The sequence below is a fragment of the Rhizobium sp. CAU 1783 genome, assembly GCF_054551725.1.
This window is the reverse complement of sequence record NZ_JBTOLM010000001.1, coordinates 344,289-570,490: the sequence shown is the minus strand read 5'-3', so window position 1 is coordinate 570,490 and position 226,202 is coordinate 344,289. Positions and strand designations below refer to the sequence as shown.

The 226,202-nt window shown below is 63.2% G+C and carries 212 protein-coding genes, 1 tRNA gene and 1 other RNA gene (2 of these 214 cut by a window edge); 110 read left to right on the top strand and 104 right to left on the bottom strand.

Features of this window, described 5'->3' with window-relative positions:
- From ACX93L_RS02540 to ACX93L_RS02525, 4 genes are all read left to right on the top strand, one after another.
- Positions 1-556, top strand: partial view of an NAD(P)-dependent oxidoreductase gene (locus ACX93L_RS02540; protein ID WP_459403375.1) — the 3' end only. Its footprint begins 806 nt before the window's first position; only the last 556 of its 1,362 coding nucleotides appear in the window; its start codon lies off the left edge, out of view; its stop codon occupies positions 554-556.
- Between the two features lie 27 nt (positions 557-583).
- Entirely contained in the window at positions 584-1,897 is a 1,314-nt protein-coding gene (gene preA / locus ACX93L_RS02535; RefSeq protein WP_459403374.1) for an NAD-dependent dihydropyrimidine dehydrogenase subunit PreA, read from the top strand.
- A 212-nt stretch (positions 1,898-2,109) separates the two neighbouring features.
- Positions 2,110-4,794: a bifunctional diguanylate cyclase/phosphodiesterase gene (locus ACX93L_RS02530; RefSeq protein ID WP_459403373.1), complete on the top strand. Its 2,685-nt coding sequence runs from the start codon at positions 2,110-2,112 to the stop codon at positions 4,792-4,794.
- A 104-nt stretch (positions 4,795-4,898) separates the two neighbouring features.
- Entirely contained in the window at positions 4,899-5,825 is a 927-nt protein-coding gene (locus ACX93L_RS02525) for a DMT family transporter (protein WP_459403372.1), read from the top strand.
- Here the strand turns inward: ACX93L_RS02525 and ACX93L_RS02520 are convergent, their stop codons facing one another.
- On the bottom strand, positions 5,826-6,476 hold the full coding sequence (locus ACX93L_RS02520) for a TetR family transcriptional regulator C-terminal domain-containing protein (RefSeq protein ID WP_459403371.1): 651 nt from the start codon (positions 6,474-6,476) through the stop codon (positions 5,826-5,828).
- Between the two features lie 303 nt (positions 6,477-6,779).
- On the opposite strand from ACX93L_RS02520, the gene ACX93L_RS02515 reads away from it, so the two are divergent.
- The 3 genes from ACX93L_RS02515 to ACX93L_RS02505 all read left to right on the top strand — a co-directional run bounded on the left by ACX93L_RS02515 (position 6,780) and on the right by ACX93L_RS02505 (position 9,950).
- Positions 6,780-8,033 carry a Zn-dependent hydrolase gene (locus ACX93L_RS02515; protein WP_459403370.1) on the top strand — a complete coding sequence of 418 codons (1,254 nt, stop codon included), beginning with the start codon at positions 6,780-6,782 and terminating at the stop codon, positions 8,031-8,033.
- 80 nt (positions 8,034-8,113) lie between these two features.
- Positions 8,114-9,568, top strand: coding sequence for a dihydropyrimidinase (gene hydA, locus ACX93L_RS02510; protein WP_459403369.1), 1,455 nt, complete (start codon positions 8,114-8,116; stop codon positions 9,566-9,568).
- Between the two features lies 1 nt (position 9,569).
- Positions 9,570-9,950, top strand: coding sequence for a hypothetical protein (locus ACX93L_RS02505; protein WP_459403368.1), 381 nt, complete (start codon positions 9,570-9,572; stop codon positions 9,948-9,950).
- A 2-nt stretch (positions 9,951-9,952) separates the two neighbouring features.
- On the opposite strand, the gene ACX93L_RS02500 is transcribed toward ACX93L_RS02505, so the two are convergent.
- Positions 9,953-10,366, bottom strand: a complete 414-nt coding sequence (locus ACX93L_RS02500; RefSeq protein ID WP_169586596.1) for a cupin domain-containing protein — start codon at positions 10,364-10,366, stop codon at positions 9,953-9,955.
- Between the two features lie 124 nt (positions 10,367-10,490).
- On the opposite strand from ACX93L_RS02500, the gene ACX93L_RS02495 reads away from it, so the two are divergent.
- The 7 genes from ACX93L_RS02495 to ACX93L_RS02465 all read left to right on the top strand — a co-directional run bounded on the left by ACX93L_RS02495 (position 10,491) and on the right by ACX93L_RS02465 (position 20,146).
- Positions 10,491-11,279 (top strand): ABC transporter ATP-binding protein, encoded by a 789-nt coding sequence (locus tag ACX93L_RS02495; protein WP_459403367.1) that lies wholly within the window; start codon positions 10,491-10,493, stop codon positions 11,277-11,279.
- 177 nt (positions 11,280-11,456) lie between these two features.
- Positions 11,457-12,341 carry an ABC transporter permease gene (locus ACX93L_RS02490; RefSeq protein ID WP_459403366.1) on the top strand — a complete coding sequence of 295 codons (885 nt, stop codon included), beginning with the start codon at positions 11,457-11,459 and terminating at the stop codon, positions 12,339-12,341.
- Positions 12,338-13,204, top strand: a complete 867-nt coding sequence (locus ACX93L_RS02485; RefSeq protein WP_459403365.1) for an ABC transporter permease — start codon at positions 12,338-12,340, stop codon at positions 13,202-13,204. Before ACX93L_RS02490 ends, ACX93L_RS02485 begins: the two co-directional genes overlap by 4 nt.
- Before the next feature lie 19 nt (positions 13,205-13,223).
- Positions 13,224-14,216 carry an ABC transporter substrate-binding protein gene (locus ACX93L_RS02480; RefSeq protein ID WP_169586588.1) on the top strand — a complete coding sequence of 331 codons (993 nt, stop codon included), beginning with the start codon at positions 13,224-13,226 and terminating at the stop codon, positions 14,214-14,216.
- A 325-nt stretch (positions 14,217-14,541) separates the two neighbouring features.
- Positions 14,542-15,729, top strand: coding sequence for an efflux RND transporter periplasmic adaptor subunit (locus tag ACX93L_RS02475; RefSeq protein ID WP_459403364.1), 1,188 nt, complete (start codon positions 14,542-14,544; stop codon positions 15,727-15,729).
- A gap of 13 nt (positions 15,730-15,742) precedes the next feature.
- Complete coding sequence (locus ACX93L_RS02470; RefSeq protein WP_459403363.1) at positions 15,743-19,069, top strand: efflux RND transporter permease subunit; 3,327 nt, start codon at positions 15,743-15,745, stop codon at positions 19,067-19,069.
- A 453-nt stretch (positions 19,070-19,522) separates the two neighbouring features.
- Positions 19,523-20,146 carry a Crp/Fnr family transcriptional regulator gene (locus ACX93L_RS02465; protein ID WP_169589516.1) on the top strand — a complete coding sequence of 208 codons (624 nt, stop codon included), beginning with the start codon at positions 19,523-19,525 and terminating at the stop codon, positions 20,144-20,146.
- Between the two features lie 39 nt (positions 20,147-20,185).
- Here ACX93L_RS02465 and ureG read toward each other — a convergent pair whose 3' ends face one another.
- The 21 genes from ureG to ACX93L_RS02360 form a co-directional block, all read right to left on the bottom strand.
- Positions 20,186-20,797 carry an urease accessory protein UreG gene (gene ureG / locus ACX93L_RS02460; protein ID WP_459403362.1) on the bottom strand — a complete coding sequence of 204 codons (612 nt, stop codon included), beginning with the start codon at positions 20,795-20,797 and terminating at the stop codon, positions 20,186-20,188.
- Between the two features lie 41 nt (positions 20,798-20,838).
- Positions 20,839-21,570 (bottom strand): urease accessory protein UreF, encoded by a 732-nt coding sequence (locus ACX93L_RS02455; protein WP_459403361.1) that lies wholly within the window; start codon positions 21,568-21,570, stop codon positions 20,839-20,841.
- Positions 21,515-22,000, bottom strand: coding sequence for an urease accessory protein UreE (ureE, locus tag ACX93L_RS02450; RefSeq protein WP_459403360.1), 486 nt, complete (start codon positions 21,998-22,000; stop codon positions 21,515-21,517). The genes ACX93L_RS02455 and ureE overlap by 56 nt, the downstream gene beginning before the upstream one ends.
- A gap of 65 nt (positions 22,001-22,065) precedes the next feature.
- On the bottom strand, positions 22,066-22,932 hold the full coding sequence (locus tag ACX93L_RS02445; protein ID WP_459403359.1) for a GGDEF domain-containing protein: 867 nt from the start codon (positions 22,930-22,932) through the stop codon (positions 22,066-22,068).
- Between the two features lie 412 nt (positions 22,933-23,344).
- Positions 23,345-23,881 (bottom strand): peroxiredoxin, encoded by a 537-nt coding sequence (locus ACX93L_RS02440; protein WP_169589512.1) that lies wholly within the window; start codon positions 23,879-23,881, stop codon positions 23,345-23,347.
- Positions 23,882-24,050: 169 nt separating this feature from the next.
- Entirely contained in the window at positions 24,051-25,763 is a 1,713-nt protein-coding gene (gene ureC / locus ACX93L_RS02435; protein ID WP_459403358.1) for an urease subunit alpha, read from the bottom strand.
- A 4-nt stretch (positions 25,764-25,767) separates the two neighbouring features.
- A complete protein-coding gene (locus tag ACX93L_RS02430) occupies positions 25,768-26,397 on the bottom strand; it encodes a Urease operon accessory protein (RefSeq protein WP_459403357.1) in 630 nt (209 codons plus the stop codon).
- 32 nt (positions 26,398-26,429) lie between these two features.
- A complete protein-coding gene (locus ACX93L_RS02425) occupies positions 26,430-26,855 on the bottom strand; it encodes a lysozyme inhibitor LprI family protein (RefSeq protein ID WP_459403356.1) in 426 nt (141 codons plus the stop codon).
- A 26-nt stretch (positions 26,856-26,881) separates the two neighbouring features.
- Positions 26,882-27,238, bottom strand: coding sequence for a GFA family protein (locus tag ACX93L_RS02420; RefSeq protein ID WP_459403355.1), 357 nt, complete (start codon positions 27,236-27,238; stop codon positions 26,882-26,884).
- Positions 27,238-27,543, bottom strand: a complete 306-nt coding sequence (locus ACX93L_RS02415) for an urease subunit beta (RefSeq protein WP_169586568.1) — start codon at positions 27,541-27,543, stop codon at positions 27,238-27,240. The genes ACX93L_RS02420 and ACX93L_RS02415 overlap by 1 nt, the downstream gene beginning before the upstream one ends.
- 20 nt (positions 27,544-27,563) lie before the next feature.
- Positions 27,564-27,821 carry a DUF1272 domain-containing protein gene (locus ACX93L_RS02410; protein WP_459403354.1) on the bottom strand — a complete coding sequence of 86 codons (258 nt, stop codon included), beginning with the start codon at positions 27,819-27,821 and terminating at the stop codon, positions 27,564-27,566.
- A gap of 10 nt (positions 27,822-27,831) precedes the next feature.
- Complete coding sequence (locus tag ACX93L_RS02405) at positions 27,832-28,134, bottom strand: urease subunit gamma (protein ID WP_459403353.1); 303 nt, start codon at positions 28,132-28,134, stop codon at positions 27,832-27,834.
- Between the two features lie 26 nt (positions 28,135-28,160).
- Positions 28,161-28,976, bottom strand: a complete 816-nt coding sequence (locus tag ACX93L_RS02400) for an urease accessory protein UreD (protein WP_459403352.1) — start codon at positions 28,974-28,976, stop codon at positions 28,161-28,163.
- Positions 28,919-30,073, bottom strand: a complete 1,155-nt coding sequence (locus tag ACX93L_RS02395) for a CE1 family esterase (protein WP_459403351.1) — start codon at positions 30,071-30,073, stop codon at positions 28,919-28,921. The genes ACX93L_RS02400 and ACX93L_RS02395 overlap by 58 nt, the downstream gene beginning before the upstream one ends.
- A gap of 96 nt (positions 30,074-30,169) precedes the next feature.
- Positions 30,170-30,871 (bottom strand): urea ABC transporter ATP-binding subunit UrtE, encoded by a 702-nt coding sequence (gene urtE / locus ACX93L_RS02390; RefSeq protein WP_459403350.1) that lies wholly within the window; start codon positions 30,869-30,871, stop codon positions 30,170-30,172.
- Positions 30,868-31,938 carry an alpha/beta fold hydrolase gene (locus ACX93L_RS02385; RefSeq protein ID WP_459403349.1) on the bottom strand — a complete coding sequence of 357 codons (1,071 nt, stop codon included), beginning with the start codon at positions 31,936-31,938 and terminating at the stop codon, positions 30,868-30,870. The genes urtE and ACX93L_RS02385 overlap by 4 nt, the downstream gene beginning before the upstream one ends.
- Before the next feature lie 2 nt (positions 31,939-31,940).
- Positions 31,941-32,693: an urea ABC transporter ATP-binding protein UrtD gene (urtD, locus tag ACX93L_RS02380; protein WP_459403348.1), complete on the bottom strand. Its 753-nt coding sequence runs from the start codon at positions 32,691-32,693 to the stop codon at positions 31,941-31,943.
- Positions 32,694-32,698: 5 nt separating this feature from the next.
- Positions 32,699-33,871, bottom strand: coding sequence for an urea ABC transporter permease subunit UrtC (gene urtC / locus ACX93L_RS02375; RefSeq protein WP_459403347.1), 1,173 nt, complete (start codon positions 33,869-33,871; stop codon positions 32,699-32,701).
- Entirely contained in the window at positions 33,868-35,472 is a 1,605-nt protein-coding gene (urtB, locus tag ACX93L_RS02370) for an urea ABC transporter permease subunit UrtB (protein WP_459403346.1), read from the bottom strand. Before urtB ends, urtC begins: the two co-directional genes overlap by 4 nt.
- Positions 35,473-35,679: 207 nt before the next feature.
- Complete coding sequence (gene urtA / locus ACX93L_RS02365) at positions 35,680-36,969, bottom strand: urea ABC transporter substrate-binding protein (protein WP_459403345.1); 1,290 nt, start codon at positions 36,967-36,969, stop codon at positions 35,680-35,682.
- A 286-nt stretch (positions 36,970-37,255) separates the two neighbouring features.
- The gene (locus ACX93L_RS02360; RefSeq protein WP_459404129.1) at positions 37,256-37,888 is read right to left on the bottom strand and encodes a TerC family protein; all 633 of its coding nucleotides are present in this window, start codon (positions 37,886-37,888) and stop codon (positions 37,256-37,258) included.
- 275 nt (positions 37,889-38,163) lie between these two features.
- Between ACX93L_RS02360 and ACX93L_RS02355 the strand changes: the two genes are divergently transcribed.
- Both ACX93L_RS02355 and ACX93L_RS02350 read left to right on the top strand, forming a co-directional pair.
- Entirely contained in the window at positions 38,164-41,553 is a 3,390-nt protein-coding gene (locus tag ACX93L_RS02355; RefSeq protein ID WP_459403344.1) for a hybrid sensor histidine kinase/response regulator, read from the top strand.
- A gap of 22 nt (positions 41,554-41,575) precedes the next feature.
- Positions 41,576-42,469, top strand: a complete 894-nt coding sequence (locus ACX93L_RS02350; protein ID WP_459404128.1) for a response regulator — start codon at positions 41,576-41,578, stop codon at positions 42,467-42,469.
- A gap of 188 nt (positions 42,470-42,657) precedes the next feature.
- On the opposite strand, the gene ACX93L_RS02345 is transcribed toward ACX93L_RS02350, so the two are convergent.
- The 14 genes from ACX93L_RS02345 to ACX93L_RS02280 all read right to left on the bottom strand — a co-directional run bounded on the left by ACX93L_RS02345 (position 42,658) and on the right by ACX93L_RS02280 (position 60,188).
- Complete coding sequence (locus tag ACX93L_RS02345) at positions 42,658-44,304, bottom strand: acyl-CoA synthetase (protein WP_459403343.1); 1,647 nt, start codon at positions 44,302-44,304, stop codon at positions 42,658-42,660.
- Positions 44,305-44,496: 192 nt separating this feature from the next.
- Entirely contained in the window at positions 44,497-45,615 is a 1,119-nt protein-coding gene (locus tag ACX93L_RS02340) for a branched-chain amino acid ABC transporter substrate-binding protein (protein ID WP_169586542.1), read from the bottom strand.
- 140 nt (positions 45,616-45,755) lie between these two features.
- Entirely contained in the window at positions 45,756-46,109 is a 354-nt protein-coding gene (locus ACX93L_RS02335; protein ID WP_459403342.1) for a DUF6867 family protein, read from the bottom strand.
- 21 nt (positions 46,110-46,130) lie between these two features.
- Positions 46,131-46,859, bottom strand: a complete 729-nt coding sequence (locus ACX93L_RS02330; protein WP_459403341.1) for an ABC transporter ATP-binding protein — start codon at positions 46,857-46,859, stop codon at positions 46,131-46,133.
- The gene (locus tag ACX93L_RS02325) at positions 46,859-47,731 is read right to left on the bottom strand and encodes an ABC transporter ATP-binding protein (RefSeq protein ID WP_169586536.1); all 873 of its coding nucleotides are present in this window, start codon (positions 47,729-47,731) and stop codon (positions 46,859-46,861) included. Before ACX93L_RS02325 ends, ACX93L_RS02330 begins: the two co-directional genes overlap by 1 nt.
- The gene (gene livM / locus ACX93L_RS02320; RefSeq protein ID WP_459403340.1) at positions 47,731-49,122 is read right to left on the bottom strand and encodes a high-affinity branched-chain amino acid ABC transporter permease LivM; all 1,392 of its coding nucleotides are present in this window, start codon (positions 49,120-49,122) and stop codon (positions 47,731-47,733) included. The genes ACX93L_RS02325 and livM overlap by 1 nt, the downstream gene beginning before the upstream one ends.
- A gap of 4 nt (positions 49,123-49,126) precedes the next feature.
- Entirely contained in the window at positions 49,127-50,029 is a 903-nt protein-coding gene (locus tag ACX93L_RS02315; protein WP_169586532.1) for a branched-chain amino acid ABC transporter permease, read from the bottom strand.
- Positions 50,030-50,308: 279 nt separating this feature from the next.
- Entirely contained in the window at positions 50,309-52,735 is a 2,427-nt protein-coding gene (locus tag ACX93L_RS02310) for a GcvT family protein (protein WP_459403339.1), read from the bottom strand.
- Between the two features lie 184 nt (positions 52,736-52,919).
- A complete protein-coding gene (locus ACX93L_RS02305) occupies positions 52,920-54,662 on the bottom strand; it encodes an AIPR family protein (protein ID WP_459403338.1) in 1,743 nt (580 codons plus the stop codon).
- Positions 54,663-54,799: 137 nt separating this feature from the next.
- Entirely contained in the window at positions 54,800-54,958 is a 159-nt protein-coding gene (locus ACX93L_RS02300) for a hypothetical protein (RefSeq protein WP_459403337.1), read from the bottom strand.
- Between the two features lie 160 nt (positions 54,959-55,118).
- On the bottom strand, positions 55,119-55,676 hold the full coding sequence (locus ACX93L_RS02295) for a sarcosine oxidase subunit gamma (protein WP_459403336.1): 558 nt from the start codon (positions 55,674-55,676) through the stop codon (positions 55,119-55,121).
- A 13-nt stretch (positions 55,677-55,689) separates the two neighbouring features.
- Positions 55,690-58,647, bottom strand: a complete 2,958-nt coding sequence (locus ACX93L_RS02290) for a sarcosine oxidase subunit alpha family protein (protein WP_459403335.1) — start codon at positions 58,645-58,647, stop codon at positions 55,690-55,692.
- Entirely contained in the window at positions 58,644-58,925 is a 282-nt protein-coding gene (locus ACX93L_RS02285) for a sarcosine oxidase subunit delta (RefSeq protein ID WP_459403334.1), read from the bottom strand. The genes ACX93L_RS02290 and ACX93L_RS02285 overlap by 4 nt, the downstream gene beginning before the upstream one ends.
- 9 nt (positions 58,926-58,934) lie before the next feature.
- The gene (locus ACX93L_RS02280) at positions 58,935-60,188 is read right to left on the bottom strand and encodes a sarcosine oxidase subunit beta family protein (RefSeq protein WP_459403333.1); all 1,254 of its coding nucleotides are present in this window, start codon (positions 60,186-60,188) and stop codon (positions 58,935-58,937) included.
- Positions 60,189-60,432: 244 nt separating this feature from the next.
- Here ACX93L_RS02280 and cysQ point away from each other — a divergent pair, with 244 nt between their 5' ends.
- From cysQ to ACX93L_RS02265, 3 genes are all read left to right on the top strand, one after another.
- The gene (cysQ, locus tag ACX93L_RS02275) at positions 60,433-61,215 is read left to right on the top strand and encodes a 3'(2'),5'-bisphosphate nucleotidase CysQ (RefSeq protein ID WP_459403332.1); all 783 of its coding nucleotides are present in this window, start codon (positions 60,433-60,435) and stop codon (positions 61,213-61,215) included.
- Positions 61,216-61,336: 121 nt separating this feature from the next.
- On the top strand, positions 61,337-62,362 hold the full coding sequence (locus ACX93L_RS02270; protein ID WP_459403331.1) for a DUF2793 domain-containing protein: 1,026 nt from the start codon (positions 61,337-61,339) through the stop codon (positions 62,360-62,362).
- A 228-nt stretch (positions 62,363-62,590) separates the two neighbouring features.
- On the top strand, positions 62,591-63,262 hold the full coding sequence (locus ACX93L_RS02265; RefSeq protein WP_459404127.1) for a sugar transferase: 672 nt from the start codon (positions 62,591-62,593) through the stop codon (positions 63,260-63,262).
- 25 nt (positions 63,263-63,287) lie between these two features.
- Here the strand turns inward: ACX93L_RS02265 and ACX93L_RS02260 are convergent, their stop codons facing one another.
- Entirely contained in the window at positions 63,288-64,034 is a 747-nt protein-coding gene (locus ACX93L_RS02260) for a helix-turn-helix transcriptional regulator (RefSeq protein ID WP_459403330.1), read from the bottom strand.
- A 408-nt stretch (positions 64,035-64,442) separates the two neighbouring features.
- On the opposite strand from ACX93L_RS02260, the gene sciP reads away from it, so the two are divergent.
- Positions 64,443-64,718, top strand: coding sequence for a CtrA inhibitor SciP (gene sciP, locus ACX93L_RS02255; RefSeq protein ID WP_006725852.1), 276 nt, complete (start codon positions 64,443-64,445; stop codon positions 64,716-64,718).
- Between the two features lie 82 nt (positions 64,719-64,800).
- Here the strand turns inward: sciP and ACX93L_RS02250 are convergent, their stop codons facing one another.
- Complete coding sequence (locus ACX93L_RS02250; protein WP_459403329.1) at positions 64,801-65,256, bottom strand: paraquat-inducible protein A; 456 nt, start codon at positions 65,254-65,256, stop codon at positions 64,801-64,803.
- Between the two features lie 116 nt (positions 65,257-65,372).
- Here ACX93L_RS02250 and ACX93L_RS02245 point away from each other — a divergent pair, with 116 nt between their 5' ends.
- Positions 65,373-65,657, top strand: coding sequence for a GNAT family N-acetyltransferase (locus tag ACX93L_RS02245; protein WP_459403328.1), 285 nt, complete (start codon positions 65,373-65,375; stop codon positions 65,655-65,657).
- 117 nt (positions 65,658-65,774) lie between these two features.
- Here the strand turns inward: ACX93L_RS02245 and ACX93L_RS02240 are convergent, their stop codons facing one another.
- Complete coding sequence (locus ACX93L_RS02240) at positions 65,775-66,125, bottom strand: flagellar export protein FliJ (RefSeq protein ID WP_459403327.1); 351 nt, start codon at positions 66,123-66,125, stop codon at positions 65,775-65,777.
- A 444-nt stretch (positions 66,126-66,569) separates the two neighbouring features.
- On the opposite strand from ACX93L_RS02240, the gene ctrA reads away from it, so the two are divergent.
- Positions 66,570-67,271: a response regulator transcription factor CtrA gene (gene ctrA / locus ACX93L_RS02235; protein ID WP_054148338.1), complete on the top strand. Its 702-nt coding sequence runs from the start codon at positions 66,570-66,572 to the stop codon at positions 67,269-67,271.
- Positions 67,272-67,449: 178 nt separating this feature from the next.
- On the opposite strand, the gene ACX93L_RS02230 is transcribed toward ctrA, so the two are convergent.
- Positions 67,450-67,812, bottom strand: coding sequence for a response regulator (locus ACX93L_RS02230; protein WP_459403326.1), 363 nt, complete (start codon positions 67,810-67,812; stop codon positions 67,450-67,452).
- Positions 67,813-67,984: 172 nt separating this feature from the next.
- The gene (chpT, locus tag ACX93L_RS02225; RefSeq protein ID WP_459403325.1) at positions 67,985-68,632 is read right to left on the bottom strand and encodes a histidine phosphotransferase ChpT; all 648 of its coding nucleotides are present in this window, start codon (positions 68,630-68,632) and stop codon (positions 67,985-67,987) included.
- A gap of 187 nt (positions 68,633-68,819) precedes the next feature.
- Between chpT and ACX93L_RS02220 the strand changes: the two genes are divergently transcribed.
- On the top strand, positions 68,820-69,410 hold the full coding sequence (locus ACX93L_RS02220) for a DUF1134 domain-containing protein (protein WP_459403324.1): 591 nt from the start codon (positions 68,820-68,822) through the stop codon (positions 69,408-69,410).
- A 152-nt stretch (positions 69,411-69,562) separates the two neighbouring features.
- Positions 69,563-70,759 carry a hypothetical protein gene (locus ACX93L_RS02215; protein ID WP_459403323.1) on the top strand — a complete coding sequence of 399 codons (1,197 nt, stop codon included), beginning with the start codon at positions 69,563-69,565 and terminating at the stop codon, positions 70,757-70,759.
- A gap of 51 nt (positions 70,760-70,810) precedes the next feature.
- On the opposite strand, the gene ACX93L_RS02210 is transcribed toward ACX93L_RS02215, so the two are convergent.
- Together ACX93L_RS02210 and ACX93L_RS02205 are read right to left on the bottom strand one after the other, a co-directional pair.
- Positions 70,811-71,659: a TrmH family RNA methyltransferase gene (locus tag ACX93L_RS02210; RefSeq protein WP_459403322.1), complete on the bottom strand. Its 849-nt coding sequence runs from the start codon at positions 71,657-71,659 to the stop codon at positions 70,811-70,813.
- A 12-nt stretch (positions 71,660-71,671) separates the two neighbouring features.
- Complete coding sequence (locus ACX93L_RS02205; protein ID WP_459403321.1) at positions 71,672-72,061, bottom strand: hypothetical protein; 390 nt, start codon at positions 72,059-72,061, stop codon at positions 71,672-71,674.
- Positions 72,062-72,233: 172 nt separating this feature from the next.
- Between ACX93L_RS02205 and ACX93L_RS02200 the strand changes: the two genes are divergently transcribed.
- From ACX93L_RS02200 to rpoH, 3 genes are all read left to right on the top strand, one after another.
- Entirely contained in the window at positions 72,234-73,274 is a 1,041-nt protein-coding gene (locus tag ACX93L_RS02200) for an RluA family pseudouridine synthase (protein ID WP_459403320.1), read from the top strand.
- A 100-nt stretch (positions 73,275-73,374) separates the two neighbouring features.
- Positions 73,375-74,622 carry an NAD(P)/FAD-dependent oxidoreductase gene (locus ACX93L_RS02195; protein WP_459403319.1) on the top strand — a complete coding sequence of 416 codons (1,248 nt, stop codon included), beginning with the start codon at positions 73,375-73,377 and terminating at the stop codon, positions 74,620-74,622.
- 164 nt (positions 74,623-74,786) lie between these two features.
- Positions 74,787-75,689, top strand: coding sequence for an RNA polymerase sigma factor RpoH (gene rpoH / locus ACX93L_RS02190; RefSeq protein ID WP_169586485.1), 903 nt, complete (start codon positions 74,787-74,789; stop codon positions 75,687-75,689).
- An 81-nt stretch (positions 75,690-75,770) separates the two neighbouring features.
- Here the strand turns inward: rpoH and ACX93L_RS02185 are convergent, their stop codons facing one another.
- Positions 75,771-78,236 (bottom strand): DNA polymerase III subunit gamma/tau domain-containing protein, encoded by a 2,466-nt coding sequence (locus tag ACX93L_RS02185; RefSeq protein WP_459403318.1) that lies wholly within the window; start codon positions 78,234-78,236, stop codon positions 75,771-75,773.
- A gap of 61 nt (positions 78,237-78,297) precedes the next feature.
- Entirely contained in the window at positions 78,298-79,596 is a 1,299-nt protein-coding gene (locus ACX93L_RS02180; protein WP_459403317.1) for an adenylosuccinate synthase, read from the bottom strand.
- Between the two features lie 197 nt (positions 79,597-79,793).
- Between ACX93L_RS02180 and ACX93L_RS02175 the strand changes: the two genes are divergently transcribed.
- Together ACX93L_RS02175 and ACX93L_RS02170 are read left to right on the top strand one after the other, a co-directional pair.
- Positions 79,794-80,684 (top strand): DMT family transporter, encoded by an 891-nt coding sequence (locus ACX93L_RS02175; protein ID WP_459403316.1) that lies wholly within the window; start codon positions 79,794-79,796, stop codon positions 80,682-80,684.
- Positions 80,685-80,986: 302 nt separating this feature from the next.
- Positions 80,987-83,278, top strand: coding sequence for a polysaccharide biosynthesis tyrosine autokinase (locus ACX93L_RS02170; protein WP_459403315.1), 2,292 nt, complete (start codon positions 80,987-80,989; stop codon positions 83,276-83,278).
- Between the two features lie 262 nt (positions 83,279-83,540).
- On the opposite strand, the gene ACX93L_RS02165 is transcribed toward ACX93L_RS02170, so the two are convergent.
- Positions 83,541-84,323, bottom strand: coding sequence for a metallophosphoesterase family protein (locus tag ACX93L_RS02165; protein WP_459403314.1), 783 nt, complete (start codon positions 84,321-84,323; stop codon positions 83,541-83,543).
- 257 nt (positions 84,324-84,580) lie between these two features.
- Between ACX93L_RS02165 and ACX93L_RS02160 the strand changes: the two genes are divergently transcribed.
- Positions 84,581-85,378, top strand: a complete 798-nt coding sequence (locus ACX93L_RS02160; RefSeq protein WP_459403313.1) for a creatininase family protein — start codon at positions 84,581-84,583, stop codon at positions 85,376-85,378.
- On the opposite strand, the gene ACX93L_RS02155 is transcribed toward ACX93L_RS02160, so the two are convergent.
- A complete protein-coding gene (locus ACX93L_RS02155; RefSeq protein WP_459403312.1) occupies positions 85,366-86,355 on the bottom strand; it encodes a LysR family transcriptional regulator in 990 nt (329 codons plus the stop codon). The genes ACX93L_RS02160 and ACX93L_RS02155 overlap by 13 nt on opposite strands.
- 184 nt (positions 86,356-86,539) lie before the next feature.
- On the opposite strand from ACX93L_RS02155, the gene ACX93L_RS02150 reads away from it, so the two are divergent.
- The 7 genes from ACX93L_RS02150 (at position 86,540) to ACX93L_RS02120 (ending at position 94,173) form a co-directional block, all read left to right on the top strand.
- Positions 86,540-87,553, top strand: a complete 1,014-nt coding sequence (locus ACX93L_RS02150; RefSeq protein ID WP_459403311.1) for an ABC transporter substrate-binding protein — start codon at positions 86,540-86,542, stop codon at positions 87,551-87,553.
- A gap of 167 nt (positions 87,554-87,720) precedes the next feature.
- Positions 87,721-88,545 carry an ABC transporter ATP-binding protein gene (locus ACX93L_RS02145; protein WP_459403310.1) on the top strand — a complete coding sequence of 275 codons (825 nt, stop codon included), beginning with the start codon at positions 87,721-87,723 and terminating at the stop codon, positions 88,543-88,545.
- Positions 88,545-89,375, top strand: a complete 831-nt coding sequence (locus ACX93L_RS02140) for an ABC transporter permease (RefSeq protein ID WP_459403309.1) — start codon at positions 88,545-88,547, stop codon at positions 89,373-89,375. Before ACX93L_RS02145 ends, ACX93L_RS02140 begins: the two co-directional genes overlap by 1 nt.
- Entirely contained in the window at positions 89,375-90,691 is a 1,317-nt protein-coding gene (locus ACX93L_RS02135; protein WP_459403308.1) for a cytosine deaminase, read from the top strand. Before ACX93L_RS02140 ends, ACX93L_RS02135 begins: the two co-directional genes overlap by 1 nt.
- 5 nt (positions 90,692-90,696) lie before the next feature.
- Complete coding sequence (locus tag ACX93L_RS02130) at positions 90,697-92,103, top strand: FAD-binding oxidoreductase (RefSeq protein ID WP_459403307.1); 1,407 nt, start codon at positions 90,697-90,699, stop codon at positions 92,101-92,103.
- Between the two features lie 207 nt (positions 92,104-92,310).
- Positions 92,311-92,892 carry an NAD(P)H-dependent oxidoreductase gene (locus tag ACX93L_RS02125; RefSeq protein WP_459403306.1) on the top strand — a complete coding sequence of 194 codons (582 nt, stop codon included), beginning with the start codon at positions 92,311-92,313 and terminating at the stop codon, positions 92,890-92,892.
- Positions 92,893-93,036: 144 nt separating this feature from the next.
- Positions 93,037-94,173 carry a low temperature requirement protein A gene (locus ACX93L_RS02120; protein ID WP_459403305.1) on the top strand — a complete coding sequence of 379 codons (1,137 nt, stop codon included), beginning with the start codon at positions 93,037-93,039 and terminating at the stop codon, positions 94,171-94,173.
- Positions 94,174-94,227: 54 nt separating this feature from the next.
- Here the strand turns inward: ACX93L_RS02120 and ACX93L_RS02115 are convergent, their stop codons facing one another.
- The 7 genes from ACX93L_RS02115 to ung form a co-directional block, all read right to left on the bottom strand.
- Entirely contained in the window at positions 94,228-94,596 is a 369-nt protein-coding gene (locus tag ACX93L_RS02115) for a hypothetical protein (protein WP_459403304.1), read from the bottom strand.
- Between the two features lie 11 nt (positions 94,597-94,607).
- Complete coding sequence (locus tag ACX93L_RS02110) at positions 94,608-94,913, bottom strand: hypothetical protein (protein ID WP_459403303.1); 306 nt, start codon at positions 94,911-94,913, stop codon at positions 94,608-94,610.
- An 89-nt stretch (positions 94,914-95,002) separates the two neighbouring features.
- Entirely contained in the window at positions 95,003-95,401 is a 399-nt protein-coding gene (locus tag ACX93L_RS02105; protein WP_459403302.1) for a DUF1236 domain-containing protein, read from the bottom strand.
- Between the two features lie 167 nt (positions 95,402-95,568).
- The gene (locus tag ACX93L_RS02100; RefSeq protein WP_459403301.1) at positions 95,569-95,958 is read right to left on the bottom strand and encodes a RidA family protein; all 390 of its coding nucleotides are present in this window, start codon (positions 95,956-95,958) and stop codon (positions 95,569-95,571) included.
- Positions 95,959-96,067: 109 nt separating this feature from the next.
- On the bottom strand, positions 96,068-96,964 hold the full coding sequence (locus ACX93L_RS02095) for a DMT family transporter (protein WP_459403300.1): 897 nt from the start codon (positions 96,962-96,964) through the stop codon (positions 96,068-96,070).
- A 98-nt stretch (positions 96,965-97,062) separates the two neighbouring features.
- Positions 97,063-98,301, bottom strand: a complete 1,239-nt coding sequence (locus tag ACX93L_RS02090) for an NAD(P)/FAD-dependent oxidoreductase (protein WP_459403299.1) — start codon at positions 98,299-98,301, stop codon at positions 97,063-97,065.
- A 146-nt stretch (positions 98,302-98,447) separates the two neighbouring features.
- Positions 98,448-99,161: a uracil-DNA glycosylase gene (gene ung / locus ACX93L_RS02085; protein WP_459403298.1), complete on the bottom strand. Its 714-nt coding sequence runs from the start codon at positions 99,159-99,161 to the stop codon at positions 98,448-98,450.
- A gap of 107 nt (positions 99,162-99,268) precedes the next feature.
- Between ung and ACX93L_RS02080 the strand changes: the two genes are divergently transcribed.
- The 3 genes from ACX93L_RS02080 to ACX93L_RS02070 all read left to right on the top strand — a co-directional run bounded on the left by ACX93L_RS02080 (position 99,269) and on the right by ACX93L_RS02070 (position 101,528).
- Positions 99,269-99,625: a hypothetical protein gene (locus ACX93L_RS02080; RefSeq protein WP_459403297.1), complete on the top strand. Its 357-nt coding sequence runs from the start codon at positions 99,269-99,271 to the stop codon at positions 99,623-99,625.
- Positions 99,622-100,215, top strand: a complete 594-nt coding sequence (locus tag ACX93L_RS02075; RefSeq protein WP_459403296.1) for a DedA family protein — start codon at positions 99,622-99,624, stop codon at positions 100,213-100,215. The genes ACX93L_RS02080 and ACX93L_RS02075 overlap by 4 nt, the downstream gene beginning before the upstream one ends.
- 119 nt (positions 100,216-100,334) lie before the next feature.
- Positions 100,335-101,528, top strand: coding sequence for a ceramide glucosyltransferase (locus ACX93L_RS02070; protein ID WP_459403295.1), 1,194 nt, complete (start codon positions 100,335-100,337; stop codon positions 101,526-101,528).
- Positions 101,529-101,606: 78 nt separating this feature from the next.
- On the opposite strand, the gene ACX93L_RS02065 is transcribed toward ACX93L_RS02070, so the two are convergent.
- The 3 genes from ACX93L_RS02065 to ACX93L_RS02055 form a co-directional block, all read right to left on the bottom strand.
- Positions 101,607-103,178 (bottom strand): GMC family oxidoreductase, encoded by a 1,572-nt coding sequence (locus tag ACX93L_RS02065; protein ID WP_459403294.1) that lies wholly within the window; start codon positions 103,176-103,178, stop codon positions 101,607-101,609.
- A gap of 104 nt (positions 103,179-103,282) precedes the next feature.
- Positions 103,283-103,783 (bottom strand): gluconate 2-dehydrogenase subunit 3 family protein, encoded by a 501-nt coding sequence (locus ACX93L_RS02060; protein ID WP_459404126.1) that lies wholly within the window; start codon positions 103,781-103,783, stop codon positions 103,283-103,285.
- Between the two features lie 167 nt (positions 103,784-103,950).
- Positions 103,951-104,346, bottom strand: coding sequence for a VOC family protein (locus ACX93L_RS02055; RefSeq protein ID WP_459403293.1), 396 nt, complete (start codon positions 104,344-104,346; stop codon positions 103,951-103,953).
- A gap of 217 nt (positions 104,347-104,563) precedes the next feature.
- On the opposite strand from ACX93L_RS02055, the gene ACX93L_RS02050 reads away from it, so the two are divergent.
- Entirely contained in the window at positions 104,564-104,872 is a 309-nt protein-coding gene (locus tag ACX93L_RS02050; protein WP_169586431.1) for a ribbon-helix-helix domain-containing protein, read from the top strand.
- 89 nt (positions 104,873-104,961) lie between these two features.
- On the opposite strand, the gene ACX93L_RS02045 is transcribed toward ACX93L_RS02050, so the two are convergent.
- A complete protein-coding gene (locus tag ACX93L_RS02045) occupies positions 104,962-106,293 on the bottom strand; it encodes a dicarboxylate/amino acid:cation symporter (protein ID WP_459403292.1) in 1,332 nt (443 codons plus the stop codon).
- Positions 106,294-106,536: 243 nt separating this feature from the next.
- On the opposite strand from ACX93L_RS02045, the gene ACX93L_RS02040 reads away from it, so the two are divergent.
- Positions 106,537-108,405 carry a sensor histidine kinase gene (locus tag ACX93L_RS02040; RefSeq protein ID WP_459403291.1) on the top strand — a complete coding sequence of 623 codons (1,869 nt, stop codon included), beginning with the start codon at positions 106,537-106,539 and terminating at the stop codon, positions 108,403-108,405.
- A complete protein-coding gene (locus ACX93L_RS02035) occupies positions 108,402-109,766 on the top strand; it encodes a sigma-54-dependent transcriptional regulator (protein WP_459403290.1) in 1,365 nt (454 codons plus the stop codon). The genes ACX93L_RS02040 and ACX93L_RS02035 overlap by 4 nt, the downstream gene beginning before the upstream one ends.
- A gap of 19 nt (positions 109,767-109,785) precedes the next feature.
- Here ACX93L_RS02035 and ACX93L_RS02030 read toward each other — a convergent pair whose 3' ends face one another.
- Positions 109,786-110,559 (bottom strand): HpcH/HpaI aldolase family protein, encoded by a 774-nt coding sequence (locus ACX93L_RS02030; protein WP_459403289.1) that lies wholly within the window; start codon positions 110,557-110,559, stop codon positions 109,786-109,788.
- Between the two features lie 200 nt (positions 110,560-110,759).
- On the opposite strand from ACX93L_RS02030, the gene ACX93L_RS02025 reads away from it, so the two are divergent.
- On the top strand, positions 110,760-111,494 hold the full coding sequence (locus tag ACX93L_RS02025) for a spermidine synthase (protein WP_459403288.1): 735 nt from the start codon (positions 110,760-110,762) through the stop codon (positions 111,492-111,494).
- Between the two features lie 2 nt (positions 111,495-111,496).
- Here the strand turns inward: ACX93L_RS02025 and dgcA are convergent, their stop codons facing one another.
- Positions 111,497-112,486, bottom strand: a complete 990-nt coding sequence (dgcA, locus tag ACX93L_RS02020; RefSeq protein ID WP_459403287.1) for an N-acetyl-D-Glu racemase DgcA — start codon at positions 112,484-112,486, stop codon at positions 111,497-111,499.
- Positions 112,487-112,701: 215 nt separating this feature from the next.
- On the opposite strand from dgcA, the gene mnmA reads away from it, so the two are divergent.
- The 3 genes from mnmA (at position 112,702) to ACX93L_RS02005 (ending at position 114,861) form a co-directional block, all read left to right on the top strand.
- Complete coding sequence (gene mnmA / locus ACX93L_RS02015; protein ID WP_459403286.1) at positions 112,702-113,898, top strand: tRNA 2-thiouridine(34) synthase MnmA; 1,197 nt, start codon at positions 112,702-112,704, stop codon at positions 113,896-113,898.
- Between the two features lie 136 nt (positions 113,899-114,034).
- A tRNA-Met gene (locus ACX93L_RS02010) sits at positions 114,035-114,111 on the top strand.
- Between the two features lie 165 nt (positions 114,112-114,276).
- Complete coding sequence (locus ACX93L_RS02005) at positions 114,277-114,861, top strand: transglycosylase SLT domain-containing protein (protein ID WP_459403285.1); 585 nt, start codon at positions 114,277-114,279, stop codon at positions 114,859-114,861.
- A 106-nt stretch (positions 114,862-114,967) separates the two neighbouring features.
- Here ACX93L_RS02005 and ACX93L_RS02000 read toward each other — a convergent pair whose 3' ends face one another.
- The 5 genes from ACX93L_RS02000 to ACX93L_RS01980 all read right to left on the bottom strand — a co-directional run bounded on the left by ACX93L_RS02000 (position 114,968) and on the right by ACX93L_RS01980 (position 119,830).
- A complete protein-coding gene (locus tag ACX93L_RS02000) occupies positions 114,968-115,966 on the bottom strand; it encodes a Tim44 domain-containing protein (protein ID WP_459403284.1) in 999 nt (332 codons plus the stop codon).
- A 126-nt stretch (positions 115,967-116,092) separates the two neighbouring features.
- Positions 116,093-116,206: a DUF2474 family protein gene (locus tag ACX93L_RS01995; protein WP_459403283.1), complete on the bottom strand. Its 114-nt coding sequence runs from the start codon at positions 116,204-116,206 to the stop codon at positions 116,093-116,095.
- Positions 116,206-117,210: a cytochrome d ubiquinol oxidase subunit II gene (cydB, locus tag ACX93L_RS01990; RefSeq protein WP_459403282.1), complete on the bottom strand. Its 1,005-nt coding sequence runs from the start codon at positions 117,208-117,210 to the stop codon at positions 116,206-116,208. Before cydB ends, ACX93L_RS01995 begins: the two co-directional genes overlap by 1 nt.
- The gene (locus tag ACX93L_RS01985) at positions 117,200-118,609 is read right to left on the bottom strand and encodes a cytochrome ubiquinol oxidase subunit I (RefSeq protein WP_459403281.1); all 1,410 of its coding nucleotides are present in this window, start codon (positions 118,607-118,609) and stop codon (positions 117,200-117,202) included. Before ACX93L_RS01985 ends, cydB begins: the two co-directional genes overlap by 11 nt.
- 324 nt (positions 118,610-118,933) lie before the next feature.
- On the bottom strand, positions 118,934-119,830 hold the full coding sequence (locus ACX93L_RS01980) for a LysR family transcriptional regulator (RefSeq protein ID WP_459403280.1): 897 nt from the start codon (positions 119,828-119,830) through the stop codon (positions 118,934-118,936).
- A 141-nt stretch (positions 119,831-119,971) separates the two neighbouring features.
- Between ACX93L_RS01980 and ACX93L_RS01975 the strand changes: the two genes are divergently transcribed.
- Positions 119,972-120,598: an NADPH-dependent F420 reductase gene (locus ACX93L_RS01975; protein ID WP_459403279.1), complete on the top strand. Its 627-nt coding sequence runs from the start codon at positions 119,972-119,974 to the stop codon at positions 120,596-120,598.
- Positions 120,599-120,637: 39 nt separating this feature from the next.
- The gene (locus tag ACX93L_RS01970; RefSeq protein WP_459403278.1) at positions 120,638-121,204 is read left to right on the top strand and encodes an ester cyclase; all 567 of its coding nucleotides are present in this window, start codon (positions 120,638-120,640) and stop codon (positions 121,202-121,204) included.
- 101 nt (positions 121,205-121,305) lie between these two features.
- Here ACX93L_RS01970 and serA read toward each other — a convergent pair whose 3' ends face one another.
- The 5 genes from serA to ACX93L_RS01945 form a co-directional block, all read right to left on the bottom strand.
- On the bottom strand, positions 121,306-122,901 hold the full coding sequence (serA, locus tag ACX93L_RS01965; protein WP_459403277.1) for a phosphoglycerate dehydrogenase: 1,596 nt from the start codon (positions 122,899-122,901) through the stop codon (positions 121,306-121,308).
- Positions 122,902-122,989: 88 nt separating this feature from the next.
- Entirely contained in the window at positions 122,990-124,168 is a 1,179-nt protein-coding gene (locus ACX93L_RS01960) for a phosphoserine transaminase (RefSeq protein ID WP_459403276.1), read from the bottom strand.
- Between the two features lie 212 nt (positions 124,169-124,380).
- Positions 124,381-125,211: an outer membrane protein gene (locus tag ACX93L_RS01955; protein ID WP_459403275.1), complete on the bottom strand. Its 831-nt coding sequence runs from the start codon at positions 125,209-125,211 to the stop codon at positions 124,381-124,383.
- A 303-nt stretch (positions 125,212-125,514) separates the two neighbouring features.
- Positions 125,515-127,833 carry a methyl-accepting chemotaxis protein gene (locus ACX93L_RS01950; protein ID WP_459404125.1) on the bottom strand — a complete coding sequence of 773 codons (2,319 nt, stop codon included), beginning with the start codon at positions 127,831-127,833 and terminating at the stop codon, positions 125,515-125,517.
- A 177-nt stretch (positions 127,834-128,010) separates the two neighbouring features.
- The gene (locus ACX93L_RS01945) at positions 128,011-129,003 is read right to left on the bottom strand and encodes an LLM class flavin-dependent oxidoreductase (RefSeq protein ID WP_459403274.1); all 993 of its coding nucleotides are present in this window, start codon (positions 129,001-129,003) and stop codon (positions 128,011-128,013) included.
- A 197-nt stretch (positions 129,004-129,200) separates the two neighbouring features.
- Between ACX93L_RS01945 and ruvC the strand changes: the two genes are divergently transcribed.
- The 7 genes from ruvC to ACX93L_RS01910 all read left to right on the top strand — a co-directional run bounded on the left by ruvC (position 129,201) and on the right by ACX93L_RS01910 (position 133,743).
- Positions 129,201-129,713: a crossover junction endodeoxyribonuclease RuvC gene (gene ruvC, locus ACX93L_RS01940; protein WP_459403273.1), complete on the top strand. Its 513-nt coding sequence runs from the start codon at positions 129,201-129,203 to the stop codon at positions 129,711-129,713.
- Between the two features lie 59 nt (positions 129,714-129,772).
- Positions 129,773-130,024, top strand: coding sequence for an AbrB/MazE/SpoVT family DNA-binding domain-containing protein (locus ACX93L_RS01935; protein WP_459403272.1), 252 nt, complete (start codon positions 129,773-129,775; stop codon positions 130,022-130,024).
- Between the two features lie 3 nt (positions 130,025-130,027).
- On the top strand, positions 130,028-130,441 hold the full coding sequence (locus ACX93L_RS01930; RefSeq protein ID WP_459403271.1) for a type II toxin-antitoxin system VapC family toxin: 414 nt from the start codon (positions 130,028-130,030) through the stop codon (positions 130,439-130,441).
- Positions 130,442-130,453: 12 nt separating this feature from the next.
- Positions 130,454-131,071 carry a Holliday junction branch migration protein RuvA gene (ruvA, locus tag ACX93L_RS01925; protein ID WP_459403270.1) on the top strand — a complete coding sequence of 206 codons (618 nt, stop codon included), beginning with the start codon at positions 130,454-130,456 and terminating at the stop codon, positions 131,069-131,071.
- 93 nt (positions 131,072-131,164) lie between these two features.
- Complete coding sequence (gene ruvB / locus ACX93L_RS01920) at positions 131,165-132,205, top strand: Holliday junction branch migration DNA helicase RuvB (protein ID WP_459403269.1); 1,041 nt, start codon at positions 131,165-131,167, stop codon at positions 132,203-132,205.
- Positions 132,206-133,111, top strand: coding sequence for a metallophosphoesterase (locus ACX93L_RS01915; RefSeq protein WP_459403268.1), 906 nt, complete (start codon positions 132,206-132,208; stop codon positions 133,109-133,111).
- A 65-nt stretch (positions 133,112-133,176) separates the two neighbouring features.
- Positions 133,177-133,743 carry a DinB family protein gene (locus ACX93L_RS01910; RefSeq protein WP_459403267.1) on the top strand — a complete coding sequence of 189 codons (567 nt, stop codon included), beginning with the start codon at positions 133,177-133,179 and terminating at the stop codon, positions 133,741-133,743.
- 10 nt (positions 133,744-133,753) lie between these two features.
- On the opposite strand, the gene ACX93L_RS01905 is transcribed toward ACX93L_RS01910, so the two are convergent.
- From ACX93L_RS01905 to ACX93L_RS01895, 3 genes are read right to left on the bottom strand one after another with little or no spacing between them, the layout of a single operon-like run.
- Positions 133,754-134,638 (bottom strand): NAD-dependent epimerase/dehydratase family protein, encoded by an 885-nt coding sequence (locus ACX93L_RS01905; RefSeq protein ID WP_459403266.1) that lies wholly within the window; start codon positions 134,636-134,638, stop codon positions 133,754-133,756.
- Positions 134,635-135,507, bottom strand: coding sequence for a glycosyltransferase (locus tag ACX93L_RS01900; RefSeq protein ID WP_459403265.1), 873 nt, complete (start codon positions 135,505-135,507; stop codon positions 134,635-134,637). The genes ACX93L_RS01905 and ACX93L_RS01900 overlap by 4 nt, the downstream gene beginning before the upstream one ends.
- Entirely contained in the window at positions 135,504-136,724 is a 1,221-nt protein-coding gene (locus ACX93L_RS01895; protein WP_459403264.1) for an NAD-dependent epimerase/dehydratase family protein, read from the bottom strand. Before ACX93L_RS01895 ends, ACX93L_RS01900 begins: the two co-directional genes overlap by 4 nt.
- Before the next feature lie 124 nt (positions 136,725-136,848).
- Between ACX93L_RS01895 and ybgC the strand changes: the two genes are divergently transcribed.
- The 10 genes from ybgC to glmM all read left to right on the top strand — a co-directional run bounded on the left by ybgC (position 136,849) and on the right by glmM (position 148,002).
- Positions 136,849-137,289: a tol-pal system-associated acyl-CoA thioesterase gene (gene ybgC / locus ACX93L_RS01890; RefSeq protein ID WP_459403263.1), complete on the top strand. Its 441-nt coding sequence runs from the start codon at positions 136,849-136,851 to the stop codon at positions 137,287-137,289.
- A 237-nt stretch (positions 137,290-137,526) separates the two neighbouring features.
- A complete protein-coding gene (gene tolQ, locus ACX93L_RS01885; protein WP_459403262.1) occupies positions 137,527-138,246 on the top strand; it encodes a protein TolQ in 720 nt (239 codons plus the stop codon).
- A 25-nt stretch (positions 138,247-138,271) separates the two neighbouring features.
- On the top strand, positions 138,272-138,724 hold the full coding sequence (tolR, locus tag ACX93L_RS01880; protein WP_169586359.1) for a protein TolR: 453 nt from the start codon (positions 138,272-138,274) through the stop codon (positions 138,722-138,724).
- 9 nt (positions 138,725-138,733) lie between these two features.
- Entirely contained in the window at positions 138,734-139,852 is a 1,119-nt protein-coding gene (locus tag ACX93L_RS01875) for a cell envelope integrity protein TolA (protein WP_459403261.1), read from the top strand.
- A 22-nt stretch (positions 139,853-139,874) separates the two neighbouring features.
- Positions 139,875-141,182, top strand: coding sequence for a Tol-Pal system beta propeller repeat protein TolB (tolB, locus tag ACX93L_RS01870; protein ID WP_169586356.1), 1,308 nt, complete (start codon positions 139,875-139,877; stop codon positions 141,180-141,182).
- A 155-nt stretch (positions 141,183-141,337) separates the two neighbouring features.
- Positions 141,338-141,874: a peptidoglycan-associated lipoprotein Pal gene (gene pal, locus ACX93L_RS01865; protein WP_169586354.1), complete on the top strand. Its 537-nt coding sequence runs from the start codon at positions 141,338-141,340 to the stop codon at positions 141,872-141,874.
- Positions 141,875-142,039: 165 nt separating this feature from the next.
- Positions 142,040-143,035 (top strand): tol-pal system protein YbgF, encoded by a 996-nt coding sequence (gene ybgF / locus ACX93L_RS01860; protein WP_459403260.1) that lies wholly within the window; start codon positions 142,040-142,042, stop codon positions 143,033-143,035.
- Positions 143,036-143,066: 31 nt separating this feature from the next.
- Positions 143,067-144,371 carry a tRNA lysidine(34) synthetase TilS gene (gene tilS / locus ACX93L_RS01855; protein WP_459403259.1) on the top strand — a complete coding sequence of 435 codons (1,305 nt, stop codon included), beginning with the start codon at positions 143,067-143,069 and terminating at the stop codon, positions 144,369-144,371.
- Positions 144,372-144,490: 119 nt separating this feature from the next.
- The gene (gene ftsH / locus ACX93L_RS01850) at positions 144,491-146,425 is read left to right on the top strand and encodes an ATP-dependent zinc metalloprotease FtsH (protein WP_459403258.1); all 1,935 of its coding nucleotides are present in this window, start codon (positions 144,491-144,493) and stop codon (positions 146,423-146,425) included.
- A gap of 221 nt (positions 146,426-146,646) precedes the next feature.
- A complete protein-coding gene (glmM, locus tag ACX93L_RS01845) occupies positions 146,647-148,002 on the top strand; it encodes a phosphoglucosamine mutase (protein ID WP_459403257.1) in 1,356 nt (451 codons plus the stop codon).
- 214 nt (positions 148,003-148,216) lie between these two features.
- Here the strand turns inward: glmM and ACX93L_RS01840 are convergent, their stop codons facing one another.
- Positions 148,217-148,963 (bottom strand): YebC/PmpR family DNA-binding transcriptional regulator, encoded by a 747-nt coding sequence (locus tag ACX93L_RS01840; protein ID WP_459403256.1) that lies wholly within the window; start codon positions 148,961-148,963, stop codon positions 148,217-148,219.
- A gap of 205 nt (positions 148,964-149,168) precedes the next feature.
- Here ACX93L_RS01840 and ACX93L_RS01835 point away from each other — a divergent pair, with 205 nt between their 5' ends.
- Positions 149,169-149,672 (top strand): pyridoxamine 5'-phosphate oxidase family protein, encoded by a 504-nt coding sequence (locus ACX93L_RS01835; RefSeq protein WP_459403255.1) that lies wholly within the window; start codon positions 149,169-149,171, stop codon positions 149,670-149,672.
- A gap of 51 nt (positions 149,673-149,723) precedes the next feature.
- Here the strand turns inward: ACX93L_RS01835 and ACX93L_RS01830 are convergent, their stop codons facing one another.
- From ACX93L_RS01830 to ACX93L_RS01815, 4 genes are all read right to left on the bottom strand, one after another.
- Positions 149,724-150,554, bottom strand: a complete 831-nt coding sequence (locus ACX93L_RS01830; RefSeq protein WP_459403254.1) for an MBL fold metallo-hydrolase — start codon at positions 150,552-150,554, stop codon at positions 149,724-149,726.
- A gap of 114 nt (positions 150,555-150,668) precedes the next feature.
- Positions 150,669-152,021: a methyl-accepting chemotaxis protein gene (locus ACX93L_RS01825; protein WP_459403253.1), complete on the bottom strand. Its 1,353-nt coding sequence runs from the start codon at positions 152,019-152,021 to the stop codon at positions 150,669-150,671.
- A 136-nt stretch (positions 152,022-152,157) separates the two neighbouring features.
- On the bottom strand, positions 152,158-152,982 hold the full coding sequence (locus ACX93L_RS01820; RefSeq protein WP_459403252.1) for a TIGR00282 family metallophosphoesterase: 825 nt from the start codon (positions 152,980-152,982) through the stop codon (positions 152,158-152,160).
- Between the two features lie 18 nt (positions 152,983-153,000).
- The gene (locus ACX93L_RS01815; protein ID WP_459404124.1) at positions 153,001-153,573 is read right to left on the bottom strand and encodes a 5-formyltetrahydrofolate cyclo-ligase; all 573 of its coding nucleotides are present in this window, start codon (positions 153,571-153,573) and stop codon (positions 153,001-153,003) included.
- A 214-nt stretch (positions 153,574-153,787) separates the two neighbouring features.
- Between ACX93L_RS01815 and ACX93L_RS01810 the strand changes: the two genes are divergently transcribed.
- Positions 153,788-155,032, top strand: a complete 1,245-nt coding sequence (locus ACX93L_RS01810) for a class I SAM-dependent methyltransferase (protein ID WP_459403251.1) — start codon at positions 153,788-153,790, stop codon at positions 155,030-155,032.
- Positions 155,033-155,041: 9 nt separating this feature from the next.
- Here ACX93L_RS01810 and ACX93L_RS01805 read toward each other — a convergent pair whose 3' ends face one another.
- Positions 155,042-155,683, bottom strand: a complete 642-nt coding sequence (locus tag ACX93L_RS01805; protein WP_459403250.1) for an FMN-binding negative transcriptional regulator — start codon at positions 155,681-155,683, stop codon at positions 155,042-155,044.
- Positions 155,684-155,822: 139 nt separating this feature from the next.
- Here ACX93L_RS01805 and ACX93L_RS01800 point away from each other — a divergent pair, with 139 nt between their 5' ends.
- Positions 155,823-156,449 carry a LysE family translocator gene (locus ACX93L_RS01800; RefSeq protein WP_459403249.1) on the top strand — a complete coding sequence of 209 codons (627 nt, stop codon included), beginning with the start codon at positions 155,823-155,825 and terminating at the stop codon, positions 156,447-156,449.
- A 72-nt stretch (positions 156,450-156,521) separates the two neighbouring features.
- On the opposite strand, the gene ssrS is transcribed toward ACX93L_RS01800, so the two are convergent.
- The 3 genes from ssrS to ACX93L_RS01785 form a co-directional block, all read right to left on the bottom strand.
- A non-coding RNA gene (gene ssrS, locus ACX93L_RS01795) (6S RNA) lies at positions 156,522-156,680 on the bottom strand.
- A gap of 85 nt (positions 156,681-156,765) precedes the next feature.
- Entirely contained in the window at positions 156,766-157,149 is a 384-nt protein-coding gene (locus ACX93L_RS01790) for a cell division protein ZapA (RefSeq protein ID WP_459403248.1), read from the bottom strand.
- Positions 157,150-157,198: 49 nt separating this feature from the next.
- Entirely contained in the window at positions 157,199-157,471 is a 273-nt protein-coding gene (locus ACX93L_RS01785) for a DUF4164 domain-containing protein (RefSeq protein ID WP_169586318.1), read from the bottom strand.
- A gap of 327 nt (positions 157,472-157,798) precedes the next feature.
- On the opposite strand from ACX93L_RS01785, the gene tkt reads away from it, so the two are divergent.
- From tkt to ACX93L_RS01750, 7 genes are all read left to right on the top strand, one after another.
- Positions 157,799-159,781, top strand: a complete 1,983-nt coding sequence (tkt, locus tag ACX93L_RS01780; RefSeq protein ID WP_459403247.1) for a transketolase — start codon at positions 157,799-157,801, stop codon at positions 159,779-159,781.
- Between the two features lie 85 nt (positions 159,782-159,866).
- Positions 159,867-160,877: a type I glyceraldehyde-3-phosphate dehydrogenase gene (gene gap, locus ACX93L_RS01775; RefSeq protein WP_459403246.1), complete on the top strand. Its 1,011-nt coding sequence runs from the start codon at positions 159,867-159,869 to the stop codon at positions 160,875-160,877.
- A gap of 265 nt (positions 160,878-161,142) precedes the next feature.
- Positions 161,143-162,972, top strand: coding sequence for a potassium/proton antiporter (locus ACX93L_RS01770; protein WP_459403245.1), 1,830 nt, complete (start codon positions 161,143-161,145; stop codon positions 162,970-162,972).
- Between the two features lie 89 nt (positions 162,973-163,061).
- Positions 163,062-164,264: a phosphoglycerate kinase gene (locus ACX93L_RS01765; RefSeq protein ID WP_459403244.1), complete on the top strand. Its 1,203-nt coding sequence runs from the start codon at positions 163,062-163,064 to the stop codon at positions 164,262-164,264.
- Between the two features lie 295 nt (positions 164,265-164,559).
- Positions 164,560-165,456: a fructose bisphosphate aldolase gene (locus ACX93L_RS01760; RefSeq protein ID WP_459403243.1), complete on the top strand. Its 897-nt coding sequence runs from the start codon at positions 164,560-164,562 to the stop codon at positions 165,454-165,456.
- A gap of 250 nt (positions 165,457-165,706) precedes the next feature.
- On the top strand, positions 165,707-166,147 hold the full coding sequence (locus ACX93L_RS01755; RefSeq protein WP_169586307.1) for a PACE efflux transporter: 441 nt from the start codon (positions 165,707-165,709) through the stop codon (positions 166,145-166,147).
- A gap of 36 nt (positions 166,148-166,183) precedes the next feature.
- Positions 166,184-167,092, top strand: a complete 909-nt coding sequence (locus ACX93L_RS01750; RefSeq protein WP_459403242.1) for a PhzF family phenazine biosynthesis protein — start codon at positions 166,184-166,186, stop codon at positions 167,090-167,092.
- A 23-nt stretch (positions 167,093-167,115) separates the two neighbouring features.
- Here ACX93L_RS01750 and ACX93L_RS01745 read toward each other — a convergent pair whose 3' ends face one another.
- The gene (locus tag ACX93L_RS01745) at positions 167,116-167,271 is read right to left on the bottom strand and encodes a hypothetical protein (RefSeq protein WP_459403241.1); all 156 of its coding nucleotides are present in this window, start codon (positions 167,269-167,271) and stop codon (positions 167,116-167,118) included.
- 181 nt (positions 167,272-167,452) lie between these two features.
- Here ACX93L_RS01745 and ACX93L_RS01740 point away from each other — a divergent pair, with 181 nt between their 5' ends.
- From ACX93L_RS01740 to rcdA, 3 genes are all read left to right on the top strand, one after another.
- On the top strand, positions 167,453-168,757 hold the full coding sequence (locus tag ACX93L_RS01740; protein WP_459403240.1) for an MFS transporter: 1,305 nt from the start codon (positions 167,453-167,455) through the stop codon (positions 168,755-168,757).
- Positions 168,754-168,948: a DUF1192 domain-containing protein gene (locus ACX93L_RS01735; RefSeq protein ID WP_459403239.1), complete on the top strand. Its 195-nt coding sequence runs from the start codon at positions 168,754-168,756 to the stop codon at positions 168,946-168,948. The genes ACX93L_RS01740 and ACX93L_RS01735 overlap by 4 nt, the downstream gene beginning before the upstream one ends.
- A gap of 366 nt (positions 168,949-169,314) precedes the next feature.
- On the top strand, positions 169,315-169,830 hold the full coding sequence (rcdA, locus tag ACX93L_RS01730) for a protease adaptor protein RcdA (protein ID WP_169586297.1): 516 nt from the start codon (positions 169,315-169,317) through the stop codon (positions 169,828-169,830).
- A 156-nt stretch (positions 169,831-169,986) separates the two neighbouring features.
- Here rcdA and rpmE read toward each other — a convergent pair whose 3' ends face one another.
- Positions 169,987-170,208, bottom strand: a complete 222-nt coding sequence (gene rpmE / locus ACX93L_RS01725) for a 50S ribosomal protein L31 (protein WP_003497640.1) — start codon at positions 170,206-170,208, stop codon at positions 169,987-169,989.
- A 188-nt stretch (positions 170,209-170,396) separates the two neighbouring features.
- Between rpmE and ACX93L_RS01720 the strand changes: the two genes are divergently transcribed.
- Positions 170,397-172,199 carry an ABC transporter transmembrane domain-containing protein gene (locus ACX93L_RS01720; RefSeq protein ID WP_459403238.1) on the top strand — a complete coding sequence of 601 codons (1,803 nt, stop codon included), beginning with the start codon at positions 170,397-170,399 and terminating at the stop codon, positions 172,197-172,199.
- A gap of 27 nt (positions 172,200-172,226) precedes the next feature.
- On the opposite strand, the gene ACX93L_RS01715 is transcribed toward ACX93L_RS01720, so the two are convergent.
- The 7 genes from ACX93L_RS01715 to ACX93L_RS01685 all read right to left on the bottom strand — a co-directional run bounded on the left by ACX93L_RS01715 (position 172,227) and on the right by ACX93L_RS01685 (position 180,212).
- Positions 172,227-173,870 (bottom strand): FAD-binding dehydrogenase, encoded by a 1,644-nt coding sequence (locus ACX93L_RS01715; RefSeq protein ID WP_459403237.1) that lies wholly within the window; start codon positions 173,868-173,870, stop codon positions 172,227-172,229.
- Positions 173,871-173,967: 97 nt separating this feature from the next.
- Entirely contained in the window at positions 173,968-174,999 is a 1,032-nt protein-coding gene (locus ACX93L_RS01710) for a peptidoglycan -binding protein (RefSeq protein ID WP_459403236.1), read from the bottom strand.
- Positions 175,000-175,001: 2 nt separating this feature from the next.
- Positions 175,002-176,042, bottom strand: a complete 1,041-nt coding sequence (locus tag ACX93L_RS01705) for a flagellar motor protein MotA (RefSeq protein ID WP_459403235.1) — start codon at positions 176,040-176,042, stop codon at positions 175,002-175,004.
- Between the two features lie 99 nt (positions 176,043-176,141).
- Complete coding sequence (locus tag ACX93L_RS01700) at positions 176,142-176,942, bottom strand: inositol monophosphatase family protein (RefSeq protein WP_459403234.1); 801 nt, start codon at positions 176,940-176,942, stop codon at positions 176,142-176,144.
- Positions 176,943-177,087: 145 nt separating this feature from the next.
- Positions 177,088-178,356, bottom strand: coding sequence for an MgtC/SapB family protein (locus tag ACX93L_RS01695; protein ID WP_459403233.1), 1,269 nt, complete (start codon positions 178,354-178,356; stop codon positions 177,088-177,090).
- 48 nt (positions 178,357-178,404) lie between these two features.
- A complete protein-coding gene (locus tag ACX93L_RS01690; RefSeq protein WP_459404123.1) occupies positions 178,405-179,559 on the bottom strand; it encodes a tetratricopeptide repeat protein in 1,155 nt (384 codons plus the stop codon).
- A complete protein-coding gene (locus tag ACX93L_RS01685) occupies positions 179,559-180,212 on the bottom strand; it encodes a thiamine phosphate synthase (RefSeq protein ID WP_459403232.1) in 654 nt (217 codons plus the stop codon). Before ACX93L_RS01685 ends, ACX93L_RS01690 begins: the two co-directional genes overlap by 1 nt.
- Positions 180,213-180,316: 104 nt before the next feature.
- Between ACX93L_RS01685 and ACX93L_RS01680 the strand changes: the two genes are divergently transcribed.
- Together ACX93L_RS01680 and ACX93L_RS01675 are read left to right on the top strand one after the other, a co-directional pair.
- Positions 180,317-181,084 (top strand): sulfite exporter TauE/SafE family protein, encoded by a 768-nt coding sequence (locus tag ACX93L_RS01680; protein WP_459403231.1) that lies wholly within the window; start codon positions 180,317-180,319, stop codon positions 181,082-181,084.
- A gap of 85 nt (positions 181,085-181,169) precedes the next feature.
- Entirely contained in the window at positions 181,170-181,430 is a 261-nt protein-coding gene (locus tag ACX93L_RS01675) for an ArsR/SmtB family transcription factor (RefSeq protein ID WP_169586280.1), read from the top strand.
- 138 nt (positions 181,431-181,568) lie between these two features.
- Here the strand turns inward: ACX93L_RS01675 and ACX93L_RS01670 are convergent, their stop codons facing one another.
- Entirely contained in the window at positions 181,569-181,745 is a 177-nt protein-coding gene (locus ACX93L_RS01670; protein ID WP_169586278.1) for a YdcH family protein, read from the bottom strand.
- Between the two features lie 238 nt (positions 181,746-181,983).
- Between ACX93L_RS01670 and ACX93L_RS01665 the strand changes: the two genes are divergently transcribed.
- The 6 genes from ACX93L_RS01665 to ACX93L_RS01640 all read left to right on the top strand — a co-directional run bounded on the left by ACX93L_RS01665 (position 181,984) and on the right by ACX93L_RS01640 (position 185,917).
- Positions 181,984-182,187 carry a YdcH family protein gene (locus tag ACX93L_RS01665; RefSeq protein ID WP_169586276.1) on the top strand — a complete coding sequence of 68 codons (204 nt, stop codon included), beginning with the start codon at positions 181,984-181,986 and terminating at the stop codon, positions 182,185-182,187.
- Positions 182,188-182,206: 19 nt separating this feature from the next.
- The gene (gene purE / locus ACX93L_RS01660; protein ID WP_169586274.1) at positions 182,207-182,707 is read left to right on the top strand and encodes a 5-(carboxyamino)imidazole ribonucleotide mutase; all 501 of its coding nucleotides are present in this window, start codon (positions 182,207-182,209) and stop codon (positions 182,705-182,707) included.
- Positions 182,704-183,771, top strand: coding sequence for a 5-(carboxyamino)imidazole ribonucleotide synthase (locus ACX93L_RS01655; protein WP_459403230.1), 1,068 nt, complete (start codon positions 182,704-182,706; stop codon positions 183,769-183,771). The genes purE and ACX93L_RS01655 overlap by 4 nt, the downstream gene beginning before the upstream one ends.
- Before the next feature lie 178 nt (positions 183,772-183,949).
- On the top strand, positions 183,950-184,075 hold the full coding sequence (gene ykgO, locus ACX93L_RS01650) for a type B 50S ribosomal protein L36 (RefSeq protein WP_003497670.1): 126 nt from the start codon (positions 183,950-183,952) through the stop codon (positions 184,073-184,075).
- A gap of 113 nt (positions 184,076-184,188) precedes the next feature.
- Positions 184,189-184,812: a tetratricopeptide repeat protein gene (locus ACX93L_RS01645; protein WP_459404122.1), complete on the top strand. Its 624-nt coding sequence runs from the start codon at positions 184,189-184,191 to the stop codon at positions 184,810-184,812.
- Positions 184,813-184,861: 49 nt separating this feature from the next.
- A complete protein-coding gene (locus ACX93L_RS01640; protein ID WP_459403229.1) occupies positions 184,862-185,917 on the top strand; it encodes an alpha/beta fold hydrolase in 1,056 nt (351 codons plus the stop codon).
- 81 nt (positions 185,918-185,998) lie between these two features.
- On the opposite strand, the gene pyk is transcribed toward ACX93L_RS01640, so the two are convergent.
- Together pyk and ACX93L_RS01630 are read right to left on the bottom strand one after the other, a co-directional pair.
- The gene (gene pyk / locus ACX93L_RS01635) at positions 185,999-187,438 is read right to left on the bottom strand and encodes a pyruvate kinase (protein WP_459403228.1); all 1,440 of its coding nucleotides are present in this window, start codon (positions 187,436-187,438) and stop codon (positions 185,999-186,001) included.
- Positions 187,438-187,851, bottom strand: coding sequence for a DUF1036 domain-containing protein (locus ACX93L_RS01630; RefSeq protein ID WP_390624505.1), 414 nt, complete (start codon positions 187,849-187,851; stop codon positions 187,438-187,440). The genes pyk and ACX93L_RS01630 overlap by 1 nt, the downstream gene beginning before the upstream one ends.
- A gap of 264 nt (positions 187,852-188,115) precedes the next feature.
- On the opposite strand from ACX93L_RS01630, the gene ACX93L_RS01625 reads away from it, so the two are divergent.
- From ACX93L_RS01625 to ACX93L_RS01615, 3 genes are all read left to right on the top strand, one after another.
- Entirely contained in the window at positions 188,116-188,910 is a 795-nt protein-coding gene (locus ACX93L_RS01625; protein ID WP_459403227.1) for an N-formylglutamate amidohydrolase, read from the top strand.
- 18 nt (positions 188,911-188,928) lie between these two features.
- Entirely contained in the window at positions 188,929-189,234 is a 306-nt protein-coding gene (locus ACX93L_RS01620) for a DUF1244 domain-containing protein (RefSeq protein WP_459403226.1), read from the top strand.
- Positions 189,235-189,325: 91 nt separating this feature from the next.
- Complete coding sequence (locus tag ACX93L_RS01615) at positions 189,326-189,589, top strand: DUF2312 domain-containing protein (protein WP_459403225.1); 264 nt, start codon at positions 189,326-189,328, stop codon at positions 189,587-189,589.
- 87 nt (positions 189,590-189,676) lie between these two features.
- Here the strand turns inward: ACX93L_RS01615 and ACX93L_RS01610 are convergent, their stop codons facing one another.
- Both ACX93L_RS01610 and ACX93L_RS01605 read right to left on the bottom strand, forming a co-directional pair.
- Entirely contained in the window at positions 189,677-191,527 is a 1,851-nt protein-coding gene (locus tag ACX93L_RS01610; protein ID WP_459403224.1) for a DUF882 domain-containing protein, read from the bottom strand.
- A 188-nt stretch (positions 191,528-191,715) separates the two neighbouring features.
- A complete protein-coding gene (locus ACX93L_RS01605) occupies positions 191,716-193,263 on the bottom strand; it encodes a sigma-54-dependent transcriptional regulator (RefSeq protein WP_459403223.1) in 1,548 nt (515 codons plus the stop codon).
- A 234-nt stretch (positions 193,264-193,497) separates the two neighbouring features.
- Between ACX93L_RS01605 and ACX93L_RS01600 the strand changes: the two genes are divergently transcribed.
- The 14 genes from ACX93L_RS01600 to ACX93L_RS01535 all read left to right on the top strand — a co-directional run bounded on the left by ACX93L_RS01600 (position 193,498) and on the right by ACX93L_RS01535 (position 209,530).
- Entirely contained in the window at positions 193,498-195,354 is a 1,857-nt protein-coding gene (locus ACX93L_RS01600) for a M3 family oligoendopeptidase (protein WP_459403222.1), read from the top strand.
- Positions 195,355-195,374: 20 nt separating this feature from the next.
- The gene (locus ACX93L_RS01595; RefSeq protein ID WP_459403221.1) at positions 195,375-196,532 is read left to right on the top strand and encodes an aminodeoxychorismate synthase component I; all 1,158 of its coding nucleotides are present in this window, start codon (positions 195,375-195,377) and stop codon (positions 196,530-196,532) included.
- On the top strand, positions 196,517-197,146 hold the full coding sequence (locus tag ACX93L_RS01590) for an aminotransferase class IV family protein (protein WP_459403220.1): 630 nt from the start codon (positions 196,517-196,519) through the stop codon (positions 197,144-197,146). Before ACX93L_RS01595 ends, ACX93L_RS01590 begins: the two co-directional genes overlap by 16 nt.
- Positions 197,146-197,430, top strand: a complete 285-nt coding sequence (locus tag ACX93L_RS01585; protein ID WP_459403219.1) for a YciI family protein — start codon at positions 197,146-197,148, stop codon at positions 197,428-197,430. Before ACX93L_RS01590 ends, ACX93L_RS01585 begins: the two co-directional genes overlap by 1 nt.
- A gap of 213 nt (positions 197,431-197,643) precedes the next feature.
- Complete coding sequence (locus ACX93L_RS01580; RefSeq protein WP_459403218.1) at positions 197,644-198,540, top strand: heme-dependent oxidative N-demethylase family protein; 897 nt, start codon at positions 197,644-197,646, stop codon at positions 198,538-198,540.
- A gap of 113 nt (positions 198,541-198,653) precedes the next feature.
- Complete coding sequence (locus ACX93L_RS01575) at positions 198,654-200,099, top strand: homospermidine synthase (RefSeq protein ID WP_459403217.1); 1,446 nt, start codon at positions 198,654-198,656, stop codon at positions 200,097-200,099.
- A 209-nt stretch (positions 200,100-200,308) separates the two neighbouring features.
- The gene (omp10, locus tag ACX93L_RS01570) at positions 200,309-200,671 is read left to right on the top strand and encodes an outer membrane lipoprotein Omp10 (RefSeq protein ID WP_459403216.1); all 363 of its coding nucleotides are present in this window, start codon (positions 200,309-200,311) and stop codon (positions 200,669-200,671) included.
- A 213-nt stretch (positions 200,672-200,884) separates the two neighbouring features.
- Positions 200,885-202,738, top strand: coding sequence for a 5'-nucleotidase C-terminal domain-containing protein (locus tag ACX93L_RS01565; RefSeq protein WP_459403215.1), 1,854 nt, complete (start codon positions 200,885-200,887; stop codon positions 202,736-202,738).
- A gap of 124 nt (positions 202,739-202,862) precedes the next feature.
- A complete protein-coding gene (gene hemH / locus ACX93L_RS01560; RefSeq protein WP_459403214.1) occupies positions 202,863-203,897 on the top strand; it encodes a ferrochelatase in 1,035 nt (344 codons plus the stop codon).
- 312 nt (positions 203,898-204,209) lie between these two features.
- Complete coding sequence (locus ACX93L_RS01555; protein ID WP_459403213.1) at positions 204,210-204,833, top strand: YdeI/OmpD-associated family protein; 624 nt, start codon at positions 204,210-204,212, stop codon at positions 204,831-204,833.
- 318 nt (positions 204,834-205,151) lie between these two features.
- Entirely contained in the window at positions 205,152-205,763 is a 612-nt protein-coding gene (locus ACX93L_RS01550; RefSeq protein ID WP_459403212.1) for a hypothetical protein, read from the top strand.
- An 89-nt stretch (positions 205,764-205,852) separates the two neighbouring features.
- On the top strand, positions 205,853-207,805 hold the full coding sequence (locus ACX93L_RS01545; protein ID WP_459403211.1) for a methyl-accepting chemotaxis protein: 1,953 nt from the start codon (positions 205,853-205,855) through the stop codon (positions 207,803-207,805).
- A 240-nt stretch (positions 207,806-208,045) separates the two neighbouring features.
- The gene (locus tag ACX93L_RS01540; RefSeq protein WP_459403210.1) at positions 208,046-209,068 is read left to right on the top strand and encodes an SPFH domain-containing protein; all 1,023 of its coding nucleotides are present in this window, start codon (positions 208,046-208,048) and stop codon (positions 209,066-209,068) included.
- A 3-nt stretch (positions 209,069-209,071) separates the two neighbouring features.
- Positions 209,072-209,530, top strand: coding sequence for an NfeD family protein (locus tag ACX93L_RS01535; RefSeq protein ID WP_459403209.1), 459 nt, complete (start codon positions 209,072-209,074; stop codon positions 209,528-209,530).
- Here the strand turns inward: ACX93L_RS01535 and ACX93L_RS01530 are convergent, their stop codons facing one another.
- Positions 209,531-210,526, bottom strand: coding sequence for a KpsF/GutQ family sugar-phosphate isomerase (locus ACX93L_RS01530; RefSeq protein ID WP_459403208.1), 996 nt, complete (start codon positions 210,524-210,526; stop codon positions 209,531-209,533).
- Positions 210,527-210,748: 222 nt separating this feature from the next.
- Here ACX93L_RS01530 and ACX93L_RS01525 point away from each other — a divergent pair, with 222 nt between their 5' ends.
- Positions 210,749-212,281: an outer membrane beta-barrel protein gene (locus ACX93L_RS01525; protein WP_459403207.1), complete on the top strand. Its 1,533-nt coding sequence runs from the start codon at positions 210,749-210,751 to the stop codon at positions 212,279-212,281.
- Positions 212,282-212,362: 81 nt separating this feature from the next.
- On the opposite strand, the gene galU is transcribed toward ACX93L_RS01525, so the two are convergent.
- Entirely contained in the window at positions 212,363-213,250 is an 888-nt protein-coding gene (gene galU, locus ACX93L_RS01520; RefSeq protein WP_459403206.1) for a UTP--glucose-1-phosphate uridylyltransferase GalU, read from the bottom strand.
- 196 nt (positions 213,251-213,446) lie between these two features.
- Between galU and ACX93L_RS01515 the strand changes: the two genes are divergently transcribed.
- Both ACX93L_RS01515 and ACX93L_RS01510 read left to right on the top strand, forming a co-directional pair.
- The gene (locus ACX93L_RS01515) at positions 213,447-214,658 is read left to right on the top strand and encodes a lytic murein transglycosylase (protein WP_459403205.1); all 1,212 of its coding nucleotides are present in this window, start codon (positions 213,447-213,449) and stop codon (positions 214,656-214,658) included.
- 75 nt (positions 214,659-214,733) lie between these two features.
- A complete protein-coding gene (locus tag ACX93L_RS01510; protein ID WP_459403204.1) occupies positions 214,734-215,918 on the top strand; it encodes an SGNH/GDSL hydrolase family protein in 1,185 nt (394 codons plus the stop codon).
- Positions 215,919-215,967: 49 nt separating this feature from the next.
- Here the strand turns inward: ACX93L_RS01510 and ACX93L_RS01505 are convergent, their stop codons facing one another.
- The 3 genes from ACX93L_RS01505 to gltB are packed head-to-tail and all read right to left on the bottom strand — an operon-like array spanning position 215,968 to position 222,457.
- A complete protein-coding gene (locus ACX93L_RS01505; protein ID WP_459403203.1) occupies positions 215,968-217,422 on the bottom strand; it encodes a glutamate synthase subunit beta in 1,455 nt (484 codons plus the stop codon).
- Between the two features lie 11 nt (positions 217,423-217,433).
- Positions 217,434-217,760, bottom strand: coding sequence for a heavy metal-binding domain-containing protein (locus ACX93L_RS01500; RefSeq protein ID WP_459403202.1), 327 nt, complete (start codon positions 217,758-217,760; stop codon positions 217,434-217,436).
- Positions 217,761-217,765: 5 nt separating this feature from the next.
- Positions 217,766-222,457, bottom strand: coding sequence for a glutamate synthase large subunit (gene gltB, locus ACX93L_RS01495; protein ID WP_459404121.1), 4,692 nt, complete (start codon positions 222,455-222,457; stop codon positions 217,766-217,768).
- 449 nt (positions 222,458-222,906) lie between these two features.
- On the opposite strand from gltB, the gene ACX93L_RS01490 reads away from it, so the two are divergent.
- On the top strand, positions 222,907-223,956 hold the full coding sequence (locus ACX93L_RS01490) for a threonine aldolase family protein (RefSeq protein WP_459403201.1): 1,050 nt from the start codon (positions 222,907-222,909) through the stop codon (positions 223,954-223,956).
- Between the two features lie 87 nt (positions 223,957-224,043).
- On the opposite strand, the gene ACX93L_RS01485 is transcribed toward ACX93L_RS01490, so the two are convergent.
- Complete coding sequence (locus tag ACX93L_RS01485; RefSeq protein WP_169586215.1) at positions 224,044-224,511, bottom strand: Hsp20 family protein; 468 nt, start codon at positions 224,509-224,511, stop codon at positions 224,044-224,046.
- Between the two features lie 422 nt (positions 224,512-224,933).
- On the opposite strand from ACX93L_RS01485, the gene ACX93L_RS01480 reads away from it, so the two are divergent.
- Positions 224,934-225,923, top strand: coding sequence for an alpha/beta fold hydrolase (locus ACX93L_RS01480; RefSeq protein WP_459403200.1), 990 nt, complete (start codon positions 224,934-224,936; stop codon positions 225,921-225,923).
- A gap of 6 nt (positions 225,924-225,929) precedes the next feature.
- Here the strand turns inward: ACX93L_RS01480 and hisN are convergent, their stop codons facing one another.
- Positions 225,930-226,202 carry the 3' portion of a histidinol-phosphatase gene (hisN, locus tag ACX93L_RS01475; RefSeq protein ID WP_459403199.1) on the bottom strand. 504 nt of this gene lie beyond the right edge of the window, so only the last 273 of its 777 coding nucleotides appear in the window; its start codon lies off the right edge, out of view — the gene reads right to left on this strand; it ends in the stop codon at positions 225,930-225,932.

Here is a 226,202-nt window from a genome sequence, read left to right as displayed (position 1 = left end):
GGATGTTCCGGTCGGTCGCGATGTCGTCGTTATCGGCGGCGGCATGACCGCCATCGACGCCGCAGTCCAGGCCAAGCTGCTCGGCGCCGAAAACGTGACGATCTGCTATCGCCGCGGCAAGGAACACATGAACGCCTCCGAGTTCGAGCAGGACCTCGCCGCCTCGAAGGGTGTCCACATCCGCCACTGGATGCAGCCGAAGGACGTGGCCCATCATCACGGCCATGTCTCGGCCATCACGCTGGAATACACCCACGTCGAAAACGGCGTGATGAAGGGTACCGGCCACACGGTCGAGATCAAGGCGGACCAAATCCTCGTCGCGATCGGCCAGAAGCTCGACACCCTTGGGCTGGCGGACCTCAAGACCGAAGGCGGCAAGATTGCCATCGACGCGGAAGGTCGCACCTCCATCCCCGGCGTCTGGGCCGGCGGCGACTGCGCCTTTGGCGGTCAGGACCTGACGGTTTCCGCCGTCGCCATGGGCCGCGATGCGGCCGAATCCATCAATCGTTCTCTCGCCGTCTCCTCGGCGGGAGCAAGTGCTGTCGCTTGATCCGAAGAACATTGAGAGGAACGAACAATGGCTGATCTCCGCAACAATTTCGTCGGCATCAAATCGCCGAATCCCTTCTGGCTCGCCTCCGCGCCGCCGACCGACAAGGCCTATAATGTCGAACGCGCCTTCAAGGCCGGTTGGGGCGGCGTGGTCTGGAAGACCCTCGGCTCCGAGGGACCGCCGGTCGTCAACGTCAACGGCCCGCGCTACGGCGCGATCTGGGGCGCCGATCGCCGCCTTCTCGGCCTGAACAACATCGAGCTCATCACCGACCGCCCCCTGCAGATCAACCTGCAGGAAATGAAGATGGTCAAGAAGAACTGGCCGGACCGGGCGCTCATTGCCTCGATCATGGTTCCTTGTGTCGAGGAAGAGTGGAAGGCCATCCTCCCGCTCGTCGAGGAAACCGGCGCCGACGGTATCGAACTGAACTTCGGCTGTCCTCACGGCATGTCCGAACGCGGCATGGGCGCCGCCGTCGGACAGGTGCCGGAATATATCGAGATGGTCGTGCGCTGGTGCAAGCAGTACTCCCGCATGCCCGTCATCACCAAGCTGACGCCCAACATCACCGACATCCGCAAGCCGGCCCGCGCGGCCAAGGCCGGCGGCACGGATGCGGTCTCCCTGATCAACACGATCAATTCGATCGTCTCGGTCGATCTCGACAGCTTCACCCCCAACCCGACGGTCGGCGGCAAGGGCACCCATGGCGGCTATTGCGGTCCAGCGGTGAAGCCGATCGCGCTCAACATGGTCGCCGAGATCGCTCGGGATGCCGAAACCTACGGCCTGCCGATCTCCGGCATCGGCGGCGTGACCACCTGGCGGGATGCGGCGGAATTCCTGGCGCTCGGTGCCGGCAACGTGCAGGTCTGCACCGCGGCCATGACCTACGGCTTCAAGATCGTCGAGGAAATGATCTCCGGCCTTTCCGACTGGATGGACGCCAAGGGTCACCGCAACCTCGACGACATCACCGGCCGTGCCGTGCCGAACGTCACCGACTGGAAGTATCTCAACCTCAACTACATCGCCAAGGCGCATATCGACCAGGACGCCTGCATCAAATGCGGCCGCTGCCATATCGCCTGCGAGGACACCTCGCACCAGGCGATCACCGCGATGGTCGACGGTGTGCGCCATTTCGAGGTCAAGGAAGAGGAATGCGTCGGCTGCAATCTCTGCGTCAACGTCTGTCCCGTCGAGAACTGCATCACCATGGTCGGGCTTGAGCCGGGCACGCTGGACCAGCGCACCGGAAAGCCGGTCGATCCGAACTACGCCAACTGGACCACGCACCCGAACAATCCGATGGCCGTCCAGGCTGCGGAGTAACGGCTAGGGCCACGCCTTCGCTATCGAGCTCCCCGGCAACGGGGAGCTCTTTTCGTCTGTCGCGGACGAGACAGGCCCAACCGCCAATTGCGGCGACATTTTACGCTTTCAATTCAACACATCTTCAAGGGTTTCGTGAAAATGTGCTTTTTTAGCACGGACCGAAGCACGCCCCTTGGTTGCCAGGTCCGCCACAGGGGAGCTGCCGGGGCATGGGGAATAGGATCAGGAGGAATGGTTGGGGGGCCTTCGGCGCCACGCTCCAATACTATCTCCCTGCCCTCGTCGTCGTCGTCGCCGTCTCCATTGCACTCGTCTATGCGGACCAGCAGAAGCAGCGCATCTATCAGGACAATCTCCGCAATCGCGCAGCCGAGGAACTCGGCCTCGTACGCGCGCGCCTCGAAGGCGGCATAAACGCCAACATCCAGCTCGTGCAGGGCCTGGTGGCCGTCATCGAGACGGAACCGGACATGAGCGGGGATCGCTTTGCCGCTCTCGCCGGGCGGATCTTCGATGCACCCCACCAATTGCGCAACATCGCGCTCGCACCCGACCTCGTCGTCCGGCACGTCTATCCGACGGCGGGCAATGAACGCATCCTCGGCTTCGACTACCGGAAGAACGAGGCACAACGCGATGCGGCGCTGCGCGCCCGCGAGACGGGCAAGTATGTCATCACCGGTCCGGTGGATCTTATCCAGGGCGGCCGCGGCCTGATCGTGCGCTACCCGGTCGTCGTCGGCAACGGGCACGGCGGCCGCACCTTCTGGGGCCTGATGTCGTCCGTCATCGACATCGACAAGCTCTACGGCTATGGCGGCCTCACCTCGGGAAAGCTCGGCATCGATGTCGCGATTGCCACCAAGACGGCCGATGGCAGCCACGACAAGGTCTTCTTCGGCGATCCGGCCATCTTTGCCGCGAGCCCCGTCGCCATGCCGATCAGCTTCGGAAGCGAAAGCTGGGTGATCGTTGCAACGCCCAAGGGCGGATGGAATCAGGCGGCGCCGGACCTGTGGATCTCACGCATCCTGATGCTCCTGGTCGGCTCGATGATCGTCGCGCCGGTCCTCTGGGTGGCAAGACTTCTGCGCGAACGTCAGGCCAATATCGCGGCCCTGCGCCAGCGCGAGGAAGAGCTTCGAGCGATCTCCCACCGCCTCGAAATCGCGCTCGAAGCGTCGCGCATCGGTGTGTGGGAACTCGATATCGGCAGCGGCCGGCTGCACTGGGACGCCCGCATGGCGCAGCTCTACGGCCTAGAGGTTCCGCCCGACAACACCTACACCACCTGGCGCAACGCCCTCCACCCGGACGACATCGACGAAGCGGAACGGGTGTTCCGGGTCGCGCTGGAAAGCGGCAAGGACTATGTGACGGAATTCCGCATCATCACGGGCTCAGGCGAGACCCGCCACATCCGCGCCTTCGGCACGACCTATCGCGACTCCCGCTTCCGCAAGAAACTGGTCGGCGTCAACTGGAATGTCACCGCCGACCTCCGCCTGCAGCAGGAACTGCGCGAGGCCAAGCTGCATGCCGAACTGCAGAACCGGGAACTGGAGCTGGCACGCCAGCACATGGAGCACAACTCGCTCCATGACGCGCTGACCAATCTTCCGAACCGTCGCTATCTCGACCAGTACCTCATGACGCTGAATGCCGCGCTTGGCGACCACGGCAGTGCCACGGTCCTGCATATCGACCTTGACCGCTTCAAGGACATCAACGACACGCTCGGCCATGGCGCTGGCGACGCTATCCTCAGGCACGTTGCGCAGAAGCTCAAGGAAAACACCCGCAACGACGATTTCGTCGCCCGCATCGGCGGCGATGAATTCGTCGTCGTCTGCGGCAACAAGCCGGACGACAATGACTACAGCGATCTCGCCCGCCGCCTGATCGATGCGGTTTCCACGCCGATCACCTATGCAGGACACGAATGCCGCGTCGGCGCCTCTGTGGGCATCGCCACACGCGACACCGCCGACGTCCAGGCAGAGCAACTCCTGGTCAATGCCGACATCGCCCTCTACGAGGCCAAGCGCCACGGCCGCAACCGCGTCGAGCGCTATACCGACCGGCTGCGCTCGCTGACGGTAAACACCAAGAAGACGGCCGACGCCATTCTCCGGTCGCTGGAGCAGAACGCCTTCATCGCGTTCTTCCAGCCACAATTCGACGCCCACACCCTGGAGATCACCGGCGTCGAGGCTCTGGCCCGCTGGGACCATCCGCAACGCGGCATTCTCGGACCGGACACCTTCCTGAAGATCGCCGAAAGCTTGAATGTCGTCTCGCAGATCGATGCGGCGATCCTCGACCAGGCCCTGCTGCAGCGCGCCCGTTGGCTCGCCAACGATCTGCCGATCAACAAGGTGTCGGTCAATATCTCCGCCCAGCGCCTGTTCGACGAGAGCCTGGTCCAGCGTCTGGAGACCCTCGACCTGGTGCCCGGCAGTCTCTCATTCGAACTTCTGGAATCGATCTCGTTCGACGACAAGGGGGCGGCCGTCACCAGAAGCATCGAGCGCATCAAGGCCCATGGCATCGACATTGAGATCGACGATTTCGGCACCGGCTACGCATCGATCCTCAGCCTTTTGAAGCTCTCGCCGCGCCGTCTCAAGATCGATCGCCAGCTCACCGCCCCGATCATCGTCTCGTCTGCCCAGCGGCGGCTGATCAGTTCGATCGTCGACATCGGCCGCTCGCTCGGCATCGAGATCGTCGCCGAGGGTGTCGAAACCATGCAGCACGCGGCGATCCTGCGCGACCTCGGCTGCCAAACGCTGCAGGGCTACGCGCTGGCCCGGCCGATGGATGCCAACGCCTTCATCGACTTTGCTCGCAACCGCGCCTGGTTCCCGGCCGACGCCGCCGAGGCGGTCTGAACAGCACCTCGGGGGCGTTCTCGCGACCTTTTCATCGCCGCCCCCAGCGTGCTAGGCACGCGGTATTGATCGCCCGCTCCCAACACAATCCGACGAAGTGCCCAGTGACTGATTCCCAGACGGCGAGGAGCCGACACAATACCCATGCCCGGGGAACGGAAAAGCTGAAGGCGCATCTCGCGGTGCTGCTCTTCTCGATGCTGATCGCCGGCTCCTTCTCCTTCGGCGGGCTGGCCGCCCGCCGGATCGACCCGATCGCACTCCAGGGCCTGCGCTACATCGTCACCGTCGCGGTCCTCGCGCTTCTCTGCCTGAAGGCCGGCCTGTCGCTGAAGCTGCCGCGCGAGCCTTGGCGCTTCGCAATCCTAGGCCTGCTGATGGCCGTCTACATGACGACCATGTTCATCGCGCTCGAATTCACCCAGCCGGTGGCGACGGGGGCTGTCTTCACCCTGATGCCATTGATGAGCGCGGGCTTTGCCTGGCTGCTGATGCGCCAGCGCACAGGTCCCGGCGTCTTCGCCAGCCTCCTGATCGCCGCGAGCGGCGCGATCTGGGTGATCTTCCGCGGCGATCTTGCCGCCTTGGCCCGCTTCGATGTCGGCCGCGGCGAGATGATCTATTTCGTCGGCGTCGTCTGCCACGCGATCTATGTGCCGCTGCTAAGGCTGTTCAACCGCAAGGATGCGCCGCTGATCTTCGTCCTGTGGGCAGCGCTCGCGACCCTCGTCTTCATCCTTGTGCCGGCCGCGCCGCGCCTCGTTGATGTGGACTATCTCGCCATTCCGCCGGTTGTCTGGTTTGCCGTCTTCTATCTCGCGATCATGACGACGGCGGTGACCTTCTTCCTGCTGCAATATGCCTCGATGCGGCTGCCGGCGCCGAAAGTGCTGGCCTATGGTTATCTGACGCCGACCTTCATCATCGTCATGGAAGGTCTTCTCGGTCACGGCTGGGCACCGGCACCGATCTTCCTCGGCGCACTGGTCACCGCCTGCGGCCTTCTGGTCATGGCCTTCCTGCCGGATTGATCAGGCCGGCTGCGGCTCGGGCTTCAGGCCGCGCACGAACATCGCCTCGAGAAAGCGGGCGGCATCCTCGAAACGGTTGTCGCTTCGCGGCCCCTCGCCGAGAACGGCGCGCACCTGCACGTCGAAATCCGCATAATGCTGGGTGGTCGACCAAATCGAGAAGATCAGGTGATAGGGATCGCAGTCGTGCACCTTGCCGGCCTTGATCCAGGAACGGATCACGTCGGCCTTCTCGTCCACCAGCGCCTTGAGCGGCCCTTTGAGGACATCCTCAATATGCGGCGCGCCCTGCAGGATCTCGTTGGCGAAGAGCCGGCTCTCGCGCGGAAAATCGCGCGCCATTTCCAGCTTGCGGCGAATGTAGGAGCGCACTTCCTCTTCCGGATCACCTTCGGCATCGAAGGCCTTGAGCGGCTCCAGCCAGTTCTCCAGCACCCGGTCGATCAGCGCTCGGTGCATGGCCTCCTTGGTGCGGAAATAGTAGAGAAGGTTGGGCTTGGACATGCCGGCCACGTCGGCGATCTGGTCGATGGTCGAGCCGCGGAAACCCCTGAGCGAAAAGACGTCGAGCGCCGCCCCGAGAATGATCTCTTCCTTTTCCTCCTGGATGCGCGTCCGCCTTTGTGTTTTCGCCGCCCTCGGTATCGCCATCAGCCGCCTGTTCCCGCCTTCTGTCCCAAGCCTAAGGGCTTGATCTTCATCAACTTTATTCGTGCACTTTTTTCAGGCAATTGCCCGCTATTTTGTCGTGCTTTTTCGCGTTTTCCGTCTTGAGTGCCGCGATGGAAGTTGTAATGTTTACCAGTCGGTCAAATTATTGGACAGTTGCCAGACAAAGGCAACCGGCCTTTTCGCCAGCCAAACAAACAAAAGAATATTGGCTGTCGATGACCAGGGGAATAACGGGGCATGTGACTTGCATGACCCCTCGAAGAACAGGTGAGGATGACTGCAATGACGGTTCAAACCGGCGTGAACTTGCGCGTGAACGGCGATCGCCTTTGGGATTCGCTGATGGACATGGCCAAGATCGGCCCCGGCATTGCCGGCGGCAACAATCGCCAGACGCTGACCGATGCGGACGCCGACGGCCGCGCCCTCTTCCAGAAGTGGTGCGAAGACGCCGGCATGACCATGGGCGTCGACAAGATGGGCACCATGTTCATGACCCGGCCCGGCACCGATCCGGACGCGCTGCCGGTCTATGTAGGCTCCCACCTCGACACCCAGCCGACCGGCGGCAAGTATGACGGCGTCCTCGGCGTTCTCGCCGCGCTCGAAATCGTCCGGTCGATGAACGATCTCGGCATCAGGACGAAGCATCCGATCGTCGTCACCAACTGGGCCAACGAGGAAGGCGCACGCTTTGCGCCCGCCATGCTCGCCTCCGGCGTTTTTGCCGGCGTCCATTCGCTGGACTATGCCTATGGCCGCCAGGACCTCAATGGCAAGACCTATGGCGACGAACTGAAGCGCATCGGCTGGCTGGGCGACGAAGAGGTCGGCGCGCGCAAGATGCATGCCTATTACGAATACCACATCGAGCAGGGTCCGATCCTTGAAGCCGAGGACAAGCAGATCGGCGTGGTCACCCACTGTCAGGGCCTGTGGTGGCTCGAATTCACGCTGACCGGACGCGAGGCCCATACCGGCTCAACGCCGATGAACCTGCGCGTCAATGCCGGTCTTGCCATGGCCCGCATAATGGAGATGGTCCAGGCGGTTGCCATGGAGAACCAGCCGGGCGCTGTGGGTGGCGTCGGCCAGGTGAAGTTCTCGCCCAATTCCCGCAACGTGCTGCCGGGAACGGTTATCTTCACCGTCGACATCCGCACTCCCGACCAGGCCAAGCTCGACCGAATGCGCGCGAAGATCGAAGCCGAGGCCGCGAAGATCTGCGAAGCGCTCGGTGTCGGCTGTTCCGTCGAGGCCGTCGGTCACTTCGACCCGGTCACCTTCGACCCGAAGCTGGTGGCAAGCGTCCGCAATGCCGCCGAGCGCCTCGGTTACAGCCACATGAACATCATCTCCGGCGCCGGCCACGACGCCTGCTGGGCGGCCAAGGTCGCACCCGCCACGATGATCATGTGCCCCTGCGTCGGCGGCCTTTCGCACAACGAAGCGGAAGAGATCTCCAAGGACTGGGCGGCCGCCGGCTGCGACGTCCTGCTGCAGGCGGTCCTGGAGACGGCGGAGATTGTGGCGTGACATCACCCGCCTTCGGCGTGCCAAATAAGCCGGACGGTTTCGAGAACAGCTTTCAAGAACACCATAGCGGGAGAGTTCAAATGAGCACAGTCATCAAGGGCGGCACCATCGTCACCGCCGATCTCACCTACAAGGCGGACGTCAAGGTCGACGGCGGCGTGATCGTCGAGATCGGGCCTGACCTCAAGGGCGACACGATCCTCGATGCGACCGGCTGCTATGTCATGCCGGGCGGCATCGACCCGCATGTCCACCTCGAAATGCCGTTCATGGGCACCTATTCCGCCGACGACTTCGAAAGCGGCACGCGCGCCGGCCTTGCCGGCGGCACCACCATGGTCGTCGATTTCTGTCTGCCGGCGCCGGACCAGTCGCTGCTCGACGCGCTCTCGATGTGGCACAACAAAACCAGCCGCGCCAATGCCGACTACTCCTTCCACATGGCCATCACCGGCTGGAACGAACGCATCTTCGACGAGATGAAGGCGATCGTTGAGGACAAGGGCATCAACACCTTCAAGCACTTCATGGCCTACAAGGGGGCCTTGATGGTGAACGACGACGAGATGTTCGCCTCCTTCCAGCGCTGCGCCGAGCTCGGCGCGCTGCCGCTGGTCCATGCCGAAAACGGGGACGTCGTCGCCTCGATGACCGCCAAGCTGCTGGCCGAAGGCAACAATGGCCCGGAGGCGCATGCCTATTCGCGCCCGCCGGAAGTCGAAGGCGAAGCCACCAACCGCGCCATCATGCTGGCCGACATGGCCGGCGTGCCGCTCTATGTCGTGCACACCTCCTGCGAACAGGCGCATGAAGCGATCCGCAGGGCTCGGCAGAAGGGCATGCGCGTCTATGGCGAGCCGCTGATCCAGCACCTGACGCTCGACGAGAGCGAATATTTCAACAAGGACTGGGACCACGCCGCCCGCCGCGTCATGTCGCCGCCCTTCCGCAACAAGCAGCATCAAGACAGTCTCTGGGCCGGCCTGCAGTCGGGTTCGCTCTCCTGCGTGGCGACCGACCATTGCGCCTTCACCACGGAACAGAAGCGCTACGGCGTCGGCAATTTCGCCAAGATCCCGAACGGCACCGGCGGGCTTGAGGACCGTATGCCGATGCTGTGGACCTATGGTGTCGCGACTGGCCGCCTGACGATGAACGAGTTCGTCGCCGTCACCTCGACCAATATCGCCAAGATCCTCAACATGTATCCGAAGAAGGGCGCGGTCCTCGTCGGCGCCGATGCCGACCTCGTGGTCTGGGATCCGAAGCGCTCCAAGACGATCTCCGCCAAGAGCCAGCAGTCGGCGATCGACTACAACGTGTTCGAGGGCAAGCAGGTGACCGGCCTGCCGCGCTTCACGCTGTCGCGTGGCAAGGTCGTGATCGAGGAAACCACTGTGAAGACCGAGGAAGGCCACGGCCAGTTCGTCAGCCGAGAACCGTTCACCGCCGTCAACAAGGCGCTGTCGACCTGGAAGGAACTGGTCGCGCCGCGCAAGGTCGAACGCACCGGCATTCCGGCGACGGGGGTGTGAGATGGCGCTTGCCGGCCGGGTCCTCGTCACGCTTCTGCTCTTCATGGTCGGCAACGCCGCATCGGCCGAAATGCTGCCGATCGACAAGAGCTACGGCAACCTCGATGGCTGCTCCTATGCCAAGACGGGAGAAGCGACCGGTTCCGACAACTTCTTCCTGCTGACCCGGGAGGCTGTCACCACCGCAGCCTCCTATTGCGTCTTTGGGCGCATCCAGGAGACCAAGGACAGGTCGTACATGGCCCAGCTGAAATGCGAGGCCGAGGGCGAGGAAAACGCCACGCCTCTCGAAGCGGACATCGTCCTCGGCGCGGAGGGCTACACCATCAGCTTCCCCGACAACCCGGACATGAAATGGGGGCCATTGGCCGAATGCAACTAGGCTCAGACCTCCACCAGCGCATCCAGTTCGGGCAGCAGAACGACGCTCTCCTGCTCGTTCGGATCCGTCCGCGCAATGACCGCCGTACACGGGGCATTGGAGAGATTGGCCGGCAGATGCGGCACACCGGCCGGGATGTACATAAGCTCCCCGGCGTGCAGCACCACGTGGTTCTCCAGCCGGTCGCCGTACCAGGTATGCGCCGAGCCCGACAGCACGTAGATCGCCGTTTCGTGGTTCTCGTGCAGATGGGCCTTAGCCCTTGCGCCAGGCGGCATGGTGAGCAAATGCATGCAGATGCCCTTCGCGCCGACCGTTTCCGCGGCGATGCCGGTGAAGTAGCTCAGCCCCTGCTTCCCGTCATAGGTGTTCTCGGGCCGGACGATCCGGCAAGTGGGTTTCGATGAAGCATCCATTTTCACACGCCTCCGCAACGTTCGACATGCCCGCAAAGTCTGGTAGGCCGGCTCCGACCCGCCATGTAATGATAGCATGCAAGAGGCTCGATGCCTTTGCAAGAAAGCCCATGGGTTCAATCTGATGACCGCTCCTTTCTCCGTCGTGTCCGCCAAGGATCTCTGTCTCACCTTCCAGACGGGAGACGGGCCGGTCCATGCCCTGTCGAACGTCAATCTGGAGGTGAAGAAGGGTGACTTCGTATCCTTCATCGGCCCCTCCGGCTGTGGCAAGACGACCTTCCTGCGCGTCATCGCCGATCTGGAAAAGCACACGGCGGGCGAGATCACCGTCAACGGCATGTCGCCGGAAAACGCTAGGCGGGATCGCTCATACGGTTATGTCTTCCAGGCCGCGGCGCTCTATCCCTGGCGCACCATCGAGAAGAACATCGCACTCCCGCTGGAGATCATGGGCTTCTCCAAGGAGGAACAGCGCAAGCGGATCGACCAGACGCTCGACCTCGTCAACCTGACGGGTTTCGGGAAGAAGTTCCCCTGGCAGCTGTCGGGCGGCATGCAGCAGCGCGCCTCGATCGCCCGCGCGCTCGCCTTCGACGCCGACCTGCTCCTGATGGACGAGCCCTTCGGTGCACTGGACGAGATCGTCCGCGACCACCTGAACTCCGAACTGCTCAAGCTCTGGGACCGCACCAACAAGACGATCTGCTTCGTCACCCATTCGATCCCGGAAGCCGTCTACCTGTCCACCAAGATCGTCGTGATGAGCCCCCGGCCGGGCCGCGTCACCGACATCATCGAATCGACGCTTCCGAGGGAACGCCCGCTGGACATTCGCGAGACCCCGGAATTCCTCGAAATCGCCCACCGCGTCCGCGAGGGCCTGAAGGCGGGGCACAGCTATGAGGAATAGTGTTCGGCTCTCAGAAAGAACCCCTCCCCAACCCCTCCCCACGGGGGGGAGGGGCTTCCGAGCCCGCCTCGCCCACTTCGATCGAAGCAAGGCGGCCCCGCGAGTCTTCTCCCCCCTTGAGGGGGAGATGCCCGGCAGGGCAGCGGGGGATGAAAACCTTGAGATGGGAGGCCGCCCATGACCGCCCCGTCCCTCTTCCGCGACCGCATCCTGCCGGTCCTCACCGTCGTCTTCGCCATCCTCGTCGTCTGGCACGTCTTCGTCGTCTACCTGAACGCGCCGTTCGTGCGCGACCAGGCGGCGCGTGCCAATGAGACGGTATCCTTCGGCCAGCTGGTCGAGCGCACCTTTGCCCAGGAACGGCCGGTTCTGCCGGCGCCCCATCAGGTCATCGCCGAATTGTGGGACACGACCGTCAACAAGGCCATCACATCCAAGCGTAGCCTTGTCTATCACGCCGGCGTCACGCTCTCGGCGACGCTGCTCGGTTTCGCGATCGGCACCGCGCTCGGCATTCTTCTTGCCATCGGCATCGTCCATAACCGGGCCATGGATCGCTCGCTGATGCCCTGGGTGATCGCCAGCCAGACGATCCCGATCCTCGCCATCGCGCCGATGATCATCGTCGTTTTGAATTCGGTCGGCATCTCGGGCATCCTGCCCAAGGCGCTGATCTCGACCTATCTCTCCTTCTTCCCGATCGTCGTCGGCATGGTGAAGGGGCTGAGAAGCCCGGACACCATCCTCCTCGACCTTATGCACACCTACAATGCCAGCCCCGGCCAGACCTTCTGGAAACTGCGCTGGCCGGCCTCGATGCCCTATCTGTTCACCTCGCTGAAGGTGGCGATCGCCATCTCGCTGCTCGGCGCCATCGTCGCCGAACTGCCGACCGGCGCGGTCGCGGGCCTCGGCGCACGCCTGCTGTCCGGCTCCTATTACGGCCAGACGATCCAGATATGGGCCGCCCTCTTCATGGCAGCGGCGCTGGCCGCCGTGCTGGTCACGCTCGTGGGGATTGCCCACGTCAAGGTTCTGCAGCGCATGGGGGTCAAGCCATGAACGGCTATCTCGTCTTCGCCCTCATCTTCTGGCTCGCGGCCTGGGCCTTCAACGAGTGGCTGGTGCGCCGCCGTTTTGCCGACCCGACGCTGCGGCGGCTCGCCAACATCGCCGTCCCCCTGATCTTCGGCGTCACGCTTCTGGTGATCTGGGAATGCGTCGTGCACGGCTTTGTCATTCCCTCGATCCTGTTGCCGGCCCCCTCGATGATCTGGGCCAGGCTGACAAGCTCGGTGCCGACGCTGTGGGCCGACTTCCAGCAGACCTTCATGAAGTCGGTGCTGACCGGCTACGTCGCCGGCTGCGGCCTCGGCTTCGTGGTGGCGATCCTCGTCGACCGCTCTCCTTTCCTGCAAAAGGGGCTGCTGCCGATCGGCAATTTCGTGTCCGCCCTGCCGATGGTCGGCGTCGCACCGATCATGGTCATGTGGTTCGGCTTCGACTGGCAGTCCAAGGTCGCCGTCGTCGTCATCATGACCTTCTTCCCGATGCTGGTGAACACCGTGCAGGGCCTGTCGGCCGCAAGCCACATGGAACGCGACCTGATGCGCACCTATGCGGCCTCCTGGTGGCAAACGCTCACCAAGCTGCGCCTGCCGGCCGCCTGGCCGTTCATCTTCAATGCGCTCAAGATCAATTCCACGCTGGCCCTGATCGGCGCCATCGTGGCGGAGTTCTTCGGCACCCCGATCGTCGGCATGGGGTTCCGGATTTCCACGGAAGTGGGGCGAAGCAATGTCGACATGGTCTGGGCCGAGATTGCGGTTGCCGCGGTCGCGGGCTCGGTCTTTTATGGGGTGGTGGCGCTCGCTGAGCGCGCCGTCACCTTCTGGCATCCGTCTGTCCGTGGTGGACAGGCTTAAAAAAGAAAGAGGGAACCAAATGAAACTGAAACTCGCATCCCTGCTCCTCGCCGGCGCCGTGTCGCTGACGGCCATGCAGGCGGCCGCTGCCGAAAAGGTGACGCTGCAGCTGAAATGGGTCACCCAGGCCCAGTTCGCCGGCTACTACGTCGCCAAGGACAAGGGCTTCTACGAGGAAGAAGGCCTTGACGTCGAGATCAAGCCGGGCGGCCCGGACATCGCTCCGCCGCAGGTTCTCGCAGGCGGCGGCGCCGACGTCATCGTCGACTGGATGCCGTCGGCTCTCGCGACCCGCGAAAAGGGCGTTCCGCTCGTCAACATCGCCCAGCCCTTCAAGTCCTCGGGCATGATGCTGACCTGCCTCAAGGAAACCGGCATCACCAAGCCGGAAGACTTCAAGGGCAAGACGCTGGGCGTTTGGTTCTTCGGCAACGAATATCCCTTCCTGTCCTGGATGGCTCACCTGAAGATCCCGACCACCGGCGGCGCCGACGGCGTGACCGTTCTCAAGCAGGGCTTCAACGTCGACCCGCTTCTGCAGAAGCAGGCCGCCTGCATCTCGACCATGACCTACAACGAATACTGGCAGGTCATCGACGCCGGCATCAAGGCCGACGACCTCATCACCTTCCAGTACGAGAAGGAAGGCGTGGCCACCCTCGAGGATGGCCTCTATGTCCTTGAAGATAAGCTCAAGGACCCGGCCTTCAAGGAAAAGATGGTCAAGTTCGTCCGCGCTTCGATGAAGGGCTGGAAGTGGGCCGAGGAAAACCCGGATGACGCCGCCGGCATCGTTCTCGAAAACGACGCATCGGGCGCCCAGACCGAAGTGCACCAGAAGCGCATGATGGGCGAAGTCGCCAAGCTGACCGCCGGTTCCAAGGGCGCGCTCGACGAGGCCGACTACAAGCGCACCGTCGCAACCCTTTTGGGCGGCGGTTCGGACCCGGTCATCACCAAGGAGCCGGAAGGCGCCTACACGCTCGACATCACCAACGAAGCGCTCAAGTAAGAGCCGTTCGTCGGATCGAAAAAGAGACGCCCGGACTTAAAGTCCGGGCGTCTTTGCATTTGCAACAAACGGCAACAATTGTTGCAGGAATGACGCATTGCCTTGTGCATCGCAGCAGCTTAAAAGGGCGAAGGTGCTTAAATCGCCCTTGGGACTTGCAAGCGGCGACGGCGATACCAACTAAGTTTCGACCGGATTGGTCGATGGAATTCGTCGTTCGACCAAAAGTGGCCTCTCTGACCTGTCGGCATGCAGGGCCCCTTCCGTCCGGCGACACCTGTTATTATTGTAATCGATATTCTGTCCAGACGCTCGGAAGGGACACATGGTTCGCGCTACGAACATTACTGCCGCATTGCTCGCATTGTCCGTTTCGATTGTTGCCTTCGCCGCAGCCGCAGAGGATGCGCCGGCGACACCGGAAAAGCCGGCCCTGCCTGCCATTGTGGTGACCGAAGCAACCATGCGCCCCCTGGTGGACAGGATCGTCGCCACCGGCACGATCAAGGCCGTCGAGGAAATCTATGTCCAGCCGCAGGTCGAGGGCCTGTCGATCAGCTCGCTTCAGGCCGATGTCGGCGATCGCATCGGTGCCGAGGCCGTGGTTGCACGCCTGAACGTCGACACCCTGCTTTTGCAGAAGGGCCAGCTCGATGCCACAAAGGCCAAGGCGGAGGCCGGCCTTGCGCAATACAAGGTCCAGCTTGAGGACGCCAAGGCGAGCGCCCTCGAGGCCGATCGCCAGTTCAAGCGGGCCGAAACGCTCGCCAAGAACGGCACGCTGTCGACAGCCTCCGCCGACCAGGCCGAGACCGCAGCGACCAGCGCCAATGCCAAGGTCGAGAGCACCGTGCAGGCGATTGTCATCGCCGAGGCAGACATCAAGGTCGTCGAAAGCCAGCTAGCCGAAATCGACCTCAAGCTTGCCCGCACCGACGTGAAGAGCCCGGTCGCCGGACTGGTCGCCGCCCGTAACGCCAAAGTCGGCGCGATTGCCAGCGGCGCGGGCGAGCCGATGTTCACCGTCATCCGCGACGGCGAGCTCGAACTCGTCGCCGATGTGTCCGAGACGGACATTCTCAAGATGCGAAATGGCCAGAAGGCCCGGATCACGGTTGCTGGCGGCGCAGCTCCGCTCACCGGCTCTGTCCGCCTCATTTCCCCGGTGATCGATCCGCAGACGCGCCTCGGCGCCGTGCATATCGCGATCGACGACGACGAAGGCGCGCGCGTCGGCATGTATGCCAATGCCGAGATCATCTTGACCGAGACCGAAGGCGTCGCCCTGCCGCTCTCGGCGATCACGACCGACAAGCACGGCACGACGACGCGTCTGGTCGAAGGCAACGTCGTGAAGCAGGTCGCCATCGAGACCGGTATCCAGGACGGTGCCTTCATCGAGGTGAAGAGCGGCCTGAAGTCCGGCGATGTCGTGGTCGCTAAGGCCGGTGCCTTCGTGCGCGACGGCGACCGGATCAACCCGGTCCGCGACGAGACGGCAGTGTCGAACTGAGGGGGATGACGTCATGAATTTCTCCGCCTGGTCCATCCGCAATCCGGTCGCGCCTATCCTGGCCTTCTTCCTCCTGATGGTTGTCGGCCTGCAGTCTTTCTTCGCGCTGCCGATCACCCGTTTCCCCAACATCGACGTACCGCTGGTCGCCATCACCGTCAGCCAGAGCGGCGCATCGCCCTCCGAGCTCGAGACCCAGGTCACCAAGGAGATCGAGGACGCCGTCGCCAGCATCACCGGCGTGGACGAACTCTCCTCGACCGTGACCGACGGCCAGTCGCAGACGGTCGTGATGTTCCGCATGGAGGTTTCGACCGACGAGGCGGTTCAGGACGTCAAGGACGCGATCGACCGCATCCGCGGCGACCTTCCTGCCTCCGTCGAGGAGCCGATTGTCTCGAAGATCGACGTCGAGGGGGCCGCCATCCAGACCTTCGCGGTCACCGCTCCCAACATGAACATCGAGGAACTTTCCTGGTTCGTCGACGACACGATCAAGCGCGCCCTCCAGGGCCAGGCCGGCATCGGCCGCATCGACCGTTACGGCGGCGCCGAGCGGGAAATCCGCGTTGAGCTCGACACCAACCGCCTCGATGCCTACGGCATTACCGCCGCCGACCTTAACCGTCAGCTGCGCGGTACCAACCTCGACCTCGGCTCGGGCCGCGGCCAGGTGGCCGGCGCCGAACAGGCGATCCGCACGCTGGGCGATGCCCGCGACGTCGAGAGCCTCGCCAATACCACCATCGCGCTTCCGGGCAACCGCTTCGTCAAGCTCGGCGACCTCGGCACCGTCAAGGATACCTACGAGGAGCAGAAGTCCTTCTCGCGCTACAACGGCGAACCGGTCGTCACCTTCGCCGTCTATCGCGCCAAGGGTGCGAGCGAAGTAACCGTCGCGGAAACCGTCGCACACAGCCTGGACCAGGTGCGCGCCGAAAACCCCGAAGTGTCTATCAAGCTGATCAACGATGCCGTCTACTTCACCTACGGCAACTACGAAGCGGCGATGCACACGCTGCTCGAAGGCGCCATCCTCGCCGTCATCGTGGTCTTCCTGTTCCTGCGCAACTGGCGCGCCACGCTGATCTCCGCCATCGCCCTGCCGCTCTCCGCGATCCCCACCTTCTGGATCATGGACATGATGGGCTTCTCGCTGAACCTCGTCAGCTTCCTGGCGCTGACGCTGGCGACCGGCATTCTGGTCGATGACGCGATCGTCGAGATCGAGAACATCGCCCGCCACATCAAGATGGGCAAGTCGCCCTACCGCGCGGCGATCGAGGCAGCCGACGAAATCGGCCTCGCCGTTATCGCGACGACCTTCACCATCATCGCGGTCTTCGTGCCGGTCTCCTTCATGCCGGGCATTCCGGGCCAGTACTTCATCCAGTTCGGCCTGACGGTTGCCTTCTCGGTCTTCTTCTCGCTGATGGTCGCACGCTTCATCACGCCGCTGATGGCCGCCTACCTGATGCGTGCCGAAGACGGGATGGACGACCATCACGACAACGACAGCGCCTTCATGAAGGGCTACACGCGGCTGGTGCGCACCACGACCACCCACTGGGCGGCCCGCTACGCCACGCTCGTCGGTGCCTTCGTCTTCCTGGCAGCTTCCCTTGCCCTGCTCTCGCAGGTTCCGGGCAGCTTCCTGCCGCCGGAAGACGCCGGCCGCATCACGCTGTCGATCGAGCTTCCGCCGAATGCGACGCTCGACGAGACCGAACGCAAGACCGACGCCATCTACGACGCCGTCAAGGATCTCGACGGCGTCGAGAGTGTCTTCGTGCTCGGCGGCGCCTCACCCAAGGGCGACATGGAGCTTCGTCGCGCCAGCGTCACCCTCAACCTGATCAACATCGAACATTCGCTGCTGAAGACCGTGGTGAACAAGGGCATCGGCGGCATACCGCTGATCGGTCAGTTCCTCCCCAAACTGCCGGTCGAGGGCCGTACCCGCCCGCAATGGGAGATCGAGCAGGAAGTCTTCGCCAAGCTCAAGCCGATCGCCGACATCCGCGTGCTCAAGCTCAACGACCGCGGCGAGCGCGACCTGTCGTTCAACTTCCTCTCCAAGAACGAGGATGACCTGAACGAGGCGGCCGCCATCCTGGAAGCCAAGTTGCGGACCGTGCCGACGCTCGCAAACGTCAGCGCAGACGGCGCCCTGCCCCGTCCTGAACTGCAGATCCGTCCGCGCAAGGACGAGGCTGCCCGGCTCGGCATCACCCCGCAACAGATCGCCGAAACCGTGCGTGTCGCCACCATCGGCGACGTCGACGCAGCGCTCACCAAGATCTCGCTGGACAACCGGCAGATCCCGATCCGCGTCCAGGCCTCGCTCGACCTGCGTAGCGACCTTGCGGCGATGCGCGCCCTGAAGATCCAGACAGCGTCCGGTGCGACGGTTCCGCTGTCGAGCGTCGCCGACATCGACTATTCGGAAGGTGTTTCCTCGATCAGCCGCAACAACCGCAATCGCGTCGTGTCGATCGGCGCCGACCTCCCGCAGGGAGTGGCGCTCGACACCGCATCCGCAGACTTCCGCGCGGCGGTGGATGCGGCCAAGATACCGGCCTCTGTCAAGCTGGTGGAAAGCGGCGACACCAAGGTGCAAAAGGAAATGCAGCAAAGCTTCGTCAACGCGATGCTGCTTGGCCTGATGCTGGTGCTGACCGTGCTGATCCTGCTCTTCAAGGACGTGATCCAGCCCTTCACCATCTTGCTGTCGCTGCCGCTCGCCATCGGCGGCGTCGCGGTGGCCCTTTTGATCACCAACAACCCGCTCTCCATGCCCGTCCTGATCGGCATTCTGATGCTGATGGGCATCGTGACGAAGAACGCCATCCTGCTGGTCGATTTCGCGATCGAGATGCGCCATCAGGGCATGGCGCGGGTCGAAGCCATGGTCGAGGCCGGCCGCAAGCGCGCCCGCCCGATCATCATGACCTCGATCGCCATGTCGGCCGGTATGCTGCCGTCCGCGCTCGGTGTCGGCGAAGGCGGATCCTTCCGTGCGCCGATGGCGATCGCCGTGATCGGCGGCATCATCGTCTCGACGGTGCTGAGCCTGCTGGTCGTGCCGGCCTTCTTCCTGATCATGGACGACCTGTCGCGCCTGCTCGGCTGGCTCTTCAGTCGGATGGTCGGCAAGAAGGAAAAGGAACAGCTGGCCCTGTCCCCCGAACTGCTCACCGAGATCGCCCAGCACAACAAGGACACGATCTCGACGCTCGAGGAACGCCTGGCCGCCGTGGAGAAGCGCCTGCCCGACCAGCAGCGCAAGACCGGCGAAGGTGGCAAGGTTATCCCGCTGCCGCCGCTCGCGGCGGAATGAGCGGATCGTTCATCCATGTAAAGCCGGGCGTCCTGCCCGGCTTTTTCTTTGCCTGCAACGATATTTCCCCCAAAAATTCATGATCCGCGCAAAGTGATTGATCGAAATCAATTCACCTCACTTCGCCCTTGCCTATCCTTTATTCGCTGAGGAACGAGTGACGTGTGAGGGCTGTTTCTTGGTCAGGGAGCGAGACGGGAAGACGGCAGCGTAGTCCCACCTTTCAGGCCACGGAGCACCGGGGTTGGGTGACGGGTCGAGTGTCTTGCAATCGGGATGACCGATGGCGGGATGTCGGTTCCGGAGGCTACCTTGCCGGGCCACACATAACCGATCTTCGATGAGACTGGCCACCGCGCTCCATCCGGAACGCAATCCGGAGCCGTGAAAACCGTGAACAAGATTTTGAAATTGAACACACGCGACAAGAACACCCTGCTCAAGACGCCCTTCATGGCTTCTCTCGGTGCGACAGCGCTTTCTCGCATGCTTGAGATCGCCACCGTGATGAACTATGAGGCGCGCGATCTCCTGTTCCGCGAGGGCGAGGGCGCGGAGTATTTCTACTGCGTCCTCAGCGGCTATGTTCGCCTTTTCCGGCTGAACAAGGACGGCCGTGAAGCCGACATCCGCATCTGTGGCCCCGGCGACACCTTCGCCGAATGCCTGCTCTCCATGGGCGACCACTATCTCTACAATTCGCAGGCTGCCGAGAACGTGACCGTCGCACGGTTCGAACTGGCCAAGGTGCGAGCGCTTGCCGAACAGGAGAAGGATGTGGCGAAGGCCGTGATCCAGTGCCTGTCGAGCCACCTGCGCAACACGATGGACTGCATCGCCAACGACCGCCTGCAGACGGCGCCCCAGCGCGTCGCGCACTATCTCCTGGACAACTGCCCGCAGGACGGCAGTTCCGCCTCGATCCGCCTGCCCTTCCAGAAAAGCCTGCTGGCCGGCAAGCTGGGTCTGGCACCCGAAGCACTTTCCCGTGCCTTCTCCTCGCTCCGCCGCGCCGGCGTGACGGTGCGTGGCCGCATCATCCAGATCGCCGACATCAGCGCTCTGAAGCAGATCTGAGCAGGGCCGGAGTGCCTGAAGCTTTGAACGGGCGGGCTCTCAGAGCCCGCCCGTTTCCTTGAGGAACCGGACAATCTCGTCGACCCCCTCGCCGCGCTTCATGTCGGAGAAGACGAAGGGCCGCGAGGCGCGCATGCGGTCCGCATCGCCGTTCATCACCTCAAGATCGACGCCGACATAAGGCGCCAGATCCTTCTTGTTGATGACGAGCAGATCCGAGCGCGTGATGCCCGGGCCGCCCTTGCGCGGGATCTCCTCTCCCTGACAGACCGAGATCACGTAGATCGTCACGTCAGCGAGATCCGGCGAGAAGGTCGCCGCCAGATTATCGCCCCCCGATTCGATGAAGACCACGTCGAGGTCGGGAATGCGGGCATTGAGATCGGCGATCGCCTGAAGGTTGATCGAGGCATCCTCGCGGATCGCCGTATGTGGACAGCCACCGGTTTCGACGCCGACCACGCGGTCGGACGAGAGCGCCTGCATGCGGATCAGCGCATCGGCATCCTCGCGCGTATAGATGTCGTTGGTGACGACCGCGACCGAGTAGTCGTCCCGCATCGCCTTGCAGAGCTTTTCCGTCAGCGCCGTCTTGCCCGAACCGACCGGCCCGCCGATACCGACCCGTAAGGGACCATTCAAGGATTTCATGCCGCTTTTCCTGTCTTCGTCTTAAGGGGTGGAGGCGGCTCTCACGATTGGAAGAGCCGCGAATATTGGGTCTCGTGCCGCATCGACAGCATGTCGGCGATCACCGTCGCGGAACCCAGGTCGTCGGGCGTCAGGTCCGACAGCGCCTGTGACTGGCGCAGGATCAGCGGCTCCAGCCCGGCCAAAACTGCCACGCCCTGCCGCTGCCCGATCAGGCCGAGGCGGATCGCCGCCGAGACGAGCTGCGCACATTGTGCGTGCAGATAGGCCGCGAGCGTGTCGCAGACCGTCACGCCATGCGCGCCCGCGACCGCGCCGACGGCGACGCTGTAGGCTGTCTGAGCGGAGAAGACGTCGAGGACCGCATGCGGCCAGGCCGAAGCGGCCGCGAGGAAGGCGTCGCCCTGCCGAACGGACTCGTTGTAGCGTTCCGCAGAACCGGCAAGCGCCGATGCGAGTTCGGCCACGGCCAGGAGCCGCTCGGGATCATCGAAGGCCCGATGGGCCTCGCCAAGCAGGATGGCATCATTGCGCAGGGATCCGGCAGACAGAAGCGTCGAGAGCCATGCCGCCAGCCCATCCCCGTCCGCGAGGTGACCGCCATCGACCGCCGCCTCCAGCCCGCCGGAATAGACGAAGCCGCCGACAGGGAAAGCTGGCGAGAGCCAGGTCATCAGGCGCAGCAGGCTCTGCTGCCCGCCCGCCGTCGCGATCGCGTCAGCCATTATCGTGACGGCCGCCGTCGCCGTGCCCGCCATGAGCGTGCCCACCATGGCCGTGATAGGCGCCCCGCAGGGGCTGGAAAGGTTCGATCACCTCGGCAACCGTCGCACCGAGACCGACAAGCATGTCGCGGATCACATGGTCGCGCAGGATCAGGATGCGGTCAGCCTCGAATTGTGCCGCCAGATGCCGGTTGCCGAGATGCCAGGCGAGTTCGACGAGATGCCGTGCGTCGCGGGGCGTGACCGCGAAGAGGCGCTCTTCCGCCGCCTTGATCTCGACGGCGTTCCCATCGTCGAGTAAGAGGAGGTCGCCGTCGGCGAAAAGCACCGGCTCCTTGAGGTCGAGCATCACCATGTCGCCGTCTTCCAGATGCAGCAACTTGCGCCTCAGATGGCGCGCATCATGGGCAAGCGTGACAGAACCGACGACGGTTTCATCCGACGTTCCGGCGGCGAAATAGGAGGTAGCGCGGCGCATGGCTTTTCCGAACTGGTTACTTTTCAACCATGCAAAAATATGAGGCAGCCGGCAAGGCGGAAGTTTCAACCGACAAGCGGTGCAGGTTCATCCCCCAGCCCGAGCGGCCGGATTGCGGGCGGGATGCCTCCCCCCGGGGCGACATGCAAAACCGCCTCCTCGCCCTCATGCACAACCCGGTTGCGGCCATTTGCTTTCGCGCAGTAGAGCGCGCGATCCGCTGCGGAATAGACGCTTTCGGGACGACGTCCGGCCTCAAACTCGGCCATCCCGGCCGAAACCGTCGTGCTGATCGCCGTGTTTTCGCAGACGACCGCTCGCGCTTCGATCAGGACCCGCGCGCGCTCGACCAGCCCCATGCGCTGCCCGATGCCGCCGCCGCGGATGATGACGCCGAATTCCTCGCCGCCGAGGCGGGCCATCAGATGCTGCTCGCCAAAAACCTCCCGAAGGATGTCGGCCACCGCCTTGATCACCTCGTCGCCAGCACAATGGCCGTGACCGTCATTGATGGACTTGAACCGGTCGAGGTCGAGGATTGCCAGCGACGACCCCGGGCCGGTTTCGGCGAGAGCGGCATTGAAGGCACGTCGGTTGAGCAGGCCGGACAGCATGTCGGTGCGGCTGAGACGCTCGAACTCGGCGCGCGAAACGGTCAGTTCGTGGATCACATGGCCGGTGACGATTGCCAGCGCACCCGATACCGCCCCGCCGAACAGCCACGAGAAGGCAACCGAAAGCTTTATGGCATCTGCAACCTCAAGCGGCATGATGCCCAAAGCATAGCATATGGGAAGAACGGCGATATTGAAGAAAAACGCGAGAATAACGGCGCGAAACGCCATTTTCAGCGCAAATCCGTAGACGGCCTCCCGACTATCGAAATTGCCGAGATCGACCTGAAGCGACATCCATCGTCTAAGTGCTTCCATCGCGCCGCTCCCCTTTATTGCAGCACTGACCGGAATAGGAGGCTTTTATTGGCCAATTCCTAATTCGATGACTAAAATCCGAGTTATTACGAAAATAGATTTACATTGATCCACAGGAAATCCCTCATAACTTTAGATTGCACTAATTTCAATATTCGCCCGAACGAAAAAGCGCCTGTTTCCAGCGTTTATTGCGAGAAAAGCGCGGGTTTCTTTAGAAAATCCGCAAGCGCCTTCTTCGTCTGCTGCAGCTTCGGCTCGAAATGGAACACCCGGTGGGTTCCGGAAAAACGTCCGCCGCGCGTTAACTTTTTCCAACCCTTTATGTGCGCCTCCTAAAGTAAAGCCGTTAACGACAAAGGGCCCGGCGTTTGCCGGGCCCTCTTCTTGTTCCGAACTGTCGGAAAGACCGTCAGGCGGCCTTCTTTTCCTTCAGCTTTTCCATGATGTTCTGCGGCGAGGATACACCGTAGGGATCGCTCTCGCAGTTGTCGGAATAACCTTCCTCTTCGAACCACTGCTCGACGACGCCGTCATTGATGATCGCGGCATAACGCCACGAACGCATGCCGAAGCCGAGGTTGTCCTTGGCGACCAGCATGCCCATCTTGCGGGTGAACTCGCCGGAACCGTCCGGGATCACCTTCACGTTCTGCAGGTTCTGGCCCTTGGCCCAGGCGTTCATGACGAAGGCGTCGTTGACGGACATGCAGTAGATTTCATCGATGCCCTCGGCCTGGAATTCCGGATACATCTTCTCGAAGTCCGGCAGCTGATAGGTCGAGCAGGTCGGGGTGAATGCGCCCGGCAGCGAGAAGAGGATGACGCGCTTGCCCTTGAAGTAGTCGTCGGAGGTCATGTCCTGCCAACGGAAGGGGTTCGGGCCTCCGACGGATTCGTCGCGAACGCGCGTGCGGAAGGTCACGTCAGGTACTTTTCTGCCGATCAACATGGAAATCTCCTTGGAATGAAAAACAGGCCGCCCCTGTCGCAATAGGACCGGCTCTCTGGGAATTAGAACTAAACCAAAATGGAGTGCAGTGCAGCATCAAACCGCCGCGAAGCGACCGCATAGCTGCCTTGCACCATACGCATGACCGGCGAAGATCTCCGCCCGATCAGAAGAGGAAGTAGCGCTGCGCCATCGGCAGAACCTTGGCCGGCTCGCAGGTGAGCAGTTCGCCGTCGGCGCGCACCTCGTAGGTCTCCGGATCGACCTCTACGTGCGGCGTCAGATCGTTGAGGATCATCGACTTCTTCGAAATCCCGCCGCGGGTGTTCTTCACCGCCACCAACTGCTTGGCGACACCGAGCCGGCTTGCGAGCCCGGCATCGAGCGAGGCCTGGGAGACGAAGGTTACGGAGGAATTGGTGCGGGCCTTGCCGAAGGCGCCGAACATCGGCCGGTAGTGCACCGGTTGCGGCGTCGGGATCGAGGCGTTCGGATCACCCATCGGCGCCGCCGCGATCATGCCGCCGAGCAACACCATGTCCGGCTTCACGCCGAAGAAGGCCGGGTTCCAGATGACCAGGTCGGCGCGCTTGCCGATCTCGACGGAACCGATCTCATGGCTGAGCCCGTGAGCGATCGCCGGGTTGATCGTGTATTTGGCGATGTAGCGGCGAACACGGAAATTGTCGTTGTCGCCGGTCTCCTGGACAAGGCGCCCGCGCTGGCGCTTCATCTTGTCGGCCGTCTGCCAGGTGCGGATCGCCACTTCGCCGACGCGACCCATGGCCTGGCTGTCGGACGAGATGATCGAAAAGGCGCCGATATCGTGCAGGATGTCTTCGGCCGCGATCGTCTCCTTGCGGATCCGGCTTTCGGCAAACGCGATGTCCTCCGGGATCGATGACGAAAGGTGGTGGCAGACCATCAGCATGTCGAGATGCTCGGCGATCGTGTTGACCGTGTAGGGACGCGTCGGATTGGTCGACGACGGGATTACGTTCATCTGGCCGCAGATCTTGATGATGTCGGGCGCATGACCGCCGCCGGCCCCTTCCGTGTGGAAAGCGTGAATGGTCCGGCCCTTGATGGCGTTGATCGAGTCTTCGACAAAACCGGACTCGTTCAGCGTGTCTGTATGGATCATCACCTGCACGTCATACTGGTCGGCCACCGTGAGGCAGCAGTCGATCGCGCCGGGCGTCGTGCCCCAGTCCTCGTGCAACTTGAGCGAAGTGGCGCCGGCCAGTACCATTTCCTCGAGTGCACCCGGCAGCGAGGCATTGCCCTTGCCGGCGAAGGCGAGGTTCATCGGAAAGGCGTCGGCTGCCTCGATCATGCGGGCAAGATGCCAGGGACCGGGCGTGCAGGTGGTGGCGAGCGTCCCGTGTGCCGGCCCCGTGCCCCCGCCGAGCATGGTGGTGAGGCCGCTCATCAGCGCTTCTTCGATCTGCTGCGGGCAGATGAAGTGGATGTGGCTGTCCATGCCGCCGGCGGTGACGATCTTGCCCTCCCCGGCAATCGCCTCGGTGCCCGGACCGACGATGATGTCGACGCCCGGCTGGGTATCGGGATTGCCGGCCTTGCCGATCGCAACGATCCGCCCGTCCTTCAGGCCGATATCGGCCTTGACGATCCCCCAGTGGTCGAGGATCAGCGCATTGGTGATGACCGTGTCGACGGCACCGTCGGCGCGGCGCACCTGGCTCTGCCCCATCCCGTCGCGAATGACCTTGCCACCCCCGAACTTCACCTCGTCGCCATAGGTGGTGTAGTCCTTCTCGACCTCGATGAAGAGCTCGGTGTCAGCGAGCCTGACCTTGTCGCCGGTGGTCGGTCCGAACATCGAGGCATAGGCCTTGCGGGACATCTTGTAGGGCATGGTTTCAGACTCCTTGGGAGGGGGAGGACAAATCGGCGGAAGAAAGCCGCGCCAGCCGGCCGGCGGCGACGAAGTCATCGATGAGGCGTTTTTCGGCGGAGAACGGATGCCCAGCCCACCCCTGATGGGTAAAGCCGGCGACGACGACCTCGTCGTCCGACCGCGCCTCGCTGGACAGCACATGGACCACCACGATCAGGCCGCTGCTCGGCACGACATAGGGCTCGGGACGATAGGCGGCCAGGGCCTCGTCCACCCCCTCGTGCACGGACCGCGCGATCACGCGATGGCGCTTGGCCCGGCTCGCGGCGAAGGCGGCGAAGTCCTCGGTGCGGTCATCGCAGAAATCGTCGAGTTCGGGATGCGACAGGGCGAGCCGCGGGCGCAGGTCAATAAACTTCGCCGGGTCGCGCACCGACCAGATTTCCCGGCAGGCCGCCACCGCCGACCCGTTCAGCCAATCCTCGGAACCGAGCATGGCCTGGGCCGGGCGGCCGGTATTGCACACCGCCACCACGTCGGTGCGGCGTCCGGCCGAAGGGAAATTGCGCACCGCGTTGAAACGGATGACGAGGTCGGACTGGTCGATCCTGTCGCCAGCCCCCTCCTCCACCGGTCCGTTTCCCACGATCATGATGCGTCGTCCCATCCGCTCTGGTGCCTTCCTCAGAAACCTTCGGCGAGCGACTTCAGCTCTTCCGTGCGCTTGCGCGTCAGCTCGGCCATGCAGGATGAATAGATTGTCGGCGCCATGGTCCCGCCCTGCACCGATGCTTCCTCGGTGTCGCATTGGCCGTCGCGATAATCGATCCAGGCGCGCTGCGCCTTCAAGAGCGAAGCCTCGGCCGTCGGCACCATGCCCACCGACTTCAGCGTCTCGTCCCATTCCTTGACGATCGGCTTCAGCGCGGACCACTGCGCGTTGAGCGCTTTGTCCGCCTCCTTGTAATCGCGGTCGGAGCAGACATTCATGTCGTACTGCGTCATCGGGTTCTTGCAGTCCACGTCCGGTTCGTCCTCAGCGAAGGACGGCGGGACGGCGACCAAGGTAAGAAAGACGATGGCGGCAATGGACGTGGCGGGCAGGCGCATGGCTGTTGGTTCCTGTATGAGATTCGTTAAAGGGCCGCGCCGTCAAACGCCTCGGACGGCAGCGCGCGCGCGTCCACCCCGTCAAGGCAGTTGACATTGACGGCCACCATCTGGCGCCCGTCCGGCGTCGCGCCGTAGGAAAAGCTCTGTATACCGCAGGTCTTGCAGAACTGGTGATCGATCAGGTGCTTGTTGAACTGATACTCGGTGATGTTGTCGCTGCCGGAATTCAGCGTGAAGGCTTCCCGGGCCGTGAAGGCCAGCACAGAGCCGAGCCGGCGGCAGCGCGAGCAGTTGCAGGTCGCCGTATGCGACAGGTCGAGATCGACGTCGAAGTCGACTGCGCCGCACTGGCAGCTGCCGTGATAATGCTGGACGGCCATCAGAGCGCCCCCATAACCTGCTGGCGGAAGCCGTAGACGGCGCGCTTGCCCGAAAGCGGGATCAGCGTCACCTGGCGCGTCTGGCCCGGCTCGAAGCGCACGGCGGTACCTGCCGGAATGTCGAGACGCATGCCGCGAACCTTTTCCCGGTCAAAGGACAACCCGGCATTGGCCTCGAAGAAATGGTAGTGGCTGCCGACCTGCACCGGTCGGTCTCCGGTGTTGGAGACTTCGATCGTCACCGTCGGCTGGCCGGCATTGAGTTCGATGTCGCCGCTCGCGGCAATGATTTCACCCGGGATCATGGGCAGTCCCTCTCCGTTGTTCAGGCGGCCTTGACCGACTTGCAGCCCTCGGCCTTGAGGACGCGTTTGTCAGACGCAGGATTGTTGACGAGTTTCGCAGCCGGCCGGATCGGTCGGCGCACCAGTTCGCCGCCACAATTGGGGCAAAGGCCGCCTAGCACGGCGCTCGCGCAGTCGCTGCAAAACGTGCATTCGAAACTGCAGATCAGCGCATCCCGGCTCCCGGGCGGCAGGTCGCGGTCGCAGCACTCGCAATTCGGTCGAAGCTCCAGCGCCATGAAAGCACCCTCAGCGGATCGGTTCGTGAACGGTCACCAGCTTGGTGCCGTCCGGGAAGGTCGCCTCGACCTGCACGTCATGGATCATCTCGGCGATACCCTCCATGACCTGGCCACGGGTAATCACATGGGCACCCGCCTCCATGAGCTCGGCGACCGGGCGGCCGTCCCGGGCGCCCTCGACGACGAAATCCGTGATCAGGGCGATCGCTTCCGGATAGTTGAGCTTGACGCCCCGCTCCAGCCGCCGGCGCGCGACCATGGCCGCCATCGCGATCAGCAGTTTGTCCTTTTCCCTCGGCGTCAGATTCATGCCCGCTCCACTTTTCTTGACCTGTGTCAGAGATTCCAGACTTTCGGCACTGACGCACCGCCACGCAAGATGGAAATCACCGGGATCAGGGATTTTCTCAAGGTAAACCCATCTTCGGCCGATAGCCGCACCACAAGCTTGTCTTTCCAGTGACTTGCGCCGCCGGCCGGGCCGAGCACTTCGCGCACCTTCGGCAGCAGGGCCTCGCAGCTTGGTCCCGCATACAGGACCGTGGCGAAGGCCACCTTGCCGCCGAGCACCGGAGCCTCACGCGTCAGCGTGGCGATGTCGCCCCGCATCATCAACTCTTCCGCATGGATCAGCCGACCCGCCCGGCGGATGCGCCAGCGGTCGCGGACCATGCCCTGCGCCATCGCCTCGCCCATCGCCTTTCGGCCGAGCAGGATCGCCTCCACGGCGACGAACTCGGCGGTCTCGTCGAGATCGACCTCAAGCCGGCGCGTCAGCGAGGCGTTGTCGAAAAGGATGCTCTCCTGCGGCAACCAGTGAAGCCGGGCGCCCGCCGCCACATCGATCGACGTCACCACCTCGGCCGTACCTGCCGAAGCCTTGTAGATCTTCTCGCAGGCCTGCGTCGTCGCCGTGACGAAGGTGTCGGGTCCTGCGGAAAACGACCAGTCCATCCGGTCGCCCCCGGTGAGGCCGCCGGCGGTGTTGATGATCACCGCCTCCATTTCGGCAGTGAAGGTCTCCGGAAGACGGATCTTCGCCGCGCCTTCCTGGTAGAGCTCGGCGATCCGGGTCCGGCCGCCGAACGGCTTCGTCACAAGCCTTCCGACGCCCCGGGCGCGCTGAGGTCTGATTTCGCTTGCTGGCTGCACTTTTTCCCCTGCCCGCCTTTTTTCGTCGGGGCGGTTGTCTTGTCGTCGGCACAGGCAGCCGTGGTCGCCGTTCCGGCCATCAGCTCGCCTCCCGCAGTGCGGAAAAACTCCCACATTCTTCCCGTCGCATCAACCTCCTGGATTGTCTCGTCCCCACTGGAGGCGGCAAGGCGGAAGCGGATTGCCTGAGACGGCCAGTCGTGATCGGCATCGGCCATCACATGGGACATCACGCTCGTCCCGCCCCGGCAGCCGGGATAGGTCGTGACGGTCACGGTGTCGCCCTTGTCGGTGAGCGCCCGCTCCTCGCAGCCGTTGAGCTCCGCCCAACGCTTGACCGCGACCTCGCCGCCATACTGCCAGTAGGGCTTTCCACCACCGGCAAACGGGTTGACGTGATCCTTGAGACCGGAAAAGGCGATGATCGAGATCGGGCGCGCCGGATTGCAGCTTTCCTTGCGCGGGCGCCACACACCGTCCTCCTGCTCCGGATAGCCGGCGCGCAGGCCCATGACGAAACCAGCGGCGGCAAAGTCGCCATGCCCGTCGCAGACATATTGCGACAGCATCCGTCCGCCGCCCGAATAGCCCGAAGCATAGATGCGTGCCGGGTCGACGCAGAACGTCTCCTTCGCCGCAGCCACCGCGTCCCGGATGAACCTGCCTTCGTCGAGACGTCCCTCGCGGCTGACCCCGGGCAAAGGATTGACGCCCGGCACGTTCCACGCATGGGTTCCGGGAAGCGCACCGTCGAGGCTTCCTTCGAGCGCCATCACGATGAAGCCTTCGCGCTCCGCGACCAGGTCCCAATGGCTGCGGTTGAGCTGGCCGCGCGGGTGACTGTTGGAACCGTGGAAATCGAAGACCAGCGGAACCTTGCGGTCGCCGGTATAGCCCGACGGGATGTAATAGACCGCCTTGCGCTCCTCTCCCTCGGAGCGGATCACCATGTCGTGCCGGCCGGGCTCCATCCGCATACCGCAGCCCGTGGCTGCGGCTGCATCACCGGTCGCGGCCCCGAAGAAAAGATAGCCCGTCGCGAGAAGACCAACGAGGTCGCGTGCCCGCAACCGGTTCCGAACCGTGCTGGATGTCATGGCTGTGCCTTCTGTTCGCAGATGCGCGTCTATACCACGCTCCCCTTAAGCTTCGAGCATAGATCACTAATAAATCATCAACCATGCGAGACAAGTTCAGACCGTCAGATGGCGGCGCGCCTCCGCGGTGTCGAGCGTTTGCGCCTTGCCCTCGTGAACGATCTCGCCGCGATCCATGATGTACACATGGTCGGCCAGCTCCCGGCAGAAATCGAGATACTGCTCGACCAGCAGTATCGCCATGCCAGTGGAATCCCGCAGGTAACGGATCGCCCGGCCGATATCCTTGATGATCGACGGCTGGATGCCCTCTGTTGGTTCGTCGAGCACGAGGATCTTCGGCCGCGTCACCATCGCCCGGCCGATCGCCAGCTGTTGCTGCTGGCCACCAGAAAGGTCGCCGCCGCGTCGCCCGAGCATGCTTTCGAGGACCGGGAACAGGCTGAAGATCTCGTCGGGAATGAAGCGGTCCTTGCGCGGCAGCGGCGCATAGCCAGTCTCGAGGTTTTCCCGGACGGTGAGCAACGGAAAGATCTCGCGGCCCTGGGGCACGTAGCCGAGGCCGAGCTTGGCCCGGTTGAACGGCGCCATCCCGTCCAGCGTCGTGCCCGAAAAGGCGATCGTACCGGAGGAAATGCCGTGCTGCCCGGTCACGGCCCGTAACAGCGACGATTTGCCGACCCCGTTTCGCCCCAGCACACAGGTGATCTTGCCCATCTCCGCCTTGATGGACACACCCCGAAGGGCCTGGGCGGCGCCATAGTGGAGGTTGACGTTGTCGACGACGAGAGCGCTCATGATGCTGTCTCCTTGAGGAAGTCCCTGATTGCGGAGAACATTTCCGCATTGTGTCCGATCCAGACATGGCCGCCGGTCGGGTAGAGAAGCAGTCTAGCACTGGGTACGCTGGCGGCGATGTGGCGCGCCGCGTCGGCGGTCAGATAGCGGTCGTCTTCGACCGAAATGGCAAGCGTCGGGGCGGTTATCCGCTCGAGCCGCATCGGCTGGGGATCGCCCGCGAGCCGCATGTCGTTGAGAAGCCCGTGCGTCCGCTCGCTGACCGGCAGAATGGAATCGAGAACCGCCTGCACGCGGTTACGCTCATCTGCGCTGGCTGCGGCCAGCAGCGCCGGATCCGTAGCCAGGACCGAGCCGATCATCATGTCGGGCATCGCCGAAATCGCCGCCCAGAAAAGAAAGTCCGACCCGAGTGCCGCCTCGACCACGTGTTGCTGGCCCGGCGACCACGGGCGCGCCGATCGGCGGCCCGAGACATAGGTGGCCGGAACGACCGGGATCAACGCCGAACAGCGATCCGGGTGGCGGAGGGCGAAAGCTATGGCCGAGAGCGCCCCGGCCGAGCCGCCGATGACGGCGATCCTGTCGACGTCGAGCGCATCGAGCAGATCGACAAACGCGTCCGCCTGGTTTTCCGACGAGGCGTCGGCCGGAAAGGCCGAGCCGAGATAGCCGAACCGCGACGGGGCAATCACCCGCATGCCAAGTTCGACCAGAGGCGCGGCAAACAGCAAACCCTGATCGAATCCCCCGCCGCTGCCATGGATCATCAGGACCGGTACACCGGTGCCGGCCTCGGCATATTGAAGCGCGCCGAAGCGGCTAGTGATCGTCGTGGCGCGATAGCCGGCGATGCGCATCCGCGCAGCGTCGAGAGCCCGTGAATAACCGCGGTGCAGCCAACCGGCTGCAAGCGCGCCCACCGTGCTGCCCGCAGCCAAGGCGAAAAGCGTCCTGCGCGTCAACATCGTCCCGATCTCCGCTACCACATCCACGACGCGCTGCCGCGCCGCAAAGAGCGAGACCAGACTACCAGCGGGGCGGATGGCAACATTGACCGTGATCAATTTTATCGTCCCAGATAGTTCTCGATCACCTTCGGATCGGCGGAGACGAAATCGATCGAGCCCTCGGCCAGCACCGAGCCTTCCGCAAGACATGTGACCTTGACCCCGAGATCGCGGATGAAGCCCATGTCGTGTTCGACGACGACCACCGAGCGGGTCTTGGCGATCTCCTTCAAGAGGATCGCCGTCTCCGCCGTCTCTGCATCGGTCATGCCGGCCACCGGCTCGTCGACCAGAAGCAGCTTGGGTTCCTGCGCGAGCAGCATGCCGATCTCCAGCCATTGCTTCTGGCCATGGCTGAGATTGGCGGCGAGGTCCTGGGCGCGAGCGGTCAGCCGCACCGTTTCGAGGATCTCCTCGATGCGCTGCTTGTCCTCCGCCGTCAGGCGGTAGAACAACGTGCCGAACACGCCGCGATCGCGGTTGAGCGCCAGTTCGAGATTGTCCCACACGGTATGGCTCTCGAACACGGTCGGCTTCTGGAACTTGCGGCCGATGCCGAGCTGGGCGATCTCGGCCTCGTCCTTCTTGGTCAGATCGACGTCGCCGTTGAAGAACACCTCGCCTTCGTCCGGCCGGGTCTTGCCGGTGATAATGTCCATCATCGTCGTCTTTCCGGCACCGTTCGGGCCGATGATGGCGCGAAGCTCGCCCGGCTCGACGACGAAGGACAGCGAGTTCAACGCCTTGAAGCCGTCGAAGGAGACGGACACGCCGTCGAGATAGAGGATGCTTGAAGGTTTCTTGTCGTTCATGACCATCACTCCGCCGCCTGGCCGACCGGCAGCGCCGCGTCGGATGTCTTGTCATTGTTGGCGGCATCGTCCGCCGCCTTACGCTCCCGGCGCACCGCCAGCCGCTGCTGGATCGTGCCGACCACGCCCTTGGGCAGGAACAGCGTCACGCCGATGAAGAGGCCTCCCAGCGCGAAAAGCCAGAGTTCCGGGAATGCGCCGGTGAAGTAGCTCTTGCCGGCATTGACCAGAAGTGCGCCGATGATCGGACCGATCAGCGTGCCGCGTCCGCCGACCGCGGTCCAGACCACGACCTCGATTGAATTGGCCGGCGCGAACTCGCCGGGATTGATGATGCCGACCTGTGGCACGAACAGCGCACCGGCGATGCCAGCCATCATGGCCGAGACGACGAAGGTGAAGAGCTTGATGTTTTCCACCCGGTAGCCGAGGAAGCGCACACGGCTTTCGGCATCGCGCACCCCGACCAGCACCTTGCCGAACTTGGAGCGGACAATCGCGGAGGCAAGGATCAGGCAGAGCGACAGCATGATCGCCGACAGGGCAAACAGCACGGCGCGCGTTCCGTCCGCCTGGACGTTGAAGCCGATGATCTCCTTGAAGTCGGTCAAGCCGTTATTGCCGCCGAAGCCCATATCGTTGCGGAAGAAGGCAAGCAGCAACGCATAGGTCATCGCCTGGGTGATGATCGACAGATAAACGCCGTTCACTCTGGAGCGGAAGGCGAACCAGCCAAAGACGAAGGCGAGCAGGCCGGGCACGACCAGCACCATGATCATGGCGAACCAGAACATGTCCATGCCATGCCAGAACCATGGCAGTTCCTTCCAGTTGAGGAACACCATGAAGTCGGGCAGGATTGGATTGCCGTAGACGCCGCGGCTTCCGATCTGCCGCATCAGATACATGCCCATGGCATAGCCGCCGAGCGCGAAGAAGGCGCCGTGGCCGAGCGAGAGGATCCCGCAATAACCCCAGACCAGGTCGAGCGCCAGCGCCAGCAGCGCATAGCAGAGATACTTGCCCATCAGCGAGACGGCATAGGTCGGGATATGAAGAAAGCTGCCCGGCGGGGTGAGCAGGTTGAGCGCCGGAACGAGGATCGCCACTCCGAGAAGCACGCCGACGGCAATGACGATCCGCCCTTCGAGTGCCCTGAAGATGAAGCCCGAGATCATGCTTCCACCGCCCTTCCCTTGAGCGCGAAGAGCCCGCGCGGACGTTTCTGGATGAAGAGGATGATCAGCACGAGCACGAGGATCTTGCCGAGCACAGCGCCGACCGAGGGTTCGAGGAACTTGTTGAGCACGCCGAGCGACAGTGCCCCGACCAGCGTGCCCCAGAGATTGCCCACCCCGCCGAACACCACGACCATGAAGCTGTCGATGATGTAGGCTTGGCCGAGGTTCGGCGAAACGTTGTCAATCTGGGAAAGGGCCACACCGGCGATACCGGCGATGCCGGAACCGAGCGCGAAGGTGAACGCATCGACCCACGGGGTGCGAATGCCCATCGACGACGCCATGCGGCGGTTCTGCGTGACGGCCCGCATTTCGAGGCCGAACGCCGAGCGCTTCATCAGCGCAAGCAGGGCGAAGAAGATCGACAGCGAAAACAGCACGATCCACAGCCGGTTCCAGGTAATCGTCAGCCCACCCAGCGCGAACGAGCCGGACATCCAGGACGGATTGCCGACCTCCTGGTTCGTCGGCCCGAAGATGGTACGGATCGACTGCTGCAGGATCAGCGAAATGCCCCAGGTGGCAAGCAGCGTCTCGAGCGGCCGGCCGTAGAGAAAGCGGATGACGCCGCGCTCGATGACAAGGCCGATCACCCCAGTGACGAGGAAGGCGACCGGCAGGGCGATAGCGAGCGACCAGTCGAACAGGCCCGGATAGGAGGTGCGGATCACCTGCTGGACCATGAAGGTGGAATAGGCGCCGATCATCACCATCTCGCCGTGGGCCATGTTGATGATACCCATGACGCCGAAGGTGATGGCAAGGCCGATGGCGGCCAGCAGCAGCACCGAGCCGAGCGAAATGCCATACCAGATGTTCTGGCCCGCATCCCACAGCGCCAGATCGCCTTCGATACCGGCGATTGCCTTGTCGAGATCGGGTTTCAGGCTCTCGCCGATCTTCGAGGACACGGTCATCAGGATGCCGATCGCCTCGCGCCCGCCAAGCGAGGCGACCCTGTCGATCGCGGCGCGCTTTTCCTCGACGGCACGGTCGGAGGCCAGCAGCGATACGGCGCGCGCCTCCTCCATGCGGGCCTTGACCTCGCTATCGGCTTCCTTCGCCAATGCCGCCTCGATGAGGGCGAGATTTTCCGCGCTCGGCGACTGCAGAACCTGTTGTGCCGCCTGGAGGCGCACCGACTTGTCGGGACTGAGCAGCGTCAGCCCACCAAGCGCCGAGCGGATCGCACGACGGAGATTGTTGTTGACCTTGATCTTGGTGAAGGCCGCCTTCGGCGCTTCGCCGAGGCTCTCGCCGGAAAGCGGATCGATCGCCGCAAGGTTGGAACCGGAGGCCTTTGTGATGACGACCACGCCGTCGGACTTGCGGACATAGAGCCCGCCTTCGGCAAAGGCCTCGAGCACGGGAACGACACGGGCATCGCCTGTCGCGGCGATTTGCGTCAGCAGTTCCTCGGCTTCCTTGAAATTCGCCTTGCCCAGCGCGTTGATGAGGTCCTTCGGATCGCTCTGCGCCAGGGAGGGCGCGGCGAAGGCGAGGAGCAGGATGAGTGATGAAATCAGACGAATGAGCATTCTCTTGTCCCCCGGATGGCGGGGCGGCGGGAGTTGTAAGCCCCTCATCCGCCTGCCGGCACCTTCTCCCCGCAGGCGGGGAGAAGGCAGGTGCGGCACCCTCTTCGCCTCCCCTGATCGTCGAGTGAAGCGTCAGACACATCCCCTCTCCCCGTTTACGGGGAGAGGGTTAGGGTGAGGGGCAATTGCCCCAATACCTCAGCGGCGTCAGCTACCCTTGCCGCCGCACTTGCCGGTGGCGACGTTGAAGTTGCCGCATTCCATCGGCTTGCGCCAATCGGAGATCAGGTCCTTCGAGTCGGGCAGGTAGTCTGACCATTCGTCGCCGACGACGGCCGGCGTTTCCTGGACGATCTCGAACTGGCCGTCGGCCTGGATTTCACCGATCAGCACCGGCTTGGTGATGTGGTGGTTCGGCATGACGGTCGAGGTGCCACCTGACAGGTTCGGAACGGCGACGCCGATGATGCTATCGAGCACGGCGTCCGTATCGGTGGTGCCGGCGGCCTCGACGGCCTTCACCCAGGCATTGAAGCCGATATAGGCGGCTTCCATCGGGTCGTTGGTCACGCGCTTGTCGTTCTTGGTGAAGCCGTGCCAGGTCTTGATGAACTCGGCGTTGACGTCGGCATCGACGGACTGGAAGTAGTTCCAGGCGGCGAGATGACCGACCAGCGGCGCGGTATCGAGACCGGCAAGCTCTTCCTCGCCGACCGAGAAGGCGACGACCGGAATGTCTTCCGCCTTGATGCCCTGGTTGCCGAGTTCCTTGTAGAAGGGAACGTTGGCGTCACCGTTGATGGTCGATACGACGGCGGTCTTCTTGCCGGCCGAGCCGAACTTCTTGATGTCGGAGACGATCGTCTGCCAGTCGGAATGGCCGAACGGCGTGTAGTTGATCATGATGTCCTCTTCGGCGACGCCCTTCGACATCAGATAGGCCTTGAGGATCTTGTTGGTCGTCTGCGGATAGACGTAGTCGGTGCCGGCAAGCACCCAGCGCTCGACGCCTTCCTCGGCGGCGAGATAGTCGACGGCCGGGATCGCCTGCTGGTTCGGCGCCGCACCCGTGTAGAAGATGTTGCGCGAGGATTCCTCACCCTCGTACTGGACCGGGTAGAAGAGGATCGAATTGAGCTCTTCGAACACCGGCAGGACCGACTTGCGCGACGAAGAGGTCCAGCAGCCAAACACGGCGGCGACCTTGTCCTGCGAAATCAGCTGGCGGGCCTTTTCGGCAAACAGCGGCCAGTCGGAGGCCGGGTCGACGACGACCGCCTCGAGCTTCTTGCCGAGAACGCCGCCCTTCTTGTTCTGCTCTTCGACCAGCATCAGCATGGCGTCCTTGAGCGTCGTTTCCGAGATCGCCATGGTGCCGGACAGCGAATGCAGCACGCCGATCTTGATCGTGTCGTCGGCGGCGAACGCGCCGCTGAATGCCGTCGTGGACAGCATGGCGCCGAGCAGCGCGCCGGTGAGTTTTGCCTTCATTGTCATCTGGTTGAACCCCTCTTCTTGTTCCCGCAACCGGTGGGTAAAGAAAACTCTAACCGTTGCTGAGAGGGACTATCCGATGGTGCGGCGCAAAACCGTATACGTCGTTTAACGTAGTCCCAGGGGTCAAAAGGGCGAAAGGCACGCAGGCGAGCCACTTGGAGGCCCAGACCACCGGTGGCCGAAAGCTGGTCCTCTCCACGAAAAAACGCCGGACTTCGGCAGGAAGCCCGGCGTTTCAGGATGTTCAGGTGTCGGAGGTTGTGCGCTGCCGGCTCAATCGGCAGGTTCAGCCAGCGATGCCGAGAAGGTGCGGCCAGACCTCGACGAAGCCGTGATAGATCATCATGACCGTCACATAGGCGATGACACCGAGGCCGACATAGGCGATCCAGCGGTGACGATGGAGCAGCCGGGCGACGAGGTTCGCGGCAAGGCCCATCAGCGCGATCGACAGGACGAGGCCGACGGCGAGGATGCTCGTGTGCTCCTTGGCCGCACCGGCAACGGCCAGCACGTTGTCGAGCGACATCGACACGTCCGCCACCACGATCTGGATCGCGGCCTGCAGGAAGGTCTTTTCCTTCACGGTGAATTCGGTGTCGTCGGTCTCACCCTGCTTGTGCGGTTCGTGGGCGACGACGCGCAATTCGCTCCACATCTTCCAGCACACCCAGGCGAGCAGCAGGCCGCCGAGTAGCTGCAGCCCCACCATGTTCAGCAGGTAGGCTGTGATCGTGGCAAAGCCGATGCGCAGAACGGTCGCGGCCAGGATGCCGACCAGGATGGCCTTGCGGCGCTGGGCGTCCGGCAGACCGGCGGCCGCCATACCGATGACGATTGCGTTGTCGCCGGCCAGAACCAGGTCGATCGCGATCACCTGAAACAGGGCGACAAGCCCGGCGGCGGTAAAGATTTCCATCATGACAGTTGGTCCGTCCCCACGTTTCAACAGAATAGGGTCACTCGTTACAGTCTGGGTGCCCGGACGCAAAAGGAAAAACGTGGCTAGGAAGTTCCTCTCCGCAATTTTCCGCTCGCCGGAAATGAAAATTCGGCTTTCGCCGATTGGCCAGACGACCCGAATGGGACTTTGCGGCACGGTCTTCGAAAACCACGCGCCCCCTTGCATTTCCCGCCATTCCCGCGAAGATGCCTATTCTGCAATCATTATATCCAGGGCGCTAGAAATTAGGCATGGCCGCACGGCAACGCATCATCCCGGTTCGGCGCGAATACAATCGCTGGGTCGCCAACCAGACGCTGGAAGACTATGCGCTCCGGTTCACCGCCAAGGGTGCCCGCCAGTTCTCCTCGAGCCGCATCTCGCAGACAGCGATCGGCGCCATCTCCTTTCTGGCGCTGGAGGCGATCGGCGGCACGATCACGCTCTCCTACGGCACGACCAATGCCTTCTTCGCCATTGTCGCCGCGGCCGTCCTGATGCTACTGGTCGGCCTGCCGATCAGCCGTTATGCCATCCGCCACGGTGTCGACATCGACCTGCTCACCCGCGGCGCCGGCTTCGGCTATATCGGCTCCACCATCACCTCGCTGATCTATGCGAGTTTCACCTTCATGCTGTTCGCGATCGAGGCCTCGATCATGACCGGCGCACTGGAGCTCGCCTTCGGCATTCCGCTGTGGATCGGCTACATCATCTCCGCCCTAGTGGTGATCCCGCTGGTCACCTACGGCGTCAGGCTGATCTCGAAATTCCAGCTTCTGACCCAGCCTTTCTGGATCGTGCTCAACATCCTGCCCTTCGTCTTCATCGCGATGCTCGACTGGGAAAAGATCGACCTGTGGCGGGCCTTTGCCGGGATCGGCCATTCCAATGCCCAGGCCGGCGGCACGGCACCCTTCGACCTTCTGGAGTTCGGTGCGGCCTCGGCCGTGATCCTTGCCTTGATGCCGCAGATCGGCGAGCAGGTCGACTTCCTGCGCTTCCTGCCGCCGGAAGGCGGGCGCAAGCTGCGCCATCGCCTCGCCGTCTTCCTCGCAGGCTCCGGCTGGGTGGTGCTGGGGGTCCCGAAACTGCTGGCCGGCTCCTTCCTTGCCGTGCTGACGCTTTCGACCGGCGTCCCGGCCCGCGAGGCGGCCGATCCGGCCCACATGTATTTGGCCGCCTTCGGCTACATGATCCCGAACGAGACCGCGGCCATGCTGCTGATGGCCTGCTTCGTCGTCGTCTCGCAGCTGAAGATCAACGTGATGAACGCCTATGCGGGGTCGCTCGCCTGGTCGAACTTCTTTTCGCGCCTCACCCACAGCCACCCGGGCCGCGTCGTCTGGCTGGTCTTCAACGTGGCGATCGCCCTGCTCTTGATGGAGCTCGGAATCTACCGGCTCCTCGAGGAGACGCTCGGTATCTTCTCGATCATCGCGATGGCATGGCTCTGCACCATTTCGGCAGACCTCTTCGTCAACAAGACGCTTGGCCTTGCGCCACCGGGCATCGAGTTCAAGCGTGCCCATCTCTACGACATCAACCCGGTGGGCTGCGGCACGCTGCTTCTCTCTGCCGGCGTCGCACTTGCGGCCCATTTCGGCCTGTTCGGCGCGCTGATGGCGTCGCTTGCGACCTATGTCACGCTCATCGCCTTCCTGATCTCGCCGCTGATCGCCTGGGCGACGAAGGGTAAGTTCTACCTCGCCCGCAAGCCGCGCCACAGCTGGAAGAACCTAACCTCCATCACCTGCTCGATCTGCGAACATCCGTTCGAGCCGGAAGACATGGCCTGGTGCCCGGCCTATGCCGCGCCGATCTGCTCGCTGTGCTGCTCGCTCGACAGCCGCTGCCACGACATGTGTAAGCCGCAGGCGAAGCTCGATGCCCAGACCGCCTTCGTCGCGGCGCGCATCCTGCCGCCATCGGCCCTCGCCTGGCTCTCCACCCGTCTCGGGCGTTACGCGATCACCGCCGTCGTCGCCGTCTCGCTGATCGGCGCGATCCTCGCGCTCATCGCCCACCAGGTCGCGACCGCCTCGCCGGAAACGGCGGAGGTGGTGAACCGCACGGTGCTGATCGTCTTCTTCGTCTTTTCGGTGATCTCCGGCGTCGCAAGCTGGTTCTACGTCCTTGCCCATGACAGCCGCGTGGTGGCGGAGGAAGAATCCTCCCGCCAGAACACGCTGCTGCTCAAAGAGATCGCCGCCCACCGTAAGACCGACGCGGCCCTGCAGACCGCCAAGGAAACGGCCGAAGCCGCCAACCGGGCAAAGAGCCGCTATGTCGTCGGCCTCTCCCACGAACTGCGCACCCCACTCAACGCGGTGCTCGGCTATGCGCAGATCCTCGAGCGCGACGAGACGATCCCGCCCCAGCGTCAGTCGGCCATCAAGGTCATCCGTCGTTCGGCCGACCATCTGTCCGGCCTGATCGACGGGCTGCTCGACATCTCGAAGATCGAGGCAGGCCGTCTCCAGGTCTTTTCCAACGAGCTGAACATCCAGGACTTCCTCGACCAGCTCATCGACATGTTCGCCCCCCAGGCGGCTGCCAAGGGACTCGCCTTCGAGCATGACCGGTCGCGCAGCCTGCCCCAATATGTCCGCACCGACGAAAAGCGTCTGCGACAGATCCTCGTCAACCTGCTGTCCAATGCCATCAAGTTCACCGAGGAAGGCACGATCCGCTTCGATGTCGGCTATCGCAGCCAGGTGGCGACCTTCACCGTGTCCGATACCGGCGCCGGGATTTCGGAGAAGGACCTGAAACGCATCTACGAACCCTTCCAGCGCGGCGAGGCCGACAATATCCGCCCCCGCCCCGGCCTCGGCCTCGGGCTGACCATCACCAAGCTCCTGACCAACACGCTCGGCGGCGAAATCTCCGTGGTGAGCGAACGCGACCAGGGCTCGACCTTCAAGGTACGGCTGATGCTCTCGGCAATCGATCGGCCGAGCACGGCGCCGGCGGCCGAACGCCGGATTGTCTCCTACACCGGGCCTCGCCGGACGATCGTCGTCGTCGACGACAACGAGGATCACCGCGACCTGATGCGCGAGGTGCTGGCGCCACTCGATTTCGTCGTGCTGACCGCCGCCGGCGGGCCGGAATGCCTGACGCTCATCGAGGGTGTGCGGCCTGATCTCTTTCTTGTCGACATATCCATGCCAGGCATGAACGGCTGGCAGCTGGTGGAGAAGCTGCGCGACGCCGGCCAGACCGCCCCGATCATCATGCTCTCGGCCAATATCGGCGACGCACCCGGCCCCGGCGGGGAAGGTCACGACGACGCAATCGCCAAGCCGGTCAACGTCAAGCGCCTGCGCGACAAGCTCGCGATGTATCTCGGCCTCGACTGGGTCTATGCCGACGAGCAGGCAGCCGCAGCCCCACCCCCGCCGTCGCGCCGGGAACCGCCTGCCTCGCCAGGTGCCACGCATGTCGCCGAGCTATCGCGACTGAGCGAAATCGGCTATGTGCGCGGCATCGAAGCGAAGCTTGCCGATCTTGCGAGACAGGGGGAGAACAGCGCCTTCGTCGAAACCTCGCGCGGCTTTGTCCAGGCCTTCGACATGACCGGCTTTGCAGCCTTCTTGAGAGAGTTCGACACCTTGGGGGAAGAGAGCCGTGGCTGACGCCAACCGCCCGCGCGACATCATGCTGCTCGTCGATGATAGTCCCGAGACGCTCGGCTTCCTGACCGATGCGCTCGAACAGTCAGGCCTCTCGGTGCTGATCGCCACCTCCGGCCAGGTTGCCCTGTCGATCGTCGACCGCGTCAGCCCCGACCTCATCCTGCTCGACGCGGTGATGCCGGGCATGGACGGTTTCGAGACCTGCCGCCGGCTGAAGGCGAACCCCGCTGTCGCCCAGGTCCCAGTCATCTTCATGACCGGGCTGACCGAGACCGAGCACGTCGTCCATGCGCTCGATTCGGGCGGCGTCGACTACCTCACCAAGCCGATCAACATCGACGAACTGCGCGCCCGCATCCGCGTGCATCTGTCGAATGCGCGTTCCGCCCAGAGCGCCCGCGTTGCACTGGATGCGGCAGGTCGCCATCTGTTGGCCGTCCGGGGCGACGGGGCGATCCACTGGTCGACCCCCCAGGCTGCCCGCCTGGCGGACAGCGCCACCGGCACCGCCGAGGGGCTCGACCTTGTCGCCGGAGCGGTCGGCGCGTGGCTTGCCCGGCGCGACACGATCCCCGCGGTCTCCGACGCGGGGCTTTCCTACACCCCTGCCGGCGGTGCGGAACTGCATCTCGCCTTTCTCGGCACCATTGGGCCGGACGAGTTCCTGTTCCGCCTGACGGTGGCCGACCGCCGCAGCGCGGACGAGGCTTTGCGCGGCCATTTCGGCCTCACCCAGCGGGAAGCCGAAGTGTTGATGTGGATCGCCAAGGGCAAGGCCAATCGCGACATCGCCGACATTCTCGGCCTGTCGGCGCGCACGGTGAACAAGCACTTGGAACAGATCTACGTGAAGCTCGGCGTCGAAAACCGCGCCTCCGCCGCGGTCAAGGCGGCGAATGTGCTTCATGTCGATTGAAGGCCGGCGCTAGCCGATCTGCCCGTCACCCCGACTCTCTCCCCGCCCGCGAGCAGAGGAAAGCCGACGCGGCGCTGTGGCTATCCCCTCTCCCCGCATGCGGGGGCCCGAGGGACGGGTCGAGACACGCGGCTCGACCCCGGTCGGGTCAGGGTGAAGGGCAAATGTCTCCGCGTGGGGCCGGCCGCCTAAAGCGCCTTGGCTTTCTCGCGCAGTACGTATTTCTGGATCTTGCCGGTCGAGGTCTTCGGCAGCGGGCCGAACACCACGGTCTTCGGTGCCTTGAAATGCGCCATGTTGGCCCGGCAGAACGCGATCAGCTCCTGCTCGGTCACCGTCGATCCCGGCTTCAGCCCGACGAAGGCGCACGGCGTCTCGCCCCATTTCTCGTCGGGCCGCGCCACGATCGCCGCTTCCATGACGGCCGGGTGGCGGTAGAGCACGCCCTCGACCTCGATCGAGGAGATGTTCTCGCCGCCGGAGATGATGATGTCCTTCGACCGGTCCTTGATCTCGATATAGCCGTCTGGATGGCAGACGGCGAGGTCACCGGAATGGAACCAGCCGCCCGCAAAGGCCTTGGCCGACGAGGACGGGTTCTTGAGATAGCCGCGCATGACGTTGTTGCCGCGGAAGAAGATTTCCCCCATCGTCTCGCCGTCGCTCGGAACCGGCTCCAGCGTCTCCGGATCGGCGACCATCAGGCCGTCGAGCACCGAGTAGCGCACGCCCTGGCGGGCCTTGAGGCGCGCCTTCTCGGAAATATCGAGATCGTTCCACTCGTCATGCCAGGCGCAGACGACCGCCGGCCCGTAGGTTTCGGTGAGGCCGTAGGCGTGCGTCACTTCGAAGCCCATCGCCTCCATCGATTCGATAACGGCAGCAGGCGGGGCTGCACCCGCGGTCATGACGCTCACCTTGTGCTCGATCCCGGCCTTGACGTCGTCCGGAGCATGGGCGAGCAGGTTGAGCACGATCGGCGCGCCGCAGAAATGCGTGACCTTCTCGCGCTTGATCAGGTCATAGATCGGCTCGACACGCACGGCGCGCAGACAGACGGAGATGCCGGCGGCCGCCGCGATCGTCCAGGGGAAGCACCAGCCGTTGCAATGGAACATCGGCAGGGTCCAGAGGTAGACCGGGTGGTTCGCCATGTTCCACGTCAGGATGTTGCCGATTGCGTTGAGATAGGCGCCGCGGTGATGGTAGACGACACCCTTCGGGTCGCCGGTGGTGCCCGAGGTATAGTTGAGGCTGATCGCGTCCCATTCGTCGGCCGGCCGTTCCCAGCGGAAATCGGGCGTGCCCTCCTCCAGAAGGTCGTCATAGGTGGCCGCGCCCAAGCGGTGGCCGCCCTCGAAATCGGGATCGAGGATGTCGATCATCTCGATCGGGCGCCCCGCGATATGCACGGCGCGCTCCGCGACGTCGGAAAACTCCGGATCGACGATCAGCATGCGGGCTTCGCCATGGTTCAGGATGAAGCCGATCGCCTCGGCATCGAGGCGGGTATTGATCGCGTTGAGCACCGCGCCGACCATCGGAACCGCAAAATGCAGCTCGAACATTTCCGGGATGTTGGCCGCGATGACGGCGACGGTATCACCCTTGCCGATGCCGCGAGCGGACAGGGAGCTGGCCAGCCGGCGGACACGATCATAGGTCTGCGCCCAGTTGCGCCGAACCTCGCCATAGACCACGGCAGTGCGTCCCGGATAGACGAACGCGGCACGCTCGATGAAGCTCAGCGGCGTCATCTGCGAATAGTTCGCGGTGTTCTTGTCGAGTTCGCGGTCGTAAATGCCCTCGCCGGCCGCAGTGACGAAACCTTGCATGATGATCGATCCTCCCAGTTCTTAAAGCGGGAGGCAGTATTACCGAAACCATCCGCATCGCAATCGCAAATTGCCGTGCATGCGACGAAGGACGAAGACGCCTTGGGAAAGGCCCCGAAACGCAGATGGCCCGGCTGAGAGCCGGGCCATCCGATGCAAGTCTGCATTCCGGCCGCTGAACGGCCGAGACGATTACTTGTTCTGCAGGTAGGTGTACTTGCCGTCGGCACCCTTCTGCCAGGTGTACATGACGTAGTCCGGACGGGTGATGTCGCCCTTTTCGTTGAAGCTCAGCTCGCCGATAACGGTCGTGTACGGACCCTTTTCCTTGAGAGCGGCAGCAACGGCTTCCGGATCGTTCGAGCCGGCCTTCTTGGCGGCGTCGGCGATGACCTGGAGAGCAGCGTAGGAGTACAGCGTGTAGGCTTCCGGCTCGAAGCCAGCGTCGCGGAACTTCTTGACGGCATCAGCAGCGTTCGGGTTCAGGCGCGGATCCGGCGGGAAGGTCATGAGCGTGCCGTTGACTGCGTCGCCAGCGATCGAAGCAAGTTCGTTCGAGGTGATGCCGTCGCCCGACATCATGACAGCCTTCAGGCCCTGGTCGGCCATCTGACGCATGATCAGGCCAGCTTCGGTGTGCAGACCGCCGAAGTAAACGAGCGTAACGCCGGCTTCCTTCATCTTGGCGATCAGAGCCGAGTAGTCCTTGTCGCCGGCGGTGATGCCTTCGTACATGACTTCGGTTACGCCGAGGGCGTTCATAGCCTTCTTGGTTTCGTCGGCGAGACCCTGACCATAGGGGGTCTTGTCGTGAACGACAGCAACCTTGCCGTCCTTGAAGTTGTCGGAGATGTACTTGCCGGCAACTTCGCCCTGCTGGTCGTCACGACCGCAGACGCGGAAGGTGTTCCACATGCCGCGCTCGGTGAAGGTCGGGTTGGTAGCGGCCGGGGTGACTTCGAGGATGCCGTTTTCGGCATAGATTTCCGAAGCCGGGATCGAAACGCCCGAGTTGAAGTGACCGACGACGAACTTGACGCCGTCAGCAGCGAACTTGTTGGCAACCGAAACGCCCTGCTTGGCGTCGGAAACGTCGTCGCCGAGGACGATCTTGACCTGTTCGCCGTTGATGCCGCCAGCTGCGTTGATGTCGGCAGCAGCCTGTTCAGCACCCTTCTGGAGCTGCGCGCCGAAAGCGGCGTTCGGGCCGGTCATCGGGCCGCCGACGCCGACCAGCAGGTCAGCCCAAGCGGTGCCGCTGAAGGCAACCATTGCCGTCAGCGCCACGGCCGAAAGAAGAGACTTCTTCATATTGTTACTCCCAATTTTTTAAGTGGGTTAGGTTTCGAAAACCCTGCGCAATACCCACCATGACTGCGCCGGAAAAGCTGTTCCACTCTTTTGAAAGCTCACGCTCTTGCCGCCAATCTGCGACAAGAAAAACGCGGCTGTCAATCTTTCTTCTTCCACGAGAAGGCCGAGGTCTTCTCGTAAAGCCAATAGTAGTTATTGACCATCTGGGTCGTGCGCCGAGTCCGGAAGCCGGCAGTCGAAAACACGAGCAAAATCAACACGTCGATGCCGTAGAGCAGCGGGCTGATCATCGGCCCCTGGAACAGCGCGAAGTGCAGGAAACGCAACACGACGCCGAGCAGCAGCGTGTAGATCACAACGGTCGGAAAGCCGTGCCAGCCCTCCGCCACTGCCTTGCCCGTACGCCACGCGGTCCAGAAACCGAGCAGCAGGACGAGGAAGCGCAGGACGTAGCGGACGCCGGTATCGGTTTCGAAAAACAAGCCTTGCATATTCTTAATCCCCTCGCGCGCTCAGTGGTGGCCGCCTTCGAGATAGGCCGCCCGAACGGACGGATCGGCGAGCAGTTCCTTGCCGGTTCCGCTCATGGTGACCTTCCCGTTGACCATGACATAGGCACGGTCGGAGAGCTTGAGCGCCGCGAAGGCGTTCTGCTCGACGAGGAACACGGTGAGCCCCTCTTCCTTGTTGAGCTTCTTGATCGCCTCGAAGATGCCCTTGACGATCAGCGGCGCAAGGCCGAGCGACGGCTCGTCGAGAAGCAGCAGCTTCGGGCGTGCCATCAGCGCGCGGCCGATGGAAAGCATCTGCTGCTCGCCACCCGACAGCGTACCGCCGCGCTGGCTCTGGCGTTCCTTGAGGCGCGGGAAGAGCGCGAAGATCTTTTCGACGTCCTCTTGGAAATATTTCAGGTTATCGAGCCCGGCGCCCATCTGGAGGTTTTCCATGACGGTCATACGCGGGAAGATACGGCGACCTTCCGGCGACTGGGCGATACGGCGACGTGCGATCAGGTGCGTCGGCATCTTGGTGATGTCGGTACCGTCGAAGGTCACCGTGCCGGCGCGTGCCTGCGGGCTGCCGCAGATGGTCATCATCAGCGTCGACTTGCCGGCGCCGTTGGCGCCGATCAGGCTGACGATTTCCCCCTGGTGGACTTCCACGTCCACGCCGCCAAGCGCGCGGATGTTGCCGTAATAGGTTTCGACACCCTGTACCTTGAGAAGCGGTTCAGCGGACATCAGTTCTGCCCTCCCTGAACGACTTCGACTTCGTGGATTGCTTCATCCAATTCTTCGTCCTCGACACCCAGATAAGCGGCGATCACCTTCGGGTCGTTCTTTACGTGGTCCGGCGTACCGTCGGAGATCTTCTGCCCGTATTCGAGCACGACGACGTGATCCGAGATTTCCATGACGACGGACATGTCGTGCTCGATCAGGAGCAGCGAGGTGCCCTCGTCGCGAATGCTGCGCAACAGCGTGTTGAGCGCGAGCGATTCCTTCGGGTTCAGGCCGGCGGCCGGTTCGTCGAGGCAAAGCAGCTCGGGACCGGTGCACATGGCACGGCAGATTTCGAGACGGCGCTGGGCGCCGTAGGGAAGATCACCCGCCGGATCGTCGGCACGATCGATGAGATCGGCCTTTTCCAGCCAGTACTTGGCCTTTTCGATCGCCTCGGCGGCGGCGCGCTTGTAGGCGGGCAGTCCGAGCAGACCGAGAATGGTGTAGCCGGAGGCCTTCATCAGCGCGTTGTGCTGGGCGACCAGCAGGTTTTCCAGAACGGTGAGGCCCGAGAACAGGCGGATGTTCTGGAAGGTACGTGCGACCTTCGCCTTCTTGGTGATCTCGAAGTCGGGCAGACGTTCCAGCAGATGCTGGGTGCCGTCCTTCTGGTTCATCGTGATCATGCCCATCGTCGGCTTGTAGAAGCCGGTGATGCAGTTGAAGACGGTGGTCTTGCCTGCCCCGTTCGGGCCGATCAGCGCGGTGATCTCGCCGCGCTTGGCCTCGAAGGAGAAGTCGTTGATGGCCATCAGGCCGCCGAACTTCATCGAGAGATGTTCGACCTTGAGGAGCGTGTCGTTCGTCATCGTTGTGTTTCCGGAAGTCATCAGCCGTGACCTTCCTTGGTAAAGCTTCCCGAGACAGCCTTGCTCTCCTTGAGGAAGGCGGTCGGTTGACGCGAGCCGACGAAACCGCGCGGCTTGAACAGCATGACCACGATCATGGCGAGGCCGAACAGCAGCATGCGGTAGAGTTCCGGCGTGAAGTCAGGCCCGAAGACATGCTTCAGGAACTCCATTTCGCGCAGCAGCTCGGTACCGCCGACCATTACCACCGCCGCGACGGCGATACCGGTCAGCGAGCCCATGCCGCCGAGAACGACGATGGCGAGGATGACGGCCGATTCCAGGAAGACGAAGCTTTCCGGAGACACGAAACCCTGGCGGGCGGCGAAGAACGAGCCGGCGAAGCCGCCGAACATCGCGCCGATGGCAAAGGCAGTCAGCTTGGTCGTCACCGTGTTGATGCCGAGCGAACGGCAGGCGATCTCGTCTTCACGAAGCGCTTCCCAGGCACGGCCGATCGGCATGCGACGCAGGCGGATCGTGACGTAGGCGGTCAGCAGGCAGAGTGCCAGGATCAAATAGAAGAGGAAGATCTTGTAGTAGCCGGCCGACATCGGCAGACCGAACATCTTGGCAAAGCCGGTCGGCGACGCGTCGAACTTGATGCCGAACAGCGTGGCCTTCGGAATGCTGGAGATGCCGAACGTACCCTTGGTGACATCGGTCCAGTTGATGAGAACCAGACGGATAATTTCCCCGAAGGCGAGCGTAACGATCGCCAGGTAGTCGCCACGCAGACGCAGCACCGGGAAGCCGAGGATGATGCCCCAGAAAGCGGCAAGGATACCCGACAGCGGCAGCAGGACCCAGAACGACAGGCCGAAATGCTGCGAAAGGAGCGCGTAGGAATAGGCGCCGACCGCGTAGAAGGCGACATAACCGAGGTCGAGAAGGCCGGCGAGGCCGACGACGATGTTCAAACCCCAGGCCAGCATAACGTAGATGAGGATCTGGATGCCGAAGTTGTCGACATATTTCAGCGCGCCCTGCGTACCGGCGAGCCAGACAACGACGACCGGATAGAGAACGAGGGCAAGCAGCGCGATCTTCAGGAAATGCTGGTGGAAGAACGAGGGCTTGGCCTCGATGTCATGCACCGGCATCTGCGAGCGGCGTTCCTTGCGGATATGGATCCACGGCTGCAGGAAGCCGACGATCAGGAAGCGACCGACCGCTGCGATGGCCACGAAGACGGCCAGCAGCCCCCAGCGCGGATACCAGATCAGCGCATTGCTGATATCCTGGTCGGTCTTGATGCCGACATAGAGGATGAACAGGCCAAGCGCGAGAACGCCCGCGAAAAGGCCTTCCTTGAGCGCACGCGCAAGGGTTCCGGATTGAGACGTGCCGGTCACGTTTGCAGGATTTGTCATTGGATCAGACCTTCTCGACTTCCGGCCGTCCGAGGATACCGGTCGGCTTGAAGATCAGCACGAATGCCAGGATCGCGAAGGTCGCGACGTCCTTGTAGGCAATGCTGAAGTAAGCGGACCAGAGCGACTCGATGAGACCGATCAGAAGACCGCCAAGAACGGCGCCGGGCAACGAGCCGATACCGCCGAGCACGGCAGCGGTGAACGCCTTGACGCCGGGAACGAAACCGTCGCCGAAGGAGGCCACGCCATAATACATCAGGTACATGGTGCCGGCGACCGCAGCGAGTGCCGCGCCCATGACGAAGGTGATGGAGATGGTCCGGTCGACGTCGACGCCGAGAAGAGCCGCCATCTTGCGGTCCTGTTCGGTGGCACGCTGTGCGCGGCCGAGCGGCGTCTTGTTGACGATGTACCAGAAGGCGAACAGCAGGACCGAAGTGATGGCCACGATGATCAGCTGCTTCAGCGAGATCGTGATGGCGCCGAAATGATAGACGTCGCTCACCAGGGACGGGATCGGCTTGTTGCGCGGACCCTGCGTGACCTGGATGAAGTTGGACAGCGCGATCGACATGCCGATCGCGGTGATCAGCGGGGCCAGGCGGAACGATCCGCGCAGCGGCCGGTAGGCGACCCGTTCGATGGTCCAGTTCCAAAGACCCGTCATCAACATCGCGACCACCAGCATGACCAGCAGCAGCAGAGCCACCGGCAGACCGGCGAAGAACGATGTCAGGATCAGGAAGACGATGAGAGCGGCAAAGCCGCCGAGCATGAAAATGTCACCATGGGCGAAATTGATCATCCCGATGATGCCGTAAACCATCGTATAGCCGATTGCCACCAAGCCATAGATGGATCCAAGAGTCAGCCCGTTTATGAGCTGCTGGATGAAGTACTCCATTACCAATCCCCCGGGCGCGGCTTCATGCGCGTCCCTTTTTATGTTGTCCCTTGCGGGTTCTTAACATGCTCGGATTTGATAGCGTTTTCGGCAAAAATGTGAAGTCCAAAAACTAGGCAGCGCGCATTTTACCGTCATTTGCTCACAGTTTGGTGCTTTTCACGGCAATTCTGCCAAAAAAACGCCATTACATGCCGAGTTTTTGGATTGGCTAGGGAGTTTCACTGTTCGACTTTAGTCTAAACGGCTGCCGCGGGGGAACGGCAGCCGCCCGGAAGATCAGCCGCGCATCCTCTCGCCCTCGGCGTCGAACAAAGGACGCGGCTGCAGGCGTGCGCTGAGCATATCGCCAAGCAGTTCGATAGACCAGCCGTCTTCTTTGTCGGCGATGTCCTTCGGCACGTAACCGACGGCGACCGACTTGCCGCTGGCATGGGCATAGCCGCCGGAGGTGACCCATCCCCGCGCCTCGCCGCCGAAGAAGATCGGCTCGTCACCGATCACGTCGGCGTCGCGGGCGTCGATGATGAAGGTGCAAAGCCGCATCGCGCCGCCCTCCGCCTTTTCGCGGGCCGCCCCCTCCTTGCCGACGAAGTCGACATTCTTGGAAAGCGCGACGAAGCGCGAAAGCCCGGCTTCCAGCGGGCCGTAGAGCGGACGATATTCACGCGACCAGCTGCCGAACCCCTTTTCGAGGCGCAGCGAGTTGAGCGCGCGCAGACCGAACAGCGAGATGCCGAACTCGGCGCCCGCCGTCATGATCGCGTCGAACAGATAGCGCTGGTACTCCGGCTTCATCCAGATCTCGTAGCCGAGATCGCCGGTATAGGAGACGCGCCCGACGATCGCCGGCGCCATGCCGAGATCCATCTCGCGGATGTCCATGAACGGGAAGGCCTCGTTCGAGACGTCGAGATGGGTGAGCTTTGCCAGCACGTCGCGCGCCTTCGGACCGGCGATCGACAGGCCGACCAGGCCGAGGTTGAGCGCGTTGACGGTCACCGAGCCGTCTTCCGGCAGCAGGCTCTCGAACCACCGCATGTGGTAGTCCTCGGCGATACCGGAGCCGATCAGCAGGAATTCCTCGTCGTCAAGATTGGCGAGCGTGAAGTCGCCGATCAGCTTGCCGGCCTCGTTGAGCATCGGCGCGAGCGTCATGCGGCCGGCCGGCGGGATCTTGCAGGCGAGCAGGTGGTCGAGCCATTCGCGGGCACCCTCGCCCCCGATGCTGTATTTGGCAAAACCGGACGTCTCCATCAGGCCGACGCTTTCGCGCACCGCCTTCGCCTCGCGGCCGACGGCCTCGAAATCGGTGGAACGGCGCCAGGAGAACTTGTCCTCGACGCCTTCCGGCGCGAACCACAGCGGCGTTTCCAGTCCGTAATAGGCGCCGAACACGGCACCGGCCGCCTTCAGCCTGTCGTAGATCGGCGTGGTCAGCAGCGGACGCGCGCCCGGCAACTCCTCGTTCGGATAGCGGATCGAGAAGCGGCGCGAATAGTTTTCACGCACCCGCGCATTGGTATAGGCGAGCGTCGCATAGTCGCCGTAGCGGCAGACATCCATGGCGAACACGTCGAAGCCCGGATCGCCCTCGATGATCCACTGCGCAAGCGCCAGCCCGACGCCGCCGCCCTGGGAGAAGCCGGCCATGACCGCGCAGGCCGACCAGTAATTGGTCATGCCGCGCACCGGCCCGACCAGCGGATTGCCGTCCGGCGAGAAGGTGAAGGGCCCGTTGATGATCTTGCGGATGCCGGCCTTGTTGAAGGCCGGGAAGTGGCGGAAGCCGACTTCCAGCTCGCCGGTGATGCGCTCCAGGTCCTCGGCCAGCAGTTCATGGCCGAAATCCCAAGGGGTCTGGATCGGCGACCACGGGCGGCAGTCCTTTTCATAGGTGCCCATCAGCATGCCGTTGCGCTCCTGGCGGATATAGATCTCGCCGTCGAAGTCGACGCAGTGCATGAGCTCGCGGCCGGCCGTCTTGTTGAACTCGATGACCTCCGGCATGTCCTCGGTGATCAGATACATGTGCTCCATGGCGAGCACCGGCAGTTCGAGCCCGACCATGCGGCCGACCTCGCGGGCCCAGAGCCCCGCGGCGTTGACGACATGCTCGCAGAAGATCTCGCCCTTGTCGGTGATCACCCGCCAGGTGCCGTCGGCAAGCTGCTCGAGGTCCTCGACCTTGGTGTGCAGGTAGATTTCCGCGCCGTTCTTCTTCGCCGACTTGGCATAGGCATGCGTCGTGCCATAGGGGTCGAGATGGCCCTCATGCGGATCGAAGACCGCGCCGACGAACTGGCTCGGATCGAGCAGCGGCATCATCGCATGCGCCTCTTCGACCGAGACGAGCCGCGCCTCGCCGCCGGCATACTTGCCCTTGGCGAGCAGCGACTTGAACCAGTCGAAACGCTCGGTGGTGGCGGCCAGCATCAGGCCGGAGGTCATGTGCAGGCCAATGTCCTGGCCGGAATACTCCTCGATCTCCTTGTAGAGCTCGACCGTGTACTTCTGCAGCTTGGCGACGTTCGGGTCGCCGTTGATCGTGTGCATCCCGCCGGCGGCGTGCCAGGTGGACCCCGACGTCAGTTCGGAGCGTTCGAGCAGGACGACATCTGTCCAGCCGAACTTGGTCAGGTGATAAAGGACCGAACAGCCGACGACACCCCCACCGATGACGACGACCCGCGCATGACTTTTCATGGATAGACGCTCCCCTGAGCTTTCTGGCTGGCGAATTTTCCAGAAAGCTAGAGGGCCAAGCGAAAACCGAGAAGCCCATGCTGCGACGAAAGATGTCGCTTCGGGAAAAAGAATTGTTCTGTGGGCGTCGCGGGGGTGGTGGGGATGGTGGGTGGGTTGACGTTATGTATGACCGCAGGCCGCGTCAGTTCGTTACCGAACCGCTTTCTGCAAAGCGACGAGCAGTCGCCGCCTTTTTAACTTCTTCGACCAGAGGGCGAGACTTCGCACTGTCGCGAGCGACAGGCAAACCCAACGTCCCAAGAGCTTCACGAACGATCATAACGGCCTCATCAAAAGCAGCCTTGGCCTTAGTAGAATCGACGAGATGCAATTCAAGATTTTTGCAATAATCGGCAATTTTCTTGTGTCCCGCCCCCGGAAACTCTTCAGTTTGAAAACGCGAACGGAAAGCGTAAAGCAAGAAATATTTGAATGGCCGAATATCACGATCTTCGTTCGCTAACTTTCGAAGGGCAATTTCGAACCGATACGCCGCCAAAGCAGAGATAAAATAAGGCTCCGGTTTATGATTGGACTGAAAAACACGATCCTTCACAGTCTTAAGCAACGTCCCTTGATACCGACTGGCTTGATTGGGTGAATCCAGAAACATTGAGGCAAAACACTTTAACTGACTACCAATTGTGACGATCCGCCCCTTCTCGATGTTTCCGTTGCTTGCGTATTGCTTCGCCCTGCGCTCATAGTAAAGCTTTGTATCTCCTTGCACGCCCTCATAGTAATCTTCTAAATCACGTTGAAATTGCGTCAGAGCAAGTAGATCATTTTCTTCCACGTTCGTCTGCTTGTTTGTTGATTTTATTACACTCTGCGCGACATCATCACTGACGGTGTGAATAAGCTTGACTGGAACGAATAGGTCTCCGGTAATTTCATTCTGGTGTGCGAATATCACGTGACTTGTCTGACAACCGTTCACGATTTGGTAGTCTTCAAGCACAAATTGACTTGAAGTAACCTTGATGTTGCGCGCAACGATAGTGATACCGTTGTTGCGCAAAACGAACTGGTCGAAGAGACCATCGGTGATCGTTTTGGCTATGTCGGCGTTCACGGGGTTCTCACCCTGAAAATCGCGAACATTGTCGACGAAGACAGACTTGATGATATTGCCGCTGTCATCGGCCAGCAATTTTAGGAACTCTTTGACTGGGAGGACCCCCAGATACGACGCGTCAACCCCACTAATTGTTGGAAGGGTAACAAGTTTTTCAAACTTCACTTCGCGCGAGATACTCGTTTTCGTAGCGCGGTACAGTGCTTGAAGCTGGCGTGCACCAATCGGCTCAAACGTCACTTCGGAGAACAGATTCGTGTCAAGCAGGTCCTGACGCTTCCGCTTTATAGCCTCTACTAGATAGGCGTCGTCGGTCCAGTTGCCCGTGCACACGTAATAGACGCGGCACACAGGGTTGTCTTTCAGGCGAGAGGCATTCTTAAGAATGCGGTCCTTGATTTCGATGAGGCGCTTGACCTCGTCGTTAACGGGTAGCTTCTGCGTCGGCGAAAAGACCTCATTCACAAGATTGTCACCCAAAGCAATGATGGCTGCACCATCAAAATTGGAGGACGATTTTGCTTGGATGATGATGAATTCTGCATCCAGATAGCCGTTAAGCGCCAGCACGTCGTCAATGTAGTCGGCATCATTTGCGAGTCGCCCGTTCACCTTGACTGCGAACGCGTCAACGTTGAGGTCTTGGCCATCACCTACAACCAAATCGGTGGTATCGAACTCCTCCGTATAGCGAGCTGAAACAACACTATACGTTGCAAAATGTTCAAACTGTTTGTCCGCCGGCAGACCGGTCAATGAGTTGCTCTCCGCAAAGTCTTTGATGAGAGCTTGGGTAACAGAATCCATTAGGGTTCCTCGACAACAACTCGGTCGATTCAAACTAACCAATTGAAAGCAGCCCGCCAATAGCTTCAGTTGCAGCAAACATGAAATTCATCAACCCCGGATAGGTAGCAAACTCTGCGGCTGGAGGGATACCCCCCTCACCCCGCCAGAAACCGCTCCATCATCCCGGTCGCCATATCCAGCCGCACAGACAGTTCCGCCTTCAGCGCCGCATGGTCGGCATTGAGCATCAGGGCGCGGATGTGGACGGTGCCGAGCGTCGAGCCGACGAAGACGTCGGCGATCACGCGGGGCATGGTCGATGGTGCCGGCAAAGCCGGGCAAGTCCGCATGTCGCGCACGAGATCGAGAGCATTTCCAGCGAAAACGGTGTCGCCTTCAATGCTCTATCTCTTTGTTTTCACGTAATTCCGGACGCAAAACCGCTTCATACGGTTGCTGGAATTACTCGAAAGCTCAGTTCTCCGCGAAGGAGGCCGAGAGGGCGAACTCCCGGCCCATTTCGCGGATTTCCTCGAACACATGGCCCGCATAGGAGCGCGGAACGATCAGTTCGAACGCATCCATGCCGGTGCGGGCCAGGTTGACGGGTACATGGGCGCATTGCGCATTGGCCGATTGGCCGAGCGCAAAACCGTCCGGATGGAGGTCGACGGCGAGGCATTTGGCCAGAATCCGGCGGACCTCCGGCCCGTGGATCTTCAGCACCACCTTGCCGTCGCTCTGGTCGGCGAACGAGACGCGGGCTGGCCCGAAGGCGACAAGATCGCGCGCCAGCATGTCGGGGCCGAGGATGTCGGAGACGAGCAGCCACTCGCCCGGCGCCACGACGCGGACCTCGACCTCGGCCATCTCGGCGAGCGCCTCGCCGACCTCGGCCTCCGCCCCCTGATGGGCCAGCACCGAAAACACCGTCGGCCGGCGCAGGATGGTCAGATGATGCGGGTTCGCCTCCGCCTCGAAACCGGCGATGTGGTCCTCCAGCACGTGACGGGCGACATATTGCTTGGGCATCCTGGGCGTCCCTTCAGAGATGGAGCTTCTTGTTGTCGGGATCGACGAAGACAGGGCTGACCACCTCGGCCAGCACCTCCGAATGGTGCAGTCCGTCCCAGACGACGATCTTCTCGCCGATCCGTTCCCGACCCGATTTCAGGAAGGCGAGCGCGATGTAGGAGCCGAGAACCGGCGAGAAGCAGACCGAAGACACATGGCCCTGGTCGTTCGCCATCGACGGCTTGGCTCCTTCCTTCAAGAGATGTGCGCCGGCCTTGATCTCCTTGTCCGCCTCGAGTGGCCTGAGGCCCACCATCTGGGCGCGGTCGGCCGCCGTCAGCCCGAAGCGGCTCGACATGCGCTTGCCGATGAAGTCCGGCTTCTGGCTGGAGAACATCTTGCCCAGCCCGACATCGTCCGGCGTGGTACGGCCGTCAAGTTCGGCATGGGTGACATGCCCCTTCTCGATGCGCATCACGTTGAGCGCTTCGAGACCGTAGGCTGAGATGCCGTGGGCCTTGCCGGCCTCCATGATCGCGTCGGCGACCGCCTCGCCATAGCCGGCGGGCACCGCGATCTCATAGGCGAGCTCGCCGGAGAACGAGATGCGGAAGAGCCGCGCCTTCAGCCCGCCACGTAGCATGACCTCGCGGGCGGCAAGGAAGGGAAACGCCTCGTTCGAGACGTCGTCCTCGACGATCTGCTCGAGGATCAGCCGCGCCTTCGGCCCCACCAGCGACATCTGCGCCCACTGGTCGCTGACCGAGACGAAACGCACGTCGAGGTCGGGCCAGAGCGCCTGGGCCGAAAATTCCATATGCGCCAGCACCTCGCCGGCAAAGGCGGTGGTGGTGGTGACGAGGTAGTGGTTGTCCGACAGCCGGCTGGTGGTGCCGTCGTCGAAGACCATGCCGTCCTCGCGCAGCATCAGCCCGTAACGCGCCTTGCCGACCGGCAGCTTGAGGAAGGCGTTCGAATAGAGCCGGTTGAGGAACTCGGCCGCATCAGCGCCGAATACCTCGATCTTGCCGAGCGTCGAGACGTCGCACAGCCCGGCATTCTGCCGGACGTTCAGCACCTCGCGGTTGACGGTGTCGCGCCAGGTCTTTTCGCCCTCGCGCGGGAAATAGGACGAGCGCATCCACGGCCCGGCCTCGACGAAGACCGCGCCGTTGCGGCGGGCCCAGCCGGCAAGCGGCGACTGGCGGGTCGGCCGCGAATGCTCGGCCCGGCTGGTGCCTGTGAGCGCGCCGAAGGAGACCGGCGTATAGAAGGGCCGGAAGGTCGTGGTTCCGATTTCGGCCGGCGACACGCCCCGCATGCCGGCCATGATGCCGATCGTCGCGACATTGCCGAGCTTGCCCTGGTCGGTCGCCATGCCGCCGGTGGTGTAGCGCTTGGTGTGCTCGACATGGCCCATGGCCTCGCGCTGGGCAAGGCTGAGGTCCTTCACATGCACGTCGTTCTGGAGATCGACGAAGGCCTTGTCTTTCGCCCCCGGCACATACCAGAGCGGCGCGAAGGCGGCGTCATACTCGCCCTCGACTTCGGGCACGGAGACGTCGCCGACCAGCCGGCCGAGGGCGGCGATCGCCGCATGGGCCTTGGCGGCACCGTCCTTCAGGCATTCACCGAGCGACGAAAGCCCGGCCGCCGATCCCGCGACGGCAAACCGCCCGCCGACATCCGGCGCCAGGAAGGCCTGGCGCTCGTCCGACCAGACCGGCTTTGCCCCGCGCTGGCAGGCGAGATGGATCACCGGACTGTAGCCGCCGGACATCGCCAGCGCGTCGCAGGCAATCTCCTCCTGGTGGCCGAAGCGGTCGACGATCACGCCGCCGATCCTGAGACGCCCCCTGGTCCCGACGATGCCGCCGCCGCGCACGACACGAACGCCGTCTGGCGCCTCGTCCGTCGCGTCGCTCCGCCCGTCGACGATCACCGGCACGCCGATCCCGGCGGCCATCAGGTCGCGGGCCGTGCGATAGCCGGCGCCGCCATTGGTGAAGATCGCCACCTGCTGGCCGACCGCCACGCCGTAGCGGTTGAGATAGCTGCGCACCGCACCGGAAGTCATCACGCCCGGACGGTCGTTGCCGCCGAACACCAGCGGACGTTCCTCCGAACCCGAAGCGAGGATCGCCTGTTGCGCGACGATGCGCCAGACCCGCTCGACCGGCAGTTCCGCCGATGGCTGGGCCACATGCTTCTGCACCTTCTCGACCGCGCCGAACACGTTGTCGTCATACCAGCCGAACACGGTCGTGCGCGGCATCAGCGTGACATTGGCAAAGCTCTTCAGTTCCTCGACCACCGACTGCGCGTAGTCGCTAGCCGCCTGTCCGCCGACCGAGACATTCTCGGAAAGCAGCGAGCCGCCCATGCGAAAACCCTCGTCGGCGAGGATGACGCGAAGGCCGGCGCGCGCGGCGGCAAGGGCAGCGACGAGGCCGGTCGGCCCTGCGCCGATCACCAACAGGTCGCAATGCGCCCAGGCCTTTTCGTAGCGGTCCGGATCGGCTTCCATCACCGCCTTGCCGAGGCCGGCAGCCCTGCGGATGATCGGCTCGTAGACCTTCTCCCAGAAGCTCTTCGGCCACATGAAGGTCTTGTAGTAGAAGCCCGCGCCGAGGAATGGCGACAGCAGCGAATTGACCGAGCCGATGTCGTAGGTGAGCGAAGGCCAGCGGTTCTGGCTCGCCGCCGTCAGCCCGTGATAGAGCTCCGCGACGGTCGCCCGGGTATTGGGTTCGGTGCGCGCGCCAGAGCCGATGGTCACGAGCGCGTTTGGCTCGGCCGATCCCGCCGTCACGATGCCGCGCGGCCGGTGATACTTGAAGCTGCGGCCGACCAGCAGCTGGTCGTTGGCGATCAAAGCCGAGGCGAGCGTGTCCCCCTCGAAGCCCTTCATCTCGCGGCCATCGAAGGTGAAGGTGATGGCGCGGCTGCGATTGACGATCCCGCCGCTCGAAAGACGATATCCGCTCATTGGCCGGCCTCCCGCGCCTTGATGGCGGCGTCGGTCACCGCATAGACCTGATGGCTGGAAGCATTGTCACGCTCGACCACCAGCCACCGCCGGCAGCCGGCGGTGTGGTGCCAGTATTCGGCGATCCGCCCCTTCGGATTGTCGCGGACATAGACATAACGGTACCAGTCGTCGTCGGAGGCGGCGGGTGCCGGGCGAACGACCGTGGCGTCACCGCGAATGGTGAACTCTTCCGTCGGGCGGGTTCCGCAATGCGGACAGGAGATCAGGCTGGCCATGGTCTTGTCTCAATACAGATTGGGTTGCGGGCCGGCGCCGAGTTCGTCGACGGCAAAGCCCCGACGGAAGCGGTCGAGGCGGAGGAACCGCGCAACCGGATGCGACTCGTTCCGGGCAATCAGGTGAGCGAAGCAGAAGCCGGAGGCCGGCGTCGCCTTGAACCCGCCGTAGCACCAGCCGCAGTTGAGGTAGAGATTGTCGATCGGCGTCTTGTCGATGATCGGCGAGCCGTCCATCGACATGTCCATCGCGCCACCCCAGGCACGCAAGACCCTGAGGCGCGAAAGACCGGGGATCAGCGACACCCCTTCCTCGATCGTATGCTCGACGGCGGCGAGGTTGCCGCGCTGCGCATAGGAGGAATAGTAGTCGATGTTGGCACCGAACACCAAGCCGCCCTTGTCTGACTGCGAGATGTAGAAATGGCCGGCGCCATAGGTGATCACGTTGTCGATCACCGGCTTGATGCCCTCCGAGACGAAGGCCTGCAGCACATGGGTCTCGATCGGCAGGTCGAGGCCGGCCATCTTGCCTGTCACCGAGGTGTGGCCCGCGGTCGCGAGCGCCAGTTTGTTGCAGCCGATGAAGCCCTTGGTGGTCTCGACGCCGACGACCTTGCCGGTCTCGTCGCGGCGGATCCCCGTCACCTCGCAATGCTGGATGAGATCGACGCCGCGGCTGTCGGCACCACGACCATAGCCCCACGCGACCGCATCGTGCCGGGCGGTGCCGGCCCGCCGCTGCAGGAGCCCGCCGAGGATCGGGAAGCGCGCGTGGTCATAGTTGAGATAGGGCATCATCTTGCGGACCTGCTCGCGATCGAGCAGTTCGGCATCGACGCCGTGGATCTTCATCGCATTGCCGCGCCGGGCATAGGCATCGCGCTGGCCGTCGGAATGGAACAGGTTGATGATGCCGCGCTGGCTCATCATGGCATTGTAATTGAAATCCTGCTCCAGCCCTTCCCAGAGCTGCATCGACAGCTCGTAGAAGGGCTCGTTGCCCTCGAGCATGTAGTTGGAGCGCACGATCGTCGTGTTGCGGCCGACGTTTCCTGAGCCGAGATAGCCCTTTTCCAGCACCGCGACATTGGTGATGCCGTGTTCCTTGGCGAGGTAGTAGGCGGTCGAAAGGCCATGGCCGCCGCCGCCGACGATGATCACGTCGTAATGCGGCTTGGGCTGCGGCTCCCGCCACATGGGCGCCCAGTTCCTGTTGCCGGAGAGAGCCTGCCGGAAAATCGAGAAAGCGGAATAACGCATCAAGCATCCTCTGGAAATATCGCCGCACCTTCGCACAGGCGTCATAAAGAGCAAGCGCAATCAGGACAAAAATTGTCCTCTCTGAGACATGAGGCACATTGTCTCCGGCGCGTGCAAAATAAGTCACATCGGCCGGGACGGAAGCGTCTTGAGGCCGCGCGGCTCTTTACAAGCGGCCGGCAAACGGAGAGATGATGACGGAGGATTCGCCGCCCCCCCGAGACGGATCCCGACGGAGCATAGAGTGCTGGACATTTTCGAGAGCGCGGCGCTGGCCGCCGGCAAGGCGATCCTGGAGGTCTACCGGGCCGGAGCGCATGTGCGCATCAAGGGCGACCAGACGCCCGTGACGGAAGCCGACGAGCGCGCGGAACGCATCATCCTCGCGGCCCTCGAAACCGCGCTGCCGGGCATTCCGGTCGTCGCGGAAGAATCCGTTGCCGCTGGCCGGATCCCGGAAATCGCCGAGCGCTTCATCCTGGTCGACCCGCTCGACGGCACCCGCGAATTCATCGGCGGCCACGACGACTTCACCGTCAACATCGCCCTCGTCGAGAACGGCGTGCCGGTGATCGGTGTCGTCTATGCGCCGGCGCTGGGCGTCGCCTATAACGGCCGCGCGGGACATGCGGAAAAGCTCGAGGTCGGCGCGAACTTCGCCGTCAACAAACGGCATCCGATCGCGACCCGTGAACCGGATGCGTGCGTCAAGGCGCTGGTCAGCCGCTCGCACAACGCCCCCGCAACCGACAGCTATCTCAAGGCGCATGCGATCACCGATCATCATGCGGTCGGCTCGTCTCTGAAGTTCTGCCTGCTTGCCGAAGGACTGGCCGACATCTATCCGCGCTGCGGCGGCCGGACGATGGAATGGGACACGGCAGCCGGCGACGCGGTCCTGAGGGCCGCCGGCGGCATCACGCTCCGCCTCGACGGCAACCCGCTCACTTACGGCAAACGTGGGATCCACGGACAGGCAGACTTCGCCAATGGCGATTTCGTCGCCTGGGGCCGCCGCCCGGACTGAACAAACCGGGCGGGAAAGAAAGAGACGGAAAGATCTGTCTTTTCAAAGCACGCGCGGTCAAATGGTCCCCATCGATCATGGGCACCGCAGCATATCCGCATCGAAGCGGAGATTGCGCGCCATGTCAGACACCACCACCAACCTCGCCCTGCCCTACATTCTGCCATCGCAAGCCCAGAAGCACGTGACCCACAACGAGGCGCTCCAGGCGCTCGACGCGATCGCGCAACTGACGATCGCCGAACGCCGCGCGGCCCCGCCTGAAACCCCCGTCGAAGGTCGGTGCTACTGGGTGACGCCTCCGGCATCGGGCGACTGGTCGGGAAAGGAGGGGCGCCTCGCCGTCCGCCAGGACGACGCGTGGATCTTCATCACGCCGCGCGCCGGCTGGCGCGGCTTCGAGCAGACCGACGGCCGGCTGAAGGTCTTTTCCGGGACCGACTGGCTCGATCTGCCGACGGTAGCCGATCTCGAAGCTTCCACCCTCGGCCTCTCGACCACCGCGGATGCCATGAACCGGCTTGCCGTCAGGTCTCCGGCAAGCCTTTTCACCCATGACGGCAACGATCATCGGATAAAGCTCAACAAGGCGGCGACGGGCGACACGGCATCTCTGCTGTTCCAGTCCGACTGGCAGGGCAAGGCCGAGATCGGACTGGCCGGCGAGGATAACCTGTCGATCAAGGTGAGCCCGGACGGCAGCACCTGGACGACAGCCCTCGTCATTTCCACCGACGGCGTCGTGCATGCCGATCATCGGCCGCTGGCCCGTGCTTCGCTTGCCGCAGCCACCTTCGCCCCGGTGGCCGGCACGGAAACCGGCTTCGACGACCTCTATCCGGTCGCCGGCGGCTTTACGCTTGGTGCACCCTTGTCCTCCGACCATGGCAGCGGACTGGTCGTGCCGGTGTCCGGCGTCTACCAGCTTCACCTCACCGTCGAGGCCTCGTCCTCGTCCGGGCATGCCGTTTTGCTGCGCCGCAACGGCACGGAAGATCTCCTCGCCGTCCGCGGTGGAACCGGAACGCATGGCACTACGGCACTGGCGCAACTCGGCGCTGGAGACACTCTCACCCTGCTGCACGCCGGCAGTGCCACGCTCGTTTTCGGCCGTACCGCGACCGAATTGTCCGTGGCGATGCTCTGAACACCACCTGGCCAGTATTCGTCATTGGGAGCGCCGTCAGACCTGAGTGTTGCAGGAAAGCAATCATGTAGAACATGGTTAACGAATACATAAAAATTGTTAATGACTTCAGGCAAAAGCTGAACTACTGATGATGTGCGGCGAGTGAGTAAGAGTAACCTGTATTCGTGGGTTGTTATCTTGAGTATCCCGCACTCCCATCACGGGTCCGCCGCCCCGCCCTTCTCGGTGAGCACCCTTCCGGTCCTTTTGACCGATTACGCACGCGAGATGGCGGATCGCCATCCGCACCCGCGTCTTGACCATGTTCTCAAGCGATTGATGGACATCGTCGTTTCCGCGACCGCGCTTGTGTTCCTCATGCCTTTCCTGCTGCTCGTCGCGGTGCTTGTCCGGCTCGACAGCCCGGGCCCTGCCCTCTTCACGCAGGATCGCTGGGGCGAGGGCTGTCGGCGTATCCGCATTTTCAAGTTCCGCTCGATGCGGAGCGACCTCTGCGATAAGAGCGGCATCCGGCAGACGACGGAGCAGGACCCCCGCGTGACGCGGCTGGGCGCGATCCTGAGGCGGACGAACATCGACGAGCTTCCGCAGCTCTTCAATGTGCTGAGAGGCGACATGTCGCTGGTTGGTCCGCGCTGTCACGCGATCGGCATGCTCGCCGGCGGCGTGCCCTATGAGGTGCTGGTGCCGGAATATCACCGCCGCCACGTCATGCGGCCCGGTATCACCGGTCTCGCGCAGATGCGCGGCCTGCGAGGTCCGACCGGCCGGCGCGCCAAGGCTCGGGCACGCATCGCCTGCGATCTGCACTATGTGGAGAACTTCTCGATCTGGCTCGACCTGCGCATCCTTGTCGGCACGTTGCTTGCCGAAATCCGCGGGGGAAGCGGATTTTAAAGGCCTCCGGCCGGCAAACCTGCGCCTAGAGCAGGCGGAAACGACAGGCCCGTGCGACGGCCTGCATGCGGTTCACCGAATCGAGCTTGCGCATCGCGCTCTTGAGGTAGCTCACGACCGTATGGCTGGAGATCGACAGGATGATGGCGATCTCGTCGCTGCTCTTGCCGGCTGCCGACCAACGCAGACATTCGAGCTCGCGGGCGGAGAGCTTCTCGCGCGGACCGTCTTTATGCCCTATTCGGCCGGAGCAGATGTCCAGCGCCTCCAGGCAGTCGAAATAGAGACTGGCCGTCTCCTGGCGGTCGAGCGTCCCGCGCTCCCCCGAGAAGACGATCAGATAGTGGGCAAGCTCAGCATCATGGAGCGCAAAGGCGAGGTTGTTGACCAGGCCGCACTCCTGGAAATCGGCGGCGATCTCGATGTCGGCCGCGCGCTCCTGACCCGATGCGAAGACACAGTCCTTCGTCAGGAAGGGCAAGATCTTCTGCTTCAGGCGTGTCACAAGACGGCTGGCCGCGAAGCTCTCGCTTGCATCATAACGGTCCCGCAACGCGCTCGGCCAGTTGCAGAACACGGAATTCGCCGCGAATTCCGGCTTGTCGGCCTTGGGAAAGGTGCTGACTAGGAAATAGTCGAAGCCGTTGCGCCGTCCGATCTGAGCGAATTGCCGGCCGAGTGCGCAAAGTCCGGCATCGTCGACGGGAACCGTCGCCACGCCGCTGCCTTCGCCATCGCCCTCGCGGCAAATTGACTCGGTGACCCTGAACATCGCGCTCCTTTTCGGTCGAAACTAGACCGCATCTCATTGGTATGGATCGAACAAATCTGTCATCGACCGTAAAGAACGGAACTGGCGCCGGTCTTTCGGTATTAGGTCGGATACGAACTTTTTTACGGATCGACCTGTCGGCGCCGGGAAAACATCAATGCACCGTCATTGACAGCAGCTCATACACTGTTTTTCCCCGCAAAAAATTCCCAATTCAGCATAACTCCTATGCAGATGCCGCAAGTTTACGCAACGGAAGGCTCGAATCGCGCCCACAAATCACCCCCTTATCCACGTGATTTCCGGTCGCGAAAATTATTATCAAATGCTTACAACACGCTTAGCCAAATTTTAAAGGTGCGCGGCTAGGATGCCTGCGTGTGGTCTTGAGTATGTATAGAGAGTCCAATGACCGAAATGATCCGCCCCCGAGTGAAATATGTCATCGGTCCCGATGGCAGCCCGCTGACCATCGCCGATCTACCGCCGGCCAATACGCGCCGCTGGGTGATCCGCCGGAAAGCCGAGGTTGTCGCTGCGGTACGCGGTGGCCTGTTGAGCCTGGAAGAAGCGTGCGAACGCTATACACTGACCGTCGAGGAGTTTCTCTCCTGGCAGTCATCGATCAATGACCACGGCCTGCCGGGCCTGCGCACCACACGCATCCAGCAGTATCGCCACTAGCGATTCCGGCCGCCGAAAGCGGCAAAAAACCACGTCTTTTCAGAACCGTGCGCGCAAATGCCCTTGCGCGCACGGTTTCGTTTCAGCCGGCCCTGCGCTTGGGCAAACCGTGCAGCACGCCGGCCAGGATCGACGATCCGGCATAGAACCAGAGCCCCGGTTGGGTGAATGCCTGCGCGAGACCGCTGGTCTTGGCGGCGAAGATGACCAGCGCCACCAACAGGACATCCATCATCGACCATCGGGACAGAAGCGGAACCAGCCGATCCAGCAAGACCTGCGACGAGCTCCCCTGCCCCGCCCCGATGGCCTCTGCGGCGATGCCGGTCATCTTCACGACCGGAAACACGATCGACAGCAACGCGACCAGCACGCCGAGCGCCGGATTGCCCTCGTCCCAAAGCGAGACAACGATCTCAAGGAGCGACGGATCGTCGCTGAACACATAGAGTGTTTCGAACCGGACCAGCGGCAGCACGATGCCGAGCGCCAGAAACAACGGCGCCGTCACCAGCAGCGCGGCCTTCACCCAGATCATGCCTTTACCCCCGTCGACCGCAACCTATATGCCTGGAGCACGCCCGGCGGCATCATTGCCCGGGATTCGCGGCAATGTTAAGCCGCCAGGACATTCAGCGACGGGAGAGACAGGATATGGAAATAACCCATGAGGAAGGAAAGTCCGGCGGTCGTTATGTCGGGCGCTTCCCCGACATCGAGGAACCGGCAGTCATCACCTACTCACGCGCGTCGCCGACGCTGATCATCGTCGACCATACCGAGGTGCCGGACAGCATGCGCGGCAAGGGTGCCGGCGTCGCGCTGGCGGAATTCGTCGTGGAGGATGCCCGCCGGGGCGGCTGGAAGATCATTCCGCTGTGCCCGTTCTTCCGGGCTCAGGTCGACCGTCACGCCGATTGGCGCGATGTGATCAAGTGAGGTTTCCGTCCGGCCGACGGTAGATCGGCCGGACGCTTGTTGCCTGAACCGGCTTGAGGCGGTCGCGGGTCTAGACCGCGCCGCCTTTCAGCCTGTTCATGGATCCGCGATCCGTAGTCAGGCCCGGATGCGCATCTGGCCGTCACGCTCTTCGAGCGCAGCCGCCTTGGCATGTTCAGCCTCCGCCTCCTCGAGCGCGAGCTCGGCCGCTTCCTGCTGAACCTTCAGTTCACGGATCGACACCTGGAGATTGTCGGCCCGCTGCCGGGCCGCCTTCGCGAAGGTTGGATAGGCGAAATGGTTTGGATCGCTGATCCCGGACTTCTTTTCCTCGATGGCGATCTGGTTTTCCAGCTCCTTCGCCATCCGCTCGAACTCCGCCATCATCGATTGCAACTGTTGCAATTGCCGACGCTTTTCTGTGACCTGAAATCCTTTCAGGCGCACTAGGCTCTCACGCGACTTCATACGCAATACTCCCGTGATGCGAGACCCCCCGCCACACTTACCGACAAAAAGCCAAGCCGGTTTTTCGACGAATCATTCTCGAAAAAAAACGGCGGCGTTAACAAAAAACTACCGTTGGTAACCTTTCGTTTACGGGCATCGTTAATGATAGGGGAGATCATTTAAGGGTCAGTAAATGCCAGGGCCTGAAAAAGCCCATGACAATGATGAGTCAAATGAATCGGTTGCGGGTAGATCTTCACGTTCTGATTCAAGTGTGGCGATGCCGAAAACACATGAGAAATCAGAAGACTGGTATCTTTGTTTAATAAATTCGATACACCTTGCCAGAAGGAATCAGAATTTGTTAACCATTTGGTGGCAGCCTTCAAATCAGGCAACGACTGGATCCGTATCGCGTAGGGGGCCAAGTACGACCTTTCGGCGGCGGTAAAGGGGATAATTATGCGGGTTCTACTCATTGAAGACGATAGCGCCACGGCGCAGAGCATCGAGCTGATGCTCAAATCGGAGAGTTTCAACGTCTACACGACCGATCTCGGCGAAGAAGGCGTGGATCTCGGAAAGCTCTACGACTACGACATCATTCTGCTCGACCTGAACCTGCCGGACATGTCTGGCTATGAAGTGCTGCGCACGCTGCGGCTTTCCAAGGTCAAGACGCCTATCCTCATTCTCTCGGGCATGGCAGGCATCGAAGACAAGGTTCGCGGCCTCGGCTTCGGCGCCGACGACTACATGACCAAGCCGTTCCACAAGGACGAGCTGGTTGCGCGCATCCACGCCATCGTCCGCCGTTCCAAGGGCCACGCCCAGTCGATCATCATCACCGGCGAACTGATCGTGAACCTCGACGCCAAGACCGTTGAAGTCGGCGGCCAGCGCGTTCACCTCACCGGCAAGGAATACCAGATGCTGGAGCTGCTTTCGCTCCGCAAGGGTACGACCCTCACCAAGGAAATGTTCCTGAACCACCTTTACGGCGGCATGGACGAGCCGGAACTCAAGATCATCGACGTATTCATCTGCAAGCTGCGCAAGAAGCTCGCAAACGCCGCAGGCGGCGCGAACTATATCGAGACTGTCTGGGGCCGCGGCTACGTGCTGCGCGAGCCGGATGGCGCCGAATACATGGAAACCGCCTGATCCCTTTCAGGCGAAGACCCGCAAAGCACTCGACCTGCCCCTCACCGGGCAGGTTTTTTGTTGCCTTTACCTTCGTGCGACAGGTCTGGTTACCCTCACCCGCCTACCGGTTCGGCGAACGAAAAACGCCCCGGTCGTGCCAGGGCGTTCGCAAGTCATCTGATTCGCGTGAAGGATGTCAGGCGGCGATCGCCTTGTCCGTGAACATTTGGGTCAGGATCTTGCGGTCGAAGGGCTTCAGCAGGAAATCGTTCGCGCCGGCACGCTTGCCAGCCATCATCGTCTTGAGGTCGGCCTCGATCACGCAGTAGTAGATGCGCACGCCCTTGCCTTCCGGCAGCGCGCGGATGTTGGCGATGAGGTCGAGGGCCCCTTCAAGGCCTGCATCGACGATGACGATGTTCGGAAGCTCCGTTTCGCAGCGCATCAGTGCCTCGCGGGCAGACCCGGCTTCGAGCACGAGGAAACCGAGCTCGGACAGGATCTTGCGGCCGACTTTGCGCACCACGTCGGAACTATCTGCGATCATCAAACGCTGCATCACACACTCCCATGCCACCATCGTCCCCGTAATGGGGATTACCGCGCATGCAACCGAATGTAGGCGCCTTCAACTAAGGAAACGTTACCGCGAATCACTTCTCTCGGCCCCAAAATGAAACGGCACGCCCGAAGCGTGCCGTTATTTTATTCGGTGGGAGGAGACGAGCCGCTCAGGCGGCCGCCATCTCAGCGGTGAAGACGATCTCCTCGTCGGTCTGCACATACTTGAGTTCCATGCCGCATTCCTCGGCGAGCAGCACCGTGTAATAGGGCTGGATCGAGTGGGCATCGATCGCCTCCTCGATCTGGCCGTTGCAGATCTCGGCGAACTTCGACGGCACGCGCATCATGCGGCCCTTCGAGGTGATCGTGAACTTCGCCTCGTATTCCGGGTTTTCGAGCGTGACGTCCAGCTGGCCGCCGCGCGGAATGGAACCGTAGGCGACGAGGAACAGGTTGAGGAGCAACTTGACCCGGTTCTTGGCGATGATCGCCCGCGGCCCATTCCAGCTGACTTCGGTCTTCTTTTCGGCAGCGGCGAAATCCTTGGCGGCCTTCTCGGCCTCGCCGGTATCGATCGACGCACCGACGGAACCCGAGGCGCCGAAGGCGAGGCGGGCGAATTTCAGGCGGACCGAGGCGTTGAGTGCGCTGGTGCGGATGAGGTCCATGGCATCGGCGTCGGCACCGCCCTCGTCGAGCAGTTCGAGGCCGTTGTTGATGGCGCCGACCGGCGAGATCACGTCGTGGCAGACGCGGCTGCACAGCAGAGCCGCAAGGTCGGGACCGGCAAGGGTGAGGTTTACATTCTTCGGCATCGCTCTCTCCTGAAGATCAATCCCCACGAAAGGGCCGGATGCGCGGATACGGGCGCCCGGTGTGGTCGGATTCCTACGGCCATAATGACACCATATTTGGTAAACCGATTATTAAGATGATCATCGGTAAATAGCTTTACCCGCATTGGCGATGCCGTTTGCATCAATTCTGGATGGAGGAGACCCCATGCGCTTCGTGACGACCCAAGCCCTTGCCGCCTTCCGTGCATGCCTTGCGGCCGCACTTCTCCTCGCGGCAGGCGTCGGCATCTCCGCCCGGCCGGCGATCGCCGCCGGCGAATACACCGCCCAGGAAATCGTCGACGCCGGCCACGGCTTCTTCGGCGAGACCAGCGGCGCGCTCGCCAAGGTCATCGAAGAGGCCTTCCAGCAGCACGGTCTGCCGAACGGCTACATCCTCGGCCAGGAGGGCTCCGGCGCATTCGTTGCCGGCCTGACCTATGGCGAAGGCCAGCTCAACACCAAGAATGCCGGCCAGCACGACGTCTTCTGGCAAGGCCCCTCGCTCGGCATCGACTACGGCGGCAATGGCACCCGCGTGATGATGCTCGTCTACGACCTGCCCGCCGTCGAGAGCCTTTACGCCCGCTATGGCGGCGTCAGCGGTTCCGCCTATGTCGTCGCCGGCGTCGGCATGACGGTGCTGAAGAGCCGCAACGTGGTGCTCGTCCCGATCCGCACCGGCATCGGTGCCCGTCTCGGCGTCAATGTCGGCTACCTCAAGCTCACCCGGCAGCCCACCTGGAACCCCTTCTGACCGCATGTCGGCGCAGGGTCCGCACAAGCTCGGTCCCCTCTAGTCCCCATGCAATAGTTTACCGGTCCGCATAAGCCTGCGCCGCTTGTCTCCACGAGCGGCGCATGTTTAATGGTCGAGGTCTTCCAGATGAACACAAGTGTGGCACACCCGTGATCGAATACGCCCTGCTTTTTGGATTGGGTTTTCTGGCGGCAGCGCTGCTCGTCATGCTCATCGCGCCGTCGATACATCAGCGTATCGTGCTCTATACCGAGAACCGCCTGAAGGCGACGATGCCGCTGAGTCCGCAGGAAATCCGTGCCCAGAAGGACATGGTCCGTGCCGTCTATGCCGCTGAAAACGCCCGCACCACCCAGGAGCTGATTCGCGAACGGGAGAAGGCATCGAGCCTGAAGCTCGCCAACGAGACCCTCGGCAGGGAGGCGAGCCGCCTCCTGGCGGAGGCACAGGAACTGCAGGTCCAGATCAACGACATGAGTGTCGAGGCGGCCGACTTCCGCTCCAAGGTACGTCGCGCCGAATTCGAGGCCGACAACCTGCGCGAGGCGCTGCGCCGCACCGAGGAAACCTCGGCGGCCAAGGATGTCGAGCTCGCGAACCTCGCCCGCCGCGTCGACCGCATGATGGCTGACATCGACAACCTGAAGATCGAGCGGACGACGCGTGAGACCGAGATCGAGAACCTCAAGATGCGCGTCCAGTCGCTGCGGGACGAACGCGAGGATCTGCGCCGCGAGGCCAAGCTCGTGACGAAGCGCGCCAAGGACGCCGAAATCCGGCTGTCCCAGGAAGAGCACAAGCTTCTCAGGCTCGATGACCGGCTTGGCCGGGAAATGGCGGAGAACGTCGACAAGGAGGCCATGCTCGAGCGCCGCCTGAAGGAGATCGCCCGCCTGAAGCAGAGCCTGAAGACGGCAAACGGACAGGTGCGCACCGCCGTCCGTGCTCTTCGTGCCGCCAATGTGCCGGTGCCGGCCTTCGAGGAGATCGAGGTAGCGGAAGAGGAACCGGCCGCAGAAACCGTGCTGAACGACGCCCCGGCCCGCCAGAATGTCGACGCCCTTTCCGAGGAACTGCGCAATCGCCACATCGCCCTGACCGAGCGCCTGCTGAAGGCCAAGGCCGCGACCAATGACAAGGCGCTCCGCGAGGAGATTGCCGACATCGCGGCGAAGATGATCGTCCTGACGGCGGCCCGCGAGGGGGAGACATCCCCCATCCCAGACCTTTTGCGGGCCAAGTCTCAGAAGAGTGCGGGCAAGGGATTGTCTCTGGCCGAGCGTGTCCTTGCGATCGACCCGTCGCTGTCCAGGAATGCCGTCGCCCAGCCACCCGCGGGCGAATGAGCCACGGTTGACCGGGAGTCGCTTACTCCCTGATTCCGAAATATTGCGCCGTCAGCGCCCCTGACGTCCCTCAAGACGCCCCATGGCCCGCGCCATGCTGTAGAGCGCGATCCCGCTGGCCGTCCCGACATTGAGGCTGTCGAGCCCCGGCGACTGGGCGATGCGCGCGCTGCGGAAGCGCTTGAGGATATGCGCAGGCAGCCCATCGCCTTCCGTGCCCATCACGAGCGCCATGCGCCGCGCCGGGGCAATATCGCCGATCTCGATCTCACCGGCCGGCGACAGCGCCCAGATCTCGAAGCCGGCGTCGGCGAGTTTTCCAAGCAGGTCCTCGGCCGAACTCTCCCGGGCATAGGGCATCGCCAGCACCGACCCGACGGACACCCTGAGCGCCTTGCGGTAGAGCGGATCGCAGCACGTCTCGTCGAGCAGCACCGCATCGGCAAAGAAGCCCGCGGCATTACGAAAAAGAGCGCCGATGTTGTCGTGGTTGGAGATGCCGCAGCCGACGAGAACGAGGCAGTGGTCGGGCAGCCTGTCGATCAGTTCGGCGGCGGCCAGACCGGCATCGCGCCGGCCGAGCGCCAGCACGCCGCGATGAAGGTGGAAGCCGGCGATCGCGTCGAGCACCGCGCCATCGGCGACATAGACCGGCACGTCCGCGGCAAAGGCGTCGATCAGATCGGCGACGCCCTCGACGCGGTTCTTGAGAAGCAGGAGCTTTTCGGCGGCAATCCCCCTGCCGGCGCGATGGGCCGCGGCGAGCATGCGCAGCACCACCGTGCCTTCGGCGATGAACCGCCCACCGCGTCCGGTGAGATCACGCTCGCGGATCTGCGAGAACTCCGCGATCCGCGGATCGTGCGGATCGGTGATCTCGATGACGCTTCGACCGGACACGTGGGTTGTCGCTCAGTTGGCGGAAAGCGTCACGTCCGCGACGATGCGGCCGACGGCGAGATCGAGCACAAGAGCCTTGCGAACGCCGTCCGCCATCTCACCGTAGAACAGCACCTGCTGGCCGGAAAGCGAGGTCGAAAGCACCCGGAAGCCGGTGGGCAGTGCGGCCGTCAGGCTGATGGGCTGATCGACGGGAACGGAGAGGCCCGGCGCGCTGACGGCCGGCTGCGCAGCGCCGTCCTTGCGCGTCACCTTGTAGACGATCGCCGCAAGCACCGCCATGAACATCAGGAGCATGATGCCGCCGGAAACGAGCTGGAGCTTCACCATCTTGCGGCGAACGTTTTCCATCGCCGGATCGAGCGGCTTTTCTTCCTGTTCGTCGAGGTCGACATTTGCCATGGCGGGTGTCTCTGTTCCTGATGTTCGCGACCTATGACACATCTTTTCCGGCGCGAACCCTCCGGGAAAAACCAGCCAGGACCATGGCTGTCGATTGTGGAAGGCCTCAGTCTGTGCCAAAGGCATCGAAACATCGGCCGCAACGCCGGTGGTTCTCACGCGGGATGACAGTATGACCGACCCCTTTAAACAAGCCGACGCGGCAAGAAAAGACCTGATTGCCGGGGATGACGCGGAAGGACGGCTCGATGCCTGGCTGGCCGCGGCCCTCGAGGGCGAGTTTTCGCGCAACCGGGTGAAGGCGCTGATCGAACAGGGCGCGGTGCAGATCAACGACACGGTGATCACCGAGCCGAAGCGCAAGATCCGTCCGGGCGACCGGCTGTCGATCGTCATGCCCGAGCCGGAGGATCCCGAGCCGAAGGGCGAGGACATTCCGCTGGACGTGCTCTACGAGGACGGCGACCTGATCGTCATTGCCAAGCCGCCGGGCCTGGTCGTGCATCCGGGCGCCGGAAACTGGACCGGCACGCTGGTCAATGCGCTGATCCATCACTGTGGCGACAGCCTGTCGGGGATCGGCGGCGTGAAGCGCCCGGGCATCGTTCACCGGCTCGACAAGGACACCTCCGGTGTCATGGTCGTGGCAAAGAACGACCTAGCCCATCGCCACCTCGCCGACCAGTTTGCCGACCACGGCCGCACCGGCCCGCTGGAGCGCGCCTATCAGGCGGTGGTCTGGGGCCGGCCCCGCACCCTGCACGGCACCATCGACGCACCGCTCGGGCGCGCCGGCGACCGCACCAAGCGGGCGGTGAAGAAGGAAGACACCGACGACGCCCGTGAGGCAATCACCCACTACGAGGTGCTGGAGCGCTACGGCGAGAAGCCGGATGCGACCTGCCTCGCCTCGCTGGTCGAATGCCGCCTGGAGACGGGGCGGACCCACCAGATCCGCGTCCACATGGCCCATATCGGCCATCCGCTGATCGGCGACCAGGATTATGGCCAGGCCTTCAAGACCAAGGCCAACCTTCTGCCCGAGCCCGCACGCTCCGAAGTACGGGATTTCCCGCGCCAGGCCCTTCACGCGTACCTGCTCGCCTTCGAGCATCCGACCACCGGGGAGACGATGCATTTCACAGCCCCGATCCCGGACGACATGCAGAAGATCATCGACGCCTTGCGGGCCGTGGAAGCGACCGCGAAGTAGCCGGAGAAATCGAGGCGTCTGCGGAAACTTCGCAGCGCCTCGCGCGTTGATCGGGCTCACCAGAGCGCGAAGCATGTCGCTTCGCCGGCCGGGGGTCCCGATGAGCAACCGCAAACCTGTTCTGAACAAGCGGCGCGACCTGCGCAGCGATCGTCCTCTGTGGGCCGCCACACCTCGCATTTCGGTGACCGCCTCATCGGCACCGCGACACCGCGATTATGATGTCATCATCATGGGAACCGGCATCAGTGGCGCCCTCGCCGCCGAAGCGCTTTCACGCGTCCGTGGCCGCCGGATCCTGATGGTCGATCGTCGCGATCCCGTGCGCGGCAGCACGCTCGCTAGTACGGCGATGATCCAGCACGAGATCGACACGCCCCTTAGGGATCTGTCGCGTTTGATCGGCGCCGATCATGCCGCCCGGGCCTGGCGTCGCTCGGCCGCGTCCGTGACCCGCCTTGCCGAGCTCGTGGAGGAGTTGAAGCTCGACTGCGGTTTCGAGCGCCGCAGCACACTCTATCTCGCCGGGAACGAATACGGCTTGCGAGCCTTGCGTGAGGAGGCGGATTTGCGGCGCGGCGCCGGGCTGGATGCCGAGTATATCGACAGGGCGGAACTTGGCGAACGCTTCGGCATCGACCGCACCGCCGCCATCGTCTCGCACTGCTCGGCAAGCGCCAACCCCGGCCAGTTGACCGCCGGATTGCTCGGTGTCGCCGCCGGGCGCGGCGTCGAGATTGTTGCCCCGCTGGCGATCGCCGATCTCGTCGAAACGCGGGACGGCGTTGTCGTATCGACCGCCGACGGCCGCCTGCTTACCGCAGCCGATGTCGTGGCCTGTACGGGATACGAATATCTTTCCATGATGGAGAGCGCTGAGCATCAGGTCATCTCCACCTGGGCGATCGCCTCGGAACCCGCAACGCCCCGTCCACCTTGGCTCAAGGACTTCCTCGTCTGGGAAGCCTCCGATCCATACCTCTATTTTCGTTCCACGCCGGACGGCCGGATCATCGCCGGCGGTGAGGATGAGGCCGATCCCCTTGCCCACAAGGATCCGGCAAAGGCAGAGCGCAAGTTTGCCCGGATCGCTGCAAAGCTGAAGGAGCTGACCGGCATCGACGTTGGCAGCCCGGCCTATGGTTGGTCGGCCCCCTTCGGCACGACGACCACCGGCCTGCCGATCATCGATCGGACACCCGGCCACGAACATACCCATGCCGTCATGGGTTTCGGCGGCAATGGCATCACCTTCTCGACCATCGCGGCCGAGCTGATTGCCGGGCGATTGGCGGGCAAGCCGGACGCCGACGAGGAGCTCTTTCGGTATCCCGGAAAAAGGCCCTAGCGCGCCGCTCAACCTTCACGGCCTCGTGATTTCGCCGCGCGCTTGAATCCCCGTTTGGCCACACTTATCTGTTAGGTGGGTTTCTGTGGGATTTTTGGAAATCCGCAGGGATCAGGCTTGCCCACTTGCCACGGGGAGCCACAGTTTCGAGAAGGGGGTGCTTTATGGCCCGCAACAATCTGCCTACCATTACCGCCGGCGAAGGCGGACTAAACCGTTACCTCGACGAGATTCGCAAGTTCCCGATGCTGGAACCGCAGCAGGAATACATGCTCGCGAAGCGCTATGCCGAGCACGGCGATCGCGACGCGGCCCATAAGCTCGTCACCAGTCACCTGCGCCTCGTCGCGAAGATCGCCATGGGTTATCGCGGCTACGGCCTGCCGATCGGCGAAGTCGTGTCCGAGGGCAATGTCGGCCTGATGCAGGCGGTCAAGAAATTCGACCCGGAGCGTGGCTTCCGCCTTGCGACCTATGCCATGTGGTGGATCAAGGCCTCGATCCAGGAATACATCCTGCGCTCGTGGTCGCTCGTGAAGATGGGCACCACCGCGAACCAGAAGCGTCTGTTCTTCAACCTGCGTCGCCTCAAGGGCAAGATCCAGGCGATCGAGGAAGGCGACCTGAAGCCGGAACAGGTGAGCGAGATCGCCACCAAGCTGAACGTGTCCGAGGAAGAAGTGATCTCGATGAACCGCCGCCTTTCGGGCGACGCTTCGCTGAATGCACCGATCCGCGCCACCGAAGGCGAATCCGGCCAGTGGCAGGATTGGCTGGTCGACGACCACGATAGTCAGGAAGAAGTGCTCATCGAGCAGGACGAGCTCGAAACCCGCCGCCGCATGCTGGCCAAGGCCATGAGTGTGCTGAACGATCGCGAAAAGCGCATCTTCCAGGCTCGCCGTCTGGCCGAAGACCCGGTCACGCTCGAAGAGCTGTCGGCCGAGTTCGACATCAGCCGCGAACGCGTCCGCCAGATCGAGGTGCGCGCCTTCGAAAAGGTTCAGGAGGCCGTCCAGAAGGAGGCGCTCGAAAGGGCCTCGGCCCTGCGGGTCGTTGAAGCCTGACCGGCCTTTCGCGAGCCGCTTGAAACAAGAAACCCGGGCCGCAAGGACCCGGGTTTTCTTTTGCGATCATGACGGCTCAGGTCAGTTGGTCGGCTTGCCGAGCGCCGCCCACTCCTTGAGCACCTGATCGAAGACAGCCGCACCCGCAGCGCCCTTGTCGAGGGTGAGAAGCGCGCGCCGACCGTTGCGGTAACTGACCGGAATGTCGATCCAGCCACGAGTCGCCAGAAGGTCGAGATTGGCCTTCATCACGTCCTGGAAGTCGTTGAGCGCCACCAGATAGGTGTCGTCGGTGACCTTGGCCGAAACGGCGACCAGCGGATCGCCGCGGTCCTGCTCGGTGCGCTTCATCGCGATGCGCTGCAGGTTGTCGATCGCCCCGCCCTCGAAATCGGCGGGCACGGAGAAGACGACCTCGATCAGATGGCTTGCCGGCAGCGAGCTGTCGGTGTTGCGCTTGATCGTGATGAGCGCGGAAAGGCCGCGATCCGGGATGGTGATCTTGCCCTGGATCTCGGGATTGGGCTTGCCGTCCTCACCCGTTTCGCGCAGCGCCGTCCAGGCGACAGTGCCGGGGATGGCCGTCGGCGACGTCTGGCCGAGCTTTTCCTCGTAGAGGAAGACCTTTTCACCATTTGCGATCGGCGCCGCAGTGTCGGGAGCCGCGGCCGGCGTCGCCGGCTGTGGAACGCCGGCATTGGTTCCGACGGCAGGCTGGTCGGTCGGCTCGACGGTCGAGGCGACATTCTGCTGCGCGACCGACTTGCCCTCGGTCGTCGGGCCGCCCGGAGCGGTTACGCCCGCGCCGTCGTCGACTTCCGTTCCATTGGCCAGAAGGCGCTGGGTGAATTTCTGTCCGCTGACAGACCCGTCGTCGGGCTTCGCCGCCGGCTGGGCTGCACCGGTTTCGACCGTCGGCTTCGGCTCTTCGGCGGTGCCCTGCGGTGCGGGTGCTGTACCGGCATCCGTTTCCGGCTTGGCGGGATCCGCGACGGGCGCGGTGCCGCCGCCGGTCAGGTCGCTGACCAGCTTCGTCACGGCATCGCGATAGGTCCAGGCTGCATAGCCGCCGCCGGCGACGAGCGCCACGCCGAGCAGGCCGAGAACGACCGGCGCATAATTGCGCCCCTTCTTCGGTTCGATGCGATAGGCGCGCTGCGGGTTGCTGGCCAGGAAGGAATCGACATCGTCGGTTCCCTTGCCACCGTTGCCGCCCTGCGCGGCCGTCAGATCGGCCTTCGGATCGAAGGCAAGGGTGTCCGGCTCGGAAGCTGCCTTCGGCGCCTCGTGCTCGGTAAACCAGTCGGAGAAGTCGTCCGAAGCAGGAAGCTCGTTCGCCGCCGTGCCGCTCTTGGCCGCAGGCTCGGCATAGGCGGCGCTGTCCCATTCGAGCAGGTCGACCGACGCCGGAATGGCCGGCTCCGCATGCGACGGAACCGGAGCGGCCGAAGCAGCTGCAGGCGCCATCGGGCCGAAATCGTCGAGCAGGTCATGGGCGTCATCGTGCGCGGCAGGCGTCGGCGCTGACTGTGCTGTTGACTGGGGTGCGGCGACCGGTTCGGTGGCCTGCTGCTGCCATTGCGGCGCCTCGGCCGGGAACTCCCAGGGCTCGTATTCGGTCGCGGCAGCGGGCTCGGCTCTCACCTCTTCGACCGCAGGCGCTACGGGCTCCGGCGCATAGTCGGTCGACGGACGGCGAACCCAGTCATCGTCGCTGGCAAACGGAATTTCCATGACGCGGTTGGAGGACGGCGGAGTCGGCACCGGCGCTGCGACCGGCTCGGACAGCAGGTCTTCAGCTTCCTCTGCCCGCACACTCTCGCGATGCTCCTCCGGCTCCTCCGTGGCAACCGGCTCGGCATAGCGGGGTTCGGGTTCCACATAGCCGGAAATGTAGTCATCGACGTCGGGATAGGCGACGGCGGCGGTGACCGGTGCGGACGCCACCGGCTCTTCGGCGACCTGCACGGGCTCCTCGGCCCACTGCACGACGTCTTCACGGACCGGCTCGGCGTGAACTTCGGCCTCGACCGTCGGCTCATCCTGATAAGGCGGCTCATAGGTCTCGACGACGACCGGCTCCGGTTCATGCTCGACCGGTCGGTAGGCAGGCTCGACCGCAACCTCGGTATAGGCCGGTTCCTCGGCGTGGACGGGTTCAGCCTCCGGAGCGACATGGGCCGGCTCGGCCTCCGGTTCCGGTTCTGCGACGGCTGTCGGTTCGGCAACGGGCTCAGGTTCGGCGACCGGCTGCGGCTCGGGTGCATGCCACTCTTCGGTCGGCCGTGGTGCCACGGCCTCTTCGAAGCTGGCGATGGCCTCCTCTTCGGGCAATGCCTCGGCGTGTTCGGCCTCGACCTCGCGAATGGCTGCATCCAGCTTTTCCAGCTGGCGCTGCAGCATCTGCTCCGGCGGACGCGGCGACATGTTCTCGAGCTGCCGGAGCACGGCTGCGCGGGCCTTCTCGTAGACCTTCGCGCGCATCTCCGGTGTATTGTTCGACAGCCCGTCCACGGCCCGTCGAATAACTGCGATAAAGTCAGCCATCAGCACTTTCTCTTGGTCGCCGGACTGATTCCGACTGACAAAACGTTAACGATTTCTATCATTAATCCTCAAATGGGTCCGTCACAAGTATGGTGTCGTCGCGCTCCGGGCTGGTCGACAGCAGCGCCACCGGCGCGCCAATCAGTTCCTCGACCTGGCGAACATACTTGATCGCCTGGGCCGGAAGGTCCGCCCACTTGCGGGCACCGACCGTCGATTCCTTCCAGCCTTCGAGCGTGATGTAGATCGGCTCGACGCGTGCCTGGGCCGCCTGGGCCGCCGGCAGGTAATCGATCTCCTGGCCGTCGAGCTTGTAGCCGACGCAGATCTTCAGCTCGTCGAGACCATCAAGGACGTCGAGCTTGGTGAGTGCGATGCCGGTGATGCCGTTGGTCGCGACCGACTGGCGCACCAGCGCGGCATCGAACCAGCCACAGCGACGCTTGCGGCCCGTGACCGTGCCGAATTCATGGCCCTTCTCGCCGAGGAACTGGCCGATCTCGTCGGTCAGTTCGGTCGGGAACGGACCTTCGCCGACGCGGGTCGTATAGGCCTTGGTGATGCCGAGGATGTAGCCGAGCGCACCCGGTCCCATACCCGAACCGGCAGCGGCCTGGCCGGCGACCGTGTTCGACGAGGTGACGAAAGGATAGGTGCCGTGGTCGATGTCGAGGAGCGACCCTTGAGCGCCTTCGAACAGGATGCGCGAACCCTTGCGGCGCTCCTTGTCGAGCAGCACCCAGACCGAGTCCATGAAGGGCAGCACACGGTCGGCGATCGAGGTCAGCTCGTCCATGATCGTCTTGTGCTCGACTTCGGGCGCGCCGAAACCGCGACGAAGGGCGTTGTGGTGGGTGAGGATGCGCTCGACCTTGCCTTCCAGCGCTTCGAGGTCTGCCAGGTCCATGACGCGAATCGCACGACGGCCGACCTTGTCCTCATAGGCCGGACCGATGCCGCGGCGGGTGGTGCCGATCTTCGTGCCGCTGTTGGTGGCCGCATCCTCGCGCATGCCGTCAAGCTCGCGATGCAGAGACAGGATGAGCGTGGCGTTTTCGGCGATTCGCAGGTTTTCCGGCGTCACCTCGACGCCCTGATCCTTCAGCCGGCCGATCTCGGCGATCAGCGCATGCGGATCGACGACGACGCCGTTGCCGATCACGGCCTTCTTGCCCGGACGGACAACGCCGGACGGAAGCAGCGACAGCTTGTAGCTGATACCATCGATCACAAGGGTATGACCGGCGTTATGGCCGCCCTGGAAACGGACAACGATATCCGCCCGCTCGGAGAGCCAGTCGACGATCTTGCCCTTGCCCTCGTCACCCCATTGCGAACCCACAACCACGACATTCGTCATTTCGAAATCCTGTTCACCGCGCATGCTCTGCGCTCAATCCAAACCCGCGCATCTATACTGTGTTGTTTTTATGAAATCGACCCGTTTATGCGAGGGGATTCGGCTTTTTGCGTGACAAAAAGCGCCCCCTCGCCTATCCCATGCGCCGAAACATTCCAGCCTTTCGCGCCCTCGCTCCCAGTTTTCGGTGAAATCCATTGCTTCTCAGAGCCTATTTCTTTCTCACCGTTGCGACGTTGTTCTGGGGCGGAAACACCATCGTCGGCAAGCTGGCGGTCGGCCATGTCAGCCCCATGGTGCTCAATGTTTCCCGCTGGGCGATCGCTTTTTGCGTGATCACGGCGATCTCGGTACCGCAGTTGAAGAAGGACTGGCCGGAACTGAAGCGCAACTGGCTGCTCCTGCTCGCCTTCGGTGCGATCGGCTACACGGCCTTCAACGGCTTCCTCTATTCGGCCCTGAAATATACGAGCGCGGTCAACGGCGCGATCGAGCAGGGCGGCATTCCGGTGCTGATCTTTATCCTCAATTACCTCCTTTTCCGTATACCGGTCTCGTTCGTCCAGATCGTCGGCTTCGCCATCAGCTTCGTCGGCGTCGCGCTGACCGCGAGCCACGGTGACCTGTACGCCCTTCTGTCGCTCTCGCTCAATTTCGGTGACGCGCTGCTGTTGCTCGCCGTCGTCGCCTATGCGGTCTACACCATCGGCCTGCGCTGGCGCCCCGCCATTCACTGGAAGAGCATGATGGCAGGCTCGGCCCTCGGCGCCGCACTCTCCGCGATTCCGCTCGTCGTCTGGGAAGAGGCCAATGGCAGCCTTATCCTGCCCGACGCGCTCGGCTGGGGCATCATCGCCTATGCGGCCCTGCTCCCCTCGCTGATCTCTCAGGTCTTCTACATCATGGGTGTCGAAGGCATCGGCGCCAACAGGGCGGGCCTGTTCATCAACCTGGTCCCGGTCTTCGGCACGCTGCTCTCCATCGCCCTGCTCGGCGAGGCCCTGCAATTCCTGCATGTGCTGGCCCTCGCTTTGGTGCTCGGCGGCATCGCCATCGCCGAATGGGGCAAGCCCCGGCAGCCGGTGTGACAGTCATCCACGCATCGGCTGTTGACAGCGAACTAGAATACAATCTTAAATAGTGGTCGCGATTGCAATTCCGAATTTTTTCTGGGATCGCGCGCAGACCGGACTGTGGCAAATGGCCGGCACCGTCCGGTAACCTGTCGGCATTGTAGTTTCATCGCATGTGATGCCACCTCCCTCACGCTCGCGGCCGAACGACGCCCGTGCGCGCATCCTGCCGGGAGGTCCCTGATGAATTGACGCGGCGGCAGCCAAGGCCCGCCGGACCTGTCCGTGAGTTCCTTGTGTTGCGTGAGGGTACTGCGTTGTTGTCACCGGATAAGTCTCTCCTTCGCCCTGCCGACGACGGCCAACCGGCCGCCACTCCGGATTTCGCCGCCGACATGGAAAGAGTGTTCGGGATGGTCCGCCGCCAGTGGCGCACTGCCGCGATCGGTTTCACGGTGGGCCTCGGCCTCGCGATCTGCGTACTCGCGACCGCCGAGCATCGCTATACCGCCCAGGCGAGCATACTGGTCGACCGTGGCGCGGACGTCCTTCTCGATCGCCTCTCGGCCTCTGCGGACCGCGAAGCCGACGACGCCGCGATGCTGAGCGAGGTCGAGCTCCTTCGGTCCGATACGATCGCGCGCAAGGTCGTCAGCGATCTCGAACTGGGCGGCGACCCGGCCTTTGCCGAGCCGAATCGGCCCATCTTGCTGGCAGCGCTGCATGCGCTCGCCGCGATACGCCCGTGGCTCGCCGGTGAGGCGGACGCGCACGAGGCATCGACCGAGAACGACCGCGCGGCCGCCCGTCGTCTTCTCGACAATCTCTGGGTCGAGCGCATCGGCCGCAGCCGCGTCGTCGACATTCGCTACACCGCGGCAGATCCCCGGCAGGCGGCCCGGATCGCCAACGCCATTGCCGAAGCCTATCTCGCCGACGCGCTCGCAGCAAAATACGATGCCACCCGGCGCGCCGGGACCTGGCTCGAGGCCCGCGTTGCCGAACTCAAGCAGAAGGCCGGCGAATCCGATCTCGCCGTCCAGAAGTTCAAGGCGGAAAATGGCCTGCAGACGGCGAATGGCCGGCTTGTCAGCGACCAGCAGCTGACCGAACTCAACAGCGCCCTGATCGTCGCCCAGGCAGATGTCGCCAAGGCGAAAGCCCGGCAAGAACGGCTGCAGGCGATCATCGATGCCGGCCGCACCGATGCCATAGTCACCGACGTGCTCGATAGCTCGATCTCCAACGAACTGCGCCGCCGCTATCTCGAAGCTTCCAAACAGGAGGCCGACATATCGCGGCGCCTCGGCGCGAACCACGCGCAGGCGGCACGCCTGCGATCCGACATGGAGGAGCTCGAACGTCTGATGTTCGAGGAGCTCGGCCGGATCGCCGAGAGCTACCGGAGCGAGGTGAAGGTCGCCCAGTCGCGCGAACAGTCCTTGCGCGACAGCGTGGCCACCGCCAAGGGAGAAAATGCACTTGCGGGCGAAAGCCAGGTACGGCTGCGCGAACTGGAACGCACCGCCGAGACCTATCGCAGCCTGCACCAGACCTTCCTCCAGCGCCTTCAAGAGGCCGCCCAGCAGCAGGGTTTTCCGCTGGCCGAAGCCCGGATCATCTCGCCGGCGACCACGCCGGACGGTCAGAGTTTTCCGCCGCCGCGGCTTGTGTTGGCGCTCGGCGCGCTGATGGGTCTGCTGGCCGGAGGCGGGGTCGGCGCCTATCGTGAACTTTCCGACCGGACGTTGCGCATCGGTGACCAGGTCCGCGACGAACTCGGTCTTGCCTTCCTCGGCAGCGCTCCGCTCCTCGCCAATGAAGGCTGTTCGACCACGGAGCAGCATCCCCGCAGCCTCTTCCATGCCGGCACGCTGACCACCCATGTCGCCGACAATCCGCTATCACCCTTCGCCGAGACGCTGCGACGGGCGAAGCTTGCTGTCGACCTGTTGCCAGCCGGCGGTGGAGCGAAGGTGATCGGCGTCGTTTCCGCTCTGCCCGGCGAGGGCAAGTCGACCATCGCGATCAACCTCGCGCAACTGCTGGCCCTGCAGGGAGAAAGAACGCTTCTGATCGACGCGGACCTGCGCAACCCCGGCGCCACCCGGGCCGTCGCCCGCCACGCCTCGGCCGGCCTCGTCGAAGTGCTGACGGCCGAGCGGTCGCTGCGCGACCTGTTGTTTCTCGACCGGAGGTCGAGGCTCGCCTTCCTCGCAGCCGTACCCGGCCGTCGCGCCGCCCGATCGTCGGAACTCCTCGCCTCCTCCGCCATGCAGTCGCTCCTCGATACGGCGCGCGACCATTTCGACTATGTGATCCTCGATCTCCCACCGCTTGCACCCGTCATCGACGCCCGCGTGGTGGCCGACCAGCTCGGCGGGTTCCTCGCGGTGGTGGAATGGGGTGTGACGCCGATCCGCACGGTCAAGGACGCCTTGTTCGACAACGAGGACATCGCGCGAAAATGCCTCGGAGTGGTGCTGAACAAGCTCGATCCGGAAAAGATGAAGCTCTACCGCGCCTATGGATCGACCGACTACTATGAAGAACGCTTCGCTGCCTACTATCGCGAGGCGGCCAGCGTCGAGGAACCGGCCTCGCGATAGGGCCAAAACTCAATCAGGATAGGTGTTCTGTTGGCCCGGATGGGATTGAATGGAAGCGAACAAGCACAAGGTAAGGCCGTGAGGCCTTGCCGAGCATTGTTCGCAATCAGGCGGCCCATCCGGGCCAACCCTTCGGGCACGTCGCGTCTTGGGCCTGCGGGTGTCGGAAAGGTTTGAAAATGATCCGCATTTCCCGCACCTTTCCTCCTACTCAGACTCAGGATGCGGCGCGCAGAACGCCTATCCTGATTGAGTTTTGACCCTAGAGGATGACAGCCTCGTTCCCGACGACACGCGCAGCGGTGAGCCGGCCGGTCGAATAGCAGGCGGTGTCGATGCCGATGCGACCCGGTCCGAAACTCGGCATCGACGAAGGCGTATGGCCGTGAATGACCGTAACCCCGGTTTCTGGACCGCGGGCGAGGAAAGGCTCGCGGATCCAGATCAGGTCCTCGTCCTTTTGGGCGTCGAGCGCCACGCCCGGCCTCAGGCCGGCATGGACGAAAACGAAGTCGCCGATCTTCACCGCGATCGGTAACGCCTGGAGCAAGGCGCGATGGAGCGCCGGAACCTCGGCCTGCATCATGGTCGCCAGCGCGGCCATTCCGCCGCCCCCCTCCATGATTCGGGTGACATCGATGCCGTAGGACATCAGCGTCTCCACGCCACCGAACCGCAGCCAGTCGAGATTGTCCTCGGGCTGCGCCATGAACTGTAGGAAGAGATCCTCGTGGTTGCCGCAGAGCAGGATGCGGTCGAAGCCCTCCGGCGGCGGGCTCAGCAAGTAGTCGAGCACCTGTCGCGACGTCGGGCCGCGATCGACATAGTCGCCGAGCATAACGATGAGCTTCGGTCCTTCGATGAAACGGCCATCCTCGCTGATGCGCGCCTCCAGCGCGAGAAGCTCCGCAAGGCAACCATGCACGTCGCCGACCGCATAGATCGCCGCATAGAGATCAGGCGCGAATTCGAGCCGCGGACGGCCGTGGCCGGTCACCGTGGCGTGACGGCTGGCGGGGAAGAACCTGTCGAAATGGCGCTCCATCAGGACCTCGGGAGGGAGGGAAGCGGTCCGGCCAGGGATGACCGGTGGCAAGCCCCCAAGCTAGTGCGCACCCCCGTGCCTGACAAGGCGGCACCCGGAACCGGATGAGGTTCGACCGGTTGTCGAATCTGCGTCTCCCTCATGCCGAACGGACGGGACCGCACACCAAAAGGCAGCGGCCTGCACACAATATGATGCTTTTCGAAGCCTGCAGAATTGCCTAAGCGATTGGGTAAGGCACTTGCGAGGGTTAAGCCATGGTCAAGCCATTCTTCTGGAACGAACTGAACACGGGCGATTTCGCCGGCCTCGACCCGGAAAAGACGATCGCCATTCTACCGATCGCCTCGACCGAGCAGCACGGGCCACACCTGCCGATCGCCACCGACGTGGCGATCGCCAACGGCATGCTCGCCGAACTGAAGACCCAGCGCCCGGACGACCTCGACTTCCTCGTTCTCCCGACCCAGGAGATCGGCAAGGCCAACGAACACATCTACGGCCCGGGCACCCTCTCCTTCGGTCCCGAGATCCTCATTCCGGCCTGGACCGCTATCGGCACCAAGGTCGCCGAAGCCGGCGTCCGCAAGATGGTCATCGTCAATTCGCATGGCGGCAATGTCGATGTGATGAGCATCGTCGCCCGCGAACTGCGCGTGCGCCACCAGATGGCGGTCGTCTCCACGCAGTGGGGCCGTTTCGGCAATCCAGACGGCATGATTTCCGAGCATGAGAGCCGCTACGGCATACATGGCGGCGAGGTCGAAACCTCCCTGATGCTCCATTTCCGCCCGGACCTGGTGCGCATGGAAAAGGCGCAGAATTTCGTCTCCCGGGCCGAGGAGATGAAGGCGAACTCGAAATTCCTGACACCGCTACCACCGCATTCACTCGCCTGGATCGCCCACGACCTCAACCCGAACGGCGTCGTCGGCGACGCGTCCAAGGGCACGGCCGAAAAAGGCGAAGCGATCTGCCGGCACCAGGTCGCCGGCTTCGTCGAGCTTCTGCGCGACCTCGCCGCCTATCCGCTCGCCAATCTCTATTCGCGCTGATCATCCTCGCGCAGTCCAAAACCGCGCTCGCCCGGCTTCTCCCCGGCCGGGATATGCCCCCTCGACTGCAGATCCTGAACGAGAACCAGCAATTCCTGCATCAGGTATTCGACGAAGAGGCTAGTCGCCGCATCGAGCGGCGCGCGGGCGCGGGCGAAAAGCTTCATCGGCTGGTGCCGGAGCTGGCCCTCAAGCAGTGGTCTGAACACCAGCTCGCCGGCGCGGCACTCGGCAATGACGTCGAGCGGATTGAGCAACGTCAGCGCCGCCCCGCATTTCACCAACTGCTTCATCAGTTCTGACGAATTGGTTTCCAGCACCGGCTCCACCGGCAGCGGTACCGGCGCGAGCGCCAGGTCGATGATGTTGCGCAGGCTGGTACCCGACTGCGCCAGCACCAGCCGTTCCTGCACCACATCAACCAGATCGATCGGCCCCGCCTCGTGGGAGAGCGGATGGCCGGGCGGCAGTACCACCCCGACCGGTATGTCGAAATTGGCAAGCGTGCGGATGCCCGGCGTCGCCGGAATGTTGAAGCCAAGGCCGATATCCACCTCGCCCGTCAGCACCGGATTGATGGTGGTCGAGCCGCCGTCATTTCGAAGCTGGATGCGCACGCGAGGATGGGCCTCGAGGAACCGCGCGAGGATCTGCGGCAGCGGCCCGGAGGCGAGCCCGACGGTGGTCACCAGCGTGACCTTGCCCGCCTGCGGCATCTTCAGGCCGCGAATACGGGATTCGAGCTTCTCGTAGTTCTTGAGAACGTCGCGGATATGCTCGACGCACAGCTCTCCGGCCGCCGTCAGCCTGAGCCCGCGCGGTAGCCGTTCGAAGATCGGCGCACCGAGCTCTTCCTCGAGCGCCAGGATCTGCCTGTTGACCGCCGACGAGGCGACGTTGAGCCGTGCCGCCGCCTTCCGGATCGATCCGCAACGGACGATTTCGTTGATGTACTGAAGTTTTCTAGAATGCAGCAAGGCGACACCATTGCATAAAAAATGCTCACAAAGCACAATTTGGGCACCCACCGTGCGTGCGGTGCAAAAAAGGCATCAATGCGGACGAATTTTGATGCTTTTCAAAGCGCAACGCAATGGCTCAAATGAAGAAAATGGGGCCCACTGGCGGAGCTCCAGATATGGACAGGGGAACCGGATCGACATGCGCGACACTCTCACCAAGACCACTTTTCTCGCCATCCTCGGCCTCGGAACGGCGCTTGTCGGCTCTCAGGCCTACGCCCTCGACGAAGTCAGCTATGGCACCAACTGGCTCGCCCAGGCCGAACACGGCGGCTTCTACCAGGCGGTCGCCGACGGCACCTATGAAAAGCACGGCCTGAAGGTCACGATCGTCCAGGGTGGCCCGAATGCCGCCAACCGCGCCCTGCTGATCGCCGGCAAGGTCGATTTCTACATGGGCAGCCCGCTCGGCGAGATGGACGCGGTCAAGGAAGGCATTCCGCTGGTCGACGTCGCGGCGATCTTCCAGAAGGACCCGCAGGTCCTGCTCGCCCATCCCGACCAGGGCATCGAGAAGTTCGGCGACCTCGCCAAGCTCGACTCGATCTTCATGGGCAAGGACGGCTACGTCACCTATTTCGAGTGGATGAAGAAGCACTACGAAGGCTTCAAGGACGAGCAGTACAAGCCCTACACCTTCAACCCGGCTCCGTTCATCGCCGATCCGAAGTCGGCCCAGCAGGGTTACCTGACCTCGGAACCCTATGAGATCGAGAAGCAGGCCGGCTGGGCGCCGAAGGTCTTCCTGCTCGCCGACAACGGTTACAATCCCTACTCGACGATGATCACCACGACCGCCACCATGGTCGAGACCAAGTCGGACGTCGTCCAGCGCTTTGTCGATGCCTCGATCGAGGGCTGGTACAACTATCTCTACGGCGACAACAAGGCCGCCAACGACCTGATCAAGAAGGACAATCCGGAAATGACGGATGGCCAGATCGAGTATTCCATCAAGAAGATGAAGGAATACGGCATCCTGGAGTCCGGCGAATCCCTCGAAAAAGGCATCGGCTGCATGACCGAGGACCGCTACAAGAAATTCTTCGACGACATGGTATCGATCGGTGTCGAACCGGCCGAACTCGACTACAAGAAGGCCTTCACCACGCAGTTCGTCTGCAAGGGTGTCGGCATGGCGCTGAAGAAGTAAGGGGGCTGCCCCCCATCCGGCTGCCGCCACCTTCGCCCCGCAAGCGGGGCGAAGGAGTTTCCGGGCTTGCGCCCGCGCTGAAATCCCCTCTCCCCGCTCGCGGGGAGAGGGTTAGGGTGAGGGGCAATCTCCAGCCGCTCTTCTTCATTCACATTCCAAGGCCACCCATGTCTTTTTCCGAAGCCACCATCCCCTTGTCTCCCCCCGAGAAGCGCCGGGCACTGGTGGTCATGAAGGACGTTTCGAAGACCTTTTCCAGTGGCACGGTAGCCCTCACCGGCATGTCGCTGACGGTCAATGGCGGCGAGTTCGTCAGCCTGCTCGGCCCTTCCGGCTGCGGCAAGTCGACGGCACTGCGCATCATTTCCGGCCTCGGTGACGTGTCGACCGGCACGATCGACTGGCCGAGCTCGCGTATCAACTCCAAGGGCCTGCCGGAGGGAGACATCTCCTTCGTCTTCCAGGAGCCGACGCTGATGCCGTGGCAGACGGTGTTCGGAAATGTCCACCTTCCGCTGAAGCTCAAGGGCGTTTCCAAGCAAGCGGCCCACGCCGACATCATGGCGACGCTTGCCACCGTCGGCCTCGACAAGTTTGCCGACGCCTATCCGCGCGAACTGTCGGGCGGGATGAAGATGCGCGTGTCGATCGCCCGCGCGCTCGTCACCAAGCCGAAGCTGTTGTTGATGGACGAGCCCTTTGCCGCCCTCGACGAAATCACCCGCCAGAAGCTGAACGACGACGTTCTGAGACTCTGGAAGGAAACCGGCATCACGGTCGTCTTCGTCACCCACTCGGTCTTCGAAAGCGCCTATCTGTCGAACCGCATCGTCGTGATGAAGGCGCGACCCGGCCGGGTCCATGCCGATTTCCCGCTCCACACCAGCCTGGAGCGAGACGCCCACTACCGCACCTCCGAAGAATACCGCCAGGCCTGCGAGACGGTATCGGAAACGCTGCTTGAAGCCATTGGCGGAGAGGACGCGCACTGATGACCAGGAACAGCCCATCGGCGAATGCCGGCCTCATCGACCGCCACGGCGAGCTCCTCCTGAAGGTGCTCGTTCCGGTGATCGTCGTCGTCGCCTTGATCAGCCTCTGGCACATCGCCGTGATCGTTTCCGGCGTGCCGCAATATATCCTGCCGAGCCCGGCAGCCGTCGCCGTGTCCCTGGTCAAGGACTGGGGCACGCTGGCGCCGGCTCTCTGGGTCACGACGCAGATCACCATGGCCTCGCTGGCGCTCGCCCTGATTGGCGGCGTGGGCATCGCCGTCTTCCTCGTTCAGTCACGCTGGATCGAGCTTGCCTTCTATCCGATCACCGTCATCCTGCAGGTTACCCCGATCGTTGCGATTGCCCCGCTGATCCTCATCTACGCGCCCTCGACCCAGGTCGCATTGCTGATCTGCGCCTTCCTCGTCGCCTTCTTTCCGATCCTGTCCAACATGGTGCAGGGCCTGAAGAGCGTCGATCATAATCTCTTGAACCTTTTCGACCTTTACGGCGCCTCACGCTGGCAGACGCTGCTGTATCTCAAGCTTCCCGCCTCCCTGCCCTATTTCATGACGGGCCTGAGGATCGGCGGCGGCCTGGCGTTGATTGCGGCCGTGGTGGCGGAATTTGCCGCCGGTTCGGCGGGCGCCGGTTCGGGTCTCGCCTTCCGCCTGCTCGAAGCGCAATATCGCCTCAATATTCCCCGCCTTTTCGCCGCGCTCTTCCTTCTGTCCTGCCTCGGCGTCCTGATTTTTGCCATTACCTCCTTCATTTCGTGGCTCGCCCTGCATCGCTGGCACGAAAGCAGCCTCAAGCGAGAGAACTGATGCCGAAATCCGCATTCGCTCTGCCCGACGCCCCCCGCTTCGCTCTGGTCAACGCGACGCTCCCGGAAGTGACCGTCGACGGATACGTGGGACCGGCAGCAAGAGAGGGGCTGGTGGCTGCGGACATCGTGATCGCCGACGGCCGGATCGAGGCGATCGGACCCGCAGGCTCCGCCCCGGCCGGCATCCCGGCAACCGATCTTGCCGGCGGCATGGCTTGGCCCTGCTTCGCCGACATGCACACCCATCTCGACAAGGGCCACATCTGGGACCGCCAGCCCAACCCGACCGGCGACTTCGTGGGCGCCCTCGACGCGGTCCGCACCGACCGCGAGGCGCGCTGGAGTGCAGCCGACGTACGTGCGCGAATGGAATTCTCGCTGAAGACCGCCTATGCCCATGGCACCAGCCTGATCCGCACCCATCTCGACAGCCTGCCGCCGCAGCATCGCATCTCCTTCGAGGTTTTCTCCGAGCTGCGAGACGCCTGGAAGGACCGGATCGCCCTCCAGGCCGTCGCCCTTTTCCCGCTCGACATGATCACGGATGAACCCTTCTTCAGGGACCTCACCGAAGTGGTCGCCTCCCACGGCGGCCTGCTCGGCGGTGTCACCCAGATGTGGCCGGACCTCGACCAGCGTCTGGACCTTCTGTTCCGCACCGCATCCGACAACAGCCTCGACATCGACCTGCATGTCGACGAGACGCAGGACCGCGAAGTACTGACCCTGAAGGCGATCGCCGAGGCGAAGCTCAGAAACCGCTTCGAGGGCTCCGTCACCGTTGGTCACTGCTGCTCGCTAGCCCGCCAGGACGACGACATCGCCGCAGCGACTATCGACAAGGTGGCCGAAGCGGGCGTTTCCGTCGTCTCCCTGCCGATGTGCAACATGTACCTGCAGGACCGCGTCACCGGCCGTACGCCGCGCTACCGCGGTGTCACGCTGCTCCACGAACTGGCCGCGGCCGGCGTCGCGACCGCGATCTCCTCCGACAACACACGCGATCCCTTCTACGCCTATGGCGATCTCGACCCTGTCGAGGTGTTCCGCGAAGGCGTGCGGATCCTTCATCTCGACCACCCGCTCGACGAGGCCGCGCGCGTCGTCACGCGTTCTCCAGCCGACATTCTCGGCCGCGCCGATCATGGCCGCATCGCCGTCGGCCTTCCCGCCGATCTCGTGCTGTTTTCGGCGCGGCGCTGGAGCGAATTCCTTTCCCGTCCGCAGGCTGACCGCATCGTGATGCGGAATGGCATGGGCATCGACCGTAGCCTGCCGGATTATCGTGACCTTGACCCGATCATGAAAGTTTAAAGGCCATGCCCGATTACGCAGCGATCATAAAGGAACTCGATGGCATTGCGGTCGAGGACAATCCCGCGCTCGTCAAGCAGAAGAGCCGCGACTTCTACTGGTACTCGCCGATCCTCAAAGCCCAGCTCGACAACGTCGTGGGCGACCTCGTCGTCTCGCCGAAGAACGAGGAAGAGGTGATCCGCACTCTGAAGGTGGCCTACGCGCACGGCGTTCCCGTCACTCCGCGCGGCGGCGGCACCGGCAATTACGGCCAGGCCATGCCGCTCTCCGGTGGCATCGTGCTGAACATGATGAACATGAACAAGATCAAGGCGATCCACCCCGGCCGCGTGATCGCCGAACCCGGCATCATCACCGCCGAACTCGATCGCCTGACCAAGGAGCATTCCGGCCAGGAACTGCGCTTCCATCCCTCGACGACGGGCACTGCGACGCTCGCCGGCTTCATCGCAGGCGGTTCGGGCGGCGTTGGCTCGATCACCTGGGGGGGCTTGCGTGACCTCGGCAACATCCTGCGACTGCGCGTCGTCACCATGGAGGCCGAGCCGCGCGTGCTTGAGCTTTCGGCCTGGGACCTGCAGAAGGTCTCCCACGCCTACGGCACCAACGGCGTCATCACCGAGGTTGAGATGCCGCTGGCGCCGGCCTATGACTGGGTCGACGTGATCGTCGGCTATGACGACTTCATGGACGCCGTGAAGTTCGCCGACAACCTCACCCACCGCAACGGCATTCTCCTCAAGGAAGTCGCGCCGATCAGCGCGCCAATCCCCTACGACTACTTCACCCGCCACAAGCCATGGCTGAAGGAAGGCCAGTCAGTCGTCGTTCTGATGGTGGCGCCGCATTCGATGGAACCCTTCGTCGCCTATGCCGAGAAGATGAAGGGCGACATCCGCTTCCGCTCCGACACGGTGGAAAGCATGAAGGGCATCCCGCATGCCTACGAGCTTGCCTGGAACCACACGACGCTGCGCGCGCTGAAGCTCGACACCGGTTTTACCTATCTCCAGGTCCAGTATCCCGGCCCCGACCATGTCGAGAAGGTCCGCCAGATGTCGGACATGTTCCCCGGCGAAGTGTTCGGCCATCTCGAATTCATCAAGTTCGACGGCGCGATCCAATGCGCCGGCCTGCCGCTGGTGCGCTACACGACCGAGGAGCGGCTGGAAGAAATCATCCGTCTGCACGAGGAAAACGGCTGCCCGATCTTCAACCCCCACCGCTACACGCTGGAAGAAGGCGGCATGAAGCAGACGGACACCGTCCAGCTCGACTTCAAGAAGGAAACCGACCCGAAGGGCCTGCTCAATCCCGGCAAGATGATCGCCTGGGACAATCCCGATTTCGATTTCAAGGCAGGCAAGAACTACCTTTTCCCCGGCCTCCAGGCATTTCAGGAGGCTTGATACCGCCAGACTGACTTAAACTTCCGAAGGTACTCCCGATCATGACCGGCCCGCCGGCCGTGATTCATGGAAACGACCATGGTGATCGAAGGCCCGGCTTTGGCGGCGGGCCTCTTGCTCATCGGGACAAACGGCGCGGAAAAATTTCAACCCGACACCGGGACGCCCCCCGCGCGGCCCGGCGGCGAAATGGAGCTTTTCAACACCATGCGCGTACTCGTTCTGCACTCCCATCCCCTCGATGAAAGCTATGGCCGGGCGCTCTATCGCCAGACCTGCGAAAGCCTGACCAAGGCCGGCCACGAGGTCGACGGCTGCAATCTCTATGAAGAGGGTTTCGATCCCGTGCTCTCGGCACACGACCGGACCGTCTATCACGACTATCCGGAAAACACGGTTTTGGTGAAGAACTACGTCGACCGGCTGCAGGCCGCCGAAGCGCTCGTCATCGTCACGCCGGTCTGGAACTTCGGCTTCCCGGCCATGCTGAAGGGCTACTTCGACCGGGTCTGGGTCAAGGGCGTATCGTTCGACCTTGAGGACGGCAAACTGACGCCGACGCTGCGGCACATCAAGAAACTCGCCGCCGTGATGACCTATGGCGCGACACCCTGGCGCGCCTTCCTCGTCGGCAACCCGCCAAAGAAGATCGTCACGCGCGTGCTGCGTGCCCAGATCAAGATCGGCGCGCCGGTGAAGTATCTCGCCCATTACGACATGAACAACTGCACCGACGAGACGCGCGCCGCCTTTCTGGACAAGGTGAAGAACCACATGGAACGGTTCTGACCTGCTGCCCGGCTTGTTGCGCACTCTATTTCCTGCGAAAAAGTAGCAAGAGACAAAGAAGAGGCCGATATGACCGCCGGGCGCCCGTTTTTCCATCGCATCATTGCTCCGCTGCGGCCACGCGACCCTGACGAACATCATCGCGTGGCCACACCTCTGGAATTGCTGTTCGACCTGGTAACGGTGATTGCGATTGCCTCAGCCGCAGCAGGCCTTCACCACGGCATTGCGGAAGGCCATGCGCTTCAAGCGCTCCCTATGTTCGGCATGGCCTTCTTCGCCATCTGGTGGGCTTGGATGAACTTCAGCTGGTTCGCTTCGGCCTACGACAATGACGATGTCCTCCATCGGCTCCTGACCATGGTGATCATGGCCGGCTCGCTCGTCATGGCGGCCGGCATTCCCGTACTCTTCACCAACCAGCCCGATTTCACCGCCGTAATTATCGGCTACGTGCTGATGCGCATCGCGATGGTCGTTCTTTGGCTGCGCGCCGCCTGCGCCGATACGCCCCACAGGAAGACGGCGGTCGCCTATGCGGTCGGCATCACGGTCGTGCAGGTGTACTGGGTCACCTTCGTCCTGGTGCAGCCCCTTTCGACTGCGACCGCCTATGGGATGTGGGTCATCGGCGCGCTTCTTGAGATTGCCGTGCCCGCGGTCGCGGAATCACTGACATCCAACACCCCCTGGCATCGCCATCACATCATAGAGCGCTACGGTCTGCTCAACATCATCGTACTGGGGGAAACTCTTCTTGCCGGAACTATGGCGCTGCGCGAGACCGTCGAGCATTTTGACATCATGCTCGTGCATACGGCGCTCTCCGCGCTGGCAATCGTCTTTTCTCTCTGGTGGGTCTATTTTTCGACGGACGACCATCTGCCCACGCGTCACTTGCGAAGGGCCCTCATCTGGGGTTACGGCCACTTCTTCATCTTCGCGTCGGGTGCCGCAGTCGGCGCAGGCTTCGCCGTTCTTGTCGACATTATCACCCGTCATTCCGAAATCCCGCTCATCGCCGGATACTATGCAGTCGCTGTACCGGTCGCGGTCTATTTCACCTCTCTGTGGATCGTGCGAGAGCGCTATGCCTGCACCGGCCTCGCAATGGCTGTCCTGCCTTTCTTCGCCCTACTGGCACTGATCGCACCGCTGACAGGATTGGGCCTCGAGGGCGTCGCGGCCACAGCCGCACTCTGTGCAGTGGCACGGGCATGGCTGATATCCTCGGCGGACCTCACCACGGGCGAAGCGAAGACAACTGAACATCACATGTAGAACCGGCCTTCCTCTCGGAAGGCCGGTTCTCGGCGAAGCCGTAACTTTGAGGGATTACTGACCTGCCGGAGCAGGGTTTGCCGACGGAGCGGCCGGAGCCGGGGCTGCATCGGTCGGGGCAGCAGGGGCAGCCGGTTCGGCCGGAGCGACCGACGGGGCGGCCGGAGCCGGCTCAGCCGGGGCCGACGACATCGGAGCCGTCGTTTCAGCCGGGGTTGAGCCCGAGGTCGTGGTCGACGTATCCGTGAAGAAGAACACGGCGCCGACACCGAGCGCGATCGCGACGAGCAGGGCGACGATCCAGCCGGCACCGCTGCTGGTGCGGTCGTTATTGATGACGGTCGGCCCACCGCGATCGGCAGGCGCGCGAGCATCCTGCGGATGGACGGGACGGGTACCGTTGGTGTGAGAATAGTCTGTCATTTCAAATCTCCTCAATTGTTGCGCCCGAGGTCGAGCGCGTTGGCCGGATCCGGGAAGAACCGCGGCCCGACATGGCGAATGTTCAGTCTGTCTGCGGGGATTGGACGCGCTTCGAAGACATTCTTCGACACGCCTCCAAGGTCCGATTGGGCATCCTGTTCAACGGCCGCGGCCTCCATCCATTCGACACTTTCGGTGGCTGAATGCTGATCGATCAGTTGTTCGGGCCGATCGATCATCTGGTGGGCAGCTTTCGCCGAAAGGGCGAGGGCAAGTCCAATGACAACAGTATTCACTGCAAGGATCGGCTTGTTCATCGCCCTCTCCCACCGTTTCGCGTTCAAGATGTCCGATAGTCTTGATGTCCCGGGCTTTGGGCCTGTCGCCCGCCCGGAAAGGTCAGGTCTTATTCAACGACCTGGACGACCACATGGGTCTGCGGATCGACGATCACGCGCTGGTTGTTGACGACCGCATAGGCATAGGTCGGGTTTTCAGGAACCGGGGTCAGCACCACGGTCTGCGGGACAGGCTTGCCGATGACGATCGGCTGCTCGATCACGACCGGCTCCACCGGAACCGGCTGCTCACGGACATAGGTGACCACCTCGACCGGCGGCGGGGCGACCGCGGTACCGGCGATGGCACCGACGACGCCGCCGACGGCCGCACCCACGGGACCACCGACGATCGCACCGGTCACCGCACCGCCGGCTGCGCCGGTAACGGTGCCTTCCTGAGCGACAGCCGGAGCGGCAACCGAACCCAGTACGATGGCCGTAACTGCAAGAATCTTCGTCTTCATGGCGATTTCCTTTCCTGTAAGTCTGCCATTGACCGTAGAAACTTGCGGGCCTCCGTTTTGTTCCGGCAAAGACATGCTCACGCGCAGGGCAATGTTCTACCTCTCACCCCGAGCGGCAGGTGGAAATGGCAGGGAAATCGACTTCAAAGGGCTGGTAAGCGGGACTGTTACACCACCTTGGCCGCGGTCACTTCGACCTCGACGAGAAAGTCCGCGCGGGTGAAGCCGCCGACGACGATCAGCGTCGAGACCGGTTTTGGTTCCAGCGTATAGCGGTCGCGAACGGCCATGTAAGCGGGAAAATCCTCCCGCTTCGTCACGAAGCCCGAAATCCGGATGACGTCGGCAAAACTCATCCCGGCCTCTTCCAGAATTGCCTTGATCGCCTCGAAGCAGAGCTCTGCCTGTCCGGTGACATCCGGCGGAATGCTGTCGTCGGGCCGGATGCCCAGTTGGCCCGAGGTGACGAGCAGGCTGGCGCCGGGCGGCACCAGCAGACCGTGGTTATACTGGCCGAAGGGCGGACGGACGGAGGGTGGATTGAAGACGCGTTTCATGATGGGTCCTGCTGGCTGGGGAGGAGGCGATTGAACCGCGTCCCGCCCCCGGTTTCAAGGCGCCGGCGCCTCCCGCCTCGTCCTTTCCACCGGTGAGCGCAGGCGGCCCTCAGTGGCCGGCAGCCACGGGCGCCGCACGGTTGCGGCGTACCTCGTGGGCGATGTGGCCGAACAGGGCTGCAAGTACGATAGGCCCGCCCAGCATTGTCGCCTGGGAGGGCACTTCACCCAGGATCAGCCAGACCCAGAGCGGCGTCAGCGGCACCTCGAGCGCGGTGAGCAGGCTGGCATCCGCCGCCGGCAGGCGCTTCGATGCAGCCGTATAGAGGATCAGACCCAGCGCATTCTGCACGATCCCGAACGCAACGATCAGGCTCATGTCCGAAGCCGACACCGTCAGTGGCACGGCAAACCAGAAGGTCGTCAGCGAGCAAAGCCACGCAGAACCCGCCATCGCCGGCAGCATGGGTACGGTGCGGTGCTTACGCATGACGGTCGCAAGCCCGGCGACGGAGACCGTCATCACCAGGGCGAGCCCCTTGCCGAAAAGCCCGCCCGGCTCGCTCTGGTGATCGGAGAGCATGACGAGAACGCCGAGCACGGCAATCACGCTGGCGATCAGCGTCGCCCGGCTCGGCCGCTCGCCGATCATTAGATAGGCAAGCCCCGCCGTCATGAAGGGAACGGTCGCGTAGATCACCATCGCATCGGCGATCGACGTGTAATACATCGAGCCGATGCCGGTCACCATGCTGATCGCCGACAGCACCATCGCGGCCACCGACGGCCCGCGCATGCGCCGCAGGATGACGAGCGCATGTCCACGCTCCAGCCAGAGGAACAGCAGGAACACGCAGCCGCCGGACACCAGACCACGCCAGAACAGCATGGTCATCAGGTCGGTGGTGATGGAACGAATGAAGAGCCCGGACGAGGACCAGGCCAGTGCCGAGATCGCCGCATAGACCACCCCAAGGCGGTATTGTCGCTGGTCGTCAAATGTCATGAAGAAATGCCGGGCTGATGAAACGTAGCGAGAAGTATCGTGTCGACGCCGGGTCGGCAAGCGCGCCCCGACGACATATCGCTCACATTTTGGGCAACTCAGCCTTCCATGCCATCGAGGATGCGATACCAGGTGACCAGCGCGCCGACACCGATCTGCCGGAACGCATGGAAGGGTATGGGCTCGATCGGCGTGAGCGGGAGCGGCAGGACCGCCGGGTCCCCGCCCATGATGTAATCGACAAGCCTGGGCCCGATCGCCGTCATCAGCGCGACACCCCTGCCCTGACACCCACCGACAGCCAGGAGTCCCTTCTCAGGCTCGTGGATATGCGGCAGATGGTCGAGCGTCATCGCCACGCGTCCGAACCAGCGGTGCTCGATCGGCACGCCATCGAGCATCGGAAAGAGCCTGAGCGCCGCGTGCTGCAGATGCGCCCAGTCCTTCTCGCTGCGCGGTTTCGCCATCCGACCCCGGCCGCCCAGCACGAGCCTCCCGTCCGGGCTGCGCCGGTAATAGGTCACGATCCGGCGACTGTCGGACACCGCATGCCCGTGCGGCAGGATCCTCTCCTGCAGGGCCGGTGAAAGCGGTGCGGTCGCAATCTGGAAGGAATGAAGCGGAACAAGGCTTCTTGCGAGGCCCGGCACGACCCGGTCGGAATAGGCATTGGTCGCAACGACGACCGATCCGGCACTGATCGTCCCGCCCGCGCGCGTTTCGAGCTGCCAGGCATTGCCCTCGCGCCTCACCTTCCGGACCGTCTGGCCGGTGGCGATCCGGACACCCGCCGCCGCCGCGACCCGCGCCAGTTCAACGGCGAAGGCCAGCGGGTTGATGGTACCGGCCCGCCGGTCCAGCCAGCCGCCGAGATAACCCTCCGCCCCAGTCAGCAGCGCGACCTCGGCACCGTTCAGCAGCACCACGTCGGCGCCGCGCTCACGCCACTGGCGGTTCTTGTCTTCCAACGCGGCAAGTGCCGTCGGCGTATGCGCGGCGTGGATCCAGCCGGCGCGGCTGTATTCGACGTCGAGCCGCTCGTTCTCGATCAGGTCGAAGACCGCATCTGCGGCATGCGTACCGAAATCGATCAGCGCCTCGCCACGCGCGTTGCCGAAATGCTGGATGAGCCATTCCGGTGTTTGCTTGAGCCCCGGGATGACCTGCCCGCCATTGAGGCCGGACGCGCCCTCACCGATGGCACGCGCCTCGATCACGCGGACAGACAGGCCTCTGCGCGCGGCTGCTAGCGCCGTCGACAACCCCTGAAACCCGCCACCGATCACCGCAAGGTCGACCCGCTCGGAAGCAGCGAGCGGCTCATCGACAAACGGCATGGCTGCCGGTCGACGCCAGACGGGCCTCGTGAAATGCGACGGATTCATGCAAATAGGTCCTGAAAAGGCGTTCTAAAATCGCACGCATGCTGAACGCGGGCAATGCGAAAATCAATAGATTTTTAGGGAGTATGCGGCTCGTCCCCTTAAGAAGCCGGATCGGATCGCAGGGGCGTTTCGGGCAGCCGCCAGTCGATCGGATCGAGCCCGCGCGAGACCAGGAAATCATTGGCCTTGGAGAAATGCCGGCAGCCGAAGAAGCCGTTATGCGCCGAGAGCGGCGACGGGTGGGGCGCCTTCAGCACAAGGTGGCGCCGACCGTCGACAAAGGCGGCCTTCTTCTGGGCGTAGGAACCCCACAGCATGAAGACGACGTTCTCGCATTCGTCGTTGACGGCGCGGATGACGGCGTCGGTGAACCGTTCCCAGCCACGACCCTGATGCGCCCCGGCCCGCGCCTCCTCGACGGTGAGGACGCTGTTCAAGAGCAGCACGCCCTGGCGCGCCCAGCTTTCGAGGAAGCCGTGGGAGGCAGGAAGAATGCCGAGATCGGTTGCAAGTTCCTTGTAGATGTTGACCAGCGACGGCGGAATGCGCACGCCCGGCTGCACGCTGAAGCACAGGCCATGGGCCTGACCGGCGCCGTGATAGGGGTCCTGGCCGAGGATCACCACCCGCACCCGCCCGAGCGGCGTCAGGTCGAGCGCCCGGAAATACTCGATGCCCTTCGGGAAGATCCGTTTGCCGTCGGCCTTTTCGGCAATCAGGAAGTCCCTGAGCTGCTGCATGTAGGGACTTGAGAACTCCGAACCGAGCGCCTTCTTCCAACTCTCTTCGAGGCGAACATCCGAACCGCTCATTGCCGTGACATGCCTTTTCCGGTTACACCCATCGGGCTGATTGAAGGCCTGCGGTCGGGGCTGTCAAGCGTGACGACGGCCGGCCTCGCGTTTCGATGGGGATATGCGTGAAGGCTCTTGCACTCCTGTGGCGGCGGCACCGGCTGCTCACCCTCGCCTTTCTCGGCTCCCTGCTCGTTGCCGGCGTTTTCGCCGTGCGCTTCCTGCTCTTCGTGCTCTACTGGCACGACCCCGCTCACCGCGATCAACCGCTCGAAGGCTGGATGACCATCGGCTATGTCGCGCATTCCTATGACGTCCCGCGCGATCTCCTGATCGACGCGCTGCGCCTCCCGCCGCCGGGCAAGGGAGAAAGACCGACGCTCGACAGGCTTGCCGAGGGGCGCGGCCAGACACTCGCTGCCTTTGAAGGCGAGATCGCAGCGGCGATCGCGCGGCTGCGCGCGGAAGATCCGCATCGATGACCGAACAGCTGCTGGCCCTCCTGCCGCTCTACGGCCTGCCCTTGCTCGCCGCAGTCACCGCGCTGAGCTGCCTCGGCCTGCCCCTGCCCGCATCGATCGTGATGATGCTGATGGGGGCCTTCGCCGCTGCCGGGGATTTCAATCTCGCCGGCGTGTTTTCGACCGCCCTTGCCGCCGCCGTCCTCGGCGACCAGGCCGGTTTCCTGGTCGGCCGGGTCGGGGGCTCCGCCGTCATTCGGCGGCTGTCCGGCACACCGGCCCGAAAGGCGGCGCTTGCGCGCGCCGAGGAACGCATCGCCAGCCGCGGCGCGATCGCCGTCTTCCTCACCCGATGGGTGCTCGCGCCGCTCGGCCCCTATGTCAACCTGATCGCCGGTGCGACCGCCTATCCCTGGCACCGCTTCACGGTCTTCGGCGTCGCCGGAGAAGTCTTCTGGGTCGGCGGCTATACCGGCCTCGGCGTCACCTTCAGCGACAATGTCATGGAGATCGCCGAGATTGCCGGCAGCCTCAGCGGCTTCCTCGCCGCCGCAGCCATAGCCGGGCTTCTCGGTTGGCGGATCGTCAGGATCCTGCTCCACAAGGACTGACGGGCTGCAGGGCACGAAAAGCGGCGGGAACCGATTGGCGTCGGACGCAACCACAGATACCTTTGCCTGACTGTCATACCCGGATGCTATGCGGGAATCCCCCGACACGAGGACGAGCCATGACTGTCTTGACCTGGATCTGCGCCGCTGCCCTTTCCATTCACCTGCTCAGCATCCTGCTGGTCCTGGTGCGAAAGAAGCGCGGACAAGGACCGGACGGCGCCTCGGTCCGACCGCCGGTCACCATCCTCCGCCCGATCTGCGGTCGCGAAAACCATCTCGGCAGGACGCTGCAATCCGCCTTCCGCCTCGACTGGCCCGACTATGAAGTGATCTTCTGCGTCGCGTCGCCCGGCGATCCTGCGATCGCGGTGGCCCGCAAGTGCATGGCCGATCATCCCGGGATCCGCGCCCGCCTGCTGATCGGCGAGGATGTCTTCAGCGTCAACCCGAAGATGAACAACGTCATCAAGGGCTGGCGCAGTGCGACGCACGACTGGATCGTGATCGCCGACAGCAATGTGCTGATGCCCGAAGACTACCTGCAGCGCCTCTTCGCCCGCTGGGTTCCGGGAACCGGCCTCGTCTGCTCGCCACCGATCGGCTCTGCGCCTTCGGGTTTCGCCGCAGAACTCGAATGCGCCTGGCTCAACAGCTTCCAGGCGCGCTGGCAGCTGCTGGCCGATGCGGTGGGTCTCGGCTTCGCCCAGGGCAAGTCCATGCTCCTCAATCGGCAGGTGATGGCCCGGGCCGGCGGTTTCGAGCGGCTGGGTGCGGAAGTCGCGGAGGATGCAGCCGCAACCCACATCATCCGGGCGGCGGGCCTGAAGGTCCGCCTGGTGCGCGAACCGTTCGAACAACCGCTCGGCCGGCGTTCCTTTTCTTCGGTCTGGAAGCGCCAGCTGCGCTGGGCAAGGCTGCGCCGCTCCTCCTTTCCGCTGTTCTTCGTCCCCGAACTGCTCGCCGGCGGTCTCGTTCCGATGGCCCTGATGGCGGCGCTCGCCCTGTCCGGCACCTGCGCCCCGTCGACCTTCGCGCTTTACGGCTTGGCCTGGTATGGCGGCGAGATGCTTCTAGCGCGCGGATACGACTGGCATCTCAGCCGCTGGACGCTGGCTGCCATGATCCTGCGCGACCTGGCGCTTCCCGCGCTGTGGCTCGCCGCCTGGTTCGGCGACAGCTTCGACTGGCGGGGCAATGCCATGTCGGTTGCCCCGGACGATCCGCACAAGGCAGGTGCCACGGCCCGGCTTCGCCGCGCGGTGGAAAAAACGAAGGAGCGGGCCAAGGCACTGGCCACGCTCCGTCACTAGATTGACATTGTCTGGTCCCGAAAATAGCAGAGCGGGAACGGCGCAGAAGTGCCGCCCCCGCCCCGCCGGGGAGGTTCTTCAGATCGAGCCGGCGCCCATCTGCTCGGCGATGTAGTCCGCCTGGCGGATTGCCAGCGTGACGATCGTCAGCGTCGGGTTCTCCGCAGCACCCGTGGTGAACTGGCTGCCGTCCGACACGAACAGGTTCTTGATGTCGTGCGTCTGGCCATGCTTGTTGACCACGCCGTCCTGCGCCTTCTCGCTCATCCGGTTGGTGCCGAGGTTGTGGGTCGACGGATAGGGCGGCGTCGGGAAGGCGCGGGTCGCCCCGACGGCCTCGTAGAGCGCCACGCCCTGCTTGTATGCGTGATTGCGCATCGCCTCGTCGTTCGGATGATCGGTGAACCAGACGTCCGGGATCGGCATCCCGTATTTGTCCTTCAGCTCGCCATGCAGCTTCACCGCGTTCTGCTCCTGCGGCATGTCTTCGCCGACGATCCACAGTCCTGCCATGTTGGCATACTGGTCCATGGCCGAGGCAAACGACCGGCCCCAGCCACCCGGATCGAGGAAGGCCGCCATGAACGGCACACCGAGCGCCAGCGTTTCGAGTTCATAGCCGCCAACGAAGCCCCGCGACGGATCATGCTTGGCCTCGTCGCGGATGATGCCAGCCATGGTCGTGCCGCGGTAGAAGTGCACCGGCTTTTCGAACACCGCATAGACCGAGCCTGTGGTGTGGCGCATGTAGTTCTTGCCGACCTGGCCGGAAGAATTGGCAAGACCATCCGGGAACATCGACGAATGCGAGTTGAGAAGCAGGCGCGGGCTTTCGATCGAATTGCCGGCGACGCAGACGATGCGCGCCTTCTGGCTCTTCAGATTGCCGTCCTTGTCTGCATAGACGACGGCGTTCACCTTGCCCGACGTGTCGTGCTCGATCTTCACCACATGCGAGTTCGGCCGAACCTCCAGCTTGCCGGTCGCCTCGCCCTTCGGGATTTCGGTGTAGAGCGTCGACCACTTGGCGCCCCATTTGCAGCCCTGGAAACAGAAGCCGGTCTGCTGACAGCCGATGCGCCCGTCGCGCTCCTTCGAATTGATCGCCATGTTGCCGGTGTGGCATTCCTTGTAGCCGAGCTTGTCGGCACCGGCCTTGAGGATCTTGAAGTTGTTGTTGCCCGGCAGGCCCTCGATCCCGTTGGTACGGGTGACGCCCATTTTGTCCTCGGCCTTGGCATAATAGGGCTCGAGATCGGCAAGGGTGATCGGCCAGTCGAGCAGGTTCGCCCCTTCGACCTTGCCGTAGTTCGTCAACGTCTTGAATTCGTGCTCCTGGAAGCGAAGCGATGCGCCGGCCCAGTGGGTGGTCGTGCCACCGACGGCCTTGACGATCCAGGCAGGCAGATTGGGGAAGTCCTTCGACACGCGCCAGCCACCGCCGGTCGTGCGGTTGTCGAGCCAGGCGAGCTGGGAAAAGCTTTCCCATTCGTCGTTGATGAATTCTTCGTGCTCGATCCGGTTGCCGGCCTCGAGAATGACGACGTCGATACCCTTCTGCGCAAGTTCGTTGCCGAGCGTTCCGCCGCCCGCACCCGAACCGATGATGACGACCACGCTGTCGTCGTTGAGATCATAAGGCGCTGCCATGATTTCCTCCCAGGAATTTCAAATCGGCAATTTGGAGAATGCGCCGCCGTTCCCATCCGCGATGGGCCTCCTCGAGCGGCGATGCTGATGTCTTGCGCGTGGCCTCAGAGCCACTCGAGATCGTCGAAACCGCGCTCGATATAGCCGCCCTTCGAGAAGGACTCGCCCTCGTAACCGAAGATCGGCCAGAGCTCCTTCTGGTTATAGAGGCTGACCACGAGATCGCCGCGGACGGCCTGAAAGAAAGGGCTGCTCTCGATCTCGCGCAGGATCGCGACGCGGTCGTCTTCCCAGCCCAGGCCACGATAGCCGCCAGCTCCAGCACGCTTGTCGAGATCGGCGATGCCGTCTTCGACCAGTTTTTTGTGCGCTTCGTCCTTGCCTGCCCGGTCGTCCTGCCCCTTGACGGCGATGGCATAGAAGCGGTCAGCAAGCTGGTCGTGCGGATAGATGTCACGGGCGAGCTTGATGAGCGTCGCCATGGTCTCCGGCTTCAGCGCCTTGGCCTCGACCGCCCAGGCGGCCTCGGGACAGATGACCGCCGAGCCGCTGATCACCAGCAGCGCACCGACACCGCCGCGCTTCAACAGCTCTCGGCGGGACATCCCATTCGTCTTTTCGTAAAGTGTGACCACGTCAGTCTCCTCCCAGGATGGTGTGGCATGGATGACGGCCCCGTTCCTCCCGGGCCGTTTTGGGCGGCGCGACGATCGCGCCATCCCCGTCTTGTCGGCATCGGCCGCCGGGTCCTCCAACCCGTCGGCCGTAGCCCTTACTTGAAGCGCCCGTGGCGCTGCAGAACCTCGATCTTGTAACCGTCGGGATCCGTGATGAAGAAGAAGCGGGCAAGAAGCGCGCCGTCGCGATTGAACTCGACGATCTTGCCCGGGTTGAGGCCGGCATCGGTCAACCGCTTGTGCTCGCTGTCGAGATCGGAGACGGTGACCGCAAGGTGCCCGTAACCGGTGCCGAGGTCATAGGCTTCCTCGCGCCCCTTGTTCACCGTGAGTTCGAGCTCGAACTCGCATTCGGCATTGCTGAGGTAGATCAGCGTGAAGGTTTCGAAGTCGAGCCGTTCCGCCACATTCAGCCCGAAGGCCATTTCATAGAAATCGACGGAGCGGGCTTCTTCCATCACCCGGATCATCGAATGGATCATCTTCGCCAAGGGGTACTCCTCTGACAGGCAAATCATCGAATGATCCGAGTTTCCTATGACGCCGGCAAATCGGGTAGCAGCGGGCTACCGCATCCCTGTTTTTGGCGGGTTTATTTGGCGATTCTTTCTCGACGGGAGAAGATGTCACGGCAATTTGCGAAATTGACCGAGGTCACGTCGCACAGCATAATGCCGGACAAAACAAGAATTGCCGGAGGAGCATGCCATGTGTGAAGTCTTCGCAGGACAGGACCCAGCCCGCTACCGTGCCGTCAACCGCTCGGTGAGGATCGGCGGCCATTCCACCAGCATCCAGATCGAGGCGGCCTTCTGGGTGCTGATCGACGAGATCGCCGCAAGCCAGTCCTTGTCGACCTCCCGCTTCCTGTCGACGCTCTACGACGAAGCGCTTGAGATCAACGGCGCCGTTTCCAACTTCGCCTCGCTCCTGCGCACCAGCTGTCTGATCTATCTGATGGGCAAGGCGCAGCATCCCGAGGCCCACCACGAATTCCACATCATGGCGGCCGAATGACGCCGCAAAAATAGAGCGCGGCCCGGATTTATCTCGGGCCGCGCTTCCGTTTCGGTCACCGTCTTGGGGCGGCGCCGAATGTGTCGGGTTTATTCCGCCGGCTGAAGCGCGGCCGTCTTGGCCTCTTCCTCGTAGACGAGACCGCCAAGCGCGGCATGCAGCAGATGCTCGTCCAGTTCCCCTTCCCAACGGGCGACGACGACAGTCGCGACCGCATTGCCGATGAAGTTGGTCAGAGCACGGCATTCCGACATGAAGCGGTCGATACCGAGGATAAGGGCCATGCCCGCGACCGGCACGGAAGGAACCACGGAAAGCGTGGCCGCAAGCGTGATGAAGCCTGCCCCCGTGATGCCGGCGGCCCCCTTGGAACTCAGCATCGCGACGGCGAGCAGCAGGATCTGGTCGCCGAGGGACAGATGGATGTCCGTCGCCTGGGCGATGAACAGCGCCGCAAGCGTCATGTAGATGTTGGTGCCGTCAAGGTTGAAGGAATAGCCGGTCGGAATGACGAGCCCGACGACGGAACGCTTGCAGCCGGCCTTTTCCATCTTGCTCATCAGGCCTGGAAGCGCGGCTTCCGAAGAAGACGTGCCGAGGACCAGCAGCAGTTCTTCCTTGATGTAGCGGATGAGCGCGATGATCGAGAAGCCGTTGTAGCGGGCAACCGCACCCAGCACGACCAGTACGAAGAGGAAGGCGGTCAGGTAGAAGGTGCCGATCAACATCGCGAGGTTTGCGACCGAGGCGATGCCGTACTTGCCGATGGTAAACGCCATCGCGCCGAAGGCGCCGATCGGGGCAGCTTTCATCAGGATCGCGACCAGCTTGAAGATCGGGTTGATGACAGCGTGCAGGAAATCGGTGACGGGCTGGCCGCGTTCGCCGACGAGCGCCAGCGAAATGCCGAATAGCACCGAGAAGAACAGCACCTGGAGAATGTCTCCGTCCGCGAAAGCACCGACGATGGTGGTCGGGATGATGTTCATCAGGAAGCCGACGATCGTGGCGTCATGCGCCTTCTCGGTGTAGGTCGCGACCGCCTTCGCATCGAGCGAGGCCGGATCGATATGCATGCCGGCGCCGGGCTGGATGACATTGGCGACGATCAGGCCGACGACCAGCGCCAGCGTCGAGAAAGTCAGGAAATAGAGCATGGCCTTGCCGGCGACCCGGCCGACCTTCTTCATGTCGCTCATGCCGGCAATGCCGGTCGACACTGTGAGGAAGATGACCGGCGCAATGATCATCTTGACGAGCTTGATGAAGGCGTCTCCGAGTGGCTTCAGCTGGGTGCCGAGGTCCGGATAGAAGTGACCGAGCAGGATGCCGGCGAAGATCGCGGCGAGAACCTGAACGTAGAGATGCTTGTAGAAAGGCTGATGGGCGCGCGTCATGTCGCCCGCGGATGCGATCTGCATGATGTCCTCCGTTTCGAGCCCTGTCGGAACATGTTCCGCCTCCCGGGCTCCGTCGTGTGAGCAAGTCCAACGGAAATCCGTTATCCAGAACACTGAGCAATCGCTGTGCCAGACCGGCAGAATCCGATCAATGCATTGATATTTAACGGATAACTTTGAAGGCGCACCGAACAATGCGCGCACTTGTGCGGTTATTCGCACATTCGTCTTTCAATTCAGTGCGAAATCACAGACAATATGCCGATGTTTGAAAAGAGCTCGTCCCGGAGAGAAGTGCAGCAGCGATCGCCGGCCGGCACCGTGCGGCGTGCCTGGATCGTCTTCGCTCTCGTCGCCGGCGCATTGCTGGCGGGCGGCCTCTATCTGTCGGGCGAGATCTTCCGCGAACGCGCGTTTTCCACGCTCAGAGAAGACGCCTTGAACGACGCAGGCCTCAAGGGCGCGTTGTTGCGGGCTGTGCTCGAACGCCCCCGCGCGCTTCCCCTCGTGCTGGCCGACGATGCCGAGCTGCGCAGCGCCCTGTTCGAGGGAAGTGAAGGGGCGATCGCCCGCCTCAACCGCAAGCTTGAGCATCTGGTCGAGGTGACGAGGGTTGCGGTCATCTATGTCATCCGACCGGACGGCATCGCGATGTCGGCCAGCAACTGGAACCAGTCGGACAGTTTTGTCGGGCGCGACTACGGCTTCCGCGAATACTTCCAGCGCGCGGTCGCGGAGGGCGGTGCCGAACATTACGCGCTGGGCACCGTCAGCAAGCGACCCGGCCTCTACATCTCCCGTCGCGTCGAGGGAGCAGACGGAAAACTGCTCGGCGTCGTCGTGGTCAAGGTCGAATTCGACGGCCTGGAACAGGATTGGGGCCGTTCGGGCAAACCCACCTTCGTCACGGATCGTCATGGCATCGTGCTGGTAACCAGCCGTCCGGAATGGCGTTTCCTGGCGATCCACACGCTCGACGACGCGGGACGCGGGCGCATTCGCGAAAGCCTGCAATTCGGCGAGGCCCCGCTCGAACCGGTACCGACCAAGGCAGGCGATCTCGCGCGCGACGGAACGCTCGTTTCACTCGTCCCGACCGGCGGCAAGAGCCCCGCCGACTTCCTCTCCACCGTCGCGCCGGTGGCCGACACGCCGTGGCAACTCCACCTGCTGACCCCCGCCGAGGCAACCTTGAACGCAGCCGCCTGGCAGGGGCGGTTGCAGGCGCTTGCAGGGCTCGTCCCGCTCGTGGGGGCCGCCGCCTTACTCCTCTATCGCTGGCAACGCGTCGTCCGACGCCAGGCATCCGAACGCGCCGCACGTGACCAGCTGGAGCGCAAGGTCACCGAGCGCACCGAGGAGTTGAGCCGCGCCCGCGACCGCCTGCAGACGGAGATCGCCGAGCACCACACGACGGAGGCGCGCCTGCAGACGGTCCAGCAGGAGCTCGTCCAGGCAAACCGGCTGGCGATCCTCGGCCAGGTCGCGGCCGGCGTCGCCCACGAGATCAACCAGCCGGTCGCGACTATCCGCGCCTATGCCGACAATGCCGCGACCTTCCTCTCTCGGGGCCAGAGCGCGCCGGCCGCGGAAAACCTGTCCTTCATCGCCGGCCTCACCGAACGGATCGGCACCATCACCGACGAGCTTCGGACTTTCGCCCGCAAGGGCCGCGCGGCCGCGGAACCGGTCGAGCTGGCGACCGTCGTCGAGGGGGCTCTGCTCCTGCTGCGCAGCCGCTTTTCCGGCCGCCTCGACATGCTGCACGTGGCCCCCATCCCGCGCGACGTGAAGGTCATGGGCAACCGCATTCGCCTGGAACAGGTGCTTATCAACCTCCTGCAGAATGCGCTCGAAGCCATGGCCGGGAAAGAAGACGGCCGCATCGACGTGCGATGGAGCGAAACAACGGACGACCGGACGGTCGTCAGCGTCTCCGATAACGGGCCGGGCATCGCTCCGGATATCCTGAAAAACCTGTTCACCCCCTTCAACACCTCGAAGGAAGGCGGCCTCGGGCTCGGCCTCGTGATCTCCAAGGACATCGTCGACGATTACGGCGGCACCCTCTCGGTCGAGAGCAACCCCAGCGGCACCACCTTCACCGTCACCCTGAAGAAGGCCGAGCGATGACCGCAGCAACGACCACCGAAATCTTCCTCGTCGACGACGACACCGACCTGCGCCGCGCCACGCGCCAGACGCTCGAGCTTGCCGGCTTCAGGGTTCGAGACTTCGCCGATGCGCGCTCCGCCCTTGGGGCTCTTGCGGCCGATGCCGATGCCGTCATCGTCAGCGACATCCGCATGGCCGGCATGGATGGGCTCGAACTCTTCGCAAGGGTGAAGGCGATCGACGCGGACCTGCCGGTCATCCTGATCACCGGCCATGGCGACATCGCCATGGCGGTCAAGGCGATGCATGACGGCGCCTACGACTTCATCGCCAAACCGTTCCCCGCCGACCGGCTTTCGCAGAGCGTCGCCCGCGCCGCGGAAAAGCGGCGCCTCGTCATCGACAACCGCAGACTGCGGCAGGCGATGGAGGAAAGCCAGGACGATCTTCCGCTGATCGGCCAGACGCCGGCGATGGAACGCCTGCGGCACATGCTGAGACAGATTGCCGATACCGATGTCGACGTGCTCGTTGCGGGCGAGACCGGCAGCGGCAAGGAGGTCGTGGCGACGCTGCTCCACCACTGGGGCAGGCGGCGGTCCGGAAATTTCGTCGCGCTGAACTGCGGCGCGCTACCGGAGACCGTCATCGAAAGCGAGCTCTTCGGGCACGAGGCGGGGGCCTTCACCGGCGCCCAGAAGAAGCGGATCGGCCGGATCGAGCATTCGAGCGGCGGAACGCTCTTCCTGGACGAGATCGAGAGCATGCCGCCAGCCACCCAGGTAAAGATGCTGCGGGTGCTGGAGATGCGGGAGGTGAGCCCGCTCGGAACCAACGAGGTGCGTCCGGTCGACCTGCGTGTCGTCGCCGCCGCAAAGCTCGACCTCGGCAACCCGGCCGAGCGGGGCGACTTCCGCGAGGACCTCTACTATCGCCTCAACGTCGTGACGCTGTCGATCCCGCCGCTGCGCGAACGGCGCGCCGACATTCCCCTGCTCTTCTCGCATTTCCTCGCCCGCGCCGCCGAACGTTTCAAGCGCGAGGCACCCGTCGTGACGAACGAGACCCACCGGCACCTGGCCACCCATGACTGGCCGGGAAATGTGCGTGAACTCGCCCACTACGCCGAACGCGTCGCGCTTGGGCTTTCGGACCCTCAGCCGGCCGGCTCGCCGGCTGCAACCCGCTCGCCTGCCGACCAACGAACACTGCCCGAACGCATGGAGAGCCACGAGGCGGACCTCATCCGCGAGGCGCTGCGGGAGACCGGCGGCGACGTCCGGCGGACGATCGAGGCGCTCGGCATTCCCCGCAAGACCTTCTACGACAAGCTGCAGCGGCACGGCATCAGCCGCGCCGACTACGAGAACGGCGAATAGGGGGAGCGCTCGGGGCGCCTCAGAGCGCCTTCGATTCGGCGAGCAGGTTGGCCGCCCCCTTCGCCAGCAGGCCGACGTCGCTGCCGACCGCGATGAAGCAGGCGCCGGCATCGCGGGCCAGCCGGATCATGGCGGGATCGGTGGTCATGATGCCGGCCGGTTTCCCGAGCGCGACGATCTTGCGGATGAGGCCATCGACCGCCGCCATGACGTCGGGATGGCCAGAATTGCCGGTATGGCCCATGTCGGCGGCAAGATCGGCCGGGCCGATCAGCACGCCGTCGACCCCTTCCGTCGTGACGATCGCCTCGGCATTGGCGATCCCGAGCTGGCTTTCGATCTGTACGATCAGGCAGATCTGCTCGTCGGCCGTCGCGACATAGTCGCCGATGCGGCCGAAATCGGAAGCGCGTCCGAGCCCCGCCCCCATGCCGCGAATGCCGAAGGGGGGATAGCGGCAGGCGCGCGAAAGGCGAAGCGCTTCCTCGCCGGTTTCCACCATCGGGATCAGCAGGGATTGCGCGCCGATGTCGAGCGCCTGCTTGATCATCCACGTCTCGCCGGCCGGAAGCCGGACCATCGGATGGGCTGGATGGCGGGAAACGGCCGCAAGCTGGGCGGCCAGAAGCGGAATGTCGTTCGGGCCATGCTCCGCATCGATCAGGATCCAGTCGAAGCCCGACCCCGCCGAAACCTCCGCGGCATGCGGGCTCGCAAAGGCGACCCAGAGACCGAAAAGGGTGCGATCACCCGTCTGGATGGCCTGCTTGAAGCTGTTGATCGGTGCGGGCATGGAAAAAACTCTCTCTTTGAAATTTGACTGGGCGCCTTCGGCCGCCGTAGTTGTCTGACAACACTAACGACAGATATATGAGCGCGGCAAGACCGGAAGGCGCGTTGTCCGGCAGAACATGTCGCCGCCGTCGGAAGATTGAACTCGCCGTCTTCGTCGTGATACGAGGGCGCTTCATTCACGACCTCCGGAAGATCGCCATGCTCCCCTGGATTCAGCTTGATGCCGCCAGCATTCCCGGTGGGGGCGGCGAACTGCGCCTAAAGCAGCGCGGCACCGAGTTTTCCATCATGCTCGGCACCAACGAGCTGATGAACAGCCGCCTCAGCGGCTCCGAGGAGGCGCTTGCGACCCTCGCCTGGGAACGCATCAAGGAGCGGCAGCGGCCGCATGTGCTGATCGGCGGCCTCGGCATGGGCTTCACCTTGCGCGCCGCACTCTCCGTCCTTCCGGCCGACGCCAGGATCACGGTGGCCGAGCTTGTGCCGGCGGTGGTCGCCTGGGCGCGCGGTCCGATGGCCGAAGTCTTCAGGGGCTCGCTCGACGATCCGCGCGTCACAGTGCATGTGGGCGATGTCGCCACGCTGATCGAACGCTCGCGCGCCACTTTCGACGCCATCCTGCTCGACGTCGACAACGGCCCGGAAGGGCTGACGCGCGAATCCAATGACGGGCTCTACGATTATGCCGGCCTGCGCGCCGCAAAAGCCGCGCTACGCCCGAAAGGCGTCCTCGCCGTCTGGTCCCAAGGACCCGACCAGGGCTTCACGCGCAGGCTGTCGACGATTGGCTTTGACGTCAAGGAAGAGCATATCCGCGCGGGCCGCAAACGCGGCGCGCGGCATGTGATCTGGCTGGCAACCAATGGTCCGGCCGCGGCGAAGGCAGCCTCACAGCCGAAAGAGAACACGCGGCCGCAGAAACCGCGCGGCTGAACTCATCCCCAAAGTGCCGGTTCCGACACGTGCATGATCGATCCGTCATAGCGGATCGGCGGTTGGCGATCGGCGGCAAGCAGCAGCGGCCCGTCGAGATCGGCAAAGCTCGCCCCTTGCGCCACCAGAAAAGCCGGTGCCATCGCAAGCGAAGTGCCGAGCATGCAGCCGACCATGATGTCGAAACCGGCGGCCACCGCCGCGTCGCGCATCAGCAGGGCCTCGGTGAGCCCGCCGGTCTTGTCGAGCTTGATGTTGATCGCGTCATACTTGCCGGCAAGCTTGCCCAGAGACGCCCGGTCGTGACAGCTCTCGTCGGCGCAGATCGGCAGGACGCGTTCGATCCGGCTCAGGGCATCGTCCTGGCCAGCCGGCAGTGGCTGTTCCACCAGCGCGACGCCGAGCCGGACGAGCGTCGGCGCGAGCGCCTGATACTGCTCGACGGTCCATCCCTCGTTGGCATCGACGATGATGCGGGCATTCGGCGCACCGGACCGCACTGCCTCGATGCGGCCGAGGTCGTCATCGGTCCCGAGCTTGACCTTGAGAAGCGGCCGATGCGCATTCTTCGCCGCTGCCTCCCGCATGTTCTCCGGGGTGTCCAGCGAAAGCGTGAACGCGGTCTCTATGGACCGGGGCGCGGCAAGGCCGGCGATCTCCCAGACCGGCTTTCCGGCGCGTTTGGCCTCGAGATCCCAGAAGGCGCAGTCGAGCGCATTGCGCGCCGCGCCACCGGGCAGCCTTGTCTGAAGCGCCAGCCGGTCGAGACCGTTTTCAAGATCCTTCGCGGTTCCGAGAATGGTGTCGATCACCCCGCCGACGGTTTCGCCGTAGCGCGCATAGGGCACGCACTCGCCCCGCCCCTCATGCGCGCCGTCCGAAAGTGTCACCGTCACCACCCGGATCTCGGTGCGCGACCCGCGCGAGATCGTAAACGTGCCGGCGACCGTAAAGACATCCTCGACAGCCGTGAGCTTCAGACCATTCGCCATCTTGCGTGCGCCTCCTTCATACCCGCCATGACAGCACCGCGAATCGGCGCCCCTTGCGTGGAACGGCAATCCTTTCTATATCCGTCAACAATAAGGTCGAGGCCTGACTGGTCGACGGACTGCAATTTGCCCAAATCCCATGCCGGCATGCCGTCAATGGTGGAACGGCGCTCCGTACCTCGCCTCGCAAACGCATCAGATTGACGGAAAAGCCCGTGAACACGCTGGATTTTGACAAGAAGCCGGAAGATACGCGCGTCGTCGTCGCCATGTCGGGCGGGGTCGACTCCTCGGTCGTCGCCGGCCTGCTGAAACGCGAAGGCTACGACGTCCTCGGCATCACGCTGCAGCTCTATGATCACGGCGCCGCCGTCCACCGCGCCGGTTCCTGCTGCGCCGGACAGGACATCGACGATGCCCGCCGCGTCTGCGAAACGCTCGGCATTCCGCATTACGTCCTCGACTACGAACAGCGTTTTCGCGACACCGTCATCAATCCCTTCATGGAAAGCTATTTCGCGGGCGAGACGCCGATCCCCTGCGTCGCCTGCAACCAGACGGTCAAGTTCGCCGATCTTCTGGCGACCGCCCGCGAGCTCGGCGCCGACGCGCTGGCGACCGGCCACTACATCCGCTCGAAGGCCGTCCCGCTGCCGGACGATCCGGGACACCGCGCCCTCTTCCGTCCGATCGACAGCGAACGCGACCAGAGCTACTTTCTCTTCGCCACCACGCAGGAGCAGATCGACTATCTGCGTTTCCCGCTCGGCGCCATGTCGAAGGCAGAGGTCCGCGTGCTGGCCGAAGACATGGGCCTCGTCGTCGCCCAGAAGGCCGACAGCCAGGACATCTGCTTCGTGCCGCAGGGCAAGTATGCCGACATCATCACCAAGCTCCGTCCGGATTCGGCGCTGGGCGGCGAGATCGTCCATCTCGACGGCCGCGTTCTCGGAACCCATGAGGGCATCCTTCATTACACGATCGGCCAGCGGAAAGGCTTGGGTGTCGCGACCGGCGAACCGCTTTACGTGGTCTATCTCGACGCCCGCTCGCGCCGCGTGATCGTCGGCCCGCGCGAGGCGCTGGAAACTCATCGCGTCTATCTGCGCGACATCAACTGGCTGGGTGACGCACCGCTTCAGGACATGGCCCGCGACGGCTTTGCCTGCTTCGCCAAGGTCCGCTCGACGCGCCCGCCGGCCCCGGCCATGCTGCGCGCCGACGAAAACGGTGTGTATGTCGATCTGGAAATCGGCGAAGCCGGAATCGCACCCGGCCAGGCCTGCGTGCTCTACTCCGCCCCCGGTGCGGACGCCCGCGTCTACGGCGGCGGTTTCATCGATCGCTCCGAGCGCGCGGCCGATGCGGAAAGCCAGCTGAAGGCCCTGCTCGCAAGCCCGGTTGCGGCCTGATCGGCGGCGATCGGCCAAGTCCACAGAAGCGCTTAGGTTTTTGCTGACCTCGCGCTTGACACTGGCAGGATCATCGCCTTATAAGCCGCCCATCGCTTCGGACGGCTCCGCTTTTCAGCAGGCCTTCGCGATGTGTGGCGGGGTAGCTCAGGTGGTTAGAGCGTGGGATTCATAACCCCAAGGTCGGCGGTTCAAGTCCGCCTCCCGCTACCAACTCTCTCTCTCAAGACAAGATGATGAAACGATCCGAGAGGCATTTGCCGCTGTGGCAGTTCCTCCTGATCACAGACACTCGCCCCTGCCTGCACCCATAAAGGTCCGGCAACTTTTCATTAAATTTTAAGGAATAGACTGGGCGCTCCAAGCGAGGTCTTTGTCATGCGTACCGCCCTTGTCTCCACCCTCAGCGTCATGCTGTTGCTGACCGCTTGCGCCAAGCCGCCGAGCCAGACGAAGAACGCCTGCGCGATCTTCGAACAGCGCGACGGCCTGTTCAACAACTGGCGGCGCGCAGCCGAGAAGACCGAGCGGGAATACGGCGTTCCGGTGCCGATCCTGATGGCGACGATCTACACGGAATCCGGCTTCCGCCACGACGCCAAGCCTCCGCGGACCAAGCTGCTCGGCTTCATCCCCTGGAAGCGCAAGTCCACCGCCTACGGCTATTCGCAGGCGCTCGACGGCACCTGGGACCGCTACCAGCGCGAGACCGGCCGCTATACCGCCCGCCGCACCGACTTTGCCGATGCGATGCAGTTCATCGGCTGGTATCATCGCCAGACGGCGGAAAAGAACGGCATCCCGCTTAACGAGCCCTACCAGCTCTATCTCGCCTATCACTCCGGCCATGCCGGCTATACCCGTGGCAGCTGGCGGAACAATCGGGAAGCGCTGCAGGGCGCCAAGCGCTTCACGGACATAACCTATACCTATGCCCGCCAGTTGAAGGACTGCCCGAACTGACGGCCTGCGGGCATTCGTCCTAATACGCGTATCCTCGAATCGAAGAAGGCAGAACGCGAGCGTTCTGCCTTCTTCGTTTCTGTCGAAATGACTGTGGCTCTTGCCCTTATTCGGGCGATCCGACCGCCTGGATCGCCGAAATCTGCCAATCCGTTCCCGGCCGGCGGACGAAGGTCCAGACTTCGGTGGATTCCGACAGGTTCTCCGAATCGCCGCTGACGATCGCGCCGGTCGTACGGTCGCGCAGATAGTCGATGCTCTCGTAGCGCATCGCCACCGTCGCGTAGTCGACATTGCCCTCGCGCCAGGCTTCCGCGACATCGCCCTGCACCAGATGGACGTCACGCACCTCGTTCTTGACGCCCTTGGTGGCGTTTTCGCTCAGTTCCTCGGCGAGATAGGACATCGCCTCCGGTGTGGTGATCCGGCGAAGGGCCGAATAGTCCTCGGCCGCATAGGCCGCCTGCATGTCCTTCAGGAGTCCTTCGAAACGGTCGAGATCGACCTGGCCGACGCCGATTTCATCGCCAGCCTTCATGGCCGACGGCTTCGCAGCCGATGGTGATGCGCCGCCGAGCGGAAAGCCGCTTCCCATGCGCGGAATTTCGAAGCCCGGACCGGCGCCTGCATTGTTGCGGGCCGACGGGCCGGCGCCCGCGCCGGACATCGCCGTCTGGCGATTTCCGAACATGCGCATGGCGAAACGAACCAGAACCACGACCAGCACGATCTGCAGGAGCATTCCGAGGAAGCCGAAACCGCCGCCGAAGCCGGACCCCATCAGCATGCCGAACAGGCCGCCCATCAGAAGACCGCCCATCAGACCGCCGGCAAGCCCGCCGAACAGGCCGCCCGGCCGGTTGAAGCCGGTATTGGTCTGGGTCGTGCCCGGCTGCTGCGTGCCGTTCGTCCGCGGCGTCATGCTGCGCTCGATCGGGGCTGCCGGCGCGGGGGCGGTCCGGGTGGTGGAGGGCGTCGAGAAGGTGCGCGTGCCACGGCTGCCGAAGCCGCCGCTCGCCCGCCGGGCCTCGGCGAAATCCGCAACCGTCAGCATGGTCGCCAGACCGATTGCCAGAATTCCAAGAAACTTGCCGTAGCGCCGCATTTCATCTCCTCACTGCGTGACTGCCGTCGGACGAAACGTCCGTTGCGTCTTCATATGGCGACGGCTCGCGAAGTTTTGAAGTCACGAGTGCCGGTTTTGCGATCACAATCGCGCCATCCGTCGCGCTCACGCGCCGAGCGACAGCTTGATGACCATCGCGACCGCACCGACCGAAAGAACACCAAGAAGCCACAGGCCGGCGAACCAGCCGAGTCGCTTGGCAAGTTTCTCCTCAGCCATCAGTGATACCCCTCCTCCGGATCGACCTTGCCGCGGAACACCCAGTAGGCATAGGCCGTGTAGCAGAGAATGATCGGCACCAGCACGACCGCACCGACCAGCAGGAAGGCGAGGCTTTCCGGCGGCGCCGCGGCATCCCAGATCGTCAGCGAACCCGGCACGATATAGGGATAGAAGCTGATGCCGATGCCCGCATAGCCGAGCACGAACAGCCCGAGCGAGGCGACGAAGGGCAGAACGTCTCGTCCCGATCGCAGGCCGTTGAGAATGACGAGCAGGCAGACGAGCACCAGGAGAGGCACGACGAACGAGAAGATCGCCGTCGGATAGCCGAACCAGCGCTCGAGATAGAGCGGCTCGAGCCACGGCGTCCACAGGCTGAAGGCGCCCATCGCGGCAACCGTCGCGACCGCAGCCCCGCCGGCGATCCGCCGCGCCTTTTCGGCGAGCGGCCCTGTCGACTTCATCACCAGCCAGGTCGCACCGAGCAGGCCGTAGCCGATCAGCAGCGCAAAACCGGTGGCAATCGAAAACGGCGTCAGCCAGTCCCACCAGCCGCCGACATAGGCGCGGTCCTCGACCGGAACGCCCTGAACGAGAGCGCCAAGCGCGATGCCTTGCGAAAAGGCGGCAAGGATCGAGCCCCCGGCAAAGGCAAAGTTCCACAGGTGCTCTGCGCGCCGCGTCCGCCAGCGGTATTCGAAGGCAACGCCACGGAAGATCAGACCGAGCAGCATGGCGATCAGCGGCGCATAAAGGGCCGGCAGGATCGTCGCATAGGCGAGCGGAAAGACCGCCATCAGTCCTCCGCCGCCGAGCACCAGCCAGGTTTCGTTGCCGTCCCACACCGGCGCCACCGAGTTCATCATCTGGTCGCGGTCGTGCTTTTCGGGAAAGAACGGAAAGAGGATGCCGACACCGAGGTCGAAACCGTCGAGGATGACATAGGCAAGCACCGCAAAGGCGATGATGGCGGCCCAGATGAAAGCGAGATCAATGGCCATGCTTGCCTCCTTCGGCAGTCTGAACCACGGGCGTGATGCCGGATGCGCGGACGGGGCCATCGTCGAGATCGGGCATCGGATCGCGCGGCAGCCGCGCCATCAGCCTCAGGATGTAGAAGGTGCCCGCCCCGAAGACGAGGAAATAGACGATGATGAAGGCGATCAGCGAGGCCGCGACCGCTGGCGCAGCGATCGGCGAGATCGAATCCGCCGTCAGGAGATGGCCATAGATCGTGTAGGGCTGGCGTCCGACCTCGGTGGTGATCCACCCGGCAAGCACCGCGACGAAGCCCGACGGCGCCATCAGCACGGCCACCCGATGCAGGGCGGAACAGTCGCGCAGCCTGCCGCGGTAACGGCACCACAGGCTCCACAGTCCAACGCCGAGCATGGCGAAGCCGAGCCCCACCATGACACGGAACGACCAGAACACCACCGCGACCGGCGGCTCCTTGTCGTCGTCGATCGTGTCGAGCCCGGCAAGCGGGGCATCCAGGCTGTGCTTCAGGATCAGGCTGGAGAGCTTGGGTATCTCGATCGCATAGTCGACCCGCTTTTCGGCCTGGTTGGGCAGGCCGAAGAGGATCAGCGGCGCGCCGTCCTGATGGCTGTCGAAATGGCCTTCCATGGCCATGACCTTGGCCGGCTGGTGTTCCAGCGTGTTGAGGCCATGGGCGTCGCCGGCCATAATTTGGATCGGCGCGACGATCGCCGCCATCCACATCGCCATGGAGAACATCACCCCGGCCCGGCGCGGCGCCGTCCTGCGCAGGAGGTGCCATGCCCCCACCCCGCCGACAACGAAGGCGGTCGTCAGATAGGCGGCGATGACCATGTGCACGAGGCGATAGGGGAAGGACGGATTGAAGACGATCGCCCACCAGTCGACGGGCACGAACTGCCCAACCGCGTTGACCGCGAAGCCCGCGGGCGTCTGCATCCACGAATTGACCGCGAGGATCCAGGTGGCGGAGATCAGCGTGCCGAGTGCCACCATGCAGGTGGCGAGGTAATGGAGGCCGGGGCCGACCCGCTTCAAGCCGAACAGCATGACGCCGAGAAAGCCGGCTTCCAGAAAGAAGGCCGTCAGCACCTCGTAGCCCATCAGCGGTCCGATCACCGGACCCGCCTTGTCGGAAAAGACGCTCCAATTGGTGCCGAACTGATAGGACATCACGATGCCCGAGACGACACCCATGCCAAAGGCGACGGCGAAGATCGTCTTCCAGAAGTTGAAGAGCTCCAGATAGACCTTGTCCTTCTTCCAGAGCCAGAGGCCCTCGAGCACCGCGAGGTAGCTGGCAAGCCCGATCGAGAAGGCCGGAAAGATGATGTGGAAAGAAACCGTGAACGCGAACTGGATGCGCGCCAGCAACTGAGCATCGAAGGTTTCGAACATGTCGCTTGCTTTCTGAAATTGCCAATCTGGAACTGACACAAGACAAATAGGCTTCGTGGTCCTGTCGGCAATGCGACAAGCCGCCCCTGCGTCAAGTTGGCAAGCGTCAAGTTCCTGGCAGGTCGCGCGCATGGGCCATTGACGAGGATAGGCGCTTCGCCGACGCGCTCACGAACGCATCGTTCAATCCACATGTTTCCGTCCGATCTTGATGCGATATCTGTGGCTGATCGGCCGGAAGCCCGACGTCGCACGGGCCGACCACCTGATCACCACGTTTTTTGACGGCCGCGGTGCAAGGCTCCCTTCGCGGCCCTGAAGCGCTCAGATCTCCGCCTTGCCGATTTCCGTCGCCAGGAAGTCGATGAACACCCGCACCTTGGCCGAGAGAAAACGCCGGCTGAGATAGACGGCGTAGAGGTTGAAAGAGCCGAGCGTCCAGTCCGGCAGGATCTGCTGGAGCCTGCCGGCGGCAATGTCCTCGGCGACGATGAAGGCCGGCTGAACGATGATCCCGCCGTTCGAAAGCGCCAGAAGCCGAAGCAGGTCACCATTGTTGGCATGCACGCAGGGCTGCATCCTCACGACCTCCTCCTGGCCCGCCCCATTCTTGAAGGCCCAGTTGTCGCCTGACGACAGGTACGAATAGCTGAGCGCCGAATGGCCGGCGAGATCGCCCGGCCGTTGCGGGACCCCATGCGTCCGGAAATAGCCCGGAGAAGCGCAGACCAGCATGCGCACCGGTGCGATCCGCCGGGCGATCAGATTGGGGCTCGGCTCCTGGGCAATGCGGATCGCCACGTCGATCCCATCATGGGCGAGATCCACCACCCGGTCGGTGAGATCGACATCGAGCCGCAGATCAGGATGGCGCCGCCGGAACTCCGGCAGGACCGCGCCCAGCGCGCGAACCCCGAAGGACAATGGCGCACTGATGCGCAGCAGCCCCGACGGATTGACGGCATGCTCGCCCGCGATCGCCTCCGCCTCCTCGATGTCGGCGAGGATCTGCCCCGACCGCTCGTGAAAGGCCAGCCCCGCCTCGGTCAGCGAGGTTCGCCGCGTGGTGCGGTTAAGCAGTCGGGCGCCGAGATGCTCCTCCAGCGCCGCGATCTGGCGGGAAACTGCAGCCGTCGACGTGTCGAGCCGCTCCGCCGCTGCAACGAAGCTTCCGCCATCGACCAGCGCGTTGAACACCTGCATGGCCCTGACGATGTCCATACATCACCCGATTATTACGAGAAACGCAACAATCTCTTTCATTTTGGGCCATTTCTCAAGTCGAAATAGCGAAATACGTATCAATCCAACGCTGATGCCGAAGCGGCCGGCGAGATCGAAACCACCAACGAGGACAAGATCATGAAAGTATCCATCATCGGCACCGGCAACATGGGTTCCGGCTTCGCAAACCAGCTGGTCAAGGCCGGCCATTCTGTCACCGTCAGCGGCCGCGATGCCGCCAAGGCCGCGGCACTCGCCGACGCAAGCGGCGCCGGCATCGGCAATGCCGCCAGCGCGGCTACCGCCGACGTCATCATCCTTGCAACCGGTTTCGACACCGCCGTTGACGCCCTGAAGTCGCTCGGCGACCTCTCCGGCAAGATCGTCGTCGACGTCACCAACCCGCTGACCGCAGACTACATGGGCCTGACCATCGGTCACTCGACCTCGGCCGCCGAACAGATCGCCGCCGCCGTTCCCGGCGTCACGCTGGTCAAGGGCTTCAACACCATCTTCGCACAGCTACTGGCCGCCGGCCCCCGCCTCGGCGACAACCAGGTCCCGGTGTTCCTCGCTTCGGACGATGCTGCCGCCAAGCAGGTCATCGGCGAGCTTGCCCGTTCGATCGGCTTTGCCGTCGTCGACGCCGGCCCGCTGAAGAATGCCCGTTACCTCGAGCCGCTCGCCGGCCTCAACATCTACATCGGCTACGGCGCCGGCCTCGGCACCGCGATTGCCCCGGCCTGGCTCCCGCTTTCCGCCTGATCACGCCCCCCATAACCCAAACTCCAAGGAGACATTGAAATGAGAAACCTGATCGCCATCGCCCTTGCCGGCGCCGCCCTTTTCGCCGGCGTCGCTTCCGTCCAGGCCGAGGATGCCGCCAAGGCCGTCCCCGTCCTGATGGAAGAGCTCGCAAAGTACCAGCAGAACGAAGCCAGGATCGCAAAGAACCTCGAAACCTTCGACACCCTCGACTTCGACGTCTACACGCACCAGAAGTGGGACCGCCTGGGCGAGAGCCATGCCAAGGACATCCTGGTGCACTATCCCGACGGCTCGACCACCACGGGCCTGCACGACCACATCGAAGCCCTAAAGCCGATGTTCGTCTTCGCGCCCGACACCCGCATCGAGCAGCATCCGGTCAAGTTCGGCTCCGGCGAATGGACGGGCGTCATCGGCTACCTCGAAGGCACCTTCACCAAGCCCATGCCGATCGGCAACGGCAAGTTCATCGAGCCGACCGGCAAGCCCTTCAAGCTCGGCATGTCGACGCTCGGCCACTGGACAAAGAACGGCGTCATGGATGAGGAATATCTCTTCTGGGACAACCAAAGCTTCATGAAGCAGATCGGTCTGGCCAACTGATCGACCGCGGCCCGTCCGCCTGATGAGGCCACATGTAAAAGACCCGGCGAAGATGGCTTCGCCGGGTCTTTTCGGTCTTTTCTCGGGAGGAGAGTGCTTGCTTAGTCGACGGCGAAGACCAGCGGCTTCGCCTGGCGGATCGCCGAATGGGCGATCAGCTTGTCGAGCACTTCCTGCTTGATCGGCTCATCGACATAAAGAAGCGCAATCGCGTCGCCGCCCTGCTTGTCGCGACCGAGCTGGAAGTTCGCGATGTTGACGCCGCCCTCGCCCAGCGTGGTGCCCATGAAGCCGATCATGCCCGGAACGTCGGTGTTCGAGATGTAGATCATGTTCTGACCGACGTCGGCATCCATGTTGATGCCCTTGATCTGGATGAAGCGCGGCTTGCCGTCGGAGAAGACGGTACCGGCGATCGAACGCGTCTGGTTCTCCGTCGTGACAGTAAGCTTGATGTAGCCGTCATAGACGCCGGTCTTGTCGCGCTTGACTTCCGAAAGCACGATCCCCTTTTCCTTGATCATCACGGGTGCCGAAACCATGTTGACGTCGGACACCTGCGGGCGGATCAGGCCGGCGAGCAGCGCCGAGGTCAGCGCCTTGGTGTTCATCGTCGCGGTCTGGCCGTCATAGAGGATCTCGATTTCCTTGATCGCGCTTTCCGTGACCTGGCCCACAAAGGCGCCGAGCACGTCGGCAAGCTTGATGAACGGCTTCAGGATCGGCGCTTCTTCCGCCGTGATCGACGGCATGTTGATGGCGTTCGATACGGCACCCTTGATGAGGTAGTCCGACATCTGCTCGGCAACCTGCAGCGCAACGTTTTCCTGGGCTTCCGTGGTGGACGCGCCGAGGTGCGGGGTGCAGACGACGTTCGGCAGGCCGAAGAGCGGGCTTTCGGTCGCAGGCTCGACTTCGAACACGTCGAATCCGGCGCCGGCGACATGACCGGACTTGATCGCATCGGCAAGGGCTGCCTCGTCGACGAGGCCACCGCGGGCGCAGTTGATGATGCGCACGCCCGGCTTGGTCTTGGCGAGCGCTTCCCTGCTGAGGATGCCGCGGGTCTTGTCGGTCATCGGCACGTGAAGCGTGATGAAGTCGGCCTTGGCGAGCAGTTCATCGAGTTCCACCTTGGTGACACCCATCTCCTCGGCACGTTCCTTCGACAGGAACGGGTCGTAGGCGAGGACATGCATCTTGAGGCCGAGTGCGCGGGAGCAGACGATCGAGCCGATATTGCCGGCGCCGATGACGCCCAGCGTCTTGCCGGTGATCTCGACACCCATGAACTTCGACTTCTCCCACTTGCCGGCCTGGGTCGAGGCGTCGGCGGCAGGGATCTGGCGGGCAACGGCGAACATCAGCGCGATGGCATGCTCCGCGGTGGTGATGGAATTGCCGAACGGCGTGTTCATCACGATGATACCGCGCTTGGAAGCGGCGGGAATGTCGACATTGTCGACGCCGATACCGGCGCGGCCGATGACCTTGAGATTGGTCGCGGCGGCGATCAGCTTTTCGGTCGCCTTGGTGGCCGAGCGGATGGCGAGACCATCATAGTTGCCGATGATCTCGGCGAGCTTTTCCTTGTCCTTGCCGAGCTTCGGCTGGAAATCGACTTCGACGCCGCGATCGCGAAAAATCTGGACGGCGGTTTCCGACAGTTCGTCGGATACGAGAACGCGAGGTGCCATGACGAGGCCTCCTTCAAAGAGTTCGTTTCGATGAAAATGATGGGAATGCTGGGGCTCCGCCGAAAGCCGACGGAGCCGGAATTCGCTGTCAGGCCGCGGCCTTGGCGAGAGACGCCTTCTGCTTCTCGAACGCGTAGGTCAGCCACGGCATCAGGGCTTCCATGTCGGCCGTCTCGATCGTGGCACCGGCCCAGATTCGCAGGCCCGACGGGGCATCGCGATAGGCGCCGATATCGAAGGCGATGCCTTCCTTGTCGAGTGCGGAGACCATGCCCTTTGCGAAGGCGGCCTGCGCATCCGCATCGAGGGCAAGCACCACCGGATCGACGATCGTCAGGCAGACCGACGTGTTCGAACGGGTCGCCTCGACCTTGGCCAGGTTGGCGATCCAGTCGTTCTTCGCGACGAAGTCGAAGATCACCTTGGCATTGGCATCCGCCCGAGCCATCAGGCCGGTAAGGCCGCCGATCGACTTGGCCCAGAGCAGCGCGTCGATATAGTCCTCGACGCAGAGCATCGACGGCGTGTTGATCGTTTCGCCGGTGAAGATACCTTCGATAAGCTTGCCGCCCTTGGTCATGCGGAAAATCTTTGGCAGCGGCCAGGCCGGAACATAGCTCTCCAGGCGCTCGACGGCGCGCGGCGATAGGATCAGCATGCCATGGCCGCCCTCGCCGCCCAGCACCTTCTGCCAGGAGAAGGTGGCGACGTCGAGCTTGGAGAAGTCCATGTCCTGGGCGAAGGCGGCGCTGGTGGCGTCGCAGATCGTCAGACCCTTGCGGTCCGCCGGGATGAAGTCGGCGTTGGGAACGCGGACGCCCGAGGTGGTGCCGTTCCAGGTGAAGACGACGTCACGGTCGAAATCGACCTGCGCCAGGTCCGGAAGTTCGCCGTAAGGCGCTTCGAACTTGCGGACGTCCTTGAGCTTGAGCTGCTTGACGACATCGGTGACCCAGCCGGCGCCGAAGCTTTCCCAGGCGAGCATGTCGATGCCGCGTTCGCCGAGCAGCGACCACATGGCCATTTCAACGGCGCCCGTGTCGGAGGCCGGAACGATGCCGATGCGGTAATCCGCCGGAACATTCAGAATTTCGCGGGTGAGGTCGATGGCCTGCTTGAGCTTGGCCTTGCCAACCTTGGCGCGGTGCGAGCGACCGAGCGGGGCATCGGCAAGAGCGTCGAGCGACCAACCGGGGCGCTTCGAGCAGGGGCCAGAAGAAAAGTGAGCATTCGCCGGACGCGCGGCGGGGGCGACGATATCAGCCATATAGATACCCTTCCAGGTAATTAGCCTCTCGTTGGGGAGAGGTGTCCCGCCGCTGGAACTACGCCTGTCCAAATCCGCCGTCAAGAGAAATCAAATGTCGCTGGCAGAAAATTTTTTGACGCGCACGGAATTCCACGCACGCCGCGAAATACACCCATAACGCGAAAAGCCGCCCGTTGATTGGGCGGCTTCCATTGCGATCCGGAACTGTATTATTTGTAGACGAGCGGCTGCGGCGGAGGCTCGTAAGCGGCGACCGGCTGGGCGCAACCGCCGAACAGGTAGCGAGCACCGACATGGGCTTCATGGCTGTAGAAGCCCTTGTCATAGCCCGGGCCGCCATTCGAATTGTAGCCGAACATGTCGCCGCCGAGCGTGTGGCGGAAGCGATAGCCGACGTCGGCCTTGACGTTGCAAGTCACGTCGATCGACGCACCAGCCATCAACTGATACGCGAAACGCCAGCTGCCTTCGCCGCCGTGTTCGACTTCGCCGTCGCAACCGCCGCCATCGTCCTGGCAGGCCGTGTTGCGCAGGTTGTCCCACTTCACATAGGAGCCGCCGATACCGGCGCCGACATAAGGGGTGACCATGCCGTAGCTGCCGATATCAACATAGGCGTTGGCCATCAGAGTATAGGCGCGCATTGCGGCCACGTCGGTTGACGTGCAGGCCTCGAGCGGGGAGCCGCACTGCCCGACCGTCGAACCGTCAAAGTCCGACTTGAACATGTAGTCAAAGGTCAGGTCGGTGCGCAGGTAGTTGTTGACCTGGTAACCGACACCGGCGCCGAGCGTGAAGCTGTTCTTCAGTTCGGCCTCTTCGAAGTCCACGAGATTCCCATTCGAACCCTGGAAATATTCGGCGCCGCGCAGTTTGTTGAAGGAATAGCCAGCATCGCCGCGCAGGTACCAGCCGGAGGCTTCTGCAACTTCGACTTCGGGCGCTTCGATCGGTGCGGGCTCGGGCTGGTACATGTCTGCAGAATGGGCTGCTGTGCCGGCGAGCAGGACGGCAGCCACGGCGATAAGGCTCGTCTTCATGGCAAGATACTCCAAAAATCCATCGTTGATGCACGGGCCGGACGCGGCCGATGTTCCTATCGCCATGGATAATGAAGGAGAAAGGTTAAGCCGCGCTTAACTACGTCTGTTTACCTTGTTTTGCAGGACGAATTCCACAAACGACGGACGAGTTGCTCACCCTGCGCACGACGGTGCAGTCATCGCGGGAAATCTTACTTGCGTGACCGATTCTCTGTGTGACCATCGACCGACGAAAAGGGCCGGCGTGCAGTCCGCACGCCGGCCCCCGATCGACGATATGACCACCTGCGGCGGTTGACGTCAGCCTGCGCGTCGCAGGTCGACCGCCCCCTGCCCTGCGGCCAAGCTCGCTGACGCGCCACCGAGCGAGAACTGACCGAGCCGCTGGTCCATTTCGGTCGCCTCCTGGGCGAGACGATGGATCGCCGCCGTCGTCTCTTCCACCATGGCCGCGTTCTGCTGGGTCATCGCGTCCAGCTGGTTGACCGAGCCGTTGATCTCGGAAAGCGTCTGGGCCTCGTCGCGGGTAGAGGTCATGATTTCGCTGATGCGACCGTTGATCGCCAGCACATGCGAGCCGATTCCCTGGAGGGCGGCACCAGCCTTTTCGACCAGCGTCACGCCATGCTCGACCTCGGTGGTCGATTTGGCAAGAAGGCCGGCAATCTGCTTGGCGGCCGCAGCCGAACGCTGGGCAAGTTCACGCACTTCCTGGGCGACCACGGCAAAGCCCTTGCCGCTTTCGCCCGCACGGGCCGCTTCGACACCGGCATTGAGCGCCAGAAGATTGGTCTGGAAGGCGATCTCGTCGATCACGCCGATGATCTGGTTGATCTCCTGCGACGATCCCTGGATGGCTTCCATCGCGGCGATCGTCTCGCGCATGATGTGGCCCGACTGTTCGGTGTCGTTCTTGGCATTGCGGGCGATCTTTTCGGCATCCTCGGCACGGGCGATCTGGGTCCGAACGCCATCCGTGATGGCCTTGATCGCGCTGGCCGTCTCGGTGAGGGCGGCCGCCTGACGCTCGGTGCGCTCGGCGAGCTGGTCGGCACCGGAACGCATTTCTTCCGCCCCTTCGCGCACCGCAATCGAGTTCCCGCCGATACCAGACAGGGTGTTGCCGAGCGTCGAAAGTGCCTTGTTGAAGTTCTGGCGCAGCGTTTCGAGTTCTGCCGGGAAAGGCTGGCGGATATTGAAGGCGAGATCCCCTCGGGCGAGCCGCTCGAGCCCCTCGTCGAGTGCCGAGACCACCTGCTGCAGGCTTTGCGCCTCGGCCTCACGCTCGGACATGCGCTGGCGACGCTCGACGTCGGCACGCTCGCGCTCGCTGCGCGTTTGGGCTTCTAGATCCTTCTGTTCGATCAGGCCGAGACGGAAGCGCTCCAGCGATTTCGCCATGGTGCCGATTTCGTCTCGGCGCTCCTGGTTCGCGACGGGCGTGTCGAGCTTGCCGTTGGCGACATCCCCGGTGACGGTTGCGAGGCGAGCAAGCGGCGCAAACAGGCGCCCTGTCAGGTAGCCGGTCGCAATCGCCATGACCGTCAGCACGACCAGCGCCGTGATGGCAAGCGTCGAGGCGATATGCCATGAGCCGGCGCCCAGTTCGGCATGGGTCAGGCTCTCGACGACGAGATACTTCTCGCCCCCGTAAGAAACCGGTCGCCCATAGGCCTTTGCGGTACCGTCAGCGCGGTCGAAATCCGTCATGACCACATCCGTGCCGTTGATGGCGTCCGCAGCAAAGCCGAAGGGAGCAGCCGAGATGTCCGTCAGCTTTCCATCCGCGGAAAGGCTGATGCCGGAGCCGTCCTGCGAAAGGATTGCGACCTGCTCGCCGCTGTCCTTGGCGATGCCCTTCGACAGGATGTTGGCGACGGCACTGTCCTTGAGCTGGAACAGGAAGGCACCCTTGAACGCACCGAACTTGACGACTGGCACGGCGAAATAGATGTCGGGGGACGCTGGATCGCTGCCGGCGCGCAAGCCCGAGAAGCGTGTCGGAGCCACGTCTTCGACCGCCTTGCCCGCCTCTTCGACACTGCGGGCAAAGGCACGGCCGAGACCGGTTTCGGCCAGCGGACCGGCCGCGACATTCTCACCGAAGGTCGCCCCCTTCTTGTAGGAATAGATAACATTGCCCGTCTGGTCGACGATCAGCAGATCGCGGAACTGCGTGTCCTTGAGGAAGCCGGCAACCTGGCCCTGAACGGTTTCATGGCTCGAATAGTAGAAGCCGCTCGGCCCTTCCGGCTTCAACAGCTTTTCGAGTTCGTTCGGATTGGGGTTCTTGGTGATGAAGACGTCGCGCAGTTCCTTCCGGGCGTCGCCCGAATTCTTCACGATCGTGTTCCAGCCGCTTTTCATCGCACTGATCGCCTGCTGCAGGCTCTCGATCTTGGCGATCGAGGTCGCCTGGTTCTCGAGCTGCGCGAGCTGTTCGTTCAGGATGTCGCCACGGAAGGTGAGCGTGGTGCTCATCGATTGATAGGCCTGATCCTCGAACACAGCGCTGGACGTCGAATAGGCGAGCACGTTGAGAAGCCCGACCGACAGGACCGTCAGCAGCAGAAATATCCCGATAACTTTGGAGGACAGGGAGTTGAAACGAATAGACATCATGGTTCCCGTTTTCCGCGCCCCACTTTGCGCGCTTTTGTCATTGGCAATGCGATAGAGGGCAGAGGAGTGCCCTCCTTGCCCATCACTACCTAAAGTCGGGATTCTTTTTTAAGCGGCAGTTAAGACGTGCGGCGATTTCTGATCACCACAGGTAAAAACGCGAATTCTGCGCCATCATGCCATCTGCGCGCGCACTGCAGCAAAAATCTCGACGGACCGCAAACGCGCCTCTAGATCGTGGATCGGCATCGAGACAATGAGTTCGTCGGCACCTGTCACGCGCAGGAACTCGGAAAGCTGCTCCCCGATCTTCGCCGACGAACCGACCATCGCATATTGCAGCGTGTGTTCGACACCGTAGCGCTCGATCTCCGTCCAGATGCCGTCCATGCTGTCGACAGGGCGCGGAAACGGGCGCCGGACGTTCCGGCGCAGATTGACGAACTGCTGCTGCGATGAAGTGAAGAGATAGCGCGCCTCCGCATCCGTCTCCGCCGCCACGCCCATCACCCCTACCATGACATACGGCTTGCCGAGCTCTGCGGAGGGCTGGAAACGTTCGCGATAGATGGAGATCGCCTCCAACAGCGCATCCGGGGCAAAATGCGAAGCAAACGCGTAAGGCAGACCGAGTGCCGCGGCGAGATGGGCGCTGTAGAGGCTGGAGCCGAGCAGCCAGATCGGCACATGGCTGCGCATGCCGGGAACCGCAAGCAGGGCCTGGTCCTCGCCGGGATCGCCGAGCAGGCGCTGCAGTTCGATGATGTCATGCGGAAAACTCTCGGCGCCGGCCTCAAGATTGCGTCGCAACGCGCGGGCCGTGCGCATGTCGGTACCTGGCGCACGGCCGAGGCCGAGATCCACGCGGCCCGGAAACAGCGCCTCCAGCGTGCCGAACTGTTCGGCGATCACCAGCGGCGAGTGGTTGGGCAGCATGATGCCGCCCGATCCCACGCGTATGCGGCTGGTCGCAGCCCCCACATGGCCGATCACCAGCGACGTCGCCGCGCTGGCGATGCCCGGCATTCCGTGATGCTCGGCGAGCCAGAAACGCTCGTATCCACATTCCTCCGCCCTGATCGCCATCCGGCGAGACGCATCGAGCGCTTCGGAAACAGTGTGTCCCTCAGCGATGGGAGAAAGGTCGAGGATGGAAAACGGTATCATCGCGGTGGTCCATGCTGCATCAAACGTCTTGTCCATATGTAGACAGCCGGCGTGCCGATACCAGACCAAAAATGACGATTTGGCCGGATCGTCACCACAAACTTTTTGAAAGGAGGTTTCGTGCTTCTTGATCTCATGTTTTTGTTTTGTTCACTTTTCGCTGGCAGACCGGGAGCATGTCCGGCTAGGGTGAGATCATGCGTGACACGATTCGAATTATCGGCATTGACCCGGGCCTGAGACGCTGCGGCTGGGGCGTCATCGAGACGCTCGGCAACTCCCTGCGCTTCGTCGCGTCCGGCACGGTCACCTCCGACGGAGACATGGATCTTGCCTCGCGCCTGTGCCAGTTGCATGACGGCCTCGCCGAGGTGGTGCACACCTACCAGCCGCACGAAGCGGCCGTCGAGCAGACCTTCGTGAACAAGGACGCCGTGGCGACCCTGAAGCTCGGCCAGGCGCGCGGCATTGCCATGCTGGTGCCGGCACGCGCCGGTCTGCCGGTCGCGGAATACGCCCCGAATGCCGTCAAGAAATCGGTGATCGGCGTCGGGCACGGCGAGAAGCAGCAGATCCACATGATGCTGAAGATCCTGATGCCCAAGGCCGAGTTCAAGGGCAATGACGCCGCCGATGCGCTGGCGATCGCCATCTGCCACGCCCACAATCGAGGCGGCGACCGCATGCGCAAGGTACTGGCCTCCGCCTGATTTGTTCTTGACTTGTTCCGCTGGTAAGATATTTTCTTACCCAATCAGGGAGTAAGGCAATGCGTGTTACATCCAAGGGACAGGTCACCATCCCGCGCGATTTGCGGGAGCTTGTCGGCATCACACCGAATAGCGAAGTCGTCTTCACGATCGAGGATGGCAGACTGATCGTATCTCCCAAGAAGGAGGAACGTGAAAGTGTCGAACGCGAACGCCTGAAGGCCTTCCTGCATTCTCTTGACGCCCTCCAGGACACCGGTGACCAGGCAATCGACGCGGAAGCCCTCATGGCAATGACCCGGGACCGCTGATCCATGACAACGCTCGTCGATACCAACGTGCTCGTGGATCTGGCCGTTCGCGATCCGGTCTGGCTTCAATGGTCTCGCAACACGCTGCTGCGCCTCGCCCAAACCCAGCCGCTCGTCATCAATCCGGTCATCTACGCCGAATTCTCGGTCCGCTATGACGATATCGAAACGGTCGACAGACTGCTGCCGCGAGCGGATTTCCATCGGGAAAGCTTGCCATGGACGGCAGCCTTCGCAGCTGGGGTGGCGTTCAAGCGCTATCGCGCCGGCGGTGGGAAGCGGGAGCGCGTCCTGCCCGACTTTCTGATCGGCGCACATGCGGCAATTCGCGGCTACTCGATTCTCACCCGGGACACCAAAGGCTATGGCACCTATTTCCCGATGGTTCCACTCATCTCCCCCGAAACCCATCCTTGACGGACGCACCCCATGATCGGCAAGCTCAAAGGCACCATTGACGAAATCGGCGAGGACTATGCGCTGATCGACGTGCATGGCGTGTGCTACGTCGCCTTCTGCTCCGCCCGCACGCTGGCGCGCCTGGGTTCTCCCGGCGAAGCGGCGATCCTGTTCATCGAAACCTATGTCCGCGAGGACCAGCTGAAGCTCTTCGGTTTCATGACGGCGCTCGAGCGCGAGTGGTTCAACATTCTGCAGAGCGTGCAGGGCGTCGGCGCCAAGGTGGCGCTTGCCCTCCTCTCGACGCTGACGCCTTCCGAGCTCGCCAATGCAATCGCCCTGCAGGACAAGACTGCAGTTTCGCGTGCACCCGGTGTCGGCCCCAAGGTCGCAGTGCGCATCATCACCGAGCTCAAGAACAAGGCCCCGGCCTTCGCCGGAGAGGCAGCCGCCAATATCGGACTCAAGCAGGAACTCGGCGAAGGCGTGGCGCCGGCCCCGGTCGCCGATGCCGTCTCCGCGCTCACCAATCTCGGCTACTCGCGCGAGCAGGCGGCCAACGCCATCGCCGCCGCCCTGAAGAACGGCGGCGAAGGCGCAGACAGCGCCAAGCTGATCCGTCTGGGGTTGAAGGAGCTGTCGCGGTGACGCCGCGCTTTCCCCTTTCTCGTGAATCTGATCAAAGGCGCTTGAGCGGTCTGCCCCGGCCTGCCATCATTACCTTCAACCGGAAGTGCCCTCATGAGTGAACCCGACCGTCTCATATCATCGGAAAAGAAGGGCGAAGACGTCGACGCCGCACTCCGCCCGCAGACGCTCGACGAATTCACCGGCCAGGCGGAAGCGCGCGCCAATCTGAAGATCTTCATCGAAGCGGCCAAGAACCGCGGCGATGCGCTCGACCACGTGCTGTTCGTCGGCCCGCCCGGCCTCGGCAAGACGACGCTCGCCCAGATCATGGCCAAGGAACTCGGGGTGAATTTTCGCTCGACGTCCGGCCCGGTCATCGCCAAGGCCGGCGACCTCGCCGCCCTTCTGACCAATCTGGAAGAGCGCGACGTGCTCTTCATCGACGAAATCCACCGGCTCAACCCCGCAGTCGAGGAAATCCTCTATCCGGCCATGGAGGACTTCCAGCTCGACCTCATCATCGGCGAAGGCCCGGCCGCCCGCTCGGTCAAGATAGACCTCTCGAAGTTTACCCTGGTCGCCGCGACTACCCGCCTCGGCTTGCTGACCACACCGTTGCGCGACCGTTTCGGCATTCCGGTGCGCCTCAACTTCTACACCGTCGAGGAACTCGAACTGATCGTGCGCCGCGGCGCCCGGCTGATGGGCCTCGGCATGACCGACGAAGGCGCCCGCGAAATCGCCCGCCGGGCACGCGGCACGCCTCGCATCGCCGGCCGCCTCCTGCGCCGCGTCCGGGACTTCGCGGAAGTCGCCCGTGCCGAGGCCGTCACCCGCGAGATCGCCGACGAGGCGCTGACCCGCCTGCTGGTCGACAACATGGGCCTCGACCAGCTCGACAAGCGTTACCTCAACATGATCGCCGTGAACTTCGGCGGCGGGCCGGTGGGTATCGAGACCATCGCTGCTGGCCTCTCCGAACCGCGCGACGCGATCGAGGACATCATCGAGCCCTACATGATCCAGCAGGGCTTCATCCAGCGTACGCCCCGCGGCCGGGTGTTGACGCAGACCGCCTGGAAGCATCTCGGCCTCCAGCCGCCCAGGGATCTTGAAGCCGCCCAGTTCCGCCTGACGCTCGAGGAGGACTGAATGATCGGCCGGCGCGGCTTCCTCAAGCTTCTCGCCGGCCTCTTTGCGGGTGGCCTGGGACCAAGCGCCTATGCCGTCGGCATCGAGCCCATGTCGCTGCCCCGCGTCACGCGTTACGCGCTCAAGCCGGCGGGATGGCCGCAAGGGCTCCGGCTGAGGGTCGTCGCGCTGGCCGATTTCCACGCCTGCGAGCCCTGGATGCCGGCGAGCCGCATCGCCGCGATCTGCGATCAGGCAAATGGACTTGGCGGCGACATCGTTGTCCTGCTCGGCGATTACATGACCAGCATGCGGTTCAAGACCCGCGATGTCGAACCGGCACGCTGGGCCGAAGCCATGATGCGGCTGAAGGCGCCGCTCGGGGTCCATGCGATCCTCGGCAATCATGATTGGCTGAACGATCCGGTCGCGCTGGCGGCGGGACACGGACCGACGCTCGCACACAAGGCGCTCGGCGACGTCGGCATCCCCGTCTACGACAATCTCGCCGTCCGCCTCGAAAAGGACGGGCAGCCTTTCTGGCTCGCCGGCCTCGCCGACCAGCTTCAGCCGGGTCGCCCGGGACCGCATGGTTCGGGCTGGATCCCCGGCCTCGACGACTTGCCCGCCACCCTCGCCCAGATTGATGACGACGGGGCGCCGGTCATCCTGATGGCGCACGAACCAGACATCTTCGCCGAGGTTCCCGGGCGGGTAAATCTCACGCTTTCCGGGCATACCCATGGCGGACAGATCCGCCTCTTCGGCTATTCGCCCCTCGTGCCGTCGCGTTTCGGCAACCGATATGCCTATGGACACGTGGCCGAAAACGATCGTCATCTGATTGTGTCCGCCGGTTTTGGGCTCTCCAACCTGCCGGTGCGCCTGGGTGCTCCGCCCGAGATCGTCGTCGTGGAACTCGGCTAGAGCAATGCCGTCGATCCACGCCACACAGGCAGATCGGCCGGCGCAAAACGAAAGAAGGGAAGCCCATGACCGATGCCTTCGACCCGACACGCGTCTTCCGCAAACTCGCGCGCAACAATGCACTCGCCAATCTGCGTCTGCACACCGCGGTGGCCCGCCTTCAGCCCGGCGAGTTCGAGGAAAGCCGGACGAGTTTCTTCCCGTCGATCAAGGCAACCCTCAACCACATCCTCGTCGTCGACTGGTTCTATGTGGACGCCCTTGAAGGCGGTTCACTCGGCCCCGCGGCCTGGCAAAACCCGGAACCCTATGGGGACGCGGCATCTCTCCATGCAGCGCAGGCGGCCGTCGATCGCCGGCTCCTCACTCTATGCAATGCCCTGACGCCCGAGGCGCTCTCGCGACCCGTTGCCGTGCATCGCGGCAGCCGCATACAGACGGACCGGCTCGACGACATCCTCAGCCACCTTTTCCAGCACCAGACACATCACCGCGGGCAGGTCCATGCCATGCTCGCCGGCACAAGCGTGACACCGCCCCAGCTCGACGAATTCATCGTCGGCGATGACGCGGCTGCCCGGACACCCGAGATGGCACGGTTCGGGTGGACGGAGGCGGAGCTGATGGCTTGAGTGACAAGCGTCAGAGGCTGTCGGCCAGACAGTGGACGGTGCTTTCGAACAGGCTTTCGCCACCCGGCTTCCACCCGAGGGCCCGGATCTTGTCGGTCGCCATCACGCGAACCGCCGCCTTGTCAGCGTGCGAAGGCAAGGCGTGCGGACATCGGGTCGCCGTGCGCACGACATCGAGCAGATCATGGGTATCCGTCACGATGTCGGAGACGTTGAAGACTTCGCCCGACACCCGTGTACTTTCCGTTTCGAGCATCAGCCGCACGGCTTGGCCAACATCACGCCCATGCACCTCGGAGCCGGCACGCGCAGGAACCGGCGAACCGGCCAGGTAGTCGGAGATGACCGAATCCCATTTGTTCGGACGCAGTGCCCCATAGACGCCCGTGAGCCTGAGGCTTGTTCCGGCGAATCCCGGTCCTGACAGATCGGAAAGCACCCGCTCACCGAGAAGTTTGACTTCGCTGTAGAGACCGGCCGGACGGAGTTCCGCCGTCTCGACGAGGGAAACACGATCTGCAAGCCCGTCATAGACGGCACGGCTCGACAGGAAGACTGCACGGCGGACGCCCGAACGTTTGGCAGTCTCGAAGAGACGTGCGGTCCCATCGAGATTGAGCCGGCGGAAGCGAGCCGGATCTTCCCCCTCCCCGCCACGGTATCGGCCGGCCACATGGTCGAAAGCCGCATGCACGAAGAAATAGGCGTCATCGAAGGCACTGGTCTGGTCGAGATCAGGATCGAGCGAAAGGGGCCTGAACTCCACCGGTCGCGAAAACAGGCCCGCTTGCGGCGGATTGCGCCCGCCGACCACAACCGCATATCCCGCTGTCAGCAGATCCTCGACGACATACCGGCCGACCAGCCCGGTTCCGCCGGAGACCAGAACTTTCATGCAGCTTCCGCCCGGACCGGATTGGCGAGTGTGGCAAGGTCCGGAATGCCGTCTCCCGTGTGGAATGCGTGCCACAGGTCGATCAGCGGCCGAAGCTGTGCCACCCGCGGATGGTCGGCCTCCCATGGCTTTTCATACTGGTAGTGCAGGACGCCGATCTGCTTCCAGTCCCAGAGTTCCGGCAGGTTGAACCAGACATATTGCAGCATGTTCATGAACACCGGCAGGCCCTGCCAGTCGGGGAAGAAGTGTTCGAGAAAGGTCTGGTCGGTGCGGCGCCAGAAGACCTCCGGTTCGCCCAGCCGCCCGAGCATGCTGTCGAAGGTCGCAAGCGACGGCCTAGCGACGAAGACGCCCGAATTCAGCCGGTGGAAATCGGCAAGGCTCTCATAGACATTCGGTGCGGCCGAAAATTCCGGATAATCGAACAGCTTGTCGATGTTCCGCAACACCAGCGCATCGGCATCGATGAAGACGCAACTGAAATAGTCTATCAGCTGCCAGAGCCTGAGCTTGCAGAAATTGTCGAGTGGCGAGTGAAAAGCCGGCTTGCGTCCCTTGGTGAAAGGCGCGTTCGCATGCAGGTTGCCGCGGGCATGACGCTGGTTGAACGCCTCGGAGAGCGGCAGATGCTGGACTTCCACCAGGCGGCAGCCGAAGGCTTCCAGCGGCGCCAGTGCATCAATGTCCACGCCACCCGTGAACAGCACCACGATATCCGCACTGCTGCCAGTGAGCCGGATCGAACGGGCGAGCGCCGTTGCGCCCATGGCATAGTCGCCGTTCGTGACCAGGGTCACGAAGGCGTGGCGCGACGTCGCCGTCGTCAGAGGTCTGATCCCGCCAAGCGTCTCGCTTTCTGTCGTCATGATACGGATTTCAGCTTCTTGCCTTCGGGGTCGCGGTTGATCGTCCGGGCGATATCCTTGGTCCATGCCGATACCGCCGGTACACGCGAGCGATCGACGCGATAGGCGAACTTCTTCGCCACATCGACGATCTCCTCGAGAAGACCGCCCTTCAGCGTCGTCGGCTCGAGGCCGAGCCCGAGGAACTTGTCGTTCCTGACGATCAGGTCATTCTCCGGTGCTTCCTTGCGCGGGTTTGGGAGCCAGGCGATTTCCGCGCCCGTGAGACCCGCGATCATCTCCGCCAGATCGCGAACCCGGTGCGTCTCGGTCATCTGGTTGAAGATCTCGACCCGCGCGCCGCGCGCGGGCGGGTTGTTGAGCGCGATCTCGATGCAGCGTACCGAATCCTGGATGTGGATGAAGGCACGGGTCTGCCCGCCGGTCCCATGAACCGTAAGCGGATAGCCGATTGCCGCCTGGATCAGGAAGCGGTTGAGCACTGTACCGTAGTCGCCATCATAATCGAATCGGTTGACCAGCTGCGGATGCCGGCGGGTCTGTTCGGTATGCGTGCCCCAGACGATGCCCTGGTGCAGGTCGGTGATCCTCAGTCCGTCGTTCTTCGCATAGAACTGGAACAGCAGCTGATCGAGGCACTTGGTCATGTGGTAGATCGAGCCGGGATTGGACGGATAGAGGATTTCCTGCGAGACGGTGTCGCCCGTGGTGGTCTCGATACCGACCGGCAGGTATCCTTCGGGGATCGCCGCGCCGACCGTCGAATAGCCGTAGACGCCCATGGTGCCGAGATGCACGAGGTGCGAATCGAGATTGAGCTCGGTCAGCGCATTGAGCAGATTGTGCGTGGCGCTCACATTGTTGTTGACGGTGTAGTTCTTGTGCCGGTCGCTCTTCATCGAATAGGGCGCTGCACGCTGCTCGGCGAAGTGGATGATGGCGTCGGGACGTTCTTCCGCCAGCCAGTTCTTGAGAAGCTCGTAGTCCCGGGCAAGGTCGATCAGATGGAAATGGATGCGCCTCCCGGTCTCGGCGTGCCAGATGCGGGTGCGCTCCTGGATCGAGTCCATCGGCGTCAGCGACTGGACGCCGAGCTCGGTGTCGATCCAGCGTCGCGACAGGTTGTCGAGAATATGAACGTCGTGACCGGCGTCCGAAAGATGGAGGGACGTCGGCCAGCCGACGAACCCGTCTCCGCCCATGACTGCAATCTTCATCAGAGAGTCTCCTGTGCCGGTTAGGTCGGAAATCTGATAATGCCAGTTTGTGACAGAACTACAATCGACACCGGAAACGCCGGCTCCGTCAAGATGCACAACGTGTGTAGAACCAGTTAAGAGAATGAAAGATATGAGAATTTCACTTTGTGGAGAACTCGGCGAAGAGGGCCACCGGCTCACCCAGCGGGTCTATTATGAAGATACGGACTTCTCCGGCCTCGTCTATCATGCCCGCTATTTGCATTTCCTCGAGCGCGGCCGCACCGACTATCTGCGCTGTCTCGGCGTGGAACAGAGCGCACTCATCGGCATCGATGAGGAGGGCCTCGTCTTCGTGGTTCATCGCATGGAAATTGACTTCAAGGCACCGGCCCGTATGGACGACGTGCTCGAGATCAGGACGACGACCACCAAGGCCGGTGGCGCCAAGATGGTCCTCGAACAAGAGATCCGCCGCGACGATCAGCTCCTGATCGCCGCCAAGGTCGTGATCGCCGTGGTCAACCGGCTCGGCCGCCCCCGACGGCTGCCCGAAGGTCTCGCCCAGCGCTTCCTCGGCTGAGGCTCTGGCGCAGTTTATCAAATGCTAACTCTCTTTTAACCATAATGATGCCTTACTGCCCCGGTGCGGATTTGTGCATCGCACGCCTTCGTTTGACCAAATTTCGGGGCAAGAAGGCAAACAGGGAGCTTGAAGCGGGATAAGGGCGTTCGGCTAGAGCACCGCACAATCCGGCAATAGAGCTATTTCACCGCCCGGTCATGCGCCGGGCGTTTGGATTTCGGGGATTTGAGAGCGATGGAAGAAGTTGGTTTGGCAGCGGCAACGCATGACGTGAGCCTCTGGGCTCTGTTCATGCAGGCAGGCTTCATCGTCAAGTTGGTCATGCTCGGCCTGCTTGCCGCATCCGTCTGGACCTGGGCGATCGTCATCGACAAGTTCATGAGCTATTCACGGGCGCGCCGACAGTTTGACCAGTTCGAGCAGGTCTTCTGGTCCGGCCAGTCGCTCGAGGAACTCTATCGGACACTGGCCGAGCGCAACAACAGCGGCCTTGCCGCGATGTTCGTCGCCGCCATGCGCGAGTGGAAGAAGAGCTTCGAACGCGGCGCCCGCTCGCCGATCGGTCTGCAGATGCGTATCGACCGCGCCATGGACGTGACGCTGGCTCGTGAGTCGGAAACGCTGGAAGCCCGCCTCGCCTCGCTCGCGACCATCGGTTCGGCCGCTCCCTTCGTCGGCCTGTTCGGTACCGTCGTCGGTATCATGACCTCCTTCCAGGCGATCGCCGGCTCCAAGTCGACCAACCTCGCCGTCGTCGCCCCCGGTATCGCCGAAGCGCTGCTCGCCACCGCGATCGGCCTCGTTGCCGCTATCCCGGCCGTTATCGCCTACAACAAATTCTCCGGCGAGGCAGGCAAGCTGACCGCCCGCATGGAAGGCTTCGCCGACGAATTCTCCGCCATCCTTTCGCGCCAGATCGATGAGAAGCTTCAGCCTCGCCAAGCGGCGCAGTAACCGCTTCGCTTACGGAGACGCATAAATGGGAATGTCAGTTGGATCGGGCGGTGGTGGCGGCGGCCGTCGCGGAAGACGCGGCGGCAAGCGCGCGCCCGTCAGTGAGATCAACGTAACACCGCTCGTCGACGTCATGCTCGTGCTGCTGATCATCTTCATGGTCGCCGCACCGATGATGACGGTTGGCGTACCGATCGACCTGCCGGAAACGCAGGCCAAGGCGATGAATTCGGACACCCAGCCGATCACGATCTCGGTCAACCCCGCGGGCGAGATCTACCTGCAGGAAACGCCGATCGCGATCGACGAGGTCGTCGCCAAGCTCGAGGCCATCGCCACCACCGGCTACAACGAACGCATCTATGTGCGCGGCGATACCGCCGCCGCCTACGGCACCGTGATGAAGGTGATGGCGCGCATTTCCGCGGCCGGTTTCAAGAACATCGGCCTCGTGACGCTGCAGGAACAGGACAAGTGATCGGCTAAAATGAGAGGCAGTCTCATTTCTTCGGCTGTTCTGCATGCACTGGCGCTCACCTGGGCGCTGGTCAGCATCAGTGCGCCCGAATCTTTCGACGTCGCCGACGTCGAGGCCTTGCCGGTCGACATCGTCCCGATCGAAGAGATCACCCAGATCCAGCAGGGCGACAAGACCGCGCCGGTCGCCGAGAAATCCGCTCCCGTCCCGACCAAGAAGCCGACCTCGGTGCCTGACGCCGAAAATGTCGGCGAGAACAAGGTCGACCTGAAGTCCGTGCCCAAGCCGGCCGAGAAACCGACCAATGCAGAGTCCTCCGCAGCACCGGAAAAGGTCGAGAAGGTCCAGCCGACCCAGGACGACCAGAGCAACGACATCAAGGACATCATCAAGGAAGAGACGGTCGCCGACACGCCGAAGCCGACCGAGGTCGCCAAGGCCGAGCCGCCGAAGCCCGAGGTGACGCCAGAGCCCAAGCCGCCGGCCGAAAGCGAGCCGAAGCCGGAAGAGGCCCAGGCTGAAGAAATCCCGCTCCCCGACAGCGTGCCCGTCCCCACGGCCAAGCCGAAGCCCGAAAAGCCGAAGCCAGCCGAAGCGAAGCCGGCTGAAAGCAAGCCGACCGAGGCCGAGGCGCCGAAGTCGCCGGACAAGAAGAAGGACACCAAGACCCAGGAAACCGCGAAGTCGAAATCCACCAAGGAGAGCGATTTCAACGCGGACGAGGTTGCGGCCCTGTTGAACAAGAACGATCCGACCGCCGGCGGTGCCAAGGCCTCGCAGGACAAGGCGGCTTTCGGCGGCAAGAAGACGACCGGCGGCTCGAAACTCAGCCAGAGCGAGATGGATGCCCTGAAGGGCGCCATCCAGAACAACTGGTCCTTCATCCCGGGCCTGGCCGGCATGGACGGCATGGTCATCACGGTCCGCTTCAAGCTCGACGAATCCGGCAACCTGATCGGCGAGCCGGAGGTGAGCGCCAGCGGCGGAGAAGCGTCCACCCAGCAAGTTATGATGGGCAGCGCCCGACGCGCGATCCTGCGCTCGGCCCCCTTCACCAATCTTCCACCCGACAAATATGACGCCTGGTCCGAGGTCGTCGTGAACTTCGACCCCAGCGAGATGATGTAAAAGCTAAAAAGGCTTGGAACTCATGATGAAACTGAACTTCTTTCGTACCCTGATGGTGGTCGTCGGCATGGCCGGCGCCTTCGCCACCCCGGCAAGCGCCGTCGTCGAGATCAACATCAACAAGGGCAATGTCGAACCCTTGCCGATCGCGATCACCGACTTCATCTCCGGAGACGGCATCGGCGCCAAGATTTCGGCCGTCGTAGAAGCCGACCTCAAGCGCTCGGGCCTGTTCGCGCCGGTCAATCGCGCCGCTTTCATCGAGAAGATCTCCAACCCGGACCAGGCGCCGCGCTTCGAGGACTGGAAGGTCGTCAACGCCCAGGCGCTGGTCGTCGGCCGCATCAGCAAGGAGGCCGACGGCCGCCTGCGCGCCGAGTTCCGCCTCTGGGACACCTTCGCCGGCCAGCAGATGACCGGCCAGCAGTTCTTCACCCAGCCAGAAAACTGGCGTCGCGTGGCCCATATCATCGCCGACGCCATCTATGAGCGCATCACCGGCGAAAAGGGCTACTTCGACACCCGCGTCGTCTTCGTTTCGGAAAGCGGCCCCAAGACCGACCGCAAGCGCCAGCTGGCCATCATGGACCAGGATGGTGAAAACGTCCGCATGCTGACCGGTTCCAAGGACATCGTGCTTACGCCGCGCTTCTCGCCGAGCCGCCAGGAAGTCACCTACATGTCCTTCGAAGGCCAGCAGCCGCGCGTCTACCTGCTGCAGCTGGAAACCGGACAGCGCGAAGTCGTCGGCAATTTCCCCGGCATGACGTTTTCGCCGCGCTTCTCGCCCGATGGTCAGCGCGTCATCATGAGCCTTCAGCAGGACGGCAACGCCAACATCTACACGATGGACCTGCGTTCGCGCACCACGACCCGCCTCACCTCGACGGCAGCGATCGATACATCGCCCTCCTATTCGCCGGACGGCAGCCGAATCGTCTTCGAATCCGACCGCGGCGGCCGCCAGCAGCTTTACGTGATGGGCGCCGACGGTTCCGGCCAGCAGCGCATTTCCTTCGGCGAAGGCTCCTACTCGACCCCCGTCTGGTCTCCGCGCGGCGACCTGATCGCCTTCACCAAACAGTCGGGCGGCAAGTTCTCGATCGGCGTGATGAAGACCGACGGCTCTGGCGAACGCATCCTGACCACCGGCTTCCACAACGAAGGCCCGACCTGGGCGCCGAACGGCCGCGTCCTGATGTTCTTCCGCCAGTCGGCTGGCGCTGGCGGGCCGCAGCTCTACTCGATCGATCTCAGCGGCTACAACGAGCAGCTCGTGCGCACCCCGGCCTTCGCTTCCGACCCGGCCTGGTCGCCGCTGCTCGAATAGGCCGCAATCGCGCCGCTTTCTTGCCGTAAAGCGCGGCAAGGAAGCGCGTTCCGGCCGTGTTTTGACACTTCATTAACTATGTTCGTTGGACGCTGGTTAACCTCGAATGGTTAAAGTCCGGCAACCCTAACGGAAAGACATCAAGGAGACCGGCTATGAGCCGCATTCACACTCCGGCGAAGAGCCGCATGCAGCAGATCGCCAGCAACCCCGCTGTCCTCGCCCTGACGATGGCACTCGCTCTGGCAGGCTGCGCCTCGAAGAAGAACCTGCCGAACAGTGCATCGGACCTCGGCCTCGGCGCCAATGGTTCCGCCGCCACCCCGGGCTCGACCCAGGACTTCACCGTCAATGTCGGCGACCGCATCTTCTTCGACACCGACTCGACCTCGATCCGCGCCGACGCCCAGCAGACGCTCGACCGCCAGGCCCAGTGGCTCGCCAAGTATCCGAACTATGCGATCACCGTCGAAGGCCATGCCGACGAACGCGGCACCCGCGAATACAACCTGGCTCTGGGCGCCCGCCGCGCTGCGGTCACCCGCGACTACCTCGCTTCGCGTGGCGTCCCGGCAAGCCGCATGAAGACGATCTCCTACGGCAAGGAACGTCCGGTCGCCGTCTGCGACGACATCTCCTGCTGGTCGCAGAACCGTCGCGCCGTCACCGTTCTCGGCGGCGCCGGCATGTAACAGGCGCCTTCAAGCGCTGGAAATTCGAGAGGCGGTCTTTCGGGGCCGCCTTTTCGTTTTCTCCACACTTTGGCCGAACTTCGGTTGCTTTTTACCGGCAATTGGAAAAAATCTCCTGGTTGCGCCAAACCCGGCGCCGCGATTCATGAAAACAGGAAAGATGACATGAAGAGACTTGTCATGGCCGCAGTGCTCGGAGCGGCGTCTGTGGCCGGCCTGCACGGAAGTGCAAGTTCGATGCAACTGCTCGCTCCACCCGTCGTGCCGCAGGCGCGCTCCGCCGATGCGGGCGGTGACCGGGCTCAGGTCCAGCTAGCCCAGAGCGCCGATCCGTCGATCCGCGTCCAGCAGCTCGAAGAGGAAATCCGCAACCTCAACGGCCGCATCGAGGAAATGAGCTTCCAGATCCTGCAGATGCAGGAACAGATGCGCAAGACCCAGGAAGACAACGAGTTCCGCTTCCAGGATCTTGAGAAGGGCGGTGCCAAGAAAAGCGGTGCGCTGGACAAGCCCGTCCAGAACGGCGGCCAGACGGATTCCGTCGCCGAGATCATCACCCAGGACCCGGCACCCGGCAGCGATGCCGGGACCGACCCCTCGCTCGGCCAGCCCGAGCAGACTCTTGGTTCGATCGAGCTCGACGCGGACGGCCTGCCGCAATCCGCATCGCTGAACGATGGCGCGGTCGACAACGGCTCCACGCCCCTGCCCGGCGTCGAGACCATCACGCCCCCGCAGCAGGAGCCGGCCCAGCAGCCCGCCCAGACGGCCTCGCTCGGCTCGGAAGCGGACGCCTACCAGATCGCCTACGGTCATGTCCTGTCAGGCGACTACGGGATGGCGGAGGGCGAACTGCGCGAGTTCATCACCAGCTACCCGACCAGCGGCAAGATCGCCGACGCCAACTTCTGGTTGGGTGAAGCCCAGTATTCGCAGGGCAACTACAACGAAGCCGCCAAGACCTTCCTGAACGCCCACCAGACCTACAGCTCTTCTCCGAAGGCCCCGGAAATGCTCCTGAAGCTCGGCATGTCGCTTGCAGCCCTAGACAACACCGAAACCGCCTGCGCGACGCTGCGCGAAGTGACGAAACGTTATCCCAAGGCCTCGCGTGCCGTGGTCGCCAAGGTTGCCGGCGAACAGAAACGCCTCCGCTGCTGATTTGTCGCAGCCCGGCTCGCCCGTCGATGAGATGCGCGAAAACGCGCCCTTTGACGCCGCCGAGCGATTCCTGAATTCCCTGTCCCGCCCGACCCGCCTACTCGCCGCCGTCTCCGGCGGGAGTGACTCGACCGGCCTCCTCCTCGCGCTGAAACAGGCGCTCGACACCGGCAAATATTCCCACAGCCTGACAGCCGCCACGATTGACCATGCGCTGCGGATCGAATCCGCCGCAGAGGCACGGGCAGTGACCGAGATGTGCGACCGCCTCGGCATTCCCCACCGAACGCTGGTCTGGACGGGCCAGAAGCCCGCGACCGGCCTTTCATCCGCCGCCCGCGACGCGCGCTACCGTCTGCTCGCCGAAGCCGCCGCCGCATCAGGCGCCGATCTCCTCGTCACCGGCCACACGGCCGATGACCAACAGGAAACGATCGCCATGCGCGCTGCCCGGGCACAGAGCGACAATCTCGGCCTCGCGGGCATGGCCGAGGCCACGCTCTACGACCGGCGGCTCTGGATCTTCCGCCCGTTTCTCGGCGTCTCCCGCAGTGCCATTCGCGCCTGGCTGACCGGACAGCAGGTCGGCTGGATCGACGATCCGAGCAACACCGACCCACACTACGAGCGGGTGCGTATTCGACATCGTCTCGATGGTAACCAGAAGTTCGATCCACACGTCGCGGGCGCCGGACGTCGCGCCCTCTCCGACGCCACCGCAGCCCTGATCGATAGCTGCGCCACATGCCATGCCGGCGCCCTGATCCGGCTCGCACCAGACGTGCGAAAAGCCGATCCGGTTTTGCTCCGCCATACGCTAGCAACCCTCGTGGCGATCGCCGGTGGCCGCTCCCACCGTCCCGCGTCCGACGCGATGGACCGCCTGATGACACTCATGATCTCGGATCTGCCGGGGCGCATGACCCTGTCACGCACGCTGGTCGTATCACGGACTGACGGGATCTACCTGACCCGGGAAGCCCGCGATATTTTGACGCTCATGATCGAACCGCATGGCGCCGGCATCTGGGATGGCCGTTTTCTTGTCGCCAATCAGAGCGACGAAGCCCGGATCATCGAGGCCGGGGCCTCGCCGCCGTCGGCCGACCGGCAGATGCGGCTGACCGCCGGGCAATTGCGCCACCTGGCACGTGTCCTGCCGCAGATCGCGGCACCGGGATCAAAGGAGCACGAGGCTTCGGAGGCAGCGCATCGATGCAGCGTGGAACCGACCTTTCCGCTCTTCGACCGCTTCCTTCCCGACTTCGACCTGCAACTGGCGAACGCCGTCGCAAGGCTTTTCGGACGGAAGGCCTATATGCCCACCCCCGTTTAAGGGTTATTGACGGAAAACGCATTGTGAAGGCCGCTTTGCCTTGGCAAGGCCCCACTGCAATCCTATGTTAGTCGATAATCTGGCGGGCTTCGGTCCGCGACACATGTTCGGGGAGTTCGATGAACCCAAATTTTCGGAATTTCGCGCTGTGGGCGATCATAGCTCTGCTGTTAATCGCCTTGTTCAGCATGTTCCAGACGTCGCCGTCGCAGACCAGCTCGCGCGAAATACCGTATTCGCAGTTCCTTCGCGAAGTGGATGCCGGCCGCGTCCGTGACGTCACTGTCACCGGCAACCGCGTCCTCGGCACCTATGTCGAGAACGGCACCGCCTTCCAGACTTACTCTCCGGTCGTCGACGGCAGCCTCCTCGACAAGCTCCAGTCGAAGAACGTGATGATCGTCGCTCGCCCCGAAACCGACGGCTCGTCCGGCTTCCTGAGCTATCTCGGCACACTTCTGCCGATGCTCCTGATCCTCGGCGTCTGGCTTTTCTTCATGCGTCAGATGCAGGGCGGCTCGCGCGGCGCCATGGGCTTCGGCAAGTCCAAGGCCAAGCTGCTGACGGAAGCGCACGGCCGTGTAACCTTTGACGACGTCGCCGGTGTCGACGAAGCCAAGCAAGACCTCGAGGAAATCGTTGAATTCCTGCGTGACCCGCAGAAGTTCCAGCGCCTCGGCGGCAAGATCCCGCGCGGCGTGCTGCTCGTCGGTCCTCCGGGCACCGGCAAGACGCTGCTCGCCCGTTCGGTCGCCGGCGAAGCCAATGTGCCCTTCTTCACCATTTCCGGTTCGGACTTCGTCGAAATGTTCGTCGGTGTCGGTGCATCCCGTGTGCGCGACATGTTCGAGCAGGCCAAGAAGAATGCGCCCTGCATCATCTTCATCGACGAAATCGACGCCGTCGGTCGCCATCGTGGCGCGGGTCTCGGCGGCGGTAACGACGAACGCGAACAGACGCTCAACCAGCTGCTGGTCGAGATGGACGGCTTCGAGGCCAATGAAGGCATTATCCTGATCGCCGCGACCAACCGCCCCGACGTTCTGGACCCGGCACTCCTGCGTCCCGGCCGTTTCGACCGCCAGGTCGTCGTGCCGAACCCGGACATCGTCGGCCGCGAGCGCATCCTCAAGGTACATGCCCGCAACGTGCCGCTGGCGCCGAATGTCGACCTCAAGGTTCTCGCCCGCGGTACGCCCGGCTTCTCCGGCGCGGATCTCATGAACCTCGTCAACGAAGCCGCCCTGATGGCCGCCCGCCGCAACAAGCGCGTCGTAACCATGCAGGAATTCGAAGACGCCAAGGACAAGATCATGATGGGCGCGGAACGCCGTTCGTCCGCCATGACCGAAGCTGAAAAGAAGCTGACCGCCTATCACGAGGCAGGACATGCGATCACCGCGCTGAACGTGCCGGTCGCAGACCCGCTTCACAAGGCGACCATCATCCCGCGCGGCCGCGCGCTTGGCATGGTCATGCAGCTGCCCGAGGGCGACCGCTACTCGATGAGTTACAAGTGGATGGTCTCCCGCCTCGTCATCATGATGGGCGGCCGTGTCGCCGAGGAACTCACCTTCGGCAAGGAGAACATCACGTCTGGCGCATCCTCCGACATCGAGCAGGCCACCAAGCTTGCCCGCGCCATGGTCACCCAGTGGGGCTTCTCCGACGTGCTCGGCCAGGTCGCCTATGGCGAGAACCAACAGGAAGTCTTCCTCGGTCACTCGGTCTCGCAGTCCAAGAACGTCTCGGAATCGACCGCCCAGAAGATCGACACCGAAGTGCGTCGCCTGATCGACGAGGCCTATACCGAAGCCCGTCGCATCCTGACCGAGAAGCACGACGACTTCGTCGCGCTCGCCGAAGGACTGCTGGAATACGAGACGCTGTCCGGAGAAGAAATCAAGGCGCTGCTGCGCGGCGACAAGCCGGCCCGCGATCTCGGCGACGACAGCCCGACCAGTCGCGGTTCTGCCGTTCCCTCGACCGGCTCCAAGAAGGACGCCCCGAAGGGCGGCGAGCCGGAAAGCGGCCTCGAGCCCCAGCCGCACTGATCGTCGACAGACGACACCATCAGGCCACCCCCGGAAGCGGCGGGTGGCCTTTTTCTTTGTTACTCACAAGATGTAATCGCCTTTGACGGTAATTTACGTGCCCTTGGGCACATTTTGTGGCATGAGCACGCCAATTGAAGCCGCCTTGCCGCGTTCTGCCGCAAGGCCTTGCACATCCGCCGCGCGTCCCCGCGCCGGCCCCCGGTCATGCAGGAGCACTAATGACACGTCGCTATTTCGGTACGGACGGCATTCGCGGGCAGTCCAACAAGTTTCCGATGACGCCCGACCTCGCCATGCGGGTGGGCATCGCCGTCGGCACCATCTTCCGCCGCGGTCATCATCGTCATCGCGTCGTGATCGGCAAGGACACCCGCCTCTCCGGCTACATGCTGGAAAACGCGCTGGTGGCTGGCTTCACCGCAGCCGGCCTCGACGTCTTCCTGCTCGGCCCGATCCCGACGCCTGCCGTCGCCATGCTGACCCGCTCGCTACGCGCCGATATCGGCGTCATGATCTCCGCCTCGCACAACCCCTTTGCCGACAATGGCATCAAGCTGTTCGGCCCGGACGGCTACAAGCTGTCGGACGAGATCGAGAAGCAGATCGAGGACCTTCTCGAACAGGACATCTACGCCCAGCTTGCCCCGGCCCACGAGATCGGTCGTGCCAAGCGCGTCGAGGGTGACATCTATCGCTATATCGAATTCGTCAAGCGCACGCTGCCCCGTGACGTCACGCTGCATGGCCTCAGGGTCGCGATCGACTGCGCCAATGGTGCCGCCTACAAGGTCGCGCCGCTGGCACTGTGGGAACTCGGCGCCGAGGTCGTGACGATCGGCAACGAGCCGAACGGCACCAACATCAATCTCGACTGTGGCTCGACCCACCCGGCGGCACTGCAGAAGAAGGTGCATGAAGTGCGCGCCGACATCGGCATCGCGCTCGACGGCGACGCCGACCGCGTCATCATCGTCGACGAGAACGGCACAGTGGTCGACGGCGACCAGCTGATGGCCGTCATCGCCGAGACCTGGGCGCAGGACCAGATCCTGCGCGGCGACGGCATCGTGGCGACCGTCATGTCCAATCTCGGCCTCGAGCGCTTCCTCTCCGACAAAGGCCTGTCGCTCGCCCGCACCAAGGTCGGCGACCGTTACGTCGTCGAACACATGCGGAACCACAACTTCAACGTCGGTGGCGAGCAGTCCGGCCACATCGTGCTGTCCGACTTCGGCACGACCGGCGACGGCCTCGTCGCGGCGCTTCAGATCCTCGCCTGCGTCAAGCGGACCGGCCGCACCGTGAGCGAGATCTGCCACCGCTTCGAGCCCGTGCCGCAGCTTCTGCGCAATGTCCGCTTTTCCGGCGGCAAGCCGCTCGAAGACAAGACCGTCAAGCAGGCGATCGCCGATGCCGAGAACGAACTGGCCCTGAACGGCCGCCTCGTTATCCGTCCGTCCGGAACCGAGCCGCTGATCCGCGTCATGGCGGAAGGCGACGACCGCGAGCAGGTCGAACGCATCGTCAACGAGCTGGTCAGCGTGATCGGCAGCGTGAAGAGCGCGGCGGCTTGATCCCACCCAATTGCCCCTCATTCCCCAGCCGGGACCTTCTCCCGGCAAGCGGGGCGAAGGAGCAGAGCGCGGCGACCCCATCGGCCTTCTCCCCGTTCAGGAGGAGAAGGTGGCGGCAGCCGGATGAAGGGGTAACTTCCGACCACCAAAGTCCCAGACAAAAAAGCCCGGTTGCGATCCGCAACCGGGCCTTTTCCATTGATGCGACGTGAAATCAGGCCGAGAGCTTGGCCATGACCTCGTCGGAGACTTCGAAGTTCGAATAGACGTTCTGGACGTCGTCGTCGTCTTCCAGCGTGTCGATGAGCTTCATCAGCGACGTCGCCTTTTCTTCATCGACTTCGATCGTGTTCTGCGGCTTCCAGATCGCCTTGACGGAGGTCGCTTCGCCGAGCACGGCTTCGAGGGCCTTCGACACTTCGTTCATGTCTTCGAAGGCGCAATAGATGGTGTGGCCATCTTCATCCGAAACGACGTCTTCCGCGCCGGCTTCGATTGCCGCTTCCATGACCTTGTCGGCGTCGCCGACGGAGGCCTTGTAGGTGATTTCGCCGACATGGTCGAACGAGAAGGAGACCGAGCCGGTTTCGCCGAGTGCGCCGCCGGCCTTCGAGAAGATCGAACGGACGCTGGAGGCGGTGCGGTTGCGGTTATCGGTCAGCGCCTCGACGATGATCGCCGTACCGCCCGGACCGTAACCTTCGTAACGGATCGCATCATAGGTTTCGGCATCGGCACCCGATGCCTTCTTGATGGCGCGGTCGATGTTGTCCTTCGGCATCGACTGGGCCTTGGCGTTCTGCACGGCAAGGCGCAGAGCGGCGTTCATGGCCGGGTCAGGCAGACCGGTCTTCGCCGCAACCGTGATTTCGCGCGCAAGCTTGGAGAACATCTTCGAACGGATGCCGTCCTGCTTGCCCTTGCGGTGCATGATGTTTTTAAACTGTGAATGGCCAGCCATGGCACCCCTGATCAGGTCTAATTGTGAGGAATGGCGCCTTATACGAGCGAAACCCGACCGGTTCAAGGGGACGAACCGCATTACCGTGGCATTGAACGGGTGCCGACCCTCTGCTTTCCAACACCGCCTCGGGCCATGGGCACCGGGAACATCTCCCTCCTCCGCCCGTTGATCGTCTGACGACATCAATGGAAGGAGACGCATGATGGCAAGCTTCACCGAGGCCCGCGAGACCCCAGCCAAACAGCTGTGGGACGAGATCGACGACATTCATGCCGGCATGCTGGGCATCGAAGGAGCCGACATGCACATGCAGCCGATGGCGCCCTTCGCCGACCCGACCACGAATACTATCTGGTTCTTCACCAAGACGGATTCCCATCTGGTCCAGTCGCTCCGTCCGGGAACGCGGGCCCACTTCTGCGTCATCGGCAAGAACCACGACTATCACGCCTGCTTGGGTGGCGTGCTTACCGAACGCAAGGATCCGGCAAAGATCGACGAGCACTGGAATTCGATCGTCGAAGCCTGGTACGACGGCGGCAAGGCCGACCCGAAGCTCACCATGCTTGCCCTTCATCTCGACGACGGCGAGATCTGGGCCTCGACCGGCAATCCGCTCAAGTTCGGCTGGGAGATCGCCAAGGCCAATCTGAAGGACGAGAAACAGCCGGACGTCGGCGTCCACCGTCGTATTGCCTTTGCCTGATCGATATACTCAGTTCATGCCCGCCGCCCGGCCCTTCGGCCGGGCGTTCGGTCAGACCCCTCTGAGAACGAGGATCAACGGCTTGCGCGGCAGGGTTCGCGCCGTCACCGTGATCGCGTCGCTGTCGGCGATCTTGAAATCGAAGCTCTGATCGAACATGCCGAGGAAAGTCTCGATTGGCGGACCGCGACGATGCATCGGCAGGATCAACGCCGAGCGCAGCCGTTTGATCGTACGGCTCATGCTGTCGGCCCCCATGGTCAGGCCGCCGTCGACCGGCACCATCACTACATCGAGCCTGCCGATTTCCGCGAAATGCGCATCGGTGAGCTCGTGATGCAGGTGACCGAGATGGCCGATACACAGTCCGGCGACCTCGAAGATGAAGATCGAATTGCCATTGGGCTCGAAAGCGCCACCCCAACTGCGGATATCGGTCGGGACATTGCGAATATAAGCATCGCCGACGACCAGGCGATGCTCGGCCTTCTCACCGGGACGCTCGTCATTCCAGCCATGCAGTACGGTGGTGATGCCGGGATCCGGTGTCAGGGTATAGTGGCTCGAATGTGCCTTGTTCATCGTCACGACGTCGGGCAGATCTGCCCTGCGCAGCCAGCCGTTGAAGTCCGTGGCGATCGAAATGCCGCCGGGCGTGTCGATCTGGAAGGTAGAGTGGCCGAGGAAGCGGATCGTCACCTCCTCTTCGAGCGCCGCGTATATGAGCGGCCGCGGTCCCGGCTCGAACTTCGCGAAGTACGCCTTTGGAAGTCCTTCTGCGACCAGCTGGCACTGGCTGACCGGTGGACGCTCGTCCTCTGCGGCGACCGGCGCCGCAAGGCCTGTGATGGCGCAAAATGCAAGGAACAGTCTCAGCAGCATCAGGCCGCCCCCGTGCCTCGTTGGGACGCACAAAGGATGCGGCAGAGAGCGGACATGGTAAAGCCGGGAGCCACGCCCCCGGCCTCACAATGCCGTGACCGTCGGTGCGTAGGGTCAGCCGACCGAGCGCCGCTCAAGCCGCTTGAGACCGTCGAGGACCTGACTGGAGGCAACCTCAACGCAGCGCAGTTCATTCAGCGCGCCGCGGATATCGCCGGCGTTGTAGCGGCGCACCGCCTCGATGCCGTGACTGTGAACCTTTGAATGGGGCTCGTCGATCGCCACGAAATCGGGACTTGATCCAATCGCAGTATGGCGGCAGCCGTCGTACCACTTGCCGAGCCGGCAATTGTGATGATCCGCCAGTTCGTTCGGCTTCAATCCTTCGCGACCGATGATCATGTTGGCAAGCCTGCGCTTCCAGATGACGTGGTCGGACTGGGCGAGCTTGACGACCTTGCCTGGAACATTGGCGCTGCCGAGGGTCTGGAGTCGCGAATTCAATCCGCCCTGCGCCTGCTCCATCGCCGAGATGATGCCGTCGAGCTGGGCGGTCGCCTTGCTCGAGCTGGCCGCCACCGTCCCCACGCCACGCGCGACGTTCTGCGAGGCTTCACGCTGCTGGTTCAGCGCCGTGGAGATATGACCGGCATTGACGATGACGCTGTCGAGTTCCTTTGCCGCAGCAGTGAGCGAGCTTTGAAGCACATCAAGAGCCTGACCACCCTGTTCGGCGGATTGGCGGCTGGACGTCATCGCATTGACCATCGCCGTCAGCCCGCTGTCGAGCTTGCTGATGATGTTACCGATTTCGAGCGTCGCATTGGCCGTGCGGTCCGACAGCGCCTTGACCTCGGCGGCGACGACTGCAAAGCCGCGGCCCGCCTCGCCGGCACGCGCAGCTTCAACGGCCGCATTGATGGCCAGCATGTTGGTCTGCGAGGCAATCTTCTTGATGTTCGCGGCGATCGTGGAAATGCTCTTGCCGAGATCGTGGATGGCGCCGATCCGCTCACCGGTCTCGATCAGCGAACTGTTGATGGCGTTCATCCGTTCGCTGGTTTCCCGCAGCGCCTGCCCGCTGGCCTTGCAGGTCTCGCCGGCACGCTGCGCATTGCGGAAGATCTCGTCACCGTGCTGGGCGACCTCGTTGACCGTCTCGGCCATTTCCTCGGCGGCCGCGGCAATGCCCTGCGCCTCCTCGTCGACCTGGCGCAGGTCGTAGAGCAGGTGTGCGGACATTCCAGCCGTTTCGTTGACGCTCACGGAGATCGAAACCACGTCGTCGAGCTGCGCCGACGTCTGGCTGCGGCAGCGTTCGATCAATCCGGCGATCGCGCGCGACAGACTGTCCGTCCCCGTCGGAATACGTGTGAAATCGTCGCTGAGCGCCGCCTCGACGCAAGTCAGCAGGTCATCGGCTTCGACATCGGTTTGGTTAAAGAGGGCATGGGCGGCGGAACTCAAGGTGTTCTCCCAAAAACTGTTTGTTCTTCGGGATTTAGGCACACCACCACCACCCCGTATGGGGAGCTATTAATTACGCAGCGAGGTTAATTATTCTTTTAAGAATGAGTTCCAGCTAAAGAATTTGGGGTGACCTTCAGCGCCAGAACTCCGGCAACGTCTCAGTCAACCGCGGCCCGATGCGGACCGGCGCGATCTTTTCCGCAAGGCCGGTGCGGTCGGAAATCTCCACACCGACGCCGCAGATGGTCGCCGGGCCGTGAGCCGCCTCGAAACGCCCCTTCGGCATCTTCGAGATGAAACGGTTGAGCGGCTCTTCCTTCTCCATGCCGAGCGAGGAATCGTAGTCGCCGCACATGCCGGCATCCGACATGTAGGCGGTGCCGCCGTTGAGGATCTGATGATCGGCGGTCGGCACATGGGTGTGGGTTCCGACCACGAAGCTGGCACGCCCGTCGACGAAATGACCAAAACACTGCTTCTCGCTGGTCGCCTCAGCGTGGAAATCGAAGACGATGGCATCCGCCTGTTCCTTCAATGGGCAGGCGGCCAGGATCGCCTCGGCGGACTTGAAGGGATCGTCGAGCTCGGGATGCATGAACACCCGGCCCATGATGTTGGCGACGAGCACGCGCGCACCGTTGCGGGCGTAATAGAGCCCGGAACCGCGACCCGGGGTCCCGGCCGGATAGTTGGCCGGTCGAAGGAACTGGTCATGACGCTCGCAGAAGGTCACGGCTTCCTTCTGGTCCCAGACATGGTTGCCGGTCGTGACAACGTCGGCGCCCGCATTGATCGTCTCGAGATAGATGTCCTCGGTGATACCGAAGCCGCCGGCGGCATTTTCTCCGTTGACGATGACGAAATCGAGCTTCAGGTCCGCGATCAGCCCCGGCAGACGCTCCCACACTGCAGTGCGTCCCGTCTTGCCAACCATGTCCCCGAGAAAAAGAAGTCTCATTCGTTCGTCCAGTCTCCGTCAGAATTGCCTGTAGCCGCTTTCCGTCACGATAGCCTGCAGCCGGACGTCATGCGGTTCCGTGGGCACTTCTGCCACCTCCTGGCAGTCGAATGCAATGCCGACGAGCCTGGGTTCCCGGCCTTTTTGCATCAGCCGGGCGATCGCACGGTCGTAATGGCCGGCACCATAGCCGATCCGATGCCCATGTCGGTCGAAGGCCGACAACGGCACCAGCAGAATCTCAGGATCCAGCGCGGCGGCGTCCGGGCCGGGGCCACGCGTTCCAAAACCCGTGTCGACAAGTTCCGTACCCGTCGCAAGCTCACGGAAGACGATGGTCATCTTGTCGAGAACAACCGGCAGGCACAGCCGTGCGCCCCGTGCCTTCAATCGTGCCATCAGCGGCCGGATATCCGCCTCCGAGCGGATCGGCAGGAAACCGGAGATGATCGTCCCCGGCTCGAAATCGAACGCGTCTCCACCATGGTCTGCTATGGCGAGACTGAACTCGGTGCGGGTCTCCCCGGAAATGAGGTCACGTGCCGCCAGCCTCTCTTTGCGGAAGGTAGCCTTGAGATCTTTGATGGTCATGTCGTGTTCGGTCCCCGAAAGCCGACGGACGATATCCGAGATGACAGCCAATTCAAAGCCGTCCTTGCGGCAAGGAGTGACGGTCCGGGCCACATCGAGGAAGCGCGGAATGTCCAGGTTCCGCTCCGTCGATGCCCCCCGAATTTCGACGTGCCATCGCGGACTTTTGCGATAACATGTGGTCGTTGAGGCCAATCCGATTTTTGAGGTGCAGATGTTTCTACTGTCGCACATGCTGAAATCATTCATCCGCAAGGGCCAACTGACGATCGTTGACGCCGAAGGAAGGCGGCACGTCTTCGGACAAGGCGAGCCGGGGCCGCAGGTCACAATGCGGCTCACCGATCCCCGGCTCTACCGCAGCCTGGTCTTCAAGGCCGAACTGGTGGCCGGCGAAGCCTACATGGACGGCACCATGCGTTTCGAGGAGGGATCGTCCCTCCGCGACTTCCTGATGCTCTTTTCGATCAACCGCCTGTCGCTCGGCAAATATCCGATCCAGAAGATCCTGCGTGCCGTGAAGATGCCGTTCCGCAAGCGCCTGCAGTCGAACCGCAAGGGGGAGGCCCAGCAGCACGTCGCCCATCACTACGACCTTGGCAACGATTTCTACCGGCTCTTTCTCGACGACAACATGCTCTACTCCTGCGCCTATTTCCGCGAGGAGAACGAGACGCTCGAACAGGCCCAGCGCAACAAGCTGCGATTGCTCGCCGCCAAGCTCGACCTGAAGCCGGGCATGAAGGTGCTCGACATCGGCTGCGGCTGGGGCGACCTCGCGCTTTATCTCGCGGCGCTCGAAGATGTCGAGGTCGTCGGGGTGACCCTCTCGAAGGAGCAGCATGCCCTCGCCACGAAGCGTGCCGCCGAAGCGGGGCTTGCGGACCGCGTCCGCTTCGAACTCAAGGACTACCGCGACGTGACGGAGAGCTTCGACCGCATCGTCTCGGTCGGCATGTTCGAGCATGTCGGCGTTCAGCACTATGACGAGTTCTTCAAGAAGCTGAACGCCCTGATGCCCGACGACGGCCTCGCCGTCATCCATTCGATCGGGCACATGAGCCCGCCCGGCATGACCAGTCCGTGGATCCGCAAGTACATCTTCCCCGGCGGATATTCGCCGGCCCTCTCGGAAGTCGTCTCCGTCACCGAGCGAAACAGCCTGTGGGTCACCGACATCGAAGTTCTGCGCCTGCACTACGCCATGACGCTGGCCCACTGGTATCAGCGCTTCGACGCCAATCGCGACAAGGTGGTCGCCATGTATGACGAGCGCTTCGCCCGCATGTGGGAATTCTATCTGATCAGCGCGGAGATGACCTTCCGGGCGGGAAGCCAGATGGTCTTCCACTTGCAGCTTTCCCGCAAGCGGGACGGCGCCCCGATCGTGCGCGACTACGTGACCGACCGGCAGCGGGCCTATATCGAGCGGGAAAGGGAACTTGGACTTGCCGTCTGAGGCATATGACTAGTCGAGCCCGCCATAGGTCTTGACCAGTTCGGCCATCGCGCCGGCCTCGACGGTCCCCATGCCCGCCAAGCCCGCCGCGACGCCCCGCCGGTCGGGCTCGCCCCGGTTCTGGCTGACCTTCCACTTACCATCGATCGCGGTGATCTCGACCTCGATGCCGACGATGCCCTTCAATTGCGCGGTGATGAACTCGTCGGGCGCGTCGCCGACGGCCCACGGGATCATGCGTTTGCTCTCGTGACCGTCGGTCAGCCTGTCCACCTGCGCCCTTAACCACTGGCTGTCCTCGATCACCCGGACCGTGCCCCGCACCTGGACGATGGCATAGTTCCAGGTGGGTACGACCTTGCCGGTCTCACGCTTCGTCTCGTACCAGGACGGGGTGATGTAGTGATCGGCGCCTTGGAAGACGATCAGCGCCTCCGCGCCTTTGCCCAGCGCCCGCCATTGCGGATTGGCTTTCGCCATATGCGCCTGGAGCGTACCCAACCCCTGCTCCACCTTCGCCAGCCTAAAGGGGATCGGATTGGCGAGAAGCCCGCCCTCCCCCGAGGAGATCAGCAGCCCGAGCGGATGATTGCGGATGAGGTCGTGCTGGACGTCGAGGCGCTCCTCGCGGAAATGAGGTGGCTGGTACATGAAAGGAGTCCCTTGGATTCTTCGGCTGTTTGCCATTTCGACCATCGAGAAATCCATGCGTCAATCCCGGCAGCCCTTTGCCCTTTCCCGCTTGCTGGATTAGAACGGTCTCGATTGTTCATCCATGCGGTGCCCTGCCATGTCGCTCAACACCATTCTCTGGTTCATACCCGCCTGCTTCGCGCTCAACATGGCCTTCGGGCCGAACAACCTGCTTGCGCTGACCAACGCCATGCGCGTCGGCATCGGCAAGGCCCTGATCGCCTCGCTCGGCCGCATCGTCGCGTTCGCCATCATGATCGTGATCACCGCTCTCGGACTCGGCGCCCTCCTGATCGCCTCGGAGGTCGCCTTCTCCGCCATCAAATGGGCGGGCGCCGCCTATCTCGTCTGGCTCGGGATCAAGCTCCTTCGCTCGCCCGCACCGATTGTCGGCGGTCTCGACGAGGCCCTGCCGGTCCGCAGCACGCAAAGCCTTGCCCGGCAGGAATTCTGGGTGGCGATCGGCAATCCCAAGGCGATCCTGATCTTCACCGCCTTCTTCCCGCAGTTCCTCGACCGCGGCGACTATGCGACCAGCTTTGCGGTCCTGGGCACGATTTTCCTCGTGCTCGAACTCGCGGCCATCGCCGTCTATGCCTTCATCGGCAGCCACCTTGGCCGCTTCGCCGGCCGGCCGAGCGTCTTTGCCTGGATGAACAAGGCAAGCGGCGGCCTGATGATTGCGTTCGGCGCCATGCTGGCACTCGCCCGCCGCCCCGCATGACAAGAGCGGAACCCAAAGGGGAACCGCTGCGCCGCCATCGCGATATAGGCCGGACCGAAACGAAAAGGGAAAGTGCGATCCACGGCAACCGATGGAGATTTACGATCCTGGGTGCCTACAAACGTAGGTGGGCGCCATATGTCCAAGCCCACGGGCCTGGCCAGGGACAGCTCCCTTTGGATCGAGTATGGCCCCAGGGATTGTGGTTCCTGTCGTGAGGCGCAGACCGCAACCGAGATATAGGTCCAATTTCGTCCCGGCGCCAGAGCCGGAACGCATCGCGCCCAAATTAAAGGCTCGGGCTCTTCGCTGCCGGTCAGCTGTCCTGCCGGGTCGCGGCCGGCCGCGCCGTCAGCTTGCGGGTAATCCCGTTCAGCCGTTCGGTCAGCTCGGCAAGCGCCGTCGTCAGCATTTCCTCGCGGCGCTGCGCGTCTTCGAGCGCCCCGTCACGGCCGGCGCGGAACGAGGCGAGCTCCGCCTCCATCGCCGCCATACGGCGGTTCACTTCCGAAAGCTCGTCCATCACCATGATGCCGGACATGACCGTCAGCCTGAGGTCGCCGATCTCGCCAAACTGTGATTTCAGGTGGCTGACATAGCGATCGAACTGGGTGGCAAGGTCGATCAAATGCCCTTCCTGGCCCTCTTCACAGGCCATCCGGTAGGCTTTTCCATCGATGGTGACCGTCACCTGTGCCATGAACTATCCCAGTTGCAGCCGTCCAGCCGGCTTCGCATTTCGTCGGATCCTAGCGGTCGAGGACCGCCCGGATCGTTTCCATGGCAGTGACAAGCCGCCGCGAGACTTCGCGGTTGACTTCCTCGAGCCGGTTCGCGCGGAACTCGGACTGGTCCAGTTCCTGGGCGAGCCGCGCGCGATCGGCGTGCACGCGCCGCACTTCGCCCTCGACCTCGCCGCTCTCGCGTTGGGCTTCAATACGCATGTCTATGGCGTTCTCAAGGCCGGCCACCGCCTGCCTGAGCGCGCCAAGCGCCGCTTCGACCGAATTTCCTGTCGGCATAGTCTTGTCCCGGCTTTCCAGAAGAGGCCGTTCGAATCGACCCAGAAGACCCGCTTTGATGAAGGCGGACAGTAAGCTTCTCGATTGCCACCCGTCAATAAATGCAAGGGGGCTCGGCGGTGCCATTCCTGTGGACGACTGCCGCATCGAGGGCGTCGCAATGAGCTGCACAGAAAACAGACAAAAGCATGAATATCTGTACGACAAAAGGCCAGAATACCGGGCATTTGTTGACTCGTGCGATTCACCTGCTATGGATCAGCCGCTTTCAGACGGACCGTGCTGCCGTACGGTCGTCCCTCAAGACCCGGAACAAGCGGAACAGCCATGATCTCTCCCGAAAAACACAACCGGATGGCAAATGCGATCCGATTCCTCGCCATGGACGCGGTGGAAAAAGCCAATTCTGGCCACCCCGGCATGCCGATGGGCTGCGCCGACATCGCTACCGTTCTCTTCACCCGTTTCCTGAGCTTCGACCCGAAGAATCCGCTGTGGCCCGACCGAGACCGTTTCGTCCTGTCGGCCGGCCACGGCTCGATGCTCCTCTACAGCCTGCTTTATCTAACCGGCTACGAGGACATGACCATCGAGGACATCAAGGCGTTCCGCCAGATGGGCGCCAAGACCGCCGGCCACCCGGAATACGGCCACGCCTCGGGCATTGAAACGACGACCGGCCCGCTCGGCCAGGGCATTGCCAACGCCGTCGGCATGGCGATTGCCGAAAAGAAGCTCGCGAGCGAGTTCGGCTCCGAGCTGATGAGCCACTACACCTATGCGCTGGTCGGCGACGGCTGCCTCATGGAAGGCATCAGCCAGGAAGCGATCTCGCTTGCCGGCCACCTGAAGCTGAACAAGCTCATCGTTCTCTGGGACGACAACGGCATCTCGATCGACGGCGCGATTTCGCTCGCTGACTCGACCGACCAGCATGCGCGCTTCCGCGCTTCCGGCTGGAACACGCTCGCCGTCGACGGCCACGATCCGGATGCGATCGCCGCTGCGATCGAGACCGCGAAGAAGTCCGACAAGCCGACCATGATCGCAGCCAAGACCGTCATCGGTTTCGGCGCCCCGAACAAGGCCGGTACCCACAAGGTTCACGGTTCGCCGCTCGGCGCCGACGAAATCGCCGCCACCCGCAAGGCACTGGGTTGGGAAGAGGAAGCCTTCGTCGTTCCCGCCGACGTGCTCGACGCCTGGCGTCTGGCCGGCCTTCGCTCGACCAAGACCCGCAAGGACTGGGAAGCCCGCCTCGCTGCCGCCGACGCCGACAAGAAGTCCGAGTTCAACCGCCGCTTCGCCGGCGACCTGCCGGGCAATTTCGACGCCGCCATCGACGCCTACAAGAAGAAGCTCGCTGAAGCCAAGCCGACGGTCGCAACCCGCAAGGCCTCCGAGGACGCGCTGGAAGTCATCAACGGCGTCCTGACCGAGACCCTCGGCGGTTCCGCCGACCTGACCGGCTCGAACAACACCAAGACCAGCCAGACCAAGTCGATCACGCCCGACGACTTCTCCGGCCGCTACATTCACTACGGCATCCGCGAACACGGCATGGCAGCCGCCATGAACGGGATTGCGCTGCACGGCGGCCTGATCCCCTATTCCGGCGGCTTCCTGATCTTCTCGGACTATTGCCGTCCGTCGATCCGTCTCGCCGCGCTGATGGGCATCCGCGTCATCCACGTCTTGACGCATGACTCGATCGGCCTCGGCGAAGACGGCCCGACGCACCAGCCGGTCGAGCACATGGCAGCGCTCCGCGCCATCCCGAACCTGCTGATGTTCCGCCCGGCCGATGCGACCGAAACCGCGGAATGCTGGCAGATCGCGCTCGAACAGAAGCACCGTCCTTCCGGGCTGGCGCTGACCCGCCAGAACCTGATCGCCGCCCGCACCGACTATGAAGAAAAGAACCTTTCGGCCTACGGCGCCTATGAGCTGGTTTCCGCCAGCGACGCCAAGGTTTCAATCTTCGCCTCCGGCTCGGAAGTCGAGATCGCCCTCAAGGCCCAGCAGACGCTCGCACAGAAGGGCGTCTCCGCCCGCGTCGTCTCGGTTCCGTGCTTCGAACTGTTCGCCGAACAGCCCAAGGCCTATCGCGACGCCATCATCGGCAACGCGCCGGTCAAGATCGCGGTCGAAGCCGGCATCAGGCAGGGCTGGGACGCCTTCATCGGTTCGGACGGTGCCTTCATCGGCATGTCCTCCTTCGGCGCCTCCGGCCCCTACAAGGAACTCTACAAGCATTTCGGCATCACGGCTGAAGCCGTGGTCGCCGCCGCCGAAGCCAAGCTCGGCTGAGGGTCAAATTGTCGCAAGGGCGTTTTCGAACGCCCTTTCTTCCCATAGTCTGAAGTTCTGAATTAAAAAGCGGGAGTGAAACGCAATGACTGTAAAAGTTGCCATCAACGGCTTTGGCCGCATCGGCCGTAACGTACTGCGCGCCATCGTCGAAAGCGGCCGCACCGACATCGAAGTCGTCGCCATCAACGACCTCGGCCCGGTTGAAACCAATGCGCACCTGCTGCGCTACGACAGCATCCACGGCAAGTTCCCGGCCGATGTGAAAGTCGAGGGCGACACCATCATCGTGGGCGGCGGCAAGCCGATCAAGGTCACCGCGATCAAGGACCCGGCAACGCTCCCGCACAAGGAACTCGGCGTCGACATCGCGATGGAATGCACCGGCATCTTCACGTCGCGTGACAAGGCAGCGCTCCACCTCCAGGCTGGCGCAAAGCGCGTCATCGTCTCGGCTCCGGCCGACGGCGCAGACCTGACCGTCGTCTTCGGCGTCAACCACGACAAGCTGACCAAGGACCATATGGTCATCTCGAACGCCTCCTGCACGACCAACTGCCTGGTGCCGGTCGTCAAGACGCTGGACGACGCCGTCGGCATCGACCACGGCTTCATGACCACGATCCACTCCTACACCGGTGACCAGCCGACGCTCGACACCATGCACAAGGACCTGTACCGCGCCCGCGCCGCAGCCCTGTCCATGATCCCGACCTCGACCGGCGCAGCAAAGGCTGTCGGCCTCGTCCTGCCGCACCTCAAGGGCAAGCTCGACGGCACCTCGATCCGCGTTCCGACCCCGAACGTCTCGGTCGTCGACTTCAAGTTCGTCGCCAAGAAGAACACCACGGCGCAGGAAATCAACGACGCCATCAAGGCTGCCTCGAACGGCGCCCTGAAGGGTATCCTCGGCTACACCGAAGAGCCTCTCGTCTCGCGCGACTTCAACCACGACAGCCACTCGTCGATCTTCGCCATCGACCAGACCAAGGTTCTCGAAGGCAACTTCGTCCGCATCCTGACCTGGTACGACAACGAGTGGGGCTTCTCGAACCGCATGTCGGACACGGCAGTGGCTCTCGCCAAGCTGATCTGATCGCATAAAAATTAGCGCTCGCTTTAAAAAAGGCGGATCGGAAACCCCGGTCCGCCTTTCAAATTTTAAACTTCCGCCCTACTCTGATCACGATTGAAGACGATAGGTTTTTCATCTCGTCTTCCGGCAGTCCTGCCAGATCACTCCATCCTCGTCACCGACCTTGGTCCGGGACGCAAAGCCTTGCCGACGCGGTCGAGCAGCGCCTGAGGTGTGACCTGTCTCGACCGGCGGAAGACGGCGCGGTCGATGAGAGGGACGAGGGGTGGACGAATTCTATGCGATGACGCTGGTGGCGACGGCCCTGGTTCTGCTGGCCGCATTCTCCAGCCTGATTGCCTTCCGCTTCGGCGCACCGCTGCTGTTGCTCTTCCTGCTGATCGGCCTCGTCGCCGGCGTCGACGGCCTCGGCATCGAGTTCTCCAACAATTCGCTCGCCTATGTGCTCGGCTCCATCGCGCTGGCGATCATCCTCTTTGATTCCGGCTACGGCACCTCTCTGCAATCCTTCAAGCTCTCGGCCATTCCCGCCCTCACCCTGGCAACCGTCGGCGTGCTGATGACCGCGACGCTCTTCGGGGCGCTTGCCTATCTCCTGCTCGACTTCAGCTATCTCGAAGGCGTGCTCCTCGGCTCGATCGTCGCCTCGACCGACGCGGCGGCCGTGTTCTTCCTGCTGCGCATCGGCGGGATCAACATCCGCGACCGGGTGCGATCCTCGCTCGAGGTCGAATCCGGCACCAACGATCCGATGGCCATCTTCCTCACCATGGCGCTGGTGCAGGTTCTCTCCGCCGGCGAGAGCTATGGCGGACTCGACCTCGATCTCGTGCGCCTATTCGTCGAGCAGATGGGCATCGGCCTTGCGCTCGGCCTCATCGGCGGCGCGCTCATCGTCTTCGTGCTGAAGCGGATCGCCGTCGAGCGGGGTCTCGCGCCGATCTTCATGCTGGCCATGGCGCTCCTGGTCTTCTCATACACCGGCGCCGTCGGTGGCAGCGGCTTCCTCGCCGTATATGTGGCCGGCATCTATGCCGGCAGCCAGAAGATCCCGGCCCGCGCATCGATCACCCGCTTCCAGGACGGCATGACCTGGCTTGCCCAGATCGTCATGTTCCTGGTGCTCGGCCTGCTCGCCACGCCGTCGCAGTTTCCGTCGATCCTGCTGCCGGCCGTGCTTCTCGGCCTCTTCCTTGTCTTCGTCGCACGTCCCCTCGCCGTCTGGGTCTGCCTTCTGCCCTTCGACTTCACCCAGCGCGAGACCGGCTTCATCGCCTGGGTCGGCCTGCGCGGCGCCGTCTCCATCCTGCTCGCCATCCTGCCGATCCTCGGCAATCTCGAAGACGGCCAGACCTATTTCAACGTCGCCTTCATCGTCGTGATGATCTCGCTTGTGCTGCAGGGCTGGACCATCAAGCCGGTCGCCCGCAGGCTCGGCCTGATCATCCCACCGCGCATCGGCGCGATCGACAAGCTGGAACTCGACCTGCCCGGTTCCGCCAATCACGAACTCCTCGCCTACCGCGTCGTTGCCGAGAGCCCGGTCCTGCGGGGCGAGCGCATCCCGCGCTGGGCCATGCCCTCGCTGGTCATCCGCGACGGCAAGTCGATGCGCTACCAGTATGCCGGACGCCTGAGGGAGAACGACCAGGTCTATCTGTTCATCGCGCCGGGCTATTCGAAGCTGCTCGACCGCCTGTTCGCCAGCAAGGCGCCGGTAGAGGAGGACGACAGCGAGTTCTTCGGCATGTTCGCGATCTCGCCCGGTACCCGCGTCGACGATCTCGACCAGGCCTACGGACCATTGACGGTCACCGAAGGCGAGCGCGCCAAGACGATCGCCGAGCTTATCTCCCATCGCCTCGGAGGCCAGGCCGACTATGCTGACCGCGTGCGCCTCGGCACGATCGTGCTTATCGTCCGTGACCTCGACGAGACGGGACACGTCTCTTCGGTCGGCGTGTCGCTCGAGCCCGTGGCGCCCGCCACCAACCTGCCGATCTTCCTCAACATCCGGGAACTGGCTCACGCGATCCGCGACTACCTCCGCCGCAAGCGCGCGGAGCGTACAAAAGTCGCAGCTGGTGAAAAATGACACCCCATCGCCTTGCGCCGCTCGACGGGCGGTGTAAGGTCCGGCGCGTCAGCCCCCCATCCTGCAACAGTTAAACGACGGGTATCACCATGCCGGCTTTCAAGACTCTTGACGATCTCACCGACATTGCGGGCAAGCGCGTGCTTGTGCGCGTCGACCTCAACGTTCCGGTCGCCGACGGCAAGGTCAGCGACGCCACCCGCATCGAACGCGTCGCCCCGACGATCAAGGAATTGTCGGCCAAGGGCGCCAAGGTCATCCTGCTCGCCCATTTCGGCCGCCCGAAGGGTGAACCGGTCGCCGACCAGTCGCTGTCGCTGATCGCGCCGGCCGTCGAGGAAGTCCTCGACCAGAAGGTCGCCTTCGCTTCCGACTGCATCGGCGCTCCGGCGGCCGACGCAGTCGCCGCCATGCAGAACGGCGACATCCTGCTTCTCGAAAACACCCGCTTCCACAAGGGTGAAGAAAAGAACACGCCGGAATTCGTGGCCGAACTCGCAAAGAACGGCGACATCTTCGTCAACGACGCCTTCTCGGCGGCACACCGCGCCCACGCCTCCACCGAAGGCCTCGCCCACCACATGCCCGCCTATGCCGGCCGCACCATGCAGGCCGAACTCGAGGCGCTCGAAAAGGGTCTCGGCCAGCCTGCCCGTCCGGTCGTTGCGATCGTCGGCGGCGCCAAGGTCTCGACCAAGATCGATCTGCTCTCCAACCTCGTGAAAAAGGTCGACGCACTGGTGATCGGCGGTGGCATGGCCAACACCTTCCTCGCCGCCCAGGGTATCGATGTCGGCAAGTCGCTCTGCGAGCATGACCTCGCCGAGACCGCGAAAGAGATCCTCGCAACGGCCAAGACCGCCGGCTGCGCCATCGTCCTGCCGGAAGACGGCGTCGTCGCGCGCGAATTCAAGGCAGGCGCCGCCAACGAGACGGTGGACATCAAGGCCATTCCGTCCGACGCCATGGTGCTCGACGTCGGGCCGAAGTCGGTCGCAGCGATCAATGCCTGGATCTCCAAGGCCTCAACGCTGGTCTGGAACGGTCCGCTCGGCGCCTTCGAAATCACACCGTTCGACGCAGCCACGGTCTCGGCCGCGAAGCACGCGGCGGAAGAAACCCGCGCCGGAAAGCTCGTCTCGGTCGCCGGCGGCGGCGACACGGTTTCGGCGCTCAACCATGCCGGCGTGGCGGACGATTTCAGCTACGTTTCCACGGCCGGCGGCGCCTTCCTCGAATGGATGGAAGGCAAGGAACTTCCCGGAGTGGCGGTTCTGACGTCTTCGAAATAAGCGCTTTTCGAAAGGCGGCAGATATTTAAATCTGCCGCCATTAACTTTAAGCATTATTTATTGAATTTTAAAACGATTGAAGTGATTTCAATCGTTTCAATAGGTTAGGCTGCCATTTTCCTACCATGGAAGTTCTGTTATCGGCGGTGGCATCTTGGTCTTGCGAGGCTGAAATGACGGAATGTCTCGTGGAAATTGGTCCCGAGACTGGTCAAGTCGGCTTTGCCGCCTAGTTGCAGAAACACAGAACACACGTGAGCGCGCGACGCGCCATGTTTAGGGATAGGAGTGAGCTATGGTAGACGCGAAGATGTTGGACAAGATCAGCTCGGCGCCCGGTTTCATTGCGGCGCTGGACCAGAGCGGTGGTTCGACCCCCGGCGCGTTGCGTCTCTACGGTGTTTCCGAGTCCGACTACAACGGTGACGAGGAAATGTTCCGCCTGGTGCATGCCATGCGCGTCCGCATCATGAGTGCTCCGGCTTTCTCCGGCGACAAGGTCATCGGCGCCATCCTGTTCGAGCGGACCATGGACGGCGACGTCAATGGTGAAGCCGTTCCGTCCTACCTCTGGGAAAAGCGCGGCGTCGTGCCGTTCCTGAAGGTCGACAAGGGCCTCGAAGCCGAACAGAACGGCGTTCAGCTGATGAAGGCCATGCCCGATCTCGACGCTCTCCTCATCCGCGGTCGCGAAAAGGGCATGTTCGGCACCAAGATGCGCTCGGTCATCGCCCATGCCGACAAGGCCGGCATTGCCGCCGTCGTGAAGCAGCAGTTCGAAGTGGCCCGCCAGATTATCGGCCAGGGCCTGATGCCGATCGTCGAACCGGAAGTCTCGATCAAGAGCCCGACCAAGGTTGAAGCCGAAGCCATCCTGCGCGACGAGATCGCCAATGAGCTCGACAAGCTTCCCGCCGGCGAATCCGTCATGCTCAAGCTGACGATCCCGACGGTCGCCGACTTCTATGCACCGCTCGTTGCTCACAAGTCGGTCGTGCGCGTCGTCGCCCTGTCCGGCGGCTACAGCACCGTGGATGCCTGCGAAAAGCTCAGCCATAACCACGGCATGATCGCCAGCTTCTCGCGCGCCCTGGCTGAGAACCTGCGCGTCAGCATGACAGACGCCGAATTCAACGCGAGCCTGGCCAAGACGATCGACGCGATCTACGCCGCGAGCGTGAACAAGGCTTGATCCGGTTCTGAAGGCTTGCCTTCCGGCAGAGCGAAAAACAGAGCCGCCGGCAAGATCCTCGAGAACCTGAGAGACAGCATCAGAGCCCCGCCACCGGCGGGGCTTCTTCATTTCAGGGAAAAGACAACCTTCGCCGCCGCTTGCCTTCCCGGCCGGCGAAACTATAATTGCGAGCGCTGAGGACGACCTCTCCCCACAATGGGCATTTGACCGGGACGACCCGACCTGATCCTCGTGTGGGAGACAGAATATGCGTAAGACCGGCGACCGGATCCGCCACGCCATCAGTTTCGAAGTCATTGCCCTCGGGCTCGTGACGCCGCTCGGCGCCTGGGTCTACGACCTGCCGTTCACTGATATCGGAGTCGTCAGCGTCGGCAGCGCCACCATCGCGATGCTCTGGAACTACATCTACAACATCGGCTTCGACCATGCGATGCAGCGGCTCGTCGGCACCACCGCCAAGACGGTGCCGATCCGCGTCGCCCATGCGGTTCTGTTCGAAGGGGGCCTTCTCTTCGTCCTTGCCCCCTTCATCGCCTGGTATCTCCAGGTCGGGCTCTGGCACGCGGTGGTGATGGACGTGTCGTTCTCGCTGTTCTACCTGGTCTACGCCTTCGTCTTCAACTGGAGCTATGATCGCGTCTTCCCGATCCCGGAATGGCAGACCCAGGATGAGGCGGCAGGCTGACACGGGAAGAAACAGCCTAAATCCAGCGGAGAAATCATGCGCGACATCCCGTTCGTCACCGTCGACGTCTTCACCGGCACCCGCTATGCCGGCAACCCGCTGGCCGTCATCCTCGACGGGCGTGACCTGACGGACGGCGAAATGCAGAAGATCGCCGCGGAATTCGGCTATTCCGAAACCACCTTCGTGCTTCCGCCACGCGATCCTGCCAATACTGCGGAGGTCCGCATCTTCACGCCGGTGACAGAAGTTCCCTTCGCCGGACATCCGAATGTCGGGACAGCCTTCGTACTCGGTCGCCTCGGTCAAGTCTTCGACCGGAAGACGGATACCCTCATGCGTTTCGAGGAGAAGGCGGGCTTGGTCGAGGTCGAACTGGTCGAAGCCGACGGCACTGTCACCGGCGCCTCCATCCGTGCGCCCGGCCCCCTGTTCGTCGGCAGCCGGGTTCTGCCGGCAGAGCTTGCCCCCTGCGTTTCACTCGCAGAGGTGGATATCGTGACGACCCGTCACGAGCCGGTTTTCGCCTCCGTCGGCCTGAAGTTCATCTTCGCCGAGGTAAAAGGACTGGAAGCCCTCGGACGAGCAACGCCGCGGATTGAGCCTCTCGGCACCCTTCACGACACCTATGCCAATGAAGAGAGCGACTGCGCCATCTTCCTCTACACATGGGTCGGCGAGGATCACGTCCGCGCCCGCATGTTCGCACCATTCGACAACGTTCCCGAAGACCCGGCGACCGGTAGCGCATCGGCGGCCCTCGGCGCCTATCTGACCACGCTGGAGACAGCAACGCCAAGCCGGCAGTTGCTCGTGGAACAGGGTGTGGAGATGGGCCGGCGGAGCGTCATCCGGGTGAATGTCTCGACCCGCGACGGCGTCTTCGAAGACGTGTCCGTGGCCGGCAACTGCATCGAGGTCATGCGCGGCACGATCAGCCGCTGATCACCGCAGGCGACAGGGATACACTAGGGGCGGATCAAAAGCGTGATCGACCAGATCACGAAGGCGACGACGGCAATCTTCCAGAAGTCGCTGCGGCGGCGCAATCCCGGCAGACCGAGCGGCTTGATGACCTGGATCGCCATGGCGAGGATGAGGAGAAGGCCGATCACCTTGGTCATGGAGATTTCCCAGCGCGCCGATTCCGGCAATGTCACAACGCCGACACTTTTGCCCGCCAGAAGAATTTCCCGCAAGCGCCGATCTGTGTTCAGCTCTCGGTAGGAACCTTGCCCTAATCTATGACGTTTCAGTACCCCCGCTTGTCTCCACCTCCGGCCAACCCCGTTCGATAGCGAAGCCATGCGACGAAATCTCCTGCCAGTCATGGCGCTCCTGCTTGGAACCCTCTTCCTTTTCCTGGGGAACGGCCTGCATGGCCTGTTGCTGCCGGTACGAGGTTCGGCAGAGGGCTATTCGAACGAAATCCTCGGCCTTCTCGGAACGTCCTGGGCAACCGGCTTCGTTCTCGGCTGCTTCCTGGCGCCGAAACTCGTCATGCGCATCGGCCATGTCCGGGCCTTTTCGAGCTTCATCTCGCTGATCGCGGTCATTGCGCTGATGACCGGCATTGTTGTCGACCAGTACTGGTGGGTCGGCCTGCGCGCCTTGACCGGCTTCTGCATCGCCGGAACCTCGATGATCATCGAGAGCTGGCTGAACGAGCGCGCCACCAACGAGAGCCGCGGCACGATCTTCTCCTTCTACATCTCGATCACCCTGATCGGCGTGGTCGGCGGACAGATGCTGGTTGGCGTGGTCGATCCCTCGACCACCATCCTCTTCATGATCTGCGGCATTCTCTATTGCCTCGCCATGCTGCCGACCACGATGTCGACGGCGGCCTCGCCGCAGCCGCTGAAATCGGTCAAGCTCGACCTGCCGAGCCTCTACCGGAACTCGCCGGTCTCCTTCGTCGGCATCCTGCTGATCGGCATTGCCAACGGCGCCTACGGCACGCTCGGCGCCGTCTTCGGTGCCCGCGCCGGCCTTTCGCCCAACATGATCGCCATCATGCTGTCGGTGACCATCTTCGTCGGCGCCCTGATGCAGTTTCCCGCCGGCAAGGCGTCCGACCGGACCGACCGCCGCTACGTGCTTGCAGCCCTCTCGGCCATCGCCGCTGTCGCCGCCCTTGTGCTTGTCCTGCTGCAGCCGCACAATCACGTCGTCATGATCGTCTTCGTCACGATCTATGGCGCCGCCGCCAACTCGCTCTACCCGATCGCCGTCGCCCACGCGAACGACTTTGCCAGCTCCGACGAGTTCGTGAAGGTGTCCGGCGGCCTTCTGCTGCTCTTCGGCATCGGCACGATCATCGGCCCGACCATCGGCGGCCCGGTCATGACCGAGCTCGGCCCCTACGCGCTCTTTGCCGTGACCGCCGTCGCCCACGTGTTGCTGACTGGCTATGCCATCTACCGCAGCCGCCTGCGCGCTGCCGTTCCGGTCGGCAATCGCGAGCACGTACCGAACATCCCGGTCACCGCCTCGCCGATGAGCACGCCGGAAAGCCTGACCCTCGACCCCCGCGCGGCACCCTTGCCGCCGCATGAGGCCGACCAGCAGGCGAATCACACGAGGGCAGCCGGGGAGGCCAGACCATGATTTTCGACGAGGACAAGCCGAAGAAGCCCGTTTCGCACGAGATCGGCAGCGACCTTTCCTTCCTCTCGGCTGACGAACTCACGGCCCGGATCAGCCTCTTAGAGGCTGAGATTGCGCGACTCACTGAGGAGCGTCAGCGCAAGGAAGCGGGCAAGCGCGCAGCCGACAGCTTCTTCAAGCCCAAAGTATAGTCTCGAAAAAATACATATCCGGCGGATGAAGCCCTGGAAAATCGGGGTTTTCGGATTTACATTTACTATCCGTTAAGCCTTTTGAGCGAATATAGCTTCATCCGGCCATGCTGGATTCAGTTCGTTTCTCCTTATGGCGATCGTCTGATTTTTCTCCCTGTTTTACCTTGAGAGCCGCTTTTGCGGCTCTTTTTTTGCGTTCGGGTCGGGCCTATATTGAAAATTGTGGGAATTAACCCTTCTTTAATAAACGGCTTGCGCATTTGGGGTATTGGTAGCATCGTACGGCCATGAAAAGCGGCAGGAACAAGTCAAGCGTCCATGTCGTTACCCAGTAAAAGTGATGCGTAATTCAGGGGTGAACCGATGTCTGAACTCGGATTGAACACTGTGAGCTTTGCCGGACGCGCCGCTGCATCGACGCAGTTCAAGGCGACATATGCCGAGGGCATGGGCCTGGTGGAAGAAACCGCCGCCTATCTTGATGGCCCGGGCCGCGCCGCTGCCAAGGTTCTGCCCCGCATGGCATCCGTGCTTTACGCTGCGGAATCGATGCGTCTCACCACCCGCCTGATGCAGATGGCCTCCTGGCTGCTCCTGCAGCGCGCCGTCAACAACGGCGAGATGAGCCGCGATCAGGTTATCTCCGAAAAGAGCAAGGTCCGCCTCGACGGCTTCAACGTCGACCGTCAGGCTCCGGGCTGGAACGATCTGCCGGAATCCTTCCGCGACCTCGTCGAGCGTTCGCTGCGCCTCCAGAACCGCATCGCCCTTCTCGACCGCGAAATCTATCGCCCGTCCGACGCCCCGATCGTCCCGGACAACGAAAACAGCGTCCAGGCCCAGCTCGATCTGCTGCGCACCGCCTTCAACGCCAACTGACCGGCGCACCGCGCCAAACATCGGCGAAACAAACGCCCGGCCTGCATCGCAGTGCCGGGCTTTTCTTTGCGCAACAGACGCCGGTTCCCGAAATGCAGGCAACAAAAAAGCCCGGTCGAAGCCGGGCTTTTTCGAAAAACGTCGATCGTCGATCGATCAGAGGCCGAGGCCGCCGAAACGCTTGTTGAACTTCGAAACGCGACCGCCGCGGTCCATCAGCTGCTGGTTGCCGCCGGTCCAGGCCGGATGGGACTTGGGGTCGATTTCGAGGTTCATGACAGCTCCTTCCGAACCCCAGGTAGAACGGGTTTCGTATTCGGTACCGTCGGTCATGACCACCTTGATGGTGTGGTAGTCGGGATGGATATCAGCCTTCATTGCGATCTTCCTGCTGTGCCGGAGGGTCCAAATGCCGCAATTGCGTCACGGAGACCTATTCAATAAATCAAGCCGATGTCCGAACAGGCCACGGCTTCCCAATTCGATGCGGTGCCTATACATGAAGGGCGCAAGGATAACAAGTGCCATGGCACGAAAGCCCGCAAGCCGGGCCGGAGAAGAGTGAAGTGTCCGCAGTCACCGATGTCGACCAGCCGAAACGCCGTTCCCTGAAACCCCTGGCGGGCTTGTTGCCCTACGTGATGCGCTACCGGAAACTCGTCGCCGGAGCCCTGTTATTCCTCGGTCTTGCTGCCGCCACGACACTGGCCCTGCCGCTTGCGGTGCGTCGCATGGTCGACCACGGCTTCAGCGCCGCCGACAGCGGTTTCATCAACAACTATTTCGGCATGATGATCGTCATGGCCATCGTCCTCGCGATCGCCAGCGCGATGCGCTACTACTACGTCATCACCATCGGCGAGCGCGTCGTTTCCGACCTCCGGCGCGATGTGTTTGCTCATGTGACGCGGCTTTCGCCTGCGTTCTTCGACGTGAACCAGTCGGGCGAGATCGTCTCGCGCCTGACCGCCGACACCACCCAGATCAAGTCGGCCGTCGGGGCCACCGCCTCGCTGGCCCTGCGCAACTCGATCCTCTGCCTCGGCGCGATGGCGATGATGATCTATACGAGCCCGCGCCTTTCGGTGCTGGTGCTCGCCGCGATCCCGATCATCGTTTTCCCGCTCGTCGCCTTCGGCCGCTCCGTGAGGCGCCGCTCCCGCGCCGCCCAGGATACCCTGGCCCAGGCATCCGCCTTTGCCGGGGAAACGATCGGTGCAGCCCGCACCGTCCAGGCCTTCAACGCCGAAGGCATCGCCAACCAGCGCTACGGCCATGCCGTCGAGGGCGCCTACGAGGCCGCCCGCGCCGCCATCAAGTCGCGCGCGCTGCTGACCGGCGTCGCCATCACCCTCGTCTTCGGCAGCATCGTTGCGGTGCTCTGGTTCGGCGCTCAGGGCGTGCTCGCCGGCACGCTGTCCGCAGGCACGCTCGGCCAGTTCCTGCTCTACTCCGTCATCGCCGCCGGCTCGATGGGCACGCTGTCCGAAGTCTGGGGCGAACTCGCACAGGCTTCCGGTGCCGCCGAGCGCCTGACCGAACTGCTGCAGGAAGTCTCTCAGGTTTCGGCGCCGCTCCATCCGAAGGCGCTGCCGGTTCCTGCCCAGGGCGGCGTCGCCTTCTCCGACGTGCACTTCGCCTATCCCTCCAGCGCGGCAAAATCGGCGCTGAAGGGGCTCTCCTTCGCCGTCCAGCCCGGAGAGACCGTGGCAATTGTCGGACCTTCGGGCGCCGGCAAGAGCACCGTCTTCTCGCTGATCCTGCGTTTCTATGACCCGCTGAAGGGTGCAGTCGCCCTCGACGGTATCGACATCCGCGACGCCGATCCGGAAAGCGTCCGCGCCCGGATCGCCATCGTGCCGCAGGACGTAACCGTCTTCGCCGCCTCCATCCACGACAACATCGCCTTCGGCTCGCCGAACGCGACCCGCCAGATGGTCGAGGCCGCCGCCGACGCCGCCCAGGCGACGGAATTCATCCAGCGTTTGGAACACGGTTTCGACACGCAGGTCGGAGAACGCGGCATCACGCTTTCCGGCGGCCAGCGCCAGCGTATTGCGATCGCCCGCGCGCTGCTGCGCAATGCGCCCCTGCTGCTCCTCGACGAAGCAACCTCTGCTCTCGACGCCGAAAGCGAAACGCTCGTTCAGAAGGCGCTCGACGGCCTGATGAAGGATCGCACCACGATCGTCATCGCCCATCGCCTCGCGACGGTTCTCAAGGCAGACCGCATCCTGGTGCTGGATGACGGCCGCATCGTCGAGGAAGGCACCCATCACAGCCTGATCCAGCAGGGCGGGCTTTATGCCAAGCTGGCGCGGCTGCAGTTCGAGACCGGCGGGCGGGACTTCACCGCTCCCGCGTCCTAGTAACGGGCAATTTTACAGTCGGAGCTGTCAGGCTCCGACTGAACGGCCCGCGATGCGTCCGGAGAACAGGCAGCCACCGAGGAAGGTCCCCTCCAGCGCATTGTAGCCATGCACGCCACCGCCGCCGAAGCCTGACACCTCTCCGGCCGCATAGAGACCCGGCACCGGCTTGTTGGTGCTGTCGAGCACGCGGGCCGAGAGATCCGTATGCAGACCGCCGAGCGTCTTGCGCGTCAGCACGTGCAGCCTGACCGCTATCAGCGGACCGGCCTTGGCGTCGAGCAGGCGGTGCGGCCGCGCAGTGCGCATCAGCTTGTCGCCGATGAAGTTCCGCGCGCCCCGGATGGCGGTCACCTGGGCATCCTTGCTGAAGCTGTTTTCGATCTCGCGATCCCGCGCCTCGATCTGGGCCCTGAGGTGATGGATGCCGATCCTGTGCTCGCCGGTCAGGGCATTCATCGCCAGCACCAGGTCTTCCAGTGTGTCGCGGACGACGAAATCCTCGCCCCTGTCCATGAAAGCCTGCACGGGACCTGGCGGGTTCTTGCCGAGGCGTTTCAGGAGAAGGCGGATGTTCTTGCCGGTGAGATCGGGGTTCTGCTCCGATCCGGACAGGGCGAACTCCTTCTTGATGATCGCCTTGTTGAGCACGAACCAGCTGTACTCGTCGCCCCGTGCCCGGATTGCCTTCAGTGTCGCCAGCGTGTCGAAACCCGGCATGGCCGGTGCCTGGAAGCGGTTGCCGTCCGCGTCACACCAGAAAGAGCTCGGACCGGGCAGGATGCGGATGCCGTGGTTCGGCCAGATCGGGTCGAAGTTCCGCAGCCCTTCCGTATAGTGCCACATGCGGTCGCCATTGATGACCTCCCCGCCGGCGGCACGCGCAATCGCCAACATCCGGCCGTCCACATATTGCGGAACGCCGGCAACCATCGACCGCGGCGCCGGTCCCAGCCGATCAACGGGCCAGCTCTTGCGCACCAGGTCGTGATTGCCGCCGATGCCTCCGGACGCGACGACGACCGCACCAGCAGTAATCTCGAACTCCCCGATTGCCTCGCGCGATGTCGCGGCCCCGCGTGGAGCGGCATCGCTCGCCAGAACGGTTCCCCGCGCCCCCGTGACGGCGCCGTTGGTGACGACAAGATCATCGACCTGATGGCGGAAGCGGAATGTCAGCCGGCCATTTTCCTCGGCCGCCCTGGCACGGCGGATGAAGGGCTCCACGACGGCCGGCCCGGTTCCCCAGGTAATGTGGAAGCGTGGCACCGAATTGCCGTGTCCGCTCGCGAGCGACCCGCCGCGCTCGGCCCAGCCGACCACTGGAAACCAGCGGACACCCTGCCGGTGGAGCCAGTCGCGTTTTTCACCGGCCGCAAATTCAAGGTAAGCGTCGGCCCAGTGGCGCGGCCAGTAGTCCTCGATCCGGTCGAAACCAGCCGACCCGTACCAGTCCTGGCGCGCAAGTTCATAACTGTCGCGAATGCCGAGCCGTCGCTGTTCGGGACTGTCGATGAAGAAGAGACCACCGAGAGACCAGAAGGCCTGTCCGCCGAGATTCTGGATGCCTTCCTGATCGAGCACGCAGACCTTCAGCCCGCGATCCGCGGCCTCTGTCGCCGCCACCAGTCCTGCAAGTCCCCCGCCGATCACCAGAACATCGAATTTCATCCGCAGCCTCCCCCTCGCACTCCCACATGCTCATCTTACTTTTACGGGCACGTAAGCTGCGAGACAACCCAGCAGTTCTGCTAGGTCTACCGGAATGTCAACGTTCGGTGAGCTTGAGCTCGATTCGGCGATTCTGGGCCCTCGCCTCGACGCTGTCGCCCTCGGCGATCGGCTGGTATTCGCCGAAGCCGGCAGCGACCAGACGGTTGGACGGCACGCCCTTCGCAATCAGATACTTGACCACCGAGATCGCGCGGGCAGCCGAAAGCTCCCAGTTGTCGGCAAAACGGCCGGCACCGGTCAGCTGGACATTGTCGGTGTGACCGTCGACGCGCAGAACCCAGTTGATCTCCGGCGGAATCTCTTTGGCGAGGTCGAGAAGCGCGGTCGCGAGCTTTGCCATTTCGGCTTCACCTTCCGGATTCAGCTCGTTTCCACCGGAGGGGAAGAGCACTTCGGACTGAAAGACGAAGCGGTCGCCGACGATGCGGATGTTTTCCCGGTCGGACAGGATTTCCCTGAGCCGTCCGAAGAAGTCGGACCGATAGCGGTTGAGCTCCTGGACGCGTTGGGCGAGTGCCACGTTCAGCCGGCGGCCGAGATCGGCGATCTTGGCCTGCGAGTTCTGGTCGCGCGCCTCGGATGCCTGAAGCGCCTCCTCGACGGCGGCGATCTGGGCACGCAAGGCCGCGATCTGCTGGTTGAGCAGTTCGATCTGGCTCATCGCCCGCTCGCTCACCTGCTTTTCCGCGTCGAGCTGTTCGGTAAGCCGGCCGACCTTCTCGTTGGCCACGTCCGCCGAGCCGCTTCCGGCATCGAGCAGCTGCTGCAGGCGGCTGCGCTCGCTTTCCGAAGACGCGAGCGACGACTGCAGCGCAGCAAGCGTGTCTTCGAGATCCTGCTTTCCGCTCTTTTCCAGGGCGAGAAGCTGCGTCAGTTCGGCGATCTGGCTGTTGAGCCTAGTCAGCACCTCGTCCTTGCCGGTGATCTCCCTGCTCAGGATGAATTGCGCAAGCACGAAGACGGTGAGCAGGAACATGATGGCGAGCAGCAGTGTCGACAGGGCATCGACGAAACCCGGCCAGTAGTCCACGCCCCGTTCGCGGCGGCGGTTGCGGCCAAGCGCCATGGCTACTTGCCCCCGCCGAACTTCTCGTTCAGGCCTTCAAGCGTCTTGCGCATGGCACGAGCGTCTTCCTGCTGCGCCTCGATCCAGTCACGCAGCATCTGCTGTTCGTTGCGCATGTTCTTGACCAGCCCCTGTATGCCCTCGGCAAGCCCGGCGATGGCGGCCACCGAACGATCGCTGCCGCCGGTACCGGCGCTCTCCTTGCTGGCGATCCTGGCGAGCTGGTCGACCAGCCGCTTTATGTCGTCCGCCGGAACACCCGTCAGGCCATTGCCGGCAGCAATCTCCGAATCGACATCGGTCACGGAGGAGAGCCAGTTTTCCAGCTCGGTATAGAAGCGGTTCTGCGCACGGCCGGCCTGCAGATCGAGGAAGCCGAGGATGAGCGAGCCGGACAGACCGAGCAACGAGGATGAAAACGCCGTGCCCATACCGGACAGCGGGCCGGTCAAACCGGTCTTCAGCGCCTGCAACACATCGCTGCTGTCGCCGGAAGCCGGATCGAGCGACTGGATGACCTCGCTGATCGAGGCGATGGTGCCGAGCAGGCCCCAGAAGGTGCCGAGCAGGCCGAGGAATACGAGCAGGCCGATCAGGTAGCGTGACGTGTCGCGTGATTCGTCGAGACGCGTGGCGATCGAATCGAGGATCGAGCGCAGCGCGGTCGTCGAGATCGCCGGAGAACGCCGTCCGCCGATCAGCGCCCGCATCGGCGCGAGCAGCCGCGGTTCGCGCCCGACCTTGTCGGCATTGCCCGCCGCACGGAACGAATTGAACCAGCGGACCTCGGGGCGAAGCGCCAGCACGTGGTTGAAGACCAGCACGATACCGACCGCCAGAACCCCGAGAATCAGGCCGTTCAGCCCCGGATTGGTGACGAAGGCCGCATGGGCCTGCCGGTAGAGGATTGCAGCGATGAAGCCGACGATGATCAGGAAGATCAACATGGTGCTGAAGAACGGCATCGGGCTCGAGAGCTTGTGACCGTATTCTCCGGGGACGGCATCGACCGCCTCCAAATCCGCCAGCTTTACTTTCGCCATGTCGTACTCAGCCTCCGGGAATCTGTGCGCCGGAGGCTAGTGGAAAATTGCGACGAATTGAAGCTAAAAGCCGCCGGCTGTTGCGACGGCTGAAAAGGCTCAGGCCTTGGGGATAGGCCGCGCGATGACCTCGGTCAGCGCATTGCGGATATATTCGTTGCCGGCGACCACGCCCCCGGTGTGGAACATGTCCTGGCCGCCATGCATGTCACTGACGAAACCACCAGCTTCCCGGATCAGCAAGAGGCCTGCCGCCATGTCCCAGGCATTGAGCTCGGCTTCCCAGAAACCGTCGAGGCGACCGGCCGCGACATAGGCGAGGTCGAGTGCTGCAGCTCCCATGCGGCGGATGCCGGCCACTTCACCCATGACATGGCGCAGTTCGACGAGGAACTTGCCATGCGCGCCGCGGCCGAGATGCGGCACGCCGCAGCCGATGACGCAATCGGAGAGAACCTTACGCGCGGCGACACGGATGCGGCGATCGTTGAGGAAGGCACCGCCACCCTTCTCCGCCGTGTAAAGCTCGTCGGTCGCCGGATTGAAAATGACGCCGGCGACGATCTCACCATTGCGCTCGAGCGCGATCGATACCGCGAACTGCGGAATGCCGTGCAGGAAGTTCGTCGTGCCGTCGAGCGGATCGACGATCCAGCGATGCGCGCCGTCGGTGCCCTTGATTTCTTCGCTTTCCTCTCCGAGGAAGCCATAGGTCGGGCGCGCCTTCAGGAGCTCCTCGCGCACCAGCTTCTCGGCCTTGAGATCGGCCTGGGAAACGAAGTCGCTCGGCCCCTTGACGGAAACCTGCAGGTTCTGAACCTCGCCGAAGTCGCGCGACAAGGACTTGCCCGCCTTGAGGGCGGCCTGAACCATGACATTGAGGAGAGCTGAACGAGCCATTGGCGGTTTCCTTGAAATTGCAGCATGCGCCGGGAACGGCGGCAGAAGCGGCGCGATGTGTCGCGGCGGCGGTTGGGCCGGTTCAAGACCACAAAAACAGCCGGATTTCAAGGGGCAACCACCATTCCGCCAGACCTAGAAAGTTTCAGGTTGGCCCGGCGACCACCCATCCGGCGATACCCGCGGCGACCGAAAGCAGTGTCGCGCCCCAGAGGTGAAGCGCAAAGCGCCCGTTGCCGAAGATCGTCGCATAGACCGCCTTGGCGAGCATGTTGCTGAGCACCGCGGTGCCGATCGCCTTGACGGCCATCGGCACCGCGACGGTCTTGAGCATGCCCGCGACCGTCACGGTCGCCGCATCGACATCGGCGAGCGCAGAGATCGCAGAAGCGAGGATCAGGCCCGCATCGCCGAAGGTTACGGTCGCCGCGCGGGCGAGAAAGGCCACGACGGCAAGCAGCAGCGCCATCTTCGCGACGGCCGTCAGCTCGAACGGGTTTGCCGGAAGCTGCCGGTCGCCCGAAGCCTGTCCGTGCCGCGCCAGCAGCATCGCATAGAGAACAAGGGACGCGGTTCCCGCCGCAAGCGGTGCCAGGAGCGAAGGCAGCAAGGCGGCGGCGAGCGTGCCGATGAGAAAGGCGGTGCGCAGCAGAGAGACGGCACCGGCGCTGATGGCGCCGGCAGCGAGCGTCAGTTCAGGTTCGCCTGCCGCACTGCGCCGCGCGAAGGCGACCGTCGTCCCGGTCGACGAGACCAGGCCGCCGATCGCGCCGGCCAGCACGTCACCGCGCGTGGCCCCGAAGAGCCGCACCGCGACATAACCGGCAAAGGAGATGGACGCCAGCGTGATGGCGAGAAGCACGATGCTCTTCGGCGAGACCCCGCCGAACGGCCCGACCGGCGCCTCGGGGATGATCGGCAGGAGCACGAACGTCATCGCAAGCAGTATCACCGCCGAGCGAAGCTCGATCCATTTCAGCCGGCGGATGCCCTCGTGCAGGAATTCGCGGCTGGCAAGAATGGCGATCAGTACGGCCCCGCCGGCCGAGGCGATGGTCATGTCGCCGAGCGCGGCAAGCGCCCCGAGACCGAAGGTGAGGATCGCGGCGATCACCGAGGTCACGCTGTAGGACTGCTGGGCGATCGCCTCACGTATCTCGAACACGGCCATGACGGTGGCGACGGCGATCAGGAACCCGGCCAATGCGATCCCCGGGTAACCGGAGGCGAGGCCGAAGCTCCGCTCGATGAGGCCGGCCACGCCCCCGACCATGCCGATCATCGTGAAGGTGCGGATCCCGGCAGTGCGTGCCCCTTCCGGCTCGTCGCGCTCGCGCCAGTGACGCTCGACGCCGACGGCCGCACCGATGGCGATCGCCAGGCCCAGCCGCTGAAAGAGTTCGAAACTGTCCACGCCCTGCCCCCTTGCAGCCCGCCCCCTTTTAGCCCGCCACGGCCGCGATCAGATGCGGCGGAACTTGTTCGCCGCGTCGATAGCCTTCTTCTGCTCGTCGTCGTTCAGCCCGAGATAGAAATCCTCGAGCGCCGGGTCCTTGAGACCGGCACGCCGCGACAGCACATACCACTTGGCCGCCTCGACCGGGTCCGGGCGAGTGCCCAGCGCGTTGATATAGAGATGCGAAAGCCGGTTCTGGGCCACGACGTTGCCGCGCATGGCGGCAATCTTCAGCCATCGAAAGCCTTCTTCGAGGTTTTTCTCGCCACCGATGCCGTTGATCAGCCAGATGCCCATGTCGAGCTGCGCTGTATCGAAGCCCGCCTTTGCAGCGCGCGCCAGCCAGGCGCGTGCCTGTTTCCGCTTTTCCTCGGGCAAGTCCTTCAACGCGTCATAGATCTGCGCCACGGAATACTGCGCGTCGGCAATCCCCTGCTCGGCTGCCTTCTCATAATAGGGAAGCGCGAGATGGAGGCCCTTCTGCCCCGGATTGTCCGAAACGAGGATCTGCGCCCAGTTGAACTGGGCCGAACTGTTGCCGGCATCTGCCGCCTTGCGCATGTATTCGTCGGCCTTGGCCTTGTCCTGCGCGACGAGCTTTCCTTCCATCAGCAGCATGGCGTACTTGAACATCGCCGCGGGATCACCGGCCGCAGCCGCCTGCCCGTACCAGAAGGCCGCCCCCTTGGCGTCCTTCTTGATGCCAAGGCCACGATCCATCAGCTCGGCAAGCAGGGTCTGCGCAGCCGGGTCGCCAAGCTGGGCGCGCGGCAAAGCCTTGTCGACGGCGGTCAGGAAGAAACCGCGCTGGAAGGCGCCGTAGGCCTCGTCGACTTTGCCCTTGTATTCGGGTTCCGGAGGAAGATCCGGCAAAGGCGCGCCCATCCGGGCAAAGATGTTGATGCCCTGGTCGGGATCGGCCCTGCCGGCCACGCTGTCCTTGGCGGTCGGCCGGTCGCTGCGGTCAAGCTTGCCGGCATCGGCCTCCGCAGGCGCTGCGCGCTGGAGCACCCGCACGTCGGACGGAGCGAGCGGCCGCATCGTCGGCTGTTCGAGCCCCTGCTGGGCGAAGACCGCGAACGGGAGGCCGCCGGCCGCAACGGCGGCAAGCAGGGCTGACAGGAGTGACCGGTTGACAGGACTTGAGCGCATGATGCGTATCAATCTTCAAACCGTGGCGCTTTTTCGTCAAGTTCGGCATTGATCCGCGCCACGATCGTGGCGGCCATTGCGGGGTCGGCAAAGACGGCCTCGCGCAGCGCCACGAATTCGACGCCGGTTGTCGCGACGGCGAGTGCGGAGGCCGGATCCTGACCGCCCATGACGATGCAGGGAATGTCGATCATCGCCGACCACCATTCGCCGAGCGCGAGGTTCTTGTTGTGGGCTTCCGGCTTGATGTCGCCGTCGAGCTTTCCGAAGAAGATGTAGTCCGGCTGCAGCTCGCCGATCTCCAGCGCATGGTGGCGATCCATCGCATTGCCGCCGCCGACGATCATCTTCGGAACATGCTTCTCGATCGCCTCGGCAAGTGTGGCCGCATTGCCGCTGACATGCAGGCCATCGGCCTTGGCGCGGCCGGCGATCCGGCTGTTGTCGGCGACAAGTGCCGCAGCCCCGGCGTCCTGGATCACCGGAACCACCAGTTCCGCATGCTTCTGGAACACCGAGTCGTCGAGCCCGTATTGCGGCAGGATGACCGATGCGACATCGCCGCCCTTCAGCGCATCGCCGACGACCCGCGCCTTCTCTCCGGCATCGGCGATGTCGGGCACGATCAGGACGAGGCGGCAGCGGTCTTCGGGAGCGGTCATGATGGCATCCATGTTCCGGAGGGCGGCAGATTCTGCGCGGCCCTCCCTCGTTTTGAAATCCTAAATCCGATAGACCGGTCCTTCGAAAGGATCAACAGAAACAAATGTCACCGGATCCCCTGTTCTATGCGGCAGCCATTCCCGCAGTGGCACTTGTCGGCCTTTCCAAGGGCGGGCTCGGTGGCGCCTTCGCGCTGATCGGCGTCCCCCTGCTGGCCATGGTCGTTCCACCGATGCAGGCAGCCGCCATCTTCCTGCCGATCCTCATCGTCATGGACATCGTCGCGCTCGTCGCCTGGCGCAAGCATAACAGCCGCTCGACGCTCCTGGCACTACTGCCCGGCGGCATTGTGGGCATCGCCTTGGGCTGGGCGACGTCGACCTATGTCTCGGCCGGCGTCATGCGCCTAGTGCTGGGCTCCATCTCCGTGATCTTCGCGCTGCGCTATTTCATCGAGACCGCCCGCCAGTCATCCTCTGTCGAGCCGACGGCCACCCCTGAACGCCCGGTCGCCGCAACCGTCTGGGGCACACTTTCCGGCTATGGCAGCTTCGTCGCCCATGCCGGCGGACCGCCCTTCCAGATCTACACCCTGCCGCTCCGGCTGGACCCCTTGTCCTACACCGGCGCCAGCACGCGCTTCTTTGCCATCATGAACGCGATCAAGGTCCTGCCCTATTTCGCGCTCGGCGAACTCGGCACCACCAATCTCGGCCTGTCGGCAACCCTCCTGCCGGTCGCGCTGGTCTCGACCCTGATCGGTGCACGGCTCGTGCGCTACCTGAAGCCGAGCGTCTTTTACCCACTGATGTACGGAATGGTCCTGATCGCCGGCGCGAAACTGCTCTACGACGGCGTCAGCGGCCTTTAAAAGTCAGCATTCACAGCCAGAAACGCCATGCTGCGGCGCAGTTGCACGCTTGCCGGGTCTCAGCGATTGACGTAACCTCCGCGGGATGACGAACCCGGACCCGTTTACCGCGATTGCAGACCCGCACCGCCGCCATCTGCTGGAGGAGTTGCGGCGCGCGCCGAAAACCGTGAACGACCTGGCAAGCGGCTTGCCGATCAGCCGCCCGGCCGTCTCCCAGCATCTGAAGGCGCTACTCGACTGCAACCTCGTCAGCGTCACATCCGAGGGCACGCGCCGGATCTACTCCGTAAACCGCCTCGGGTTCGACCGCCTGAACCTCTGGCTCGATCAGTTCTGGTCCTAGTCTCGCCCTTGGCATCCGGGCAAAATAAAAGCCCCGAAAACCGCCTTGGCTTCCGGGGCATGTTGTCCTTGACTTGCCGGCCGCCCGGCCCGGATCTGCGCTTGAGGCGATCCCCGGCCGGTGGCCTTGTCAGATAAATCAGTGCCGGGTCGATGCCCTCAGGCGTTCCATTTCATCCTTGAGACGCAGCTTGAGCCTCTTCAGCTCGGCGATTTTCTGGTCGTCGATGGAGGGAGACGTAAGAGCAGTGTGGAGCTTTTCCTCAAGAGCGCCGTGCTTCTTTTCGAGCGATTCAAGATGAGCCTGCATGGTCATTTGACACGTCCTTCCTTTCGCCTACCTCCAGCCCTCAGAACGCTGGAGTTTCAGGCTTTACGAAAGTAATGTGACACGAAGAATGCGTTTTGTCGAAGGCGAAATGAGGGTTTTGGCGCGGCAAATTCGCTGAGAAGGATAACTTCCCGTTACCGGTATTTGGTGATAGGAGCTTGCGCGAATATTCGGCGCATCCGACAAACGGAGGCGTAAGAAATGCGAGAATGGGGACAGGACTATGGCCGATCAGGAACAGGCGGACATCCGTCTCGCGCTGGCGAGACTTCGGCAGGAACATGAAGACTACGACGCCGCCATCAATGCCATGATCACGACTGGCTGCGACGCTTTGAGAATCCAGCGAATGAAGAAGAAGAAGTTGGCCATCAAGGACAAGATGAGTTCGATCGAGGACCAGATCGTCCCTGATATCATCGCTTGAGAGGCAAGGAGCGCCGACGATGACCGATGAACGCCCGCCTGTCGCCATCATCATGGGTAGCCAGTCCGACTGGGAGACCATGAAGAACGCCGCCGATACGCTGGACATACTGGGCGTCGGCTATGAAGCGCGGATCGTGTCCGCCCACCGCACGCCCGACAGGCTTGTTTCCTTTGCCAAGGGTGCCCGCGACGAAGGTTTCCAGGTGATCATTGCCGGAGCCGGCGGTGCTGCCCACCTGCCAGGCATGGCGGCCGCCATGACGCCGCTTCCGGTCTTCGGCGTGCCGGTCCAGTCCAAGGCCCTGTCCGGCCAGGACAGCCTGCTCTCGATCGTCCAGATGCCGGCCGGCATTCCCGTCGGCACGCTTGCCATCGGCAAGGCGGGTGCCGTCAATGCGGCGCTGCTCGCCGCAGCAGTGCTCGCCCTTCACGACGAGGACCTCGCCGACCGGCTCGACGAATGGCGCGCGCGCCAGACCGCGGCAGTTGCCGAATACCCCATGGACGACCAGATATGAGCGCACGCACGATCGGCATCATCGGCGGCGGCCAGCTCGGCCGCATGCTGGCCATGGCCGCGGCAAGGCTGAATTTGCGGACAGTGATCCTCGAACCGCAGGCCGATTGCCCGGCCGCCCAGGTGGCCAACAGCCAGATCACCGCGCCCTATGGCGATCCGGTGGCCCTGGCAGAGCTTGCCGCTGCCTGCGAGCTTGTCACCTATGAATTCGAAAATGTTCCCGTCGAGGCCGCCGCGATCCTTGCCCGCAACGTACCGGTCTATCCGCCGCCGCGCGCACTGGAAGTAGCCCAGGACCGCCTGACCGAAAAACGCTTCCTCAATGACTGCGGCATCCCGACCGCGCGCTACCATGCGGTCAACAGCCAGGCCGACCTCGAAGCGGCGCTTGCCGATTTCGGCGGCAAGGGCGTGCTCAAGACACGCCGGCTGGGCTACGACGGCAAGGGCCAGCGCGTCTTCGCTTCGCCCGCCGACAGCACGGACGGCGCCTATGCCGCGCTCGGCAGCGTTCCCCTGATCCTCGAAAGCTTCGTTCCCTTCGAGCGCGAGATCTCGATCATCGCCGCCCGTGCGATCGACGGAACCGTGGAGACCTACGACCCCGCGGAGAACGTTCACCGCAACGGCATCCTCGACACCTCGACGCTTCCGGCGCGAATCGGTGACGCGACGGCCAAGGCCGCCAGCGAATCGGCAGAAAAGCTGCTTGCCGCGCTCGATTATGTCGGCGTCGTCGGGATGGAGTTCTTTGTCCTTCCGGATGGAGCGCTGATCGCCAACGAGATCGCCCCGCGCGTCCACAATTCCGGGCACTGGACGGAGGCCGCCTGCGTCGTATCGCAATTCGAACAGCATATCCGCGCGATTGCCGGCCTGCCGCTCGGCTCGCCGGCCCGCCATTCCGATTGCGTGATGACCAACCTCATCGGCGACGACATAAACGACGTGCCGGCCTGGCTTGCCCGCCCCGACGCCCTCGTCCATCTCTACGGCAAGACCGAGGCCCGGGCAGGCCGCAAGATGGGTCACGTCACCGAACTGAAGCGCCGCGAAGGCTGAAAACGCGGGAAAAATCCGGCGCTTCGGCACGGAATCCCGGCCGGACCGGTTGACACGAAGGGTCCGGACGGAGTATTTGCCACCAACCCTTTAGGAGCGCGCCCCGTAGCGCGCTTTTGATTGTTAGAGACAAGTGGCGGATTTCATCGTTCGCCGACAACCTTTGCGGACCAGTAAAATGAAGATCAAGAACTCGCTGAAAGCGCTCAAGGCCCGTCATCGCGACAACCGTCTGGTTCGCCGCAAGGGCCGCGTTTACATCATCAACAAGCAGAACCCGCGCTTCAAGGCTCGTCAGGGCTGATGCGACGGCGCCGCGTTCGCGCGGCGTGGCTTGCCACCGGCGTTGAGGCTCAAAGGCCCAAACAGTCGATGGCGAAAATTTGAGTTTGAAAGACGGCGCAAGGGGATTACCTTATCCACATGCGCCGTTTTTTCGTTTACGCCCCAGCGATTGCCGTCCTGCTGATCGCGACTTCGGTCGAAGGGCCTGCTCGGGCAGAAGAAGCCCCGGCCACGGAAAAGGCGGCACTCGACAAGAATGCGACGGCAGCCGAATCGCCGAAGACGATCGAAACCCTCATCACCGAGCTGAAGCGCGAGCGCGATCCGGAAGCGGCCGACAAGATTGCCGACGAGATCATGGCAAACTGGAACCGCTCCGACAGCCCGACCGTCGACCTGCTGATGGAATGGGCCAACAACGCGATCGCCGAGAAACGCAATGCGGCTGCGCTCGATTTCCTCGACCAGGCGATCGTCCTGAAGCCCGAATTCGTCGGCGCCTGGAACCAGCGCGCGACGCTGCACTTCACGATGGGCCAATATCGCAAGGCCGTCGCCGACATCAATCATGTCCTGGAGCTCGAGCCTCGCCATTTCGGCGCGCTCGCCGGTCTTGCCGCCATCCTCGGCGAACGGGGCCGCGAAGAGATGGCGTTGAAGGCGTGGGAAGGCTATCTCGACATCTACCCCGCCGATCGGGAAGCACAGGGTATCGTGGACAAGCTTTCCGAAAAGCTCGCGGGCAGCCGCACGTGAGCAACCCACGCGGCCGCATGCCGGCGCTCCGTCCATAGCCCCCCTCGAAATGCACCGCCGCCACGCCATGCTGCTGACCTCTCTCGCCGCCGCCTTATTGTCGACCTCCGCGATCGCCACGGCGGTCCGTTCGCGCGCCATCGAGGCGGCAGCACCCAATCTCGGCACCCTGAACGACGTCGGCGGCTACGCGATGAACGCGCTGCACCTGCCGGCCGGTCCCGCGGCCGATCTGCCGCCCATCGTCTTCATCCATGGCGCCAGCGGCAATCTCCGCGACCAGGCAACTGCCTTCCGCGCCCCCCTGGAAGGACGAGCCGAACTGCTTTTCGTCGACCGACCCGGCCATGGCTATTCGGAACGGGGCGGACCGGAGAACGACACGCCCGACGGTCAGGCCGACGCGATCGCCCGATTGATGGAGAAGCGTGGCATCTCCCGCGCAATCATCGTCGGCCACTCCTTCGGCGGCGCGATCGCCGCAAGCTTTGCCGTACTCCATCCGGAAAAGACTGCCGGCCTGCTCTTCCTCGCGCCGGCGAGCCATCCCTGGCCGGGCGGCGTCGACTGGTATTACACGCTCGCCGCGACGCCCCTCCTCGGTCCGCTCTTCTGCAACACCGTTGCCCTGCATGCCGGCCTCGCCCGACTAGACGCGGCGACGCAGAGCGTCTTCGCCCCCAATCCCCGTCCGCAGAGCTATGTCGAGGAAACCGCCCCGGCACTCGTGCTGCGCCCGGCGACCTTCCGGGCCAACGCCATCGACGTCGCAAACCTGCACGGTTATGTCGAGCGCTTCGCCGTCCGCTACAGGGAGATCAAGACTCCCACCGTGATCGTCACCGGCGACAGCGACGATGTCGTCCTGGAAGAGATCCATTCCCGCGGCCTGGCGCGCGACATTCAGGGCTCCGAGCTCGTCTGGATCGCCGGGCTCGGTCACAAGCCGGATTACGCGGCAAATGCCCTGGCAGTCGCGGCGCTGGAAAAGATCGCCGGAAAACCGCGTGACCTGCAGGCCATGGCACGCGCGCTGGAGCCACAACTTGCCGCCAGCCGGGTCTCCGGCCCGAAAACCCATGTCGGCCTCCAGGGCGGCAACTGAGCCTTCCGACAGGCGAGCGAAAGCCCACGAAAAAGCCGCCCGGAGGCGGCTTGGTTCGTGTAGTGTTTCAACCGGGAAACGTCAGATACCGGACAGACCGTCGGAGCCGATATAGGCGATGCGCAGCATGTTGGTGGAGCCGGGCGTACCGAGCGGCACACCGGCGGAAATGATCACCCGGTCGCCGGGCTTGCCGAACTCTTCCTCGACGACGATCCGGCAGGCGCGGTTCACCATGTCGTCGAGATCGGTCGGCTCTTCGGACACCACGCAATGCAGGCCCCAGACCACCGACAGGCGGCGCGCCGTCTGAATGACCGGAGAAAGCGCAAGGATCGGCACTTCCGGACGCTCGCGCGACGCGCGCAGGCCCGTATTGCCTGACGAGGTGTAGCACACGATCGCCGTCAGCTTCAGCGTCTCGGCAATCTGGCGGGCGGCCAGCGAGATCGCGTCGGCGCCGGTCGCTTCCGGCTGGGCGCGCTGGGCGTAGATGATGCCCGGATAATGCGGCTCGCGCTCGACGGTGCGGGCGATCGACGCCATCGTCGCGACCGCCTCGACCGGATACTGGCCAGAGGCGGATTCGGCCGAGAGCATCACCGCATCGGCGCCCTCAAAGACGGCGGTCGCGACGTCGGACACCTCGGCGCGGGTCGGGACGGGAGCCGAAATCATCGATTCCAGCATCTGGGTCGCGACGACGACCGGCTTGCCGGCGCGGCGGCAGGCGCGGATCAACTGCTTCTGCAACCCGGGAACGGCCTCGAGCGGCATTTCGACGCCGAGGTCACCACGCGCCACCATCAGCGCGTCGGACAGCTCGATGATCTCGTCGATACGCTCGATCGCCTGCGGCTTCTCGATCTTGGACATCAGGCCGACGCGGCCGCGGGCGACCTTGCGGACTTCCGCGAGATCTTCCGGGCGCTGGATGAAGGAGAGCGCCACCCAGTCGACGTCATTGGTGGCCAGCACTGCATCGAGGTCGGCGCGGTCCTTGTCGGTCAGCACACCGGTCGCAAGCAGCGTGTCGGGAAGGCTGACGCCCTTGCGGTCGGAGATCTTCGTGCCCGAAACGACGGTCGTGACGATCGACTTGCCGTCGCACTTCTCGGCGCGCAGATGCAGCTTGCCGTCGTCGATCAGCAGGCGATGACCCGGCTTTACGGATTCGAGGATTTCAGGATGGGGCAGGAAGACGCGGGTGTTGTCGCCCGGCTCGTCCTTGTTGTCGAGCGTGAACGTCTGGCCCGGCTTCAGTTCGACCGTCGTTGCGGCGAACTTGCCGACGCGCAGCTTCGGCCCCTGCAGGTCGGCCAGGATGCCGATCGGGCGCCCGCAGGCGGCCTCGACCGAACGGATCTTGGCAATCAGGTCGCGCATCACATCGTGACTCGCATGGCTCATGTTGATGCGGAACAGGTCGGCGCCCGCCTCATGGAGCTTGCGGATCATCGCTTCGTCGGACGAGGCCGGGCCCAGCGTTGCGAGGATCTTCACTTTGCGATTGCGTTTCATCAGTTCTGGCTTTCCTGCGTACCGGGCGTGTCGGAAAGCTGGACCATCCAGCTGCCCTGACGTCCCGTGTCATATTCCTTGAAACCCATCTGCTGGTAACCGCGCGCGAAGCAATCCTGGACACCGACGATCTTGAACTCGTTCTCGGCGACGCACATGTTGATGTCGCCCGTCCAGCGGCCGCCGCGCGCGGCGTCCTCGGCATAGAGGTAGTAGTAGCGTGACTGGAGCTCACCCTCGATCAGGGTCGCGCAGGTCGAGGCAGGAACCTGCCACCAGCCCTCGGTGATCCAGCCTTCCGACGCCCGGTAGCCGATTGCCACGCCGACGAGGTTCGGTGTGCCGTTGCACACCCGGAATTCGGCATGGGCGGAAGCCGCCGCGAAGAACGGCGCAAGCAGCGCGCCGGCAATGAGAAAATGTCTGAGGTGACGCGCGCCGCGTCGGGCGCCAGGAATTCTGATTTGCTTAAGCACGGTTTCCGCCGGAACTCCATGTTTGTGCGTCGACTGCCTTCTTGCGATGATGGATGAAGAAAGTCAACGCAACTCTAATCGATTATATTTTTATCGTGAACCATCGGCAGCGATCTTGGCACAATCGTGACCACGGCGAAAGCTTGCGCTGGTCTTTCCCCCATGTCATCAAGCCCGCGACGTAATTTCCGGCGAAAATCCATGCAAGACTTCACCCCCTTCGAGATCCTATCCGGCCACTATGACAGGGGCTTGGTGCTGCTTGCCGACCATGCGACCAACCGCCTGCCGAACCGCTATGCCCGGCTAGGCCTGCCGGAGACTGCCTTTGGCCGGCACATCGCCTACGATATCGGTATCGAGCCGCTGACCCGGGCTCTCTCCGCCCGTCTCGGCGTGCCTGCCGTGCTGAGCTGCTTCTCGCGACTGCTGATCGACCCGAACCGCGGTGAGGACGATCCCACGCTCGTCATGAAGATCTCCGACGGCGCGATCGTGCCGGGCAACCACCCGATCACCGCCGAGGAATGGAACCACCGCGTCGAGGCCTATCACCGCCCCTATCACCATGCCGTCAGCCGGACGATCGAGGCGGTCGCGGAAGCGTCCGGCAAGGCGCCGCTGGTCCTCTCGCTCCATTCCTACACCCCGGCCTGGAAGGGCGTTCCCCGCCCCTGGCATGCCGCCGTCCTTTGGGACAGCGATCACCGCGCAGTCGCCCCGTTGCTGACTGCCCTGCGCGCGCCGGGCGATATCGTCGTTGGCGACAACGAACCCTATGACGGGGCGCTGAAGGGCGATACCATGTATCGTCACTGCATGATGACCGGGATACCCCATGCACTGCTGGAAGTTCGTCAGGACCTGATCGGCGACGCAGCCGGCGTCGCGGCCTGGACTGACCGGCTGGAGCCGATCTTCAGGAGCCTCAATGCCGATCCGGCGCTCCACCGCTACGAGCGGCATCCGTCGCGTACCGGTCCTTATCCAGGCTGAGATCCGGAGGAATTCGCCATGAGCATGCCGACCGGCGAACAGCAGACCGAATTCGAGGCGGCGGCCTTTCGCCGCCTTCTCTCGCATCTGAGGAAACGGGCGGACGTCCAGAACATAGACCTGATGAACCTGGCGGGATTTTGCCGCAATTGCCTGTCCAATTGGTATCTCGACGCCGCCCGCGAGGCCGGTGTCGAGCTGACCCGTGAAGAATCCCGCGAGATCGTCTACGGCATGCCCTACGAAGAATGGAAAACCCTCCACCAGACCGAATCGACCGAGATCCAGAAGGCCGCTTTCGACGTCAACCGGCCACGCGAGTAGCGCGATCCCGAAGGTTAGGTCTTGACGCGGACGCCGCTTCGCGGCAGGTCAGCCCCACCGATGAATTTGCCCCTATCCAAGGAGAATGCCCATGTCTGATGCCCACGGCGTCGCCCGCGACCAGCTCCGCGCATTTGTCGAGCGTATCGAACGCCTCGAGGAAGAAAAGAAGACGATCGCCGACGACATCAAGGACGTCTACGGCGAAGCCAAAGCCATGGGCTTCGACACCAAGATCCTCAAGAAGGTGATCGCGCTGCGCAAGAAGGACGATCAGGAACGCATGGAAGAAGACCTGATCCTCGACACCTACCTGCACGCCCTCGGCATGATCGAGAGCCCGCCGGAAGAATAAGTCGGCCCTCGGTCTGAGACATGAAAAAACCCGCCGGAGCGATCCGGCGGGTTTTTCATTGGAACGACATGTCCGGAACGTCTTAGCTCACGGAGCGCCGAAGCGGCTCGGGTCGATCGGAACGGTGCCCTGCTGGAAGCCGACGGGAAGCACGGCGGCCGGTGCGCTCAGCGAACGGCTGACGATGCGCGGCGCCTTGTTCGGCTTTTCGGCCTTCTCCAGACCGCCCTGGTTCAGCGCCCAGTACGAAATCATGTCCTTGGTAAGCGTGCCGCCGCTCATGGCGACGCGCGCAGCTTCTGCCTCGGCCTGGCTCGGCCGCTTGCCCTTGGTCGGCAGGCCTGCCTCGATGCCGGTATTGCCCTCGACCTTCGGAACATCGAAGCCGTCGCCGAATTCGGATGAAACAGCCTTGGGCTTCGGTTGTGGGGCAACGGACGCAACCTCCACTGCAGGCGCAGGCTCCTCGGACGGTGCAGCCGTCAACTCGGCCTGCGGAGCGGGGCGCGCAGCCGGCGTAGGCATGCTGCCCTGCTCAAGCGCGGCGGCAGCCTCGGGCGACAGGATCGCCTGTTCGACTTCGTCCATTTCGGCTTCAGGTTCACTTTGGGCGCTGGCCAGCAACGCCTCGGCAACGGCCGGACGGGCGACAGGCACGGGAACGGCGGCAAGTTCTGGATCTTCACCGGTCATGCCGGGAGCGACCGACGCGGTCATGATGTTCTGAGCTTCGGCATCACCCTTCATGCCGCGCGGACCGAGGAGGGTCGGAACCGGGATCTTCATCGACTGAAGATCGGCATAGGCTTCGCCTTCGGCCGGCTGGCCGGCGGCGACCTGTGTCAGGGCGTCTTCGGCAGCATTACGCGCCGGCGAGTAAAGGGCGACAGCAAGGCTGGTGTCGGCAGGCGCCAGCGACGGCCTTGCCTGAGGAACCGGCGCATTGACGGCAGCAGCAGACGGTGCGGCATCAGGATCGGCCTGAGCGGCACCGTTGACACCCGGCAAGGTCGACGGCTGCGGCGCGGCAGATGCGACCATCACCGGCTCTGTGGCCGTCACGATCGTTTCAGCCGGAGCGGACGGACGCTCGGCCGGCACGCCGACATCCTCTTCCTCGTCCTCGTCGCCGCCCCCGAACAGGAAGGCGAGCAGGTTCTTGCGCTTGCCGCCGGACTTCTCCTCGGCGATCATGATCTCGTTGGAGCCGAGCCGCTTCTTGTATTCGGCGAGCGCCTGCTGGTAACCCGGCAACGGTTTGCCGTCCGACGGAATGTGGACCGTCTTGCCGTCGGGGAAGAGACGGACAAGTTCCTGGCGCGACATGCGCGGCCATGCGCGAACGCCTGCGACGTCCATGTGGACGAAGGGCGAACCGGAATTGGGATAATAGCCGACGCCGCCGACCTGGGCCTTCATGCCGAGTTCGCGCAGCTTCTTGAGCGGCACGCCCGGAATGTAGAAGTCCATGGCGGTGCCGCGCATGTGCTGGCTTTCCTTCGCGACACCCTTGGAGCGCGAACGCAGCATCGCATTGGTCTGGGGCGAGCGATAGCCGGACACGACGTTGATGTAGCCCGTGGCGCCGGAGCGTTGATAGACTTCCCAGACGAGGTCGAAGAGACGCGGGTTCATCTTCGTCGGCTCATTGCGGCGCCAGTCGCGCACGATGTAGCTGAGTTGCTTTAGGCCCTTGGCGTCATAGCGACCGTTGCGCTTGAAGACAATTGCGGCCTTCTCGCCGGTATGGACAAAATGGATCTTGAGGGTGCGGGTTTCGGCAGAGGCCTTGGCGGCGGTACCGAACAGGACGAAGCAGCTGACGAGGACGACGGCAACGACCGACAGAACCAGCCTGACAACGGGCAGAGCATGCACAGCCCAAGGACTGCGCCCGAGTCTGCCGAGAGGCGCTCTTAGATCATGCGTAATCAGCAATTCAATCCCCGTCCGAAAGACTACGTCCCACGTCAACTCAAATGACTGCCAAATGCGGTAACACCATGGCAAATCTGCCACACGCACACAAGCATTCCATATATAGTGAACGTTTGTCTAACAAGTGATTAGCTGTTGGTAAGATAACAACTTTACCCAACAGTTAACAATGGGACCTTGCAGGGGCCTTATGCCGCATGCTTTTGCGGGTCGTCGGGGTCGATTCCATAGTCCTTGAGCTTGCGATAGAGCGTCGAACGGCCGATGCCGAGCTTGCGCGCCACCTGGCTCATCTGCCCCCTGTAGAATTTCAGGGCAAAGCGGATCAACTCCTCTTCGATCTCGGCGAGCTTGCGGACATTGCCCGCCTCGTCGGTGCTGATGATCACATTTCCGCCGACTTCACCACCCGAGGCCGACCGCGGTGCGACGACCGATTCGCCACTCGGGGCAACAGCGCGGGCGGAGCCGCCAAGCTCGGGATGATGAGAGACACTGCCGCGCGACACCTCTGCATCGCCACGGGGTGCCGGAAAGAGGGACGGCATGCGATCCGTCATCTGCACGCTGATCTGCGGGAAATCGGCTTCCGTCAGCACCGGCCCGTCGGCCAGCACCACCGCCCTGAACACCGCATTCTCGAGCTGCCTCGTATTGCCGGGCCAGTCGAAGCCGGTGAGCAGCGCGAGCGCGCCCGCGTCGATCCCGAGCGGCTTGGCAAGCCGCTGTTCCACGGAGAAGCGCTCCGCGAAAGACCGGGCGAGATGCGGGATATCTTCCTTCCGCCGCCGAAGCGCCGCGATCGTGATCGGGAAGACATTGAGGCGATAATAGAGATCCTCGCGGAACCGCCCGGCCTTGACCTCTTCGATCAGGTCCTTGTTGGTGGCGAGAATGAGCCGGACATTGACCTTGCGCGGACGGCGGCCCGGCACGGTTTCAATCTCTCCGGACTGCACGACCGAAAGCAACCGGGCCTGGACGTTCGCCGGGAGTTCGCTGATCTCCTCGATGAACAGCGTACCGGCCTCGGCCTCGGCAAACTTGCCCGGAGCGGCACCGGGCTCGCTTGGCGTGCCGGCTTCCTGACCGAAAAGCACCCCCTCGATCAGGCTGTGCGGAACCGCGGAACAATTCACACTGACGAAGGGACGGGCCGATCGTTCGCTGGTCGCGTGGATGGCGCGCGCGATCAGCTCCTTGCCTACCCCCGCCTCGCCTTCGAGCATCACCGGGATCGTCGACTGGGCAGCGCGGCGGCCGAGCTCGACCGCGCGCGACATCGCCGCACTGGCGGCGACGATGTCGCCGAATCCGACGGCACCGCTGCGCGAGCGGCGCACGGGCTTGCCCTGCGAGCCGCTGCGGTTGAACTTCAGCGCGCTTTCGATCGCAGCCGCGATACGCTCGGTCGAGCAGGGCTTCACCAGGAAGTCGAAGGCTCCGGCACGCATGGCCTCGACCGCGTGCTGGGTTGCGCCCTCGACCGTCTGGACGATCACCGGGGCGCTGGCATGGAGGTCGCCGATGGCATTGAGGAACGCGCTGCCTGCCCGCTCCGGCGCGGAAAGATCGACAAGCACGGCGCCGATGGCCGAACGATGCCTGCGGAAGGTTTCCAGACCGGCCTGATCGCTGTCTGCGACATGAACGACATGGCCTTGAGCTTCGATCGCTGCCTTGAGGGCACGGCGCTGGGCCGGATCTTCATCGATAACGAGGATATGAGCGGTCAAAATTAGAGCTCCCGGATTCACTGCGCGTCATGCGGAGTGCGGACTTGCAATTCAAAGTCCGGCGAGCCTGCCAGAAAGGACTGAACATCCTCTTTTGAGAAAAGGTCGCATTTTATCAATCGCATAAGGAGTTGCTAGCAAGGCTTCCGCTGTCCCCTTTTCGTCCGGCGCTTGCCCAGTCCGGCGCGACTGACTACATCTCCTTCTCGTTGTTTCGGAAAAGGAAAGATCGTCATGCTCAGAGATTTTCAGCCCGCCCGCGCCCTCGCCGCAGCGTCTCCCGCTGCTGCCGCGCCGTCGCCCGAGCTCGGTGATCTTCCGCTCTGGAAACTGGAGGATCTGTACCCCTCCCCGACCTCTGCCGAATTTCGTGGCGACCTCGAAAAGGCCGCGGCCGACTCGCTCGCCTTCGAGTCGCGATGGAAGGGTAAGCTGGAAGCATCGACCGCCGCATCAGGCTCCGAGGGGCTGGCCGCAGCTCTCGCCGAATTCGAGGCGCTCGAAGATCTTCTCGGCCGCATCGCCTCCTATGCCGGCCTGACCTATTACTCGGACATGACCGATCCGGCGAACGGCAAGTTCTTCGGCGATGTGCAGGCCAAGCTTACCGACCTGTCGGCGCATCTCCTGTTCTTCTCGCTCGAACTCAACCGCATCGATGATGCGCTGATCGACGCTGCCATGGACAAGGATGCGGCGCTTGCCCACTACCGCCCCTGGCTGGTCGACCTCAGGAAGGACAAGCCCTTCCAGCTCGAAGACAAGATCGAACAGCTGTTCCTCGAAAAGTCGATGACGGGCGCCGCCGCGCTCAACCGCCTGTTCGACGAGACGCTTGCCTCGCTGCGCTTCAAGGTCGGCGAACAGGAACTGCCGCTCGAAGCGACCCTCAACATGCTGCAGGATTCCGACCCGGCCATCCGTGAAAGGGCAGCAAGAGCGCTGTCACAGACGTTCAAGGACAATATCCGCATCTTCGTCCTCGTCACCAACACGCTGGCCAAGGACAAGGAAATCTCCGACCGCTGGCGCGGTTTCGAGGACATCGCCGACAGCCGTCACCTCGCCAACCGCGTTGAGCGGGACGTGGTGGACGCACTGGCCGCCGCCGTGCGCGAAGCCTATCCCCGCCTGTCCCACCGCTATTATGCGATGAAGGCGAAATGGCTCGGCATGGAACAGATGAACTCCTGGGACCGCAATGCGCCGCTGCCCGAAACCTCCGACCGCCTCATTCCCTGGAACGAGGCTAAGGATACCGTGCTCTCCGCCTACGGCGCCTTCGCACCCGAAATGGCCGAAATCGCCGGCCGCTTCTTCGACGGCGGCTGGATCGATGCGCCCGCCCGGCCCGGCAAGGCGCCCGGCGCCTTCGCGCACCCGACGGTTCCCTCGGCACACCCCTATGTACTGCTGAACTATCTCGGCAAGCCGCGGGACGTGATGACACTCGCCCATGAACTCGGCCACGGCGTCCACCAGGTCCTCGCAGGCGCGCAAGGGCCGTTGATGTGCCAGACGCCCCTCACGCTTGCCGAAACGGCATCGGTCTTCGGCGAGATGCTGACCTTCCGGACCCTTCTCGACCGCACGACCGACAAACGTGAACGCAAGGCCATGCTCGCCCAGAAGGTCGAGGACATGATCAACACGGTCGTGCGCCAGATCGCCTTTTACGAGTTCGAGCGCAAGATCCACACCGCCCGCAAGGAAGGCGAACTGACGGCGGAGAAGATCGGCGAACTCTGGCTTTCGGTTCAGTCCGACAGCCTTGGGCCGGCAATCAAGATCTCGGAAGGCTACGAGACGTGGTGGGCCTATATCCCCCACTTCATCCATTCGCCCTTCTACGTCTATGCCTATGCCTTCGGCGACTGCCTGGTGAACTCGCTCTATGCCGTCTACCGGCAGGCTGACCAGGGCTTCCAGCAGAAGTATTTCGAACTGCTGAAGGCCGGCGGCACGAAGCACCATTCGGAGCTTCTCGCCCCCTTCGGCCTCGATGCCACCGATCCGTCGTTTTGGGCCAAGGGCCTGTCGATGATAGAAGGGCTGATCGACGAGCTTGAGGCGCTTGATAGCGCGTCCTGAACCGGAGACCGCTCGGCCCCATGGCTGACCTTTCACCTTATGCCCTGTTCCGCGACGATCGTCGCGGGAAGAGCCTGCTTTTTGCCGAGCCGAGCGAGATCGTCGTCGCGCGCACGGCCGGCGACGTGCTGCCGGCCTTCGAGCGGCTGGAGGAGGCTCGCCGCAACGGCCGGTGGCTGGCGGGTTACGTTTCCTACGAGGCAGGCTATGTCTTCGAGGAAAAGCTCAAGCCTCTGATTACCGAAGGTCGGGAGACCCCGCTGGTCGCTATGGGCATTTTCGATGGACCGGCGGCCGGCAGCCATCCGCTGGCCGCGAGGCTGGTGTCAGGAAACGCCCCCTTCGTGACGGAACCCCGCGCGGGCTGGGATTTCGACACCTATCGCGACCGCTTCGAACGGCTGCACGAGCACCTGCGCAAGGGCGACTGCTACCAGGCCAATCTCACCATGCCGATCGAGGCACGCTGGCACGGCGATCCGCGCGAGGTGTTCTGGTCGCTGGTGGCCCGCCAGCCGGTTCGCTACGGCGCCCTGATCAACCTCGGGGGTCCGGTTGTCCTGTCACGCTCCCCCGAACTGTTCTTCAAGCTCGATCGCAAGGGCTGGATCGAGACCCACCCGATGAAGGGAACGGCGCCGCGCGGTGCGACATCCAAAGAGGATGCAGCGATCATCGCCGCGATGCTGGCCGACGAGAAGACGCAGGCCGAAAACCGCATGATCGTCGACCTTCTGCGCAACGACGTCTCGGCGATAAGCGAGGTCGGCACGCTGTCGGTGCCACGGCTGTTCGAGATCGAGACCTACCCGACCGTGCACCAGATGGTCAGCCATGTCCGGGCGAAGCTCCGCCCGGATATCGGTCTACCGGAAATTTTTCAGGCGCTCTTCCCCTGCGGCTCGGTCACCGGCGCCCCGAAGATGTGGGCCATGCGCATCCTTGCCGAACTCGAGGCCGGCCCACGCGACGTCTATTGTGGCGCGATCGGATATTGCGACCCGTCCGGCCCCATGCGTTTTTCCGTGGCGATCCGCACACTGACACTTTTCAAAGACGAACGCGCAGTCTTCAATGTCGGCGGCGGCATCGTCTTCGATTCGAAGCCGCAAGCGGAATATGACGAATGCCTTCTGAAGGCACGCTTTGCGGTAGGGGATCAATGGATTTCTCGCTGATCGAAACCATGCGCTGGCAGCCGGGGGACGGTTTTCTCCGGCTCGACCAGCATATGCGGCGCCTCAGCCGCTCCGCCGATGCGCTGGGTTTCCGCCAGCCGCAGGATGCCTTGGCAAAGCTTGACGCCGAGGTGAAGGGCGACACGCCGCTTCGCGTCCGTCTGGTCATGAGCTTCCGCGGCAAGATCGAGGTAACCACCACGCCCTTCGAACCGCAGCCCGAGGAAACGGTCTGGCGGCTGCGCATCGGCAAGACCCGGCTGAAGTCCGACGATCCGCTCTACCGCCACAAGACCTCGCGACGCGAGCCTTACGAAGCCGCGCGTGCCGAGTTCGCCACGGAAGAAGCGGACGAGGTCCTGCTGCTCAACGAGCGAGGCGAAGTCTGCGAGGGTACCATCACCAATCTCTTCGCCGAGGCCGAGGACGGCCAGTATGTCACGCCGGCCCTTTCGAGCGGCCTGCTGCCCGGTATCTTTCGCTCCGAAATGATCCGCGAACGCAAAGCGAGGAGCGAAGTCCTCCGGCCCGAGGACCTCAAGTTCCGCAAGCTCTTCGTCGGCAACTCGCTGCGGGGACTGATCCGCGCCGAACTCGTCGATGGAGACGCCTGATGTTCATTCTCTCCCTCACCTACCGCAAGAGCAACGAAGAGGCGGACCGGCATATGGAACCGCACATGGCCTGGGTGAACGAAGGCTATGCCAGCGGCATGTTCCTCGCCTCCGGCCGCAAGGTGCCCCGCACCGGCGGCGTCATTCTCGCGAAGGGCGACCGGACGGCGATCGAAAGCTTCGTTGCCGCCGACCCGTTCACCATCCATGGCGTCGCCGACTACGAGATCGTGGAACTCGCACTCACGAGGACAGCGGCAGGACTGGACGGATTGAAGGGCTGACGAGTTTAATCCGCGTTCCTAGACGTCGTCTTTCAAGCTGCGCGGCGTATCCTGCCTGCCGTCAAAGATCTCGAGGATCTCGATACCCGTTTCGTCCCGCCTCAAATAGGCAAGGCGTCCTATCTTGGCGCCGCCCCAAGCTCCCTGTTGCAAAAACGCGATCGAGTTGTCACGTTTGTGGCAAACACGACAAGCGGGAACCCTTGGACTTCAATGACCTCCCTCACCTACACGCCCTATACCGGCCCGAGCAAACCCTTCACCATCGGCCTTTCTGCCCTTGACCCGGCGCGCTGGATCGAGCCGGACGCCGATCTCGGCCGCTATCTCGACGAGAAACGCCGCCTCGCCAGGGAACACTACGACGACATCTTCCGCGCGGCGCCCGAAAGCCTCGACGCCCAGCAGGAATGTCTCGACATGCTCGCCGCCCATCTCGTCGACTGTCATGGGGACGTCTACCAGCGGGAGGGCTCGGTGATGCGGATGGCCGGGCATGCGGTTGACCTGGCAGACGAACGCATCCCGCCGCTCATGAGAGCCGGATCGCTGATCGAAGACGACCTCGTCATCCTGCGCAAAAAGCCTGACGGCTGGACGATCGTCGCCGCTCACCTCGCCTTTCCCTCCTCTTGGTCGCTGGCTGAAAAGTTCATGAAACCGATGGACCAGGTCCACGCCGATGTGCCGGGTTTCCAGGCCGGCACCCGAAACGCGGCGATCGTCAACCGCGTCTTCGACAATCTCCTGCCGGAGCAGCCGGCGGAGCGCTTCAACTGGTCGGTCAACTGGACCTACGCGCTTTACCATCCGCGCCCGCAGAAGACGGCGGTCGAACCCTCGTCCCGCGGCGTGGATGCAGCCGGCGCCTTCGTCCGCGTCGAGCGCCAGACGTTGCGCAAGATGCCGAAGACCGGCGATCTCGCCTTTACGATCCGCATCTATCTCGATCCCGTCGCCGTCTTCGCCAGGCACCCCGACGGTGCCCGGATGGCAGAAGGGATGGCAAGCCAGCTCGAGGCTATGACCAACGAGCAGGTCGAATACAAGGGGCTGGCCGACAAGCGCGATGAACTGGTGCGCGCGCTGCGGGCCACCGTTTTTGCCTGAAATTCCACGCCGCCGGCTACCCGGCAGCGAAAAGCGCCCTTTATTATGTCAGGGATTTGTGGTCTAGAGCCGCTGATACCAGCGAGCCCCGCCCGCATTTCAAGGAGAAAGAAATGACCAAGCAAACCTATCCGGTTTACGGCGAGATCACCGGCCCGATCGTCATGATCGGCTTCGGTTCGATCGGTCGCGGAACCCTGCCCCTGATCGAACGTCACTTCAAGTTCGACAAGAGCCGGATGGTGGTCATCGATCCGCGCAATGACGAATCCGAACTGCTCGCCAAGCATGGCGTCAAGCACATCCAGGCGCACGTCACCAAGGAAAACTACAAGGAACTGCTGAAGCCGCTGCTGACCGAAGGCACCGGCCAGGGCTTCCTGGTCAACCTGTCGGTCGATACCGGCTCGGTCGACCTGATGAAATTCTGCCGCAAGCTCGACGTCCTCTACATCGACACCGTGGTCGAACCGTGGCTCGGCTTCTATTTCGACAAGAACATGAAGAATTCCGAGCGCACCAACTATGCGCTGCGTGAGACGCTTCGCGCCGAAAAGAAGAAGAACCCGGGCGGCACCACCGCCGTGTCCACCTGCGGCGCAAACCCGGGCATGGTCTCCTGGTTCGTCAAGCAGGCGCTCGTCAACCTCGCCCATGAAACCGGCATGAAGTTCGAAGAACCGACCGCCGACGATCGCGAAGGCTGGGCCAAGCTGATGAAGAAGCTGGGCGTCAAGGGCGTCCACATCGCCGAGCGCGATACCCAGCTCACCAAGAACCCGAAGCCGCTCAACGTCTTCTGGAACACCTGGTCGGTCGAAGGCTTCATCTCGGAAGGCCTGCAGCCCGCCGAACTCGGCTGGGGCACCCACGAGAACTGGATGCCGAAGAACGCCAAGAAGCACAAGAAGGGTTGCAAGGCCGCGATTTACCTGGAGCAGCCGGGCGCAAACACCCGCGTTCGCACCTGGTGCCCGACGCCCGGCCCGCAATACGGCTTCCTCGTCACCCACAACGAGTCGATCTCGATCGCCGACTATTACACGGTCCGCGACAAGGACGGCGAAGTGACCTATCGCCCGACTTGCCACTATGCCTATCATCCGGCCAATGACGCCGTGCTCTCGCTGCACGAGATGTTCGGCAATGGAGGCACGGCCCAGCCGGTGCTGCATGTTCTCGACGAGAACGAGCTGGTCGATGGCGTCGACGAACTCGGCGTGCTGCTCTACGGCCACGAGAAGAATGCCTACTGGTACGGCTCGCGCCTGTCGCTGGAAGAAACCCGCCGCATCGCGCCCTACCAGAACGCCACCGGCCTGCAGGTCAGCTCGGCCGTACTCGCAGGCATGGTCTGGGCCATCGAGAACCCGAAGGCCGGCATCGTCGAAGCCGACGAAGTCGACTACAAGCGCTGCCTCGAAGTGCAGTCGCAGTATCTCGGCCCGGTCGAAGGTCACTACACCGACTGGACCCCGCTCGATGGCCGCCCGGGCCTCTTCCCGGAAGACATCGACACCAAGGATCCGTGGCAGTTCAAGAACATCCTCGTTCGCTGATTCGCCTGAACACCGTGAATTGAAGGAGCCCGCCGCATCAAGCGGCGGGCTTTCTGTTGCCAAATATCAATAGGATACGTCGAAACAGGGATAACGGCCTCTCCCTGAGGCTCTGGCCTTGCTTTCACCATGCCTTCGCGTCATGGTTCTGAAAAATCGATCGGGTGGTCCGAGGTCACCCGGACAAGAACGACCCTGCGGAGACGGTGATGAAGATCAGGTCCATTTTTACTCTTGTGGCATGCGCAGCGGCCCTTTCCGCCTGCACATCGAGCGGCCCACGTCCGCTGCCGCCGGTCAATCAGGGACCAACCGTCGATGGCGCCTGGGTTGACCCGAACGGCATCGTCTCAACCTTCCAGGCCGGCACTTTCTCGACCCGCACCACCGACACCAACCAGCTCCTGGCCTCGGGTACCTACGTCTCGGTTTCCGACCGTCTCGTCGAGATCAACATGACCTCCCTGGTGCGCAACACCCAGTCCAAGGTCAACTGCGCCATGGTCACGCCAAACCAGTTGAACTGCACCTCCGACAGCGGTGCGCAGTTCTCGCTCGCCCGCCGCGGCTGAGCCGATTTTCAAGCCTTCATTCATCAGAGCGGCCGACGGAAAAGTCGGCCGTTTTCGTATTCTGGCCCCGCCTTCCGACCCGGCGTGCACTGCGCAATTTCGCTTGCAGTCTCGCCCGCTTGATGAAAACATCCCGCCCGGCAAAGCCCTTTTGAATGCCCCGGGCGCGCCTTGCGGCGTCTCGCGGCTGCCTTTGATAACAGGAGAAAAGCGATGTTGAGACACCTGCGATTTGGCCTTCTGAGCGCGTCCGTGCTCGCCCTGTCCACCTCTGCCGCCCTGGCCGATTTCGAGCTGAACATCCTGCATATCAACGATTTCCATTCGCGCATCGAGGCGATCAACAAGTTTGACTCGACATGCTCGCCGGAAGAAGCAGGCAAGAACGAGTGCTTCGGCGGCGTTGCCCGCATGAAGACTGCGATCGACGCCCGCAGGGGCGAACTGAAGGACGCCAACCTGCTCGTGCTTGATGCCGGCGACCAGTTCCAGGGCTCGCTTTTCTACACGACCTACAAGAGCGCCCCGATCGCCGAATTCATGAACGGCATCGGCTTTGACGCCATGGCGATCGGCAACCACGAATTCGACGATGGCCCCGATGAGCTCGCCCGCTTCATCGATGCGCTGAAGTTCCCGATGATCTCCGGCAACGTTCTGGCCGGCCTCAACACCCCGATCGCCGACAAGTACAAGCCTTACATCATCAAGGAGTTCGGCGGTGAGAAGGTGGCGATCGTCTCGGTGCTTGCGACAGACACGGACGAAACCTCCTCGCCCGGCGACGACGTGCTGTTCATCGACGAGATTTCCTATCTGAAGGACGCCGTGAAGGAGATCGAGGCCGCAGGCGTCAACAAGATCGTCCTGCTCTCGCATGTCGGCTACACAGTGGATCAGCGGATCGCCGCAGCGGTCGACGGCATTGACGTGATTGTCGGCGGCCACAGCCACACGCTGCTTTCCTCCACCGACGAGAAGGCGGCGGGTCCCTACCCGACACTGGTGAAGAATCCGTCGGGCAAGGACGTGCCGATCGTCACTGCCTATGCCTATTCGAAATACCTCGGCGACCTGAAGGTTGTCTTCGATGACGCCGGCGCCGTGAAATCCGCGGAGGGCGCCCCGAAGCTTCTCGACGCTTCGGTGGCTGAAGATGCCGCCTACGCCGCCAAAGTCGTCGAACTCGGCGCCCCGATCGAGGAACTGAAGAAGAAGGAAATCGGTGAGACGGCAGCGGTGATCGACGGCTCGCGCGAAGTCTGCCGCGCCGCCGAATGCTCGATGGGCAACCTCGTTGCCGATGCCATGGTCGATCGGGTCAAGGATCAGGGCGTGACGATCGCCATCCAGAACGGTGGCGGCCTGCGCGCCTCGATCGATGCCGGAACGGTGACGATGGGCGAAGCCCTGACCGTCCTGCCCTTCCAGAACACGCTGGCCACCTTCAAGCTGAAGGGCTCCGACATCGTCGCGGCTCTGGAGAATGGACTAAGCCAGATCGAGGATGGCGCCGGCCGCTTCCCGCAGGTCTCCGGCATGAAATACACCTTCGACAAGTCCAAGCCGGCCGGCAGCCGCGTCGTCTCGGTGGAGGTGAAGGAAGGGGACGCGTTCGTGGCCCTCGACCCGGCCAAGCTCTACGGCGTCGCGACCAACAACTACATGCGCGCCGGCGGCGACGGCTACAAGATCTTCGCCTCGGCCGGTCAGAATGCCTATGACTTCGGCCCCGGCCTCGAAAGCGTTCTGGCCGACTACATCGCCAAGAACAGCCCCTACAAGCCTTATACCGATGGCCGGATCACCGAAGTTGCCGGGGCGGCGCCAGCTGCACCTGCCGCGACGACCGAAGCTCCAGCGACGGCCCCCGCAGCCCCGGCGGCAGCCGAAACCGTGGCTACGGCCGCCACGAAATACACGGTCGCGCTCGGTGACAGCCTCTGGAAGATTGCCGTCGCAACCTACGGCGATGGCATGGCCTGGAAGAAGATCGCCGAGGCCAACAAGCTGAAGAACCCGAACCTGATCGATGTCGGCAAGGAACTCGATCTGCCGACCAAGTAAGGCGCGGTTTGCCGCAGACTCAAGACCGGCCCGGGCTTTCCCGGGCCGGTTTTTGCTTCTAATAGATGATCCCGAAGACGCTCTCCTTCGTAGTGGATCCGAGCGACGCAATCAGGATTTCGAAATGACCGCAGACCAGCCTCACCTTCCCCCCGGCCACCCGTCCGTTCGTTTCGGCAAGGTCGGCGTGCTTCTTGTCAATCTCGGCACGCCGGATGGCACGGACTACAAATCGATGCGGCGTTACCTGAGGGAATTCCTGATGGACAAGCGCGTCATCGAGTGGTCACCCTGGAAATGGTACCCGATCCTGTTCGGGATCGTCCTGAACACGCGCCCCCAGAAGGTCGGCAAGGCCTATGAGGAGATCTGGAACAAGGAAAAGGACGAGAGCTATCTGCGGACCTATACCCGCAGCCAGGCGGAACTGATGGCCGAGGCCCTCAAGGGCCACCCGAACGTCGTGGTCGACTGGGCGATGCGCTACGGTCAGCCATCGATCGCCTCGAAGATCGACACGCTGCAGGCCGCCGGCTGCGAGAAGATCCTGCTCTTCCCGCTCTATCCGCAATATGCCGCCTCGACCACTGCCACCGTCAACGACAAGGCATTCGAGCATCTGATGAAGCTGCGCTGGCAACCGGCGATCCGGACCGTGCCGCCCTATCACGACGACCCGGCCTACATCGATGCGCTGGCAGTCTCCGTGGAGAAGAAGCTCGCCACGCTCGATTGGGAACCCGAACTGCTCATCACCTCGTTCCACGGCATTCCGCAATCCTACTTCAAGCAGGGCGACCCCTATCACTGCCACTGCATGAAGACCGGACGCCTGCTGCGGGAGCGGTTGGGCCTGCCGAAGGAAAAGTTCATGGTGACCTTCCAGTCCCGCTTCGGACCGGAAGAGTGGCTGCAGCCCTATACCGACAAGACGATGGAGAAGCTTGCCAAGGACGGGGTCAAGCGCCTCGCCATCATGAACCCCGGCTTCGTCTCGGATTGTCTCGAGACACTCGAGGAAATCGCCGGCGAAGCGGGCGAGATCTTCCACCACAATGGCGGCGAGAAATTCGTCCATATCCCCTGCCTGAACGACAGCCCGGAGGGCATGGGCGTGCTGGAGACGGTTGTGCGTCGCGAACTGCAGGGCTGGATCTAGGTTCGTGCGCGACGCAGACCAACACTGACCTTCTGCCGAAGAGGCGTCGCGCCGGATCGGCAGGAGCGCCGACGTCAAAGATCCCCGCGGAACAACCGCCGCGGAGATGCGGTTTGACGCGAACTGGATGCGAGACGAGGAGCCGGGCGAGGCGTATATTCTCGCTGATTGGTAACGCGCGAGCTTCGGGCCAACCGTGCAGCTTTGAGCCGTCAGGTCCGGGCATCCGTGACCGAGCGCTGGCCGAAAGCGCCGCCCAGGGGCGGGTGGTGGTTGCCAAGGCAAGCAGGATCGATATGGAGGTAACGGCTGATGATGATTACCGCGATCGATGACTATTTCACCAAGGGATGCGGGCGCTGTGAGCGCTTCGCCACACCCGATTGCTCGACGAGGGCGTGGATAGCAGGACTCGAGCAACTGCGTCGCATCTGCCTCGATTGTGGCCTTACTGAAACGGTGAAATGGGGCCATCCGTGCTACATGCACGCCGGCCGTAACATCGTGATCATCGGCGCCTTCCGCAACGACTACCGGATCACGTTCTTCAATGCATCGCTGATGAGGGATCCCGAGGGCGTACTCGAGCGCCAGGGACCGAACTCGCGTCATCCGGACATGATCCGCTTCGTGAAGAACGACGACGTCGCCCGGATGGCGCCAGTCATCCAGGCCTATCTCAGGGAAGCGATGAATTATGCGGAAACGGGTCTCAGGGGAGAGAAGGAAGACGTACCGCTCGATTTGCCGGAAGAACTGGTTACCGCAATGGATGACGATCCAGTGCTAGCAGAGGCGTTTCATCGTCTCACACCCGGACGGCAGAAGAGCTACGTCATACTCCTCAACGGAGCCAAACAGACCGACACGCGCCGCGCCCGCATCCTGAAGAACCGCGACAAGATCCTCGCCGGCAAGGGAGCGCTGGAGCGCTGAGCAAAAGCCCCAGCCCCTCAACCAATTCGGCTCAAGAAATACAACCAGGAAGAAGCGCCATAGCTGCACCGCGCCTTTGCCTGGGTTCCCTGGAAAGCAGACCTGCTCAAAAAATAGACAAATTTCATGAACTTAAGCAACACCCGAAAGAATCCTGGCTCAAACGTCATCAGCCTTTAGTTGCACATTCACTCATGAATCACCCCATTCAATTCACCTAAGCCATTGATTTTCATTGCAAAATATAACAGGTAAAATCTTGCATTAACGCTAATTTAAATCGTCACTCCTAGATTTGACCTCACGAAGGAGAGACAAATGGCAACACGTAAGGCAATTCTGGCAGCAACCATGTTTGCGCTGTCAATGTCCAATGCCCTGGCGCAGACGGCAGAGCCGAACGCCAAGGCTCTGGTCACCCCCGCAGTCCTCGAAGACATGCGAAAGTTCATCGATTCCGAAATCGTCCAGATCTCGATCGACGCGCAGAACCAGAAGCAGCAGAAGCTCACCCAGGCTGAGATCGACACGCTGGACGCCCAGTGGCGCGCCGAGCGCGAAAAGGAGGACAAGCCCCTGATCGCAGCAACGCTGTCCAATCCGCTCTCGGTGTATCTCGCTCGCATACAGGGACGCTCCCTCGGCCTTTATGCCGAAATCTTCGTAATGGACCAGAACGGCCTGAACGTCGGCCAGAGTTCGGTGACGAGCGACTTCTGGCAGGGCGACGAGGACAAGTTCCAGAAGACCTTCAATGTCGCAGGCGATGCCGTCTTCGTCGATGCCCCCGAATGGGATGACGAAGCCAAGATCTGGCGTGGCCAGGTCAGCTTCACCGTCACGAAAGGTGCGGAAAAGAAGCCGATCGGTGCCGTCACCGTCGAACTCAATCTCACCGAACTCGAGCGGCGCGCTGCAGTCGGCCTCTGAACTCCAGCAAAACAGCGGCCAGTGGCGGCCAGGAACCTGAAACGTTCCCGTGGGACCGGCGCCATCAGCGAAACCAGATAGGTAAGACCATGATCAAGAACATATCCGTCAGCGCCAAGGGCTTCGCGGCATTCGGCATCCTGGCGGTCATCGCCATCGGAGCATCCGGCTTCATCTACACCCGCGTCGACACTGCCGGGACGCTGGTCGAAAACAAGCAGGTCATCGACCAGCTGCTGACCAAAACCGCGGAGCTCACCGACGACATGGTGCAGGCCGATCTGGCGCTGAAGAATTTCCTCCTCACCGGCAACCGCGACTTCGTGGCAACCCTGGAGCAGTCGACCAAGAAGATCGACGGCGAAGTGCCCACACTGGAAAAACTGTTCGAGGCAGAAGCCCAGAGCGAGCTTCCTGCCCTGCGCGAGGCCATCGGCAAGATCGGCGAATGGCGTTCGACCGTCGTGGAGCGGCAGATCAGTCTGATGCGCGACCCGATGTCGGTCGAACTTGCCCGTGCGATCGAACTGACCGGCGACGGCTCCAGACTGGTCTCGGCCTTCAACGAGAAGCTCAAGACCGTTACCAGCGGCCTTCAACAGCGCGCCGATGTCGCCTCGACCGATCAGAAATCGGCTCTGGCGACGGTGGAACTGATCAGCCTTGCCGCATCCGTGATCGTCGCCCTCGTCGCGGCCCTGATGGGCCTCCTGAACTTCCAGCTCGTATCCCGGCCGCTTGCCCGCCTTGCCAACGTGACGTCGCGGCTGGCCAACGGCGACCTGGACGTGTCGATCGACAAGGGCGGCAAGGACGAGATCGGCCAGATGGCCGAATCCATGCAGGTCTTCCGCGAAGCGGCAATCGCCAACCAGCGTCTGCAGGCGGAAGCGGAAGAGGCGCGAAGCCATGCCGAGGCTGATCGTCGGGCTGCCCAGGAACGGGCCGAGGCCGAAGCCGCCGAGCGCCTGCGCATCGCAACCTCCGGCCTTGCCGCCGGTCTGAAACGACTGGCGAAGGGCGAACTTTCCTTCCAGCTCGACGAGGCCTTCGCCCCGGACTTCGAAGCACTCCGCCACGACTTCAACCAGTCGATCAGCCAGCTCAACCAGACCCTCTCCGCGATCACCAACAGCGTCGCGACGATTGAGACCGGCACCCAGGAAATCGCGTCCGGCACCGATCACCTGTCGAAGCGCACGGAACAGCAGGCAGCCGCCCTTGAGGAGACCGCCGCCGCCGTCGAGGAGATCACGGCCAACGTCCAGAATTCGACGAAGCGGACGGAAGAGGCCCGCTCTGTCGCCTCTCAGGCCAATTCCTCGGCCAACCAGTCGTCCGAGGTCGTGGCACGGGCCGAAGAGGCCATGCGCAAGATCGAGGAGAGCTCGCGCCAGATCTCCAATATCATCGGCGTGATCGACGAGATTGCCTTCCAGACCAACCTGCTTGCACTCAATGCCGGCGTCGAAGCCGCCCGTGCGGGTGAGGCCGGCAAGGGTTTTGCCGTTGTCGCCCAGGAAGTGCGTGAACTTGCCCAGCGCTCCGCCAACGCAGCAAAGGAAATCAAGGCCCTCATCCACAACTCCACGACGGAAGTCTCGAGCGGCGTGGATCTGGTCCGCCAGGCAAGCGAAGCGCTTCGCACCATCGGCGTCTTCATCTCCGACATGAACACGCACATGGATGCGATCGCCATCTCGGCCAAGGAACAGTCGACCGGCCTCTCTGAAGTCAACCAGGCCGTCAACGCGATGGACCAGACCACGCAGCAGAACGCCGCGATGGTCGAGGAATCGAACGCCGCCTCCGCCGCGCTTGCCTCCGAAGCAGCAAAGCTCCGCGAACTCATCTCGCAGTTTACCATCAACGGCGTTGCCTCGACCCAGGCAGCAGCGCTTCGCCAGACGGCCCGCACCATGGCCCGGCCGAGCCAGCCTGCACCGGTCTCCCGCCCCGTCCAGCCGACCCGCGTGAGCGCCCCGGCCATGCGGAGCCAAGGCAATGCAGCGGTCGCGGCAGATAACTGGGAAGAGTTCTGAGCCTTTCGCAAAGGCACTCAAGGACAGAATAGAAGGAGGCCGCGCAGCCATGTTGCGCGGCCTTTTTCACGTCCGGTGCGACACCCTCGCCCGACCTCCAGACCAAGAGGCGGCTCGCGGCACGGCGCCCCCTCCTCCGCCTGTTCTCTTTTGCCGCTCGCTCATCTTGCCAAGGGAAGAGACATCGCCCACTTGTAAGCATAGCGAAGCCTTTCGCGCTATTTTTGAGGGGAGTGTTTCATGCCTTTTGCCGGTCCCGATATTGTCGTCATCGCGCTCGTTGCGCTGGTCATTCTTGTTCTCTTCGCTGGCATCAAGACGGTGCCGCAGGGCTATCGCTACACGATCGAGCGCTTCGGACGCTATACCCGCACGCTGGAACCGGGCCTCAACCTGATCTTCCCCTTCATCGAGCGGATCGGCTCCAAGCTCAACGTGATGGAACAGGTGCTCGACGTTCCGACGCAGGAAGTCATCACCAAGGACAATGCCAGCGTCTCGGCTGATGCGGTCGCCTTCTACCAGATCCTCAACGCCGCCCAGGCCGCCTATCAGGTAGCCAATCTCGAAAACGCGATCCTCAACCTCACCATGACCAACATTCGATCGGTCATGGGCTCGATGGACCTCGATGAACTGCTCTCCAACCGCGAGGCGATCAACGACCGCCTGCTGAAGGTCGTCGACGAAGCGGTCGGTCCCTGGGGCATCAAGGTGACCCGCGTCGAGATCAAGGACATCCAGCCTCCGAAGGATCTCGTCGACGCCATGGCTCGCCAGATGAAGGCCGAGCGCGAGAAGCGTGCCCAAGTCCTCGAGGCAGAGGGGTTCCGGAACGCCCAGATCCTACGCGCCGAAGGCGCCAAGCAATCGGCAATCCTGCAGGCCGAGGGCCAGCGGGAGGCCGCCTACCGCGAAGCCGAAGCCCGCGAACGCCTGGCAGAGGCCGAGGCCAAAGCCACGCGCTTCGTCTCAGACGCGATCGCCGCCGGCGACGTCAATGCGATCAACTACTTTGTTGCCCAGAAATACACCGAAGCGATGGCCGCGATCGGCTCCGCGCCGAATTCAAAAATCGTGCTGATGCCGATGGAAGCCGCGAGCCTGATCGGCTCGCTCGGCGGTATCGGTGCGATTGCCCGGGAGGTATTCGGCGACCAGCCCGCCGCAAAGCCACGCCCCGTCGCTCCACCCGCGCCCGCTGCTGCGCCGGCTCGCACCACGCCGACGGTCAACCCCTTCGCACCCAATCAGGAGAACTGAGGCATGTTCGGCCGCATCATCGCAGAACTCGGACCGTGGAGCTGGTGGCTGCTCGGCCTCCTGCTGCTTGCCGCCGAACTTCTGATGCCCGGCGTCTTCCTGGTCTGGATCGGCATCGGGGCACTTGCGACCGGGGTGCTGTCGCTGCTTTTCTGGGAGAGTACAGCTTGGGGCTGGCAGGTCCAGCTTCTGGTCTTCGCGACACTCGCCGTTGTCGCGACCTTGCTCGGGCGGCGGTTCCTGTCGAAGCCCGATCTCGTCACCGACGAACCCCTGCTCAACCAGCGCGGCGCAAGCCTCGTCGGACGGACCGCGACGCTCGCTGAACCGATCGCCGAAGGTCGCGGCCGGGTTCGCCTCGATGATACCTACTGGCCTGTCATGGGACCGGACCTGCCGGTCGGCACAAAGGTGAAGATAGTCTCGTACAACGGCCGCGACCTGACGGTCGAACCGGCCTGATCAGGCCACACCGATCCTCAGGAGATCGTGGAAGTGCACCAGCCCGATCGGACGGTTGTCCTCGTCGACGACGAGGAGCGCGCCGATGCTATGCTGGTTGAGGATCGCCAGTGCCGCAGTCGCGAGCGTGCTCGGCTTGATCGTCTTCGGCGTCCGGGTCATCACGTCATCGACCGAGAGTTCCGCGAGATTGCGCGACAGATTGCGCGCCATGTCGCCCTCGGTGACGATCCCGGCCAGCTTGCCGTCATCGTCGAGAACGGCGACGCAGCCGAAATGCTTGTGCGACAGGGTGACGATCGCCTCCGGCATCGGGGTACCCTGCTTGACGAGCGGCAGGCGGTCGCCGGTGTGCATGATGTCTCGCACATGGGTCAGGCTCGCACCCAGCTTGCCGCCCGGATGGAAAACGCGGAAATCGTTGGGGGTGAAGCCGCGCGCCTCGAGCAGCGAGATCGCGATCGCATCGCCCATGGCGAGCTGCAGCACGGTCGAGGTGGTCGGCGCCAGGCCGTGCGGGCAGGCTTCCTGCACCTTCGGTAGAAGCAGCACCACGTCAGCCTCGCGCGCCAGCGTCGAACTCTCGCCGGCGGTCATGGCGATCAGCGGGATCGAGAAGCGCCGCGAATAGGACAGGATACCCTGCAGTTCCTGGCTTTCGCCGCTCCACGACATCGCGAGGATCGCGTCGTCGCGGCCGATCATGCCGAGATCGCCGTGGTTGGCTTCCGCCGGATGGACGAAGAAGGCCGGGGTCCCGGTCGAGGCAAAGGTCGCGGCGAGCTTGGTGCCGATGTGACCGCTCTTGCCGACGCCCGTGACGATCAACCGGCCCGAAATCCCGCCGATGATGTTGACGGCGTTGCAGAAGGGGCCGGCCAGTCCGTTAGTCAGGGCCTCTTCGAGGGCCACAAGGCCGTTGCGTTCGGTCGTGACGACCCTCAGAGCCGATTCGATAGCACCGGCTTCGACGAGATTTACAGCGCGCTTGATCATGGCGGACCCTTACTGCTTTTGCCCATGGCTGTCCACTCGAAGACCGAGTTCCCCGCCGGAACCGCAATCTTTCCCATCCGACGAGTGGGGAAAAGCAGGCATTCCGCCGCATCCCCGGTCGCCCGACCAAGACGCACGTTCCAACCCGGCGATCGAAACCAAACGTTAACCACATGGCTTTACGTTTGGGTAAGCATTTAAGAGTTGCCGGGCAAAATCCAAATGGTTCAGACAGAAAAGACCGAAGCGGAACGCGCGCGCCGCCGTCTGTCCGCGACATCGGCCGGTCTCCTGGCCTGCGGCCTGTTCGGCCTTGCCGATCCGGCCGTCGCCCAGAGCGCTTCGACCTCGACCACCTGGACGCCCACGTCAGGTACGCAGACCGGAACCACTGGCAGCACCGCGACCAACGGCGCGACGACAACCGCCGCCACCGGCACGACAACAGCGGGGGCCACCATGGCCGCCGACAATCTCACGACCCAGTCGACCGGCACGGCCCGGACCGGAGTGCTCTCGGATCCAGAAGCGGATCTGGATGCGCAGCCGGAAGACTTCGGGCGACAGAACCTGCGCGAAACGACCCTCGACGATCCGACGGCCTTCCGCACCCGCCGCGATGCAGGAAACGAGCCCGACGGCATCCGTCTCGGCACGATGGTGCTGCGCCCTTCGCTGAGCGAAAAGATCGGGCACGAGAGAACCACCAGCGGCGGCACCGAAGAGAGCCGGACCTTTTCGGAAACAGGGCTGAAGGGCACGTTGACGTCCGACTGGTCGCGCCACGAGCTGACGATCGGCGGTGAAGGCTACTGGCAGAAGAACCTGACGGGCGAAGGCGCGGAAAACCCGCGCGCCGGCATCAACGCCGATCTCCGCCTCGATCTTGCCGACGATACGATCGCCCATGTGAAGGGCGGCTACAATTTCAGCCGCGAGGACAACGACGACCCGAACGCCATTTCCGGGGCAACCGTGCAGTCGGGTGTCCACCGGTATTCGGGCGGAGTTTCCGTCGAACATGATTTCGGCAGGCTGCGCGGCACGATCGCTGCCGACCTGAACCGCTGGCAGTATTCGGACGCTGAACTCGCGGACGGCACGAGCCTCGGCCTGACGGACCGCAACCGACTGGGCGGCGAATTGCGCGGCCGCATCGGCTATGAGATCTCCCCCGCCCTCACCCCGTTCGTCGAGGTGGCCATCGGCAGGATCCGCTACGACGAGACGATCGACTCGGATGGCTATGCCCGCTCCGCCGACACCTATTCGGCACGCGGCGGCATTGCCGCCGATTTCGGCGACAAGCTGAAGGGTGAGCTGGGCCTCGGCTATGAACATCAGCGCTTCGAGGACGACCGGCTCGGTGATCTCTCGGCCCTGACGGTCGACGGCAATGTCACCTGGTCGCCGCAGCAGGGCACCGATGTCGACCTCGGCCTCTCGACCACGATCGACCCCTCCACCACGCCGGGGCTCAGCGGTTCGGTGATCTATGCGCTGAACAGCGAAGTCACCCATCAGCTCCGCAGCAACCTCGTCGCCCGATTGTCGAACTCGGTCGAATGGACCAACTATCCCGGCGGCGCCGGAGTGAGCGATGCGACGTCCTACACCACGGGCGCCGGCCTCACCTGGAGCATCAACCGCTATCTCGACCTGACTGCCGACGTCGAATACGAGCGCACGCTTTACGACGCCGCGGCCGACAGCAACGCGCTGCGCACCTCGATCGGCCTGACCGCGAAACGCTGAAGCCGGACGAGAATGGAGAAAACGACAAAGGCCGCGCCCGAACCGGACGCGGCCTTTGTCGTATTTGCCAGGAAAGTCGGCTTACTTGAGGGCCGCCAGAAGCGCCTTCAGGGGCTCCTCGATCGACGGGCGGATATCGGCGCGCTCGATGGCGAAGGCGACGTTGGCGAGGATGAAACCATCCTTGGCGCCGCAGTCGAAGGTCTGGCCCTTGAAGTGATAACCGGCGAAAGCCTGCTGCTTCGCAAGCTTGAGCATGCCGTCGGTCAACTGGATCTCGTTGCCCGCGCCACGCTCCTGGGTTTCCAGGATCGAGAAGATTTCCGGCTGCAGGATGTAGCGGCCATTGATGAAGAAGTTCGAAGGTGCGGTGCCCTTGGCCGGCTTCTCGACCATCTCCGTGATGCGGAAGCCGCCTTCAAGCGTTTCGCCGACACCGACGATGCCGTATTTATGGGCCTGCGACGGATCGCATTCCTCGACCGCGATGACGTTTCCGCCGGCCTTTTCGTAAAGCTCGACCATGCCCTTCAGGCAGCCCTTTTCGCCGCGCATGATCATGTCGGGCAGAAGAAGCGCGAAGGGCTCGTTGCCGACGATGTCGCGGGCGCACCAGACCGCGTGGCCGAGGCCGAGCGGCTCCTGCTGGCGAGTGAAGCTCGCGGAACCGGCGGTCGGCAGCAGGTCCTCCAGGAGCGTGAGCTCCGCATTCTTGTTGCGGGCCTTGAGCGTCTGCTCGAGTTCGAACTGGATGTCGAAATAGTCTTCGATGACGCCTTTTCCGCGGCCCGTCACGAAGACGAAATGTTCAATGCCCGCCTCGGCCGCTTCATCCACCACGTACTGAATAACGGGCTTGTCGACAACGGTCAGCATCTCCTTCGGAACGGCCTTCGTGGCCGGAAGAAAACGGGTGCCGAGACCGGCGACAGGAAATACGGCTTTACGGAGTTTATTACGTTGGACCACACATTCCTCCTCGAGGATTCTGCCAAGGCGTCTTCATTACGCGCTTGCCCTCTAGTATATATTTACTACCATTTCGCAAAGGTTTCGAAGGCCGCCGCGCCATGGTAAAGACTTTGTTGACGGCTATTGCCTTAACGTAGGCTGAACAGCCTCCAGATCGGCTGGAAAAGAACCGTAGGACAACGGGGAAGTTCCCATGACCAGACAAAATCGCAAGCTTCTCGGAGCCCTTGCCATTTCCCTCGCCGCCAGCCTGCTACCGGGCACGGCATCGGCAGACGCTGGCTTCAAGAAATGGATCAACGGCTTCTATGCCACCGCCGCCAAGGCAGGGATCAGCGAACGGACCTATAATCAGGCCTTCGCAGGCGTCAGCGAGCCCGATCCCTTCGTATTGGAAAAGGCCGCCTACCAGCCCGAATTCAAGTCCCAGATCTGGGATTATCTCGATTCGCGCGTCAATCCCTACACCGTCAAGATCGGCCGCGAGATGGCCGCCAAGTACGGCTCCACGCTCAATGCGCTGGAACGCCATTTCGGCGTAGACAAAAACATCCTGCTGGCCATCTGGTCGATGGAATCGAACTATGGCGCTGCGCTCGAAAGGCCGGACCGGTTGCACCATGTCCCGCGCGCACTGGCGACCCTCGCCTATGCCGACGCCAAGCGTTCGAAATATGCGCGGACCCAGCTGATCGCAGCCCTCAAGATGCTGCAGAACGGCGACGTCGCCTCCAAGAACCTGATGGGGTCCTGGGCAGGCGCGATGGGCCACACCCAGTTCATCCCCTCGAGCTATCTGCTCTATTCGATCGATGCCGACGGCAACGGCAAGAAGGACATCTGGCACTCCATTCCGGATGCGCTGGCAACCTCGGCCAACCTGCTCGCCAAGAACGGCTGGCAGACAGGCAAGACCTGGGGATACGAGATCGTCGTTCCGGCCGGTGGCAGTGCGCATGCCGGCAAGACCAAGACGCTCGCCCAGTGGGCGGCCCTCGGCTTCGTGCGTCCGAGCGGCAAGGGCTTCAAGAACGGCGCCGAGCGCGCCCAGCTGAAGATGATGGGCGGTGCCAACGGTCCGGGCTTCCTGATGACGAAGAACTTCTTCACCATCAAGAACTACAACGCGGCCGACAGCTATGCACTCGCCGTCGGCCTGCTCGCCGACGAGATCGCCGGCTACAACGGCATGCAGCAACGCTGGCCGCGCCCGGAGAACGCGCTCGACATCAAGGAAAAGTTCGAGCTTCAGAGCCGGATGCAGGCCCTCGGCTACTATGAAGGCGAGATTGACGGCAATTTCGGCTCCGGTTCCAAGGCGGCGATTTCCGCCATCCAGAGCCGCCTCGGTATGTCGGTGGACGGCCAGCCTTCGCGCATCCTGCTCGACAAGTTGCGCAATTGACAATCGTCGGCACCCGCCGCACATATCCGGTAACGCCCCGTTCTTGATACGGGGCGCTTTGGAGGCAGCAGGCGCATGCGCGTGATTAGGCGGAAGATCGGCGTTCGAGGTTGGCTGGCTTGCCTTTTCACGCTCGCCTTCACCGGCGTGACCGTGCTTGAGTCTCCTGCGATCGCCCAGGAGGTTCGCAAGCCCCGTAACCTTCTGGAACTTCTGTTCGGACCGCGGGAACGCCGTGCTCCAGAGCCGGCCCCACCGCCGCGCAAGGTCAAGACGCCGCGCTCGGTGAAGAAGACCACGAGCAGCATCACCAGCATTACCACCGCCCCGAAGCCGCCGGAGCCGGCCCCGAAGATCGAAAACGCCCGCAAGGTGCTGGTCATCGGCGACTTCGTCGCAAGCGGCCTTGCAGACGGTCTCGAGGAGGCCTTCGCCGCTTCTCCGGGTGTGGTCGTCGAGGAAAAGAGCAACGGTTCGTCCGGCCTAGTGCGCGCCGACTATTTCGACTGGCAGACCGAATTGCCGAAGATGATCGTCGAGGCCAAGCCGGCGGTCGTCATCATCGACATCGGCGCCAACGATCGCCAGCAGATGGTAACGACCGGCGGCAAGCTCGAATTCCGCACCGATGCGTGGTTCCAGGAATATGAGCGTCGGGTCACGGCCCTGGCCAAGGTGGCCACAGATGCCAAGGTGCCCCTTCTCTGGGTTGGCCTGCCCGCCTTCCGCCCGCAGAACATGACCGCCGACGCGCTGACGCTCAACGCCGTCTATCGCCGTGCGGTGGAAAGGATCGGCGGCGAATTCATCGACGTCTGGGACGGCTTCGTCGATCAGGATGGTCGCTTCATCGTCACCGGCTCCGACATCAACGGCCAGCAGGTCCGCCTGCGCGGCACCGACGGCATCAACCTCACGGCCGCCGGCAAGCGCAAGCTCGCCTTCTACGTCGAGAAATCCGCACGCCGTCTGCTCGGCGACATGACCAGCCCGGATCTCGTGCGCCTCGATGCGAGCAATCTGCCGGAACTGCTGAACCTCCCGCCGTCCGAGATGCAGAACGTCGTGACCACGCAGCCGATTGACCTCTTCGATCCGGACCTGGACGGAGCGACCGAACTGCTCGGCGCCAAGCCGCTGCCGGTTTCGACGCTCCCCTCGCCCCGCGACCAGCTCGTCAAGAACGGTGCGCTTCCGCCGGCCCCCACCGGCCGTGTCGACGACGTGCGCCTGCTCAACACCGGCTCCACCCAGAAATGAAAAGGGCCGCTGGAGAGCGGCCCGATCCAGTTTAATCCGATGCTGGAGATCAGCGCGGCAGGACGCTCGCCCCCATGAGGGCTTCGTCGATCGCGCGCGCAGCCTGGCGGCCTTCGCGGATCGCCCAGACGACCAGCGACTGGCCGCGGCGTACGTCGCCGGCAGTCCACAGCTTGTCCACCGAGGTCTTGTAGTCGCGGTCGTTGGCGACAACGTTCGTCGAACCACGGCGGTCGGTGTTGAGGGTCAGCTTGCCGTCGAGTTCCTTCAGCACGCTGTCCGTGAAGGGACCGCGGAAGCCGATGGCGATGAAGGCGAGATCAGCCTTGATGATGAACTCCGAACCGGCGATCGGCTTGCGCTTCTCGTCGACCTGGCAGCACTTCACGCCGGTCAGGACACCATCTTCCCCGACGAATTCGAGCGTGCCGACCTGGAACTCGCGGATTGCGCCTTCGGCCTGCGACGACGAGGTCCGCATCTTGGTGGCCCAGAACGGCCACACCGCGAGCTTGTCCTCGGTTTCCGGCGGACGCGGGCGGATGTCGAGCTGGGTGACCTTTACCGCGCCCTGGCGGAACGCCGTGCCGACGCAGTCAGACGCCGTGTCGCCGCCGCCGACGACCACGATATGCTTGCCCCCGGCAAGGATCGGATCCGACGGCCAGCCGGCGCTGTCGATGTTCTCACGGCCGACGCGGCGGTTCTGCTGGACGAGATAGGGCATGGCGTCATGAACACCATGCAGCTCCACGCCGGGAATGCCGGCCTCGCGCGGGGTTTCCGAACCGCCGCAATAGAGCACTGCGTCATAATCGGCGAGCAAGGTTTCGACCTTCACGTCGACGCCGACATTGACGCCGCAGTGGAAGGTGACGTTTTCGCCCTTCAGCTGCTCGACGCGGCGGTCGATGAAGTTCTTCTCCATCTTGAAGTCCGGAATGCCATAGCGCAGCAGGCCGCCGGGCTTGGTTTCACGCTCGTAGACATGCACTTCGTGGCCGGCGCGGCCGAGCTGCTGGGCAGCGGCCAGACCGGACGGGCCCGAGCCGATGATGGCGACCTTCTTGCCGGTATGCACGGTCGCCGGCTGCGGCACGATGAATCCGAGTTCATAGGCCTTGTCGGCGAGCGCCTGTTCGACTGTCTTGATCGCAACCGGGGTGTCTTCGAGGTTCAGCGTGCAGGCTTCCTCGCACGGTGCCGGACAGACGCGGCCGGTGAATTCCGGGAAGTTGTTCGTCGAGTGGAGGTTGCGGATCGCCTCTTCCCACTTGTTGTTGTAGACGAGGTCGTTCCAGTCCGGGATCTGGTTGTGGACCGGGCAGCCCGTCGGACCGTGGCAATAGGGAATGCCGCAATCCATGCAGCGCGCGGCCTGCTTGGTCACCTCGGCATCCGACATCGGGATGGTGAATTCGCGGAAATGGCGAATGCGGTCGGACGCCGGCTGATACTTGGCCACGCTCCGGTCGATTTCCATGAAACCTGTAACCTTGCCCATCGTGCTTCCCCTTACCGTGTCACTACTGCGGTTCCGGATGCAGACACCATCAACATGGAGCCGCTGGACCCGGTCGAAATATTCTCATAGTCGATGTCGACGCCAACCACTGCGTTGGCACCGAGGCTTTTCGCCTGCGCCTCGAGCTCGCGAAGCGCCGTTTCCCGAGCCTCGCGCAGAACCTGCTCGTAGGAAGCGGAACGGCCTCCTACGAGATCGCGGATACCCGCGAACAGATCCCGGAAGATATTCGTTCCGAGGATCGCCTCGCCGGTGACGACGCCCTTGTATTCGAGGATCGTCCGGCCTTCGAGCGTGCTGGTGGTAGTAATGGTCATCCCGCTCATTCGGCTGCTACTCCCATGCGCATGCGTTCCATTTCCTCCAGCGCACGGCGGTACTCGACCGGCATGACCTTGCGGAACTTCGGACGGAATCCGGCCCAGTTGTCGAGGATCTGCTTGGCGCGGGCCGAACCCGTGTAATGCAGATGGTTCGAGATCAGCTGGTAAAGGCGCTCCTCGTCGTGGCGGGTCATGTCACCCGACACGTCGACCAGACCCTTGTGCATCAGGTCGCCGCCATGGTGGTGCAGCTTCTCGAGCATGTCGTCTTCCTCCGGAACCGGCTCAAGCTCGACCATCGCCATGTTGCAGCGCGAGGCGAAATCGCCGCTCTCGTCCAGCACGTAGGCGACGCCGCCCGACATTCCGGCCGCGAAGTTGCGGCCCGTTCCACCAAGAACGACGACCACGCCGCCGGTCATGTATTCGCAGCCATGGTCACCCACGCCCTCGACGACCGCGACCGCACCGGAATTACGCACGGCGAAACGTTCGCCGGCCACACCGCGGAAGTAGCATTCGCCGGCGATCGCGCCATAGAGAACCGTATTGCCGACAATGATCGACTCTTCGGCGACGATCCGGGTGTTTTCCGGCGGGCGAACGATGATGCGACCGCCCGAAAGGCCCTTACCGACATAGTCGTTGCCGTCACCCACCAGGTCGAAGGTGATGCCGCGGGCGAGGAAAGCGCCGAAGGACTGGCCGGCCGTGCCGTTGAGCGTGACGTGGATCGTGTCGTCCTTCAGACCCTTGTGGCCGAAGCGCTTGGCAAGCTCGCCCGAGAGCATGGCGCCGGCCGAACGGTCGACGTTCTTGATGTCGACGTCGAACACGACGGGCTGCTTGGCCTCGAGAGCCGGCATCGCCTTCTCGATCAGCTTGCGGTCGAGCACGTCGTCAATCGGGTGCTTCTGGCGCTCGGTCCAGTAGGTGGCTTCCTTGGCGGCCGGGACCTTGTGGAAGATCTTGGAGAAATCGAGCCCCTCGGCCTTCCAGTGCGCCAGCATGTCTTCCTTCTCCAGAAGTTCGGAAGCGCCGATGATCTCGTCGAGCCGGGCAACACCCAGCGAGGCGAGGATTTCGCGCACTTCTTCCGCCACGAAGAAGAAGTAGTTGATGACATGCTCCGGCGTGCCCTTGAAGCGCTTGCGCAGGACCGGGTCCTGGGTCGCGACGCCCACGGGACAAGTGTTGAGGTGGCACTTGCGCATCATGATGCAGCCGGCGGCGATCAGCGGCGCGGTGGCGAAGCCGAATTCGTCCGCACCGAGCAGCGCACCGATGATGACGTCGCGGCCGGTCTTGAGGCCGCCGTCGACCTGCAGAGCGATGCGCGAGCGAAGGCCGTTCAGCACCAGCGTCTGCTGGGTTTCGGCGAGACCGATTTCCCAAGGGGAGCCGGCATGCTTCAGCGAGGTCAGCGGCGAGGCACCGGTGCCGCCGTCGAAACCGGCGATCGTGATGTGGTCGGCGCGCGCTTTGGCAACGCCGGCGGCGACCGTGCCGACGCCGACTTCCGAGACGAGCTTGACCGAGATGTCGGCCACCGGGTTGACGTTCTTCAGGTCGAAGATCAGCTGTGCCAGGTCTTCGATCGAATAGATGTCGTGATGCGGCGGCGGCGAGATCAGGCCGACGCCCTGGGTCGAGTGACGGGTCTTGGCGATCGTCGCATCGACCTTGTGGCCGGGCAACTGGCCGCCTTCACCGGGCTTTGCGCCCTGCGCAACCTTGATCTGCAGCACGTCGGCATTGACCAGGTATTCCGTGGTCACGCCGAAGCGGCCCGAGGCAACCTGCTTGATCGCGGAACGCTCGGGGTTTGCCGAACCGTTGAGCAACGGCAGATAGCGATCGCTCTCCTCACCGCCCTCACCCGTGTTCGACTTGCCGCCGATCTTGTTCATCGCGATCGCCAGCGTGGTATGCGCCTCGCGGCTGATCGAGCCGAACGACATCGCGCCCGTCGAGAAACGCTTGACGATCTCGACGGCAGGTTCGACCTCTTCGACCGGGATCGGCTTGCGGCCGAGCGCCTCGGCGCCCTTGATCTTGAACAGGCCGCGGATGGTGTTCATCCGAAGCGAGCTCTCGTTCACCATTTCGGCGAACTCGCGGTAGCGGTCCTGGCTATTGCCACGGACGGCATGCTGCAGGGCAGCGATCGAATCCGGGCTCCAGGCATGGTTCTCGCCGCGCATGCGGTAGGCATACTCGCCGCCGATATCGAGCGTGTTGGCCAGCACCGGATCCTTGCCGAAGGCTGCGCGGTGACGGCTCACCGTTTCTTCGGAGATTTCCGAAAGGCCGATGCCTTCGATGGTGGTGGCGGTACCGAAGAAGTACTTCTCGACCAGCTCCGAAGAGAGACCGACCGCATCGAAGATCTGCGCGCCGCAATAGGACTGGTAGGTCGAGATGCCCATCTTGGACATGACCTTGAGGATGCCCTTGCCGACGGCCTTGATGTAGCGATAGACGACCTCGTCTTCGGAGACTTCCTTCGGAAACTCGCCGTGCTTGTGCATGTCGAGCAGGGTGTCGAAGGCGAGGTAGGGGTTGATCGCCTCGGCGCCATAGCCGGCGAGACAGCAGAAGTGATGCACTTCGCGCGGCTCGCCCGATTCCACCACGAGACCAACCGAAGTCCTGAGCCCCTTGCGGATCAGGTGATGGTGCACGGCAGCGGTCGCGAGCAGCGCCGGGATCGCAACGCGGTCCGGGCCGATCTGGCGGTCGGATAGCACGATGATGTTGTAGCCGCCGCGAACGGCAGCTTCCGCCCGCTCGCAGAGACGATCGAGCATTTCCGGCATGCCTTCGGCACCGCGCTCGGCATCATAGGTGAAGTCGAGCGTCTTGGTGTCGAAACGGTCCTCGGTGTGGCCGATCGAACGGATCTTTTCGAGATCGCCGTTGGTCAGGATCGGCTGGCGCACTTCGAGACGCTTGGCATGCGCCATGCCGGCATGGTCGAGGATGTTCGGACGCGGGCCGATGAACGACACGAGGCTCATGACGAGTTCCTCGCGGATCGGGTCGATCGGCGGGTTGGTGACCTGGGCGAAGTTCTGCTTGAAATAGGTGTAGAGCAGCTTCGACTTCGCCGACATCGCCGAGATCGGCGTATCGGTGCCCATCGAGCCGATCGCTTCCTGGCCGGTGGTCGCCATCGGCGACATCAGGAGCTTGGTGTCCTCGGTCGTGTAGCCGAAGGCCTGCTGGCGATCGAGCAGCGACACGTCGCGGCGCAGCGCCCGGGGTTCGACCGGCTTCAGGTCCTCGAGGATGAGCTGGGTGCGGTCGAGCCAGTCGCGATAGGGGTGGCTCTTGGCGAGGTCGGACTTCACTTCCTGGTCGGAAATGATGCGACCCTTTTCCATGTCGATGAGCAGCATCTTGCCCGGCTGCAGGCGCCACTTCTTGACGATCCGCTCTTCCGGAACCGGCAGCGTGCCGGCTTCGGAGGCCAGGATGACGCGGTCGTCGTCGGTGACGAGATAGCGGGCCGGACGCAGGCCGTTACGGTCGAGCGTCGCGCCGATCTGGCGACCGTCGGTGAAGCAGACCGCAGCCGGCCCGTCCCACGGCTCCATCAGGGCGGCGTGATACTCGTAGAAGGCCTTCCGCTCGGGGCTCATGAGCTGGTTGCCGGCCCAGGCTTCCGGGATCAGCATCATCACCGCGTGCGCCAGCGAATAGCCACCGCGCTGCAGGAATTCAAGCGCGTTGTCGAAGCAGGCGGTGTCGGACTGGCCCTCATAGGAAATCGGCCACAGCTTGGAAATATCCGAGCCGAACAGCGGCGAGGAGACAGACGCCTGGCGCGCCGCCATCCAGTTGACGTTGCCGCGCAGCGTGTTGATTTCGCCGTTGTGGGCAACCATGCGGTACGGATGGGCGAGCTTCCACGACGGGAAGGTATTGGTCGAGAAGCGCTGGTGCACAAGGGCGACTGCCGACTCGAAGCGCGGATCGGCGAGATCCTTGTAGTAGGCACCGACCTGGAAGGCGAGGAACATGCCCTTGTAGACAATCGTCGAGGACGACAGAGACACCGGATAGAAGCCGGTGTCTTCGCCCTTGAACTCGTCATAGATGCGGTTGGAGATCACCTTGCGCAGCAGGAACAGGCGGCGCTCGAACTGCTCCTGGGTCGCGGCGTCGCGACCGGCGCCGATGAAGACCTGGATGTGGCGCGGCTCGGTCGCCGCAATGTCCGGGGCCTTCGACAGCGAGGCATTGTCGACCGGCACGTCGCGGTAGCCGATCAGGTTCTGCCCCTCGGAGTGACAGACATCGGCGATGATCGTCTTGAAATGGGCGATCTGCTTCTCGTCCTGAGGGAAGAAGAAGTGGCCGACCGCATATTCACCGGCCCTCGGCAGGGTAATGCCCTGTTTCGCCATCTCCTCGCGGAAGAAGCGGTCGGGGATCTGCACCAGAATGCCGGCGCCGTCGCCCATAAGCGGATCGGCGCCGACGGCGCCGCGATGGGTGAGGTTTTCCAGGATGAACAGGCCGTCCTTGACGATCTGGTGCGACTTCTCGCCCTTCATATGGGCGATGAAGCCGACGCCGCAGGCGTCGTGTTCGTTCTGCGGATCATAGAGCCCCTGTTTGGCGGGAAGACCATGGGCGAGCGTTCGCACCGCGCGCTCTTCGCCGGCTGCGGTGGATGCCTGCATGATCTCTTCGGATGGCGTCATCTTGGTCATTGCCTTCCCTCCAAATTGAGCCCGGAAACCCGGGCCATACCCGCCAGAACCGCTGGCGCCGATGCCGGCGCAGCCGTCCCATTCTGGCGAGAAACGCTCTCACCATCATGACAGACGAACCGAACCGGCTCAAAATTCTCGAATTAGGTCAATTGTTCTGACCTATTTTCGAGCTTTCTATGACAGAAACCGAATGGAGACGCAAGACGCTCCGACAAAAAATTAACGAACGAAAAGCCGCTTTGTTACGAGATGAAAGGCTTCTGCGTAATTTTATTGCGCAGCTCGGCGCGATACTCACTGCTTATTGCGCAAGCGTATAAAGCGACATCGGTCCGCCGCGGATTGGATTGATCGGCACGGGGAAATCCCTAATCTGCCTCCAGCCGAACCCACCTCTTTCAAACGGAATTATTGTCATGTTTTTCGCCTCAGACAATTGGGCCGGTGCCCACCCAAGGATCGCCGAGAGCCTCGCCCGCGAAGCGGCGGGCTACGCCGCGGCCTATGGCACCAGCGATCTCGACCGGCGCATGGAAGAGCGCTTCAACGACCTCTTCCAGCGTGAGGTCGCGGTCTTCTTCGTCGGCACCGGCACGGCGGCCAATTCGCTGTCGCTTGCGGCCGTCGCCAAGCCGGGCGGCGTTACCTTCTGTCATTCCGAAGCCCATGTCACGGCCGACGAGTGCGGCGCACCGGAATTCCTGACCGGCGCATGCCGGCTCTTCCCGGTACCGGGCCCGAACGGCAAGATGGATCCCCAGGCCCTGTCGGCGGCAATTGGTCGATTTCCGCCGGGCGCCGTCCATCAGGGGCGCCCGATGGCGGTGACGCTGACCCAGGCAACCGAGATGGGCACGGTTTATTCCCTGGACGAGATCGAGGCGATCGGCGCGGTTGCCCGAAGCCACGGCCTGCCGTTGCACATGGACGGTGCCCGCTTTGCCAACGCCCTGGTCGCTCTCGGCGCCACGCCGGCCGACATGACCTGGAAGCGCGGCGTCGACATCCTCTCCTTCGGCGCCACGAAAAACGGTTGCTGGTGCGCCGAGGCGATCATCTTCCTGAAGCCGGAACTGGCGACCGAGATGCCCTTCATCCGCAAGCGCTCGGCCCAGCTGTTTTCCAAGACCCGCTTCATCTCGGCCCAGTTCGAAGCCTATCTTGATGGAGGCCTGTGGCTCGATCTCGCGCGAAACGCCAACGGCATGGCCGACCGACTGCGTGCCGGAGTTGCCGCCTCGTCGAAGAGCCGGCTCGCCTGGAACACCACGACCAACGAGATCTTCGCCGTCCTCGCCAAGGATGCGGCCACACTCGCCGAGGACAGGGGCGCAAAGTTCTACGACTGGCCGGTGCCGGCCGAAACTCCGGACCTGCTCAGCGAGAACGAAGTCCTGATCCGGCTCGTCACCAGTTTCTCGACAACCGCTGACGAGGTCGACCGCTTCCTTGAGGTCCTGGCCTGATTGCACTTGGAACCTTGGCGAACAAAGCAAAAGGGGGGCCCCGTGGGACCGCCCTCTTTCATTTCACCGAACTGCCGGATACCCCGATCAGGCGACGCGGGCTTCGATCGCCTTCGGTGCGTTGATAGCCTCGGCGCTGATCGAAATCTTGCGCGGCTTCATCGCTTCGGGAATGTTGCGCAGGAGGTCGATGTGCAGCAGGCCGTTCTTCAGCGAGGCGCTGGTCACTTCGACATGGTCGGCAAGCTGGAAGCGGCGCTCGAATGCGCGCTTGGCAATGCCGCGATAGAGGAATTCGCTCTGCTCGGCCTTTTCTTCTTCGGCCTTCTCACCCTTGACGGTCAGCACATGGGCATGCGCCTCGATGCTGAGTTCGGTCTCATCGAAACCGGCGACCGCCATGGTGATGCGGTACGTCGTCTCGCCGGTGCGTTCGATGTTGTAGGGCGGATAGGTCTGGGCCTGATCCGGCTGCCCGAGGCTGTCCAGCATGGTGAACAGGCGGTCGAAGCCGACGGTGGAACGATAGAGGGGGGAAAAATCGACGTGACGCATAAGGTCCTCCTTGAAGCGACTGTTAGCGGTTTTCGCGTCCGGCACCCCTGTTGAGGCGGTGACGGAATGGAAAGTGGTCCCGTTCTGGCGACCACGAAAGTGAGATGGGAATGCCCGATCGCGAATTCAAGAACCGGGCCGGGAGGCACGGCTAGGCAGGCGCCTCAAGCGATGAATTTCAAATGAACAGGCGGTTCAGTCCGAGTTCAGTGCGCTCCTTGTAGAACCGCATCTATCGGATGCCTCAAACCCGATGACCGGAAGATATCGTCCCTTCCTCTTCCGGTTAGCTTTCGCCGGAACCGCGCCCGTGTCCCCGAACTTGCGGTTCCGGCTTTTTTCTTTGACCTTGCCGGACCTTCGTCCTATCCGAGTCTAAAGAGGGGGCAATTGCGCCCATGTACGATTCGGCGAATGCGAGCATGGACACCATCCTTCACCCGACCCCGGGCAATCCCATCCCTGGCAACCCGATCACAGGCTTCTTCAAGGGGCATCGGGGCGTCAGGCTGCGCTATGCAGTCTTCAAGTCGGACTGGCCCGTCTCCAAGGGCACCGTTGTCCTCCTGCATGGCCGCAACGAATCCATCGAGAAGTATTTCGAGACGATCCGCGACCTGAATGCGCGAGGCCTGTGGGTTGCCACCTATGACTTCCGTGGCCAGGGCGGTTCCGAGCGACTGCTGAAGAATGTCCGCAAGGGCCACGTGTACCGCTTTTCCGACTATGTGCGCGACCTCGAGATCTTTCTCGAGCAGATCGTCCTGCCGGACACCCGCCTGCCCTTCTTCCTGCTCGCCCACTCGACCGGCGGATTGATCGCACTGTCCGCCGCGCCCCGCCTTGCCAACCGCATCGACCGGATGGTGCTGATGGCGCCCTTCGTCGGGCTCGGCGGCCAGAAGCTCTCGCCGAAGAACATTCACCGGATCTCGACGCTCGCGACCTTCACCGGCTTCGGACGCATCTGCCTGACCTCGGATGAACCGCTGAAACCCTTCGATGACAATCCGCTGACCTCCGACCAGCTGCGCTTCGAGCGCAACAACGAGATCATCCGCCGCTTCCCGCATCTGGCGCTCGGGCCGCCGACGGCGCGCTGGCTTTATGAGGCGCAGAAGACAATGAAGCGCGTGTCTTCTGCACGCCACCTCGCCTCGATCACCGTGCCGACGGTCATCGTCGCGCCCGGCATCGATCCGATCGTGCCCTATGCCTATCAGGAAAAGCTGTCGCAGTATTTCCGTGCCTGCCAACTGGTGCCGGTCCCGGGCAGCCGGCACGAGATCCTGCAAGAGCGGGACCGTTTCCGCGCCCAGGCGCTTGCGGCGTTCGACGCCTTCATTCCCGGCGGAGAACCCGAAAACGAAAACGGCGCGGCAGACGCCGCGCCGGCTCTCGCCGAGGACTGATCGCCCTCAGTTGCCGTTGAGCATCGCCAGCGCTTCGGCGTGAAGCGCTGCACTGCCGGCCGCGACGATCGAACCGCCGCCCTCCGGACGCCCGCCGTCCCAGGTGGTGACGACGCCACCGGCCTGCTCGATCAGCGGGATCAGCGCGCCGACGTCATAGGGCTTCAGCACAGTCTCGATGACCAGGTCGACATGGCCGGCCGCCAGCAGCGCATAGGCATAGCAGTCGATGCCGTAGCGGAAGAGCTTCACCCGGTCCTGCACGGCCTGGAACTTGGC

What these genes read in the sequence shown, in the direction of transcription:
- preA (WP_459403374.1), top strand. Translation starts at nt 584, where the DNA reads ATGGCTGATCTCCGCAACAATTTCGTCGGCATCAAATCGCCGAATCCC.
- ACX93L_RS02530 (WP_459403373.1), top strand. Translation starts at nt 2,110, where the DNA reads ATGGGGAATAGGATCAGGAGGAATGGTTGGGGGGCCTTCGGCGCCACG.
- ACX93L_RS02520 (WP_459403371.1), bottom strand. Translation starts at nt 6,476, where the DNA reads ATGGCGATACCGAGGGCGGCGAAAACACAAAGGCGGACGCGCATCCAG.
- ACX93L_RS02515 (WP_459403370.1), top strand. Translation starts at nt 6,780, where the DNA reads ATGACGGTTCAAACCGGCGTGAACTTGCGCGTGAACGGCGATCGCCTT.
- hydA (WP_459403369.1), top strand. Translation starts at nt 8,114, where the DNA reads ATGAGCACAGTCATCAAGGGCGGCACCATCGTCACCGCCGATCTCACC.
- ACX93L_RS02505 (WP_459403368.1), top strand. Translation starts at nt 9,570, where the DNA reads ATGGCGCTTGCCGGCCGGGTCCTCGTCACGCTTCTGCTCTTCATGGTC.
- ACX93L_RS02500 (WP_169586596.1), bottom strand. Translation starts at nt 10,366, where the DNA reads ATGGATGCTTCATCGAAACCCACTTGCCGGATCGTCCGGCCCGAGAAC.
- ACX93L_RS02495 (WP_459403367.1), top strand. Translation starts at nt 10,491, where the DNA reads ATGACCGCTCCTTTCTCCGTCGTGTCCGCCAAGGATCTCTGTCTCACC.
- ACX93L_RS02490 (WP_459403366.1), top strand. Translation starts at nt 11,457, where the DNA reads ATGACCGCCCCGTCCCTCTTCCGCGACCGCATCCTGCCGGTCCTCACC.
- ACX93L_RS02485 (WP_459403365.1), top strand. Translation starts at nt 12,338, where the DNA reads ATGAACGGCTATCTCGTCTTCGCCCTCATCTTCTGGCTCGCGGCCTGG.
- ACX93L_RS02480 (WP_169586588.1), top strand. Translation starts at nt 13,224, where the DNA reads ATGAAACTGAAACTCGCATCCCTGCTCCTCGCCGGCGCCGTGTCGCTG.
- ACX93L_RS02475 (WP_459403364.1), top strand. Translation starts at nt 14,542, where the DNA reads ATGGTTCGCGCTACGAACATTACTGCCGCATTGCTCGCATTGTCCGTT.
- ACX93L_RS02470 (WP_459403363.1), top strand. Translation starts at nt 15,743, where the DNA reads ATGAATTTCTCCGCCTGGTCCATCCGCAATCCGGTCGCGCCTATCCTG.
- ACX93L_RS02465 (WP_169589516.1), top strand. Translation starts at nt 19,523, where the DNA reads ATGGCTTCTCTCGGTGCGACAGCGCTTTCTCGCATGCTTGAGATCGCC.
- ureG (WP_459403362.1), bottom strand. Translation starts at nt 20,797, where the DNA reads ATGAAATCCTTGAATGGTCCCTTACGGGTCGGTATCGGCGGGCCGGTC.
- ACX93L_RS02455 (WP_459403361.1), bottom strand. Translation starts at nt 21,570, where the DNA reads ATGGTGGGCACGCTCATGGCGGGCACGGCGACGGCGGCCGTCACGATA.
- ureE (WP_459403360.1), bottom strand. Translation starts at nt 22,000, where the DNA reads ATGCGCCGCGCTACCTCCTATTTCGCCGCCGGAACGTCGGATGAAACC.
- ACX93L_RS02445 (WP_459403359.1), bottom strand. Translation starts at nt 22,932, where the DNA reads ATGGAAGCACTTAGACGATGGATGTCGCTTCAGGTCGATCTCGGCAAT.
- ureC (WP_459403358.1), bottom strand. Translation starts at nt 25,763, where the DNA reads ATGCCCTACAAGATGTCCCGCAAGGCCTATGCCTCGATGTTCGGACCG.
- ACX93L_RS02430 (WP_459403357.1), bottom strand. Translation starts at nt 26,397, where the DNA reads ATGATCGTGGGAAACGGACCGGTGGAGGAGGGGGCTGGCGACAGGATC.
- ACX93L_RS02425 (WP_459403356.1), bottom strand. Translation starts at nt 26,855, where the DNA reads ATGCGCCTGCCCGCCACGTCCATTGCCGCCATCGTCTTTCTTACCTTG.
- ACX93L_RS02420 (WP_459403355.1), bottom strand. Translation starts at nt 27,238, where the DNA reads ATGGCCGTCCAGCATTATCACGGCAGCTGCCAGTGCGGCGCAGTCGAC.
- ACX93L_RS02415 (WP_169586568.1), bottom strand. Translation starts at nt 27,543, where the DNA reads ATGATCCCGGGTGAAATCATTGCCGCGAGCGGCGACATCGAACTCAAT.
- ACX93L_RS02410 (WP_459403354.1), bottom strand. Translation starts at nt 27,821, where the DNA reads ATGGCGCTGGAGCTTCGACCGAATTGCGAGTGCTGCGACCGCGACCTG.
- ACX93L_RS02405 (WP_459403353.1), bottom strand. Translation starts at nt 28,134, where the DNA reads ATGAATCTGACGCCGAGGGAAAAGGACAAACTGCTGATCGCGATGGCG.
- ACX93L_RS02395 (WP_459403351.1), bottom strand. Translation starts at nt 30,073, where the DNA reads ATGACATCCAGCACGGTTCGGAACCGGTTGCGGGCACGCGACCTCGTT.
- urtE (WP_459403350.1), bottom strand. Translation starts at nt 30,871, where the DNA reads ATGAGCGCTCTCGTCGTCGACAACGTCAACCTCCACTATGGCGCCGCC.
- urtD (WP_459403348.1), bottom strand. Translation starts at nt 32,693, where the DNA reads ATGAACGACAAGAAACCTTCAAGCATCCTCTATCTCGACGGCGTGTCC.
- urtC (WP_459403347.1), bottom strand. Translation starts at nt 33,871, where the DNA reads ATGATCTCGGGCTTCATCTTCAGGGCACTCGAAGGGCGGATCGTCATT.
- urtB (WP_459403346.1), bottom strand. Translation starts at nt 35,472, where the DNA reads ATGCTCATTCGTCTGATTTCATCACTCATCCTGCTCCTCGCCTTCGCC.
- urtA (WP_459403345.1), bottom strand. Translation starts at nt 36,969, where the DNA reads ATGACAATGAAGGCAAAACTCACCGGCGCGCTGCTCGGCGCCATGCTG.
- ACX93L_RS02360 (WP_459404129.1), bottom strand. Translation starts at nt 37,888, where the DNA reads ATGGAAATCTTTACCGCCGCCGGGCTTGTCGCCCTGTTTCAGGTGATC.
- ACX93L_RS02355 (WP_459403344.1), top strand. Translation starts at nt 38,164, where the DNA reads ATGGCCGCACGGCAACGCATCATCCCGGTTCGGCGCGAATACAATCGC.
- ACX93L_RS02350 (WP_459404128.1), top strand. Translation starts at nt 41,576, where the DNA reads ATGCTGCTCGTCGATGATAGTCCCGAGACGCTCGGCTTCCTGACCGAT.
- ACX93L_RS02345 (WP_459403343.1), bottom strand. Translation starts at nt 44,304, where the DNA reads ATGCAAGGTTTCGTCACTGCGGCCGGCGAGGGCATTTACGACCGCGAA.
- ACX93L_RS02340 (WP_169586542.1), bottom strand. Translation starts at nt 45,615, where the DNA reads ATGAAGAAGTCTCTTCTTTCGGCCGTGGCGCTGACGGCAATGGTTGCC.
- ACX93L_RS02335 (WP_459403342.1), bottom strand. Translation starts at nt 46,109, where the DNA reads ATGCAAGGCTTGTTTTTCGAAACCGATACCGGCGTCCGCTACGTCCTG.
- ACX93L_RS02330 (WP_459403341.1), bottom strand. Translation starts at nt 46,859, where the DNA reads ATGTCCGCTGAACCGCTTCTCAAGGTACAGGGTGTCGAAACCTATTAC.
- ACX93L_RS02325 (WP_169586536.1), bottom strand. Translation starts at nt 47,731, where the DNA reads ATGACTTCCGGAAACACAACGATGACGAACGACACGCTCCTCAAGGTC.
- livM (WP_459403340.1), bottom strand. Translation starts at nt 49,122, where the DNA reads ATGACAAATCCTGCAAACGTGACCGGCACGTCTCAATCCGGAACCCTT.
- ACX93L_RS02315 (WP_169586532.1), bottom strand. Translation starts at nt 50,029, where the DNA reads ATGGAGTACTTCATCCAGCAGCTCATAAACGGGCTGACTCTTGGATCC.
- ACX93L_RS02310 (WP_459403339.1), bottom strand. Translation starts at nt 52,735, where the DNA reads ATGAAAAGTCATGCGCGGGTCGTCGTCATCGGTGGGGGTGTCGTCGGC.
- ACX93L_RS02305 (WP_459403338.1), bottom strand. Translation starts at nt 54,662, where the DNA reads ATGGATTCTGTTACCCAAGCTCTCATCAAAGACTTTGCGGAGAGCAAC.
- ACX93L_RS02300 (WP_459403337.1), bottom strand. Translation starts at nt 54,958, where the DNA reads ATGCCCCGCGTGATCGCCGACGTCTTCGTCGGCTCGACGCTCGGCACC.
- ACX93L_RS02295 (WP_459403336.1), bottom strand. Translation starts at nt 55,676, where the DNA reads ATGCCCAAGCAATATGTCGCCCGTCACGTGCTGGAGGACCACATCGCC.
- ACX93L_RS02290 (WP_459403335.1), bottom strand. Translation starts at nt 58,647, where the DNA reads ATGAGCGGATATCGTCTTTCGAGCGGCGGGATCGTCAATCGCAGCCGC.
- ACX93L_RS02285 (WP_459403334.1), bottom strand. Translation starts at nt 58,925, where the DNA reads ATGGCCAGCCTGATCTCCTGTCCGCATTGCGGAACCCGCCCGACGGAA.
- ACX93L_RS02280 (WP_459403333.1), bottom strand. Translation starts at nt 60,188, where the DNA reads ATGCGTTATTCCGCTTTCTCGATTTTCCGGCAGGCTCTCTCCGGCAAC.
- ACX93L_RS02270 (WP_459403331.1), top strand. Translation starts at nt 61,337, where the DNA reads ATGTCAGACACCACCACCAACCTCGCCCTGCCCTACATTCTGCCATCG.
- ACX93L_RS02260 (WP_459403330.1), bottom strand. Translation starts at nt 64,034, where the DNA reads ATGTTCAGGGTCACCGAGTCAATTTGCCGCGAGGGCGATGGCGAAGGC.
- sciP (WP_006725852.1), top strand. Translation starts at nt 64,443, where the DNA reads ATGACCGAAATGATCCGCCCCCGAGTGAAATATGTCATCGGTCCCGAT.
- ACX93L_RS02250 (WP_459403329.1), bottom strand. Translation starts at nt 65,256, where the DNA reads ATGATCTGGGTGAAGGCCGCGCTGCTGGTGACGGCGCCGTTGTTTCTG.
- ACX93L_RS02245 (WP_459403328.1), top strand. Translation starts at nt 65,373, where the DNA reads ATGGAAATAACCCATGAGGAAGGAAAGTCCGGCGGTCGTTATGTCGGG.
- ACX93L_RS02240 (WP_459403327.1), bottom strand. Translation starts at nt 66,125, where the DNA reads ATGAAGTCGCGTGAGAGCCTAGTGCGCCTGAAAGGATTTCAGGTCACA.
- ctrA (WP_054148338.1), top strand. Translation starts at nt 66,570, where the DNA reads ATGCGGGTTCTACTCATTGAAGACGATAGCGCCACGGCGCAGAGCATC.
- ACX93L_RS02230 (WP_459403326.1), bottom strand. Translation starts at nt 67,812, where the DNA reads ATGCAGCGTTTGATGATCGCAGATAGTTCCGACGTGGTGCGCAAAGTC.
- chpT (WP_459403325.1), bottom strand. Translation starts at nt 68,632, where the DNA reads ATGCCGAAGAATGTAAACCTCACCCTTGCCGGTCCCGACCTTGCGGCT.
- ACX93L_RS02220 (WP_459403324.1), top strand. Translation starts at nt 68,820, where the DNA reads ATGCGCTTCGTGACGACCCAAGCCCTTGCCGCCTTCCGTGCATGCCTT.
- ACX93L_RS02205 (WP_459403321.1), bottom strand. Translation starts at nt 72,061, where the DNA reads ATGGCAAATGTCGACCTCGACGAACAGGAAGAAAAGCCGCTCGATCCG.
- ACX93L_RS02200 (WP_459403320.1), top strand. Translation starts at nt 72,234, where the DNA reads ATGACCGACCCCTTTAAACAAGCCGACGCGGCAAGAAAAGACCTGATT.
- ACX93L_RS02195 (WP_459403319.1), top strand. Translation starts at nt 73,375, where the DNA reads ATGAGCAACCGCAAACCTGTTCTGAACAAGCGGCGCGACCTGCGCAGC.
- rpoH (WP_169586485.1), top strand. Translation starts at nt 74,787, where the DNA reads ATGGCCCGCAACAATCTGCCTACCATTACCGCCGGCGAAGGCGGACTA.
- ACX93L_RS02185 (WP_459403318.1), bottom strand. Translation starts at nt 78,236, where the DNA reads ATGGCTGACTTTATCGCAGTTATTCGACGGGCCGTGGACGGGCTGTCG.
- ACX93L_RS02180 (WP_459403317.1), bottom strand. Translation starts at nt 79,596, where the DNA reads ATGACGAATGTCGTGGTTGTGGGTTCGCAATGGGGTGACGAGGGCAAG.
- ACX93L_RS02165 (WP_459403314.1), bottom strand. Translation starts at nt 84,323, where the DNA reads ATGGAGCGCCATTTCGACAGGTTCTTCCCCGCCAGCCGTCACGCCACG.
- ACX93L_RS02160 (WP_459403313.1), top strand. Translation starts at nt 84,581, where the DNA reads ATGGTCAAGCCATTCTTCTGGAACGAACTGAACACGGGCGATTTCGCC.
- ACX93L_RS02150 (WP_459403311.1), top strand. Translation starts at nt 86,540, where the DNA reads ATGCGCGACACTCTCACCAAGACCACTTTTCTCGCCATCCTCGGCCTC.
- ACX93L_RS02145 (WP_459403310.1), top strand. Translation starts at nt 87,721, where the DNA reads ATGTCTTTTTCCGAAGCCACCATCCCCTTGTCTCCCCCCGAGAAGCGC.
- ACX93L_RS02140 (WP_459403309.1), top strand. Translation starts at nt 88,545, where the DNA reads ATGACCAGGAACAGCCCATCGGCGAATGCCGGCCTCATCGACCGCCAC.
- ACX93L_RS02135 (WP_459403308.1), top strand. Translation starts at nt 89,375, where the DNA reads ATGCCGAAATCCGCATTCGCTCTGCCCGACGCCCCCCGCTTCGCTCTG.
- ACX93L_RS02130 (WP_459403307.1), top strand. Translation starts at nt 90,697, where the DNA reads ATGCCCGATTACGCAGCGATCATAAAGGAACTCGATGGCATTGCGGTC.
- ACX93L_RS02125 (WP_459403306.1), top strand. Translation starts at nt 92,311, where the DNA reads ATGCGCGTACTCGTTCTGCACTCCCATCCCCTCGATGAAAGCTATGGC.
- ACX93L_RS02115 (WP_459403304.1), bottom strand. Translation starts at nt 94,596, where the DNA reads ATGACAGACTATTCTCACACCAACGGTACCCGTCCCGTCCATCCGCAG.
- ACX93L_RS02110 (WP_459403303.1), bottom strand. Translation starts at nt 94,913, where the DNA reads ATGAACAAGCCGATCCTTGCAGTGAATACTGTTGTCATTGGACTTGCC.
- ACX93L_RS02105 (WP_459403302.1), bottom strand. Translation starts at nt 95,401, where the DNA reads ATGAAGACGAAGATTCTTGCAGTTACGGCCATCGTACTGGGTTCGGTT.
- ACX93L_RS02100 (WP_459403301.1), bottom strand. Translation starts at nt 95,958, where the DNA reads ATGAAACGCGTCTTCAATCCACCCTCCGTCCGTCCGCCCTTCGGCCAG.
- ACX93L_RS02095 (WP_459403300.1), bottom strand. Translation starts at nt 96,964, where the DNA reads ATGACATTTGACGACCAGCGACAATACCGCCTTGGGGTGGTCTATGCG.
- ACX93L_RS02090 (WP_459403299.1), bottom strand. Translation starts at nt 98,301, where the DNA reads ATGCCGTTTGTCGATGAGCCGCTCGCTGCTTCCGAGCGGGTCGACCTT.
- ung (WP_459403298.1), bottom strand. Translation starts at nt 99,161, where the DNA reads ATGAGCGGTTCGGATGTTCGCCTCGAAGAGAGTTGGAAGAAGGCGCTC.
- ACX93L_RS02075 (WP_459403296.1), top strand. Translation starts at nt 99,622, where the DNA reads ATGACCGAACAGCTGCTGGCCCTCCTGCCGCTCTACGGCCTGCCCTTG.
- ACX93L_RS02070 (WP_459403295.1), top strand. Translation starts at nt 100,335, where the DNA reads ATGACTGTCTTGACCTGGATCTGCGCCGCTGCCCTTTCCATTCACCTG.
- ACX93L_RS02065 (WP_459403294.1), bottom strand. Translation starts at nt 103,178, where the DNA reads ATGGCAGCGCCTTATGATCTCAACGACGACAGCGTGGTCGTCATCATC.
- ACX93L_RS02060 (WP_459404126.1), bottom strand. Translation starts at nt 103,783, where the DNA reads ATGTCCCGCCGAGAGCTGTTGAAGCGCGGCGGTGTCGGTGCGCTGCTG.
- ACX93L_RS02050 (WP_169586431.1), top strand. Translation starts at nt 104,564, where the DNA reads ATGTGTGAAGTCTTCGCAGGACAGGACCCAGCCCGCTACCGTGCCGTC.
- ACX93L_RS02045 (WP_459403292.1), bottom strand. Translation starts at nt 106,293, where the DNA reads ATGCAGATCGCATCCGCGGGCGACATGACGCGCGCCCATCAGCCTTTC.
- ACX93L_RS02040 (WP_459403291.1), top strand. Translation starts at nt 106,537, where the DNA reads ATGTTTGAAAAGAGCTCGTCCCGGAGAGAAGTGCAGCAGCGATCGCCG.
- ACX93L_RS02035 (WP_459403290.1), top strand. Translation starts at nt 108,402, where the DNA reads ATGACCGCAGCAACGACCACCGAAATCTTCCTCGTCGACGACGACACC.
- ACX93L_RS02030 (WP_459403289.1), bottom strand. Translation starts at nt 110,559, where the DNA reads ATGCCCGCACCGATCAACAGCTTCAAGCAGGCCATCCAGACGGGTGAT.
- ACX93L_RS02025 (WP_459403288.1), top strand. Translation starts at nt 110,760, where the DNA reads ATGCTCCCCTGGATTCAGCTTGATGCCGCCAGCATTCCCGGTGGGGGC.
- dgcA (WP_459403287.1), bottom strand. Translation starts at nt 112,486, where the DNA reads ATGGCGAATGGTCTGAAGCTCACGGCTGTCGAGGATGTCTTTACGGTC.
- ACX93L_RS02005 (WP_459403285.1), top strand. Translation starts at nt 114,277, where the DNA reads ATGCGTACCGCCCTTGTCTCCACCCTCAGCGTCATGCTGTTGCTGACC.
- ACX93L_RS02000 (WP_459403284.1), bottom strand. Translation starts at nt 115,966, where the DNA reads ATGCGGCGCTACGGCAAGTTTCTTGGAATTCTGGCAATCGGTCTGGCG.
- ACX93L_RS01995 (WP_459403283.1), bottom strand. Translation starts at nt 116,206, where the DNA reads ATGGCTGAGGAGAAACTTGCCAAGCGACTCGGCTGGTTCGCCGGCCTG.
- cydB (WP_459403282.1), bottom strand. Translation starts at nt 117,210, where the DNA reads ATGGCCATTGATCTCGCTTTCATCTGGGCCGCCATCATCGCCTTTGCG.
- ACX93L_RS01985 (WP_459403281.1), bottom strand. Translation starts at nt 118,609, where the DNA reads ATGTTCGAAACCTTCGATGCTCAGTTGCTGGCGCGCATCCAGTTCGCG.
- ACX93L_RS01980 (WP_459403280.1), bottom strand. Translation starts at nt 119,830, where the DNA reads ATGGACATCGTCAGGGCCATGCAGGTGTTCAACGCGCTGGTCGATGGC.
- ACX93L_RS01975 (WP_459403279.1), top strand. Translation starts at nt 119,972, where the DNA reads ATGAAAGTATCCATCATCGGCACCGGCAACATGGGTTCCGGCTTCGCA.
- ACX93L_RS01970 (WP_459403278.1), top strand. Translation starts at nt 120,638, where the DNA reads ATGAGAAACCTGATCGCCATCGCCCTTGCCGGCGCCGCCCTTTTCGCC.
- serA (WP_459403277.1), bottom strand. Translation starts at nt 122,901, where the DNA reads ATGGCACCTCGCGTTCTCGTATCCGACGAACTGTCGGAAACCGCCGTC.
- ACX93L_RS01960 (WP_459403276.1), bottom strand. Translation starts at nt 124,168, where the DNA reads ATGGCTGATATCGTCGCCCCCGCCGCGCGTCCGGCGAATGCTCACTTT.
- ACX93L_RS01955 (WP_459403275.1), bottom strand. Translation starts at nt 125,211, where the DNA reads ATGAAGACGAGCCTTATCGCCGTGGCTGCCGTCCTGCTCGCCGGCACA.
- ACX93L_RS01950 (WP_459404125.1), bottom strand. Translation starts at nt 127,833, where the DNA reads ATGTCTATTCGTTTCAACTCCCTGTCCTCCAAAGTTATCGGGATATTT.
- ACX93L_RS01945 (WP_459403274.1), bottom strand. Translation starts at nt 129,003, where the DNA reads ATGATACCGTTTTCCATCCTCGACCTTTCTCCCATCGCTGAGGGACAC.
- ruvC (WP_459403273.1), top strand. Translation starts at nt 129,201, where the DNA reads ATGCGTGACACGATTCGAATTATCGGCATTGACCCGGGCCTGAGACGC.
- ACX93L_RS01935 (WP_459403272.1), top strand. Translation starts at nt 129,773, where the DNA reads ATGCGTGTTACATCCAAGGGACAGGTCACCATCCCGCGCGATTTGCGG.
- ACX93L_RS01930 (WP_459403271.1), top strand. Translation starts at nt 130,028, where the DNA reads ATGACAACGCTCGTCGATACCAACGTGCTCGTGGATCTGGCCGTTCGC.
- ruvA (WP_459403270.1), top strand. Translation starts at nt 130,454, where the DNA reads ATGATCGGCAAGCTCAAAGGCACCATTGACGAAATCGGCGAGGACTAT.
- ruvB (WP_459403269.1), top strand. Translation starts at nt 131,165, where the DNA reads ATGAGTGAACCCGACCGTCTCATATCATCGGAAAAGAAGGGCGAAGAC.
- ACX93L_RS01915 (WP_459403268.1), top strand. Translation starts at nt 132,206, where the DNA reads ATGATCGGCCGGCGCGGCTTCCTCAAGCTTCTCGCCGGCCTCTTTGCG.
- ACX93L_RS01910 (WP_459403267.1), top strand. Translation starts at nt 133,177, where the DNA reads ATGACCGATGCCTTCGACCCGACACGCGTCTTCCGCAAACTCGCGCGC.
- ACX93L_RS01905 (WP_459403266.1), bottom strand. Translation starts at nt 134,638, where the DNA reads ATGAAAGTTCTGGTCTCCGGCGGAACCGGGCTGGTCGGCCGGTATGTC.
- ACX93L_RS01900 (WP_459403265.1), bottom strand. Translation starts at nt 135,507, where the DNA reads ATGACGACAGAAAGCGAGACGCTTGGCGGGATCAGACCTCTGACGACG.
- ACX93L_RS01895 (WP_459403264.1), bottom strand. Translation starts at nt 136,724, where the DNA reads ATGAAGATTGCAGTCATGGGCGGAGACGGGTTCGTCGGCTGGCCGACG.
- ybgC (WP_459403263.1), top strand. Translation starts at nt 136,849, where the DNA reads ATGAAAGATATGAGAATTTCACTTTGTGGAGAACTCGGCGAAGAGGGC.
- tolQ (WP_459403262.1), top strand. Translation starts at nt 137,527, where the DNA reads ATGGAAGAAGTTGGTTTGGCAGCGGCAACGCATGACGTGAGCCTCTGG.
- tolR (WP_169586359.1), top strand. Translation starts at nt 138,272, where the DNA reads ATGGGAATGTCAGTTGGATCGGGCGGTGGTGGCGGCGGCCGTCGCGGA.
- ACX93L_RS01875 (WP_459403261.1), top strand. Translation starts at nt 138,734, where the DNA reads ATGAGAGGCAGTCTCATTTCTTCGGCTGTTCTGCATGCACTGGCGCTC.
- tolB (WP_169586356.1), top strand. Translation starts at nt 139,875, where the DNA reads ATGATGAAACTGAACTTCTTTCGTACCCTGATGGTGGTCGTCGGCATG.
- pal (WP_169586354.1), top strand. Translation starts at nt 141,338, where the DNA reads ATGAGCCGCATTCACACTCCGGCGAAGAGCCGCATGCAGCAGATCGCC.
- ybgF (WP_459403260.1), top strand. Translation starts at nt 142,040, where the DNA reads ATGAAGAGACTTGTCATGGCCGCAGTGCTCGGAGCGGCGTCTGTGGCC.
- tilS (WP_459403259.1), top strand. Translation starts at nt 143,067, where the DNA reads ATGCGCGAAAACGCGCCCTTTGACGCCGCCGAGCGATTCCTGAATTCC.
- ftsH (WP_459403258.1), top strand. Translation starts at nt 144,491, where the DNA reads ATGAACCCAAATTTTCGGAATTTCGCGCTGTGGGCGATCATAGCTCTG.
- glmM (WP_459403257.1), top strand. Translation starts at nt 146,647, where the DNA reads ATGACACGTCGCTATTTCGGTACGGACGGCATTCGCGGGCAGTCCAAC.
- ACX93L_RS01840 (WP_459403256.1), bottom strand. Translation starts at nt 148,963, where the DNA reads ATGGCTGGCCATTCACAGTTTAAAAACATCATGCACCGCAAGGGCAAG.
- ACX93L_RS01835 (WP_459403255.1), top strand. Translation starts at nt 149,169, where the DNA reads ATGGCAAGCTTCACCGAGGCCCGCGAGACCCCAGCCAAACAGCTGTGG.
- ACX93L_RS01830 (WP_459403254.1), bottom strand. Translation starts at nt 150,554, where the DNA reads ATGCTGCTGAGACTGTTCCTTGCATTTTGCGCCATCACAGGCCTTGCG.
- ACX93L_RS01820 (WP_459403252.1), bottom strand. Translation starts at nt 152,982, where the DNA reads ATGAGACTTCTTTTTCTCGGGGACATGGTTGGCAAGACGGGACGCACT.
- ACX93L_RS01815 (WP_459404124.1), bottom strand. Translation starts at nt 153,573, where the DNA reads ATGACCATCAAAGATCTCAAGGCTACCTTCCGCAAAGAGAGGCTGGCG.
- ACX93L_RS01810 (WP_459403251.1), top strand. Translation starts at nt 153,788, where the DNA reads ATGTTTCTACTGTCGCACATGCTGAAATCATTCATCCGCAAGGGCCAA.
- ACX93L_RS01805 (WP_459403250.1), bottom strand. Translation starts at nt 155,683, where the DNA reads ATGTACCAGCCACCTCATTTCCGCGAGGAGCGCCTCGACGTCCAGCAC.
- ACX93L_RS01800 (WP_459403249.1), top strand. Translation starts at nt 155,823, where the DNA reads ATGTCGCTCAACACCATTCTCTGGTTCATACCCGCCTGCTTCGCGCTC.
- ACX93L_RS01790 (WP_459403248.1), bottom strand. Translation starts at nt 157,149, where the DNA reads ATGGCACAGGTGACGGTCACCATCGATGGAAAAGCCTACCGGATGGCC.
- ACX93L_RS01785 (WP_169586318.1), bottom strand. Translation starts at nt 157,471, where the DNA reads ATGCCGACAGGAAATTCGGTCGAAGCGGCGCTTGGCGCGCTCAGGCAG.
- tkt (WP_459403247.1), top strand. Translation starts at nt 157,799, where the DNA reads ATGATCTCTCCCGAAAAACACAACCGGATGGCAAATGCGATCCGATTC.
- gap (WP_459403246.1), top strand. Translation starts at nt 159,867, where the DNA reads ATGACTGTAAAAGTTGCCATCAACGGCTTTGGCCGCATCGGCCGTAAC.
- ACX93L_RS01765 (WP_459403244.1), top strand. Translation starts at nt 163,062, where the DNA reads ATGCCGGCTTTCAAGACTCTTGACGATCTCACCGACATTGCGGGCAAG.
- ACX93L_RS01760 (WP_459403243.1), top strand. Translation starts at nt 164,560, where the DNA reads ATGGTAGACGCGAAGATGTTGGACAAGATCAGCTCGGCGCCCGGTTTC.
- ACX93L_RS01755 (WP_169586307.1), top strand. Translation starts at nt 165,707, where the DNA reads ATGCGTAAGACCGGCGACCGGATCCGCCACGCCATCAGTTTCGAAGTC.
- ACX93L_RS01750 (WP_459403242.1), top strand. Translation starts at nt 166,184, where the DNA reads ATGCGCGACATCCCGTTCGTCACCGTCGACGTCTTCACCGGCACCCGC.
- ACX93L_RS01745 (WP_459403241.1), bottom strand. Translation starts at nt 167,271, where the DNA reads ATGACCAAGGTGATCGGCCTTCTCCTCATCCTCGCCATGGCGATCCAG.
- ACX93L_RS01740 (WP_459403240.1), top strand. Translation starts at nt 167,453, where the DNA reads ATGCGACGAAATCTCCTGCCAGTCATGGCGCTCCTGCTTGGAACCCTC.
- ACX93L_RS01735 (WP_459403239.1), top strand. Translation starts at nt 168,754, where the DNA reads ATGATTTTCGACGAGGACAAGCCGAAGAAGCCCGTTTCGCACGAGATC.
- rcdA (WP_169586297.1), top strand. Translation starts at nt 169,315, where the DNA reads ATGTCTGAACTCGGATTGAACACTGTGAGCTTTGCCGGACGCGCCGCT.
- rpmE (WP_003497640.1), bottom strand. Translation starts at nt 170,208, where the DNA reads ATGAAGGCTGATATCCATCCCGACTACCACACCATCAAGGTGGTCATG.
- ACX93L_RS01715 (WP_459403237.1), bottom strand. Translation starts at nt 173,870, where the DNA reads ATGAAATTCGATGTTCTGGTGATCGGCGGGGGACTTGCAGGACTGGTG.
- ACX93L_RS01710 (WP_459403236.1), bottom strand. Translation starts at nt 174,999, where the DNA reads ATGGCGCTTGGCCGCAACCGCCGCCGCGAACGGGGCGTGGACTACTGG.
- ACX93L_RS01705 (WP_459403235.1), bottom strand. Translation starts at nt 176,042, where the DNA reads ATGGCGAAAGTAAAGCTGGCGGATTTGGAGGCGGTCGATGCCGTCCCC.
- ACX93L_RS01700 (WP_459403234.1), bottom strand. Translation starts at nt 176,942, where the DNA reads ATGGCTCGTTCAGCTCTCCTCAATGTCATGGTTCAGGCCGCCCTCAAG.
- ACX93L_RS01685 (WP_459403232.1), bottom strand. Translation starts at nt 180,212, where the DNA reads ATGACCGCTCCCGAAGACCGCTGCCGCCTCGTCCTGATCGTGCCCGAC.
- ACX93L_RS01680 (WP_459403231.1), top strand. Translation starts at nt 180,317, where the DNA reads ATGTCACCGGATCCCCTGTTCTATGCGGCAGCCATTCCCGCAGTGGCA.
- ACX93L_RS01675 (WP_169586280.1), top strand. Translation starts at nt 181,170, where the DNA reads ATGACGAACCCGGACCCGTTTACCGCGATTGCAGACCCGCACCGCCGC.
- ACX93L_RS01670 (WP_169586278.1), bottom strand. Translation starts at nt 181,745, where the DNA reads ATGACCATGCAGGCTCATCTTGAATCGCTCGAAAAGAAGCACGGCGCT.
- ACX93L_RS01665 (WP_169586276.1), top strand. Translation starts at nt 181,984, where the DNA reads ATGGCCGATCAGGAACAGGCGGACATCCGTCTCGCGCTGGCGAGACTT.
- purE (WP_169586274.1), top strand. Translation starts at nt 182,207, where the DNA reads ATGACCGATGAACGCCCGCCTGTCGCCATCATCATGGGTAGCCAGTCC.
- ACX93L_RS01655 (WP_459403230.1), top strand. Translation starts at nt 182,704, where the DNA reads ATGAGCGCACGCACGATCGGCATCATCGGCGGCGGCCAGCTCGGCCGC.
- ykgO (WP_003497670.1), top strand. Translation starts at nt 183,950, where the DNA reads ATGAAGATCAAGAACTCGCTGAAAGCGCTCAAGGCCCGTCATCGCGAC.
- ACX93L_RS01640 (WP_459403229.1), top strand. Translation starts at nt 184,862, where the DNA reads ATGCACCGCCGCCACGCCATGCTGCTGACCTCTCTCGCCGCCGCCTTA.
- pyk (WP_459403228.1), bottom strand. Translation starts at nt 187,438, where the DNA reads ATGAAACGCAATCGCAAAGTGAAGATCCTCGCAACGCTGGGCCCGGCC.
- ACX93L_RS01625 (WP_459403227.1), top strand. Translation starts at nt 188,116, where the DNA reads ATGCAAGACTTCACCCCCTTCGAGATCCTATCCGGCCACTATGACAGG.
- ACX93L_RS01620 (WP_459403226.1), top strand. Translation starts at nt 188,929, where the DNA reads ATGAGCATGCCGACCGGCGAACAGCAGACCGAATTCGAGGCGGCGGCC.
- ACX93L_RS01615 (WP_459403225.1), top strand. Translation starts at nt 189,326, where the DNA reads ATGTCTGATGCCCACGGCGTCGCCCGCGACCAGCTCCGCGCATTTGTC.
- ACX93L_RS01600 (WP_459403222.1), top strand. Translation starts at nt 193,498, where the DNA reads ATGCTCAGAGATTTTCAGCCCGCCCGCGCCCTCGCCGCAGCGTCTCCC.
- ACX93L_RS01595 (WP_459403221.1), top strand. Translation starts at nt 195,375, where the DNA reads ATGGCTGACCTTTCACCTTATGCCCTGTTCCGCGACGATCGTCGCGGG.
- ACX93L_RS01590 (WP_459403220.1), top strand. Translation starts at nt 196,517, where the DNA reads ATGGATTTCTCGCTGATCGAAACCATGCGCTGGCAGCCGGGGGACGGT.
- ACX93L_RS01585 (WP_459403219.1), top strand. Translation starts at nt 197,146, where the DNA reads ATGTTCATTCTCTCCCTCACCTACCGCAAGAGCAACGAAGAGGCGGAC.
- ACX93L_RS01580 (WP_459403218.1), top strand. Translation starts at nt 197,644, where the DNA reads ATGACCTCCCTCACCTACACGCCCTATACCGGCCCGAGCAAACCCTTC.
- ACX93L_RS01575 (WP_459403217.1), top strand. Translation starts at nt 198,654, where the DNA reads ATGACCAAGCAAACCTATCCGGTTTACGGCGAGATCACCGGCCCGATC.
- omp10 (WP_459403216.1), top strand. Translation starts at nt 200,309, where the DNA reads ATGAAGATCAGGTCCATTTTTACTCTTGTGGCATGCGCAGCGGCCCTT.
- ACX93L_RS01565 (WP_459403215.1), top strand. Translation starts at nt 200,885, where the DNA reads ATGTTGAGACACCTGCGATTTGGCCTTCTGAGCGCGTCCGTGCTCGCC.
- hemH (WP_459403214.1), top strand. Translation starts at nt 202,863, where the DNA reads ATGACCGCAGACCAGCCTCACCTTCCCCCCGGCCACCCGTCCGTTCGT.
- ACX93L_RS01555 (WP_459403213.1), top strand. Translation starts at nt 204,210, where the DNA reads ATGATGATTACCGCGATCGATGACTATTTCACCAAGGGATGCGGGCGC.
- ACX93L_RS01550 (WP_459403212.1), top strand. Translation starts at nt 205,152, where the DNA reads ATGGCAACACGTAAGGCAATTCTGGCAGCAACCATGTTTGCGCTGTCA.
- ACX93L_RS01545 (WP_459403211.1), top strand. Translation starts at nt 205,853, where the DNA reads ATGATCAAGAACATATCCGTCAGCGCCAAGGGCTTCGCGGCATTCGGC.
- ACX93L_RS01540 (WP_459403210.1), top strand. Translation starts at nt 208,046, where the DNA reads ATGCCTTTTGCCGGTCCCGATATTGTCGTCATCGCGCTCGTTGCGCTG.
- ACX93L_RS01535 (WP_459403209.1), top strand. Translation starts at nt 209,072, where the DNA reads ATGTTCGGCCGCATCATCGCAGAACTCGGACCGTGGAGCTGGTGGCTG.
- ACX93L_RS01530 (WP_459403208.1), bottom strand. Translation starts at nt 210,526, where the DNA reads ATGATCAAGCGCGCTGTAAATCTCGTCGAAGCCGGTGCTATCGAATCG.
- ACX93L_RS01525 (WP_459403207.1), top strand. Translation starts at nt 210,749, where the DNA reads ATGGTTCAGACAGAAAAGACCGAAGCGGAACGCGCGCGCCGCCGTCTG.
- ACX93L_RS01515 (WP_459403205.1), top strand. Translation starts at nt 213,447, where the DNA reads ATGACCAGACAAAATCGCAAGCTTCTCGGAGCCCTTGCCATTTCCCTC.
- ACX93L_RS01510 (WP_459403204.1), top strand. Translation starts at nt 214,734, where the DNA reads ATGCGCGTGATTAGGCGGAAGATCGGCGTTCGAGGTTGGCTGGCTTGC.
- ACX93L_RS01505 (WP_459403203.1), bottom strand. Translation starts at nt 217,422, where the DNA reads ATGGGCAAGGTTACAGGTTTCATGGAAATCGACCGGAGCGTGGCCAAG.
- ACX93L_RS01500 (WP_459403202.1), bottom strand. Translation starts at nt 217,760, where the DNA reads ATGACCATTACTACCACCAGCACGCTCGAAGGCCGGACGATCCTCGAA.
- gltB (WP_459404121.1), bottom strand. Translation starts at nt 222,457, where the DNA reads ATGCAGGCATCCACCGCAGCCGGCGAAGAGCGCGCGGTGCGAACGCTC.
- ACX93L_RS01490 (WP_459403201.1), top strand. Translation starts at nt 222,907, where the DNA reads ATGTTTTTCGCCTCAGACAATTGGGCCGGTGCCCACCCAAGGATCGCC.
- ACX93L_RS01485 (WP_169586215.1), bottom strand. Translation starts at nt 224,511, where the DNA reads ATGCGTCACGTCGATTTTTCCCCCCTCTATCGTTCCACCGTCGGCTTC.
- ACX93L_RS01480 (WP_459403200.1), top strand. Translation starts at nt 224,934, where the DNA reads ATGGACACCATCCTTCACCCGACCCCGGGCAATCCCATCCCTGGCAAC.